Raw genomic sequence first — 230,686 nt, forward strand, 5'->3', positions numbered from 1 at the left:
ACTTTTGCTTTGCCACGGAACGGTCTGCGTTGTCGGGAAGATGCGTGATCTGATCCTTCAACTCAGCAAAAGTTCGATTTATTCAACAAAGCCGCTGTAATTTTAACTGGGCACATTATCGCAAGTACAATCCGGGAATTCTGGGCCGTCGTTGTTGATGGTTTTGACGCATGCGACGAACAAGCTTATGATCCAGCTTAATTTCTTTTCCTCATGAAGGGACTGGTATGGGCAACAGAATGTGGATGATTCGTGGCGATGGCGGCAAGCTCTATGACGATTTTCGCGATAAGCAAATTGTAGGCATCGGTTGGTCTCAGCTGGCTCCATTAGTCAAACCCGGCCTGTCCCGAGCCCAGTTACTCGCCTTATACCAGGAGGCAGATCCCTTAACAAAGCTGGGAACAGCCCGTTCTGGTGCATCGCAGGTCTGGCGTTTTGTGAATGAGATCCAAAAGGGTGATTGGGTTATTACTTATTCGCCAGCCAATCGTACTTATCTGCTAGGTAAGGTTACATCTGATTTCCAGTACCACCCTGAATGGGTAGAAGAGGGGATGGGAATCGCTCGACAGGTTAAATGGAATACTGAAGAAATCGATCGCGATCGATTGTCTGTTGCTACCAAAAACACATTGGGCTCCACGCTGACGGTTTTCCAGCTTCCAGAATATGCTCTAGAAGAGCTTTTGCAGGATAAGAAACCCACTGCAGATGTAATTACTCAGAATCCAATTGTGATAGATGAAGATGAGGTCGTTTCTGATCCGCTCCGCGATATGGAAATGCTGGCGTTCGAGGGTATCAAAGACCGCATCAACTCTCTTGATTGGGACGAGATGCAAAATCTGGTTGCCGGAGTTTTACGCAGTATGGGCTATAAAACGCAGGTGTCACCAGCGGGAGCCGATCGGGGTAAAGATATCATTGCTTCACCTGATGGATTCGGCTTTGAAAATCCACGTATTATCGTTGAGGTAAAGCACCGCAGGGAACAGATGGGAAGCCAACAGATACGCAGCTTTATCGGCGGTCGCCATAAAGACGATCGCGGGCTTTATGTCAGTACAGGGGGTTTTACGAAAGATGCTCGATATGAAGCCGACCGTTCGACGATACCACTGACGCTCTGGACACTTGATGATCTCGTCCGTGCGCTTATTGAGAACTACGAGCAAGTTGATATCGAGACTAAACTTTTGGTGCCTCTGAAGAAAACTTTCCTACCTGCCTGAATCTTGCTTTGATAGCCATATCGGTGTTCTACTGATATGGCTTTATACCCACTCGAAATGTCTATTTTTTGTACGGATTTTCACTTGTGGGTACAAGTGCGGGTATAACTATTTACCCCTGTTTATAAACAACATTGATATCAGTCTATTAGGTGTTTAATTCGAGTCCGGCCTTCGCACTCATCCTCTAAACACCTCCCTACGATGCCACTCCACAAACCCCTCTCTTGGATAATTCCCTTTCACCACCGGCAAAGCAATCTGCTTCCCAGCAAAATCCCAGAACAACCGCCCAACAATCCCATTCCCATTCACCGCCTCAGACACGAGCACCCGCATACTCTCATCCAGCCCAATCGATCCTTTATCAAACGCCTTATGATGAATCGCACATAGCGCCAGTCCGTTCGGGATCTCACACGGTCCGCCAAACTGCTTCCATTTAATGTGCGCGGCTTCGAGTCCAACAGAGGCGTTATCATGCCGCATATTGAATCCGCAGATTGCGCACTCATAGTTATAAGCACGCAACACCTGCTGGCGGAACAGCGGATCGCGAACCTTACGGATTTGCTGAATATTAAAGCCCATCTCATCCGCGATCTCTTCCTGAATGCTTTCCGGAAAATGTGCTTCAAGGATCTGCTGCGCCAGCGAGCCGATCAGATTTTTGTTCTTATTCAGCAGCGCAAAGTGTTCTTCATCAAACCCACCTGCGACATTATGTTCCACAAGTTCTTTAACAGGCGGTTGCTTACTGCCAGTGGTCGAACAGAACTCAGTATTCTTCAGATCCCAAAATCCATCCCCTCTGAGCCGCCAGAAAGGCATATTCGGATAATGTGCTTTCCGCTGTGGGCCAAAGCGTTCTAACAGGCTAAGTAGCTGCTCATGGACCTCGGTACCATAATCAAACAGTCTCGCATGCCCCTGTTGATAGTTCGCCAGCACGTACAGAAGCAATAAAGGCTTATGCGGCGCACGCTGTTCGCCTTTGCGCCAGATGGTGATGTCGGCAATTGCCTGTTCGAGAGTTTTGCTGGAAGCCATCGCGTTACGGAAGAAAGTAAATAATTGCGATGATGCTCGCAAAACCCAGACCAATCAACCCGCAACGAACAAAAACATGACCTTACCGCACAGAACTTTATTTCCTGAATCCTCCTCGCAAATTCCAAATTTACCCCATCCAAAACCGCTGTATTTATATTCAGCCCTGTATAATGAACACCAGAAATTACGCCGAACGGCAAAAGGAAGTATCAAAGAAAATTTAACGAGGAATTCGCGATATGAAGGTGCTGCAACACCCCCATACCGCTAACCACAAACAACTAATGAGGAGTTGAAAATGGCTGCGACGAATTTTAAGCCAGAGTTTACTGTTTTCAAAACAGAATCAGACGCTTTCACCGGCATGATTGAAAACCGCGAGCTGGTACGCAAAAACAGCGCCCGCCGTCTGCACGGCAACCAGCCCAACGCGGCACCCATTCATCCTCGCGCGGAAACGCCGCAGGACAGCGCCGCCTGCTGCGAACTGTATGCGCGCATAGACATGAAATATCTTCTTCTGGGCGGCGAATGGTTAACCCGCGCAGGTTTTATCAACGGCATGCCCGTAAAAATCCGCGCCATGAAAGACTGCATCGTGATTACGCCACAGCATACAAGAGAATTATGGGGATGCCTGGAAGGAATGAGTGTGGTGAATATCAATAAACAGAAAGTCGCACAGTGGCTGAAGACCTTTCCGGGAGCGCTAAATGATACAGGTGATGTTCCGGTGATTAAGCGTGGCAGTGGGCAGGCTGTTTAAACTTAAGACTAACGAGTGCGGGCATAAGAGCGCATGTCCGCACTACGCTAAAAGTCACTCAATCATGATGTACTTGTTCTTTCACAGTTTTAACCAGTACAGCATGAAGCTCGCCAACGGTTAAATCGCGTATCACCGGTTCCGGAATGCCTCGCAACCTGCGAATCAAGCGGCAGATACCAAAGTAATCTATGCCCTCGGTGCTTAAAAGAAACTCGTTTTCAGCGAGGGAAAAAGTTTTCTCATAGCCATCTTCTTCAGTGACGAGCGTAACGCCAAACGCTGCCTCGCATTCTTCAATCAGGGCATCGCCATCCATGCCGCATATATCGAGGTCGGCTTCGATTAGGGTGTTCTCATCAATGCGCTTGCGATGATGTCCAGAGGACTGACGCACAACCTCAATGACCTGCGAAAGAGTGGGTTGCATTATGTCGAATTCCTTTGGTACAGAAATGACGTAGACATTCATCAGTAGATCGAGTTAACGCCTGGGACTTATTATTGAAGGTCCAAAGAAAATCAAAACAATCCACGCAAACATACCAATGATTTTTAACGGCTAGGGTTCGAATACATCAAAGCACACAATTGTGCCTATAACTAATAGTGGTCCTCCCAATAATTCCAGTATTCCTTCTAAGATAGATAACTTATGAGGCAATACACGATTTAGTAAAACGGCAATGAAATGTGCGCATCCTAAAGTGATGATTATAACTATAGTGCATTCTTTCCAGTTATCAGTGACGCTCACGCATATGAGGCATAACACAATCACAAAAACACAAAGTAACGTATTCAGCATGGAAATAATAAACTTACTCATAGCAGTTGCCGCGACGTTTAAAATATAAAGAATCTATGAATATAGCGCTCTTAACAGAATGACAAACAACAATAGCTAATAATGCATTTAAGAATTTTTGCTCCTCGCTTATTTCCGCAATAATCAAGTTAGCGGTTTCATGCCAATACCACGCACTCCACCGCTAAATCTAACTTAACTAAACACTGGCACCCCCAACCCCACCTTCACCTCCCTCAACGTCGCCTGCGTCACCCCCTGCGCCCGTTCGGTCCCGCGCTTCAGCATCGCCATCAACTCTCCCTTGTCCTGCATATACATCGCCCTCCGCTCCCGCATCGGCGCAATCAGCTCCTGCAAACACGCCTCCAGCTCGTTCTTACACACCCTGTCGCCCAGCCCGCCCGCCTGATAATGCGCCTTCATCGCCGCCACTTTCTCCTTGTCCGGATGAAACGCGTCGAGGTACGTAAACACCACATTCCCCTCAATCTGCCCCGGGTCGCTCACCTTCAGATGGTTCGGGTCGGTGTACATGGCGCTGACCGCACGGTGAATGGTCTCTTCGCTGGCCGAAAGGTGCAGCGTGTTGCCCAGCGATTTCGACATCTTGGCACCGCCGTCGATGCCGGGCAGGCGGCTGGTGTCGCTCAGCATCGCCTTGCAGTGGCGCAGCACCGGGGCGGGCAGCAGGCTGTTCATCTTGTGCACAATCTCGTTGGTCTGCTCAATCATCGGCAGCTGGTCGTCGCCGACGGGCACGCACTCGGCCTTAAACGCGGTGATGTCCGCCGCCTGGCTGATGGGGTAGGCCATAAACCCGACCGGCAGCGAGCGGGCAAAGCCTTTCTGCACAATCTCGTTTTTCACCGTCGGGTTACGCTCCACGCGGGCGACGGTGACGATGTTCATATACAGCATCGTCAGCTCTGCAAGGGCGGGCAGGGCGGATTGCAGGCAGATCGTGGTCTGGTTCGGGTCAATGCCCGCGGCGAGGTAGTCGGCCAGCACTTCGGGGATGTTGTCGCGAATTTTTTGCGGGTTGCTGCCGTTGTCGGTTAGCCCCTGAAGGTCAGCAATCAGCACAAACTGGTTGTGCGTCTGCTGAAGCGCCACGCGCTGGCGCAGCGATCCGACGAAGTGGCCAAGGTGCAGCGGGCCGGTTGGGCGGTCGCCGGTGAGGATGGTTGGTGCGTTCATAAAGACTCCTTAATGTGCAATTGCCGAAAGGGGTCTTAGATGTGAGAAAGCCGCCTTTCGGCGGCTATCTGAAAATGGGAAAAACTACTCCGTGCCGCCTTTAAGAAGGCAGCCACCAGCGGTTTACGGTGAGCACGGCGTGGTTTATGTTCATAGAACTACAGTATCATAATTATTGAACAATTCAATTGCATCCTGCTCTACTTTAAAATGGTTACGATAAGGTTTGCCAAACCCAAGCCTACAGCCACGATTATAACTAACCTTAACTGCTCTATCTTTTTACGCTGTGATATGGCTTCTACTTGCAATATTTTTATATAGTTTAATGCTGTATCAACATTTCCATTTTGCGTATTTGGTGTGACGTCGACCGTCTTAATATTCTCAGAATGGTTGGCGAGTACACCTCCTCCGGCTCCGGCACAAACAAAAAAAGCCATTTGAGTAAATATAGCAAGGTTCTCGTTGAAATCAGGGGTCATTAAGTCTTTATAGTTTTTTTGGAACAGTTCTGGAATTCCTAATCCCATGAATATCCCAAAGAAAATAAGAGAAACCCCTTTTTCAACGCGCGAAAGACGCTTGCTTTCCAGAAGTGATATAAATGCTAAAAAAAGCCCACCCAACAAAAAAAGCCATGCGGTTTCAAGGCTGGTATACCGCGTTATACTACAACCGATAATTATTAAGAAAAAAGAAATTATGAATGTCTGAAGATTACTTAAACGGTATTTTATGATTTTTTTCATTTGGTTATATGTCCGAGGTATATGATAGCGAGTATCATATAACAAGATCCTCTGCATCTACTGCTGTCAATTATGGGGGGGCTAAATATGGAGTTCACTTAATGCAAATTACTCCGAAATGCTTTTGAAAAGGCTCTGTAGAGGTAAGATCAATTAACTAAATTTCAGTCATGCGGGGCACGTCATGCTGCAATCACTCAACCACCTGACCCTCGCGGTCAGCGACCTGCAAAAAAGCGTCACCTTCTGGCACGAGCTGCTGGGGCTGGCGCTGCACGCCCGCTGGAATACCGGGGCCTATCTTACCTGCGGCGATCTGTGGGTCTGCCTGTCGTACGACGAGGCGCGCCAGTATGTGCCGCCGCAGGAGAGCGACTACACCCACTACGCGTTTACCGTGGCGGAAGAGGATTTTGAACCGTTCTCGCAAAGGCTTGAGCAGGCGGGCGTCACCGTCTGGAAGCAGAACAAAAGCGAGGGGGCGTCGTTCTATTTTCTCGACCCGGACGGGCACAAGCTGGAGCTGCACGTGGGCAGCCTCGCCGCGCGGCTGGCGGCGTGTCGCGAGAAGCCCTACGCGGGCATGGTGTTTACCTCAGACGAGGCTTGAGGCGCGCACCTTCAGCCTGCCCGCCAGCGTCACGTGCGTGGCGGCATCTTCCTGATTGCACAGGTACTCCACCGCCAGCCGTCCCAGCTCGCTGTAGGGCAGCTGGATGCTGGTCAGCGGCGGGGTGAGCTGCTCGGAAATCTTCTGGTCGTCGTAGCCCGCCAGCAGCATATCCTGCGGAATGCGCACGCCGTTCACCGCCAGCGCCTGGTAGCAGCCGATCGCCAGCCAGTCGCTGGCGCAGAAGATGGCGTCCGGGCGCTCGGTCAGTTCCAGCAGCGAAGCTGTCGCGGTAAAGGACTCGCTGAACTGCCAGTTGGTCTGGCGCACCAGGCCGTCGTCGCACGCCAGTCCGGCCTGCTGTAATGCCGCCTGGTAGCCCGCCAGACGCTGGCGCGAGGCCTCCATCCAGCTCTCGCCGGTGATGTGGGCGATGCGCGTGGCGCCGCAGGCGATGAGGTGTCTGGTAACCTGGAAAGCGTTGGCGTAGTCGTCCGGAATAAACGACGGCAGCAGCGGCGAGCCGGGGTCGCGCTGGTTGAGCAGCACCAGCGGGATGCGGGTGCAGTCCTGGAATGCCGTCATATCGACGACGTTCGTGACCGGAGAGGCAAGGATAATCCCGATGCAGTTGCGCTTGTCCAGCTGGCGGATGATGTTCAGGGCCAGCTCCACGTCGTCGCCGTAGTCGTAGACGGTGAGCAGGGTCTCGTTGCGCCACGCCGCTTCCCGCGCCTGGCTGATGGCGTCGATAAACGGGTCGAAGCTCTGCATGGAGCTGACCAGCAGGGCGATCTCCTCCTGGTTGTGCGGGGCGTGAACGGCGGGGAGGCGGTCGTAGCCGAGCTCGGTAGCCACATTAATCACCCGCTGGCGGGTATCATCGCTGAGCTTGATGTTGCGGGACTGGTTGAGCACCAGCGATACCGTCGCCTGCGACACCCCTGCCGCCCGCGCAATATCGTTCATCGTCACTTTTGTTTTTCGCTTCATCCGTCCTCTCCCTTTCGCGAATTTGCATCATACCCTAACCGCACGCTTTAGCGCCGTCGATCACGTTTCTCATCCATCGAAGCGTGAACTTTGTGAGAGGCGTCGCTTTTCTGAGCGCCACGATTTGCGCATTTATTCTGCAACTAATATTTATTAGCTAAAAATTATCAGCAAGAGGATGCGTAATGAAAGAGCAGTGGAGCAGGGAGCAGGCACAGGCGTGGTATCAGCAAAAAGGCTGGCTGTGCGGGTTTAACTATCTGCCGTCGACGGCAGTGAACTGGACCGACATCTGGCAGGAAGAGACCTTCGATGCCGCCACCATCGAGCGCGAGCTGGGCTGGGCGGCGGAGGCGGGCTATAACACCCTGCGCATCAACCTGCCGTTTATCGTCTGGGAGCACGACCGCGACGGGCTGATGGCGCGCATCGACCGCTTTTTGACGATTGCCGACGGTCACGGGTTCAGCACCATGCTGACCCTGATGGACGACTGCGGGTTCTCCGGCGACGAGCCGTACCTCGGCCCGCAAAAGCCGCCCGTACCGGGCAAGCACAACAGCCAGGCGGCGGCGAGCCCGGGACGCGATAAGGTGTGCGATCGCGACTGCTGGCCACAGATTGAGCGCTATATCCGCGACGTTGTGCGCCAGTTCCGCGAGGATAAGCGCGTATTGCTCTGGGATCTGTATAACGAGCCGGGCAACCGCGGCATTTTCGCGACCGGCACGGAGGAGGTATTGTACGACGAGAAGCTGGAAACCTGCGCGCACGAGCTGATGAAGCAGGCGTTCCGCTGGGTGCGTGAGGAAGACCCGACCCAGCCGCTCACCGTCTGCGCGTGGCGCCTGCCCGCGGAAGAGGAGGGCGAGACGTTTTACCAGCACCCGCTGGACCAGACCGCGCTGGCGCTGTCAGATGTGGTGAGCTACCACGCCTACACCAATACCGGGCGCATGACGGCGATTATCCAGCAGCTTCAGGCGCTGGGCCGCCCAATCTTCTGCACCGAATGGCTGGCGCGTCACGTGGGCGGCACCATCGAAGAGCAGCTCCCGCTGATGTACATGGCGAAGGTCGCGCCGTATCAGTGGGGGCTGGTGCGCGGTAAAACCCAGACCTGGCTGCCGTGGCCGGTAGTGATGAAGGAGTCCACGGACTACTGCCGCCTGTGGTTCCACGACGTGTTTGAGGAGAACGGTATCCCGTTCTCAAGCGTTGAAATCGCGCTGATGAAGAAGCTGCGCAAAATCGCCCCGAATCCGCAGGGCTGATAATAATGACCCGGCGCGCTGTCGCCGGGCAACCAGGTACGCACTATGGCAATGACAATGAAAATACCGTCTCGCGAGTTGTGGTCTTACTTTGGCTATGGTTTAGGTCAGTGTTTTAGCTTTGGTTTAGTGGGTTCGTTTATTAACTATTTTTACACCGACGTGCTGGGGATCTCGGCGCTGGCGGCAAGCACCATCTTCCTGATTGCCCGCGCGTGGGACGCGGTTCACGATCCGCTGTTTGCCAGCATTATGGACACCATTAACAGCCGGTTCGGCAAGTTTCGCCACTTTTTACTGATCGCCCCGCTGCTGATCACCGGGGTCACCCTGCTGGCGTTCTATAAAATCGAAGCGGACATGACCACCAAAATCCTCTACGCCGGGGTGACGTATATCCTGTGGGGGACGCTGTACGCCATCTCCGATATCCCGTTCTGGTCGATGTCATCGGTGATGACCAACGACTCCGGCCAGCGCACCCGCGCGGTGACGGCGGCGATGCTTGGAGTGAACGCCGGGATCGCCTGCGCCAACATCTTCTTCCCGAAGCTGGCGGCGTTCTTTGCCCAGTACAGCAACGATAAAGGCTACTTTATGGCGGCGCTGGTGATGATGCTGGTGGGCCTGCCGCTGATGCTCAACGGCTTTATGCAGATCAAAGAGCGCGTGCCGCCGAGCCCGGAAAAGGTGACGATGCGCGACACCTTCCACAACCTGCGCCAGAACAAGCCGCTGTTTATCGTCCTGCTGTCGTTTTTTTTCTGCGTGTTCCATAACGTGGCGGGCGGTCTCTATATCTACTTCTTTATCAACAATATGGGCGACGGCAGCCTGCAAATGGCAATTGGCGTGATGGGGATAGTGGCGGCGGTGCTGTGCCTGGTCGCCCCGCTGCTGACGCGCCGGATGCAGAAGCGGAATCTGTTTATGATCCTCTGCGGGCTGGACGTGGCGGTGCGCGTGGTGATGTGGTTCACGGGCTATCAGCACACGGCGTTGCTGTTTATCCTGCTCGGCCTGAGCACGCTGTTCGTGATGATGACCAACATCCTCACCTCGTCGATGATTGCCGACACCATCGAGTATGCGGAGTATCACACCTACAAGCGCTGCGCGGCGATCACCTTCTCCGGGCAGACCTTTACCGGCAAGATGTCGGTGGCGGTGGGCGGCGGGCTCATCGGCGTGTTTCTGACGATGATCGACTATGTGCCGCAGGCGCAGTCACAGAGCGACAGCGTGCTGGCGGGGCTGTTCTTCGGCATTTGTTTGTTACCGGCGATAGGCTCGCTGATCCGAATGGGCTTTATGTCGCGCTTTAACTTTACCGAGGAGAAGCATGCGGAGATTTGTCGGCTGCTGGCGGAGCGGAATGCGTCTGCGAAAGCGCCGGGTGGCGGCTGCGCCTTACCCGGCCTACAGGACCAGCCCTTGTAGGCCTGATAAGCGAAGCGCCATCAGGCTTCGCGTAATGACTTACAGCGACTTCACAAACGCCAGCAGATCTTCGTTGAGCTGGTCCTGGTGGGTCAGCGCGAAGCCGTGCGGCGCGTTGTCGTACACTTTCAGCGTGGCGTTTTTGATCATCTCTGCCGCCAGCTTGCCGGTCGTTTCAAACGGCACGATCTGGTCGTTGCTGCCGTGGATCACCAGCGTCGGCACGTCGATTTTCGCCATATCCGGGCGGAAGTCGGTTTCGGCGAAGGCGGTTACGCAGTCGATGGTGCCCTTCAGGGACGCCAGCAGGGCGATGTTCAGCGTCTGCGTCAGGGCACCGGCAGAAACGGTCTGCCCGGCGTTGGTGCCGTAGAATGGGGTGGCGAAATCGCTGATGAACTGAGCGCGATCTTTACGCAGTCCGTCGCGAATCCCGCTGAACACGCTCTGATCGACCCCTTCCGGGTAGCTTTCGGATTTGCCGAAAATGGGCGTTACCGCGCCCAGCAGGGCAAGACCGGCCACGCGTTCGCTGCCGTAGTTGTTGATGTAACGCGTTACGTCGCCGCCGCCCATGGAGAAGCCCACCAGCGTCACGTCGCGCAGATCCAGCGTGGTGATCAGGTCGTTAATGTCGGATGCAAAGGTATCGTAGTCATAGCCGTTCCACGGCTGATCTGAACGTCCAAACCCGCGACGGTCAAAGGCGATGGTGCGGTAGCCGCGCTCGGCCAGGTGGTTCAGCTGGCTGTCCCACATATCCCCATCCAGCGGCCAGCCGTGGCTGAAAAGAACCGGTTTGCCCGCGCCGCAGTCTTTGTAATAAATCTGCGTACCATCTTTTGCCTTAAACGTTGCCATAGTGTGTTCCTCTACAGGTGATTGTTATGTTCAGACCGGCGCGACCAGATAACGAATTGCCGGTGATGTTGTGCCCTGATGAAAAGCCAGAACGCGGCTCTGCAACAGGAGGTCATTCATGGTGTGGCGCTCCTGCTGGCGCAGATGCTCGATCCAGGAACCCATCAGGAAGGTTTCGATAAACAGACCCGGACGTTCAATATCTTCGTACACCGCCCAGCTCATCGCCCCGGCGCGGCGGCGCACCCGGCGTAGCTCGTGCACGGCCTGCAAAAACGCTTTCGCGTTCTGCGGGTCGATGATGTACTCATGCGAGACCAGCACCGGGCCACGCTCGTTCGGGAGTTCAATCTCCACCCCGTCCAGCGGCTGCCCGCTCAGGTCGAGATTTAAATCCGGATCTTTCTCCAGCTTCCAGCGGAACACCGTCATGCTCGCCAGCACCATCCCCAGCGTGGCGACAACCAGCGAAGCCGGAGTGCCGAACTGCGAGGCGATCTGGCCCCAGACGGCGCTGCCTGCGGTCATCGAACCGAAAAAGACCGTCAGATACACCGCCAGCGCCCGGGCTTTTACCCAGCGTGCGGCGCTGCGCTGCGCGCCAAGGTTGAGGGTGGAGAGCACCGCAATCCACGCGAAGCCGGTAAAGAACTCAAACAAGTTTAGCAGCCAAAAGTGACGTACAAATGCCAGCGCCAGCATGGTGATCGCAAACGTCAGGCTGGCGGCCACCATCAGCCGATCGGCGTTCAGCCGCTGGCGCAGACGCGGCAGCAGGATGGCCCCGGCAATGGCGCCAAGGCCGATACACGCCAGCATCACGCCGTAGCCCGCCGGGCCTAAGCCCAGCTCGCGGCGCGCCACCAGCGGCAGCAATGCCCAGCCCGCGCTGCCGAAAACAAAAAAGGCCACGGTGCGCACCAGCACGTTGCGCAGCACCGGCGCGGCGTGCACGTAGCGAATCCCGGAGCGCACCGCAGAGAAGAAGTGCTCCGGTGGCAAACGCTGCACGGACGGTGCCGGACGCCAGCGCCACAGCACCCACGCCACGCCCATCACGGACAGCGCGTTCAGGGCAAACACCATCCACGGCCCGGCAAGCGACAGCAGAAAACCGCCCAGCGCAGGGCCAATTGCCCGGCTGATATTGACCCCGAGCGAGTTAAGCGCCACGGCGGAACCCAGCTCGGGCTTGCTCACCAGGTCAGGGACAATCGCCTGAAACGGCGGCGAACTCATGGCCGCACCCACGCTCAGCAGAAATGTCGCCGCCAGCAGAACGGTGGGGGTGACGTGTCCGGTAAAAGAGAGCAGCGTCAGCCCGGCGGCGGCAATGAACACCCACAGCTGGGAGAAGAGCAGGTATTTACGTCGATCAACGATGTCCGCCATCACCCCGGACGGCAGGGCGAAAAGGAACATCGGCAGGCTGCTCGCCGCCTGCACCAGCGCGATATCTAAAGGATCGGCGCTGAGCGTCAGCATGCTCCAGTTGATACCGACGTCGCTCATCCATGAGCCGACGTTAGAGACCACCGTGGCGATCCACAGCATGCGGAACACCGGCTGGCTCAGCGGCTGCCAGGGTGAAACCGCGGGGGCGGGCGTCGTCTCGACGTGTGCGTCGCGAACGTCGTTTACCTGGGTCATGCGAACCTCTCCGTTGTTTTACGCTGCACTCGCCACTGGCCCGGCCCGGTAAGGGCGAGGGTGGTGAAGATAATCAGCAGCAGCCAGCCAAACTGCCCCTCGGCAATCGACCAGTTCGGGTGGACCGCCAGCATCGCCACCAGCAGCACGGCGATAATCGGCAGGCACGCCAGGCGGGTGTAAATCCCCGCAATGATAAACAGCGGGCAGATCACCTCGGCGACGATCGCCGGGATCAGACTGGCATACGGCCCAAAACCAAACGGATCTTCGATGCGCGTCAGCTCTTCGCTGAAGTGCAGCACCTTCGGCAGACCGTGCACGTAAAGCAGCAGCAGACTGCCGGTCAGGCGCAGAAAGAACAGCCCCGGATCGATCCGGGGCGAAGCGTCATTTTGTTTCATCAGAATGCAAAGCAGCTGCAACCCAGCGCACCCCAGAAAGCGTTATCGTCGGATACCGGCATCTCTGACGTGCGGGCAAAGTCATGCTGGTGGTTGTGAACCCCGCACGGGCCGCTACAGTGGTGAGCCATACTCATACCCACGCGTGCGGCCTGCGGCGGCGCGCTGCGGTAGTGGCCCGGCACCTTCACCACCGGGGACCACTCGGGCAGGACCGGAATGGCGGGCGGCGCGAGTGGGCCAAAAGCGCCTGCGGCATAGACGATATCGCCGTTCACCACGGTGAGGACGGACTCGATGCCCTTGATCTCCTCCTCCGGCACGCGGAAGTAATCTTTGCTGAGCACCGCCAGATCCGCGAGCTGGCCCGCTTTGATCTGCCCCTTCTGGTTCTGCTCGCTGGAGAACCACGCGCTGCCCTGGGTCCAGAGCATCAGGGCGGTATCGCGATCCAGACGGGCGCTGTGATCGTACATCTGCATCCCGCCAACGGTGCGGCCGGAGACCAGCCAGTAGAGCGCGGTCCATGGGTTATAGCTCGCCACGCGGGTGGCGTCCGTTCCCAGGCCCACCGGCACGCCGGTCTCGAGCATTTTTGCCACCGGCGGCGTGTGGCGGGTGGCTTCGATGCCGTAGCGCTCGGCAAAGTATTCCCCCTGGAAGGCCATGCGGTGCTGCACGGCAATACCGCCGCCGAGTGCTTTGATGCGGTCAATGTTGGCCTGCGACACGGTTTCGGCGTGGTCGAAGAACCAGTGCAGCCCGTTGAACGGAATGTCACGGTTCACCTTCTCGAACACGTCCAGCATGCGGCTGATGGATTCGTTGTAAGTGGCGTGCAGGCGGAACGGCCAGCGGTGCTCCACCAGATGGCGCACTACGCGCTCCAGCTCGTCCTCCATGCCCGGCGCGAGATCCGGGCGCGGCTCGAGGAAGTCTTCAAAATCGGCGGCGGAGAAGACCAGCATCTCGCCCGCGCCGTTGTGGCGGAAGAAATCGCTGCCCTGGCCCGGCGTAAGCATATCGGTCCATTTTTCAAAGTCTTCCAGCTCGTGGCCCGGACGCTGGGTAAACAGGTTGTAGGCGATGCGGATGGTCATCTGCTTTTTCTCGTGCAGCTCGGCAATCACCTCGTAATCTTCCGGGTAGTTCTGGAAGCCGCCGCCCGCGTCGATGGCGCTGGTCAGCCCCAGACGGTTCAGCTCGCGCATGAACTGGCGCGTGGAGTTGACCTGCTGCTCCAGCGGCAGCTTCGGCCCTTTCGCCAGCGTGGCGTACAAAATCATGGCGTTCGGACGGGCAATAAGCATTCCGGTCGGGTTGCCGTTGGCGTCGCGCTGGATCTCCCCGCCCGGCGGGTTTGGCGTGTCTTTGGTGTAGCCGACCACCTTCAGCGCGGCGCGGTTGAGCAGGGCGCGGTCGTACAGGTGGAGGATAAACACCGGGGTGTCAGGCGCGGCGTCGTTAATTTCGTCGAGGGTCGGCATGCGGCGCTCGGCGAACTGGAACTCGCTCCAGCCGCCCACCACGCGCACCCACTGGGGCGACGGCGTGCGCAGGGCCTGCCCTTTTAGCATCCGCAGGGCGTCGGCCAGGGACGGCACGCCTTCCCAGCGCAGCTCGAGGTTGTAGTTCAGGCCGCCGCGGATCAGGTGCAGGTGCGAGTCGTTCAGGCCGGGGATGGCGGTGTGGCCTTTTAAGTCGACCACCTTAGTGCCGTCGCAGTGGTGTTGCATCACCTCGGCGACGGTACCCACTTCCAGAAATTTTCCGTCGCGCACGGCAACGGCTTCCGCGACAGGATTCTCGCGATCGACGGTGTGAAACTGGCCGTTAACCAGAATGAGATCGGCTTTACCGAGGGTAACCATAATAGCTCCAGACTAAGAGGGGAATGGTCAGGATTATGGGAACCGGTTTCGGCAAAGATCCAGTTATACAATAGGATAGGTATACCAAAGTATAACTATACCTAAGGTTAACTATACGAAGAGATAATTACACCACAGCGCTGTGGGTCATAGGATGAACGCGATTTTATCGGCGTGCTGTTCGCGGCGATTTTAACCTTTAACCTCACTGGATAATCTTATGACCACTTCTAAGCTCGAAGTCTTAACCCCTGCCAACGGTCAGATCATCTTCATCGATCACCAGCCACAGATGGCGTTCGGCGTGCAGTCTATTGACCGCCAGGTGCTGAAAAACAACACCGTGGCGCTGGCGAAAGCGGCTAAGGTGTTCAACATCCCAACCATCATCACCACCGTTGAGACCGAAAGCTTCTCCGGCAATACCTATCCGGAGCTGCTGGACGTGTTCCCGGGCCAGGACATTCTGGAGCGTACCTCCATGAACTCCTGGGACGACCAGAAGGTGCGCGACGCGCTGAAGACCAACGGCAAGAAGAAGGTGGTTGTCGCGGGCCTGTGGACCGAAGTGTGCAATAACAGCTTTGCCCTGTGCGCGATGCTGGAAGGCGACTACGAAATTTATATGGTGGCAGACGCCTCCGGCGGCACCTCCAAAGAAGCCCACGACTTCGCGATGCAGCGCATGATCCAGGCGGGCGTGATCCCGGTGACCTGGCAGCAGGTGATGCTGGAGTGGCAGCGTGACTGGGCGCGCAAAGAGACCTACACCGCGGTGATGGATATCGTGCGCGAGCACTCCGGCGCCTACGGAATGGGTGTGGATTACGCCTACACCATGGTGCACAAAGCGCCGTCTCGTCAGAAGAGCGAGCACCGCACCTTAGCGCCGGTTCCGGCACGCTAAGTCCCGCTGGCGGGCTGGTCCCTCATCCGGCTCGCCGCTGCCTTTTTCTCTGGAGTTCACAATGAGTACAGGGTTGATATCCCTCGCGGCAGGCGTGTTGATTGGCCTGATGTATGCCGTGCTGAAGGTGCGTTCCCCCGCGCCGCCCGCGCTGGCGCTGATTGGCCTGCTGGGGATGCTGGCGGGGGAACAGGCGATGCGTCATCTTTTATCCCGCGACAATCCCGCGGGCGTGCAGGTGACGGTTCCCCACGTTCAGCACCTGTCCGGAGCGTCATCATGAAGGCCTGGATTATTTCGCTGGTGTGCGGGGTCGCGGCTGGGGTACTTTACGCCCTGCTCGACGTGCATTCCCCGGCGCCGCCGGTCGTCGCGCTGCTTGGCCTGTTCGGCATGCTGGTGGGTGAACAGCTGATCCCCATCGGACGGCGTCTGGTGAGCCGCGAACCGTTGACCCTGGCCTGGTTTCGTCATGAATGCGTACCGAAGATCAGCGGTACCGCGCCCCCAGCGCCCGCGAAGGAAAGCCGCGACGCGTAACGATTTGTTTGAGGAAAGACAGCATGACGCTGCCGTGGCGCATTGCCATCATTGATGACGAACGCTCTGTTCGCAGCGGGCTCAGTAACCTGCTGCAATCGGAAGGGTATGCTACCGATACCTTCGATTCGGCAGAGGTGTTTTTGAGCCACCCTCTCGCCCTGTCCGGCGCGTCGCTGGTGATCACCGACATCAAGCTACGCGGCATGAACGGCATCGAGCTGTTTGAGAAGCTGCGGTTGCTGGCCATGCCGCCACCGCCAATACTGTTTATCTCCGGCCATGCTGATGAAAATATGCAGCGGTATGCACTCAGTCTGGGCGCCGCTGCATTTTTGCGTAAGCCGATTAACATCGATATTCTGCTGGATCATATTCAGCGGGAGCTGACCCGCCGACAATAAGGATCGCGGATGAACGAACATACGTCGCCTGCATTTTGGCCCGCCCGGGGAAGTCTCCATGAAGGGCGGGCTTTTGTTCTGAAAGAGGATGTCATTTTTACCGTGCTGGCGCAGGAGGGCGGCATCTCCTGGATGAACGGGCGGCATCCCCAGTCCGGCGGTTCGTTTATTATTGCCACCGCGGTCAGCGATGAAGAAGAGGAGCGGGCAACGCGGCTGCTGAAAAACGAGTTTGCCCTGCGCGACCGGCTTCATGACGGCTGGGCTATCCGGCCCGTCGCTTCAACCCAGTACCGCGGACGTTTTGCGCTGGTCTACGCGCCGTTCTGCTTTGAACTGCTGGCGTGCCGGGCAGGTAAGGCGATTTCCGGGATCGCCCGCTTTATCGAAATGGCGATCCGCATCTGCGGTCCCCTGCGCCAGATGCATCTGCACAACCTGATCCACGGCGATATCAAACCCGGGGCGTTCTTCGTTCATCACGACGCCACCTGCCGTCTTTGCAGCTTCGGTCTTTCCTGCGGCACCTCCGACGCGTTCTCCCAGTCCCGGCTTGCCGCGTCTGGCGGCACGCCCGCCTACATGTCACCGGAACACACCACGCGTACCCGGCGCGCCGTCGACAGCCGGAGCGATCTCTACAGTCTGGGTATCGTGCTTTATGAACTTCTGACCGGGCGATTGCCGTTTGAACTGAGCGCTGATGACCAGACCAACTGGGCGCATTACCACATTGCCTCTGAGCCGCTTGCGCCGGGGCGGGTGCGCCCGGACGTACCCGGCATGCTGTCGACCATTATCCTTAAGCTGCTGGAGAAGAATCCGGAGAATCGCTATCAGACCGTCGACGGGCTGATTGCCGACCTCAGGCGCTGCCAGGCGACGCTGACCGCCGAAGGTGAGATCGTCGACTTTATTCCCGGCCAGCAGGATCGCTCTCCGGCGATCCATCTTGCCGATTCGCTTTTCTCTGCGCATCCGCAGGCCAGCGACGTCATCGCCGCGTTTGAGCGGGTCAGCCAGAGCGGTGCGCCGGAACTGGTGACGATTGGGGGGCCTTCGGGGATCGGCAAATCTTCCGTGATCGCCACCACGCTGAAATCGCTGCAACAGCGCAAGGTGCTGCTGGCGGTGGGCAAGGTCGATCAATATTCTCCCACGCTGCCCTACGGCGTGCTGAGTTCGGCGTTTCGGACGCTCACGCTGCACCTGCTCGGGCTGCCAGCCGGGGAGGTAGCGACGTGGAAAATCCGTCTGTCGCGCGCGCTGGAAGGCTTCGAGGAGCTGGCCGTCAGCCTGGTGCCGGAGCTGAATTTACTCCTAGAGAACAAACCGCGTTTCTCTGCGGATACCTTTTCCATCGACGCGCGGGCGCGCTTCAGCCATATGGTGCTGGCGCTGGTGAAAACCTTCGCCACCCAGGGCGCGCCGCTGGTGCTGCTGCTGGATAATGTGCAGTGGATCGACGCCGCCAGCCTGCAAACGCTCGATCACCTGCTGCGCGCCTGCGGCGCCATCCCGCTGCTGGTGGTGGTGGCGCACCGCGATCTCAGTTCGCTTTCTGAGCCCACCTTGCAGACCGCGCTGGCGAGCCTGCCAGAGGCGGCGCAACACGCCACGACGATCGTGCCGCAGCCGCTGTCGGTGAAGGCCGTGGCGCGCTGGCTCGGGGGGATTTTTCATGCCCGCAGTACCGGTACCACCGATCTTGCCACGCTGATCCATGAAAAAACCGGCGGCAACCCGCTGTTCGTGCAGGAATTTTTACGCCGCATCGTCGATGACGGACTGGTGGTGCACAACAAATATCAGGGGAAATGGCATTACGATCTCCAGGCCATCCGCGCCCGGCACTACACCGAGAACGTGGTGACGCTGGTGCTTGAACAGCTCAAGGAGATGCCCGACGAGACGCGCCGCCTGCTGGGCAGCATCGCCTGCCTCGGCTGCACGGGCGAGCTGGAGATGCTGTGCCGCGTGGTGGGGCGGTCGGCGGCGGAAATCCGCTATGCGCTTCATCCGGCGGTGACCGCTCAGCTGATTGTGCTGACGGAGAAAGAGTACGCTTTTACCCACGATCGGGTGCAGGAAGCCGCCTTTGCCCTGCTGGATGAGGGCGAGAAAAGCCATCTGCACCTGACCACCGCCAGCCTGCTGGCGGATGCCGCGCGGCAGACGGCGGGCAACGAACTGCTGTTCCGCGCGGTTCACCACGTCAGCGCCGCGCTGGACTGCATCCAGCCTGCACCCCAGCGGCAGCGATTCCGGGAGCTGAGCCTTCAGGCCGCGCGGCGTGCGAAGCGTACCGGCGATTACCTTTCCGCCTTAAGCTATATCCAGACCGCCAGAGCGCTGGGGAATGCGGGCCCGGTCTCGGACTTTATGCTGGATATCGAAGAGGCGGGCTGTGAGTTTGCGCTCGGACACCTGGAGCGCACGCGTGCGCTGTGCGATGCGATCCTCGGTTCACCGGGCGGGCTGACGGAGAAAGCGCTGGCCGCCAACCTGCTGGCGGAAGTTCATATGCGCCAGTCGGAGATCCGCCTGGCGCTGGAGGCGTCGTTATGCTGGCTGGGCGTGTTCGGGATCCAGATCAGCCGCTACCCGGAAAATGCCGAATGTGACGAGGCCTGGCAGCAGTTCTGTCAACGCACCGCCGACGCGCCGCAGAACCCGTTTTCTCAGCTTAAGCTGATGGAGAACGCAGAGACCGAAGCGGTGATGAACCTGCTTTACAGCGCCAGTATTTTCGCCAGCTTTACCTGCCCGCGCCTGCACTTTTTACTCCTGTGCCGGATGATGCACCTCACGCTCGATCACGGCATAACCGGTGCTTCCACCACGGCGATGGCCTGGTTTGGCGTGCTGATTGGCCACCGCTACGCCGAATACCGTCTCGGGTTTGAGTACGGCACGCTGGCTCGTGAGCTGGTGAACCGCCACGGCTATGATGCCTATGAAGCCAAAACTCTGCTGCCGCTCGACCAGCTCAGCGTCTGGACCCAGCCGCTGTCGTACACTATCGAGTGCGCCAAGGCCTGCTTTACCTCAGCGGTGACCCACGGCGACATGACGATGGCCTGCTTCGCGGCCTGTCATCAGATCATTAACTTCCTCTCCCGGGGCGATCATCTGGATGGCGTGCTGACCAGCATCGATCGCGGTCTGGCCTTTGTGCGCAAAACGGATTACCAGGACATTGAAACCGTTCTGCACATTCAGCGCCGCTACGTGGAGTTTTTACGCACGCCGGTGACGGGCCCATGGAGCGCCGCCCAGGCGCTGCCTGACGATCTGCTGCCCGCGCCGCCGGAGCAGGCGCCCGAGCAGACCTCGACCATGCTCTTCTGGTACTGGCTCTATCGCGGGATGGCGCACTTTTCCTGCGGCGAATACGCCGACGCACAGGCGGATTTAGAAATGGCGGGCTGGTATGCGTGGTCCGCGCCGGGTCATATTCATCTGCTGGATTACCATTTTTACAGCGCGCTGGCGCTCTCCCGCCAGCTCACGCCGGAAACCTTTTCGGCGGATTATCGCCGCAGTATTCATCACCATTACGACAAAATTGCCCTCTGGGCGCGGATCAATCCGGGCACATTTGCCGATAAAGAGGCGCTGATTTATGCCGAAATCGTCCGTCTGGACGGCATGAACAGCATCGCGCTGGAGCAGTATGAAAAAGCGGTGCGACTCTCGCGGGAGGGCGGGTTTAACCCGATCAATGCCCTGGCGCACGAGCTGGCCGGGCGTTTCTCGCTGGCCTGCGGCTACCCGACCGCCTCCGACGCCCATTTCCGCGGCGCGATTGCCGCCTGGGGGCGCGTCGGGGCGCAGGCCAAGGTGCGCCAGCTGGAGCAGGATTTCCCCCATCTGCTGGCCTCCGGGCAGAGCCGCGCGTATGACACGGCGGCGTTTGCCCAGAACGAGGTGATCCGCGATTTACAGAGCGTCATCAAAGCCTCACGCGCCTTATCCGAAGAGATCAACCTTGAACGTTTAATCGAAAACCTGATGACGCTGCTGCTTGAACGGGCCGGGGCGCAGCGTGGCCTGCTGCTGCGTGTCAGCGATAATCACATCCCGGAGATTGAAGCCAGCGCCTGGACCAGTACCGACGGCGTGCGGGTGCGCATCCTGAAAGCGTCACCGATGGCGACGGACATGCCGCTGTCGGTGCTGGCCGCGGTGATCCGCACCGGGCAGGAGATCCGCACCGGCAAACCGGAGGAGTTCCACCCGTTCAGCCAGGATCCGTATCTGGTGACGTCCGGCGCCGCCGTGATGTGCGTGCCGATGTTCAAACAGGCGCGGCTGGTGGGGATTCTGTATCTGGAAAACCGCCTGATGCCGGAGGTGTTTACCGCCGAACATTCGCGCGTGGTCAGCCTGCTAGGCGCGCAGGCGGCGGTTTCGCTGGAGACGGCGCGGCTCTACGCCGAGCTGCTGGCGGAAAACATCCAGCGCCGACGGGTGGAGAAAGAGCTGCGCGCCAGCCAGACCTCACTGATGCTGGGCGAGCAGATCAGCCATACCGGCAGCTGGCGCTGGGAACTGGTGCAGGATCTGATGTTTATGTCCGAAGAATACGCCCGTATCCTTGGCCTGCCGGAGCAGCAAAAGATGATCTCAATGGCGGAGTTTTTGACCTTCGTGCATGAGGATGATTATGGCCGGATCAGCACCCTCGTTAATCAGAGCGTGCGTGACGGGCTGTCGATGCGCGCGGAGTTTCGCATCATCCGCACCGACGGCTCCGTTCGTTACATCCTCGGGATTGGCGATCCGGTGGGGGTGGGCAGCGAGGTGAATGAGTATTACGGCATCATTACCGACATCACCAGCCAGCGGGCGGCGGAGGATGCGATGCGGGTGGCGCAGGCGGATCTGGCGCGGGTCTCACGAGCCACTACCGTCGGGCAACTGACCTCCTCGATCGCGCACGAGATCAACCAGCCGCTGATGTCGATTGTCTCGAACGCCGGCGCGAGCCTGCGCTGGCTCAACCGCGATCCGGCGCGGCTGGACAAAGTGCGCGAGGGGCTGGAGGAGATCGCCGCCGAGGGCGAGCGGGCAGGGGAGATCATCCGCAGCATTCAGTCTCTGACGCGCAAACAGGACCCCACGTTTACGCGAATCGATCTGCACTTCCTGATCCACCACATCATTATGCTTTCCCGCAGCGAACTTGAGCTGCGACACATAAGCGTTGATTATCTTCTGAACGCTGACGACAGCTTTATCATCGGCGACAGCGTGCAGATCCAGCAGGTGTTGCTTAACCTGGTGATGAATGCGATGGAAGCGATGGCGGAAGTGACGGATCGCCCGTGCAGCATCACGATCGCCACCGCGAACTGCGCTGAGGGGAAGGTGATCTTTGAGATCGCCGATACCGGCAGCGGCATTGAGCCGGAGCTCACCGAGCGGATCTTTGACTCGTTCTATTCGACCAAAGCGCAGGGAATGGGCATGGGGCTGACCATCAGCGCCAGCATCATTGAACGGCACCGGGGGAAACTGAGCGCGCGCCGCAGAGAGCCGTACGGCACGGTGTTTACCTTCGCGTTGCCGCTTGCCGGACAGGAGATGTAACGTTTATTCCGCTGGCTGATGTTTGGTCAGGCGCTCGACGGCCCTGACCAGTTCAGCCACGGAGCGGACCTGCATTTTCTCCATCACCCGGCGGCGGTGCACTTTCACCGTAATCTCACTGACGCCCAGCTCGGCGGCGATCTGCTTGTTGAGCTTGCCGCTGACGGCCAGCTCAAGCACCTCATGCTCGCGCGGCGTGAGGGACAGATGGCGCTGTTTCAGGGCGTAGTGCTCTTTGACGCGGGCGGCGTTGTGCTGTGCCAGCCTGAGCGCGGATTCGATGGAGCCAATGAGCGCGCTGGATTCAACGGGCTTAGTGAGAAATTCGTAGGCCCCGCCTTTGATCGCCCGGACGGACATAGGGATGGTGCCGTGGCCGGTGAGAAAGATGATCGGTATTTCCCGCCCGCTGTCTTTCAGCGCATCTGCGACATCAAACCCGGTTATCGTGGGCATTTGCATATCGAGGATCACGCAGGAGGGCAGATCCTCAAAGGGATGGCTGAGAAAGGCTTCTGCTGAGGAAAAGCCAAGGGCGTGTATATCCGCGGATTCCAGCAGCCTGACAACGGACTGTCTGACTGTGTCATCGTCATCAACCACATAAACAATGTGTTCCATTCACCGCCCCGGTGTTGATTTAAATGTCGAGGATGTAAACAGTCACTATGGCTACGTAAGAGACTGTTTATGCTGACTTTCATCTTAACACATTAAATATCATTATCATTTAGCAATATGATAACCATATGAAGTATAGCGAGCTGGAGCGGAGGCGATGAAGGAACGAAACGCTGTTTTTATGCACCGACAAGCTCAATACGGTTGCCGTCCGGGTCCGCAATCACCGCTTCATAGAAACCGTCCCCGGTCATACGCGGGGCGCTGAGCAGGGAGCCGCTTGCCTGCGCCTGCGCTGCCATACTGTCCACCTGCGCTTTGCTGCCGACGTTGATGGCGATATGCGCCCAGCCGACAAATTCCGGGTGCGAAGGTGCACTGGGCAGGCCCGGCAGCGTCATCAGCTCGATGGTCGGCCCGTCATCCAGGGTAATAAAGTGAGATTTAAACCCCGGACGATTTTTGCTGACGTAGCGGTCATTACTGCGGCCGCCAAACACCGTTTCCCAGAACTGAACCTGCGCGTCCAGGCTGCGGGTCCAGAGTGCGACATGTGCAATATTCATAAGATCCCTCGTTATTTGTCTGTGAGGACTTTCACCGGTAAAACAGGCTACACTCTGGTTTTGAGCGCGACAAGCTGAGGAAACAACAATGCACTACACACTGAAAGAAAGCGACAAGGAAAAAGCGGAAGGAACAAACGGCGCGGGCGCTCTACAGCAAAAACTGCTGGAATCCCGTTCGATTGTCATCTCCGGAGAGATTAACCAGGAGCTGGCCCAGAAGGTCATCACTCAGATGATCCTGCTGCAAAGCGTCAGCAACGATCCGATCAAGCTGTACATCAACAGTCAGGGCGGCCATGTAGAAGCGGGCGACACCATCCACGACTTCATTAAGTTTATCCGTCCGGAAGTGCATGTGATCGGCACCGGCTGGGTGGCGAGCGCCGGGATCACCATCTTCCTGGCGGCGAAAAAAGAGCACCGCTACGCTCTGCCGAATACCCGCTTTATGATCCACCAGCCGCTGGGCGGCGTGCGCGGTCAGGCAACGGATATCGAAATCGAAGCGCGCGAGATCATCCGCATGCTGGAGCGCGTGAACAAGCTGATTGCTGACGCCACCGGCCAGCCGCTGGAGAAAGTGAAGAAAGACACCGACCGTAACTTCTGGATGTCACCGGCGGAAGCGCTGGACTACGGCATCGTGGGTAAACTGATTACCCATTATGACGAGCTGAACCTGGATTAAGTTTAAGCCGGCGTGTGCGTCGGGTGACGGCTTCGCCTTACCCGACCTACGCGCGCTCGATTGACCCATGACAAGTTCCCCCCTCGCTGTCTCTTCTATAATCGCGCCTGTCTCCCCTCTCACTGGTGCTACCCATGGCGTATCAACTGAACCTGAACTGGCCGGAATTTCTTGAAAAATACTGGCAAAAACAACCCGTTGTGCTGAAAAATGCCTTCCCGAATTTTGTCGACCCCATTACCCCTGATGAACTGGCGGGTCTGGCGATGGAGCCGGAAGTTGATAGCCGCCTGGTAAGCCATGCTAACGGCAAGTGGCAGGCGAGCAATGGCCCGTTTGAGCATTTCGATAACCTCGGTGAAACCGGCTGGTCCCTGCTGGCGCAGGCGGTGAACCACTGGCATATGCCCGCAGCAGAGCTGGTGCGTCCGTTCCGCGTCCTGCCGGACTGGCGTCTCGATGACCTGATGATCTCCTTCTCCGTCCCGGGTGGCGGCGTTGGGCCGCATATCGATCAGTACGATGTGTTTATTATCCAGGGGATGGGCAGCCGCCGCTGGCGCGTGGGGGACAAGCTGCCGATGCGTCAGTTCTGTCCGCATCCGGCCCTGCTGCACGTCGATCCGTTTGAGCCGATCATCGACGAAGATCTGGCCCCGGGCGATATCCTCTACATTCCGCCTGGATTCCCGCATGACGGCTTCACCCATGAAACCGCGCTCAACTACTCTGTCGGTTTCCGCGGGCCGAACGGTCGCGATCTGATCAGCAGCTTTGCCGACTACGCGCTGGAGAACGATCTGGGCGGCGAACATTACAGCGATCCGGATCTGACCTGCCGCGAACACCCTGGCCGCGTGGAGCAGTACGAGCTCGATCGCATTCGCCAGATGATGATCGACATGATTAGCAAGCCAGATGATTTTACGAAATGGTTTGGCAGCTTCGTCTCCACGCCGCGTCACGAGCTGGATATTGCCGCCGCCGAGCCGCCGTATTCCGCAGAAGAGGTGCTCGACGCGCTGCAAGGGGGCGAAACGCTCTCCCGCCTGAGCGGGCTGCGCGTGCTGAACATCAACGGCAGCGTCTTTATCAACAGCGAACAGCTGGAAACGGCGGATGTGAACGGGGCGGACGCGCTGTGCCGCTTCACCGAGCTCGGCCAGGCTGAGCTGGGCGATGCGCTGAATAATCCGGCGTTTGTGGAAGAGCTGACCGGTTTGATTAACCAGGGCTACTGGTTCTTCGACGAGTAACAGCAGGCGGCGTTTAGTCAGGCTAAACGCCGCCAGGTTCAGACCAGCATATTACAGGCCTTCCAGTAGTTAAGAAGCCGCTCATCGTCGCGCTCTTTCTCCGCTTTGATTTTCATCGCCCGGGCAAGATTTTCTCGCGATACTTCATGGCCTTTTTGCACGATGTCTAAAACCGCTTCACCAAGAGCCAGTGAAATTTCTGCCCGATTATTGCGAATCGTCATAAATACCTCCTCGTTGGTTGCGATAATTTAATTATGAACGGGAAATAATCAGTCGGTAATAATTCATCTCATTCTTATTTTTTCATTTCGGCGTTAAGTAGACTTAATATTCGGTTCTGTCAATGATGTTTCAAAATGCTAATAAGACGTTTAAGCCTGAATTTATGCGCTACAGTTAATTTCGTGCAACAGGCAAATAACCGAAACAGGAGAATAATTATGGTAGATAAAAGCGCAATTAAGGATCACACTCAGGTTGTCGCCAGCTGCGGAACGCACGTCGGGGTTGTGGACCATCTTGATGGTGAGCGTATCAAGCTTGCGAAGAGCGATCCGGAATCGGGCGGCAAGCACCACTTTATTCCTCTCGGCTGGGTTGATAAGGTCGAAGATAATAAAGTTGTCCTGACCAAAAACCATAAAGAGGTTTTTGCTGAGTGGCAGGAAGCATAAATATATTTCTCGCAAGGAAATATATGCCTTCGCTCCGGCCTCGTCCGGAGCGTAATAGTGTCTGCGCCCGGTGATTGCTGCCATTACAAATGGATGGTACTGTTTTGCCTGTCCTTTCCCCGATGCAGGCCCCAAATGATGCTCCAGAGTGAAAATAGATCAGCGAAACGCATATTTTTTGTTGAAGATTTTCAGGTATTCGGCGAGCGCTACGGCATCGACTACCGTTTCCCCCAGTTAAAAGAGGCGCAGGTCAGCGGTAGCCCCGTGTTGCAGGGGAATGTTGAAGAGATGATGCTCTCGTCCGGCATTTCGCTGACCCACTCCGACGTACGTGTATTACAGCCCTATGAAACCACCTCTCGCCACAGCAGCCCGCTCTATATGCTGGTGGTGCTGGAAGGGTGCGTGACGCTCACGCTCAATGGTATCAATTATCCCGTCCGCCCGGGCATGGCGTTCAGCTCACGTCTGAGTGAAGATCAGGTGATGAGCGCGCGTCACGATGCCGACAGCACGCTGAAAACGCTCTCGTTTGGCGTCTACCCGCACGATGCCGGACGTGAAGCCCTGCTTGAGTCATTGCTTCTGGAATGGCAAAGCCTGAATGCACCCGCGTTTGTCTGGCAGGTTCCCGAGTTTGTGATGTCAGGTATTCTGCATGCGCAGCGGCAGGGGGGAAGCGTGCTCTCACGCAAGCTGTTGCTGGAGGGGCTGATGTATCAGCTGATCGGCCATGGCCTCAACCAGCGCCAGCAGCCTTGCCCAGGCCGCCCTGAGCATGCGCGTCTTGAACGCGTGCGGAGCCTGCTGGAACAGTCTCCTGAACGGGATCATACTCTCGCGCAGCTGGCAGCCCTTGCCGCAATGAGCCCAAGCAGCCTGCGCAGCAAGTTCCGTCAGCGCTACGGCTGCACGCTCTTCGATTACCTTCGCGACTGTCGCCTTGCGCTGGCGCGCCGCTATCTGCTGGAAGGCCACAGCGTGCAGCAGGCGGCTTGGATGTGCGGGTATCAGCATGCCACCAACTTCGCCACCGCGTTTCGTCGTCATTACGGGATTTCACCGGGGGACGTGCGCAAACTCCGCTAACGTAATTTCTCCTGTCGCGCGAATGCATTTCGTGTGGTTTAGCATCGCGCATACGTAACCTGGCGGCACGCATAGCCGTTTGCACTCTCAAAAAGGTAATAATTCTTATTAACAATAAGAAATATCTCTGGAGAGGGTTATGTTTGTTAAATCGCGTCTGGCACTGCTGGTGGGATGGGTTACCGGTAGCGTTGCTTTTCCTTTACTGGCGCAGGATGCCCAAAAAACTGACACCGTGGTGGTGACCTCGCAGATGCAGTCTGCGGCCACCAAGCTTGAAACACCGGATATTGAAACCCCGCAGTCGGTCTCTATCGTCACTCGCGAGCAGTTCGAAGAGCAGGGCGCAACCAGCGTGCGTCAGGCCGTGAGCTACACGCCGGGGGTCTACAGCAACCAGATCGGGGCGTCAAACCGCTTTGACTACATGGTGCTGCGCGGTTTCTCGGACGGCAGCCTGGACAACGTCTACCTCGACGGCCTGAAGATGATGGGCGACACCAACTCCCACAGCTCGCTGGTGGTTGACCCGTGGTTCCTGGACAGTATCGAAGTCGTGCGCGGTCCGGCCTCCGTGCTCTATGGCCGCTCATCGCCGGGCGGGATTGTGGCGCTCACCTCCCGTAAGCCATCGTTCGATCCTGGCGGGGAGATCAAGCTCTTCGCCGGTAACAATAACCAGCGTGGGGCGATGTTCGACGTCACTGGCCCGGTTGATGATAACGACCGCGTGGCGGTGCGCCTCAGCGGGATGACCCGCTATGCCGATTCCCAGTTCGATCCGCTGAAGGAAGAGCGTTACGCCCTGATGCCGAGCCTGACCTGGCGTATCACCGACAACACCCGTCTGGATCTAATGGCCTACCTGCACCGCGATCCGGAAGGCGGCAGCCACTCCGGCCTGCCATATGAGGGCACCGTTGTACCGCACAGCGGTAAGAAAATCTCCAACACCTTCTTCGAAGGCGAGGACGATTACGACAAGTACGATCGTCGGGAAAACATGGTCGGCTATAACATCGAGCACCTGTTTGACAGCGGCTGGTCCGTGCGCCAGAAGCTGCGCTACCTGCACACCAAAGTCGAGCTGAACCAGGTGTATGCCGCAGGCTGGCTGAATGACACCGAGCTGAACCGCGGCTATTCCGGCTCCGACGAGAAGATGAACGCCATCACCCTGGATAACCAGGTCGACGGCAGCTTCGATACCGGGGCGGTAAACCACCGCGTGCTGATCGGCATGGACTACCAGGACCGCACCAACAACGTCACTGGCTACTACGGCGGCTTCCCGCCGATTGACGCTTTCCATCCTGTTTACGGCGCGAAGCCGGACTACATCACCCAGTACAGCAGGGAAAAGCACAAGCTGCGCCAGACCGGCTACTACCTACAGGATCAGATGTCCATTGACCGCTGGCGCCTCACGCTGGGCGGGCGTTACGACCAGGTGAGCGTGTCGAACGTCGACAACTTCAACCACACCCGCAGCGATCTGGATAAAAATAACTTCAGCAGCCGCGCGGCGCTGCTGTATCTGTTTGATAACGGCGTCGCGCCGTACGTCAGCTACTCTACCGCCTTTACGCCGACCAGCTTTGCCGACGAGCAGGGCAACATTTTGGATCCGATGAAGGGCAAGCAGTGGGAAGCGGGTGTGAAGTATGAGCCGGAGGGGATGAACAGCCAGTTCAGCGCCTCGGTGTTCCGCATTAACCAGAAGAACATTGCCACTAAAGAGGAGCCGACCGATCCGTACCGTTCCATCGGTGAAATCGAATCCGAAGGCGTTGAACTGGAGGCGATTGGTCAGCTGACCGACAGCCTGCGTATGCAGGCCGCGTACACCTACACGGATATTCGCTACAAGAAGAGCAGCCCGGAAGAGGAGGGCAAGCGCGCCGTTTATGCCCCGCGTAACATGGCCAGCGCCTGGCTGAGTTACGACGTCAAAACCGGCCCTCTGGATGGCCTGACCGTCGGCTCCGGCGTGCGCTATGTCAACGGGATCGCCAGCGATCGCCAGAACACCCATACGCTTCCGTCGTACACGCTGGTGGATATGACCGTGGGGTATGACCTGTCGAAAGTGGGGCTCACGGGCGTGAGCGCGCAGTTGAACGTCAATAACCTGACGGACAGAAGCTACGTCGCGGCGTGTAACTCGCTCTCTTACTGCTACTTCGGTGCAGAACGCAGCATTGTGGGCAGCGTTTCGTGGAAGTTCTGAGTCGTTGACCATTGCCCGGTGGCGGTTTCCACCCTCTCCCTTTGGGAGAGGGTTGGGGTGAGGGCAACAGGCCGCACTACTCCTCCATCGCAATCACAATTGCCTCGCCCATCTTCCTCAGCGCTTCGCGGTTCTTCTCCGTCGGCGGCAACGCCACGTTGATCCGCAGGCAGTTGCGGTACTTCCCGGAGGCAGAAAACAGCGACCCGGCCGCAGCCTGGATCTTCAGACGGCACAGCTGCTTGCTGACGCACACCATATCGACCGTCTCCGGCAGCTCAACCCACAGCAGGAAGCTTCCTTGCGGGCGGGTGACGCATATCTCTGCCGGAAAATACTGCCGCACCCAGCAGGTATAGGTTTCCATATTCTGCTGATAAATCTGACGCATACGGCGCACGTGGCGATGGTAATGGCCGTCGCGAATAAACGCCGCCACCGCCATCTGCGTGCCCGGCACGTTAAACCCGCCCGCGGCGTACTTCATGTGCATCACCCGGTCGTAATAGCGCCCCGGCACGATCCAGCCGACGCGCAGGCCCGGCGCCACGGTTTTGGTAAACGAGCTGCATAAGAGCACGCGGCCATCTATGTCCATAGAATGAATGGTGCGCGGACGCGGGTACTCCGCCGCCAGCTCGCCGTAAATGTCATCCTCAACAATCACGATATCGTGCCGCTGTGCCAGGGCTAAGACCTGCTTCTTGCGAGACTCCGGCATGATAAACCCGAGCGGGTTATTGCAGTTCGGCACCAGGATCACCGCCTTGATCGGCCATTGCTCCAGCGCCAGCTCTAACGCCTCGATGCTGATCCCGGTCTCGGGATCGGTGGGAATTTCAATGGCCTTGATGTTAAAGCCGCGCAGCATCTGCATGGTGCCGTGAAACGATGGTGACTCGACTGCCACGATGTCACCCGGCTTGCACACCGAGAGCAGAGCGATCGACAGCGCGCCGTGGCAGCCGTTGGTGATGACAATCTCGTTTGCCGCCACGGTGGAGCCGCCATCCAGCATCAGACGGGCGATTTGCTCGCGTAGCTCCAGGCGCCCGTCGAGCACGTCATAGCTCAGCATTTCGCCCGGATTATGCTGCGCAATGCGGCTCATCTCACGCCACAGCGGCTTCAGGCTCGGTTGGTTAATGTCCGGTGAGCCGCCGCCAAAGGAGATCATCTCTTTGTCGGCGCGGGCGTCCAGCAGCATCATCACTTCGTCCCACTGGGTGACGTCCACGGGGCGCTGTACCGGGCGCGTCATCGCCGGGACGGGCGGCTGGGCTTTGCGTTTCGAGACAAAATAGCCGGAGCGCGGCTGAGGCGTAATCAGCTGGCGGTTTTCGAGGATCTGGTAGGCCTGCTGTATGGTGCTGATGCTCACGCCGTGCTCCTGGCTCAGCGTGCGTACCGACGGCAGACGTTCACCGCTGCGATACAGCCCTTGTTCGATACGTTCCGCCAGGAGGTTGGCCAGATGTTGATAGCGCGTCATGCTGTATCCTTTTTTTTCACCATACAGAGCATTAAACCAGTACAGATTGATGGGTAAACCACCATGCAGATACCGTTTTAGCGGATCTGTATGGTAAACAAAAGCGGTTTTTGAATCTGTATTGTACTGGCCGTTTTCCATGATGATAACTCCACTGGCACAGCGAGGAGAGCATCATGGAATTCTACGAGAATCGTTCAAAACGTCCGTTTATCGCGTTTGTCTGGATAGCGAAAACGCTGCGTAACTGGTATCGCATCAACCGTACCCGCCGTATTCTGAGCCAGATGAGCGACGAGCAGCTCAAGGACGTCGGGTTATCGCGATATGATGTGTGAGCATAAGGTTGCCCGGTGGCGCTACGCTTACCGGGCCTACAGGAGACCGTAGGCCGGGTAAGGCGCAGCCGCCACCTGGCGGTTTTCAGCTCAACAGCGCAAGCGTCTGCCGTTTCGGCCTTTCCAGCAGCTCAACCGCCTCCTGATATGACCGCACGTTGTTATAGCCCATCACCAGCCCGTAGCGTTTGCCCGACCCGCGATACCACGCCGAAAGCGCATTGACCTGCAATTGCTGTTCCTGCCAGCAGCGGGCGATCTCCCGGTCAGCGCTTCCCTTTGCGAGGAACGCGACAATATGCATTCCACCGTCGTTTTGCTCGGTGAAGAACAGATCACCATAGACCTCACGCAGGGCGGCAATCATCCAGTCGCGGCGGGTTTGATAGAGCGCGCGCATCTTTTTCAGATGACGGAAAAAATGCCCCTCGTTGAGAAACGTGGTGAGGATTTTTTGCGTCAGGACCGGCTGGCCGCTGGTGAGGATGTCCGCGCTGTCGGTAAACGCGCCGACGGTGCTGGCGGGCATCACCACGTAGCCCATGCGCAGTGAAGGCATGATGGTTTTGCTGAAGGTGCCCATAAAGATCACCCTGTCATGCTGGTCGAGGCTTTTCAACGACGGCAGCACTTTGCGGGTGTAGTGAAATTCGCCGTCATAGTCATCTTCGATAATCCACGCCTCGTTTTGTGACGCCCAGTCGAGCAGCTGCTGCTTGCGCGGCAGGGAGAGCGTCACCGCCAGCGGGCTCTGGTGCGACGGGGTAACGATGGCGAAGCGGGCATCGTGGTGATTACGCAGCAGGTAGTCCGTATCCATCCCTGCGCGATCGACCGGCACGGTGTGCAGGCGGGGCACAATGCGCTTGAGCAACTGCTGGCCCATAAAGTAGCCCGGATCCTCAAATACCACCTTATCGCTGCGGCTGGCGAGCGTGTCGAGGATCAGGCGCAGGCTGCCGCTGTAGCCGCTGGTGATCAGCACCTGTTCTGCGGTGCAGGACAACCCGCGCGAGATATTGAGATAGCGGGCAATTGCCTCGCGCAGCGGATACCAGCCCAGCACCGGCGGGTTGAGCATTTCATCCTGACGCATGGCGCGCGTCGCCTGGCCTGCCAGCAGCAGCCATTTTTTATAGGGGAAGCTGTCGAGCGCGGGAATGCCGGGGCGCAGAAAACCGGCCCGTTCGCGCTGGCTAATCAACGACGCCGGCAGCGTGCCGGTCGCTTGTTCTGCCGGAGCGTTTTGCGCGGGCAGCAGAAGATCCGGATTCACCCGCGTGCCGCGCGCGCCCTGGCTTACCAGATATCCTTCCCCCGTCAGAATGGCATAGGCTGTTTCAACGGTTTTTCGCGCGACCTTAAGCTCTTCAGCCAGCACGCGGATGGCAGGCACTTTGTCGCCGGGCTTCAGTACGCCGCGCGTGATGTTATCGCGATAGCGGGTATAAATGTCGTGATAGCCCGGCTTCATGTCCTACCTCATTTCAGGTTTTTTGTGTCTTTTTACTATGTCATTAACGGCGTAGATTTGCCTCATCGCATGATAAAAACCGCACAAAAAAGAGGAAAGACAATGAGCACCCGCGTAAACCACCACAAAGCCACACCTGCACTCGCCAACGCGCTTTCCGCCCTGAGCATGGAAGTGGCGAAAACCTCCATTGATCCGGCGCTAAAGCACCTGATTGACATTCGCGTCTCGCAGCTGAACGGCTGCACCTTCTGCCTGGATATGCATTCGAAAGAGGCCAAAATTGCCGGCGAGCGCGAGCTGCGCCTGTACCATCTGGCGGCGTGGCGGGAGTCGCCGCTGTTCAGCGCCCGCGAGAAAGCCGCGCTGGCCTTCACCGAAGCGCTGACCCAGATTGGCGTTCACGGCGTGAGCGACGCGCTGTACCGCAGCGTGGCGGAGCACTTCTCGGACGTGGAGATTTCAGAGCTGAACTTCGCCATCGTAGCGATCAACGCCTGGAACCGCCTGGGCATTACCTCCCGCATGGAGCCGGGCTCGCTGGATGCGGCATATGGGCTGAACAAGGCTAACCTGGAGTAATCCCGCGCTCGCGGATTATCGCCACCAGCGCCCGTAAGCCTGGCGGGACGTGACGATGGCGAGTGGGGGATTCGGGCGTTTATGGAGCCGAGGTCGATTGTGGGTTAAACCCTGCCCGGTGGCGCTACGCTTACCGGGCCTACAAAACACCGTAGGCCGGATAAGCGCAGCGCCATCCGGCAAACACTTCGCTCCATACCGAAGCATCCACACCATTAGTCCCGCATTCTCTCCATATCATCACAACGGAGAGACCTTCATGATCGCAGTCCTTTTCGAAGCTAAAGCTGCACCGGCGCATCAGGCGCGCTATCTTCAACTTGCCGCAGAGCTTAAGCCTTTGCTGGCCGATATCGACGGCTTTATCGATATCGAACGGTTCCAGAGCCTGACGACCGACGGCAAAATCCTGTCCCTTTCCTGGTGGCGGGATGAAGAGGCCGTCCGCCGCTGGAAGCAGAACGTCTTTCATCAGGCGGCGCAGGCCGAAGGACGGGAGTCGATTTTTTCTTTCTACCGTATTCGCGTGGCGCAGCTGATGCGGGAGTACAGCTCCGAAACGGGAGGGCACGCGGATGTATGACGTTCATGTGATTTTCGACAACAGGCCCGGCGAGCAGGGTGAAATTGCGGCGGCGCTGGAACAGGCCATTGCCGCTGTAGCGGCTACAATGGCCGATCCGTCGCGCGTGAAGATGCTCTGTGCTCTGATGGACGGGCGGGCGTGGACGGCTACAGAGCTGAGCGTGGCGGCAGACGTTGCGCCGTCGACCGCCAGTGGGCATCTGGCGCGGCTGGTGGAGGGAAAGCTGATTACCTGCCTGTCTCAGGGGCGGCATCGCTACTATCGCCTGGCGGGACACGACGTGGCGGCGCTTGTCGAGCAGATGATGGGGCTCTCCTGGAGCCGCATCACGCCGCCGGAAACCTCCGCGCCAAAAGCCCTGCGCGAAGCACGAACCTGCTACGACCATCTTGCCGGAACGGTGGCGGTGCATATCTATGAATTCATGCAGGCGGAAGGCTGGCTTGAGGCAGACGGTTCAGCGCTCACGCTACATGGCCGCGAGCAGTTTCTGAAGCTTGGTATTCCGTTAAATCCCAATACGCGTCGCAAGGCGTGCTGCGCCTGCCTGGACTGGAGCGAGCGGCGGTTTCATCTGGGGGGAGAGGCCGGCGCGGCGCTGCTCATCCACATGGAAAGCAAAGGTTGGATCCAGCGGGTGGCGGGGTACAGGGAGGTGGTGGTGACGGCTTCGGGGAAAAGTGCCGTCAGGAAGCATTTTAGCCGCTAAACGCCGTTGCGGGCTGATGCCCTCACCCCGACCCTCTCCCACAGGGAGAGGGAGAACATCGTTTCGCAATTCCTGCGCTTTAACTTCTCGTTTCTTGATACTTACCCTGATAACTATTATCGTAATGTCGTACTACGAGAGGATTCCCCATGAGTGAAGAAGATCTGTTTAGCCGCAGGCCGATGGGCATGCGGATGGCGATGATCGTGCGTCAGTGGCGCGCAGTCATCGACGACGCCATTCTCGACACCGGGTTAACCCAGTCGAGCTGGACGGTGATGATGCAGCTTCATCAACTCGGGGATAACGTCTCGGTCAGCGAGCTGGCGGAAGTGCAGGGGATTGAACTGCCTCCGCTAATGCGTACGCTGACACAGCTGGAAAAGCAGGGCTACCTGCTGCGCACCGTCTCGCCGTATGACAAGCGTATCCGGCTGCTGACGCTGACGCCTGAGGGAAAAGCCATTCTTGAAAGGCTCTCTCAGGTAATTGAGACGTATCAGGCGCGCGTATCGCAAAACATCGCGCCGGAACATCTCGATATTTTCAGCGCCACACTCAATCAAATCGCCTGCAATTTGCGGACAATCCGCGAAGAAGATAATAAGACCGAAAAATAATGACTCCTGAACAAAAGTTTGCCCGCTGGGTAAGGGTGAGTATTGCCTCTTTCCTGCTGATGTTTGTCTACTTTATCGTCGCGGATATCTGGATCCCGCTGACGCCGGACTCCACCGTGATGCGCGTGGTGACCCCGGTGTCTGCCCGCGTCTCCGGGTATGTGGCGGCGGTACATGTCCACAACAATAGCCAGGTTAAGAGAGGCGATCTGCTGTTTGAACTCGACGCCACGCCGTTTCGCAATAAGGTCGAAGCGGCGCAGATTGCGCTGGAACAGGCGCGTCTGTCTAACGATCAGCTGGACGCGCAGATTGCCGCGGCGCAGGCCAGCCTGAAAACCGCGGTGCTGACGGCGCGTAATGACAAAGTTACCTTCGACCGCTACCAGAAACTGAGTACCTTGCAGAGCGTGTCGCAGGCGGATCTGGATAAGGTCCGTACCACCTGGCAGAGCAGCGAGCAGTCCGTCAGCTCGATTCAGGCGAATATTCATAACCTGCGCATTCAGCGCGGCGAGCGGGATGAGCACCGCAACGTGACGCTGCAAAAATACCGTAACGCGCTGGATGAAGCGGAGCTGAATCTTGGCTGGACGAAGGTCTACGCCGAGGCGGACGGCACGGTCAGTAACCTGCAATTAAGCCCCGGTTTTTACGCCTCGTCCGGTTCGGCTGCGCTGGCGCTGGTGAACACCCGGATCGATATCGTGGCGGATTTCCGCGAGAAGAGCCTGCGGCATACCCACCAGGGGACCGACGCCGCCGTGGTGTTCGACGCCTTCCCGGGGCAAGTTTTCCGTGCCCACGTCACCAGCAGCGACGCGGGGATCCTCGCCGGACAGGAGGCCGTAAACGGTCAACTTTCTGAACCGGAAACCTCCAACCGCTGGGTGCGTGATGCCCAGCGTATGCGCATTCACGTGGCGCTGGACGAAGCCTTACCGAAGTCGCTGCCGACCGGCGCGCGCGCCACCGTGCAGCTCTACAATAGCGAAGGGCCGTTTGCGCGATTCTTCTCCGGGATGCAAATCCATCTGGTTAGCCTGCTTCACTATGTCTATTAGCACCCTGGCGCGGGTATTTACCCCGCACGGCAACATCGTCTATACGGCAAACGACTTTCGCCAGACCCTGCGTATCGTCTTTGCCGGGATGATTGCGCTCAGTATTTCGAGTTTCTACAACACCAGCTACGGCGTGTTTTTTGTGGTCTATCCGATCATGCTGCTCTCGCTGGTGCCGGTGTTTAACCGCCACGTGGCGAAGCAGTTTATCTTCAGCGCCTCGCTGAACTGCGTCGAAATGGTGTTTATCATCGGCTATCTGTCCCAGTGGCCGGTCATTATGACGCTGGTGGTGTTTGCCCTGTACGTGATGCGTTTTCGCTTTATGAGTAAGGGGCCGCTGTTCCTGTTCGGCTCGATGGGCGTGGTTTGCCAGAGCGTGATGCTCAACTTTATGAGCTACCCCACCACCAACTGGCACACGCTTTTATTCTCTAACATCGAAGCGAGCGTAATGGCGGTGTGCCTGAGCGCGCTGATGAACTACCTGCTGCCGGACGTGGAGCCGCGTAAGCCGCCGCCGCTGATCGAGAAAGATGACGCCCGCGTGCGCCACGAGTCGCTGCTCTCCGGCACCGTGGCGACGCTGATTTTCGTGGTGTTTCAGATGAGCGACTTAAGCGATTCGCTTTCGGCGCTGATGGCGGGCATTCTGATCCTGTTCCCGATGCACTATCGCGGATCGGTTATCAGCTCCATCTGGCGCGTGGTCGGCGTGGTGCTGGGGTGTCTCTATATCCTTGTCGTCCAGCTTATCCTCTACGATCACAGCAGCCATATGCTGCTGATGATGCCGCTGATTGGCCTTGGGCTGGCGTTTGGCGCGCGTCTGCACGTAATGGAGAAGGTCGGCGCCGGGGTAGGCTTCGCCAGTATCACCACCATCGGCATTATGTTCGGGCAGAACATGCATCCGGACAGCGATCTGGTGTTCAGCGATCTGTACCGCATCACCTCCGTCACCTTCGCGCTGGTGGTCACGCTGACGATGGTCTTTCTGGTGCACCTGATCCTGAACCGCTTCGAGGCGACGCGCTACGTTATCGCGCCGCCAAAAGCGGATTAATGCCCCAGTACGGCGGGCAGTTGCGAGAGCAGAAACAGGATCAGGCCAATCGTACCGCCCACCAGGGTACCGTTAACGCGAATGAACTGAAGATCTTTACCGATATTGAGTTCTATCTGGCGTGACATGTCTTTGGCATCCCAGCTTTTCACCGTGTCGCTGATATGGCGCGTCAGGAACGCGGCGAAATCCGGCGCCACGCGGTGCGCGGCTTGCTCCAGATGCTCATTCAGCGACGCCCGCAGGCTGGCGTCGTTGGTCAGCGTTTCGCCAAACCACAGCCCGGCGTTGGCGATACGCTGCTTCACGCGTGAATCATCGCTCTGCATGTCATTTTTCAGCCACTGGCGCAGGTCAGCCCACATTTCCCCCAGATAGCGGTTAAAGGCTTCGTCATTCTTCAGGTAGTGTTTGATATTCTCGGCTTTCGCCGTCGTCTCCGGATCGTTTTTCAGATTGTCGATGAACTTGATCGTGGCGCGGTCAAACGCCTGACGGATCTGGTGCGTGCGGTCGTGGCTGATATCGTCCAGCAGCGTGTTCACCGCGTTCGACACCATCTCCGCGCTTTGATCGCCCAGCCACTCGGTGGGCAGCACCATCGCCTTGCGCGGATGCTCGGTCTTAAGCCAGTGGACGATCTGGTCGGCAATAAATTCCCGCGTGCTTTCCCGCTGAATCAGGGTAATCAGGCGGTTGATGATGGCGTCCAGCAGCACCTGGTGACGGTTGTTTTTGGTCATGCTTTCCAGCATGACGGCGCTGGTCTCGGTTAGATCGACCTTATCGATAGCCTTGTGGACGGCGCGTTTGAGCAGGCGCTGGATGCGCCCATCGTCGGTAAGTTCCAGAAAACCGCTCATCACCTGCACCAGATGCTGCCCCACGCGCCGGGCGTTATCGGGCTGGCTGAACCAGGTCCCAATCATCTGTGCGGGCTCGTAGCGACGGATAAGATCGACAAGAGATTGCGTATCGAGAAACTTTTCCTGCACGAACTGGCCGAGATTGTCGCCGATGCGGTCTTTATTGCGCGGGATAATCGCCGTATGGCGCGAGATATAGGGAATTGGCACCCGGCGGAACAGCGCGACAACGGCAAACCAGTCCGCCAGCGCGCCGACCATCGCCGCTTCGGCAATGGCCTTTACGCCGCGCACCCAGAAGGTTTGCGGCAGGAACAGAGTGGTGATAAACGCTGCGACGGCAATCAGCAGCAGCGACAGCGCGAGAAGCTTGGCGCGTTTGAGTTCGGTATGTTTTTCCATGGGTTAAGGATAGAGGGATACGGGGGAAAAGTGCAAAAACCGCCACAGCACCCACCCACCAAACCCCATCAATACCACCCCCGCCGTTCGCTCTATCAGCCAGAGCGAACGGCTGAGCTTTCGCTGAACCGCCGGTAACCCCATCAGCGATATCAGCGCCAGATCCCATACCAGCACCACCATCACCATCCAGACGCCGCAGGTCGCCTGCTGAAGCAGTGTGACGTCCGGCCCGAGTAACGCTGTCATTAGCGCCAGGTAGAACAACGCGTTTTTGGGATTTAACAGCGCCGAACCCAGCCCCAGCAGGATTTGCTTACGCAGAGAAGGGCAGCGCTGGCGGGGTTCTTCCAGCGCCAGCGGCTGCGGGCGGCTGCGCACAAGATGCGAGCCAATCCACAGCAGGTACAGCGCGCCGGACAGTTCGATAAGCGTAAACAGCCACCCAAACTGGCGCAGCGCGCTCCAGCCGATAATCACCAGTAAGATATACAACCCGTTACCTGCTGCGATGCCGAGACACAATCCGGCGCTGCCGCGCAGCCGGTAGCGGGCGGCGTAGCCTACCAGCAGGAAGAAATCCGGGCCCGGGCTTAACAGGGCAACAAAATGCGCCAGCGCCAGGGCAAGAAAGGCGGAGGGAAATAACAGTTCCATAGCGACCTCAGTAACAAATCTGAGGTCACCTTACGACGTTACGTATCCTGATTATTGTCTGATATTGATCGGCCCGTGGCGTATTGGCGCGGCGTGGCAGCGGTATAATTCACGAAGGTCTTATGAAAATGACTCTGGTCGGCAAACCCGCTCTGGTAGCCCACGTCGGCGATATCATCCCCCGCGCGCAGCCGCGCTTTGGCGTACTCCACGCGCGAAATGTTGAGGAAACTGCCCGGCGTCAGGCCGGTATCCTGCCTGAAAGTGCGGATCAGCGTCTCCTTGCGCAGTGAGAATCGTTGGGCGAGTTCGTCAAGGGAAGGCGGTGCGGCAAGGTCGGAGAGTAACGCCTGCTGAACCTGCTGGCTGGTTGAGCGAGGTGCATTCATCTCACCCGCGCAACGGGGAAGGGCAGAAAGCAGGGTCTCCACGGATGCGGAGGACATCGTCCCGACAACGGCAAGAAAGTGCTTAAAGAGCGTGGGATCGCGAATAACCTGTAGCGCCAGGGGAAGATCGGTGTCGATATAGAGCATATGGTAACTGCGCGGCTTCCCGACAACGGGGTTGCAGCTGTGCGGGGCATAAGCCGGGATCATGATAAGATCACCGGGATCAAGAACGTACGCATTGCCATGACTTACGCAGCAGGTCTGGCCTTCCACAATCGCGCCGATGGAGAGCTGTGGATGGCAATGACGTTTATATGCCCGGGTGCTTTGCCACGTACTGCGCAGCTCAAGGCCTGCTGCGCGGTTAAAGGTCTGGCGGATGTGGCGGGTATCGGTCATAGGAACTCCATTGATGAGCATTTTTTATACCATGTCTGCGCATCGCCTGGCAGCGTCTTGTTAAGAACCCTCCGTATATACCCAACTTTACCTTCAAAGCCAGTCAGATTGACTACCCTTAATACCCTAAGCGGTAAAACAAGGAGATTCGATATGGCTTACCAGACAGTAAATCCTGCCACGAACCAGCTCATCAAAGAATATCCCTCTCACACTGACGCAGACGTTGAAGCGGCGCTGAAGGCAGCCGATGCGCTCTATCACTCCGACTGGGCGAAAGGCGACATAAGCCAGCGCCTGCCGGTGCTGCATAAGCTGGCGGACCTGATCGACGAACGCGTGGAGGATCTGGCGAAAATCGCCAGTCAGGAGATGGGTAAGCTCATCGAACAAAGCCGCGGCGAAGTGAAGCTGTGCGCGCAAATCGCCCGCTACTATGCGGACAACGCGAAGCAGTTCCTGGCCCCGGTGAAGTATGACTCTGAACTCGGGGAAGCATGGGTTGAACATCACCCCATCGGCGTGCTGATGGCCGTCGAGCCATGGAACTTCCCGTACTATCAGCTGATGCGCGTTCTGGCGCCAAACCTGGCAGCGGGCAACCCGGTGATCGCCAAGCACGCCAGCATCGTGCCGCACTGTGCAGAGACCTTTGCACAGCTGGTACGTGAAGCGGGCGCGCCGGAAGGGGCGTGGACCAACCTGTTTATCTCGTCCGAACAGGTGGCGAACATTATCGCCGACAATCGCGTACAGGGGGCGGCGCTGACCGGTTCAGAAAAAGCGGGTAGCGTGGTTGCGGCACAGGCTGCGAAGCACATCAAAAAATCGACCCTGGAACTGGGCGGGAACGATGTGTTCGTGGTGCTGGACGATGCCGACCTGGATAAAGCCGTGAAGATCGGCGTTAACGCGCGGCTGAACAATGCCGGGCAGGTCTGTACCGCGGCGAAGCGCTTTATCCTGCATGAAAAGATTGCAGACGCCTTCCTGAGCAAATTCACCGAGGCGTTTAAGCAGGTGAAAATTGGCGATCCGCTGGACGAAAGCACCACGCTGGGGCCTTTGTCATCCAAAGACGCGCTGGAGACGCTAACTAAACAGGTTAACGAGGCGGTGAAAAATGGCGCGAAGCTGCACCATGGCGGCAAGCCGGTTCAGCGTGACGGAAGCTTCTTTGAGCCGACGATCCTGACACATATCTCGCGCGATAACCCGGCGTACTTCGAGGAGTTCTTCGGTCCGGTAGCGCAGGTTTACGTGGTGAAAAGCGACGACGAAGCGGTCGCACTGGCTAACGATTCCCACTACGGTCTGGGCGGCGCGGTGTTCAGCCAGAACATCGAGCGCGCGAAGAAAATGGCGTCGCGCATTGAGACCGGGATGGTATACATCAACTGGCTCACCGACACTGCGGCAGAGCTGCCGTTCGGCGGCGTAAAACGTTCGGGTTACGGACGCGAGCTGTCGGACCTGGGGATCAAAGAGTTTGTGAACCAGAAGCTGGTGGTCGTTCGCAAGTAATGCGTTAATAAAAAAACCTGCCATCCGGCAGGTTTTTTATTAACGGTCGCATCGCCTTTCTTGCCGGGTGGCGCTGCGCTTACCCGGCCTACAATCAATGTGCAATAATTTTAATACATTGCACCCTTCATTGTAGGCCCGTGCAAGCGTAGCGCCGCCGGGCGAAACGCGCAAACAGGCTTAGAAGGACACTCCACCGCCTACATATGCACCATCGATCAGCGTGTGGTTTGGACGACCGTCTTTACCGTCTACGCTCACGTGGCGATAGCCCACTTTCAGCGTGACAGGTTTGACTGGCGTCCAGCTTACGCCGCCGTTAGCTTCAACATAGTTCTTCACGCTGTTGTTCAGGCCGTCTGGCGCCACATAACCTTCACCAAACACGTGAATGCTGTCCGTAAGCGCAACGTTAACGCCGCCGCCAATCGGGAATGCCACGCCGTTATCGCCTTTTTTCGGGCCGATGTAGATGGCTTTCGCGCCAGCATTCAGCATCACCGGACCCACTTCCAGGTTGTAGCCTGCCCCAACGCCGCCGGTCTGGGTACCGTCATCGGTGTTTTTCAGCCAGTTGCTCTCCGCATACAGGCCGGATGAGGATTTCCCCATTTCCAGATTGAGGTTAGTAAAGTTTTTACCCTGCTCAATGCTGCCACCCATGGCCAGTGCGGAGCCCGATACGGCGGTCAGAGCAGAAAGGATCAGGATGTTAAGTTTTTTCATGAGTGTTTCCTCGTCATTAAATTAATCTGAGGGCACCTTAACAAGCGATGTTTATGACTGCAAATGTGATATGTCTCGCATTTATATGCTGTTTGTGTTGGGTTTTTGAATGGTAAATGTTGATGAGTTGTTTATATGGCAAATCGTCAATGTCCAATACATTCGCGTTTAGGGACAGTTTACATTCCTGGCTAAACGTAAAATGAACGAGGCGCAAATAGTCCTTCGCCATGAATTAATTGGGTTTCTAATAATTTCCAAAAGTATTTCAGCTGACACAGATAAAGACAGAGGTTTACATTTCTGGTGATTGATATACGTCCGTACGCGCCGCTTCGTTGCCATTACATGTCATTTTTCTGACACGTTTCTTCATTACGTTGTTGGCTTCACTTACTGGATGCTAACAATATGAAAAGAAAAATTATTCCTGTGCTAATCGGTTGTGCGCTCTCTTTCTCTGGCCTGGCGGCACAGCCAACCGCGGAGCGCTACGTCGTCAGCTTTCCCGAAGGCGCGCATGTCAAATACAGCGGTGCGTTTGCCAGCGCATTCCCGAACGGGCTCCCGGTGGGGATTGGTTCGGGTTTGTTATTCACGGGCAAGCAGGGCGATGCGCTGACGTTTGCGACCGTGACCGATCGCGGTCCTAACGCGGATTCGCCAAAAATGGGGAAAAACGATGCCAAAATCTTTGTTACCCCGGATTTCGCCCCGATGCTGCTGACGATCCGTGTGCTAAACGGCAAAGCGGAGGCCGTGGACGCGCGACCGCTGTATGACGATAAAGGCGAGATCAACGGCCTGCCGCTGCAAAGCGGCGTGATTGGATCTACCAATGAAGTCGCGCTAAGCGACACCTTAAAAGTGCTGAAAGGCGATAACCGCGGGCTGGATACGGAAGGCATCACGCCGGACGGGAAGGGCGGCTACTGGCTGTGCGATGAGTATGGCCCGTTCCTGATTAACGTCGACAGTAAAGGGAAAATCCTCGCGATCCACGGTCCGCAGGCGACGGAAGGGGAGAAATCCATCGCGGGCGGTCTGCCAAACGTTATCAAATGGCGTCAGGCAAACCGGGGCTTTGAAGGGCTGACCCGCATGCCGGACGGACGCATTATCGCCGCCGTGCAAAGCACGCTGGATATCGACGGGAAGAGCAAAAAACAGGCGCTGTTTACGCGTCTGGTCAGCTTCGATCCGGCGACCGGGAAAACCGCGATGTACGGCTACCCCATCGACAGCGCGGCCTACAGCAAAAACAGCGACGCCAAAATCGGTGACATAGTGGCGCTGGATAACCACACCATCCTGCTGATAGAACAGGGTGAGGATAAAAACGACGCAATGCGTAACCTCATCTACAGGGTGGATCTGAGCAAGGCGAGCGATCTGGCCGCCTTCGACAAGCCGGGCGAATACCCGGAGTTTGATGATGAGAAAACGCTGGCGCAGCGCGGCATCACCCTTGCGGAAAAAACGCAGGTAGTCGATCTGCGTGCGCTGGGCTGGCAGCAGGAAAAGGCCGAAGGGCTGGCGCTGATTGACAGCAAAACGCTGGCAGTGGCGAACGATAATGACTTTGGCGTGAAGGTGGCGATGCAGAAGCCAGTCGAAGGCAAGAAGCTCAAGGATTATCGGGTGAACGCGCAGGGGGCGCTGAAGCTGGATGACAAACCGGTTGAAACCACCCTCAGCGTGAAGCCGTTGAAGAAACCGGAGTCCGACAGCGAGCTGTGGATTGTGACGCTGCCGGAGGCGTTGAAATAAGTTTCCCCCTCACCCTAACCCTCTCCCCGCGGGGGAGAGGGGATAATCGGTGCGGTTATTTCTTCAGCCCCGCAAACGCTGCCCGAATTTCCTCTTCCGGCAGCTGTATTCCAATAAACACCATCACGCTGTGCGGCGCTTCATCGTCCCACGGGCGATCCCAGTCGGCGCTGTACAGGCGCTGCACGCCCTGGAACAGCAGGCGGTTCGGCTCGCCGTCGATCCACAGCATCCCTTTATAGCGCAGCAGCTTGTCGGCAAACGACAGCAGCAGGTTCTCCATCACGCGGGAGACCTCGCTGATGTCCACCGGGTAGTCCAGCTCCACCACAATCGACGTCACGTCGTTTTGCTTGTCGGACATAAAGTGGAAGCGCGGTTTCGCGGTGACGTTCTCTTCCAGCATAAAGCCGTTGGTGTTGAACAGCTGAGCGAGATCGATATCGCCGTGCGTCACCGTGTAAATGGGCGCACGCGAGTTAATGCGCGTCAGGCGCTCGCGCAGTTTTTCGCTTTCACCCGCCACGTCGGTTTTGGTCAGCAGGATGCGGTCGGCGTAGCCAACCTGAGACTGGGCGATGGTGAACTGGTTCATCTGCTCGTCGGCATGGACCGCATCCACCAGAGCGATGACGCCGTCCAGCAGGTAGCGCTGGCAAATGATCTCATGGGAGAAAAAGGTCTGAATAATCGGGCCGGGGTCGGCCATGCCGGTGCACTCGATCACCAGTCGGTCGAAGTCGATGTCACCGCGATCGCGGCTGTCGAGCAGGTCCAGCAGGGCGTCTTCTAATTCGTTAGAGCGGGTGCAGCAGATGCAGCCGTTGGTCAGGGTTTTGATCTGCGTGGCGCGGTCGCCAATCAGCTGATCGTCAACGGAGACTTCGCCAAATTCGTTTTCGATGACGGCGATTTTGAAGCCGTGCTGCTCGTTCAGAATGTGGCGCAGCAGGGTGGTTTTACCGGCGCCGAGGAAACCGGTCAGCAGGGTAACGGCAATCGGGGTCATGGTTTCTCCTTTAGCAGCAGCGGACGCCGCCTTCTCCACTTCCGCCGTAGCGCGCTTCCTGACGCTCGCGGAAGAATTCAGTGTAGGTCATGTACGGCTTATCCGGATGGTTGGTCTTCATATGCTCAACGTAGTTGTCATAGTCCGGAATGCCAATCAGCATTTTCGCCGCCTGACCGAGGTATTTTTTTGCTTCGCCTAAGTTACCAAACATTGAGGGTTCCAGATAGAAGAAGCCCGGTGGCGCTACGCTTACCGGGCCTACAGTAACATGCTTAATTAATGGTGTGAGGAGGTCTTCACGCCGCCTTCCGGCACCGGTACGTACGGGGTCTCTTTGTCCGTACGGCCCTCAACGTTACGCACTTTCATCCAGGTTTTGATGCCGTAGAAGATAATGCTGTACACCACCACCAGGAACAGAATGCTCAGACCCGCGTTGGTGTAGTTGTTCACCACGATATGGTTCATGTTGGCAATCTGCTGCGCGGTCAGATCCGCGCCGCCTGCGGCAATCTTCTCTTTGTACTGGTTAGCCATGAAGAAGAAGCCTTCCAGCTGCGGGTTGGTGCTGAACAATTTCAGACCCAGCGCCCAGGTGGTGCAGAGCAGCAGCCACAGCGCAGGCACCACGGTGACCCAGATGTACTTGGTGCGTTTCATCTTCACGAGGACAACGGTACCCAGCACCAGCGCCACGGCCGCCAGCATCTGGTTAGAGATGCCGAACAGCGGCCACAGGCTCTTCACGCCGCCCAGCGGGTCAACAACGCCCTGATACAGCAGATAACCCCACATGCCTACGCAGCCCGCAGTGCCCAGAACGCCGGCCACCAGAGAGTCGGTTTTCTTCAGGAATGGCACGAAGTTACCCAGCAGATCCTGCAACATGAAGCGGCCTGCACGCGTACCGGCATCCAGCGCGGTGAGGATGAACAGCGCTTCAAACAGAATACCGAAGTGGTACCAGAAGCCCATGTCCGCCCACGGCAGCACTTTGTGGAACACGTGTGCGATACCCACCGCCAGCGTTGGCGCGCCACCTGCGCGGTTCAGCACGGACGGTTCGCCGATGTCTTTCGCGGTCTGCATGATCTGCTCAGGCGAAATCACGAAGCCCCAGGAGCTGACGGTCGCCGCCGCGTGCGCGCTGGCGTCTTTCAGCTGCGCCAGGATCAGCGCGGTATTTTCGCCGCCCATCTCATGCAGGTTTGGCATGGTAATGCCGAGACCCGCCGGCGGGGTGTTCATCGCAAAGTACAGGCCAGGCTCGATAATCGACGCCGCAACCAGCGCCATGATCGCCACGAAGGATTCCATCAGCATCGCGCCGTAACCGATGAAGCGCGCGTCGGTTTCGTTGGCCATCAGCTTCGGCGTGGTGCCGGAGGCGATCAGCGCGTGGAAGCCAGACACGGCACCGCAGGCAATGGTGATAAACAGGAACGGGAACAGGGCGCCTTTCCACAGCGGACCGGTACCGTCAATGTACTGCGTCACCGCCGGCATTTTCAGCTCCGGGTTGATGATCACAATACCAATGGCCAGCCCGACGATAACGCCGATTTTCAGGAAGGTTGCCAGGTAGTCACGCGGAGCCAGAATCAGCCACACCGGCAGCAGCGCTGAGATGAATGCGTAGCCGATCAGCGCGAAGGTGATGGTGGTGTCTTTAAAGGTCAGCGCCGGACCCCAGTACGGGTCGTGCGCAATCACGCCGCCGAAGTAGATGGAGGCGACCAGCAGCACGATACCGATGACAGACACCTCGCCAACGCGGCCAGGGCGCAGGAAGCGCATGTAGATGCCCATGAACAGCGCAATCGGTACGGTAGAGCAGACGGTGAAGACGCCCCACGGACTTTCGGCCAGCGCTTTCACCACGATCAGGGCCAGCACCGCCAGGATGATGATCATGATCAGGAAGCAGCCGAACAGGGCGATCGTGCCTGGCACGCGGCCCATCTCCTCTTTGATCATTTCGCCCAGCGACGAACCGTTACGGCGCGAGGAGATAAACAGCACCATAAAGTCCTGCACCGCTCCCGCCAGCACCACGCCCGCCAGCAGCCAGAGCGTACCCGGCAGGTAGCCCATCTGCGCGGCCAGCACCGGGCCGACCAGCGGGCCTGCACCGGCGATAGCGGCAAAGTGGTGACCAAACAGCACGTAACGGTTGGTTGGCACGTAGTTCAGGCCGTCGTTGTTAATAACCGCCGGGGTGGCGCGCGTCGGGTCGAGCTTCATAACCTTCTGCGCGATGTACAAGCTGTAGTAGCGATAAGCCACAAGGTAGAAGGAAACAGACGCGACCACGATCCACAGGGCGCTGACGTGCTCGCCCCGGCGTAATGCGACAACCGCCAGACAGAAAGCACCGATGATCCCGAGGATGGCCCAGGGCACGTGCTTAAGTAGTTTTTTAGTATCCATAATAAGACCTGGTTTTTTATGTAAAGAAAAAAGGGTCAGGGTTCGTTGTGAGGAGGTATTGATTAATGCTGGAGCGATCGTGCCAGATCCTCGCGCGTGTAAAGCACGGTAAATGGGTGAGTGGTTGAAAGCGATGCGTGAGCGGTCAAAAGCGAGGGTGAGTGGTTAAGGCTCACCCCCGGTGGGAGAAAATATGTGATTGAGATCACTGAGAATAATTTAGCCCTGTGGGCTTTTGTCGTTCGCTTCAGGGCAGTGCACGCAGCGGCAGGGCTGATACGCGGGCAGCAGCTGATAGCGCCCTTTGCCGTCGTGTTCAATAATCGGGGAAAGCGCCTGTAAATCGCGGTACACCGTGCGTTCGGTAATGCCAAATTTTTGCATCAGATCGCGGCGATTAACGCTTCCGTTGCGATGCAGGGCAATAATGATTTCAACCAGACGTTCAGCCGAGCGGCTTCGGGGTGAAGGGGCCATAAGACTTTCCAGCGTTAAGGGGGCGGCTGACGACGTTGCCAGCCGCCCCGGAAAATTTATCTTATGGATAGTTAACGGCGCACCTTTGCGGAAACCTTAGCGTTTTTTTGTGCAACGGGATCAAATCGCGGCTTCCATCTCCATCATCACCGGGTGGAAACGGCGTTTGAAGTAGATCAGGCCGTGCCCCTCGCTGCTGAGGATGATGTTCTTAATCTCTACAAGGTAGACCAGATGGGTGCCGATGGTTTGCACCTGGGTTATCTCACCTTCCAGGCTTGCCAGAGCGCCTTTCAGCACCGGCTGCGCCAGCGGTCCTTTCTGCCAGCAGGAGAGAGCAAAGCGCTCCTCCATTGCCATGCCGGTCATCCCGGCAAAGTGGCGGGCCATGATCTCCTGCTCGTGGTTCAGCACGTTGACGCACAGTTTGCCGTTGCCCTGGAAGACCGGGTTCATGGCGCTGTTGGCGTTGATGCAGACCATGACCGAGGGCGGGGTGTCCGTGACCGAACAGACGGCGGTGGCGGTAATGCCGCAGCGACCCGCATCGCCCTCGGTGGTAACCACATTCACCGCCGCCGACAGGCTGGCCATCGCGTCGCGAAAACGCAGGCGTTCTTCAGATTGCATTGAAACCTCCCGCTGCGTTATTTCAGCAGCTTATCCAGCATATTGATATCAGTGTTGTTGTGCAGGTGCGGTACCGTCCAGCCGTGCTGGTCGTACTCGGACATGCAGCGGTCAACCATCGCCATCATCTTGTCCATGTTGCCGGAGCTTTGCGCCTGACGCAGGCATTGCAGGCGGATCTCATCCTGGCTACCGGAGTAGTTGATTTCGTACAGCTCGTGACGTCCGCCAAACTCGCTGCCGATGGCATCCCACATCAGTTTCAGAATCTTGATGCGTTCGACATGATCCATCCCGTTGGAGCCGCGCACGTACTTCGCCAGGTACTGGTCGATCTGCGGGTTGTTCAGGTCCCGCGCGCTGGACGGCAGGTAGATCAGCCCCGAGGTCACGTTACGTTCGATGATGTTCTTGATCTTCGCATAGGCCATTGGCGCCATCACGCGGTAGGTCTGTAACGCCGCGTGGTCAGGCAGATACGCGCCGTTTACCCACGGAGTGGCTTCGGAGCACATGGAGTCGCTCAGCGCCCAGAACATGTTGCGCCATGCCACCACTTCGCCGAGATCCGCCTGCACGCCGCGGAACTCGAGGGTGCCGGTACACTCCAGCGACTTCTTCAGCAGAGCGGTGATGAAGTCGAGCTTCACTGCCAGACGCACGCAGGCCTGAAGCGGGTACATGCGGGCGAAGCCACCTTCCATCGTCCAGCGACGGCAGCGGTCGAAATCACGGTAGATCAGCACGTTTTCCCACGGGATCAGCACATGATCCATTACCAGAATGGCGTCGTTCTCGTCAAAGCGGCTGGAGAGCGGGTAGTCGTACGGAGAGCCTGTCGCCCCTGCCACCATCTCGTAAGAGGCGCGGGAGATCAGCTTCACCCCTTCGGCATCCATCGGCGCGACGAACATCAGCGCGAAGTCCGGGTTTTCGCCCATCACCTGCGCAGAACCAAAACCGATCATGTTGTAGTGGGTCAATGCCGAGTTGGTGGCCACCACTTTCGCGCCGCTGACGATGATCCCGGCGTCGGTCTCTTTCTCCAGCTTGATGTAAACGTCTTTCACCTCGTCCGCCGGTTTATGGCGATCGATCGGCGGGTTGACGATGGCGTGGTTAAAGTACAGGCCGGTTTCCTGAATACGGGTGTACCAGTTGCGGGCATTCTGCTCGAACTGACCGTAGAAGGCAGGGTTAGCGCCGAGCGCGCAGCCGAACGCGGCTTTGTAGTCCGGCGTACGCCCCATCCAGCCGTAGCTCAGGCGCGACCACTCGGCGATGGCGTCACGCTGCTGGCGCAGATCGTCGGCACTTTTCGCCACGCGGAAGAATTTATGGGTGTAGCCGCCGCTGCCGGTGTCGGTACCCCAGCAGAGGGTATCCTGCATGTCTGGCTTGTGCAGGGCATCGTACATCTGGGCGATGGACGCCGCCGCATTGCGAAATGCCGGGTGGGTAGTGACGTCCTTAACGCGCTCGCCGTAGATATAAATCTCACGGCCATCTTGCAGGCTTTTTAAATACTCTTCACCGGTTAACGGACGTTTGGCATCAGCGCGGAAATCTTCAGGCTTCATAGGGACCTCGTATCGGAAGATGGTTGTTAAATTTATGTTTTGTTTTTGTTGTTTAATTGAAGCTTGAGACGGGCGGAACGTGAAGGGACGATTGGGACAACGGCAGGTACTTTTCGGGTGAGAGGTGGTTTTGTGATCTGTGCGGCTTTTCGGCGGGTGGCGCTGCGCTTACCCGCCCTACGAACCGTTATGCGTTCAGGAAACCGGTACTTTCTGCGCCCGGTATGCGCTGGGTGAGCACCCCGTCAGTCGGTTAAAAAAACGGGCGAAATAGGCCGGATCTTTAAACCCCAGCTGCCAGGCAATTTCGCTCACTGTGCTGTCGGAAAACAGCAGCAAACGCCTGGCTTCCCGCAGCTGGCGGTCGAAGATCAGCCGTTTCGGCGAGCGGTTTGCGAAGCGGCGACAGATATCGGTCAGGCGAGATTCGGTGAGATGCAATTCGCTGGCATACTCCGGAACCGTCCAGTGCTCGTGGTAATGAGCATCTGTCAGCTGGTTAAAGCGCTGAAAAAGCTTCAGCTCACCGCGCATGCCGCCTGACGCGTGGTCGTCGAGCTTCGCGTTGCGCAGCAGCAGGGTAAAAACGGCCTGGGCCAGCAGGACCAGCGTATGCTCGCGACCGGGCAGTTGTTCCGTGGATTCCCGGGCAATCAGCTGCCAGTAGTGCTTCAGCGCCGCCAGCTCGTCAGGCCTGTCGGCAAGCGACAGGCAGATCCCCGGCAGGCCGAACGCTTCCCGCGTACCGGGGTAGATCACTTCTAACAGCGGCCAGATGAGATCTTCGCGTACCGTCAGCACGTGGCCGTCGCTGTCGGATTCGGTAATAAACGCGTGCGGCACCGACGGTGGTGTTAGCACGAACAGCGGCGCCTGCACCGAGTAACGGTGGTCGTCGAGCTGGAGCTCAATCTGCCCGGTGTCGAGAAAATGCATCTGAAAATACTGGTCGTGGCGGTGCGCCTGCATGTCGCGGCCAAAAAAGGCCGCCATGCGGGCGAACGACTGGTAGTGCACATCGTCGGTGCCCAGACTTTCGTCGTAATCCTTGCTGATATCAATGTTGGCGATGGGGCTCTGGCACATGATCGTTCCTCTGTTGATCCCGCTGCGTCATCGGAATGCGCGTCAGCACCAGCGCGCCCACCACCAGCAGACCCGCCACGAACCACAGTCCCGAGCTGAAGCTGCCGGTCGCGTCGCGCAGAATACCTATCAGCAATGGGCTGACGGCAGACCCGACGTTGCCGATGGCGTTGATCACCGCCAGCGCCACCGCGCGGGATTGCAGGCTAATAACCTGATCCGGCGTGGTCCAGAATATCGCCATGGCGGTAAACGATCCGGTTGAGGCCATGATGATGCCAAGCAGCTGGATCAGGCTGTGATCGGTCGCCGAGGCCAGCATCCATCCCGCCGCTGCAAACAGATACGGAAGGATGGTGTGCTTTTTTCGCTCTTTCAGCCTGTCGGAGCGGCGGCTCCACCAGATCATCCCGAGGATGGTGCAAAACTGCGGGATCGCCGCCAGCAGGCCAATCACGATATTGCTGCTGCCGGTGTTGAAGCTTTGCAGGATCTGCGGCGTCCAGATGTTGATCGCGCTCAGCGTATTCGTCAGGCAGAAGTAGGCCAGCGTGTAGAGCAGCACGGCGGGCGTCAGCACCTCGCGCAGCGTCGAGCGCGGCGTGGCGGCGTGCGCAATGGCCAGCTCCTGCTCGCGGGCGATCATCGTTTTGAGTGCCTGCTTTTCGTCATCATCCAGCCAGGTGGCCTGTGCCGGGGTGTCGTTAAGGTAGAACCAGGTCACCACGCCGAGCACCACCGACGGCAGCCCCTCCAGCAGGAACAGCCACTGCCAGCCCTTCAGGTTCCACAGCCCGTCCATCGCCAGAATGTACCCGGAGAGGATCGAGCCGAGCATCATGGTCACCGGCATGGCGATCATAAACAGCGCGTTGGCGCGGGCGCGGTGATACGCCGGGAACCACCAGGTGAGATAGACCAGAATGCCTGGCAGGAAACCGGCTTCGGCAATGCCCACCAGCATGCGCAGGACATAAAGCGTTTCGGGGCTGGTGGCGAACATGGTGCAGGTAGAAGCGATGCCCCACACCACCATGATCCCGGCGATCCAGCGGCGGGCGCCGACCTTCGCCAGCATGATGTTGCTGGGGATACCGCACAGCACGTAGGTCACGTAAAACAGCGTCGCGGCCAGGCCAAACATGGTTGACGTGAGGCCCAGATCTTTGCCCATCGTCAGCCCGGCAAAGCCGATGTTGATGCGATCGAGAAACGAGAAAACAAACAGGATAAAAAGAAACACGATCAAACGACGGAACAGCTTATTAATAACGCGATGTTCAACAGCTTTATTATGCAGGGTTGAGGTCGTCATGTTGCGCTCCACATCGTACGTTTAGTAGACGGATTTATTGTTATCAACTGCTGTGGTGACGTCGGTAAAGCGGGCCGCCAGCGCTTCGGCGCTGCGGGCGAGCAGGGTGGTATCCACGCCGACCGCGACAAACAACGCGCCGAGGCTGAGATAGCGTTTTGCCAGCTGCTCGTTCGCCATCAGGATGCCGGGCGCTTTGCCCGCGCTGAGGATCTGCGCGATCGCCTGTTCAATGGCGGCCTGCACCTCCGGGTGCTGCGGATTACCGGCGAAGCCCATGTCGGCGCTCAGATCCGCCGGGCCGATAAACACGCCGTCCACCCCTTCCACGTCCAGGATCTGCGGCAGGTTTTTCAGCGCCTCGCGAGTTTCGATTTGCACCAGCACGCACATGGCGTCGTTAGCCTGATGCAGATACTCCGGGATGCGGTTCCAGCGCGACGCCCGCGCCAGCGCGCTGCCGACGCCGCGAATGCCGGCAGGCGGATAGCGGGTGGCGCTGACCGCCAGACGGGCTTCGTCGGCGTTTTGCACCATCGGCACCAGCAGGGTTTGCGCCCCCACGTCCAGCAGCTGCTTGATCTGCACCGGATCGTTCCACGACGGGCGCACCACCGGCTGGCTGGGATAAGGGGCGATGGCCTGGAGCTGAGTCAGGACGGTCTGCACGCTGTTCGGCGCGTGCTCCCCGTCGATCAGCAACCAGTCAAAACCGGCCCCGGCCAGTAGCTCAGCGCTGTAGCTGCTGGTCAGCCCCAGCCACAGGCCGATTTGCGGTTTTCCGGCTTTCAGCGCGGTCTTAAATGCGTTTTCCATGGTGCACTCCTACACAAAGCGGCAACTGATGGAGCCCATGTTGCCGTAGTCGACGTGGAAGGTGTCGCCTCTGCTGGCGGCAACCGGGCGGGTAAACGAGCCGCCGAGGATGATCTGGCCTAGCTCAAGCTGCACGTCGTATGGCGCGAGTTTGTTCGCCAGCCACGCCACGCCGTTTGCCGGGTGGTTAAGCACGCCTGCGGCGACCCCGGTCTCTTCGATCACACCGTTGCGGTAGAGCAGGGCGGAGATCCAGCGCAGATCCAGCTCGTCGGGTTTAATCGGGCGGCCGCCGAGGATCACGCCCGCGTTGGCGGCGTTATCGGAGATGGTGTCGAACACCTTGCGCGGGCGCTGGGTTTCCGGGTCAACGTTATGGCAGCGGGCGTCGATCAGCTCCAGGGCGGGGATGACGTAATCCGTGGCGTTGTAGACGTCGAAGATCGTGCAGTTCGGGCCGCGCAGCGGTTTTGCCAGCACGAAGGCCAGCTCCACTTCGATGCGCGGGACGATAAAGCGATCCACGGGGATGTCGCTGCCGTCGTGGAAGAACATATCGTCCAGCAGCGCGCCGTAGTCCGGCTCGCTGATCTGCGAGCTGGCCTGCATCGCTTTGGAGGTGAGGCCGATCTTGTGGCCTTTCAGCACGCGGCCTTCGGCGATTTTCAGGCTCACCCATTCGCGCTGGACGGCGTAGGCGTCTTCAATGGTGATCTCCGGGTACTCCAGCGAGATCGCGCGGATCTGCTCCCGGGATTGTTCCGCCTGATGCAGACGGTGGGCGATCAGGGTGTGGGTGTGTTTGTCGAGCATGGCGTATCCTTTGTGCGGCTGTTGCCGGGTGGCGCTTCGCTTACCCGGCCTACGGTTCGGTGCTGCTGTTGCCGGGTGGCGCTGCGCTTACCCGGCCTACGGTTTGGGGCCGTTGTAGGCCCGGTAAGCGCAGCGCCACCGGGCGAGCAAACGGCTACTTAAACAACGCGTGCACGTTGTTCTGCTTGTAATTAAGCGTGGGGTGCAGCTCGTCAAGCTCGAACGACAGCGCCAGATACCGGCTGTTCATCAGCGCTGCGAAATGATCTTTAATCAGCGCAAACAGCATTTCACCGACCTCTTCCCGGCTCTCCAGGCTGCGCCCCGCGCCAATCTTCAGCGTCATATGCACAAAGGCGTAATCGTGCTTACCGTCGGCCATCTGCCAGGTGTCCAGCCAGTTGGCGCGGCTGCGGATGCCGCCGATGGGGAAGATGCCCGTGGCGGCGAGCGCCTCGTTCACTTTGGCGAACAGCCCCGGCAGGTCGGCCTGCTCGCGGATGTTGTCGGTACATTCAGCAATAAAATGCGGCATGGTGGCTCCTTACGCGGGCAGCGGGAAAACAGCGTTGACCTGGCCGGTGCCGGAGCTGGCGAACAGCTCGGTGAGAAACTCCACCTTACCGTCGTATTTGTCCCAGCCGAGCATTCCCAGCAGCATCACCGTGTCGTGCATGTTGCCCTCGCCGTAGCAGTAGTCGGCGTACTCCGGCAGCATGCTGCAAAATTCCTTGAACTGCCCCTCGCGCCACAGCTTCACTACCCGCTCGTCCATCTGGCGGTCAAACTCGCGGGTGTAGCTGTTCATCCCTTCCTCCGCGCGCTGGTCGTCGATAAAGCGGTGCGACAGCGAGCCGCTGGCGAGCACCGCCACGGTGCCGTCGTATTTTTCGATGGCACTGACGATGGCCTCGCCCAGCCTGCGGCTGTCGGCGAAGTCGTGAACCGTGCAGAACGCCGAGATGGAGACCACTTTGAAGTGCTTATCCGCGTTCATGTAGCGCATCGGCACCAGCGTGCCGTACTCCAGCTTCAGGCTCGGGATGTTGTGCGCCTTGGCGCGCACGCCAAGCTTCACCGCTTCGTCGGCGATCAGCTGGCCGAGTTCCGGGTTGCCGTCGTAGTCGTAGGTCATGTCGCGAATAAAGTGCGGCAGCTCGTTGCTGGTGTAGACGCCTGAAAAATGGTCCGCGCAGTTGATGTGATACGCGCTGTTCACCAGCCAGTGGGTGTCGAAGACGATAATGGTGTCCACGCCCAGCTCGCGGCAGCGCTTGCTGATCTCTTTATGCCCGTCGATGGCCGACTGGCGGCAGCCGTGGTTTTTGCCCGGCAGCTCAGAGAGGTACATCGACGGGACGTGGGTGATTTTTGCCGCTAACGCTAATTTTCCCATGATCAGATCCCCCATTTTGGAATCGGATGGTCCCCCATGGAGATGCAGACGTTCTTCATCTCCGCGAAGACCTCGAAGCTGTATTCGCCGCCCTCACGCCCGGTGCCGGAGGCCTTCACGCCGCCAAACGGCTGGCGCAGGTCGCGCACGTTCTGGGTGTTAACGAACACCATGCCCGCTTCGATGTTGCGCGCCAGACGCAGCACTTTGCTGACGTCCTGGGTCCAGATGTAAGATGCCAGGCCATACTCCACGTCGTTCGCCAGGCGCAGCCCTTCCGCTTCATCCTTAAACGGCAGCAGGCAGGCCACTGGCCCGAAGATCTCTTCCTGCGCCACGCGCATGCGGTTATCGACATCCGCCAGCACGGTCGGGCGCAGGAAGTTGCCGCCTTTCAGGTGCGCAGGCAGATCGGTCGGTTTGTCCGGGCCGCCCGCCAGCAGGGTTGCCCCCTCTTCAATGCCGAGGCGGATGTAGCCGGAGACTTTTTCCCAGTGCTGCTGGCTGATGAGCGCGCCAATCTGGGTGTTCGGATCGGTCGGGTCGCCCACGCGCAGGCGGTTGGCGCGCTCGGCAAAGCGTTTGACGAACTCCGGGTAGATGCTCTGCTGGATGAAGATGCGCGAGCCGGCGGTGCAGCGTTCGCCGTTGATGGAGAAGATGGTAAACAGGGCGGCGTCCAGCGCGCGCTCAATGTCCGCGTCTTCAAAAATCAGCACCGGAGATTTGCCGCCCAGCTCCATGGAATACTTCTTCAGCCCGGCGTTTTTCATGATGTTGCGCCCGGTGGCGGTACCGCCGGTGAAGGAGACGGCGCGCACGTCATGATGACGCACCAGCGCGTCGCCCGCCGTGGCGCCATAGCCCTGCACCACGTTGAGCACGCCCGCCGGAATGCCCGCTTCGAGGGCCAGCTCGCCCAGACGGTCGGCGGTCAGCGGGGAGAGTTCAGACATCTTCAGCACCGCGGTATTCCCTAAGGCCAGGCACGGCGCGACCTTCCAGGTGGCGGTCATAAACGGCACGTTCCACGGCGACACCAGCGCGCAGACACCCACCGGCTGCACCAGGGTGTAGTTGAGCATCTTGTCGTCGACCGGGTAGGTTTTGCCGTTCATCTGCTGGCACACCTCGGCGAAGAACTCGAAGTTGTGCGAGGCGCGCGGAATGAGCACGTTTTTGGTCTGGTGGATCGGCAGGCCGGTGTCGGCGGTTTCCATCGCGGCAATGTCCGGCACGTTCTGGTCAATCAGATCCCCCAGGCGACGCATCAGGCGTGCGCGCTCCTTCATCGGCAGGTTGGCCCATTTCGGAAACGCCTCTTTGGCGGCGGCAACGGCCTGATGGATTTCGGCTTCGCCGCCTGAGGCCACTTCTGCCAGCACCTCGCCGGAGGCCGGGTTAGTGGTTTGGAAGTACTCACTTCCGGCGACGTTTTTACCGTTGATCCAGTGGTTAATCTTTTTCATTTTGCAGTCTCCTCACTGACAATTCGGTTTACCAGACGGCCTACGCCTTCCACTTCCACCACCACCTCATCGCCCGGCACCACGTCGGACAGCCCCTTCGGCGTGCCGGTGGCAATCATGTCGCCCGGTTGCAGGGTCATAAAATCGCTCAGATACGCAATTAAGTAGGGGATGCTGAAGATCAGGTCTGCCGTGGTGCCTTCTTGACGCAGTTCACCGTTGACGTAGGTGCGAAGACGAAGGTTGTGCGGGTCAGGAATGGCTTCTTTTGGCACTACGTTCGGGCTGATGGGGGTCAGCCCGTCGCGGCTTTTCACCCGCAGGTTCGGGCGATAGTAGTTTTCGAGATAATCGCGGATGGCGTAATCGTTGCACACCGTATAGCCCGCCACGTAGTCCATCGCCTCGGCTTCGCTGACCTTGCGCGCGGTTTTGCCGATGACCACCACCAGCTCCGCTTCGTAATGCATGTACTCGATATTGTTCGGGCGCACCGACGTCTGGTTGTCGCCGTTGAAGGTATTCGGCGCTTTGATAAACACCAGCGGCTCGGTGGGTGGCTTGAAGTCCAGCTCGCTGGCGTGGTCGGCATAGTTCAGACCGAGGGCAAACAGCGTGGCGTGCGGCGGCGTGCGCGAAGCGATGGCAACGTCGCGTTCCTCCACCACCGGGTTTTCCAGCGGCGGAAATCCTTCTGCCAGAATACGTACCCGATCGCCCGGGCGAACTTCGACGCGGCTTTGCGGAGTGCCGAGCAATATCGCATCGCCGGGGTTCAGGGTGGCAAATTCGCTCAGGGCGCTCAGCAGTTCGGCGGCGTTGCGGTGCAGATCGGCCGTGTTCCAGTGGTCCGCTTCGCGGCCGTTGATCTCGGTGATGATGGTCAGATTATCAACGTTATTAACGGCGACAGGTTCGCCGAGCGGGCAAAATCCATCCCGGCATTTGGCCTTGATCGCCGGACGGTAGAAGCTCTCTTCCGGCAGGCTGATTTCGTTAGCCAGCGCGTAGCCGGCGATGTACGCCGCCGCCTCTTCAACGCGTACTTTGCTGGCGGTTTTGCCCACCACCAGCGCCACCGTCGCGCCGCTTAACACGGTTTCTCCCTGCGGGAAGGGAATCGGTTCGCCTGCGCGGATAACAGTGTTATGTGGCTTGATAAACCACACCGCCGTTTTTGGCGGCGCGTTATAGGGGGCTTTTTCAAACGCCTCAGCCCAGGCCACACGCTGGCTTTGGTGGTTTAGCGCTACGGCAAAAACAGTACCTTTCATTCCCATACTCCTCAAACCGGCTGTCCGGTTTTGATTTCATTAATATGTTAATGATCTGGTTTTATGCTTTTGCTGTTCGTTTCGCAATCAGAAGTGAATAATTTGTGATGCAAATAACAATAAATTTACATAAAAGGGTGGATTGATATTTAAATCAATAAGTTAAAAAAATAGCTTTGTTTCTGTTAGACTTTTTGGGTTAAAACGTGTTGTCTATAAAAGCATCTGTTTTTAATTGTTTATTTGTTAATGATGTAAGGGGTAGATGATGCATGACTCATTAACCATCGCGCTGTTGCAGGCGCGTGAAGCGGCGATGGGCTACTTCCGCCCGATAGTGAAGCGGCATAATCTGACCGAGCAGCAGTGGCGTATCGTCCGCGTGCTGGCCGAGCATCCCTCCATGGATTTTCACGATCTGGCGTTCCGCACCTGTATTTTGCGCCCAAGCCTGACCGGCATTCTGACGCGGATGGAGCGCGACGGTCTGGTGCTGCGCTTAAAACCGGTGACTGACCAGCGCAAGCTGTACGTGTCGCTGACGAAAGAAGGCAACGCGCTGTACCAGCGTGCTCAGGCTCAGGTGGAAGAGGCGTACCAGCAGATAGAGGCGGAATATACGCCTGAGAAGATGAAGCAGCTCACGGCGCTGCTGGAAGAGTTTATTGAACTTGGAAACCGACATATCGCCGCGAGGGACGAAGCGTAAAAACCCTAAATTCCAGGATGATTTTCGTAAAGTTTTCTCATGCCAGGCCGAATATTCTGTATCTGCCTGAGGAAAGAGAAAACATGTTAAACCGAATCAAGATTGTCACCAGCTTACTGCTGGTTTTAGCGATATTTGGCCTTTTACAACTCACGTCTGGTGGTCTTTTCTTCAATGCCCTGAAGCATGACAAAGAGAATTTCACCATCCTGCAAACAATTCGCCAGCAACAATCCACCCTGAACGGTAGCTGGGTGGCGCTGCTGCAAACCCGTAACACCCTGAACCGCGCGGGTATCCGCTATATGATGGATCAGAACAATATCGGCAGCGGCTCAACCGTCGCCGAGCTGATGCAGATTGCCTCTGCGTCTCTGAAACAGGCGGAAAAAAACTGGGCGGATTACGAAGCGCTGCCGCGCGACCCGCGTCAGAGCGACGCTGCGGCAGTGGAAATCAAACGTAATTACGGTATCTACCATGGCGCGCTGGCTGAGCTGATCCAGCTGCTGGGGGCGGGCAAAATCAATGAGTTCTTCGACCAGCCGACCCAGAGCTATCAGGATGGCTTTGAGAAGCAGTACGTCAACTACCTGCAACAGAACGACGCGCTGTATCAGACCGCGGTTGAAGACAGCAACAGCTCTTACCGCCAGGCTATCTGGGTGCTGATTAGCGTGCTGGCTGCGGTGCTGGTGGTGATTGTTGCCGTCTGGCTGGGTATTCGTCAGGCGCTAATTTCGCCGCTGAACCGTCTGATTGACAGCATTCGTCATATCGCCAGCGGCGACCTGGTGAAGCGCATCGACGTGGAAGGCTCCAACGAGATGGGTGTACTGGCTGACTCCCTGCGCCATATGCAGGGCGAGCTGGTGCGTACCGTGGGTGACGTGCGTAACGGCGCCAACGCTATTTACAGCGGTGCGAGCGAAATCTCGATGGGCAATAACGATCTCTCATCCCGTACCGAACAGCAGGCTGCCTCTCTGGAAGAGACCGCCGCCAGCATGGAACAGCTGACTGCCACCGTGAAGCAGAACGCCGAGAACGCCCGTCAGGCGAGCAACCTGGCGCTGAGCGCGTCTGAAACCGCGCAGAAAGGCGGCAAGGTGGTGGATAACGTGGTGCAGACCATGCGTGACATCGCCGGCAGTTCGCAGAAAATCGCCGATATCATCAGCGTGATCGACGGGATTGCCTTCCAGACCAATATTCTGGCGCTGAACGCGGCGGTAGAAGCGGCGCGTGCGGGCGAGCAGGGGCGTGGTTTTGCGGTGGTTGCAGGTGAAGTCCGAAACCTGGCGCAGCGCAGCGCGCAGGCGGCTCGCGAGATCAAGAGCCTGATTGAAGACTCCGTGGGGCGCGTGGAAATTGGTTCAACGCTTGTTGAAAGCGCGGGTGAAACCATGGGTGAGATCGTGAATGCGGTAACGCGCGTGACGGATATCATGGGCGAAATCGCGTCTGCGTCTGACGAGCAGAGCCGCGGTATCGACCAGGTTGGGCTGGCGGTGGCTGAGATGGATCGCGTGACGCAGCAGAACGCCTCGCTGGTGGAAGAGTCTGCGGCGGCGGCCGCGGCACTGGAAGAGCAGGCGAGCCGTCTGACGCAGGCCGTTGCGGTGTTCCGTATTCAGCAGGAACAGATGAAGGCGCGCGAGTTCGCCTCCGCGAAAAGCGTTGCCGCACCGGTAGTGGCGCGTAAACCGGCTACCGCAGATGCGGGCGATAACTGGGAAACGTTCTGACGCTGTGCGTTTTGCCGGGTGGCGGCTGCGCCTGACCCGGCCTACGGGTTGTGCGTTTCGCCGGGTGGCGGCTGCGTCTGACCCGGCCTGCGGGATGTGCGTTTTGCCGGGTGGCGGCTGCGCCTGACCCGGCCTACGGGTTGTGCGTTTCGCCGGGTGGCGGCTACGCCTTACCCGGCCTACAGGGTGTGCGTTTTGGCGGGAGCGGCTTCGCCTTACCCGGACGGCGGAATTGGGTTTTGTAGGCCCGGTAAGCGCAGCGCCACCGGGCGATTTTACAGAGGCAGGCGCATGGCGCAGCGGGAACCATACGCTAAACCGTGCGCCGTCTCTTCCTCGCGTTTCTGGCGCAGTTCCGGCGTCAGCGTCGTCATCATTTCAAACCCTAATCGCCTGTAGAAGGGCGCATTCCACGGGACATCACGAAACGTCGTTAACGTCAGCGAGTTCAGCCCCAGACTGCGGGCATGCGCGGCGGCACGGGCGATTAACTGGCGTCCAAGACCTCGTCCCTGCCAGTCCAGGTGAACCGACAGTTCCACAATAAACAGCGACGATGGATGAGCTTCGGCGAGAATAAAACCCACGGGCCTGTCGTCAGCCAGCGCCAGCCAGCTTAATCCGCGTCCGGCGTAACCGAGGTGATCTTCAACAGAAATAACCTCATTGTCTGCCAGCCAGGCCAGCTTAGGAACGTCGCGAAACCGCTGCCCCGCCGCGCGTTCAATGGCGGGCAGGGCAGCGACGTTGTCGAGGCGCGTCGGGCGAAGAGTGAACGCCGTCATCAGCCAGCGCTGCTCACAATTTTAATCTCCACCATGCCGATCCCCAGCTTGCGCGGAGCGTGACCGAGAATATTCCCTTCGTTAGTGGACTGCGGATCGGGTGGCACAATAACCAGCGTATTGCTGCGCGTTGGGTTATCGAAATGCAGCGTGCTGGTGGTGACATCGTTGCTCAGCGTCAGCGTCTGTTCTTTATCACCGACGCGCACCGGTATAGGACGGTTTGCGTTGGGACCAAATGCCCTGGCGGTGATCACCAGATCGAATTTCTCCGGCAGCGGATGGGTATACTCAATTTTCACCTCATCGCCCAACTGCGCGTTAGACCAGCGCCCCCAGGATTCCGGCCGTGAAATACCGCTGAACTGCTTCACCTCTTCCGGCGCGCCGGCAACATTAAAGATGAAGCTGTCTGCTTTATAACGAATGTCGTTGTCGACGATTTTCAGCAGGTCTACGTTGCGCTGATAGCGTGCGGTATCAATAACCGTATCTTTAAACGCGGTTTTTCCCTGCCACTGCGGTTTGTCAACGTGTTGCACGGTCTGCTCGCCGCCGAGTTGCCCCTGAGAGACGCACCAGTCGGTGGACAGCGACAGCTGTTGCGACCAGAGCTGGCCCATTTTGTAGCATTTGTCGACCCAGACGAAATTATCGCGCGGGGCAAATTCCGCCAGCTGGAAGCGCAGTGGCGCGGAGTATTCGCTTTCCGGCAGCGGCTCGACGCGGTTATCCGACACGCGCAGCAGCAGCGGCAGGCGGAAATGGCTGCCGGAGAACGCGATCATTTTTTTATCCTGATCGATGGTGAAATCTTTTATCTCTTTCGGGAAGTTCCACAGACGAATGATATCCGGCTTCCAGGCGAGAATTTTTTCCTTCATGTTGAGGAAGATTTCCGACAAGGACTGGCCCGAAAGCGTACTGCGGCCCAGGCCAATGAAGTTATCGCCCCCCAGAATATCCAGCACGGTAGCGCCGTTATCCATCGAGTTACGTTTTGCGGCAATGATCTCCTGCTGCGGTTTATCGCCGCGCAGCACAAAGAACAGGTTGCTGCGATCCAGCTTATTCAGCTCATCCCAGGCGCTGTTTTTCATCGCCAGATGGTCAGATGAGACGACGATGACCGTATTTTTGAAATACGGCGACGCTTTGATTTTCTCGATTAACGCCGCGATATGCTCCTGGCTACAGGTCACGGCGCTGAACGACTTGTTGTTTTTACCGTCAATGTCGTAGCCCTGACGTTTACAGGTGCGTGAGACAAAACCATCCGGATGATGCGTGTCAACGGTCAACGCAAACAGCGAGAAGCGTTTACCGGCGCGGGAAAGCTCCTCGAATTTCTTCCAGGTTTCATCAAGAACGGTATCGTCGTAAAAGCCCCAGTCGTTGCGGTAGGCCGGATCGGCCACCGTGGTTTTCAGCTCTTCGGAACCATACAGGTGATCGAAACCGTGGGATTTCAGGAACACATCTTTCCCGGCAAAGCGCAGGTTAGCGCCCTGCATAAAGTAGTTTTCATAGCCCGAGTTTTTCAGGATATCGCCGAGGCAAATGTTCTGCGGGAAGAAGCTCGACATTGAGGCGGAGGCGTTGCCTTCAAACGGGGCGAACAGCGGAATGCCGCACTGAGAGGCCACCATCCCGGCGATGGTGTAATCCGTACCGGGCAGCTGCATGGTGTGGCTGAAGTCGAGGCCCTGGTCTTTCAGCGCGCCAAGCTCTGGCGTCAGGTTCGGGAAAGCATCGTTATCAAAATAGGTGCGTTCCAGACTTTCGCCGTAGATATAGACCAGGTTGAGTCTGGGATTGTCGATCTTCTTCGAGGGTTCTTTGTAATAGGCCGCAAAGTCCGGATCGCCATCGCGCGACTGGGATTTTACCAGCTCGGTAATTTGATGGAATGCCGGGCTGGCATCCACGGAGGCCAGCGCCAGGCACAGCGCCAGCAGGCTGTAGCCATGATGATGCGGACGGTGACGGCGACGGCGCAGAACCCAGGCCAGCGCGGCGAAGATGCCCACCAGGGCGACCACCAGCCCCAGACCCGGAAGGATGTACTTACCCACACCAGCGCCGGTCAGGCTGTTGGTCAACGTGTAGAGCACCGCGTCGTTAATACCGTCGCCGGTAAAGTAATCGCTGGCATATAACGTAATGTTTAAAACAATAAAAATGCCGAGCACCACCAGGGTGGCCACAAACCACCAGGTGTGACGACCGGCTTTCCAGGCATAAACGCCGATGGAAGCCAGGAAAAGGACAAGGGACATTAACTCTGACAACAGCAGATCCTCATCATGCCGGACGCTTAGCCGGCTAATTGCTTATTTTTTGGGTAATACAATGTAATTGCGATGTCGCTTAGCTGCAATTTTAGTGTCACGAAAGTGTGCTGTTGTTAGGATTTGGTTTATAAAATCGGATTTTTGAATACAGTCGCATCGTGGCACACGGAGGCTGAGGTGGTGGCAGGGGGTAAAAAAACGCACTTCACGCCGCGGTGTAAGACTAACGTAATAAACCCGGCGTGTTGTGGCAGAAAATGGGAGGCGATCAGGAGAGGAAATTAACGCCTTGTTTCAGCACCAGATCGCAGGCTTTCGTTTTCACCTGTTTCGCCAGAGATGAATTTCCAAGGGTGCTGAGGTTCAGCTGCTGGCCATTTTGCGCGTTCAGCAGACCCTGAATACCGTCCATATAGTTGGTGTCCGCTTTCTGCTCCTGGGTGTCCAGACCCAGTTTACCCAGCACCTGGTTTTTGATGTTTTCGGTATCGGTAACGGAAGCCAGTTTCTGCTTCGCGCAGTATTCCAGAATGCCCGCCGCGTTGTTCATCGTTCCGGCGCTCAGGCTTTGGGAGCTGTTACTCAGCAGGCCGGTGAGGGACGAGGCTGACAGCCCGCCCTGGGAAGTGCCGCTCTCTTTGGTTAACTCACTTGCTGCGCTGGAGAGCGACTCCTGCCATGATGCGGCCTGCGCTGCGCCAGTCACCAGCAGGGCGCCAGTAAGGATGCTGATAAGGAACTGTTTTTTCATAATGATTTACTCAACAAGGTCCGTTTTGGGCCAAAAGTGGGTTCAGTATATACCTCTGCTCTTCCGGTGCTCCCTGGAAATATCTTAATACTCTTTGCCGGTGACGCGGCTGCGATAGCTGTCCCAGTCGAAGATGACGTACAGGCTGTTACCCAGCTTCATGCGATCCATCACCCGCTCGCCAAGAAGTCGGGTCATCTCGTCGATATTGTGGTTCGTCAGCATACCGGTTGGGCGTTTTGACGACGAACGGCGATCGACAATCTGATTGATGATCACTTTTTCGTAGCGGGACTCCGTCTGGACGCCGATCTCGTCGATGACCAGCAAATCCACGTTACTCAAATCATTCAGCAGCTGTTCTTCGCTGGTTTCGCGGTTACTGAAGGTGTCCTTCATGGCGGACATAATATCGGCCACGGTGATAATCAGCACTGACTTCCCGCGCAGCAGCAGCTCGTTGCAGATAGCGGCCGCAAGGTGATTTTTCCCCGTGCCGGGTTTTCCGCTAAAGATGAAGCTGGCAATGTTGCCGTCAAATTCATCCACGTACTGGCGCGCCTGGTTGAGGGCGTTCATCTGCCCCTGTGACTCGACCTTATAATTCTCGAAGGAACAGTTCTGGTGCAGAGGGCGAATGCCCGAGCGGTTAAAGGTGCGCTGCATTTTCATCGCGCGGTTTTCGCGGGCGAGGGCAGCCGCGCGAATTTTACCTTGCTCTTTTTGCCATGCCAGCAGCTCTTCACCGGTGGTGAAGGCGGGCTTCACGTTGGCGGGCATCATCTTCTGCAAACGTTTCATCAGGTCGCCGACGTTTTTCATTTCGCACCTCGGAATCCATCAGGGATTTTTTTGTCCGGTTCTGAAAAGGCATTGATATCACGTTTTGGCTGGCCATTGTAGCTGGCGCGGTTGATTTGCAGACTGCGCGCGAACTTTTGCTGCCACTGAACATGGTGGAAGACTTTTCCTTCAGCCTGCCAGTAAGCGGTAAAGGCCGCCAGCTCTTCTGGCGTCGCGGGCTGCGCGAGGGCTATTCCCCATAAGGCCGCCTGCCGCTGAAAATCGGCGTCCGGCTGCCAACCGGCGTACATGGGAAATTTCCCCATTGGAACGGCCACCGGGGCGCTGGCGGGTTCGTCAAAAAACTGATTATCCAGCATGACATCGCTCGCCGGACGCGACAGCTTCGCTTCAATTTCCAGAAGCTGCGCCAGACGTTCCGGCGTGACCGCATAAAACGCCGGGGCGTTGTCGGCAAATACCGCGAGCGTGCCGCCTTCGGCGTGCGTCAACACACCGCGAGGATCGCGCATAAAGGCATCAATGCCAGCAATGCTGGTAGTCAGGATTCTGGAGGACATAACACTTTCTCAACTGATTACTACGGACGTGATTGAGGGTTATGGTAGCACAGAGAGAGGGGGAGGAAAGGAGAGGATTTCCCCGGCGGCGTTACGCTTACCGGGGCTAAAATCACAGGCGGCAGTTTACGCGATGATGTTCAGCGTCACGTCGATATTGCCGCGCGTCGCGTTAGAGTACGGACAGACGATATGCGCTGCATCCACCAGTTTTTTGGCTTCCGCTGCGTCCATCCCTTCAACGTGGATGTTCAGCTTCGCTTCGATACCAAAACCGGTTGGCAGCGGGCCAATCCCCACTTCGCCTTCAATAAAGGCGTCTTTTGGCAGAGCGAATTTGTCGCGTGCCGCAACGAACTTCATTGCGCCCAGGAAGCAGGCGGAGTAGCCCGCAGCGAACAGCTGTTCAGGGTTGGTTACTTCACCCCCCATGCCGCCCATCTCTTTTGGCACACCCAGTTTGACATCCAGAACGCCATCGGAAGACGTTGCGCGGCCATCACGGCCTCCGGTTGCTTTGGCTTTGGCAGTGTAGACAACTTTTTCTAAAGACATGGCAGGTTCCTCATCTTACGTTTATATGCACTATTAAATAGCGCGCGATGTATTAAGTTAGAATCAGACGCGTAAAGTATAGCCTTACGCGCGATGAAGCTGTTGGCGCAAAAGTTCGAGCTGGTGCTTGAGCGCCAGCATGGTGTCGGTATCACACTGCGCTGCACAGCCCACGGCGTGGGGTATCGTCACGGCCTGCTGTTGCAGCGCCCGACCCGCGTCGCTCAGGGTGACGGCGACCTGACGCTCATCCTGACGGGAACGCTGGCGGAAGATTAATCCTGCGCTTTCCAGGCGTTTCAGCAGGGGAGTCAGCGTGGCGGAATCCAGGAACAGCCGCTCGCCAATGTCTGACACCGTGATATCATCCTGCTCCCACAGCACCAGCATCACAAGGTATTGCGGGTAAGTCAGGTTAAGCGGCGCCAGCAGTTGCCGGTACAGCTTGTTAAGCGCCAGATTTGCCGAATAGAGGGCAAAACAGAGCTGGTTATCCAGCAGAAGCGCGTTGGTGGTGTCGTTCGTTTTTGCGTCCATGAAATGAATATAGATAGCGCACGATACAATTGCAAGCGATTTTATTATACGCGTGGACGTTTGCGATAAAGCCATAATCCGGGGATCGACAGGCCGATGGAGAGCGCGCCCACAATCGACGAGGCTTTAAGGAAATTGCTAAGAAGCAGGATCATCTGCGGTTCGCTGTAGCCAAAGTGGCTGATTTTGACGGCGGAGATCATCGCCGTATAGGCTGAAATGCCCGGGAACATAGGAATGACTGCCGCCACGGTGAACACTTTCGGGTGCGCCAGATACCAGCGGGACCACTGAATACCGATGCTGCCGACCAGCATGGAGGCGATAAACGTCGACCATTCGATATTAAAGCCCGAGGTCATCATGATCATACGTGAGCCGTGGCCAATGGCACCCAGCAGCGCACACCAGGGTAATGCACGCTGTGGGACGTTAAACACCATCGCAAAGCCAACGGCGGGAAGGGCTGCCAGGAGCATGTCCTGCGCCAGTGCGAGCAGAAAATCCATCACGCCCATCCGCGTAACCCCCAGAGTGTCATGGCCATTACCACCCCGATACAGGTCGCCAGCGTCAGCAGGCTGGCTATCGCCCAGCGCGCCAGACCGGTGTTGATGTGGCCTTTGAACATATCAGCGACGGCGTTGATTAAGGGAAAACCCGGCACCAGCAGCAATACGCTGGCGGCCATCGCAACAGTAGGCGTGCTGGCGAAGTAAGGCTGGCGCAAAAGCAGGCCGGATACGGTTGTCGCCACGAACGCCGTGATGCAGAAGTTAATTTGCGGATGCAGTTGCCTGTGCGTCAACAACTGGCGGACATACATCGCGATGCTGCTGGCAAAGAAGGTCACGACAGCGCCGTCCCAGCCGCCCGCGTTGAGCTTGCAGAAGCAGGCGCAGGAGAGTCCCACCATCAGCACAACCAGCCAGCGTGGATACCGGAGAGGTTTGATCTGGTTGAAGCGTTTCTCTATCTCCCTCAGATCGAGCAGCTTGTGTTCAGCAAGGATCACGATGTGCTGCACTTCCGTCACGACGTGCATGTTAATGCCGCGGTCATGATTTTTACGGGTGGAGGTCAGGCACTGTCCGTCTTTAATGGTGGTCAGCACAATGGCATTTGACGAGATGGAGCTCTCAACGCTGTCCATCCCCAGCGCCAGCCCAAGGCGTGTGGAAAGTTCTTCCACGAGGGCGCTTTCTGCCCCGTGTTGTAAGAGAAAAAGCCCGCACTGAATACATAGCCGCGTGGTAGCACGTTGCGTAGACCGATCTGCCTGCATGAAACGCCCTGAAGAGAAGAGAGATTGCTTACTTTTAACACAAAGGGCAGGGCCCTTTGCGCTGGGCCAGATCAACATTTGTGCAATCAGTCGCGTGAGCAGGGGGAGAAAACCGCACTTTCTATTTATTTAATGAATATAAAAATAGAGATTTATAAAGACAATATATTAAGTATTTCTAATTTCATATTTTCAATCTTTTCACGCAATCTTAATTAAAGTTTTGTGGTCTTTATGCGATATTAAGCCAGTATTGGGCGTTTCTTAACCCATGTGACATTTCTTCTGATTTGCGAGTATTAAGCCGTTTTGTACTGAGGGATGCAAGCGTGTTTAAACTCGTAGGGTTAGTTCGTTCTTAAATAATGAATTCATGACAGGGAGGGTCTATGTTGCCATTGAATGGTAAACACGGAGTGGTGATTAGTAGAGTGCCGGTTATGCAAAATGGGCTAGGTGGCGTCATGACGCGTCATTTTCCTGATTTTGAAATAACGTACTGCCGTTCGATGCAGGAGTTGACGCTACTACAATTGCGTCGCGCTGGGGTCGTTATTGCCGATATTTCAGGTGAGTATCGTAATCCTCGCGGCACGCTTGAGCAGTATTATGGATTAATGAATCAGTATCGGGACATTCACTGGATATTCCTTGTCTCGCGTCCCCTTTATCCACTTGCAGTAGAGCTTCTTATGCGTCCGGAAAGCACGCTGCTTTCGGATATGGAACCGATCGAAGGCGTTATTAACGCTATTCGCGCGGGCAGTGAACGTGCCGAGCGAATAAGCCAGACGTTATTAATACCGGAAACGTCCGATATTGAAGAAGAGAGTGAGCAAATGATTGCGCTCACCCACTCTGAACGCAAGGTGTTGCGTTTATTAGGTAAAGGTTGGGGAATCAACCAAATAGCCACGCTGCTGAATAAAAGTAATAAAACGATCAGTGCACAGAAAAACAGTGCAATGCGCCGTTTATCACTTCGCAGTAATGCCGATATGTACGCGTGGATAAGCAGTACCCAGGGAATGCGAGAACTCAGTTTAATGTCGGCTTATGGAGAGTTTGAGGAATGGAAAAGACCACTGCAACAAGACATATCGCCGTCATCGAAAGCTGCTCAATGAGCGCTGTAGGGCTGAAGCATCTCTTTGCGATGCCCGCCCTGAGCCATTACCATGTGCACCTGTTTAGCAGATTCGCCAGCTTTAAAGCGGCGCTCTCGGATATCTCATTCTATGCGGTTATCTATTCACTGTCTGATGAGCGTGAAGAGCGGAGAAACTGTCTGGCCTGTTTACGGGATCTCACCTTCACCCACAGCGACGTCCAGCGTATCGTGCTGGCCTCTGACGAAATGGAGGCGAGGCTGGTCAGCCATCTTTCGCCTTCTCGCCTGCATGGGATAATCAGTAAATCGGTTCCGCTAAAGCAGCTAATGGAGGGGCTGGAGACATTACTCAGCGAAACGCATCAGGTGAATGACAACATGTACAATCACTGGTGTGTTAGCCAGAATCGTATGTTAAGCCCAACCGAAAGGGCAATACTGCGTTATATGTCATCGGGATTTTCAATCCCTGAAATTGCGGCGCAGCTTGAACGCAATATTAAAACCATCCGGGCGCATAAGTTTAACGCAATGGTAAAGCTGGGCGTCAATTCTGACGTGGGATTACTGGATGCGGCGGATATCCTGGCGCATCTCCCTGCCCGGGAAGTGCGTCGTTCAGCTCTCACCGTTCCTTCATTCTCTCAGCGTTAAGTGGTGCGCCAGAGTTCTTCTGGCGCAACGTTTAAATGCAGACATCGACCCATTTTGCTGCGGTCAGCTCCGCCATTCTGTCGGGCGATATACGCACCGCACTGTGGATGGCACCCGCTGCGGGTAACACTTCCGCGTACTGTTTTAATGTGATGTCACAGTAAACAGAGAGCGGATTTTCCAGTCCGAAAGGGCAGACGCCGCCAACAGGATGACCCGTCAGGGTGACGACCTCATCGCTGCTGAGCATGCGGGCTTTTGCGCCGAATGTCTCTTTAAGCTTTTTGTTATCCAGACGCGCATCGCCTTTTGCAACCACCAGAATCACGTCATTTTTAATTTTCAGTGACAGCGTTTTGGCAATTTGGCCGGGTTCAACGTTGTGCGCGGCAGCAGCAAGGGCAACAGTCGCTGTGCTTTGGTTAAGCTCAATGATCTCTATATCCGGAGCGTGTTCGGCAAAAAACTGTTGTACAGACTGCAAACTCATTGATTCCTCCTGACAAATATCCTGCGTAATCTGTCATAAGAATTTAGTCGCTGTAAATATCCCTTAAGTAACAAATATCCGTCAGGGGCGATTTCTGGATCGCCTTCACATTCACAGAAACCGGTTACAGTAACCGGTTGCAGAGCGTGATGCAGAGATTAATACTAAGTGTGTAACTTCCCCTGTATCTAATAATAAGAGCTAATTATGAAACCATTCCGTTTGAGCAGTACCGCAGGTACACGATCCGGCAAGGTTGTGACGCTGATGTATGGAACAACGTGTGACGTGAGAGCGTCCAAAACGAACGTCTGACAGGAGATCTGCTATGTCTGCCAACCACGCTGCATTTAATCTGATTTTCCGCTTCGTTGAAAATTATGTCAGCCCTATTGCCGGGCGCATCTCTTCCCAGCGTCACGTTATGGCTATTCGTGACGGGTTTATCTCAGCGATGCCGTTTATGATTGTAGGCTCGTTTTTATTAGTGTTCGCTTACCCGCCTTTTTCGCCTGATACCACCTGGGGTTTTGCTCGCGCCTGGCTGGATATGGCGAAGCAGTTTGAAGGTCAAATTCTGACGCCGTTTGATATGACGATGGGGGTGATGTCCCTTTATATCTGTGCGGCTATCGCCTACAACCTGGGCAAACATTACGTTAAAACCCATCAGCTGGATCCGTTCATGTGCGCGATGCTGTCGCTGATGGCGTTCCTGCTGGTCGCCGCCCCTAAAACCAAAGGCGCTTTACCGGTGGATAGCCTGGGAGGGACCGGTATTTTCACCGCGATTCTGGTGGCGATCTATTGCGTTGAGATGATGCGTTTCCTGAAAGCACACAATATCGGGATCCGCCTGCCAGACCAGGTTCCGCCGATGATCAAAAACTCGTTTGACCTGCTGATCCCGGTGCTGGTGGTGGTGCTCACGCTCTACCCGCTGAGCCTGCTGATCCAGTCGCAGTTCGGTATGCTGATCCCACAGGCCATCATGTCGATATTCAAACCGCTGGTCTCTGCGGCTGACTCGCTGCCTGCGATCCTGCTGGCGGTGCTGATTGGCCACCTGCTGTGGTTTGCCGGGATCCACGGCGCGGCGATTGTCTCCGGGATGCTGCAAATGTTCTGGCTGACAAACCTGGGGGCGAACCAGACCGCGCTGGCGGCGAGCCAGCCTTTGCCACACATCTTTATGGAAGCCTTCTGGACGTTCTTTATCGTTATCGGCGGATCGGGGGCGACGATGGGGCTGGTGTTCTGCTATCTGCGTAGCCGCTCCGCGCACCTGCGCTCCATTGGACGTCTGAGCGTGGTACCAAGCATTTTCAATATCAATGAACCGGTGATTTTCGGTACGCCGATTGTGATGAACCCGGTGTTCTTTATTCCTTTCCTGCTGGCGCCGATGGTTAATGCCGTGCTGGCATGGGCAGCGATGAAGTTTGATCTGATTGGCCGCGTGATTTCCGTTGTGCCGTGGACGGCACCGGCTCCGGTTGGTGCCGCCTGGGCGCTGGGCTGGGATTTCCGTGCAGCCATTCTGGTGCTGGTTTTGGCCTGCGTTTCCGCCATTATCTATTTCCCGTTCTTCAAGGTGTACGAGAAACAGTTGCTTCAGCAGGAAGCGGAAGAAGCACAGCGTAATGGAGAAGAGGAAAATCAGCAGGTCGCTTAGGTAAAAGCAAAACGGCAACGCAGGTTGCCGTTTTTAATGTTTGTTCCCTCTCTCTGCGGGTTTCAGGCCGGGCCAGACTACTTAAGCGTGCAATCGCCACACTGCTGGACGTCCGGCAGACGGTAGCGCTGACAGCAGGTACGACGTACCAGAAGTCCCTCACGCGGAACCACGGTGCGGTAAAGAGGGTTATCCCGTCCATCCGACAGCTGTCTGGCAAAGAAACAGCTCTGACGCAGTGCATCCACTTTCTCGTCGCCGAGCAGCGGCTTCATCTCCGTTAAATACCAGTGGATAAGATACCCGGTATTACTCCAGATCAGTTTGCCGTTAATCTCTCCCGTCGCTTCCAGCGCATCAATGACCGGAACCAGCGCTCTTGTAATCAGCCGTTCCATACGCGCCTGCGCTGACAGGTGTCTCGCGCTCGGATCTTCGTGTACATCAATCCAGAAACAGGCAGCGCGCCCGGTTTCATGAAACTCAACATGGAAATGTTCCGACGAGAGATCGAGCATCGTTTCCTGGGTCAACAGGGCCAGCATGACAGGCGGCACCATCAGCCCGATATACCACTGTGCCCAGAGGGATAACAGCGGTTTGTTTTCCCGCGTCAGGGTAGGTTGGTTACGATAAATATGGTCGGAATAGGTTGCCAGCAGTGACCGCAGCTCCGCAGGGCGTTGCCACTCAGTCAGCGTCAGAGCATGATGCGGCGGTGCTTCATCCAGTTTGATGAAATCCAGCAGATGGGCGCGCGTTACGGCAATTTTTTCCCGAATGGCATCCGCAAGCGTCGTTTCCCCGGCGGAGAGTGGAGCTCGCCAGAGCAGGGGCTCAACGATGTGTGCGGTACGAGTCGCCATAGTGTGGATTACAAATCTAAATGATAATGATTGCCAATCCTAACTATAGATAAAACCGAGCGCAAGCGTTTTATCCTGGCGCTGTGAAGGCGGTTTCAGGCGGTATGAAGCTCTTCGCTCAGCAGAATGCTGTTACGTCCCATATGCTTGGCTTCATAGAGGGCTTTATCGGCTTTCGCCAGCGCGCCCTCAACGTCTTCACCTTCGAACATGGCGATGCCGATGCTGATGGTCACGTTAGTGGCGACGCTTTCGTTAAACATATGGGGGATTTTAAGATCGTAAACCTTCTGACGTATGCGTTCAGCCGTCTGTCGCGCTTGCTCCAGCGGGATGTTACTCAACAGCACCATAAATTCTTCCCCGCCAAACCGGGCGACAACATCGCGTGAGCGCACGGCGTCGCGTATCGCAGCCGAGACCCTGATCAAGGCCTGATCGCCCATCATATGGCCATAATGGTCGTTGTAGGCTTTGAAGTGGTCGATATCCATCAGCAGCACGAAGTGCTCGCCAGCGTCAGGCCTGGGAAGATTCTCCAGCCGGCTTTGCAGCCCGCGACGGTTATATAGGCCGGTGAGCGGGTCCATCATGCTGAGATCGGTCAGGGTTTCGCGCTCCTCCAGCAGCTCGGAAAGCAGCTCCTGGGCGAAACGGTCATTGCGCCGCTGAAGAACATGATGGATACCAATGGCGACCACCGGCAGCGCGAAAAAATAGGCCATTCTCAGCCAGTTTTCGGACGGACTAAGCCACAGGCAGGATATAAAAGCGGGAAATGAATGTAACGTAAAGGCTTTAATATTACTTGCGAACGCCAGAGACCCTATAAAAAGCACTGTTAATAGCGCCATCATTAAATAGGTCGCGTGATCGTGCGTGATTAACAGAAATTTAGAGACGATCTGCCAGGCCCATAAAAGACCAAAAATAGCTGAAACAACAGGGATATTTATTTTTCGCGTGCTGTTTTTCCAGTGCCAGATAAGTAAGCCTGTGCTGATAGTCAGTACGGCAAAGAGCGGGACTGATAACACACGCACGGAATAGAGAGGGTTTGTTACCGAGAACAATGCTGATGCGGCGTTCAGAAATAAAAACAAACGTAAAGATAGCTGATATTTCTTGTTGACTAAAGACAGCCAGGATTGTGATGTCATATGCGTGCGTTTTTATTAAAACTCAATTAAAACAATGAGCAAGGTGTTGTTGTGTAATATTGGGCGCTACAAAATTGAATTTTTATTATCAGAAAAACTTTATCGGAAGTTAACAGGTGGGCAATTTATCACCTTACACATTCTCTGTCATTATGGGAAAGCAATTGCTGGCGCAATTTCTTACGTCGCATGCTGACAAGTGATAATTACTATCATATGATACTGGTTATCATTATCAGTGCGAGAGGTGAAACCATGTTGAGCAAAGCGCTGGGAAGTGGGTGGGGAATATTACTGCCTGGTTCCATTATCGGTGGGCTAATGTTTGCCGATCTCCCCATTGATGTCTGGAAAGCAATGATTGTTTCAGGCTTGCTGGTGACATCCGCAATGATCTGGCACAAACAGTTACGGCATTACGTGCTGCTGCCATCATGCGTTGCGCTAATCAGTGGACTGCTGGTGATTCTGATGAGTTTGAAATAAAAGGGAAAAACAGGAGGCACTGCTGAGGGGATGTAAGATAATTGGTGCGAGGGGGGGGACTTGAACCCCCACGTCCGTAAGGACACTAACACCTGAAGCTAGCGCGTCTACCAATTCCGCCACCTTCGCACAGTCATCTTACTGGTTTGATATCGCCTCGTTGGTGCGAGGGGGGGGACTCGAACCCCCACATCCTAAGGACACTAACACCTGAAGCTAGCGCGTCTACCAATTCCGCCACCTTCGCCCAGTGCGAGCAATATCAACGTGATTTATGGTGCGAGGGGGGGGACTTGAACCCCCACGTCCGTAAGGACACTAACACCTGAAGCTAGCGCGTCTACCAATTCCGCCACCTTCGCATACCATCGACACTGTAAAAGTATCGTAACCACGGAGGCGCATTCTAGATGTTTTCAGCTTTACGTCAACAGAAAATTGCGCACGTTGTTTTGATTGCTGCAAAAATGGGCGATGGCAGCGTCAGCCATCGCCGGACCGGGGGGTTACTTTTTCGCCTGGCGCGTCATCACGGTGCGATAGACCTTAAAGCGGCCCGTCTGGGCGATCACTTCGTGGAAGCCAAAGGTTTCATCCAGCACTTTCGGGTACGCGAGGAAGGCGTTCGCTACGATACGCAGCTCACCGCCGCTGTTGAGGTGACGGGTTGCGCCACGGATCAGCGTTTGCGCCGCTTCAAGGCTGGTCTCCATTCCGTCGTGGAACGGCGGGTTAGAGATGATCATGTCAAAGCGACCGGTCACGTCGGAGAAGACGTTGCTGGCAAACACGTCACCTTCTATGCCATTCGCAGCAAGCGTGGCGCGGCTGGCTTCTACTGCCGGGGCGCTCACGTCACACAGGGTTAAACGCACTTTTGGTGAGTGGCTGGCGAGAACCGTTGACAGCACGCCCGCGCCACAGCCGACGTCCAGCACCTTGCCCTTGGTGTGAGGCGTCAGGGTGGACAGCAGCAGCTTGCTGCCCGTATCGAGCGCATCACGACTGAACACGCCCGGCAGGGTTTTAATGGTCAGGCCGTCAAGCTGGTACTCGTCCCAGAAGGCGTCGGCATCGAAGGTGGTCTGTTTTTCCAGACGACCATGGTACAGTCCGCAGCGACGGGCGCTGTCGATTTTCGTCAGCGGCGCCCAGGCTTCGAGCATCTGCTCTGCGCTACGCACCCCGCTGCGGTTCTCACCGACAACAAAAATATCGCAGCCGACCGGCAGCAGAGAAAGCAGGTTCATCAGCTGGAACTGGGCTTCCGGCTTGTTTTTTGGCCAGTAGTAAATGAGCGTATCGCAGTCAGCAATATCGCTCTGCTCCGCCGCCAGGCTAAAGCGCGCGCGCTCGCCCATCTGGCGGCTCAGCACCTGCCAGTGGTGATAGTACTGGGTGTGGGCACGGCTTTCAGCACAGTCGAAACGCGCGGGCAGGTCATCCTGCATATCTCCGGCAAACAGAATACGGCTTTCTTCGAAATCATCACTGTGACGCAGCAAGACTTCACTTGCCGGGGTAAATGCAGACATGAATTGTTCCTCAATAAACTCAGGCGGGGATTATAGTAGGTAGATGGCGCAGTTTCGACACATTTGCTATATTTGCGCGCCTGAGAGACAGGAGTTTTCGCTATGACATCCCGACGAGACTGGCAGTTGCAGCAGCTGGGCATTACCCAGTGGGCTTTGCGTCGCCCGACGGCGTTGCGGGGCGAAATAGCCATCTCCATACCTGCGCATGTCCGCCTGGTGATGGTGGCAGAAGCGCCGCCTGCCCTGAACGAGCCCCTGATTGAGGATGTCCTTCGCACCCTGAAGGTGACCCGCGATCAGGTATTACAGCTGGCGCCTGAAAGCGTCGCGATGCTTCCCCCTGACAGCCGCTGTAACAGCTGGCGAATCGGGGCGGTGGACGAGCTACCTCTTGAAGGAAGCCAGATCAGTTCGCCAGCGCTGGACGAACTGAAAGCCAACCCAAAAGCGCGTAGCGCGCTATGGCAACAAATTTGCGAATATGAACACGATTTCTTCCCTCACGACGGTTGACCTGACCACCGCGTTCGCGATTGAAACCCGCGCCCATGCCTTTCCGTGGAGCGAAAAGACGTTTGCCAGCAATCAGGGCGAACGCTATTTAAATCTCCGCCTGGACGTTGACGGTGCGATGGCTGCGTTCGCCATCACACAGGTCGTTCTGGACGAGGCGACGCTGTTTAATATTGCGGTCGATCCCGCTTATCAGCGCCGCGGGCTGGGCAGGGAACTGCTTGAGCACCTCATTCGTGAGCTGGAAACCCGTGACGTTTTCACCCTGTGGCTGGAGGTGCGCGCGTCCAATGTCGCCGCCATCGCGCTCTATGAAAGCTTAGGCTTCAACGAGGCGACTATCCGCCGTAACTACTACCCCACCGCAGAGGGACGTGAAGACGCCATTATCATGGCTCTGCCGATTGGATAACGAAAATAAGGTTGTAACGATGAAATGGGACTGGATTTTCTTTGATGCCGACGAAACGCTGTTTACGTTTGACTCGTTCGGCGGCCTACAGCGGATGTTTCTCGACTATAGCGTGACGTTCACCGCGGAAGATTTTCAGGACTATCAGGCGGTGAACAAACCGCTGTGGGTGGATTACCAGAACGGAGCCATCACCGCGTTACAGCTTCAGCATCAGCGTTTTGACGTGTGGGCTGAACGGTTAAACGTCAGTCCTGGGGCGCTGAACGAGGCCTTCCTGAATGCGATGGCGGATATCTGCGCGCCGCTGCCCGGCGCCGTTTCTCTGCTGGATTCGCTGAAAGGGAAGGTGAAGCTTGGGATCATTACCAACGGCTTTACCGCGCTTCAGCAGATCCGCCTTGAACGCACCGGCCTGCGCGATCATTTCGACGCGCTGGTGATCTCCGAAGAGGTGGGCGTACCGAAGCCGGATCCGCGTATTTTCGATTATGCGCTGGCGCAAGCGGGCAATCCTGACCGCGATCGCGTGCTGATGGTGGGGGATACGGCAGAATCTGATATTCTGGGAGGTATGAGATCGGGCCTGTCGACCGTCTGGCTGAATGCGCATGGTCGCACGCTGCCGGAAGGCATCGAGCCGACCTGGACCGTTACGTCATTGAACGAACTGGAGCAGCTCCTGTGTAAACAATGATTGCCTGCCCCCTGTTGATGGGTAAAATAGCCGCATTTTTCGTATTCCATGATGCGCGGCCTGCTGCCGCGCTTACCTAAGAAGAATTGATTATGACGTTGTCTCCTTATCTGCAAGAGGTGGCCAAACGCCGCACTTTTGCCATTATCTCGCACCCGGATGCCGGTAAAACGACCATCACCGAGAAGGTGTTGCTGTTCGGACAGGCGATCCAGACCGCGGGTACCGTTAAAGGCCGTGGCTCCAGCCAGCATGCTAAATCCGACTGGATGGAGATGGAAAAGCAGCGTGGTATTTCGATTACCACCTCCGTGATGCAGTTCCCGTATCACGACTGCCTGGTGAACCTGCTGGACACCCCGGGGCACGAAGACTTCTCCGAAGATACCTACCGTACGCTGACGGCGGTGGACTGCTGCCTGATGGTGATCGACGCCGCGAAAGGTGTTGAAGATCGTACCCGCAAGCTGATGGAAGTCACCCGTCTGCGCGATACGCCGATCCTCACCTTTATGAACAAACTCGACCGTGACATCCGTGATCCGATGGAGCTGATGGATGAAGTGGAAAACGAGCTGAAGATTGCCTGCGCGCCAATCACCTGGCCGATTGGCTGCGGCAAGCTGTTCAAAGGGGTTTACCACCTCTATAAAGACGAAACCTACCTGTACCAGACCGGTAAGGGCCACACCATTCAGGAAGTCCGCATTGTGAAAGGTCTGGACAACCCGGAGCTGGACGCCGCTGTCGGTGAAGAGCTGGCCGCCCAGCTGCGCGATGAGCTGGAGCTGGTTAAAGGCGCGTCGCATGAGTTCGACAGAGAGCTGTTCCTGAGCGGTGAAATTACCCCGGTCTTCTTCGGTACCGCACTCGGCAACTTCGGCGTTGACCATATGCTCGACGGTCTGGTTGAGTGGGCCCCGCAGCCGATGCCGCGTAAAACCGACACCCGCGAAGTAGAAGCGAAGGAAGAGAAGTTCTCCGGCTTCGTCTTTAAAATTCAGGCCAACATGGACCCGAAACACCGCGACCGCGTCGCCTTTATGCGCGTGGTTTCCGGTAAGTACGAAAAGGGCATGAAGCTGCGTCAGGTCCGTATCGGTAAAGACGTAGTGATATCCGACGCGCTGACCTTCATGGCGGGCGACCGTTCGCATGTAGAAGAAGCCTATCCGGGTGACATCATTGGTTTACACAACCACGGTACCATTCAGATTGGCGATACCTTCACGCAAGGCGAAATGATGAAGTTCACCGGTATCCCTAACTTCGCGCCAGAACTGTTCCGCCGCATTCGCCTGCGCGATCCGCTGAAGCAGAAGCAGCTGCTGAAAGGCCTGGTCCAGCTTTCCGAAGAGGGTGCGGTACAGGTGTTCCGCCCCATCGCCAACAACGATCTGATCGTGGGCGCGGTAGGTGTGCTCCAGTTCGACGTGGTGGTTGCCCGTCTTAAGAGCGAGTACAACGTGGAAGCGATTTACGAATCGGTGAACGTGGCGACGGCGCGCTGGGTTGAGTGTTCTGACGTGAAGAAATTCGAAGAATTTAAACGTAAGAACGAAGTTCAGCTGGCGCTGGACGGTGGCGATAACCTGACCTATATCGCCCCAACCATGGTAAACCTGAACCTGACGCAGGAACGTTATCCTGATGTTCAGTTCCGCAAAACGCGCGAGCATTAATTTCCTTTCAGAGCACGGCAGCCGCCGTGCTCTTCTTTAATTCCTGTGTTATTAAACCCTTGCGGAATGTTCTTAATTCACCGCAATTTTTCGCTATTCGTTCGTTTTTTCCCCAATTCTGAATGCACCCCTCTGATTGTGATCTATATTTAACTCAGTGTTTAGCACCGGGCGTGGATGAATTAACTGTTCAATGCATGTCCATTGGTTCTCCATTTTGCCCCGGTGTTAATTCGCAATATATAAAACCAAGATTAGGGAAGTATGTCGCCCAAATAATGGGCAAAACACAGGAATAAATCGATGAATATGACAAGACTGAAGATTTCTAAAACTCTGCTGGCTGTAACATTGGGTAGTGTCCTGGTAAGCGGTTCTGCTCTGGCGGAAACCAGCACCATGGATAAAGCGCAAAATTCCGCCAATACCGCAGGGGAAAAAATCGATAGCTCTATGAATAAAGTCGGTAATTTCATGGATGACAGCTCAATCACAGCAAAAGTGAAAGCCGCACTGGTGGATCACGAATCCATCAAGAGCACCGATATTTCTGTTAAAACCGACAACAAGGTTGTCACCCTGAGCGGTTTCGTTGAAAGCCAGACCCAGGCTGAAGAAGCCGTTAAAGTGGCGAAAGGCGTTGAGGGCGTAAGCTCCGTCAGCGACAAACTGCACGTACGTGACAGCAAAGAATCGTCGGTGAAGGGCTATGCCGGAGATGCAGCAACTACCAGCGAAATCAAAGCTAAACTGTTAGCTGACGACATCGTGCCATCCCGTATGGTGAAAGTTGAAACCACCGATGGTGTGGTCCAGCTGTCCGGTACGGTTGAGAATCAGGCACAAAGCGATCGTGCCGAGTCAATTGCGAAAGCTATTGATGGTGTGAAAAGCGTCAAAAACGATCTGAAAACGAAGTAAAGCAGTACCATTCGCCCGTCAGGCTGAAAACCGCGGGCGAAATAAAAACGATTCTGGAAAAGCCGGTGAGTGACCTGAGCGCTCACGTTTAGCGGCCGACATTAACTATGGTAAAGGAGAGGCTTATGTTTCGTTGGGGCATTATATTTCTGGTTATCGCGTTAATTGCCGCCGCATTGGGCTTTGGTGGACTGGCGGGTACCGCGGCATGGGCAGCGAAAATTGTCTTCGTCGTCGGTATTATTCTGTTCCTGGTCAGCCTGTTTACGGGTCGACGTCGCCCGTAGCAAACGCAATATTTACTAAACAAACTCAAGCCAGTCCTCGTGACTGGCTTTTTCTCGTTTGAGAACCACCGGGGAAGTGCGTTACTGTGTCTCATCAAAATAATGAAAACAGGAAGGCAGAGGTGGGGCAACGAATTCCCGTTACGCTCGGCAATATTGCGCCGCTGACGTTAAAACCGTTTCATGCAGGCCAGCTTGCGCTGGTCTGTGAAGGGGGAGGGCAGCGCGGTATTTTCACTGCTGGCGTGCTCGACGAATTTATGCGCGCGCAATTCAACCCGTTCGATCTCTATTTCGGCACCTCTGCCGGGGCGCAGAACCTCTCCGCCTATGTCTGCAACCAGCCCGGCTATGCGCGCAAAGTGATTATGCGCTACACCACCTCCAAAGAATTCTTCAATCCGGTACGCTTCGTACGCGGCGGGAACCTGATCGATCTCGACTGGTTACTGGATGCCACCTCCAGCCAGATGCCGCTGGCCATGGATACCGCGTCACGACTGTTCGATACCGGCAAAGAGTTCTGGATGTGCGCCAGCCGTGGCGATGACTATTCGCCGGGTTACTTTTCGCCGCAGAAAGAGAACTGGCTGGATATCATCCGCGCATCCAGCGCGATCCCGGGATTCTACCGCACCGGCGCCCTGCTGGAGGGGATAAGCTATCTTGACGGCGGTATCAGCGACGCGGTGCCGGTACAGGAGGCGGCGCGGCGCGGGGCAAAAACCATTGTGGTGATCCGCACGGTGCCTTCGCAGATGTATTACACCCCACAGTGGTTTAAGCGGATGGAACGCTGGCTGGGCGACAGCAGCCTGCAACCGCTGGTGAATATCGCGAAGCAGCATGAAACCACCTACGGCGCGATGCAGCGTTTTATTGAAAAACCACCGGGCAAGCTGTGCATCTTTGAAATTTATCCGCCTAAACCGCTGTTGAGCATGGCGCTGGGCAGTCGGCTGCCTGCGTTGCGTATGGATTACAAAACGGGGCGGCTGTGCGGGCGTTACTTCCTGGCGACCGTCGGGAAAATGCTGGCGGAGCAACCGCCTCTTCATCGGCATAAAAGCATCATTTTGCCGCCTGCCGTTGTGGCCAATGACGCGGTGGCGATGCCGCTGGTGGACGCGCCGCAGGCCAACGATGGCTTACTCGATAACGAGGATCTGGCGTGACGCACTGCTTTATCGATACCCATTGCCACTTTGATTTCCCGCCGTTTAGCGGGGAGGAAACATCAAGTATTGCGCGCGCGGCTGAGGCCGGTGTGAGAGCCATTATTGTGCCCGCTATTGAAGCGGCGAGATTCGACAAAGTTCTGGCGCTTGCCCGGGAGCACGATGCGCTGTATGCCGCGCTGGGTCTGCATCCGATCGTTATTGAGCACCATCTTGATGACCATCTCGACAGGCTGGATGCCACGCTGCAAAATGCGGATACGAAGCTGGTTGCCATCGGTGAGATCGGCCTCGATCTCTATCGTGAAGATCCGCAGTTTGAGCGCCAGCAGACGATCCTGGATGCGCAGCTCCGGCTGGCAAAGCGCCACGATCTGCCGGTGATCCTCCACTCCAGACGTACCCATGACAAACTGGCGATGCACCTGAAGCGTATCGACGTGCCGCGCAGGGGCGTGGTCCATGGTTTCGCTGGAAGCCTTCAGCAGGCGCAACGTTTTATTGAGCTGGGCTATAAGATTGGCGTCGGTGGCACCATTACCTATCCGCGTGCCAGCAAAACCCGTGATGTGATGGCGCAGCTCCCGCTGACCTCGCTCCTGCTGGAAACGGATGCGCCTGACATGCCGCTGAATGGTTTTCAGGGCCAGCCCAACCGCCCGGAGCAGGCGGCACGCGTTTTTGATGTGCTGTGTGAGCTGCGTCAGGAGCCTGAAGATGTGATTGCCAGCGCGCTGCTGGAAAACACCCGCGCGGTCTTCGGCATCACGCTATAAATAAAGGGCCGGGCGGATCACCGTGATCTGCTGCCGTTCCAGGGCCTGCGCCAGCGGCTCGATGTCCTCCGGCGTGGCGCTCCGCCATCGCGCCGCCTCCCCGTAAACCCCATGAGCATGAAACGCGTTGATCCGCACAGGAACGTTCCCCAACGCGTGGATAAAAGCGGTCAGCGATGGCAGATGGTGCAGATAATCACACCGAGCGGGGATCACCAGCAGGCGCAGCTCCGTCAGGCGATGACGATCGGCCAGCCAGAGGATGCTCTGCTTGATCTGCGTGTTTTCGCGCCCGGTCAGAAAACGGTGATGTTCATTGCCCCAGGCTTTCAGATCCACCATCGCGCCGTCAAACACCGGTAACAGCTTTTGCCAGCCGGTTTCGCTTAACAGGCCGTTGCTGTCCACCAGGCACGTCAGATGGCGCAGGGACGGATCGGCTTTGATCGCGGTGAACAGCGCAACCAAAAACGGCAGCTGCGTGGTGGCCTCACCCCCGCTGACGGTCACGCCCTCAATAAACGGCGCGGACGTGCGAACCCGGGAGAGGATCTCCTCGACGCTATAGCGCTGCGCCATCGGCGTCGCCTGCTGCTGACACAGGTGCAGACAGGTGTCGCACTGCTGACAGTGACTCTCCTGCCACCAGACGCGCCCGGCCTGAATTGCCAGCGCATCATGAGGACAGTAGGGAACACAGTCGCCGCAGTCGTTGCAGCGCCCTATCGTCCACGGGTTGTGGCAGGTTTTGCAGCGCAGGTTACAGCCCTGGAGGAACAACGCCAGGCGGCTGCCCGGCCCGTCCACGCAGGAGAAGGGTATGACCTGACTAACTAAAGCGCATCTGCTGTTCATGGCTTATCACGCGCGGCTGACGTTCCAGAATACGGGTATTGCGCGCGGCCTCCTCGCCGAGCCAGGTGGTGTTGGTGCGCGAGCCGGCCTCCCGGTATTTCTCCAGATCGGAGAGCCGCACCATATACCCGGTGACGCGCACCAGGTCGTTTCCGGCTACATTCGCGGTGAACTCACGCATACCGGCGTTGAACGCCCCCAGGCACAGCTGCACCACAGCCTGAGGATTGCGTTTAACCGTTTCCTCCAGGGTGAGAATATCGCTGATCCCCGAATGATAGTGTTTATGATGCGGCGCCACGGCCAGCAGGTGGCTGACAGGGTCCGGTTCGTCGCCGTACGGCAGACGTGCGCCCGGCGTGGTGCCAGAATCGGAACTGATCCCAGACTGGGCATGCAGCATCGCGCGGTGCTGCCAGCCGTGTTTCACCGGCGTGTTTTCAACAAACGCCGCAAGCTGTTCACTGATGCGGTAGCCCAGAGCATTGGCCTGTTCGTTCTTACCGTAACGTCCCGTAATGCCTGCTTTCTCGCACAGCACATTCACCGCTTCGGCCAGACCGTACATGCCAAACATCGGCACAAAGCGATCGGCATCAATCAGCCCCTCTTTCACCAGGAAGCTATTCTCAAAGAAGCCGGATTGTTCATATAGAAAATCGCAGCGCGCATTGATGATCGCGATTTGTTGCTGGCAGTAGTGGGGAAGGGTACGGGTGAAAAAGTCTTCCGGTGAGCGGCTGTGTTCCGCAATCGCTTTCAGGTTAAGGCGCACCAGCGTGCTGCCGCCGCCCGCCAGCGGCAGGGAGTTGTAACAGCTCACCACGCCATAGCGACCTTTTGTGAAAATTTTATCATTCACCGGGCCATTAGAAATATGCGGTTTACTACATTCACAAATGTTTTCCGCCACGCTCAGCAGCAGATCGCTGGGGGTTACATCCGGGTCGTAGATAAAGGTCAGGTTCGGCGCAACCTGCTTCAGTTCGGCATCCGCGCGAAGGATGGCTCGGGTGACAGGCGTATCCGCCGGGCCGATATTGGCATGCATAAACGCATCGGGCAGGGTTCTGTCCAGGTAACGCCAGAAACGTTTTATTCGGCTATCGATTTCATCCTGTGTTAGAATTTTAACATAGGGGCTGAGTATCTCATCGAGCTGGCCCAGATAGACCGGCATCGATGTGACGGACGGAACATGGTGATAAAGGATAGTGAGCAGCGAGAGGGCATCATCCAGATCTTTCGCCCCTTCCAGCTCCAGCCATTCTGAGCCGTTAGCCAGAAATTTAGCGTAGTCCGGCAGCACGTAGCGCGGTTTGTAAGGCGCATGGCCTTCGAACATGTCGCAGATGAATCCCTCGTCCAGCGCGGCCCGGGCCGCCTCTGGCAGAGCGGGATAGGGCAGATTGTTCTCTGCTTCCAGCGCCAGAAAATGACGTTTTTGTTCCGGGGTTAACACCGGGCTGGTCACAATGTGCTGGCAACGTTGTTGCAGGGCGTCGGGCATGTTCACTTCCTTGGTTGTTCTGCGGATAGTGAACGAATTGTAGGAAGCCAGCCTGGTGGCGCTTTTGATCAGACAGGGGATATCGCCGATTTAGTCAGCAATTAACGCACTAAAATTTGAAGAAGATCTCATTACAGTAATGCAAATTTGCACACAGTTTTCATTAACTGTGATGAATGTCGAAGTGTGGATGCGGGTGAATGTTAGAATACTCACAGACCCGCAAGGTAAAATTTATACGGCACTGCCGTTGGAGAATGTTATGACCGATTTAACTGCAAGCAGCCTGCGCGCGTTGAAACTGATGGACCTGACCACCCTGAACGATGACGACACCAATGAAAAAGTCATCGCCCTGTGCCATCAGGCGAAAACGCCAGTGGGTAACACCGCCGCCGTCTGTATCTATCCGCGCTTCATCCCGATTGCCCGCAAAACGCTGAAAGAGCAGGGCACGCCGGACGTGCGCATTGCCACCGTAACCAACTTCCCGCACGGCAATGACGATATCGACATCGCGCTGGCAGAAACCCGCGCGGCGATTGCGTACGGCGCAGACGAAGTTGACGTGGTATTCCCGTACCGCGCGCTGATCGCCGGCAACGAGCAGGTCGGTTTTGACCTGGTGAAAGCCTGTAAAGACGCGTGTGCGGCGGCAAATGTGCTGCTTAAAGTGATCATCGAAACCGGCGAGCTGAAAGAAGAGGCGCTGATTCGTAAAGCGTCTGAAATCTCTATCAAAGCGGGCGCGGATTTCATTAAAACCTCTACCGGTAAAGTGCCGGTCAACGCTACCCCGGAAAGCGCACGCATCATGATGGAAGTCATCCGTGATATGGGCGTGTCCAAAACCGTTGGCTTCAAACCGGCGGGCGGCGTGCGTACCGCGGAAGACGCGCAGCAGTTCCTGGCGATTGCCGACGAGCTGTTCGGCGCCGACTGGGCTGATTCCCGCCACTACCGCTTCGGCGCGTCCAGCCTGCTGGCCAGCTTGCTGAAAGCGCTGGGTCACGGTGACGGTAAGAGCGCAAGCAGCTACTAAGTTGAATTGCCGGGTGGCGCTACGCTAACCCGGCCTACAGGATCGTAGGGCGGGTCAACATATCCGCCGCCATTCACCCGATTCCGCATGGAGGTTACCGTGTTTCTCGCACAAGAAATTATTCGTAAAAAACGTGATGGTCATGCATTAAGCGACGAAGAAATCCGCTTTTTTATCAATGGCATTCGTGATAACACCATCTCTGAAGGGCAGATTGCGGCTCTGGCGATGACCATTTTCTTCCACGATATGTCGATGCCTGAGCGCGTGTCGCTGACCATGGCGATGCGAGATTCAGGAACCGTTCTGGACTGGAAAAGCCTCAACCTTAACGGCCCAATTGTGGACAAACACTCCACCGGCGGCGTGGGCGACGTGACGTCTCTGATGCTCGGCCCAATGGTGGCGGCCTGTGGCGGTTACATCCCGATGATTTCCGGGCGCGGCCTGGGTCATACCGGCGGTACGCTCGACAAACTGGAAGCCATTCCGGGCTTCGATATCTTCCCGGATGACAACCGCTTCCGCGACATTATTAAAGACGTTGGCGTGGCGATTATCGGCCAGACCAGCTCTCTTGCTCCGGCTGACAAGCGTTTCTACGCGACGCGTGACATTACCGCGACCGTAGACTCCATCCCGCTGATCACCGCCTCTATCCTTGCCAAAAAACTGGCGGAAGGTCTGGATGCGCTGGTGATGGATGTGAAAGTGGGCAGCGGCGCGTTTATGCCAACCTATGAACTCTCTGAGGCGCTGGCCGAAGCGATCGTTGGCGTCTCCAACGGCGCGGGCGTGCGCACCACTGCACTGCTGACGGACATGAACCAGGTGCTGGCCTCCAGCGCCGGTAACGCGGTTGAAGTCCGTGAGGCCGTGCAGTTCCTCACAGGCGAATACCGTAACCCGCGCCTGTTCGATGTCACCATGGCGCTGTGCGTTGAGATGTTAATCTCCGGCAAGCTGGCCAAAGACGACGCGGAAGCCCGCGCGAAGCTTCAGGCGGTGCTGGACAACGGCAAAGCGGCGGAGATCTTTGGTCGGATGGTGGCGGCGCAGAAAGGCCCGACCGACTTCGTGGAAAACTACGCGAAATACCTGCCCACCGCGATGCTCAGCAAAGCGGTCTATGCGGACAGCGAAGGCTTTGTCTCGGCTATGGATACCCGCGCGCTCGGCATGGCTGTTGTGTCTATGGGCGGCGGTCGTCGTCAGGCATCGGACACCATTGATTACAGCGTCGGCTTTACCGATATGGCCCGTCTGGGCGACAGCGTTGACGGCCAACGTCCGCTGGCGGTGATCCACGCGAAAGACGAAGCCAGCTGGCAGGACGCGGCGAAAGCAGTGAAGGCGGCAATATCTCTTGACGATAAAGCACCGGAAACCACACCGACGGTCTATCGTCGTATCACTGAATAGCGGTATACTGATCTGATCGCATTTTTATGAAGCACTAAGTACGGAGAACAATTATGAAACGTGCATTTATTATGGTGCTGGACTCATTCGGCATCGGCGCAACCGAAGATGCAGAACGATTTGGTGACGTGGGTTCCGATACCCTGGGTCACATCGCGGAAACCTGTGCAAAAGGCGAAGCGGACAACGGTCGTAAAGGCCCTCTGAACCTGCCAAACCTGACCCGTCTGGGGCTGGTAAAAGCGCATGAAGGCTCTACCGGTAAGATCGCAGCCGGTATGGACGGTAACGCGGAAGTCGTGGGCGCCTACGCGTGGGCGCACGAGCTCTCTTCCGGGAAAGATACTCCGTCCGGTCACTGGGAAATTGCCGGCGTGCCGGTGCTGTTTGACTGGGGCTACTTCTCCGATCACGAGAACAGCTTCCCGCAGGAGCTGCTCGATAAGCTGGTGAAGCGCGCCAACCTGCCGGGCTACCTCGGCAACTGCCACTCTTCCGGTACCGTGATTCTGGATCAGCTTGGCGAAGAGCACATGAAAACCGGTAAACCGATTTTCTATACCTCTGCTGACTCCGTGTTCCAGATCGCCTGCCATGAAGAGACGTTTGGCCTGGATAAACTGTACGAGCTGTGCGAGATCGCCCGTGAAGAGCTGACCGAAGGCGGCTACAACATTGGCCGCGTTATCGCGCGTCCGTTTATCGGCGACAAAGCGGGTAACTTCCAGCGTACCGGCAACCGTCACGATCTGGCCGTGGAGCCACCGGCGCCGACCGTGCTGCAAAAACTCGTCGATGAGAAAGACGGCCACGTGGTTTCCGTGGGTAAAATCGCGGACATTTACGCCAACTGCGGCATTACCAAAAAGGTCAAAGCGACCGGTCTGGATGCGCTGTTCGACGCCACCATCAAAGAGATGAAAGAAGCGGGCGATAAGACCATTGTCTTCACCAACTTCGTGGACTTCGACTCCTCCTGGGGCCACCGTCGCGACGTCGCCGGTTATGCTGCGGGTCTGGAGCTGTTTGACCGCCGTCTGCCAGAGCTGATGGAGCTGGTGGGGGAAGATGACATTCTGATCCTGACCGCTGACCATGGCTGTGACCCGACCTGGACCGGTACCGACCACACCCGTGAGCACATTCCGGTGCTGGTGTACGGCCCGAAAGTCAAACCGGGCTCGCTGGGTCACCGTGAGACCTTCGCGGACATCGGCCAGACGATTGCGAAATACTTTGGTACGTCTGACATGGAATATGGCAAGGCTATGTTCTAAACGGATTGGGTGCGGCCTGATGCCATCACCCCGGCCCTCTCCCACCGGGAGAGGGAGAACAGAATGTAGGCCGGGTAAGGCGTAGCCGCCACCCGGCAAAAACAACAATGTAAAAGGAACTGAAGATGGCAACTCCTCACATTAATGCAGAAATGGGTGATTTCGCTGACGTCGTATTGATGCCGGGCGACCCGCTGCGCGCGAAGCACATTGCAGAAACCTTCCTCGAAGACGTGCGTGAAGTGAACAACGTGCGCGGCATGCTGGGCTTCACCGGCACCTATAAAGGCCGCAAAATCTCCGTGATGGGTCACGGCATGGGTATCCCATCCTGCTCCATCTACACCAAAGAGCTGATCACCGACTTCGGCGTGAAGAAAATCATCCGTGTCGGCTCCTGCGGCGCAGTGCGCATGGACGTTAAGCTGCGTGACGTGGTGATCGGCATGGGCGCGTGCACCGACTCTAAAGTCAACCGCATTCGCTTTAAAGATCATGATTTTGCAGCCATCGCTGACTTTGACATGGTGCGTAACGCGGTTGACGCGGCAAAAGCGCTGGGCGTTGACGCGCGCGTGGGCAACCTGTTCTCTGCCGATCTGTTCTACTCGCCAGAAGGTGACATGTTCGACGTGATGGAAAAATACGGCATTCTGGGCGTGGAAATGGAAGCGGCCGGTATCTACGGCGTGGCGGCTGAATTCGGTGCGAAAGCGCTGACCATCTGCACCGTGTCTGACCACATCCGTACCCACGAGCAGACTACCGCTGCCGAGCGTCAGACCACCTTCAACGACATGATCAAAATCGCGCTGGAATCCGTTCTGCTGGGCGATAAAGAGTAATACCTGTTGTGCCGGGTGGCGGATTCGCCTGACCCGGCCTGCGGTTTTCCAGGCCCGCTAAGCAGAGCGCCAGCGGGCTTTTTTATTAGCGTACTGCCTGCGCAATCCACGCCGATAACTCCCGCAACTCTTGTTCCTGTTCCGGAAAATCAACACGTAACGCGTCACACTCCTGTTGCAGCATATCTGCCCGATAGAGACAGCCCTGCAAACGTGCAGCCAGCGCTTCTAACGGTGCCGGATTAAGACTATCCGTAAATACCTGGGTACGAGAGATATGGCCTTTCTCGACGTCAAAGTGCAGCTCAACGCCGCCCCAGGTAAATCGCTCATCCAGCAGGTGTGAAAACGCCGGTGCCTGACCGAAATTCCACTCCCAGCTGCTCTGGCGGGCGAAGGTTTCCGCGAAGTTTGGCAGATCCGGGATTTTATCCGGAGAAATCACCTCGGCTTCTACGCGTTCACCGTAATGCCTGAAAAAGGCCTCGCGGATCGCATCGCAAATGCGTTCATGGGTAATCCCCGGCAGGAGCTCCACCAGATTCGCCACGCGACCGCGCACGGAGGTAATTCCCTTAGCCTGGAGCTTTTTCTTGTCCGGGTTCAGATAGTTTGCCAGACGGCTCAGATCGGCATTCAGCAATAATGTGCCGTGGTGGAATCCGCGATCCATCGTTTCGCGGTAGGCTGAGCCTGACACTTTCCGGTCGCCTTCAGGCGTTTTCACGACCAGATCGTTACGTCCCGAGGCTTCAGCCGTCACGCCGAGTGAATTGAGCGCGTTAAGCACAATGGAGGTCGAGATGGTTTTGTCGTATTCCGGCTTGCCCGCCATAAAGGTAAAGCAGGTGTTGCCCAGATCGTGAAACACCGCACCGCCGCCGCTGCTGCGGCGCGCCAGGCGGACGTTGTCCTCTTCCATACGGCGGGTGTTACACTCTTTCCACGGATTTTGCGCGCGACCAATAACGACCGTATCGGCGTTGCGCCAGAGAAACAGGACGCGCTGGGTGGCAGGCATCTGGCGGAAGATGCACTCTTCCACCGCCAGGTTAAACCAGGGATCGTAAGAGTCAGAGATTAGCAGGCGTAACGTCGACATGGCAGAGTTCCTTTTCCGAATCATCCGCCTACTTTATCACTATTCTTTCTTCTCGCTCTCTTCCTCTTCGGGAACCGACTTGCTGGCGGTTAACAGGAACGGCGACTGCTGCCAGCGGGTGCGTTTGCCCTGGAGCAGCGTGCGCGCCAGTACCACGCCAATCGCCAGCGAGAGCAGCAGCATCAGGCGCAAAATATTGGTGGTGTTATCCACCTGTTTGGCTTCGGTTGGCAGGGTGTGGGTGTCGAGTGTCAGACGTAAATAGCCGAGCGGACCATTCTTGCCCTGAATGGGTTCGACGATTTGTTGGTTGAAATAACCACCGGCTTTTTTGCCATCCAGCGCCAGCCTGTCACGCACGTCGACATGCTCACCCGCGCGGGCAATCAGGTCGCCCTGTTCATCGTACACGCCTGCATCCAGAATGCGGCTGTTTTCCGTAAGCTGGCGCAATACCTGGGCTATTCGCTTATCATCCGGCGTTTCGGTGCGCATAGACGGCGCAACGTTGAGCGTCACCTGGCGCGCCAGCGTCCGGGCCAGTTCCTCAAACTGCGGGTTACGCTGTCGTTGGTGATTCTGGCTAAACCAGGATGCCCCCTGCATCAGCGCCACTAATAGTGCGAGACAGATCAGGACAATCACGGCGCGATGAAGCCGGAATTTCAGTTTTGCGCGAGCCATATTCCACCTGCTTAAAATTTACGGCTTAATGTTGCCAGAAGTGATGGTTACAGGGTAGCCTCATGCGTTATTTTCCCTCTGGAACCTTCCGGCGCGAACGAAATTACAGGAGCTTCAATGCCGAACATTACCTGGTGCGACCTGCCAACGGATGTCTCTTTATGGCCAGGATTGCCGCTCTCTTTAAGTGGCGATGAGGTGATGCCTCTCGATTACCACGCTGGCCGTAGCGGCTGGCTGCTGTACGGACGCGGCCTGGATAAGCAACGCCTCACCCAGTATCAAACCAAACTGGGCGCAGCGATGGTCATCGTTGCGGCCTGGTGCGTGGAAGATTATCAGGTTATTCGCCTGGCGGGTTCCCTGACACAGCGCGCCACGCGTCTGGCGCACGACGCCGGGCTGGACGTTGCCCCCCTCGGCAAAATTCCGCACCTGAAAACGCCCGGCCTGCTGGTAATGGACATGGACTCCACTGCCATTCAGATCGAATGTATTGACGAGATTGCTAAACTGGCGGGCAGCGGCGAGCTGGTGGCGGAAGTCACCGAGCGCGCGATGCGCGGCGAGCTGGATTTCACCGCCAGCCTGAGACAGCGCGTGGCGACCCTGAAGGGGGCCGATGCTAACATTTTGCGTCAGGTGCGCGATGAACTGCCCCTGATGCCTGGGCTGACGCAGCTGGTGCTCAAGCTGGAGACGCTCGGCTGGAAAGTGGCGATTGCCTCCGGCGGGTTCACCTTCTTTGCCGACTACCTGCGTGACAAGCTGCGTCTGACCACCGTGGTGGCAAACGAGCTGGAGATCATGGACGGCAAACTCACCGGACAGGTCATCGGCGACATCGTGGATGCGCAGTACAAAGCCAATACGCTGATGCGTCTGGCGGAGAAATATGCCATTCCGGTCGAGCAGACCGTCGCCATCGGCGATGGCGCGAACGATCTGCCGATGATCAAAGTTGCCGGGCTGGGTATTGCCTACCATGCCAAGCCGAAAGTGAATGAAAAGACGGAAGTCACTATCCGTCATGCTGATCTGATGGGGGTGTTCTGTATTCTCTCCGGCAGCATTAATCAAAAATAGCGGCCTGCTTTTGTAGGCCGGGTAAGCGTCAGCGCCACCCGGCGCGCAGACCGCACAGAAATAACGAGGTAAACCGTGGCGAAAGCTCCAAAACGCGCATTTGTCTGTAATGAATGTGGTGCGGATTATCCGCGCTGGCAGGGGCAATGCAGCGCCTGCCATGCCTGGAACACCATCACCGAAGTGCGTGGTGTGGCGGCTTCGCCGAGCGTGGCCCGCAATGAACGGCTGAGCGGCTATGCGGGCAATGCAGGCGTGTCGAAGGTACAAAAACTTTCGGATATCAGCCTGGAAGCACTGCCGCGCTTTTCCACCGGATTCAAAGAATTTGACCGCGTGCTCGGCGGTGGCGTAGTGCCGGGCAGCGCCATTCTGATCGGCGGTAACCCGGGCGCGGGTAAATCGACCCTGCTGCTGCAAACGCTCTGCAAGCTAGCCGAACAGATGAAAACCCTGTACGTCACGGGGGAAGAATCACTTCAGCAGGTGGCGATGCGCGCGCACCGCCTCGGCCTGCCGACCGGCAATCTGAATATGCTTTCGGAAACCAGCATCGAGCAGATCTGCATGATCGCCGAAGAAGAGCAGCCGAAGCTGATGGTGATTGACTCCATTCAGGTGATGCATATGGCTGACATTCAGTCGTCACCGGGAAGCGTGGCGCAGGTGCGTGAAACCGCGGCCTACCTGACGCGCTTTGCCAAAACGCGCGGCGTGGCGATTGTGATGGTTGGTCATGTGACCAAAGACGGCTCGCTGGCGGGACCGAAAGTGCTTGAACACTGTATCGACTGCTCGGTGATGCTCGATGGCGATGCGGATTCCCGTTTTCGTACCCTGCGCAGCCATAAAAACCGCTTTGGCGCGGTGAATGAGCTGGGCGTGTTTGCCATGACCGAGCAGGGGCTTCGCGAAGTCAGCAACCCGTCGGCCATCTTCCTGAGCCGTGGCGACGAGATCACGTCCGGTAGTTCGGTGATGGTGCTGTGGGAGGGGACGCGTCCGCTGCTGGTTGAAATTCAGGCGCTGGTGGATCAATCGATGATGGGCAACCCGCGGCGCGTGGCGGTCGGTCTGGAACAGAACCGCCTGGCGATCCTGCTGGCGGTGCTGCACCGTCACGGCGGTCTGCAAATGGCGGATCAGGATGTGTTCGTCAACGTGGTTGGTGGGGTGAAGGTTACGGAAACCAGCGCGGACCTGGCGCTGCTGCTGGCGATGGTCTCCAGCCTGCGCGACAGGCCGTTGCCGCAGGATCTGGTGGTGTTTGGCGAGGTGGGGCTGGCCGGCGAGATCCGCCCGGTGCCGAGCGGTCAGGAGCGTATCTCCGAAGCGGCAAAACATGGCTTCCGCCGCGCGATTGTTCCGGCCGCCAACGTGCCGAAAAAAATCCCGGAAGGGATGCAGGTTTTTGGCGTTAAAAAACTCGCAGATGCGTTAAATGTCTTTGACGACTTATAATTACGTATTCGATTTTGCAGGAGGCACCGTAATTTATGTCATCATTTGACTACATCAAGACCGCTATCCGCCAGAAGGGCTGCACGTTGCAGCAGGTGGCGGACGCCAGCGGCATGACCAAGGGCTATCTGAGCCAACTGCTGAACGCCAAAATCAAAAGCCCCAGCGCGCAGAAGCTGGAAGCGCTGCACCGTTTTCTGGGGCTTGAATTTCCGCGGATGCAAAAGAACATTGGCGTGGTGTTCGGTAAGTTCTACCCGCTGCATACCGGGCATATCTATCTGATCCAGCGCGCCTGTAGCCAGGTCGACGAACTGCATATCATCATGGGTTATGATGAAACCCGCGATCGCCAGCTGTTTGAAGACAGCGCCATGTCGCAGCAGCCCACCGTGCCGGACCGCCTGCGCTGGCTGCTTCAGACCTTTAAATATCAGAAAAATATTCGTATTCATGCCTTTAACGAAGAGGGCATGGAGCCGTATCCGCACGGCTGGGACGTGTGGAGCAACGGCATCAAAGCGTTTATGGAAGAGAAGGGCATTGCGCCTAACTGGATCTACACCTCTGAAGAGTCCGACGCGCCGCAGTTCCGCGAGCATCTGGGCATCGAGACGGTGCTGATCGATCCTAAACGCACCTTCATGAACATCAGCGGGGCGCAGATCCGCGAGAACCCGTTCCGTTACTGGGACTACATCCCGACCGAGGTGAAGCCGTTCTTCGTGCGTACGGTGGCGATCCTCGGCGGCGAGTCGAGCGGGAAATCGACGCTGGTAAATAAGCTGGCTAACATCTTCAATACCACCAGTGCGTGGGAGTATGGCCGCGATTACGTCTTCTCACACCTTGGCGGCGACGAGATGGCGTTGCAGTATTCCGACTACGATAAAATCGCGCTCGGTCATGCCCAGTACATTGATTTTGCGGTGAAATACGCCAATAAAGTCGCCTTTATTGATACCGATTTCGTCACCACGCAGGCGTTCTGCAAAAAGTACGAAGGGCGCGAGCACCCGTTTGTGCAGGCGCTGATTGACGAATACCGCTTTGACCTGGTGATCCTGCTGGAAAACAACACCCCGTGGGTGGCCGACGGCATGCGCAGCCTGGGCAGCTCGGTGGACAGGCGGGAGTTCCAGACCATGCTGGTGGAGATGCTTAACGAGAACAACGTTGAGTTTGTGCATGTGGAAGAGTCGGACTACGATTCCCGCTTCCTGCGCTGCGTCGAGCTGGTGAAGGAGATGATGGGGGAGCAGGGTTAATAACTTCCCCTCTCCCACCAGGAGAGGGGACTTTAATCGCCCTCTCCCTTTGGGAGAGGGCCGGGCTGAGGGAATCAGTCCACTCAATACTCAACCACCACCTTCCCACGCATATGCCCCTCCAGCACCCTGCGGTGCGCTTCGGTAATGCTTTCCACGCTTAGCCCGTGCAGCGTTTCGCTGAGCGAGCTTTCCACCACGCCGTTATCCACCAGCTTCGCCACCTCATCTAAAATCTCACCCTGACGCGCCATATCCGCAGTCTGGTACATGCTGCGGGTGTACATAAACTCCCAGTGCAGGGCGGCAGATTTGGACTTCAGCTTGTCCAGGTTCAGCGGATGCGCGTTTTCAACGATGGAACAAATGTGTCCCTGAGGGGCAATCAGATCGCTGACCGCATCCCAGTGCCCGTCGGTATCGTTGAGGATAAAAATGTAATCCACAAAGGTGAGCCCCTGTTTCGCCAGTTCACCCTTCAGGTCGCGGTAATTTACGACAATGTCAGCCCCGCGATCGCGACACCACCGGGCGGAATCTTCTCGTGAAGCGGTTGCGACGATCTTCACCTTGCTGTTGTGCTTCGCAAACGGGATCGCCAGCGATCCGACTCCACCCGCGCCGCCAATTATCAGCAGCGTTTTATCTGCGTCGGCATCCTGAATCTTCAGCCGTTCAAACAGGCCTTCCCACGCGGTGAGCGCCGTCAGCGGCAGTGCAGCCGCGGCGGCCCAGTCAAGGCTTGCAGGCTTGTGCCCGACAATGCGCGCATCGATCAGCTGATGCGTGGTATTGCTGCCCGGGCGGGTGATGTCCCCCGCGTACCACACTTCGTCACCCGGTTTGAATCCGGTGACGCCAGCCCCAACGGCTTTTACGATACCGCTGGCATCCCACCCGAGAATGCGCGGCTCCTTCAGTCCGCTTTTGGCAATGCCTGCATGTACCTTGGTGTCCACCGGGTTTACGGAGACGGCTTTTACCTCCACCAGCAGATCGTGTTCACCGGGCTGCGGCATCGGCGGAGTGATTTCAACGAAGGTGGAGGGATTTTCCGGGTTAACGGCAATGGCTTTCACTGACATGGTGTGCTCCTCAATGGCATGCGTTTTGTTGAGGCTAGTCTATTAAGTGGTCAGCTGCATGATAAGATGGACAATCAAGAACTCAGCGTTCGTACAGGGTGAACAATCATGTTTAAACAGCTTCAGGATATGGCGCTGTTTGCGCTGGTGGCCGAGATGGGCAGCTTTACCGCGGCGGCGCAGAAGGCGGAACTGCCGAAATCCAGCGTCAGCCAGCGGATTAGCCAGCTGGAGCAACAGGTGGGGATCCGTCTGTTGAATCGCACCACGCGCAGAATAAGCCTGACGTTTGCGGGCGAACACTATCTGGTGCACTGTCGTGAAATGCTGGCGGCCAGCGAGCGCGCGGAGTATGCCATTCAGCGGCTGCGCGAAAACCCCAGCGGGCGGCTGCGGATCACCTGTCCGGCGGGAATTGGCGCGACGCTGCTGGCGCATATGAATGCGGAGTTCCAGCTTCGCTATCCGGACGTGTCGCTGGATGTGTCGATCTCAGACGATGTGGTGGATCTGGTCGAGTCTGGCTTTGACGTGGCGCTGCGCACCGGCAAACCGCAGGATTCTTCCCTGATTGGCCGCATGATTGGGCACTGTCCGCGCTACATGCTGGCCTCGCCCCACTACCTGGCGCGTCGGGCGCCGTTAATCCATCCCCGACAGCTGGTGGATCACCGCTGCATTACGCACCGGGCATGGTCAGAGTGGCTTCTGCGAAGCGAGAATGAGGATTACCGCTACCTGCCGGATAACGCCCACATGACGGATAACCTGGTGTACGCCCGGGAATGCGCCATTGCCGGGGCGGGGATCACGCTGTTACCCGCATTCCTGCTGGAAGATAAGATCGAAAAGGGCGCGCTGGTGAAGGTGCTGTCGGCGTGGAGCGTTGAGGGAAACGATCTCTGGCTGGCCTACCCGAGCCGTAAGCTCAATTCGCCTGCGCTGATGAGCTATATCGACTTTGCGATGCAGTTTGATGAGGTGAAGCGGTATTACGTGGGCAAATAAAAAAGCCGGGTGCGGCTTCGCCTTACCCGGCCTACACACTGTGCGGCCTGATGCCCTCACCCTGGCCCTCTCCCACGGGGAGAGGGTACAAACATAAAAAACGGCAACCGAAGTTGCCGTTTTGCTTTTATTTCGCAATACGCTTGTACTTAATACGCTTCGGCTCCAGCGCGTCTGCGCCCAGCGTGCGTTTCTTGTACTCTTCGTATTCGGTGAAGTTACCTTCGAAGAACTCCACCTTACCTTCGTCCTGGTAGTCCAGGATGTGGGTTGCGATGCGGTCCAGGAACCAGCGGTCGTGCGAGATAACCATCGCGCAGCCCGGGAACTCCAGCAGGGCGTTTTCCAGCGCGCGCAGGGTTTCGATGTCCAGGTCGTTGGTAGGTTCATCAAGCAGCAGAACGTTGCCGCCAACCTGGAGCAGCTTCGCCAGGTGCAGACGACCGCGCTCACCGCCGGACAGCTCGCCCACGCGTTTGCCCTGGTCAGTGCCCTTAAAGTTAAAGCGGCCAACGTAAGCGCGGCTTGGCATCTCGGTGTTGCCGATACGCATGATATCCAGACCGCCGGAAACCTCTTCCCACACGGTTTTGCTGTTATCCATTGCGTCGCGGAACTGGTCCACGGAAGCCAGCTTCACGGTTTCACCCAGGGTGATAGAGCCGCTGTCAGGCTGTTCCTGACCGGACATCATGCGGAACAGGGTCGATTTACCTGCGCCGTTCGGACCGATGATGCCAACGATAGCGCCTTTCGGCACGGAGAAGGTCAGGTCGTCGATCAGCAGACGGTCGCCGTAGGACTTACGCAGGTTGGTCACTTCAACCACTTTATCCCCCAGACGTGCGCCAGGTGGAATAAACAGTTCGTTGGTTTCGTTACGTTTCTGGTATTCAGTGTTGTTCAGCTCTTCGAAGCGTGCCAGACGGGCTTTGCCCTTGGACTGACGGCCTTTCGCGCCCTGACGCACCCACTCCAGCTCTTTCTCGATAGACTTACGACGCGCCGCTTCCTGAGATGCTTCCTGCGCCAGACGCTGATCTTTCTGCTCCAGCCAGGAGGAGTAGTTGCCTTCCCACGGAATACCTTCGCCGCGGTCCAGCTCCAGGATCCAGCCCGCAACGTTGTCGAGGAAGTAACGGTCGTGGGTAATCGCCACCACGGTGCCTTCGAAGTCGTGCAGGAAGCGCTCCAGCCACGCCACGGATTCCGCATCCAGGTGGTTGGTAGGTTCGTCGAGCAGCAGCATGTCTGGTTTTTCCAGCAGCAGGCGGCACAGCGCCACGCGGCGGCGTTCACCACCGGACAGGTTAGCGATTTTCGCATCCCAGTCTGGCAGACGCAGGGCATCGGCCGCGCGCTCCAGCTGCACGTTCAGGTTGTGACCGTCGTGCGCCTGGATAATCTCTTCATATTTGCCCTGCTGAGCGGCCAGTTTGTCGAAGTCCGCATCCGGCTCGGCGTATTTGGCATACACTTCATCCAGACCTTTCAGGGCGTTAACCACCTCGGATACCGCTTCTTCAACGGATTCACGCACGGTGTGTTCCGGGTTCAGCTGAGGTTCCTGCGGCAGGTAGCCGATCTTAATGCCAGGCTGCGGACGGGCTTCACCTTCGATGTCTGTATCGATGCCGGCCATGATGCGCAGCAGGGTGGACTTACCGGCACCGTTGAGACCCAGAACACCGATTTTTGCGCCCGGGAAGAAGCTCAGCGAGATATTTTTAAGAATATGACGTTTCGGCGGGACAACTTTGCCGACACGATGCATGGTATAAACGAATTGAGCCACGTTGGACTTCGCCTCTTTTATCGTGATGAGAATGAATTTCAGCCTCGAAGTGTAGCCTTTTTCACGCCCTAATCCCAGCCAGGAACGTCGGGAGTGTTAAAACGCGCAAGAAAGGTAAAAAAGTGTCCATGACGTGGCGCGTTGTGGGATGCCTGGTTAGCATAAGTTGATGTAACTTTGACGTGGCAAGACGCTGCAACTGACGAAAAACAATGAGGAAGAGCTTGTGGAAAAAGCCAAACGGGTGGTCTGGCGTCTGCTGGCTGCCAGCGTATGCGTAATGGCGGTAAGCCAGGCGGTGCATGCCGATTCACTGGATGAACAACGTAACCGCTATGCCCAGATTAAACAGGCATGGGACAACAAGCAGATGGATACCGTGCAGGCGCTGATGCCGACGCTGAAGGATTATCCGCTGTATCCGTATCTTGAGTATCGCCAGATCACGGACGATCTCATGAATCAACCGACCGTCACCGTGAATAACTTCATTCAGGCGAACCCGACCCTGCCGCCTGCGCGCACCCTGAAGTCCCGGTTTGTGAACGAGCTGGCCCGCCGCGAAGACTGGCGCGGCCTGCTGGCTTTCAGCCCGGATAAACCGGGCGCGACGGAAGCGCAGTGTAATTACTATTATGCGAAATGGGCGACCGGTCAGCAGGAGGAAGCCTGGACCGGCGCGAAAGAGCTGTGGTTGACGGGCAAAAGCCAGCCAAACGCCTGTGACCCGCTGTTCAGCGCCTGGCGCGCCTCGGGCAAGCAGGATCCGCTCTCTTACCTGGAACGTATTCGCCTGGCGATGAAGGCCGGAAACACCCGGCTGGTCACCGTGCTGGCGGGCCAGATGCCCGCAGATTATCAGACCATTGCGTCTGCCGTTATCGGTCTGGCAAACGATCCCAATACCGTGCTGACGTTTGCGCGTACCACCGGCGCGACCGATTTTACCCGCCAGATGGCGGCGGTGGCCTTTGCCAGCGTGGCGCGTGATGATGTGGAAAACGCCCGGCTGATGATCCCGCAGCTGGTGCAGGCCCAGCAGCTTAATGACGATCAAACTCAGGAGCTGCGCGATATCGTTGCATGGCGACTGATGGGGACAGATGTCACCGACGAACAGGCGCGCTGGCGTGACGATGCGGTGATGCGTTCGAACTCTGTCTCGCTGGTGGAGCGTCGCGTGCGCATGGCGCTGGGAACGGGCGATCGTCGTGGCCTCAATACCTGGCTGGCGCGTCTGCCGATGGATGCCAAAGAGAAAGATGAATGGCGTTACTGGCAGGCGGACATGCTGCTGGAACGTGGTCGTGAAGATGAAGCCAAAGAGATCCTCCACTCCCTGATGCAGCAGCGCGGATTCTACCCGATGGCGGCGGCGCAGCGTCTGGGCGAGGAGTACACCCTGAAGATCGACAAAGCGCCAGCCAACGCGAACCCGGCGCTGACGCAGGGGCCGGAAATGGCGCGCGTGCGCGAGCTGATGTACTGGAATCTGGATAATACCGCGCGCAGCGAATGGGCGAATCTGGTCACCAGCCGTACCACCGATGAGAAAGCGCAGCTTGCCCGCTATGCATTTGATAATCGCTGGTGGGATCTGAGCGTGCAGGCGACGATCGCCGGCAAACTGTGGGATCACCTCGAAGAGCGTTTCCCGCTGGCTTATAAGGATCTGTTCGATCGCTACACCAGCGGCAAAGATATTCCGCAAAGCTACGCGATGGCCATTGCCCGTCAGGAGAGCGCCTGGAACCCGAAAGTGCGTTCTCCGGTGGGTGCCAGCGGCCTGATGCAGATTATGCCGGGTACCGCGACGCACACGGTGAAGATGTTTAATATTCCAGGCTACAGCAGCCCGTCCCAGCTGCTGGATCCGGAGACTAACATCAACATCGGTACCAGCTACTTGCAGTACGTCTATCAGCAGTTCGGTAATAACCGTATCTTCGCGTCAGCGGCGTACAACGCCGGGCCTGGCCGCGTGCGGACATGGCTTGGCAACAGCGCAGGGCGTATCGACGCCGTGGCGTTTGTCGAGAGCATTCCGTTCTCGGAAACGCGCGGCTATGTGAAGAACGTGCTGGCCTATGACGCCTACTATCGCTACTTCATGGGGCAGAAAGATACCCTGATGAGCGATGCCGAGTGGCAGAGACGTTACTGATCGGCGCGGGTTGTGTTATGCTGTACTCGCTAATGAGTACAAGAGGCAGCATAACATGACCCAGCATTCCCCGTATTCCTCGGCCATGGCCGAACAGCGTCATCAGGAGTGGCTTCGTTTTGTGGAGTTGCTCCGCCAGTCTTACGACAAAGATCTGCATTTACCGTTGCTACAGCTGATGCTGACGCCAGACGAACGTGAAGCGCTGGGTACACGGGTACGCATTATTGAGGAACTGCTGCGCGGCGAAATGAGCCAGCGCGAGCTGAAAAACGAGCTGGGCGCGGGTATCGCGACCATCACCCGGGGTTCAAACAGCCTGAAGTCGGCGCCGGTTGAACTGCGTCAGTGGCTGGAAGCCGTATTGCTGAAAAACGCCGGATGACGGCTTCGCCTTATCCGGCCTGCAAACTTAACGATAAATCGCGTTATGAAACGGACTTAACGCCAGAATAACGGCCTGGTGGTAAACGCCTGAACGCGTAAGCTTGCCACCCGTAAAGACGCCAATCGCCCCCTCTTTACGACCAATTTCATCAATGCCGGTGTAGTGCGACATTACCGGCCCCAGCGCCTCACCCGCGCGGACTTTCTCCAGTATGACCTCCGGCAGCGGCAGCGTGGCAGAACGCGCTTCGCCGCGCTGCTCACGGCTTTCGATGACAACCCAGCTGAAGGTCGCCCCTTCGTCGATACCTGCTTCAATCGCGACCCAGAAGTCAGCGTCTGGCGCGGCGGCTTTTGCATTAGCCACGCGATTTCGTGCGCCAGCGCGTGTTTCCTCGCTGCCAAACGGCTGTTCCGGCACACCGCTCTCGACGCCGACGGCGTCAATATGGCAGGATCCTTCGCCGAAGATCTCTTCAAATGCCCTTAGAATTGCCTGAATTTTGGCAGGATTGGTGGTAGCAGAGACAACATGGTGCATAATTAAGCTCGATTTAAAAAATTCATCGCAGTATAACGGAAAAAAAGCATGTTACAGGTATACCTTGTTCGCCACGGTGAAACGCAGTGGAACGCCGAGCGACGTATTCAAGGCCAGTCAGATAGTCCTCTCACCGACAAAGGTGTGCAGCAAGCATGGCAGGTGGCGGAGCGCGCCAGAACGCTGGGTATCACTCACGTCATCTCCAGTGATTTAGGCCGCACGCAGCAGACGGCACGCATCATCGCCGATGCCTGTGGCTGCGACGTGACCCTCGAACCGCGTCTGCGCGAGCTGGATATGGGCGTGCTGGAAAAACGTCCTATCGATACGCTGACGGAAACCGAAGAAGGCTGGCGCCGCACGCTGGTGAACGGCACTGAAGATGGTCGCATCCCTGAAGGGGAATCCATGCAGGAGCTGAGCGTGCGCATGCATGCCGCGCTGGCCGAGTGCCTGAAACTCCCGGCAGGTAGCCGACCGCTGCTGGTAAGCCACGGTATCGCGCTGGGTTGCCTGGTGAGCACCATTCTGGGACTGCCGGCTTACGCCGAGCGCCGTTTGCGTCTGCGCAACTGCTCCATTTCCCGTATCGACTATCAGGAAAGTGCCTGGCTGGCATCGGGGTGGGTGGTTGAGATGGCAGGGGACATTTCGCATCTTGATGCCCCTGCACTGGACGAATTGCAGCGTTAACGACGTACCGGAATCAGGAATTCCATACGCAGATTGATAGGGCCTTCTTCCGGTTTAGCATCTTGCGCCGGATAGTAGCGCTCAATGTCCTGACCTTTACGGCGATTCAGATTCAGCATCGGCATGCAGGTCCCGTAAACGGTCAGGATGAACTCCTGAACGCCCGTTCCTAAACCTTCGTATGAGAACATCACATACTCGCCGCCTTCCAGCACGACAGGCTTCGAGCCATGAATGTAACCGTTCGCCATGTCAGGCGTCAGCGCCGTGGTATAGAACACCTCCTGCTCGTCGTCTTTTTCCTGGCTGGGATGCGTTTCGTTCAGGCCATACAGAATCGGCGGGAGCGCCGGAGCATGGCTTAAAAATTCGCGCCAGAACTGAACGCGCATCTGATGGCGGAACTCGGAGATCTGCTCCAGGGAACAGGAGTAGCTCTGCGTGGTGCCGACCAGGTGCGTTTCCGGCAGGGTGATGATTTCATATTTTGGCATCGCAAACTCGCCCAGACGCAGCGGCGGACGCATACCAAAGGAGCTCCAGTCCGGCGAGCGGCGATAAAGTGCTGGCGTTAACGAGAACTGTTTTTTAAAGGCACGGGTGAAGGTTTGCTGTGAATCGAAGCGATATTGCAGGGCAATATCCAGGATTGGTCGCGCGGTCAGGCGCAACGCGACAGCAGACTTTGATAAACGACGTGCGCGAATATAGGCACCGATAGCATGACCGGTGACATCCTTGAACATCCTTTGCAGATGCCACTTGGAATAGCCTGCTTTTGCCGCCACATTATCCAGTGACAAAGGCTGGTCGAGATGACCTTCCAGCCAGGTGAGCAGGTCGCGAATAATTCCAGCCTGATCCATATACTATCCTCATCCTTAAAACTGCCGCAGGTGCCTGTTTACAGGTTAGCGGATAATAGCATTTTTTGACGTTTTAGCATTCAGTGTTTTTTTTGCGCATAAATGCTTTTTGTAGTGATTTATGTGCGGATATATTCTAATCCTGTGATCTTGCTACATTTTTATCTAACCTGTTGAATAATCGCTCAGCGTAATTTTTATGAATGGTAACAATATGAAATACAAGGTTTTAGTCTTTGCAGCACTGGCGCTGATGGCAGGGCGCGTGGCACAGGCGGAGCAAATTGGCTCCGTGGATACTGTGTTTAAAATGTTTGGGCCGGACCACAAAATTGTGGTGGAAGCCTTTGACGATCCGGACGTTAAAAACGTCACCTGCTATGTCAGCCGGGCAAAGACCGGCGGGATTAAAGGCGGCCTGGGGCTGGCTGAAGACACGTCTGACGCGGCCATCTCCTGCCAGCAGGTTGGCCCGGTGGAATTGAGTGACAAAATCAAAAACGGCAAAGCGCAGGGCGACGTCGTATTCCAGAAACGGACCTCGCTGGTGTTCAAAAAGCTACAGGTGGTCCGTTTTTATGACGCGAAGCGTAACACCCTGGCTTATCTGGCTTATTCCGACAAAGTCGTGGACGGCTCACCGAAAAACGCGATAAGCGCGGTACCGATTATGCCGTGGCATTGATAAAAAAAACGGCGCAAATGCGCCGTTTTTTACTGCGTGACGGGAGAATTACTCCTGGAGGTCACCGCAGAAACGATAGCCTTCACCATGGATCGTGGCGATGATTTCCGGCGTATCCGGCGTAGATTCGAAATGTTTACGAATACGACGGATGGTTACGTCAACGGTACGATCGTGTGGCTTCAACTCACGACCGGTCATTTTCTTCAGCAGTTCTGCACGGGACTGAATCTTGCCCGGGTTCTCGCAGAAGTGCAGCATCGCGCGGAATTCACTGCGCGGCAGTTTGTACTGCTCACCGTTCGGGCTAATCAGCGAACGGCTATTGATATCAAGTTCCCAGCCGTTGAATTTGTAGCTGTCGACGCTACGACGCTCTTCACTTACCGTACCCAGATTCATGGTGCGGGACAGCAGGTTGCGTGCACGAATGGTTAACTCGCGAGGGTTGAACGGCTTGGTGATGTAGTCATCCGCGCCGATTTCCAGACCAAGAATTTTATCAACCTCGTTGTCACGGCCCGTCAGGAACATCAACGCGACGTTCGCCTGTTCACGCAGTTCGCGCGCCAGAAGAAGCCCGTTTTTGCCCGGCAGGTTGATATCCATAATCACCAGGTTGATATCATTTTCAGAAAGGATCTGATGCATCTCTGCGCCATCGGTCGCTTCAAAGACATCGTAGCCTTCTGCTTCGAAAATGCTCTTTAACGTGTTGCGTGTTACCAACTCGTCTTCAACGATAAGAATGTGCGGGGTCTGCATGTTTGCTACCTAAATTGCCAACTAAATCGAAACAGGAAGTACAAAAGTCCCTGACCTGCCTGATGCATGTCGCAAATTAACATGATCGGCTTAACGTGACTAAAGTACGTAATTGCGTTCTTGATGCACTTTCCATCAACGTCAACAACATCATTAGCTTGGTCGTGGGTACTTTCCCTTTGGACCCGACAGTGTCAAAAACGGCTGTCATCCTAACCATTTTAACAGCAACATAACAGGCTAAGTGACACCGGACACCCAATAAAACTACGCTTCGTTGACATATATCAAGTTCAATTGTAGCACGTTAACAGTTTGATGAAATCATCGTAGCTGAATGCTAGCCTTTGTCACAATTTTTCAATAAACCAACTAGTTGCGGACATTGATTGATAAACGGTACGAATCCAATCAGAAAAGAGTATTCATATGGTCATTATCATTACAAAACATAAGGATAATGGACTTCTGTTAACATTCTAACTGATTGTTCAGCCACAAAATAGTTTAGCTTTTTTTAATTGTTATGAAACGCTATTTCGGTGATTTGTGTTGCAAAATTGTAAATTCGTGCTGCGTAATATGTTGAACTGAATCACATTTTTACCTGCTAACTGATTAAAAAGAGAGCGTAAATGCATCTGTCGATTGTGCTGGTGGCACCAGCAAGAGCTGAAAATATTGGCGCTGCGGCGCGTGCCATGAAGACTATGGGGTTTACCGATTTGCGTATTGTGGACAGCACGGCGCATCTGGAGCCTGCTGCGCGCTGGGTGGCGCACGGTTCGGGTGATATTCTCGATAATATAACCACTTACGCTACGCTCGCCGACGCACTCCACGATATTTCGTTTACCGTCGCGACGACCGCGCGCAGCCGGGCGAAGTTTCACTATTACGCCACGCCTGCTGAACTGGTGCCGATGCTGGAAGAGAAAAGCCAGTGGCTGGAGAAAGCCGCGCTGGTGTTTGGGCGAGAAGATTCCGGGCTGACTAACGAAGAGCTGGAGCTGGCTGACGTGCTGACGGGCGCGCCGATGGTGGCGGATTATCCGTCACTCAATCTGGGGCAGGCGGTGATGGTCTATTGCTATCAATTAGCATCCTTAATACAAATTTCTCAGCCACCGGTGACAGTTTCGGATGAAAACCAGCTGGCGGCACTGCGTGTTCGTGCAAATAACCTTCTTGAGCAGTTGGCCGTCGCTGACGATCAGAAAATGGTGGACTGGTTACAGCAGCGCCTGGGGCGTCTTGAGCAGCGCGATACGGCAATGCTGCACCGATTGCTTCATGATATTGAAAAAAAATTAGCCGAGTAAAATAGTGTCATAGGTTTTTATTATGGCCGATCCTGCTGATGTCTGGGGTTGCATCTGGGTTATTCCGATGAAAATAAATCTGCCCGCAGCGGGACGTGAGAATGTCCCGAATTGTGATCGAATTAAAAATTCATTGACTTAAGGGGCTCGATCCTTTAACCCTAAAAGAATAGAGCACAGACAGATAATAATGACAGAGTACACAACATCCATGAAACGCATCAGCATCACCACCATTACTACAACCATCATCATTACCACAGGTAACGATGCGGGCTGACGCGTACAGGAAAAACAGAAAAAAGCCCGCACCTGAACAGTGCGGGCTTTTTTTTCGGCTAAAGGAAATGAGGTAGAACCATGCGAGTGTTGAAGTTCGGCGGTACGTCAGTGGCAAATGCAGAACGTTTTCTGCGTGTTGCCGATATCCTGGAAAGCAACGCCAGGCAGGGGCAGGTTGCCACCGTGCTCTCTGCCCCGGCCAAAATCACGAACCACCTGGTGGCGATGATTGAAAAAACCATCGGTGGTCAGGATGCACTACCGAACATCAGCGACGCCGAGCGTATCTTTGCCGATCTGCTTCAGGGGCTGGCCGACGCCCAGCCTGGTTTCCCGCTGGCGCAGCTGAAAAGCACCGTTGAACTTGAATTTGCCCAGATTAAACACGTTCTTCACGGTATCAGCCTGCTTGGTCAGTGCCCGGACAGCATCAACGCGGCGCTGATTTGCCGGGGTGAAAAACTCTCTATCGCCATCATGGCAGGCGTGCTGGAAGCGCGCGGTCACCACGTGACGGTCATCGATCCGGTTGAAAAACTGCTGGCTGTGGGCCACTACCTTGAATCCACCGTCGACATTGCCGAGTCGACACGTCGTATTGCGGCGAGCAAAATCCCGTCTGACCATATGATCCTGATGGCAGGCTTTACCGCCGGTAACGAGAAGGGCGAACTGGTGGTGCTGGGGCGTAACGGCTCTGACTACTCCGCCGCCGTGCTGGCCGCCTGTTTACGCGCAGACTGTTGTGAGATCTGGACTGACGTCGACGGCGTTTATACCTGCGATCCGCGCCAGGTACCGGACGCCAGGCTGCTGAAGTCGATGTCGTACCAGGAAGCGATGGAGCTTTCCTACTTCGGCGCTAAAGTTCTTCACCCGCGTACCATCTCCCCGATTGCCCAGTTCCAAATCCCTTGCCTGATTAAGAATACCGGTAACCCTCAGGCGCCGGGCACGCTGATTGGCGCCAGCGCGGATGAAGATGACCTGCCGGTGAAAGGCATTTCTAACCTCAATAACATGGCGATGTTCAGCGTCTCTGGCCCGGGGATGAAGGGCATGGTCGGCATGGCGGCACGCGTCTTTGCCGCTATGTCCCGCAACGGGATCTCCGTGGTGCTGATCACGCAGTCTTCTTCCGAATACAGCATCAGCTTCTGCGTTCCGCAGGGCGATTGCCTGCGTGCCCGTCGCGCGCTGGAAGAAGAGTTCTATCTGGAGCTGAAAGAAGAGCTGCTGGAGCCGCTCTCGATTCAGGAGCGTCTGGCGATTATCTCGGTGGTCGGCGACGGCATGCGCACCCTGCGCGGTATCTCCGCCAAATTCTTTGCCGCGCTGGCGCGGGCTAATATCAATATCGTGGCGATTGCCCAGGGCTCATCAGAGCGTTCCATTTCCGTTGTCGTGGATAACGATGACGCCACTACCGGCGTGCGCGTGGTGCATCAGATGCTGTTCAACACCGACCAGGTGATTGAGCTGTTCCTGGTGGGCGTCGGTGGTGTCGGTGGCGCGCTGCTGGAGCAGGTGAAGCGCCAGCAGGAGTGGCTTAAGAAGAAACATATCGATTTGCGCGTTTGCGGCATTGCGAACTCGAAAGCGTTGCTGACTAACGTCCACGGTCTGAATCTGGAAAACTGGCAGGCGGAGCTGGAAGAGGCGAAAGAGCCATTTAACCTGGGCCGCCTGATCCGCCTGGTGAAAGAATATCACCTGCTTAACCCGGTGATTGTTGACTGTACCTCCAGCCAGGCGGTGGCCGATCAGTACGCCGACTTCCTGCGCGAAGGGTTCCACGTGGTGACGCCAAACAAAAAGGCCAACACCTCGTCGATGGATTACTATCATCAGCTGCGGCTGGCGGCGAGTAAGTCGCGCCGTAAGTTTCTGTATGACACCAACGTGGGCGCGGGCCTGCCGGTCATCGAGAACCTGCAAAACCTGCTGAACGCGGGCGACGAACTACAGCGTTTCTCCGGCATCCTCTCCGGCTCCCTGTCGTTTATCTTCGGCAAGCTGGACGAAGGGATGAGCTTGTCGGAAGCCACCCGCGCCGCGCGCGAGCTGGGCTACACCGAGCCGGATCCGCGCGACGACCTCTCCGGCATGGACGTGGCGCGTAAGCTGCTGATCCTGGCGCGCGAAACTGGCCGCGAGCTGGAGCTTTCGGATATCGTGATTGAGCCGGTGCTGCCAGCAGAATTTGATGACAGCGGTGACGTCAGCGCCTTTATGGCCAGTTTGCCGCAGCTTGACGACGCCTTTGCCGCACGCGTTGCGAAAGCCCGTGATGAAGGTAAGGTATTGCGCTATGTTGGCAACATTGAAGAAGACGGCGTCTGCCGGGTGAAGATTGCCGAAGTGGATGGCAACGATCCGCTGTACAAGGTGAAAAACGGCGAGAACGCCCTGGCGTTCTACAGCCATTATTATCAGCCACTGCCGCTGGTGCTTCGCGGCTATGGCGCAGGGAATGATGTGACGGCGGCAGGCGTGTTTGCCGATCTGCTGCGTACCCTGTCATGGAAGTTAGGAGTTTAAGATGGTTAAAGTATATGCCCCGGCTTCCAGCGCCAATATGAGCGTCGGATTTGACGTGCTGGGCGCGGCGGTCACGCCGGTGGACGGTTCGCTGCTGGGCGATACGGTTACGGTTGAGGCGGCAGAGCGCTTCAGCCTGAATAACATCGGCCGCTTCGCCAGTAAGCTGCCGTCTGAACCGCGCGAGAATATCGTTTATCAGTGCTGGGAACGCTTCTGTCAGGAGATCGGCAAAAACGTGCCGGTCGCCATGACGCTGGAAAAGAGCATGCCGATTGGTTCGGGGCTGGGCTCGAGCGCCTGCTCGGTGGTCGCCGCGCTGGTGGCGATGAATGAGCATTGCGGCAAGCCGCTGAACAACAGCCGTCTGCTGGCGCTGATGGGCGAGCTGGAAGGGCGCATCTCCGGCAGCATTCATTATGATAACGTGGCGCCGTGCTTCCTTGGCGGCATGCAGCTGATGATTGAAGAAAATGGCATCATCAGCCAGCAGGTGCCAGGGTTTGATGAGTGGCTGTGGGTGCTGGCCTATCCGGGCATTAAAGTGTCTACCGCCGAAGCGCGTGCGATCCTGCCGGCGCAGTATCGTCGTCAGGACTGTATCGCCCACGGGCGTCATCTGGCGGGCTTTATTCACGCCTGCTACACCCGTCAGCCGCAGCTGGCGGCGAAACTGATGAAAGACGTCATTGCCGAGCCGTATCGCACGAAGCTGCTGCCGGGCTTTAACGAGGCGCGACAGGCATCCATGGATATCGGCGCACAGGCGTGCGGCATCTCCGGCTCCGGCCCGACGCTGTTCGCCTTATGCGACAAGCCAGACACCGCGCAGCGCGTGGCGGACTGGCTCTCTAAACACTACCTGCAAAATCAGGAAGGCTTTGTTCATATCTGCCGTCTGGACACGGCTGGCGCACGAGTACTGGGATAACGAATGAAACTCTACAACCTTAAAGATCATAACGAGCAGGTCAGCTTCGCGCAGGCGGTAACGCAGGGGCTTGGCAAAAATCAGGGGCTGTTCTTCCCCCACGACCTGCCGGAATTTCAGCTGACCGAAATCGATGAGCTGCTGAAGCAGAACTTTGTCACCCGCAGCACCAAAATTCTGTCTGCCTTTATCGGCGACGAAATCCCGCAGGAGCTGCTCGAAGAACGCGTGCGTGCGGCGTTTGCTTTCCCGGCGCCGGTGAAGCAGGTGGAGCCTGACGTTGGATGTCTGGAGCTGTTCCACGGCCCGACGCTGGCGTTCAAAGATTTCGGCGGTCGCTTTATGGCGCAGATGCTGACCCACATCAGCGGCGACAAACCGGTGACCATTCTTACCGCGACTTCAGGCGATACCGGAGCGGCGGTGGCCCATGCGTTCTACGGCCTGAAAAACGTCCGCGTGGTGATCCTCTATCCGAAAGGCAAAATCAGCCCGCTTCAGGAAAAATTGTTCTGCACCCTTGGGGGCAACATTGAAACCGTGGCGATCGACGGCGATTTCGATGCCTGTCAGGCGCTGGTGAAGCAGGCCTTCGATGACGAAGAGCTGAAGGCGGCGCTGGGGCTGAACTCTGCCAACTCCATCAACATCAGCCGTCTGCTGGCGCAGATCTGCTACTACTTCGAAGCGGTGGCGCAGCTGCCGCAGGACGCGCGCAATCAGCTGGTGGTTTCCGTGCCAAGTGGGAACTTCGGCGACCTGACGGCAGGCCTGCTGGCGAAATCACTCGGCCTGCCGGTGAAGCGCTTTATCGCCGCCACCAACGCCAACGACACCGTGCCGCGTTTCCTGAAGGACGGAAAATGGGCGCCGAACGCGACTCAGGCCACGCTCTCCAATGCGATGGATGTGTCACAGCCTAACAACTGGCCGCGTGTGGAAGAGCTGTTCCGCCGTAAGGTCTGGCGTCTGGGCGATCTGGGTTACGCAGCGGTGACGGACGAAACCACTAAAGCCACCATGCGCGAGCTGAAAGCGGTGGGCTATACCTCTGAGCCGCACGCGGCGATTGCCTATCGTGCCCTGCGCGATCAGCTTCAACCGGGTGAGTATGGCCTGTTCCTCGGCACCGCCCATCCGGCCAAGTTCAAAGAGAGCGTGGAAGCGATCCTGGGGGAAACGCTGCCGCTGCCAAAAGAGCTGGCCGATCGCGCCGACCTGCCGCTGCTGTCTCATGAGCTGCCCGCAGACTTTGCCGCGCTGCGTAAGCTGATGATGACCCGAGCGTGATTGTGCTGCCCGGTGGCGGCTTCGCCTTACCGGGCCTACAACGGCGAACTCATCGTAGGCCGGGTAAGCGCAGCGCCACCCGGCTTTTTTGTGAAGAAATTAAGGAGAAAAACAGCAGGAAAAAAGCAGAAATTCCCAATAAATGCGGTCACTTAGCGTTTAGGATTGCAGAGAATAACATCCCCCGTCCCCATCACGTACTCTCCTTACATCGGCCCACGTTGGGCAAGAAGAATAAGGAGTCACCTATGTCTACACTGAAACCTGCACTTATCGCGCTTTCACTGATGCTGGTCGCTCCCATGGCGGTGCAGGCAGCTGAGATCACCCTCGTGCCAGCGGTAAAACTGCAAATTGGCGATCGGGATAATAACGGGCACTACTGGGATGGCGGCCGCTGGCGCGACCATGACTGGTGGAAAGCGCACTATGACTGGCGCGATAACCACTGGCGTCCGCACGATGAACATCGCGATCGTGACGATCATCACCGACATGACGATCGTCGCCCGGGCCCGGACCGGAAGCACCATTAACACAAACCCCGCCAGCTGGCGGGGTTGTCTTTTATTGCTCGTGACGCTTAAACACCAGCTCGTTTTTTCCTGACGATGCCTCGTCGAAGAAATACCCTTCACTGTTAAAGCCAGTGAGCTGCTCTGGCTTCGTCAGACGGTTTTGAATGATGAAGCGGCTCATCAGACCGCGCGCTTTTTTGGCGTAGAAGCTGATCACTTTAAATTTGCCGTTTTTCTCGTCGAGGAATACCGGCTTGATAATGTCCGCATCCAGCTTCTTCGGCTTCACCGATTTGAAGTACTCATCGGAGGCCAGGTTGATCACCACGTTGTCCCCCTGGGCTTGCAGCGCCGCGTTAAGCTTGTCGGTAATGACATCGCCCCAGAACTGGTACAGATCTTTACCTTTAGCGTTTTCCAGGCGGATACCCATCTCCAGACGATACGGCTGCATCAGATCCAGCGGTCGCAGCACCCCGTACAGGCCGGATAACATGCGCAGATGCAGCTGGGCAAAATCGAAATCGGCTTCGCTAAACGTTTCTGCTTGCAGGCCAGTGTAGACGTCACCTTTGAAGGCCAACAGCGCCTGGCGGGCGTTGGCGGGCGTGAAGTCAGGCTGCCACTCATGAAAACGGGTGGCATTCAGGTCGGCGAGTTTATCGCTGATGCTCATCAGCGAAGCGATTTGCGGAGCCGAAAGCTTACGCGCCTCGTGGATCAGCTGTTGTGAGTAGTCCAGCAATTCCGGCTGGGTATAACGCTCAGTGGCGAGCGGGCTCTGGTAGTCGAGCGTTTTGGCAGGTGAAATCAGAATCAGCATATCCAGTCCTTGCAGGAAATTTAGAGCGACTTTAACAAAAAATCGCCCTGAATTGATCGATAGCTGTTATTGCCGCGGCAAATCATCCCAGGTGCCAGGGGCAATTTGTGACTCGATTTCGGGATAGCGTGAGGCGTCAAAGACGGGCTGTACGCCGAGCTTGCGCTGACGCAGATAATCGCGCGCGATCAGCGCCACAACCGGTGAAAGCAGCAAAATGGCCGTCAGGTTCGTGATGGCCATCAGCGCCATAATGACGTCCGCTATTTGCCAGATCATCGGCATGCTGAGCAGGCAACCTACAAACACCATCGCCAGCACACCCGCGCGAAGGATGTTGCGGGCCAGACGCGAGTCAACTTTCAGGAAGATAAGGTTGTTTTCGGCATAGATATAGTTCACCGCAATGGAACTAAAGGCAAAAAGTCCCACGACAAGTGCGACAAGGCCCGCGCCCCAGCCGCCGACGAGGGAGACCAGCGCCTGTTGTACCCAATGAATGCCTGCCGTACTACCGGACGGTTGTTCAGCGGCACCGGCCAGCAGCATTATCATCGCGCTGGCGGAGCAGATAACAATGGTGTCTGTGAAGACGCCAATCATCTGTACAATGCCCTGCGCGGCGGGATGTGGGGGCCAGGATGCGGCCGCTGCGGCGGCATTCGGCGTGGAGCCCATTCCCGCTTCGTTGGAGAACATACCCCGCTGAAAACCCGCAGTGAGTGCCTGGCTAAGGGTGTAACCCAGCGCGCCGGAAGCCGCTTCGCGCCAGCCGAACGCGCTTTGGAAAATGGTGACGATGACGTTCGGCACCTCATCGATATGTATCGCGCATACCATCAGGCTGGTGGACACCCACAGCAGCGCCATCAGCGGAACCAGCCACTGCATCAGGCGGGCAACCCCTTTGAGCCCGGTCACAATGGTCAGCAGGGTGAGAAGGGCAAGCGCGCCGCCCGTCAGCCACTCCGGACAATTGAAGGCAAAGCGCAGCGCGTGGGCGACGGAATTTGCCTGAACGGTATTGAAAATAAGGCCATAGGCAATCAGCAAAAAGATCGAGAACAGAACGCCCATCCAGCGCATTCCCAGCCCGCGATCCATATACCAGGCGGGACCGCCGCGAAACTGACCTTTGCCGTCTTTTTCTTTGTAGAGTTGCGCAAGCGAGCATTCAGCAAAGGAGGTGGCCATACCGATAATCGCCGTCACCCACATCCAGAATACCGCGCCCGGACCGCCCGCGCCGATCGCCAGCGCGACACCGGCCAGGTTACCGCTGCCGACGCGCGCGGCCAGGCTGGTACAGAGCGCCTGAAACGAGGTCAGGCCGCCCGGCTGTGGGGTGACGCTGTTTTTCAGACTTCTGCCAAATTTGCGGATATAGCGAAACTGAATCAGACCGCTGCGCCACGTAAACCAGATACCTGCTCCTGAAAGCAGGTATATCATGATCGAACCCCAGAGGACTTCGTTGATAAAGAAAAAGAAATCAGGCACTAACGTCCCTCTTGTTGATGCCAAAGTGAATATGTAAGCGCTACCACTGATTGTGCATGCTGTTACTTAGCAGCCTGTTAATATTCTGAGTTTATCATACTCTGCCTAAGCGCGCTGTCTGCGGTTGCGCTGCCTCTCACTCGTGTTATCATCAGGGCAGACCGGTTACATCCCCCTAACAAGTAAACCTGTCATTTTTCCGCTGCTGGCAAGCTGTCGGTAGTGTGAATTATCCAGGGCACGTTAAAAGAGAAACACTATCATGACGGATAAATTGACCTCCCTTCGTCAGTTCACCACTGTCGTCGCTGACACCGGAGATATCGCGGCAATGAAGCTGTACCAGCCGCAGGATGCCACAACCAACCCTTCTCTGATCCTTAACGCCGCACAGATCCCTGAGTATCGCAAACTGATCGACGAGGCGGTGACCTGGGCAAAAGCACAGAGCAATGACCGCGCGCAGCAGGTTGTGGATGCCACTGACAAACTGGCAGTGAACATCGGTCTGGAAATCCTGAAGCTGGTTCCTGGCCGTATCTCTACCGAAGTTGATGCTCGCCTGTCCTACGACACCGACGCGTCTATCGCCAAAGCAAAACGCCTGATCAAACTGTACAACGATGCGGGCATCAGCAATGACCGTATCCTGATCAAACTGGCGTCTACCTGGCAGGGCATCCGCGCTGCTGAGCAGCTGGAAAAAGAAGGCATCAACTGTAACCTGACTCTGCTGTTCTCCTTCGCGCAGGCGCGTGCATGTGCCGAAGCTGGCGTATACCTGATTTCTCCGTTCGTGGGCCGTATTCTGGACTGGTACAAAGCCAACACCGACAAGAAAGAGTACGCGGCGTCTGAAGATCCAGGCGTGATTTCAGTGACTGAAATCTACGAATACTACAAACAGCACGGCTATGAGACCGTTGTTATGGGCGCAAGCTTCCGTAACGTCGGCGAAATCATCGAGCTGGCTGGCTGTGACCGCCTGACCATCGCTCCTGCGCTGCTGAAAGAGCTGGCAGAAAGCGAAGGTGCTATCGAGCGTAAACTGTCCTACACCGGCGAAGTGAAAGCACGCCCTGAGCGCATCACCGAGTCCGAGTTCCTGTGGCAGCACAACCAGGATCCAATGGCCGTAGATAAACTGGCGGACGGTATCCGTAAGTTTGCTATCGACCAGGAAAAACTGGAAAAAATGATCGGCGACCTGCTGTAATCATTCTGCGTGACCGGGTTCCCGGTCACGCGTCTTTCCCCCGCCTCTGTCTGAATTTTCTCTCTGCGTGTATCATTCCCTTTAATCAGTACTTTTTGAATGGAATGGATATGAATACCTTACGCATCGGCTTAGTGTCGATTTCTGACCGCGCCTCCAGCGGTGTTTATCAGGATAAAGGCATCCCTGCTCTGGAAGCGTGGCTGGGCAGCGCGCTCACTACCCCGTTTGAGATCCAGACTCGCCTGATCCCGGACGAGCAGCCGATCATCGAGCAAACCCTGTGTGAACTGGTGGATGAGATGAGCTGCCACCTGGTGCTGACGACGGGCGGAACCGGCCCCGCGCGCCGCGATGTAACGCCGGACGCGACGCTGGCTATCGCCGATCGTGAAATGCCGGGCTTCGGTGAGCAGATGCGCCAGATCAGTCTACACTTTGTCCCGACGGCCATTCTTTCCCGTCAGGTCGGGGTGATCCGCAAACAGGCGCTGATCCTGAACCTGCCGGGGCAGCCGAAGTCGATAAAAGAAACGCTGGAAGGGGTAAAAGCCGAAGACGGCAGCGTTATCGTCCACGGTATCTTTGCAAGTGTACCGTATTGTATACAACTGCTTGACGGTCCGTACGTGGAAACTGACGGCAATGTGGTAGCAGCATTTCGCCCTAAAAGCGCTCGCCGCGAAACAATCTCCTGAAATTCTTTAAAATGTGACATTAGCGCCAGCCGCGGTAGCGTGTAAATGGATTTACGATATAGTAATTTTTTCTTTACGATTGCTGTAAAAAATAATCCACAACACATGCACAATGGTTCGCTATGTCACATAACACCCGACCTCTGAATCGACAGGACTACAAAACCCTCACGCTCGCTGCCCTGGGCGGCGCGCTGGAGTTTTACGACTTCATCATCTTTGTCTTCTTCGCCGCCGTTGTGGGGGCGCTGTTTTTCCCGGCGGATATTCCGGAATGGCTGCGTCAGGTACAAACCTTCGGCATTTTCGCTGCCGGCTATCTGGCGCGCCCGCTGGGCGGCATTGTCATGGCGCACTTTGGCGATCTGGTTGGGCGCAAGAAGATGTTTACCCTCAGCATCCTGCTTATGGCCGTGCCGACGCTGGCGATTGGGCTTTTGCCTACCTATGAGTCGATGGGCATTATCGCCCCGTTATTGCTGCTGCTGATGCGTATTCTCCAGGGCGCGGCCATCGGCGGGGAAGTGCCGGGCGCCTGGGTGTTTGTCGCTGAGCACGTCCCGGTGCGCCGCATCGGCATTGCGTGCGGAACGCTGACCGCAGGGCTGACGATCGGGATCCTGCTTGGCTCCGTGGTTGCAACCATCATCAATACCAGCATGACGCAACAGGCCGTTCACGACTGGGGCTGGCGTATACCGTTCCTGCTGGGTGGGGCGTTTGGGCTGGTGGCGATGTACCTGCGACGCTGGTTGCAGGAGACGCCAATATTTCTGGAAATGCAGCAGCGGAAGGCGCTGGCGCAAGAACTGCCGGTGAAAACCGTAGTAGTGCGGCATAAAAAAGCGGTAGTGGTGTCGATGCTTCTGACCTGGCTGCTGTCTGCGGGGATCGTGGTGGTCATTTTGATGTCGCCGGTCTGGCTGCAAAAACAGTACGGTTTTGCGCCTGCCGTGACGTTACAGGCGAACAGTATCGCGACAATTATGCTCTGCTTTGGTTGTCTGGCCGCCGGGCTGGCGGCGGATCGTTTCGGCGCAAGCGCGACCTTTATTGTCGGCAGTTTGCTTCTGGCCGCGTCGAGCTGGGCATTTTATCATCTTGCGGGCACCCATCCTGAACAGCTGTTCCTGCTGTACGGTGTCGTCGGGCTGTGCGTGGGCGTCGTTGGCGCCGTACCGTACGTAATGGTCCGCGCCTTCCCGCCGGAGGTACGCTTCACTGGGATCTCTTTCTCTTATAATGTCTCGTATGCCATTTTCGGTGGGCTGACCCCGATTGTGGTGACGGTGTTGATGGGGGTGTCACCCCTTGCACCTGCGTGGTACGTGCTGGCGTTATCGCTGATGGGGCTGGTTTTGGGGGTGTGGCTTCGCCAGTCAGTGGGACGTCGTGCCCGCGACGCGGGCACGACAGAGGGATCAGTGTTTTTCACCAATCGGTAGAATGGTGCGGTCGAACTGCTCGTTCAGCACTTCACCCATGGCCAGGTAGATTGCGCTTGCGCCGCAAACCAGACCTACCCAGCCGGCAACGTGTACGATGCCTTCGTTATCCGCCAGGTGACCAATGGCCAGCAGAGCGAACAGTACGGTCAGGCTCAGGAAGACGAATTGCAGTGCGCGGTTCGCCTTAAGGGTACCGAAGAACATGAACAGGGTGAACACGCCCCACAGTCCCAGGTACACGCCCAGGAAATGGGCGTTTGCCGCCTCTGCCAGGCCCATTTTAGGCATCAGCAGAATTGCGACCAGAGTCAGCCAGAAGGAACCGTAAGAGGTAAAGGCGGTTAAGCCGAAGGTGTTGCCTTTCTTATATTCCAGCAGGCCCGCAAAGATCTGTGCGATACCGCCGTAAAAAATGCCCATCGCCAGGATAATGCCGTCCATCGGGAACATCCCGATATTGTGCAGGTTCAGCAGAATGGTGGTCATGCCAAAACCCATCAGGCCCAGCGGAGCCGGATTAGCCAACTTAGTGTTGCCCATAAGTCCTCAAAAAAATCATCATTAATATGGTGAAATGGTTAAACCCGCGCCAGTTCTACCTGACGGGGCGCGGCATCATAATGGGCGGCATCGACGCCGTCTATGATCTCACCGGGGTGAAATTAAAAAATTTTTTATCCTTCCCCCTTGATGGATGCTGTTGTGACCCCATCTTGTAAGCAACCGCAGTGTGTGGACCTGAAAAAAATCAAATCTGGGCAGTTGAAAAAGCACGTTCTGCCCTTATTACAGGTACACAACCACATGTTGACTGAATTTTTAGTGGAGACGTTTAGATGGGTAAAATTATTGGTATCGACCTGGGTACTACCAACTCTTGTGTAGCGATTATGGATGGCACTACTGCACGTGTGCTGGAGAACGCCGAGGGCGATCGCACCACGCCTTCTATCATTGCTTATACCCAGGATGGTGAAACTCTGGTTGGTCAGCCGGCTAAACGTCAGGCCGTGACAAACCCGCAAAACACCCTGTTTGCGATCAAACGCCTGATTGGCCGCCGCTTCCAGGACGAAGAAGTTCAGCGTGACGTTTCCATCATGCCTTACAAAATCATCGCAGCCGATAACGGCGATGCATGGCTTGATGTGAAAGGCACCAAAACGGCACCTCCGCAGATCTCTGCTGAAGTGCTGAAGAAAATGAAGAAAACCGCGGAAGATTACCTGGGTGAACCGGTAACTGAAGCTGTTATCACCGTACCTGCTTACTTCAACGATGCTCAGCGTCAGGCAACCAAAGATGCTGGCCGTATCGCAGGTCTGGAAGTAAAACGTATCATCAACGAACCAACCGCAGCAGCACTGGCTTACGGTCTGGATAAAGAAGTTGGCAACCGTACTATCGCGGTTTACGACCTGGGTGGTGGTACCTTCGATATCTCTATTATCGAAATCGACGACGTTGACGGCGAAAAAACCTTCGAAGTTCTGGCAACCAATGGTGATACCCACCTGGGTGGTGAAGACTTCGATACCCGTCTGATCAACTACCTCGTTGACGAGTTCAAGAAAGATCAGGGCATTGACCTGCGTAACGACCCGCTGGCCATGCAGCGACTGAAAGAAGCCGCTGAGAAAGCGAAGATCGAGCTGTCTTCCGCTCAGCAGACCGACGTGAACCTGCCGTACATCACCGCAGACGCGACCGGTCCAAAACACATGAACATCAAAGTGACCCGTGCGAAACTGGAAAGCCTGGTAGAAGACCTGGTGAACCGTTCTATCGAGCCACTGAAAGTTGCATTGCAGGACGCTGGCCTGTCCGTGTCTGACATTCAGGACGTTATCCTGGTAGGTGGTCAGACTCGTATGCCAATGGTTCAGAAGAAAGTGGCTGAATTCTTTGGTAAAGAGCCACGTAAAGACGTGAACCCGGACGAAGCGGTTGCTATCGGTGCTGCGGTTCAGGGTGGTGTTCTGACGGGTGAAGTAAAAGACGTACTGCTGCTGGACGTTACCCCGCTGTCTCTGGGTATCGAAACCATGGGTGGCGTGATGACTCCGCTCATCAACAAAAACACCACTATCCCGACGAAACACAGCCAGGTGTTCTCTACCGCTGAAGACAACCAGTCTGCGGTAACCATCCATGTGATTCAGGGTGAGCGTAAGCGCGCGGCGGATAACAAATCTCTGGGTCAGTTCAACCTGGACGGTATTAACCCGGCACCACGCGGCATGCCACAGATCGAAGTCACCTTCGACATCGATGCTGACGGTATCCTGCACGTGTCTGCGAAAGACAAAAACAGCGGTAAAGAGCAGAAGATTACCATCAAGGCATCTTCTGGCCTGAACGAAGCGGAAATCGAAAAAATGGTTCGTGATGCCGAAGCTAACGCGGAATCCGACCGTAAGTTCGAAGAGCTGGTTCAGACCCGTAACCAGGGTGACCATCTGCTGCACAGCACCCGTAAGCAGGTTGAAGAAGCGGGCGATAAACTGCCAGCGGAAGACAAAACTGCGATCGAAACTGCACTGAGCGCGCTGGAAACGTCTCTGAAAGGCGAAGACAAAGCGGACATCGAAGCGAAGATGCAGGAGCTGGCACAGGTTTCTCAGAAGCTGATGGAAATCGCTCAGCAGCAGCACGCACAGCAGCAGGCGGGCGCTGATGCTTCCCAGAACAACGCGAAAGACGACGATGTTGTCGACGCTGAGTTCGAAGAAGTGAAAGACAAAAAATAATCGCCCTGATGCAGGGTAAGTAATCGGCACGGGCGTAGGAGAATTCTCCACGCCCGTGCTCGCATGTTAAGGGGCTTAAAAAAACCAATGGCAAAGCAAGACTATTACGAGATTTTAGGCGTTCCGAAAACTGCGGAAGAGCGTGAAATCAAAAAGGCGTATAAGCGCCTGGCCATGAAATTCCACCCTGACCGTAATCAGGGTGACAAAGAGGCTGAAGCCAAATTTAAAGAGATTAAAGAAGCCTACGAAGTCCTGACCGATGCACAAAAACGTGCGGCCTATGATCAGTACGGTCACGCGGCCTTTGAACAGGGCGGCATGGGCGGCGGTGGATTTGGTGGCGGCGGCTTCGGCGGCGGCGCTGATTTCAGCGATATCTTTGGTGATGTATTTGGCGATATCTTCGGCGGCGGACGTGGTCGTCAGCGCGCGGCGCGCGGCGCAGACCTGCGCTACAACATGGAGCTGACGCTTGAAGAAGCGGTTCGCGGCGTCACCAAAGAGATCCGTATTCCGACGCTGGAAGAGTGTGACGTTTGCCACGGCAGCGGCGCGAAAGCGGGGACTCAGCCACAGACCTGCCCAACCTGTCACGGTTCCGGTCAGGTGCAGATGCGCCAGGGCTTCTTCGCGGTGCAGCAGGCCTGTCCGCACTGTCATGGTCGCGGTACGCTGATTAAAGATCCGTGCACCAAATGCCACGGTCACGGTCGCGTGGAGAAAACCAAAACGCTGTCCGTTAAGATCCCGGCAGGCGTGGATACGGGCGACCGCATCCGTCTGGCAGGTGAGGGTGAAGCCGGCGAGCACGGCGCACCGGCAGGCGATCTGTACGTTCAGGTTCAGGTGAAGCAGCACGCCATCTTCGAGCGTGAAGGTAACAACCTGTACTGTGAAGTGCCGATCAACTTTGCGATGGCGGCGCTGGGTGGCGAAATCGAAGTGCCGACGCTGGACGGTCGCGTTAACCTGAAAATCCCTGGCGAAACCCAGACCGGGAAGCTGTTCCGCATGCGCGGCAAAGGCGTTAAATCCGTTCGCGGTGGCGCGCAGGGTGACCTGTTATGCCGCGTGGTCGTAGAAACGCCGGTTGGCCTGAACGACAAGCAGAAACAGCTGCTGAAAGAGCTTCAGGAGAGTTTTGGTGGTCCGACGGGCGAGAAAAACAGTCCGCGCTCCAAAAGCTTCTTCGATGGCGTCAAAAAATTCTTCGACGATTTAACCCGCTAACCCGCCAGCTGGTTACTATCTTTTAAAGCCCGGAAGCGATTCCGGGCTTTTTGTTTATAGCGTTATTCCTCGGTTAAACTGAATCTATAACCAATATTAATCTGTTTTTACCGATCTGTTTGCGCTGATATTATGGTTTTACCGAGGTATTGTTGTAAAAGAGAGTTTAAACGTGAAATTACTACACCGTTTCTTTAGCAGTGAGGCATCCGGCGGCGTCATCCTGATTATGGCTGCTGCGGCCGCCATGCTGCTCGCCAATATGGGCATGACGCGCGATCTCTATCACGCATTTCTGGAAACGCCCGTCGAGCTGAAAGTCGGGGCGCTGGAAATTAACAAGAACATGCTGCTGTGGATCAACGATGCGCTGATGGCGGTGTTCTTCCTGCTGGTGGGTCTGGAGGTTAAACGTGAGCTGGTGATCGGTTCGCTTGCCAGCCGTCAGCGCGCGGCGTTTCCGGTGATCGCGGCGATTGGCGGGATGATCGTTCCGGCGTTGCTCTTTCTCGCGTTTGCGTGGCAGGATCCGGTTGCGCGTGACGGCTGGGCGATCCCGGCCGCAACGGATATCGCGTTTGCGCTCGGGGTCTTAGCCTTGCTCGGTAGCCGCGTCCCGGTAGCACTGAAAATTTTCCTGATGGCGCTGGCGATTATCGATGATCTGGGCGCTATCGTGATTATCGCGCTGTTCTACACCAGCGATCTGTCGGTTCTGTCGCTGAGCGTGGCGGCCGTGGCTATTGTGGTGCTGGCCTTGCTGAACGTCTTCAACGTCCGACGTACGGGTATTTATATTCTGGTGGGCATGGTGCTGTGGACGGCGGTGCTGAAGTCTGGCGTGCATGCCACGCTGGCGGGCGTCATCGTTGGCTTCTTTATTCCACTGAAGGAGCAGGACGGCAAATCGCCTGCCAGACAGCTGGAGCATGTGCTTCATCCGTGGGTGGGCTTTATGATCCTGCCGCTGTTTGCGTTTGCCAACGCGGGTGTTTCCCTGGCCGGGGTTACCCTGGACGGACTCACCTCCGTGCTGCCGCTGGGTATCATCGCCGGTCTGTTTATCGGTAAGCCGCTGGGTATCAGCCTGTTCTGCTGGCTGGCGCTGAAGCTGAAGCTGGCGTCATTGCCAAACGGGACCACCTTTAGCCAGATTATGGCCGTCGGCGTGCTGTGCGGTATTGGATTCACCATGTCGATCTTTATCTCGACGCTGGCGTTTGGCGCAAACGCGCCTGAGCTTATCGTCTGGGCAAAACTCGGCATTCTCATCGGGTCATTACTGGCCGCAGTCATTGGTTATACCTTGTTGAAGGTGAAATTGTCCGGACAGGCTGTCCAGGCATAACGGAAAACCGGGAGGAGGGGGCTCCTTCTCCCGATACACACTCAGGGAGAGAACACGCGATGTCTCATTTGAATTACAACCATCTTTATTACTTCTGGCACGTTTATAAACAGGGCTCGGTCGTGGGGGCGGCAGAAGCGCTTTACCTGACGCCACAAACCATTACCGGACAAATCAAAGCCCTGGAAGAGCGGTTACAGGGCAAGTTGTTCAAGCGCAAGGGCCGTGGGATTGAGCCCAGTGAGTTGGGCGAGCTGGTGTTCCGCTATGCGGATAAAATGTTCACCCTGAGCCAGGAGATGCTGGATATCGTCAACTACCGCAAAGAGTCTAACCTGCTTTTTGACGTGGGGGTGGCGGATGCGCTGTCCAAACGGCTGGTGAGTGGCGTGCTGGATGCGGCGGTGGTGGAAGATGAACAGATCCATTTACGCTGCTTTGAGTCCACTCACGAGATGCTGCTGGAACAGCTGAGCCAGCATAAGCTGGATATGATTATTTCGGATTGCCCTATCGATTCCACGCAGCAGGAAGGCTTGTTCTCGGTGAAAATTGGCGAATGCGGCGTCAGTTTCTGGTGCATCAATCCGCCACCGGAAAAACCGTTTCCTGCCTGCCTGGAAGAGCGCCGCTTGCTGGTGCCGGGTCGGAGGTCCATGCTCGGACGGAAGCTGCTGAACTGGTTTAACTCGCAGGGGCTGAACGTAGAAATTCTCGGTGAGTTCGACGATGCGGCGCTGATGAAAGCCTTTGGCGAAGCGCATAACGCTATCTTCGTTGCTCCGACGCTGTACGCGCACGATCTCTATTCAGACGACAAAATAACCGAGATCGGCAGGGTGGATAACGTGATGGAAGAGTATCACGCCATATTCGCCGAAAGGATGATTCAGCACCCGGCGGTGCAGCGAATCTGCAATCGCGACTATTCGGCGCTTTTTACGCCGCCGGCAATCTGAAGACATAAAAAAACCCGCGTTAAGCGGGTTCTTTCAAACAAGCAACAACAAGTGGCGATTAAGCCAGTTTGTTGATCTGCGCGGTCAGGTTTGCTTTATGACGCGCTGCTTTGTTTTTGTGGATCAGACCTTTAGCAGCCTGACGATCCACGATTGGTTGCATTTCGTTAAATGCGTTCTGCGCTGCAGCTTTGTCGCCAGCTTCGATAGCTGCGTATACTTTCTTGATGAAAGTACGCATCATAGAGCGACGGCTTGCATTGTGCTTACGAGCCTTTTCAGACTGAACGGCACGTTTCTTAGCTGATTTGATATTAGCCAAGGTCCAACTCCCAAATATGATCTATGTGGACAATTCAAAGGCCGAGGAATATGCCCTCTATACCTTCTTTTGTCAATGGATTTGTGCAAATAAGCGCCGTTAATGTGGCGACGCTACGTTACGTAGTGATGGCGCAGGATTCTACCAGCTTGTCGTTCGTGAATACAGCTTTTCGGCGTAAAAATCGCAGTTCGCGGACAGATTTTTTTGCTGTGAAAGGTCAGCGTGATGAAATCATACGGCTTTCTGTTTAGCGTGAACAATCGGCGGTTAACCTTAACCGCTGTACAAGGTATACTTTGGCGATTTTCACTGTTTTGAGCCAGTCATGAAGCTGATACGCGGCATACATAATCTCAGTCAAGCCCCGCACGGGTGCGTGCTGACCATTGGTAATTTTGACGGCGTGCATCGTGGGCATCAGGCGCTGTTGCAGGGATTGCGTAAAGAAGGCGAGGCGCGAGGCTTGCCCGTCGTGGTGATGATTTTCGAGCCTCAGCCGCTGGAGCTGTTTGCAGGCGAGAAATCCCCCGCGCGGCTGACGCGTCTGCGCGAGAAGTTACGCTACCTCGCGGAGTCAGGGGTGGACTACGTCCTGTGCGTAAGGTTCGACCGTCGTTTTGCCGCGCTGACCGCACAAAACTTTGTCAGCGACCTGTTGGTCAGGCAGCTTGGCGTGCAGTTTCTCGCCGTGGGCGATGATTTCCGCTTTGGCGCTGGTCGTCAGGGCGATTTCTTGTTATTACAGAAGGCTGGCCTGGAGTACGGGTTTGACGTCACCAGCACGATGACCTTCTGTGAGGGCGGCGTGCGCGTAAGCAGCACGGCGGTACGTCAGGCGCTGGCGAACGATGAACTGGACACGGCAGAAACGCTGCTGGGTCACCCGTTCACAATTTCAGGTCGCGTGGTCCATGGCGATGCGCTGGGCCGCACGATAGGTTTCCCGACGGCGAATATACCGCTGCGTCGTCAGGTCTCCCCGGTTAAAGGGGTCTATGCGGTGGAAGTGGCAGGACTGGGCGAGAAGCCTTTCTACGGCGTCGCCAACATTGGCACACGTCCAACGGTTGCCGGTGTGCGTCAACAGTTAGAAGTACACCTGCTGGACGTTGTAATGGACCTCTACGGTCGCCATATAGATGTGATACTGCGTAAAAAAATACGCAATGAACAGCGATTCGCTTCGCTGGATGAACTTAAGGCGCAAATCGCGCGAGATGAATTAACGGCCCGCGAGTTTTTTGGGCTTTAGAACCGGCTTAACTGCCTACGTGATAAATACGGAACCGAGAATCTGATGAGTGACTATAAATCAACCCTGAATTTGCCGGAAACAGGGTTCCCGATGCGCGGCGATCTCGCCAAGCGTGAACCGGGAATGCTGGCGCGTTGGACCGATGATGACCTGTACGGCATCATTCGTGCAGCCAAAAAAGGCAAAAAAACCTTCATTCTGCATGATGGCCCTCCATATGCGAATGGCAGCATTCATATTGGTCACTCTGTAAACAAGATTCTGAAAGACATTATCGTGAAGTCCAAAGGACTCGCGGGATATGACTCGCCTTACGTTCCGGGCTGGGACTGCCATGGTCTGCCAATCGAGCTGAAAGTTGAGCAAGAGTACGGTAAGCCGGGTGAGAAGTTCACCGCCGCAGAATTCCGCGCGAAATGCCGCGAATACGCTGCCACCCAGGTTGACGGTCAGCGCGCTGACTTCATCCGTCTGGGCGTATTGGGCGACTGGTCGCACCCGTACCTGACCATGGACTTCAAAACCGAAGCCAACATCATCCGTGCGCTGGGTAAAATCATCGGCAACGGTCACCTGCACAAAGGCGCGAAGCCGGTGCACTGGTGCGTCGACTGCCGCTCTGCGCTGGCAGAAGCGGAAGTGGAGTATTACGACAAAACCTCGCCTTCTATCGACGTGGCCTTCGAAGCGGTCGATCAGGATGCGATCAAAGCTAAATTTGGTCTGCCTGGCGTAAGCGGCCCGATCTCTCTGGTGATCTGGACCACCACCCCGTGGACGCTGCCTGCTAACCGCGCGATCTCCCTCTCTGGCGAGTTTGAGTATGCGCTGGTGCAGATTGATGGCCGTGCGGTTATCCTGGCGAAAGACCTGGTCGAAAGCGTGCTGAAACGCGCGAACATCACCGATTACACCGTGCTGGGCACCGTAAAAGGTGACGCGCTGGAACTGATGCGCTTCAAACACCCGTTCCTGGACTTCGACGTTCCGGCGATCCTGGGCGACCACGTCACGCTGGACGCGGGTACCGGTGCGGTGCATACCGCCGGTGGCCACGGTCCTGACGACTACAACATCAGCCTGAAATATGGTCTGGAAATCGCTAACCCGGTTGGTCCGGACGGCTCTTACCTGCCAGGCACGTACCCGGCGCTGGACGGCATCAACGTCTTTAAAGCTAACGACATCATCGTTGACATGCTGCGCACCAGCGGCGCGCTGCTGCACGTTGAGAAAATGCAGCACAGCTATCCGTGCTGCTGGCGTCACAAGACCCCGATCATCTTCCGTGCGACCCCGCAGTGGTTCATCAGCATGGATCAGAAAGGCCTGCGCGCCCAGTCTCTGAAAGAGATCAAAGGCGTGCAGTGGATCCCTGACTGGGGCCAGGCGCGTATCGAATCCATGGTGGCTAACCGTCCTGACTGGTGTATCTCCCGTCAGCGCACCTGGGGCGTGCCGATGTCTCTGTTCGTACATAAAGAGACGCAGGAGCTGCACCCGAACACTCTGGAACTGATGGAAGAAGTGGCGAAGCGCGTCGAAGTTGACGGCATTCAGGCGTGGTGGGATCTCGACGCCCGCGACATCCTGGGCGCTGACGCAGACAGCTACGAGAAAGTGCCGGATACCCTGGACGTGTGGTTCGATTCCGGGTCTACCCACTCCTCCGTGGTTGATGTGCGTCCGGAGTTTGCTGGTCACGCTGCCGATATGTATCTGGAAGGGTCTGACCAACACCGCGGCTGGTTCATGTCATCGCTGATGATCTCCACCGCCATGAAGGGTAAAGCACCTTACCGCCAGGTATTGACCCACGGCTTCACCGTGGATGGTCAGGGCCGTAAGATGTCCAAATCTATCGGTAACACCGTTTCTCCGCAGGACGTGATGAACAAACTGGGCGCGGACATTCTGCGTCTGTGGGTGGCCTCTACCGACTACACCGGCGAAATGGCGGTCTCTGATGAGATCCTGAAACGTGCTGCTGACAGCTATCGTCGTATTCGTAACACCGCGCGCTTCCTGCTGGCGAACCTGAACGGGTTCGATCCGGTGAAAGACATGGTGAAGCCGGAAGAGATGGTTGTGCTCGATCGCTGGGCGGTAGGCTGCGCGAAAGCGGCGCAGGAAGATATTCTTAAAGCCTATGAGTCTTACGACTTCCACGAAGTGGTGCAGCGCCTGATGCGCTTCTGCTCCATCGAGATGGGCTCGTTCTACCTCGACATCATCAAAGACCGCCAGTACACCGCGAAAGCGGACAGCGTGGCGCGTCGTAGCTGCCAGACTGCGCTGTTCCACATCGCAGAGGCGCTGGTACGCTGGATGGCGCCGATCATGTCCTTCACCGCGGATGAAATCTGGGGTTACCTGCCGGGCGAACGCGAGAAGTATGTCTTCACCGGCGAGTGGTACGAAGGTCTGTTCGACCTCTCCAGCACTGAAGCAATGAACGATGCCTACTGGGACGAGCTGCTGAAAGTGCGTGGCGAAGTGAATAAGGTTATCGAGCAGGCGCGCGCTGACAAGAAAGTCGGTGGTTCGCTGGAAGCGACCGTGACCCTGTACGCCGAACCGGAGCTGGCGGCCAAACTGACCGCGCTGGGCGATGAATTACGATTTGTCCTGTTGACCTCCGGTGCGAAAGTTGCGGATTATGCCGAAGCTACTGCTGATGCTCAGCAGAGTGAACTGCTCAAAGGACTGAAGGTCGCACTGAGCAAAGCCGACGGTGAAAAATGCCCGCGTTGCTGGCATTACACCACTGATGTCGGTCAGGTGGCGGAACACGCAGACATCTGCGGACGCTGTGTAAGCAACGTCGCCGGTGACGGCGAAAAACGTAAGTTTGCCTGATGAGTAAAACTCTCTGTTCAACAGGACTGCGCTGGCTGTGGCTGGTGGTGGTGGTGCTGATTATTGATTTGGGCAGCAAGTTCCTGATCCTCCAGAATTTCGCTCTGGGGGATACGGTCCCGCTGTTTCCGTCGCTTAACCTGCACTATGCCCGCAACTATGGTGCGGCGTTTAGTTTCCTTGCCGACAGCGGTGGCTGGCAGCGCTGGTTCTTCGCGGGTATCGCTATCGGTATCTGCGTCGTGCTGGCGGTGCTGATGTACCGCTCAAAGGCCACGCAAAAGCTGAATAACATCGCCTACGCGCTGATCATTGGCGGCGCGCTGGGTAACCTGTTTGACCGCCTGTGGCACGGCTTTGTGGTCGATATGATCGATTTCTACGTCGGCGACTGGCACTTCGCGACCTTTAACCTCGCCGATAGCGCAATATGCGTTGGTGCGGCGTTAATCGTGCTGGAAGGCTTCTTGCCTAAATCGGCCGCGAAAGAGCAGGCGTAACAAAACCAGCCGGGTGACGCGTAGCGATCCCGGCCTACAGAATTTGTGGCCTCCGTAGGCCCGGTAAGCGTAGCGCCACCGGGCAACAGGTGACCCAAAACAAGCGAGCAATTTGCATGTCTAAATCCGTACAGAGCAACAGCGCGGTTCTCGTTCATTTCACGCTGAAGCTGGATGACGGCTCCACGGCCGAATCCACCCGCAACAATGGCAAACCGGCGCTGTTTCGTCTGGGTGACACCTCCCTGTCTGAAGGCCTTGAGCAGCAGCTTCTGGGTCTGAAAGAGGGCGAGAAAAAAGCGTTTTCGCTGGAGCCGGATGCGGCATTTGGCGTGCCAAGCCCGGACCTGATCCAGTATTTCTCGCGTCGTGAGTTTATGGATGCGGGTGAACCAGAAATCGGGGCGATTATGCTCTTTACCGCTATGGACGGCAGCGAAATGCCTGGCGTGATCCGAGAAATCAACGGCGATTCTATCACCGTCGATTTCAACCATCCGCTTGCCGGGCGTACCGTTCATTTTGATGTCGAAGTGCTGGAGATCGATCCGGCACTGGAGGAGTAAAATGCAGATCCTGTTGGCTAACCCGCGCGGCTTCTGCGCCGGTGTAGACCGCGCTATCAGCATTGTTGAAAACGCGCTGGAGATTTACGGCGCGCCGATTTACGTGCGTCACGAAGTGGTGCACAACCGTTACGTGGTCGACAGCCTGCGCGAGCGCGGTGCGATTTTTATCGAGCAGATCAGCGAAGTGCCGGACGGCGCAATCCTCATCTTCTCCGCGCACGGCGTCTCTCAGGCGGTACGCAACGAGGCGAAAAGCCGCGATCTGACCGTATTCGATGCCACCTGTCCGTTAGTGACAAAAGTGCATATGGAAGTGGCGCGCGCCAGCCGTCGTGGTGAAGAGTCAATTCTGATTGGTCACGCCGGTCACCCGGAAGTTGAAGGCACCATGGGCCAGTACAGCAACCCGGAAGGGGGCATGTATCTGGTTGAGTCACCGGAAGATGTCTTTACGCTGGACGTGAAAAACGAAGCCCGTCTGTCGTTTATGACCCAGACGACGCTTTCCGTAGACGACACCTCAGACGTGATTGACGCCCTGCGCCAGCGCTTCCCGAAAATTGTCGGGCCGCGCAAAGATGATATCTGCTATGCAACCACCAACCGTCAGGAAGCCGTACGCGCCCTGGCTGAACAGGCGGATGTGGTGCTGGTGGTCGGCTCGAAAAACTCCTCTAACTCCAACCGACTGGCCGAACTGGCGCAGCGTATGGGGAAAGCGGCGTTCCTGATCGACGACGCAACGGACATTCAGGAATCGTGGGTGAAAAACGCGGCCTGCGTCGGTGTTACCGCAGGCGCTTCAGCGCCGGATATCCTGGTTCAAAACGTCATTGCCCGCCTACAAGAGCTGGGCGGTGGCGAAGCGGTGCCGCTGGAAGGCCGTGAAGAGAACATTGTCTTCGAAGTGCCGAAAGAGCTGCGAATCGACGCCCGCGAAGTGGAATAATGTCCTCTCAATCTTCAAAATGCCGGTGGCGAAAGCCTCCGGCATTTTTGTTTCTGGTTAACTGTGATTCACCATCAATATTGACGCTTTTATCACTAGGTTAATCGTTTAATCTGTCATCATGATATTGCTGTTCTCCTCGGGCCGGAGAGCGATATGAATTCAGACATCTTTTTGCCACCTCAGTTGACGTGGGCTACCGGCGCGCTAGCCGGCGGGCCGCTTATCCGCAAAACGACTCGTCTTGCGGATCTTCCTGGGATCTTCGCAGACGGCGAGGCGTGGAAGTGCGGCAATCCTCAAAAAAGTGTGTATGACGTAGACGTACTGGGCTCGCCCGTAGGGGAAGGGGCACTCTTCGTTGGGGTAACTCACCTGCGTGCGGGTAACGTGGGCGATGAGTTCTTTATGACTCGCGGTCATTTTCATCAGCGCCGCGAACAGGGCGAGGTCTATTTTGGCCTGCGCGGATGTGGCTTGTTGCTGCTGCAAACGGAGGCGGGCGACGCGCGGCTTGAGCAGGTGACGGCTGGCTCCGTGCATATTATTCCTCCTTTTACAGCGCATCGTTTGATTAACACTGGCAACGAGACGCTATCCTCCCTTGCCGTCTGGCCGAGCATTGCGGGACACGACTATGCGGCGCTGGCAGAGGGCTTCACCCTGCGGATCTTTGCCTCCGGGGAAGGTTACGAGGTGCGCCATGGCTAACTATGGCCTTGATATGACCATCAACCGTCAGCCGCTCGGTTTTTGCTACGGAGAGGATGTTACCGGGCCGATGCCGGAGATCAGAACACTGGATCAGATCCGCCCGTCGCTGCGCAATCCGGACTGCGAAGGGCCTGAACAGGTATATGCCATCGCGATGGACGTGGCGCGTCTGGCGGACAGGCCGGAGCTCGAAAAACGCATGCTGCTTTTTGGTGTGGTCACCTACGCGGCAGGCACGCTTGGCGATGAGCCGGTCCGCAGCCAGGGACATGTTCACCGTATTAGCCAGCACAGCGGATGGTCGCCCCCTGAGCTGTACGAAATCTGGCAGGGTAAAGCGATTATCTACATGCAGGAGTATGTGGACGACGATCCGGGACGTTGTTTTGCGGTACTCGCGGGGCCGGGTGAAAAGGTACTGGTCCCTCCCGGATGGGGCCATGCGACGATTTCGGCCTCGCCCAATGAGCCGCTGACGTTTGGTGCGTGGTGCGATCGGGAATATGGCTTTGAGTATGAGGCCGTTCGTGCGCGAAAAGGTCTGGCCTGGTATCCCTTAGTTCAGGGTAATCATATTGTCTGGCAGCATAACAGTCACTACAGACCAGGGCGCTTGCAGATGATTACGCCGAGAAGTTATCCGGAATTTGGCATTACTGATGCGCCTGTTTATCAGCAGTTTATTGATGACCCCGCACGGTTCCAGTTTATTTCGCGTCCGGATAAAGTCGCAGAACTGTGGAATAACTTCCATCCATAAAGAAGCCGGGGCATTGCCCCGGTTTTCTTATCCTGCAAACAAACCGGACGCCACGCCAAGCGCTGCCAGTATAAGCAGCAATATCATGGCTTTTACCGGCGACACGCCGCGTTTTGCCATCAGATACCAGGTCCCCAGCACCACCGCCAGCGGAAGCAGCTGCGGGAAAATACCGTCCAGCATCTGCTGAACGTGAATGTTAACCCCGTCCCGGGTGATGAACTCCAGCCCGGTGCCGAGCTTCACGTAGCTGGCCGCCACGCCGCCCATGACAAATACGCCCAGTAGCGAGAGCGCTTCCCGTAGCCGGGTAGATTTGCTGCTGACCAGCATCTCCACGGAGCCTGATCCCATCTGGTAGCCTTTGAGAAACAGGAACCAGGAGCCAGGGATAATAATGGCCAGCCAGGCAACGGTATAAAACAGTGGACCGAGGATATTTCCGCCTGCCGCCAGCGCCATCCCAATGCTAAGCAGGATCGGGATCAGCATGCCGGGGATCATCGAATCGCCGATCCCGGCAATTGGCCCCATCAGGCCTACCTTCAGGGTATTTATGGTTTCACCGTCAATCGGCTCGCCGTTGGCTTTTTTCTCCTCCAGCCCCAGCGCCATACCGTTAACGATCGCGCCAATCTGTGGCTCCGTGTTGTAGAACGACGCGTGACGGCGCAGCATCTCGGTACGTTGTACCGGGTCGGGATAGAGCTTTTTTGCGACCGGCAGCATGCTCAGGCAAAAGCCGAAGGATTCAAGGCGTTCAAAGCTCATTGAGGAGAGGTTGTGCATCATCCACGCTCGCCAGCAGCGGCGCAGATCCTTGCGGCTGAGTTTACGTTCTTCCATCAGAATTCATCCTCGTCGTCAGGGACAGGTGCTGAAGCCACGGCCTGCGGTGCCTCGGGTTTATAGTTGTAATGAATCAGTGCCAGCAGGGCGCCCACGATCACCAGCGCGACCATATTGAGTTTCAGGAAAACGATGCAAACGAAGCCCACCAGAAAGTAGATGAGCATGGTATAGCTTTTGATGATCTGCTTAAGCAGGATGGCAATACCGACGGCGGGCAAGATGCCGCCCAGCACATTCATGGTGGAGAGGACGATGTGCGGCAGGCTGTCCATAAACCCGCTAATGTACTGTGCGCCAAAAAAGACGGCGATAAAGGTAGGCACAAAGCGCAGCACAAAATTCATCGCCTGCGGCCAGATGGCGCTGTTGAGGTAGATCCCGCGCTCGTCGCCGTTCTCCAGCGCCACATCCGCACGATGGTTCCAGAAGGAGTTCAGCACCATCATCGCATTGAAGAGAATGGTTCCGGCGATCCCAATAGTCGCCGCCAGCGCGACGGCAACCTCAGGTCCTTTGCCGGAAAGTATTCCCAGTGCAATGGCCGGATAAGCCACAAAGTTTAAATCTGCTGGCATCGAGCCGCCGGGTGTCACCATTGCGATATACACCGCCTGCACCGCTACGCCAATCATAATCCCGGTTTTGATATCGCCCAGGATCAGGCCAACCAGCATCCCGGAAATGAGCGGTCGGGAGATGAGATACCAGCCGCCCGTCAGCCCTAAAAGCCACGGACTACTGAGTGCGCCCAGATAACACAGCAGGCCAATTAAAGCCGCTTCGATAATCATGATCTGCTCCTTATTTCAGCTTTTGTCTGGCATCCTGCCAGGTATAAAAACTGGCATCGGGAACCAGGCGGAATTCAATCGCGTGTCCCTGCCCGGTCAGCCACTCGAACGCTGCCGCTTCATCCTGGGTTACCGATTGATTCGGGCCGATGGTGATCGTGTTAGCCCGGGCGCTCATCGGGCCCACGTTAATTTTTCCGTTGCTGTTTTTCAGGCTAATGCCCGCCTGCTCAATGCGCTGTAGCGTGAGTGGAGATTTGCCAATCACGAAATAGCGCTTTTCGCTGGCAATCACTTTTGGCAGTTTTTCGATCGCGGTTGCCGTATCGAACAGCCACACTTTAGTATCTGATACGGCTCCTTTCATGACCGACGATAACAGCGGATCGGCCGCAACGGTATCGTCAATGGCAACGATGCCGTCGCAGGGCAGCTCCCTGGCCCAGCGTGTAATGAGCTGCCCGTGGATCACGCGATCGTCAATGCGTACAAAAGAAATACTCATATGCGGCTCCTTAAAAATCGTCTGTCTGTGCAGTATCTGCCGGTTTCGCCTGTACCAGCGTCGGCAGAGTAAGTTCGATAAGCTGCCCGGCAGCCTGATGAACATCGCGAGCCATCATCACCTCATCGGTTTGCAGCAGCATCGGGAAGTTGACTCCAGCCACCACGGCGACCGGCGGCTGCGTATATGGGTTAAACGCGGCCTCACAGGCCACGTTCCACGGCGTGCCGCTTTGCATGTCGCACAGCACCAGCACGCCGTCAGCGTTGACGCTTGCCGCTTCCAGTGTGGAGATGAAATCCTGCCGGAAGCCCTCTATTCCCGCCTGTTCGGTCAGACAAATGGCGTGTACGCCGGGGAGCTCGCCGTATACCATCCGGCCGCTCTCCAGCAGCGCGGCGGCTAACGGCCCATGAGTGGCGACAATAAAATGAATCATCGTTAGCTCCTTACCCAGGCTTTGATAGTCGCGAGGGGGTGTCCGGAAGCACGGGCTGAAGGTGAAATGCGATAGTCACCTACGCTTGCCGGAATGATGAAGGTTTCGGCGTAATGGACGGTAAACGGCTCAAATGCACCGGTTGGGCTGTCGACAATTGCTTCGTCGCCCTCTACCAGATTCAGCACGTTCACGCCGCCGCCGGTGTGGTGCAAAACGGGTTCGCTAAACCAGTGGCGGCGGGTTTCGATAAATTCACGCTCGTGCAGGCCAGTACGCTCTTCACGCCAGCCGTTTCCTTCCGCGACAGGTTCGAACTGATTCACCAGATGCTGATGTACCCACCGCGTGTCGCGCTGCCAGTCGATCACCTTTTCACCGTGCTCCAGGTGGACCGGGCGCGGCAGCCCGTCCAGGCCCAGGCGGCCCCAGTCCCACAGTTTGAAGGTGAAGATATACGGCGTAGCGCTGATCTCCAGCACCATGGTTCCCGCGCCGGAGCAGTGCACTGTCCCAGCCGGGATCAGGAAATGGTCGTGCTTTTTCGCCGGGATCTGATTAACGAAGCGGTCGTCATCAAACGGTTTTTCACCGCGACCCGCGCGCCTGAGATCGTCCATCATGGCCTCAGGGTCTGTGCCGGTTTTTGTCCCCAGATAGACGACGGCACCCGGCTCCGCTTCCAGAATGTAATAACTCTCATCCTGGGTATAGTGCATCCCAAACTGCTGCTGGATGTACTCGGTAATGGGGTGGACCTGGAAGCTCAGATTCTGGCCACCCATGGTGTCGAGGAAGTCAAAACGGATCGGGAATTCCGCGCCGAAACGTGCGTGAACTTTCTCGCCCAGCAGAGCACGGGGCTCAAGCAAAACCAGATCCTGAGAGGGGATCTCGATCCGCACTGCGCCAAAACGCAGTAACAGGCTGTTCTCCTCGGGCACGCAGTCAAAACACCACGCGTAATTGGGTGCAGAGGGATCGAGATCGAATTGCTGTTTCATCCACTGGCCGCCCCAGACGCCAGGATCGAAAAAGGGCGCCACGCGGAAAGGCTGGGTGGTAGTTTGCTTCAGCCCGGCTCGCAGGGCCTCGCCGCTGACCATCGCGGGCTGGTTCGTCTGGGTTGTATCCAGTAAAAAATCGGTGCGCCTGAGCAGCGGCGTTTTGTGGCGATCGAAGACGCGCCATTCGACAAAAAAGGCGCGCTTGTAGCGACGAAGCATATCTTCCTGCTGATTATCTGCGCCCCAGTTCCCAGTCTCACCCCGCCGCATACGCTGCTGGATCTCCCAGCGCGGCAGATCGGCATACACCAGCACATCACCCGGATGGACAAGCGTCGCACCGGGTCCGTAGATCACAATCAGCCCCCCGGAACACTGGTTCACCTGAACCTGCAACGCCTCCAGACGCGCGGGATCGAAAAACTCTCCAAGCTGGTGGCAGGAGAGAACGCCAAAGACGCGATCGTCTGTGAGGTTGCGTGCCAGCATCTCATGAATGGCACACTCATCCCGTCGCGCCTGTTCAGCATTGATCGCCAGCGTCGGGCGTAGACGCGGCAGCACGTTCTCTTCAAGCTCGGTCATGCGCACGCCCGGATAGCAATCAATCACCAGCACCGTGCGGCTGCGCTGTTGGGTTTGTGACTCAAGAACGCGGGTTATTGCTTCCCAGCCTTGCCAGGCGCTGTCATCAAAACCCTGTATCGCCACCGTGGGGAATTTGTCGTAGGTTGTCATTGTATCCTCCGTAATCGTTATTTAAGGTTATTCGATTAACCGTATTTGAGAAGAGTGGTTAACGCGATTAACCCGCCATAAATGCGAATCGAATCCAGAACAACAGCGGTAATGTGAAGAGTCTCACAGGGAAAAATGCAAAAAACAGGTTATTCGATTAACCTGTAGTGATGAAGAAGGAGACAACATGACAGGAATTACACTGGCCGATGTCGCGAAACGCGCCGGCGTGTCAACGGCGACGGTCTCGATGGTGCTTTGCAACAAAGGCCGCATTTCGCAAAGCACGCGCGAACGTGTGCTTAAGGCGCTGGATGAATCCGGCTATGTCTATAACCAGACGGCAGCCAATTTACGTAACCGCAGCAGTAACCAGGTCGGGCTGCTCTTGCACGATATCACCAACCCTTTTTACAGCGAAATGACGGCAGGGCTAAGTCATGAAATGGAGCGCCACGAGCTGATGCTTTTTCTGGCGAATAGCGAGGAATCGGCAGAGCGACAGCAAAAATTTGTTGATTCACTGATGCGTAATAACGTCGGCGGTATGGTGCTGTGTGCGGCTCGGGAAACGCCCCAGGCCTTTTTTGAGGGTCTGAAGCGGCGCAATATTCCGGCTATCATGGTTGTGCGCCCGCTGAACGATCCGGATTTTGATTTTGTCGGAACGGATAACTTCTTAGGCACGCAGATGGCGACGGAGCATCTGCTCAGAATGGGCCATCGGCACATTGCGTTCATTGGAGGGAGCCAGAATTCGGGCTCTCGGGCGCAGCGTATCGGGGGCTTTACCAGCAAGCTGCTGGAGTACGGCGTGACGCCGAATCCTGCCTGGATCAGAACCTCTCACGCCAGCCAAAGCGACGGCGCGCGCGTGGCAGAGGCGTTACTTCTCGAGCATCCACACATCAGTGCGGCAATTTGCTATCAGGATGTTGTGGCGCTGGGGGTGATGCAAAGCTTACGCAAGATGGGCCGTGAGCCGGGACGTGATTTTGCGCTGGTCGGTTTCGATGATATTACCGAAGCGGCTCTGGTGCAGCCCGCATTGACCACCGTATCGGTGGCGGCGAAAGAGATTGGTCGTAAGGCAGGGGAGTTACTTTACAGCCGCATACAGGGCAACGACGAACCCGCCAAACGAATCATTCTGCCGCCTGCGCTGGTGGTGCGGGAATCATGTGGTTTTCGCTGACGATCATGTCTTTCACTGATATCTCACCCTGTTTATCATTAAATTCTAATTATCGGCGTTTTCTGTGGCAGCCTGTGCAAAGGCTGGTTAATCTGAAAACGATTTACATCATTTTAACGTAAGAGAATAACTATGCATGATGCACAGATCCGCGTCGCCATTGCGGGCGCGGGTGGACGTATGGGCCGTCAGCTGATTCAGGCGGCACTACAGATGGATGGCGTGGCGCTTGGCGCGGCGCTGGAGCGTGAAGGTTCATCGCTTTTGGGAGCCGATGCAGGCGAGCTGGCAGGCGCAGGTCAGACGGGCGTTACCGTGCAGAGCAGCCTTGAGGCGGTGAAAGAAGACTTTGACGTGTTTATCGATTTTACCCGCCCTGAAGGCACGTTGGCTCACCTGGCGTTTTGCCGTCAGCACGGTAAAGGGATGGTGATTGGCACCACCGGTTTTGACGAGGCCGGTAAGCAAGCCATTCAGGATGCGTCCACTGAGATTGCGATTGTCTTTGCGGCAAACTTTAGCGTGGGGGTAAACGTCATGCTGAAACTGCTAGAGAAGGCGGCGAAGGTGATGGGCGACTACACCGACATTGAAATCGTCGAAGCGCACCATCGCCACAAAGTCGATGCTCCGTCAGGCACGGCGCTGGCAATGGGCGAAGCGATTGCGTGTGCAATGGATAAAGATTTGAAAGACATCGCGGTCTATTCTCGCGAAGGCCACACTGGCGAGCGCGTGCCTGGCACCATTGGGTTTGCCACCGTTCGCGCGGGTGATATCGTCGGTGAACATACCGCTATGTTCGCCGATATTGGCGAAAGGATCGAAATCACTCATAAAGCATCCAGCCGCATGACATTTGCAAACGGGGCGGTACGTTCGGGATTGTGGCTGAAAGGTAAGTGTAATGGTCTTTTTGATATGCGAGATGTCCTCGAACTCAACAATTTGTAAGCATTATTACCCTTCGTGATGTGGTTATTGCAGTCGTAATTACTTGATTGCATAGGGCAATATTTTATTGCCCTTTTATTTTGTCTATTTGGGGTGTTTATTGTGTCTAACTGATTTAAAGTAAGTGTTTTCTCGATAATTTCTGTTGCTGAACTGTAAATTTTGACCATTTGGTCCACTTTTTATTCCTGCAAGACGTTCCTTTCGATTAAACTGCATGCGCAAGCGGTTTCCACAGTGATTTAGTTGATCTTTTTGCCGCTTAATCTGATTTCAGACCGCCAGGCTTGCAAAAGAATATACAAAACTCCCGTTTTAAGTTGACTTTTACATGGCAAATCCCCAGAATGCCGCCGTTTGCCAAAAATCCGCTGGCAACACATTTGCATTGATCCATGACATGGTTATGAATTAATATGCAAATAAAGTGAGTGAATATTCTCTGGAGGGTGTTTTGATTAAGTCAGCGCTATTGGTTCTGGAAGACGGAACCCAGTTTATCGGTCGGGCCATAGGGGCAACGGGTTCGGCGGTTGGGGAAGTCGTTTTCAATACTTCAATGACCGGTTATCAAGAAATCCTCACTGATCCTTCCTATTCTCGCCAAATCGTTACTCTTACTTATCCTCATATCGGCAATGTCGGCACCAATGCGGCTGACGAAGAATCCTCTCAGGTACATGCGCAAGGCCTGGTCATTCGCGACCTGCCGCTGATTGCCAGCAACTTCCGCAACACCGAAGACCTCTCTTCTTACCTGAAGCGCCACAACATTGTGGCGATTGCCGATATCGATACCCGTAAGCTGACGCGTCTGCTGCGCGAGAAGGGTGCACAAAACGGTTGTATCATCGCAGGGGATAACCTCGATGCGACGCTGGCGCTGGAAAAAGCGAAAGCCTTCCCGGGACTGAACGGTATGGACCTGGCGAAAGAAGTGACCACCGCTGAAGCCTACAGCTGGACGCAGGGAAGCTGGACGCTGGAAGGCGACCTGCCGGAAGCGAAACCGGAAAGCGAGCTGCCGTTCCACGTGGTGGCCTATGATTTTGGCGCCAAGCGCAACATCCTGCGTATGCTGGTTGACCGTGGCTGCCGCCTGACGGTCGTCCCGGCACAAACGTCTGCGGAAGATGTTCTGAAGATGAACCCGGACGGCATCTTCCTCTCTAACGGTCCTGGCGACCCGGCGCCGTGCGACTACGCTATCGACGCCATCAAGTCCTTCCTTGAAACCGACATCCCGGTATTCGGCATCTGTCTCGGCCATCAGCTGCTGGCGCTGGCGAGCGGAGCGAACACCGTCAAGATGAAGTTTGGCCACCACGGTGGTAACCACCCGGTGAAAGATATCGACAACAACACGGTGATGATCACCGCTCAGAACCACGGCTTCGCTGTGGATGAAGCGACGATGCCGGCTAACCTGCGCGTGACGCATAAGTCACTGTTCGATGGTACCTTGCAGGGTATCCATCGCACCGATAAGCCTGCGTTCAGCTTCCAGGGCCACCCTGAAGCCAGCCCGGGCCCACACGATGCCGCGCCGCTGTTCGATCACTTCATCGAACTTATCGAGCAATACCGTAAGACCGCTAAATAATCAGGAGCTGAGAAGACCATGCCAAAACGTACAGACATAAAAAGCATCCTGATCCTTGGCGCTGGCCCGATTGTCATCGGCCAGGCCTGCGAATTCGACTACTCCGGCGCGCAGGCGTGTAAAGCCCTGCGTGAAGAGGGTTACCGTGTCATCCTGGTAAACTCTAACCCGGCCACCATCATGACCGACCCGGAAATGGCGGATGCGACCTACATCGAGCCGATTCACTGGGAAGTGGTACGCAAAATTATCGAGAAAGAGCGTCCGGACGCGGTGCTGCCGACCATGGGCGGCCAGACGGCGCTGAACTGTGCGCTGGAGCTGGAGCGTCAGGGCGTGCTAGAAGAGTTCGGCGTGACCATGATCGGTGCGACCGCCGACGCGATTGATAAAGCAGAAGACCGTCGCCGCTTCGACGTGGCAATGAAAAAAATTGGCCTTGATACCGCACGTTCCGGTATCGCGCACAATATGGAAGAAGCGCTGGCCGTTGCGGCTGAAGTGGGTTATCCGTGCATCATCCGCCCTTCCTTCACCATGGGTGGCACCGGAGGCGGTATTGCCTACAACCGCGAAGAGTTTGAAGAAATTTGCGAGCGCGGCCTGGATCTCTCCCCAACCAAAGAGTTGCTGATTGATGAATCGCTGATTGGCTGGAAAGAGTACGAGATGGAAGTGGTGCGTGATAAAAACGACAACTGCATCATCGTCTGCTCCATCGAAAACTTCGACGCGATGGGGATCCACACCGGTGACTCCATCACCGTTGCGCCAGCTCAGACGCTGACCGACAAAGAGTACCAAATCATGCGTAACGCCTCGATGGCGGTACTGCGTGAAATCGGCGTGGAAACCGGCGGCTCTAACGTGCAGTTCTCGGTGAACCCGAAAACCGGCCGTCTGATTGTTATCGAAATGAACCCGCGCGTGTCCCGTTCCTCCGCGCTGGCCTCCAAAGCCACCGGCTTCCCGATTGCGAAAGTGGCGGCGAAACTGGCGGTGGGTTACACCCTTGACGAGCTGATGAACGATATCACCGGTGGCCGCACGCCAGCGTCCTTCGAACCGTCCATCGACTACGTTGTGACCAAAATTCCACGTTTTAACTTCGAGAAATTCGTCGGTGCCAACGACCGTCTGACTACCCAGATGAAATCCGTTGGTGAAGTCATGGCGATTGGCCGCACGCAGCAGGAATCCCTGCAAAAAGCGCTGCGCGGCCTGGAAGTGGGCGCGACCGGCTTTGACCCGAAAGTCAGCCTGGACGACCCGGAAGCACTGACCAAAATCCGCCGCGAGCTGAAAGACGCGGGCGCAGAGCGTATCTGGTACATTGCCGATGCCTTCCGCGCGGGCCTGTCCGTCGACGGCGTATTTAACCTGACTAACATTGACCGCTGGTTCCTGGTGCAGATTGAAGAGCTGGTGCGTCTGGAAGAGAAAGTGGCGGAGCTGGGCATCAACGGCCTGGACGCAGACTTCCTGCGCATGTTGAAGCGTAAAGGCTTCGCCGATGCGCGTCTGGCTAAGCTGGCGGGCGTGCGTGAAGCGGAAATCCGCAAGCTGCGCGACCAGTACGACCTGCACCCGGTCTACAAGCGCGTGGACACCTGTGCGGCTGAATTCTCGACCGATACCGCATACATGTACTCCACCTATGAAGAGGAGTGCGAAGCGAACCCGTCCGTCGACCGCGACAAGATTATGGTGCTGGGCGGCGGTCCAAACCGTATCGGCCAGGGCATCGAGTTTGACTACTGCTGCGTACACGCCTCACTGGCGCTGCGCGAAGACGGTTACGAGACCATTATGGTCAACTGTAACCCGGAAACCGTCTCGACCGACTACGACACCTCCGACCGCCTCTACTTCGAGCCGGTCACCCTGGAAGACGTGCTGGAAATCGTGCGCATCGAGAAGCCAAAAGGCGTGATCGTGCAGTACGGCGGCCAGACTCCGCTGAAGCTGGCGCGCGCGCTGGAAGCAGCAGGTGTGCCGGTTATCGGCACCAGCCCGGATGCGATTGACCGTGCGGAAGACCGCGAGCGTTTCCAGCAGGCGGTTGACCGTCTCAAACTGAAACAGCCGGCGAACGCCACCGTGACCGCAATTGAAATGGCCGTTGAGAAAGCGAAAGAGATCGGCTACCCGCTGGTGGTGCGTCCATCCTACGTACTGGGCGGCCGCGCGATGGAAATCGTCTACGACGAAGCGGACCTGCGTCGCTACTTCCAGACGGCGGTGAGCGTTTCCAACGATGCGCCTGTGCTGCTCGATCGCTTCCTCGACGACGCGGTTGAAGTCGACGTGGATGCCATCTGCGACGGCGAAAGGGTGCTGATTGGCGGCATCATGGAGCACATCGAGCAGGCGGGCGTGCACTCCGGTGACTCCGCCTGTTCTCTGCCAGCGTACACCCTGAGCCAGGAGATTCAGGACGTGATGCGCCAGCAGGTGCAGAAGCTGGCCTTCGAGCTCCAGGTTCGCGGCCTGATGAACGTTCAGTTCGCGGTAAAAGACAACGAAGTCTATCTGATTGAAGTCAACCCGCGTGCGGCGCGTACCGTACCGTTCGTCTCCAAAGCGACCGGTATTCCGCTGGCGAAAGTGGCGGCGCGCGTGATGGCTGGCCAGACGCTGGCCCAGCAGGGCGTCACGAAAGAAATTATCCCGCCTTACTACTCGGTGAAAGAGGTGGTACTGCCGTTCAACAAATTCCCGGGCGTTGACCCGCTGTTAGGGCCAGAGATGCGCTCTACCGGGGAAGTGATGGGCGTTGGCCGTACCTTCGCAGAAGCGTTTGCGAAAGCGCAGCTGGGCAGTAGCTCCACCATGAGAAAATCTGGCCGTGCGCTGCTCTCCGTTCGCGAAGGCGATAAAGAGCGCGTGGTTGACCTGGCTGCCAAGCTGCTGAAACAGGGCTTCGAGCTGGACGCCACTCACGGTACGGCGATTGTGTTGGGTGAAGCGGGTATCAACCCGCGTCTGGTGAACAAAGTGCATGAAGGTCGTCCGCACATTCAGGACCGCATTAAGAATGGCGAGTACACCTACATCATTAACACCACCGCAGGTCGCCAGGCGATTGAAGACTCCAAACTGATTCGCCGCAGCGCGCTCCAGTACAAAGTGCATTACGACACCACCCTGAACGGCGGTTTCGCGACGGCCATGGCGCTGAATGCGGATGCCACCGAGAAGGTGATTTCGGTACAGGAAATGCACGCTCAGATTAGCAAGTAACACACATTGCCCGGTGCCATCCGGTTACCGGGCAATTTTCCCATCTTAAGAACCTTCTGGTTTTTCATCCGCTTTCAGTCAGTTAGCCTAAAATAGTTAGGTCGATAACGAAAATTCAACTGAGAGCAAGGGAAAACACCATGCAAAATAAACTACTGATCGCTTCCGTTCTGGCTGCCACCGCAATGTTCACCGTGGCGGGCTGTTCGTCCAATCAGGCCGTAAAAACCACCGATGGCAAAACGATTGTTACTGACGGGAAACCGCAGGTGGATGACGATACCGGTCTGGTATCGTACAAAAATGCCGAAACCGGTCAAACTGAACAGATTAACCGTGACCAGGTTAAATCAATGGGCGAGCTGGATAACTAAAAAAAAGCAGTGGCACATGCCACTGCTTTTTTGCTTCAGGATGCTCGATTACCAGCGATGGTTTAACAAAATATGACCGCCGTAGGCGGCATAGCTGTTTTCACCCCACTCGCCGCTGGCACGCAGGGAGATCGTCGTGGTTTCGTTCAGGTTGCCGGTTAAGCCCAACTCTAACTGACCACGATCTTCCGGCGTATCGTTGCTGACGGTCTCGTCGTTGAATGCCAGATCGTTTTGACCAGCACCTTTCAACCAGTTAACCGCAACGTACGGCTGCCAGGCCTTGACGTCCTTCTGCTGGAAGTAGCTTGCTTTAACGCCGAGACGACCAAAGACGCTGTCATTGTCCAGGGTAGTGACGCGTACGCCGTCGCGATCGGTATGATTTTCCTGATCGAGATAGCTGTAAATCACCTGCGCCTGCGGCTCGATCTTCCAGGTGCGTTCATTTTCAGACTGGATTATCCACGCGTGGCCGACTTCAACAGACGCGGCGAAACCTTCACTATCGTAGTCTTCATCGTTGCGATTGCTGGTGACGTTGTTGTTGTACCAGCTGTAAGCGGCCCAGGTATCAACGTAGCTGCCCAGACGTAATTTCTGATCTTCCTGCCAGGTGGCGTACAGCCCAACATTGAAGCCATCAACCTTACCCTGTGCGTCACGTACGTTTTGCTTCGCATCAGAGTGGGTCTTCGCCTGGCCTGCACCGAACATCCCGCCAGCACGCAGGATACCGTTATCCATTGGCTTGCTCATGAAATCGCTGCCGACTTGCAGTACGGTGGTGGTGGTGTCGTAGCTGACTTTATCGCCACCCGCATCGTTCTCGTGATAGCGACCCTTAACGTACATCCAGGTGTTCAGGTCGTCTTCATTGCGGAAGGTGATCTGGTCGCGATCGTCACGCTTATGCAGGAACATGCTCTGTGCGGCAAGGTAGTTACCTAAGTAAGCACCCACTTCAGGTGCCATGACTTCCGGCGTATTATTACCGCCGTTGTCAGTGTTGCCGCCATTATCGGTGCTGCCGCCGTTGTCGGTGCTACCGCCGTTATCGGTGTTGCCGCCGTTGTCGGTGTTGCCGCCGTTGTCGGTGTTGCCGCCGTTGTCGGTGTTATCGCCATCATCAGTATTGCCACCGTCATCGGTGTCGTCGGAAGGCTCATCAGAAGGCGTCGCCTTTGATTCCAGATACCAGTTGCCGTCACTGTGCTGGTAGAGGTTATATTCCCAGGCGCCTGCGACGACCGGTTTTGCCAGCGTCAGTTGGGCTTCGGAACTGCCGCCGATGCTGACAATTTCCATACCGTTAATGGTTTGCGCGCCTGCGCCGCCAATGTTGGTGATGCTGATGCCAGACTGACCGAAGCTGCTACCCGTAATAGTGAGGTGATCAGTTGGTGAATTATCTTCACCCAGGGTGCTGTTCATCACGATCTGGCTACCGTCAGAGCCGGTGTAGTCGCCATTAATCGTAAAATTATTGCCAACGCTATTATCAGCCGCACTGAGTAACAGCGTGCCGCCATTAGTTACGTTGCCGTTGATGGTATCGACGCCGGAAGCGCTGAGCGTGGAGTTACCCTGGACTGCATTCCATGCCGCCAGCGTACCGCCGCTAAGAACCGCGATGTTGTTGTTCACTTCGCCTGCGGTGGCAAAGGTCGCGCCATTTTCAACGGTAACGGTGGCGTTACTGCCCTTGACGCCGAGCGTTGCGTCGGTGGAGACCAGCGTGGTACCGCCGTGCAGAACCGTATCCCCTGTATAGCTATTTTTGCCCGTCAGAGTCAGGGTGTTGGAATCGACTTTTTCGACGTTACCGCTACCGGTCATGTCGGTGGCGAAAGTGAAATCGCTTCCCTGGTTAAAAATGACGGTACCGTTGTTGGTGAGCCCACCGCTGAGGGTCGCGGTTTTTTCGCCATCGCCCAGTTGCAACGAAGCATCTTTGGCCACCCGTGTATTACCGGTATTCGATACCGCGCCTGACAGGGTTAACGCGCCCGTGTCTATCAGCAAGGAATCGCCAGAGCCAATAATATCGAGATCGCCCGACAGCGCCCAATTTTCGCCGTTCATTGTGACGCTGGCAAAGCCGTCGTCTTCATTCAGACCAACAAAGTTACTGTCTTCCGAACCCGTGCCGATCAACGTCAGGGTATTTCCTCTGGAATTTGTGGATATTACGTCACCGATGAGGTTGGAGCCAGTGTCGAGCAGTAGCGTGTTATTTTTATCGCTGGCAAACATAATAGCGTTTGTTTCACCACTAATCGTTCCGCTATTTTTGATATCTAATTTTGCTGTATCTTTTACATTGATTCCGTACTGGGTTCCCTGCACAGTGGCACTGTTAAAAATCTTAGTGTTGCCATCATTTGCCGTAATAGCATCACCGTTTGTACCGATAATTTCGCCACTGTTATTAATGCCAATACCAACCTGAGTACTAAGACCTGTTTTTCCTTTTATCGTTCCGGTGCTGGTATTGGTAATATTTACTGCGGAGGAGTTTTCACTGACAAAAATGCCATTTTCCGAGCCAGTAATGTTTCCACTATTATTAAAATCACCGAGTACTGACTGAATATTCACCGCATTCGCGGTGGTGGAGGAAATGGTTGCGCCGATGTCGTTATTAATTACAATGCGCTGTACACCAGTATTTATATTCAGGCCATTTCCCGTGCCAGAAATATTCCCATTATTAGTGGCGTTAGTGGTAGTAAACCCAGTGACAGATACCGCCGCTTCACTATCTGCGGAAGATATCGTCACGTCTTTATTAATAACATATTCAGCATCGGCTGAGAAATCTTGAGGAACAGAAGTTGATTGGTCAATCGTTGCAGAAAACGCAACCGCAGGGGTGCATATCAACAAGGCAGGAAATATCTTTCCCAGAGTTTTGGTTGTATTATTTAATTGGGAGGGTTTGTTGCTCATGTACACATCCATTTGAGTGAGAAGGAATATTCGACACGTGTGTGAAACGTATATCGACCGCCTAAATAATGAGCTCAAAACAAAGAGCGTAAAATTATTATTTTTTCAATGGGTTATGTACAGACTGTTTTATTAAAGAATGACTTAAGGTCCTCTAAAAATATCTGTTGGCAATATGAGTTGTTACTATTATTTTGCGGCATGAATTTGTCGTACGCGTCGTTTTCTTTCTTTAGCGCCGTAATCGCTGTTAAGGTGGTGATGATTGCCAATACTTGCGTTTTACTTTGAAGCGTAAGATGGCCTCTTTAAGTCGGGGTGGTAACTGTCTACACTCATTGCTACAAGAAAAGTAAAAGACGGGCATATACATGATTCTGATAATTTATGCGCACCCCTATCCGCAGCACTCGCATGCGAATAAGCGGATGCTTGAGCAGGCAAGGACGCTCGAAAACGTAGAGATACGTTCCCTCTATCAACTCTACCCTGATTTCAATATCGATGTCGCCGCCGAACAGGAGGTGCTCTCCCGTGCCGATCTGATCGTCTGGCAGCATCCGATGCAGTGGTACAGCACGCCTCCGCTGCTGAAATTGTGGATCGACAAAGTTTTCTCCCACGGTTGGGCATATGGACACAACGGCAACGCGCTTCAGGGCAAAAGCCTGATGTGGGCTGTTACCACCGGCGGGGGGGAAAGCCACTTTGAGATTGGCGCCTTCCCCGGATTTGACGTGCTGGCGCAGCCGCTCCAGGCTACTGCCCTTTACTGCGGTCTGAACTGGCTTCCGCCTTTTGCGATGCACTGTACCTTTGTCTGCGACGATGAAACCTTGCAGGCGCAGGCTCGTCACTACAAACAACGTTTACTTGAGTGGCAGGAGACGCACAATGGATAGCCATACGCTGATACAGGCGCTGATTTACCTCGGCGCGGCGGCATTAATTGTGCCCGTGGCGGTTCGTCTGGGGCTGGGCTCGGTGCTCGGCTATCTGATTGCCGGGTGTGTGATTGGCCCCTGGGGCTTTCGGCTGGTGACGGATGCCGAGTCGATCCTGCATTTTGCGGAGATCGGCGTGGTGCTGATGCTGTTTGTGATTGGTCTGGAGCTGGATCCGCAGCGGCTGTGGAAACTGCGCGCCTCGGTGTTTGGCGGAGGCGCTCTGCAAATGCTGGCCTGCGGTCTGCTGTTGGGCGGGTTCTGCATTCTGCTGGGGATGGAGTGGAAAGTCGCGGAGCTGATCGGCATGACGCTGGCGCTCTCCTCGACGGCAATTGCCATGCAGGCAATGAACGAGCGTAACCTGACGGTGTCGCAAATGGGGCGCAGCACCTTCTCCGTACTGTTGTTCCAGGATATTGCCGCCATCCCGCTGGTGGCGATGATCCCGCTGCTGGCAACCAGCGGCGCATCAACGACGCTGGGGGCATTTGCCTTATCAGCGCTGAAGGTTGCCGGTGCGCTGGCGCTGGTTGTTCTGCTTGGTCGCTACGTAACGCGTCCGCTGCTGCGCTTTGTTGCTCGCTCTGGCCTGCGCGAAGTATTCAGCGCCGTTGCGTTATTCCTGGTGTTTGGTTTTGGATTGCTGCTGGAAGAGGCCGGGCTGTCGATGGCAATGGGCGCCTTCCTCGCGGGGGTCTTACTGGCAAGCTCCGAATACCGTCACGCGCTGGAAAGCGATATCGAGCCGTTTAAAGGATTGCTGCTGGGGCTGTTTTTCATCGGCGTCGGGATGTCTATCGACTTCGGGACGCTGGTAACCCATCCGCTGCGCATCATCATTCTGCTGGTGGGTTTCCTGGTCATTAAAAAGGCGATGCTGTGGCTGATTGCCCGCCCGTTAAATGTGCCAAAACCGCAACGCCGCTGGTTTGCCGTGCTGCTGGGGCAGGGGAGTGAGTTTGCTTTCGTTGTCTTTGGCGCAGCGCAGATGGCAAATGTACTTGATCCGGAATGGGCAAAAGCGCTGACGCTGGCGGTTGCGCTGTCGATGGCCGCAACGCCGATCCTGCTGGTGCTGCTGACGCGTCTGGAGAAAACGGGAAGCGAACAGGAGCGAGAAGCCGATGAGATCGACGAGGAGCAGCCGCGGGTGATCATCGCCGGATTTGGCCGCTTCGGGCAGATTACTGGCCGTTTACTGCTCTCCAGCGGAGTCAAAATGGTTATCCTCGATCACGATCCTGACCATGTCGATACGCTGCGTAAATTCGATATGAAAGTGTTTTACGGTGATGCGACCCGGGTTGATCTGCTGGAATCCGCCGGGGCGGCGAAAGCCGAGGTGTTGATTAATGCCATTGACGATCCAGAGACCAGTATGCAGATGGTTGAGCTGGTTAAAGAGCATTTTCCGCATCTGACCATTATCTCCCGTGCGCGCGATGTGGATCACTACATCCAGCTGCGTCAGGCGGGTGTGGCAGCCCCTGAACGTGAAACCTTCGAAGGGGCGCTCAAATCTGGCCGCATGGCGCTGGAAAGCCTGGGGCTTGGCGCGTATGAGGCACGTGAGCGTGCCGATCTGTTCCGCCGTTTTAATCATGAGATGGTGGAAGAGATGGTGGCGATGGCGAGCAGTACGGCAACCGAACGCGCTGCGGTGTTTAAACGCACCAGCACCATGCTGACGGAGATCATCAACGAGGATCGTAATCATCTGTCGCTGGTTCAGCGCCACGGCTGGCAAGGAACGGAAGAGGGCAAGCATACTGGTGATCCTGCGGATGAACCGGAGAGTAAACCCTCTGCGTGAAGTGGAGTTGCCAGCAATATTAAAAAATTTCTAATTCTTTACCCTGCCGCCAGTCGACGAAAGATTAAGCTTTCCGTATAGTGGCGGCAATTTTTTGCATCCGGGAAATTTTCAATGATCAGTCTGATTGCAGCGCTGGCGGTAGACCGCGTTATCGGCATGGAAAACGCCATGCCGTGGAACCTGCCTGCCGATCTCGCATGGTTTAAACGTACTACGTTAAACAAGCCGGTAGTGATGGGCCGCCTGACCTGGGAGTCGATTGGTCGTCCACTGCCGGGTCGTAAGAATATTGTGATCAGTAGCCAGCCGGGCACTGACGATCGCGTTCAGTGGGTTAAGTCCGTTGATGAAGCAATTGCCGCCTGCGGCGATGCCGAAGAGATCATGGTGATCGGCGGGGGGCGTGTGTATGAGCAGTTCCTGCCTAAAGCGCAGAAACTGTATCTGACGCACATTGATGCGGAAGTGGAAGGGGATACCCATTTCCCGGATTACGATCCGGACGAGTGGGAGTCCGTATTCAGTGAGTTTCACGATGCGGATGCGCAGAACTCACACAGCTACTGCTTCGAAATTCTGGAACGTCGTTAACGGTTTTATCCTCTCCCCGAAGGGAGAGGATAAACATCTTCAGGAGGCGACTGTCTCACCCTCGCCTAAGTCCAGCTGTCGGTTGGATGGCTGCACAAAGTAAGTTTTATCTTCCCAGCGTAAGCAGGTTAAATCCCCGCCCCAGCAGCATCCGGTATCCAGCGCATAGATATTTTCCGGGGTGCCTTTTCCTTCCAGCGATGCCCAGTGTCCAAATACCACACTGTATTCGTTTGTCACGGGGCCCGGAATCGCAAACCATGGCTTAAGCGGCGCAGGGGCATTTTCAGGCGTATCTTTGCAATACATATCCAGTTGCCCGTTCGGGAAGCAGTAGCGCATCCGCGTAAAAGCATTGGTGATAAAACGCAGTCGTGCCAGGCCGCTGAGGTCATCACTCCAGTTATTTGGCATGTCGCCGTACATCGCATCAAGGAAGAACGGGTAGGAGTCGCTCGCCAGCACCGCTTCGGCGTCGCGCGCGCAGGTTTTTGCCGTCTCAAGATCCCACTGAGGCGTGATGCCGGCATGCGCCATCACCAGTTTTTTCTCTTCGTCAATCTGTAGCAGCGGCTGGCGACGCAGCCAGTTGAGCAACTCATCGGCATCCGGTGCTTCCAGCAGGGGGGTAATGCGATCTTTCGGCTTATTACGGCTGATCCCGGCGTATACGGCCAGCAGATGCAGATCGTGGTTGCCCAGCACCATGCGCACGCTGTCACCCAGCGATTTGACATAGCGGAGGACGTCCAGGGAACCGGGACCGCGCGCCACTAAGTCGCCCGTCAGCCAGAGCGTGTCCTGCCCGGGGGTGAAGTCGACCTGTTTTAATAATGCGATCAGTTCATCGTAGCAACCGTGAACGTCGCCAATCAGATATGTAGACATTAGATTAATGAATAAGTGTAGGTACGGCGAGACGGAATACGGGAATAGCAATGCGGAAAGCATTGCCGTCGGCATCGACCATTTCATAATGGCCTTGCATGGTACCCAGCGGCGTTTCAATGACCGCGCCGCTGGTGTACTGATACTCTTCGCCAGGGGCGATATGGGGTTGTTCACCGACCACACCTTCGCCCTGGACTTCAATTTCACGGCCATTGCCGTTGGTGATAAGCCAGTAGCGCCCGAGCAGTTGCACAGGCATCCGCCCCAGATTGCGAATGGTTACGGTATAAGCAAAGACAAAACGTTCTTCATCCGGTGTGGATTGGGACTCAATGTAGACGCTTTGAACCTGAACACAGACGCGGGGCGAATCAATCATGGCTTAGCTCTCCTTCGGCGGCGCATTGTCGCTGATGTAATTAGCCAGCTTGCAGTACTGCTCTACGGAAATATTTTCCGCACGCATTGCCGGGTCGATGCCCAACTCAGCTAATACGTCAACGGTAAACAGATTGCCAAGGCTGTTACGAATCGTTTTACGGCGCTGGTTAAAGGCTTCTGTCGTGATACGGCTCAGCACGCGCAGGTCTTTGACCGGGTACGGCATCGTTTTATGTGGCACCAGGCGCACAACCGCAGAATCTACCTTTGGCGGTGGCGTGAACGCGGAAGGCGGTACTTCTAATACCGGGATCACGTTGCAGTAATATTGCGCCATCACGCTTAAACGACCATACGCTTTACTGTTCGGCCCTGCAACCAGACGGTTAACGACCTCTTTTTGCAACATGAAGTGCATGTCGGCAATGGCATCAGTATAGCTAAACAGATGGAACATCAGCGGGGTGGAGATGTTGTACGGCAGGTTACCGAACACGCGCAGCGGCTGTCCCATTTTTTCTGACAGTTCGCCAAAGTTCATGGTCATCGCATCCTGCTGATAAATCGTCAGCTTCGGCCCGAGGAACGGGTGCGTTTGCAGACGCGCGGCCAGATCGCGGTCGAGTTCGATAACGGTCAGTTCGTCGAGGCGTTCGCCTACCGGCTCGGTCAGCGCGGCAAGACCCGGGCCGATTTCGACCATGGCCTGACCTTTCTGCGGATTAATGGCAGAAACGATACTGTCGATCACAAACTGATCGTTGAGGAAGTTTTGCCCGAAGCGTTTACGGGCTAAGTGGCCCTGATGGACTCGATTAGTCATTGAGTATTAACAATCATTTTGATGGCGAGATTAAGCGCCGTAATAAAACTGCCGACATCCGCTTTTCCCTGGCCTGCCAGATCCAGCGCAGTACCGTGGTCAACGGACGTTCGAATAAAGGGTAAACCGAGGGTGATATTCACCCCGCGGCCAAAGCCCTGGTATTTTAGCACGGGCAGACCCTGATCGTGGTACATCGCGAGTACGGCGTCGGCATTATCCAGGTATTTGGGCTGGAAAAGGGTGTCGGCAGGCAGAGGCCCGCTGAGGTTCATCCCCTTCGCCCGCATCTCCTCAAGCACCGGAATGATGGTGTCGATCTCTTCGGTGCCCATATGTCCGCCCTCACCCGCGTGCGGATTCAGGCCGCAAACCAGCACATGCGGCTGCGGAATGCCGAATTTGGTTTGCAGATCGTGATGCAAAATGCCAATGATCTCACGCAGGAGTTCAGGCGTAATGGCATCCGGAATGGCTTTGATCGGCAGGTGCGTTGTTACCAGCGCAACGCGCATTGCTTCGGTTGCCAGCATCATCACCACTTTCGGGCTGTGCGAACGCTCTTCGAAAAATTCGGTATGCCCGGTAAACGGAATGCCCGCGTCATTGATCACGCCTTTATGCACCGGACCGGTGATCAGGGCGGCAAATTCGCCCTGAAGGCAACCGTCACAGGCGCGCGCCAGCGTCTCGACAACGTAGTGGCCGTTTTCGGTGTGTAACTCACCGGGGACAACAGGCGCACGGAGCGGAACAGAAAGCAGGGTGAGAGTACCCGCCTGCTGCGGTGCGGGCTGTTGGCCTTCAACGTAAGGGAGGAGCGTTAAAGGCAGACCGAGCAAAGCTGCCCGGTCTTGTAACAGTGTTGCATCTGCGCAGACAACCAACTCTACCGGCCAGCTGCGCTGGGCGAGCTGAACCACAAGGTCAGGCCCAATCCCGGCGGGTTCGCCGGGGGTGATCACAACACGATGCGGTTTCATCAGTTGCTCAACACTTTCACGTAAGCGCTGGCGCGTTGTTCCTGCATCCAGGTTGCGGCTTCTTCAGAGAACTTACGGTTAAACAGCATGCGATACGCACGGTCTTTCTGCGCCGCGTCGGTTTTATCCACGTTGCGCGTGTCCATCAGCTGGATCAGATGCCAGCCGAAGGAGGAGTGTACCGGCGCGCTCATCTGGCCTTTATTCAGCTTCATTAACGCATCGCGGAAAGCCGGATCGTAAATATCCGCTGCCGCCCAACCCAGGTCACCGCCCTGGTTTGCAGAGCCAGGATCCTGAGAGAACTCTTTTGCCGCTTTATCGAAGGTGGTTTTACCGCTCTTGATGTCTGCGGCGATCTGTTCCAGCTTCGCACGGGCCTGATCGTCAGTCATGATCGGAGACGGCTTAAGCAGGATATGACGCGCATGTACTTCGGTAACCGAAATGTTCTGGCTCTGGCCGCGCAGGTCGTTCACTTTCAGAATGTGGAAGCCCACACCGGAACGGATTGGACCGACGATGTCGCCTTTCTTCGCCGTGCTCAGCGCCTGGGCAAACAGGGATGGCAGCTCCTGAATACGCCCCCAGCCCATCTGGCCGCCTTTCAGCGCCTGCTGGTCAGCAGAGTACGTGATCGCCAGCTTGCCGAAGTCATCACCATTACGCGCCTGCTCAACGATAGCGCGCGCCTGGCTTTCCGCCTCAGCCGCCTGATCGGAGGTTGGGTTTTCCGGCAGTGGGATCAGGATGTGGCTCAGGTTAAGCTCAGTGCTGGCATCATTCTGATTCCCTACCTGTTTTGCCAGGGCATCCACTTCCTGAGGCAGGATGGTGACGCGGCGACGGACTTCATTGTTACGCACTTCTGAAATCAGCATCTCTTTACGGATCTGATTACGGTAGGTGGCATAGCTGATGCCGTCATAGGCCAGGCGGCTACGCATCTGATCCGGGGTAATGTTGTTCTGCTTTGCAATGTTGGCGATCGCCTGATCGAGCTGCTCGTCAGAGATCGTCACGCCCATTTTCTGGCCCATCTGAAGAACAATCTGATCCATGATCAGACGCTCCAGGATCTGGTGGCGCAGCGTAGCGTCATCCGGAAGCTGTTGACCTGCTTCGCCCGAGTTGAGCTTTACAGATTTCATCAAACCGTCAACGTCACTTTCAAGCACGACGCCGTTGTTAACCACAGCCGCGACTTTATCGACAACCTGTGGGGCCGCGAAGCTGGTATTCGCAACCATAGCGACACCGAGTAGCAGCGTTTTCCAGTTCTTCATACTTTTTCCATTTCAATTAACCGCAAAGCGGATTACGTTGTAAATCAAGCACATTACAATGAACTACGATACGGCAGAATGTTCGAGCGCAGCATCTGCTGCGTGCCCAGACCGTAGTTAGAACTCAGGCCGCGCAACTCGATATTAAAGCCGATCACGTTATCATATTTGCCCTGACTGTTTTGCGTATCCCAGCCGTTAAGTTTGCGTTCGTAACCGACACGTATTGCGTAACAGCAGGAGTTGTATTGCAGACCCAGCATCTGGTCAGCAGGTTTTTGGGCATTCGTGTCATAGTAGTAGGCCCCGACGACTGACCAACGATCGGCGATCGGCCAGCTCGCGGCGGTACCCACCTGTGAAATACCGTCTTTGTATTGGTCTGTATTCGCATAGTTTGGCAGCGTCGCCTGGATATACTCCGGGCTGGCGTAACGGTACGTCAACTGCAACATGCGGTCTTCATCACGGCGGTATTCGATGGCTGCGCTGCCCGTCGCGATATTGTCCAGTCGTGTATCGTACTGAACACCACCGCGCAGACCCCAACGATCCGTCATGCGCCAGTAGGTGTCGCCCGCCCATACCAGTGAGCCCGTTTTGTTGTCTTTCTCCCAGTTAATGTCGTCATCACCGGTACGAGACTCGGTGAAATAGTAGATTTGACCAACAGAAACGTTAAAACGTTCAACGGCAGCATCATCATATACGCGCGTTGTGACGCCAGTCGTTAACTGGTTAGCAGACGCAATACGGTCAAGCCCGCCGTAGGTACGGTCACGGAACAGGCCGCTGTAGTCTGATTGCAGGAAGGACGAGTCGTAGTTTTGAATTTTGCTCTGATCGCGATAAGGCACATACAGATACTGCATACGCGGCTCAAGCGTCTGGGTGTATCCATCGGCGAGAAGGCCCATATCACGTTCGAAGATCAGCTTCCCGTCCATTTTGAATTGCGGAAGCGTACGGTTTACCGACTCTTCAAGATCGGTGCCATAGCGTTTGTTATACCAGTCCAGATTTTTCTGCTGGTAGTGGGTGGCCATCAGCTTAGCTTCGGTATTCAGGCTCGCCCAGTCGTTTGACCACGGCAGATTGATCGTCGGCTCGATATGCAGACGCGTTGATTCCGGCATATCCGAGTTGGTGTTGACGAAATGGACCGCCTGAGCGTAAACGCGCGTGTCGAAAGGACCCACATCGTTCTGGTACCAGTTCACGTCCAGCTGCGGCTCGGCACCATAGGTACTACGCGATTGCGTATCAAATACCTGGAACTGTTTGGTCGACACCGTCGCGTCAAAGTTCTCAATGGCGTAGCCCACGCTGAATTTCTGCGTGGCGTAACCGTCGGTACTGGAGCCGTATTTAGAATCAAAGTCGTTGAAGTAATACGGATCGCTGACTTTGGTGTAGTCGATGTTGAAGCGCCACACCTGATCCAATACCCCGGCGTGCTTCCAGTAGTACATCCAGCGGTGCTTATCACCTTCGCTCGGATGCTCGTCCTGGAACACCTTATCTGATGGCAGATAATCAAATTCCATCAGACCCGCGCCCGCCTTGGTCAGATAGCGGAATTCGTTCTCCCACATGATGTTACCGCGCTTATGGATATAGTGCGGCGTGATCGTGGCGTCCATGTTGGGCGCAATGTTCCAGTAGTACGGCAGGTAGAACTCAAAGTAGTTCGACGTGCTGTACTTGGCGTTCGGGATCAGGAAACCTGAACGACGTTTGTCACCCACAGGCAGTTGCAGGTAAGGGCTATAGAAAATGGGCACCGGGCCGAGTTTAAAACGGGCGTTCCAGATCTCTGCAACCTGTTCTTCACGGTCGTGGATCACTTCACTGCCCACAACGCTCCAGGTATTTGACCCTGGCAAACAGGAGGTAAACGTGCCGTTTTCGAGAATGGTGTAGCGGTTTTCGCCGCGCTGCTTCATCAGGTCCGCGGTACCGCGCCCCTGACGACCGACCATCTGGTAATCACCTTCCCAGACGTTGGTGTCTTTGGTATTCAGATTCGACCAGGCTTTCGGACCTTTCAGGATGACCTGATTGTCGTCATAGTGCACATTACCCAGCGCATCCACCGTACGGACAGGCGCCTGAGCACCTTCCGGTTGCTTCTGGTGCAATTGCACTTCGTCAGCAAGCAGGCGACTGTTTCCCTGGTTAATATCGACATTGCCCGTAAAGGTCGCATTGTCAGGATAATTACCTTTTGCGCTGTCGGCATTAATGGTGACGGGTAAGTCATTCGTATCGCCTTTCACCAGTGGGCGATTGTAACTTGGGACGCCAAGCATACACTGCGAGGCGAGATCGGCTGCGAGCCCCTGTTGGCTATACAGGGCGGTGCCAATCATTGTGGCCAGAAGGGTGGGGATACGTTTTTTCATACGTTGTATTTTATTGTTCCGTCATCAGTGGCTACGGCTTACAAACGCTCAGAGACTATCTTACTCATCAGCGCAGTACCAGCGTTAATCCTGCCCGTTTGCGCGCCAGAGTGTTAGGCTCGCTATCGAATGACGAGTATGATAATGCAAATTATAGGCGATGTCCCTCAATTGACCGTGGCGCGACCACTGTAATGATGGCGTTGCGTCGGCCAGGAACATGACCATTCGGGGAGTATATGCAGTATTGGGGTAAAATAATCGGCGTTGCGTTCGCAATTATTATGGGTGCCGGATTCTGGGGTGTCGTTCTTGGCCTCATTATCGGCCATATGTTTGATAAAGCACGCAGCCGCAAAATGGCCTGGTTTGCCAACCAGCGCGAGCGCCAGTCACTCTTTTTCTCCACCACCTTCGAGGTGATGGGGCACTTAACCAAATCAAAAGGACGCGTAACGGAAGCCGATATTCAGGTGGCCAGCGTCTTTATGGATCGCATGAATCTGCACGGCGAATCCCGCATCGCGGCGCAGAATGCGTTCCGGATTGGTAAATCAGATCACTACCCGCTGCGTGAAAAAATGCGGCAGTTCCGTAGCATCTGTTTCGGGCGTTTTGATTTAATTCGGATGTTTCTGGAAATTCAAATCCAGGCCGCCTTCGCGGATGGCTCTCTGCATCCGAATGAACGGGACGTCCTGTATGTGATTGCTGAAGAGTTGGGCATTTCCCGCATGCAGTTCGATCAGTTCCTGCGCATGATGCAGGGCGGCGCGCACTTTGGCGGCGGTTATCAGCAGCAATCGTCCGGCGGCGGCTGGCAGCAGGCGCAGCGTGGCCCTACGCTTGAAGATGCCTGTAACGTCCTCGGCGTGAAGCCGTCTGACGATGTCACGACCATCAAACGCGCCTATCGTAAGCTGATGAGCGAGCACCATCCGGATAAGCTGGTGGCGAAAGGCCTGCCGCCAGAGATGATGGAGATGGCGAAACAGAAAGCGCAGGAAATCCAGAAAGCCTACGAGCTAATTAAAGAGCAGAAAGGTTTTAAATAAAAAAATGGCCCGACAGTGTCGGGCCATTTTTTCAGAAGTCCACCGGGGCTTTGAACGTCATGGCGTTGCCGAAAGCAGGGTGGGTGATGGTGAGCGTCTGCGCATGCAGTTGCAGGCGCGGCGCTAACGCCAGCGCTTCCGGCGGCGCATAGAACCTGTCCCCCAGAATGGGGTGACCCATCGCAAGCATATGCACGCGCAGCTGGTGCGAGCGCCCGGTAATCGGCTTCAGCAGGACGCGCGCGGTGTTATCCGGCGCGTACTCCAGCACTTCATACTCGGTTTGCGCGGCCTTGCCGGTTTCATAACACACCTTCTGCTTTGGCCGGTTCGGCCAGTCGCAAATCAGCGGTAAATCCACCAGCCCTTCCGCCTGCGCCGGATGGCCCCAGACGCGCGCGACATACTGTTTCTTCGGCTCGCGCTCGCGGAACTGACGCTTCAGCTCGCGTTCTGCCGCTTTGTTCAGAGCCACCACAATCACGCCGCTGGTCGCCATATCCAGACGATGGACAGACTCGGCCTGGGGATAATCACGCTGGATACGCGTCATCACGCTGTCTTTATGCTCTTCCAGGCGCCCCGGCACGGATAACAAGCCGCTCGGCTTGTTAACCACCATAATGTGCTCGTCCTGATACAGAATGACCAGCCACGGATCCATCGGGGGATTGTAGGGCTCCATTACCATCTTGCGCTCCGCTTACTGATGCGTCACAACGATAAGACGCAGGGCGTCGAGACGCCATCCCGCCTGATTCAGGCTTTCCAGCACCTGCTGGCGGTTGCTCTCAATGGCGGCCAGCTCATCGTCACGAATGTTAGGGTTCACTGCTTTCAATGCTTCCAGACGCGACAGCTCGGCAGAAAGCTTCTCATCGGCTTCGCTACGCGCCGCATCGATCAGCACTCTGGCCGCTTTTTCGGCCTGGGCTTCACCCAGTTGCAGAATGGCATGTACGTCCTGCTGCACCGCATTCACCAGCTTGCTGCCGGTATGGCGGTTCACCGCGCTCAGCTGACGGTTGAAGCTTTCAAACTCCACCTGGCCGGCCAGATTCGTACCGTTTTTATCCAGCAGCAGACGCACCGGGGTTGGCGGCAGGAAGCGGTTAAGCTGAAGCTGTTTCGGCGCCTGCGCTTCCACAACGTAGATCAGCTCCACCAGCAGCGTGCCCACAGGCAAGGCTTTGTTCTTCAACAGGGAGATGGTGCTGCTGCCGGTATCGCCGGAGAGGATCAGATCCAGACCGTTGCGGATCAGCGGGTGCTCCCAGGTGATGAACTGTGCATCTTCGCGGGACAGCGCCACATCACGCTCAAAGGTGATGGTGCAACCGTCTTCCGGCAGGCCCGGGAAATCCGGCACCAGCATATGATCGGACGGGGTCAGCACGATCATGTTCTCGCCGCGATCGTCCTGGTTAATGCCGACGATGTCGAACAGGTTCATGGAGAAGCTGATCAGGCTGGTGTCATCGTCCTGTTCTTCGATACTTTCGGCCAGCTGCTGCGCTTTTTCACCGCCGTTGGAGTGGATCTCCAGCAGGCGATCGCGCCCCTGCTCCAGCTGAGCTTTCAGCGCGTCGTGCTTCTCTCGACAGGATTTGATCAGCTCATCAAAGCCCTCGGTGTTTTCCGGCGCCGCAAGGTAACCGATCAGATCGCTATGCACCTGATCGTAAATGGTGCGGCCGGTCGGGCAGGTATGTTCAAACGCATCCAGGCCTTCGTGGTACCAGCGAACCAGAACGGACTGGGCGGTTTTCTCCAGATACGGAACGTGGATCTGAATATCGTGCGCCTGACCGATACGATCCAGACGGCCGATACGCTGCTCCAGCAGATCCGGGTTAAACGGCAGATCGAACATCACCAGATTGCTGGCGAACTGGAAGTTACGGCCTTCAGAACCGATTTCGGAGCACAGCAGAACCTGCGCGCCGCTGTCCTCTTCACTAAACCACGCCGCAGCGCGGTCGCGCTCGATAATAGACATGCCTTCATGGAACACGGCGGCGCGAATACCTTCGCGCTCGCGCAGCACTTGTTCAAGTTGCAGGGCGGTGGCTGCCTTGGCGCAGATCACCAGCACCTTCCGGGAACGGTGCGCGGTCAGATAACCCATCAACCACTCCACGCGCGGATCGAAGTTCCACCAGGTGCCGGTGTCGCCTTCAAATTCCTGATAAATCTGCTCCGGGTAGAGCATGTCGCGCGCGCGATCTTCCGCTGATTTACGGGTGCCCATAATGCCGGAGACTTTAATCGCCGTCTGGTACTGAGTCGGCAGCGGCAGTTTGATGGTGTGCAGCTCGCGTTTCGGGAAGCCTTTCACGCCGTTACGGGTGTTGCGGAACAGCACGCGGCTGGTGCCGTGACGGTCCATCAGCATGTCGATCAGCTCTTTACGCGCAGATCCCGCATTATCGCTGTCGCTGTTCGCGGCCTGAAGCAGCGGCTCAATATCCTGCTCGCCGATCAGATCGCTGAGGGTGTTAAGTTCATCATTAGAGAGACGATTACCGGCCAGCAGCAGCGCGACGGCGTCCGCCACCGGACGGTAGTTTTTCTGCTCTTCAACAAACTGCTCAAAATCGTGGAAACGGTTCGGATCGAGCAGGCGCAGACGGGCTAAGTGGCTCTCAAGACCCAGCTGCTCCGGGGTGGCGGTCAGAAGCAGAACGCCCGGTACGCGCTCGGCAAGCTGCTCAATCGCCATGTATTCACGGCTTGGCGCATCTTCGCTCCAGACGAGGTGGTGTGCTTCGTCGACGACCATCAGATCCCATTCAGCGTCGCACAGGTGCTCCAGGCGCTGCTTGCTGCGGCGTACGAAGTCCAGGGAGCAGATCACCAGCTGTTCGGTTTCAAACGGGTTGTCCGCGTCGTGCTGGGCTTCGGTATAGCGCTCGTCGTCGAACAGGGAGAAGCGCAGGTTAAAGCGGCGCAGCATCTCGACCAGCCACTGGTGTTGCAGCGTTTCCGGCACCACAATCAGCACGCGCTCGGCAGCGCCAGAGAGCAGCTGCTGGTGCAGGATCATGCCTGCTTCGATGGTTTTACCCAGGCCCACTTCGTCAGCCAGCAGCACGCGAGGCGCATGGCGACGGCCCACGTCATGGGCGATATTCAGCTGATGGGGAATAAGGCTGGTACGCTGGCCGCGCAGGCCGCTCCACGGCATGCGGTACTGTTCACTCTGGAACTTACGCGCGCGGTAGCGCAGGGAGAAGCGATCCATTCGGTCGATTTGCCCGGCAAACAGACGGTCCTGCGGCTTGCTGAAAACCAGTTTGCTGTCGAGCAGCACTTCACGCAGGATAACATTCGTCTCGTCGGTATCAAGACGCGTTCCAATGTAGGCGAGCAGTCCATTCTCTTCTTTTACGTCTTCAACCTTCAGCTGCCAGCCTTCGTGGCTGGTCACGGTGTCGCCCGGATTGAACATTACGCGGGTAACAGGGGAGTCATTGCGAGCGTACAGGCGGTTTTCACCGGTAGCAGGGAAAAGGAGGGTAACCATGCGCGCATCGACGGCAACGACGGTTCCTAATCCAAGTTCGCTTTCTGTATCGCTGATCCAGCGTTGACCAAGTGTAAAAGGCATAGTTGTTCGGCTCTAATCTTTAATTGCAGGCAATAGTTCGACCCCGTCAAAAAAGACGGTCATCGAAAAATGGGTCCGGGAATGGAAAGGGCGCTATGGTACTGGATGGCAACGGTTTCGTCACGCGTCAAAATAGCCCAAGTTGTCCTGTCACTAGTGTAGCAAAGTCGTCATTGATGAACGGTAAAATTCCCTCCGCAACCGGCTGAAGCTGGCGGGTCAGGTAGTGATCGTAATCGAGCGGAGATTGCTGGTAATCAACGGGTTCCGGGCCGTTAGTTGTCCAGACGTATTTGATCGTTCCCCGGTTCTGATACTGCGGCGCACGGCCCCGGCGAACATTCTCTTCATCCGCCAGCCGCGCGGCGCGTACGTGGGGAGGAACGTTACGTTGATATTCGGCCAGCGGGCGGCGCAGGCGCTTGCGATACACCAGCTGGTCATCCAGCTCACCGGCCATCAGGCTGGCAATGGTTTCGCGCACGTAGTCCTGATAGGGCTCGTTGCGAAATACCCGCAGGTAGAGCGTCTGCTGGAACTGCTGCGCCAGTGGCGTCCAGTCGGTGCGCACCGTCTCCAGCCCTTTAAAGACCATCCGCTGCGTGTCACCTTCCTGAATCAGCCCGGCGTAGCGCTTCTTGCTGCCCTGGTCGGTTCCGCGAATGGTCGGCATTAAAAAGCGGGCAAAATGGGTTTCAAACTCCAGCTCTAACGCGCTGGTTAACCGCTCTTTTTGCAAATTCTCGCGCCACCAGTCGTTCACGTAGGCGACCAGTTCTTTGCCGATTCGCGCAGCGTCGTCTTCTGAATGGGCCGCTTTCAGCCAGACAAAGGTGGAGTCGGTATCGCCATAAATAACGTCATAGCCCCGGGATTCAATCAGCGCTTTGGTCTGGCGCATAATGTCGTGCCCGCGCATGGTGATGGACGACGCCAGACGGGGATCAAAGAAGCGGCAGGCGCTGGTACCCAGCACGCCGTAAAAGGCGTTCATAATGATTTTCAGCGCCTGTGAGAGCGGCTTGTTGCCGTGGCGCTTGGCCTCGTCGCGGCCGTGCCAGATGTTTCCCACAATTTCGGGCAGGCAGTGTTTTTTCCGCGAGAAGCGTGCCCCAAGAAAACCTTCGGTGCTGTGCGCATCGTCTGGCTGGGCCATCCCCTCCACCAGCCCCACCGGATCAATCAGAAACGTGCGGATAATTGACGGGTACAGGCTTTTATAATCCAGCACCAGCACCGAGTCATACAGTCCGGGCCGTGAATCCATCACGTAACCGCCGGGGCTGGCCTGCGGCGGCACGTCGCCAAGGTTAGGGGCGACATACCCTGCCCGGTGCATCCGGGGGAAATAGAGGTGGCTGAAGGCCGCTACCGAGCCGCCGTGCCTGTCGACCGCAAGGCCGTTCACCGTCGCCCGCTCCAGCAGGAACGGCATAATCTCGGTTTTATGGAAAATCTGCGTCACCAGCTCGCAATCCTTCAGGTTATAGGTAGCGAGCGCCGGCTTATCTTCATTAAAGCGCCGGTCGATCTCGTCCATTCGGTCCCAGGGATTGTCGATAGATTTACCTTCGCCGAGCAGCGCCTGGGCGACCGCTTCCAGCGAGAAGGAAGAGAAGTTCCAGAAGGCGGATTTCAGCGCCTCGATGCCGTCGATAATCAGGCGACCATTGGCCTGTGCAAAGAATACGCCGTTCTTAAAACCGTGCTCACGCCACTCCAGCTCGCTGTTGCCGCGCCCCAGAATCAGCGGGATACGGTAACGCTCGGCATGTTTTTGCAGCACGCGCAGGTCAAACTGCACTACGTTCCAGCCGATCAGAACATCCGGATCGTGCTCGGCAAACCACCGGTTAAGCTTCTCCAGCAGTTGCGGGCGGCTGTTGACGTACTCCAGATTAAAATCCAGCGCGGACGCATCGCCGTTCGGCGGCCCGAGCATATAGACAACCCGCTGCCCACAGCCTTCCAGGCCAATGCAGTACAGTTCGCCGTGGCGGGTGGTTTCAATATCCAGCGACACCCACTTTAGCGGCGGGCGATAGTGCGGATTAGGCTTCAGGCGCGCGTTAACGATCCTGCCGTTTTGCGCGGTGCCATCTACCCAGACGGGGGCGGTGATAAACCGCTCCATCAGAAAGCGTTCAGGCGGGCGAATGTCGGCCTCGTAAAGCGTCACGCCTGCTTCACGAAGCAGCTTTTCATAGCGCATCAACTGGCGATGGGCGCGGCAGTAGAGGCCGTAAACCGGCTGGCGGTGGAAATCTTTCAGCTGAAGCGGCGTAAGGCGCCAGTTGTTTTCGCCGCGCAGCAGTTGTTTCACTTTCTCGACGTGAGCTTCAGGAATAAAGGCCACGGACTCCTGCGGCGGGAGCGTAACGTTTAGTGGGCCGTTGTCCGTTGCCAGCCAGAATTCAACCTCAGTACCCTGAGGGGTATCCCGCCAGTGTCTGGTCAGTAAAAAGCCTTCTTGCGCCTGCGTCACGGCGTTATCCCATAAAACAAACCAGGCCTGATTATAGCCTGGTTGAGGGGTGTTTGCTGGGGTTTTATACAGTGTCTGTTCCGCCGGATGGCGCTGCGCTTATCCGGCCTACAGGTTCCGCAGGCCCGGTAAGCGCAGCGTCACCGGGCAAGGGTTTACTGCCCGTAGTAGGCTTTCGCACCGTGCTTACGCAGGTAATGCTTATCCAGCAGGGTTTGCTGCATATCCGGCAGCTGCGGTGCCAGCTGGCGGCAGAAGATCCCCATATAGGCGACTTCCTCCAGTACGATCGCGTTGTGCACCGCGTCCTCCGCGTTTTTACCCCAGGCAAACGGGCCGTGGGAGTGCACCAGCACGCCGGGCATTTGTGCCGCGTCGATTCCCTGTTTTTCGAAGGTTTCGACAATCACGTTCCCCGTTTCCCATTCGTACTCACCGCCGATCTCCGCATCGGTCATCAGACGCGTGCAGGGAATGGTGCCGTAAAAGTAGTCCGCGTGGGTGGTGCCGGTGGCCGGAATAGGCTGGCCCGCCTGCGCCCAGATGGTCGCGTGACGCGAATGGGTATGCACAATCCCGCCGATGGTCGGGAAGGCCTGATACAGCAGGCGATGAGTGGGCGTATCGGAGGAGGGCTTTTTATTGCCTTCAACCACTACACCCGTTTCGATGCTGACCACCACCATATCTTCTGCGGTCATCACCGTGTAATCCACGCCGGAAGGCTTGATCACGAACACGCCTTTTTCCCGGTCAACGGCGCTGACGTTGCCCCATGTCAGGGTCACGAGGTTATGTTTTGGCAGCGCCAGGTTGGCTTCGAGTACCTGACGTTTGAGATCGTCTAACATTGTTGTCTCCTGCCGGATGGCGCTTTGCTTATCGGGCCTACAGAACCGTAAGCCCGGTAAACGCAGTGCCACCGGGCATTCAGGGCTTAGCGTTTTGAACCGTAATAGACTTCGTTCCAGCGCAGCGCGTCTTTGAAGGCGGGCAGGCGGGTGTCGTTATCAATGACGGTCAGCTCAATATCGTGCAGCTCGGCGAACTGACGCATATCGTTGAGGTCAAGCGCGTGGCTGAATACGGTGTGGTGCGCGCCGCCGGCCAGGATCCAGGCTTCCGACGCGGTTGGCAGGTCAGGCTGCGCTTTCCACAAGGCGTTGGCGACCGGCAGCTTCGGCAGAGAATGCGGGGTTTCAACCGCATCGACGCAGTTCACCAGCAGGCGGAAACGATCGCCGAGGTCGATCAGGCTGGCGTTAATGGCCGGGCCGGTACGGGTGTTGAAGATCAGACGGGCCGGATCCGCTTTGCCGCCAATGCCGAGGTACTGCACGTCGAGGATCGGTTTCTCTTCCACCGCGATGGATGGACACACTTCCAGCATGTGCGAGCCGAGCACCAGATCGTTACCGTTCTCGAAGTGGTAGGTGTAGTCCTCCATAAAAGAGGTGCCGCCCTGTAGACCGGTCGACATCACCTTCATGATGCGAAGCAGAGCGGCAGTTTTCCAGTCGCCTTCGCCCGCAAAGCCGTAGCCCTGCTGCATCAGACGTTGTACCGCCAGACCCGGGAGCTGTTTCAGGCCGTGGAGATCTTCAAAGGTGGTGGTGAAGGCATGGAAGCCGCCCTGTTCCAGAAAACGCTTCATGCCCAGCTCAATACGTGCGGCATCCAGCACGTTCTGGCGCTTGTCACCGTTGACCTGTGCCGCAGGCGTCAGGCGATAGCTGCTTTCGTACTCGTCCACCAGCGCGTTAACGTCGCCATCGCTGATGTCATTCACCACCTGCACCAGGTCGCCCACCGCCCAGGTGTTGACGGAGAAGCCAAATTTAATCTGCGCGGCCACTTTATCACCGTCGGTGACCGCCACTTCGCGCATGTTGTCGCCGAAACGCACCACTTTCAGGTGGCGGGTATCCTGCTTAGATACCGCCTGACGCATCCAGGAGCCAATGCGTTTTTGTGCCTGACCGTCCTGCCAGTGCCCGGTCACCACGGCATGCTGTTGACGCATGCGCGCGCCGATGAAGCCGAACTCGCGGCCGCCGTGCGCGGTCTGGTTCAGGTTCATGAAGTCCATGTCGATGCTGTCCCACGGCAGGGAGGCGTTGAACTGCGTGTGGAATTGCAGCAGCGGTTTGTTGAGGATAGCCAGGCCGTTGATCCACATTTTGGCTGGCGAGAAGGTGTGCAGCCACACCACCAGGCCAGCGCATTTGTCATCGTAATTGGCATCGCGGCAAATGTTGGTGATTTCGTCCGGGGTGGTACCCAGCGGCTTCAGCACCAGTTTGCACGGCAGTTTGGCTTCCGCGTTCAGCGCATTCACAACGTGCTCCGCGTGTTTCGTCACCTGCTGCAACGCTTCCGGTCCGTACAAATGCTGGCTGCCAATCACAAACCACACTTCATAATTATTAAAAATGGTCATTATCGTGTCCTTAATGTGTCAGGGTTGCCGTAGTATCCGCGGTGCTTTTGGCCGGGGCGGCGACAGGGAGATAGTGAAGTTCGGCGCTTTTTGCCCATTGCTGGTAGCGCTGATAAAGCTGTTCAAAGCGTTGTGCCTGCTGAGTCTGCGGCTGGAGCGTACTTTCGACGGCGCTCGCCATATGCTGTTGCGCGGTCGGGATATCCGCATGTACGCCTGCGGCCACGGCAGCGAAAATCGCGGCGCCCAGCGCACAGCACTGATCGGAGGCCACAATTTGCAGCGGCCGGTTCAGCACGTCGCAGCAGGCCTGCATAATCACCGGGTTTTTACGGGCGATGCCGCCCAGCGCCATCACGTTGTTCACGTCAATGCCCTGCCCGGTGAAGCACTCCATAATGGCGCGCGCGCCGAACGCGGTGGCGGCGATCAGGCCGCCAAACAGCGCGGGCGCGTCGGTCGCGAGGTTGAGATCGGTAATCACTCCTTTCAGACGCTGGTTGGCAAACGGCGTACGACGGCCGTTGAACCAGTCCAGCACCACCGGCAGGTGGTCGAGAGACGGATTTTTTGCCCAGGCTTCGGTGAGCTGCGGCAGGAGCTGTTTTTTGCTGTCGGCAATCTGCGTTTTCAGTTCAGGATGCGCGGCTGCCAACCGATCCAGCGGCCAGCCGAGCACGCGACCAAACCAGGCGTAGATGTCACCGAAGGCGGACTGGCCCGCTTCAAGGCCGATAAAATCGGGTACCACGCTGCCGTCAACCTGACCGCAGATGCCTTTCACCGCGCGGTCGCCGACGCTGGCTTTATCTGCCGTCAGAATGTCACAGGTGGAGGTGCCGATAACTTTCACCAGCGTGTTGGGCTGCGCACCCGCGCCCACCGCACCCATATGGCAGTCGAACGCGCCGCCGGAAATGGTCACGTTTTGCGGCAGACCGAGGCGTTTCGCCCACTCTTCGCAGAGCGTGCCGACCGGAATATCGGCGGTGAAGGTGTCGGTAAACAGCGGGTATGTCAGGTTTTTGTTGATGATCGGGTCGAGTTCATCGAAGAACGCTGCCGGAGGCAGCCCCCCCCAGCTTTCATGCCACAGCGATTTATGCCCGGCGCTGCAACGGCCGCGGCGGATATCCTGCGGGCGAGTGGTGCCGGAGAGCAGGGCGGGAACCCAGTCGCATAGCTCAATCCATGATGCCGCTGCCTGTGCGACCGACGCGTCCGCGCGGGTAACGTGCAGGATCTTGGCCCAGAACCACTCGCTGGAGTAAATTCCGCCGATATACCGTGAGTAGTCAGTTTTGCCCGGCTGATGGCATAAGCGGGTGATGGCTTCCGCCTCTTCCACGGCGGTATGGTCTTTCCACAGCACAAACATGGCGTTCGGGTTGTCGGCAAACTCCGGTCGCAGCGCCAGTACGCGGCCTTCGGCATCGACAGGAGCAGGCGTTGAGCCAGTGCTGTCGACGCCAATCCCCACGACATCGGCCCGCTGGGCGTCCGTCAACTCCGCCAGCACGGTTTTGATCGCCGCTTCCATTGATTCAATGTAATCACGCGGGTGGTGGCGGAACTGGTTGTTCGGCGCATCGCAGTAGCGCCCCTCTTGCCAGCGCGGATACCACTCAACGCTGGTTGCTATCTCCAGGCCAGTCGTACAGTCCACTGCCAGCGCGCGAACTGAGTCGCTGCCAAAATCGAGGCCAATTGCAATTGCCATGGTGTTGCTCCATCCAAAAAACAGGTATGGAAGAACATTAGAGACTGGGGACAAAAATCGTCAGGCAGGATCCGCTAATCTTATGGACTAAATTGCTGTAGCCACGCAAAGTGTGACGCCGTGCAAATATTCGATGTGGACATTTCTGCCGCACTTATAGACACTTTTGTTACTGCTTATCTGCCCGTACTGGCGGAGAAATCAGGGGGAAAGGCTGAAACATGGCGGACGTAAAAGAGGCGTGATGCTTTTTGGATCTTTTCGCGGGCCATTTTTATACTGCTTTTATCGATATGGACAATTGGTTTCCTTCAGGACCCTTGGGAGAACTGAATCTATGGCCGAACCGCAAAACGATCCCTTACTGCCGGGCTACTCATTTAACGCCCATCTGGTGGCGGGGCTGACGCCAATTGAGGCCGAGGGATATCTCGATTTTTACGTCGATCGCCCTCTTGGCATGAAGGGATATATCCTCAACCTGACCGTACGCGGAGAAGGGGTCGTCAAAAACGGGGATCAGCAGTTTATCTGCCGCCCCGGTGATATGCTGCTGTTCCCGCCGGGGGAGATCCACCACTACGGGCGCCATCCGGATGCCAAAGAGTGGTATCACCAGTGGGTCTATTTCCGTCCGCGCGCCTACTGGCAGGAGTGGCTCTCGTGGCCGGCCATTTTCGCCCATACCGGTTTATATCGCCCGGATGAGGCGCATCTGGCGCAGTTCCGTGAGCTGTTCGCACAGATTATTGAGGCAGGGCAGGCGGGCGGGCGCTACGCCGAACTGCTGGCCATCAACCTGCTTGAACAGGTGCTGCTGCGCCGCATGGAGGCCATCAACGAGTCGCTTAATCCGCCGCTGGACAACCGCGTCCGCGACGCCTGCCAGTACATCAGCGACCACCTTGCCGACAGCCAGTTTGATATTGCCAGCGTCGCCCAGCATGTGTGTCTGTCGCCGTCACGGCTCTCTCATCTGTTCCGCCAGCAGCTTGGCGTGAGTGTACTCAGCTGGCGTGAGGATCAGCGCATCAGCCAGGCGAAGCTGCTGCTCAGCACCACCCGAATGCCTATCGCCACCGTCGGGCGTAACGTCGGCTTTGAAGATCAGCTCTATTTCTCTCGCGTGTTTAAGAAGTGCACCGGTGCCAGCCCGAGCGAATTCCGTGCGGGATGTGAATAATCGGTAAACATTCAGGTGAACTTCAGGCGCAACTTGTAAACTATTCAGACAATTGATGCCTTGACGCGGTGCAGGGCGCTAAGCAGAATCGCTGATTCGTTTTCTGACCGGAATAGTTATGCAGGCATTGCTGGAACATTTTATTACCCAGTCCGTTATGTATTCGCTCATCGCCGTGGCGCTGGTGGCGTTTCTGGAGTCGCTGGCGCTGGTCGGGCTGATCCTGCCCGGCACCGTGATGATGGCAGGGCTTGGGGCGCTTATCGGCAGCGGCGAGGTCAATTTCTGGCAGGCGTGGATGGCCGGTATCATCGGTTGTTTGCTGGGGGACTGGATCTCCTTCTGGCTGGGCTGGCGCTTTAAGAAGCCGCTGCACCGCTGGTCGTTCATGAAAAAAAACAAAGCGCTGCTGGATAAAACCGAGCACGCGCTGCACCAGCACAGCATGTTCACCGTCCTCGTGGGGCGCTTCGTTGGCCCAACGCGCCCGCTGGTGCCGATGGTGGCCGGGATGCTGGATCTGCCCGTCGCGAAGTTTGTGGTGCCGAACATCATCGGCTGCGTCTTCTGGCCGCCGTTCTACTTCCTGCCGGGGATCCTGGCGGGTGCGGCCATCGATATTCCTGACGGTATGCAAAGCGGTGAGTTCAAGTGGCTGCTGCTGGGAACGGCGGTCCTGCTGTGGCTGGCGGTCTGGCTCTGCTGGCGCCTGTGGCGCAGCGCGAAAGCCAGTGTTAATCGCCTGACGCGCTATCTTCCGCGCACGCGCCTGCTCTGGCTGGCCCCGCTGACGCTGGGAGTGGCTGTCGTGGCGCTGGTGGCGCTGATTCGCCACCCGCTGATGCCGGTGTACGGTGAGATCCTGTTGAAGGTGGTGAGCCGTTAAGGTGTTTTCCCTCTCCCTGTGGGCTAAGGGTTCCCCACAAAATAATGCCTGCACAGACGGCCACCTCTCCCTTGAGGGAGAGGGCTGGGGTGAGGGGGAACATACGGCTCTGGTGGTCATTCCGTTCACTTTATGTTCCTTGCTACTCTGTCACGACATGAGCGGTGAACGTGCCAGGGTGGCTCAGTCGCCACCACCCTGGCGACCCGGGCTTCCGGCGGAAAATCGCCGCTTCGCGGTACCTTCGGCTTATTCCTTCCGGCTTATCGGGTACGGGCGGAGGTAACATCCCTGTAAAGCCCGCCCTCTCGGCGCATCCCTGCGCCTCGCCCCGGCCTACAGGAAACGCCTCAGCGATTTACAGCCGGACCAAGGCATCGCTGAAAGCCCTCAGTTATTCTGAAGGCAACGTTATCGCTTTTGCTTTCAAATTACTGGGGATCCCTCTCCCTGTGGGAGAGGACCAGGGTGAGGGCATCAGACCTCACGAATACCTAAAAGTGAAGATGCCCCCGCCTTACCACTCAGAAGTTCTTCTGTTTCCCCATCCCACAAAATACGTCCCTCCGCGATCACTACCGATCGCGGCGCGATGCGTGCGGCATCTTCGATGCTATGCGAAACCATCAGCATCGTCAGTTGCTCGCGCTCGCAAACCTCCTCAACCAGCGAGAGCATCTCCTGACGCAGGGCCGGGTCGAGCGCCGAAAAGGGTTCGTCGAGCAGCAGCAGCGGCTGCTTGCGCACCAGACAGCGTGCCAGCGCCACGCGCTGGCGCTGGCCGCCGGAAAGCTCACCCGGTAGTCTGTTGATAAACGCAGCCAGGCCCATTTGTTCGGCGATCGCCTCCAGCGTCTGACGCTGCGCAACACTGAGCTTTAACCCCGGATCCATACCCAGCGCGATGTTCTGCCACACCGTAAGATGATTGAACAGATTGTTTTCCTGGAACAGCATCGACACCGGGCGCGTAGCCGGCGGAGCGTAGGTATATTCGCCATTATCAATGACGATCGACCCGCTGGCAGGCTGCAAAAAACCGGCAATCAGATTGAGCAGGGTACTTTTTCCGGCCCCGCTGGGGCCAAGCACTGCGATTCGCTCTCCCTGACGAACGGAGAGGGTAAAACGCATTGGCAGGTGCTCATAAAGCCAGGTTACATCAGTCAGTTTTAACATCATGCCCCGGAAGTTTTTCGATAACGGTAAATAACGCAAAGCACAGCAGCAACAGGAGCAGCGCCGTGACGGCACCGTCCTGGCTACGATAGGAGCCAATTTGCTGATAAAGCCAGAACGGCAGCGTGCGAAAATCCTCGTTGCCAAAGAGGGCCACAACGCCAAAATCGCCAATCGACAGCACGCAGGCAAACGCCAGCGCCTGGGCCAGCGGACGCTTTAGCGCGCGCAGTTCGACCACCTTCAGACGCTGCCAGCCCTGCATGCCCAGCGACTGACACAGCAAACTGTAGCGGCTATTGACGTCGCGCATCGGGTTTTCCAGCACCTTGAGCGCGTAAGGGATAGCCATCAGTGCGTTGGTAAAAATGACGATGCCGTCGGCGCTTTCCGGCAGGCCGATGGTGCTGTTGAACAGTAAAAAGAATCCGGTCGCCAGCACAATGCCCGGCATCGCCAGGATCAGCATACCCGTCAGCTCCAGCGCGTGTCCGGCTTTACGGGCATGACGCGCGTACAGCTCGCGGCTGCTCCAGAGCAGCATCATGGTCAGGATCACGCACAGCAGCCCGGCTGCCAGCGCAATGCGCAATGAGGTCCACGTCGCCTGCCACAGGACAGGCTGTTGCAGTACCGACAACACATTGCGATTCAGACCATCAACGATAACGGCCAGCAGCGGGGGCAGCAGAAGCAGGAGTGCCAGCGCGATCAGCATAAAATCCGCGACGCGGCTGTGCAGGCTGTCCTGCGGATCGCGCCAGCCTGTCAAGTGATTGCTGCCTGTGGGGATCGCTTTACTCAGCCGCTGGCTGAGTAACACCAGCGCCAGGCAGCAGACCATCTGCACCATCGCCAGCAGCGCGGCGCGGCCCGGATCGTAGTCGTAACTTAAGGCCTGATAGATCGCCAGCTCAATGGTGGTGGCCTGCGGCCCGCCGCCGAGAGAAAGCACGGTCGCGAAGCTGGCGAAGCAGAGCATAAAGATTAGCGCGGCCACCGGGGCAATCTGGCGTCGCAGCCACGGCCATTCGACAAAGCGGAAGAACGACCAGCCGCGCATGCCAAGCTGGGCGGCAATCTGACGCTGCTCACCGGGAATGTTTTCCAGCGCCTGTAAAAAGAGGCGCGTCGCCATCGGCATATTGAAAAAAATATGCGCCAGCAGAATGCCTTTCAGGCCGTAAGGGGAGAAGGTCCATTCCAGACCAAGCAGGTTGAAGAGGGATGCCAGCCAGCCCTGCCGACCGTAGACGCTCAGAATACCGAACACCGCCACCAGCACGGGCAGGATCAGCGTCATCGCGCACAGCCGCAGCAGGGCAAGCCTGCCGGGAAAACGTCTGCGATAGAGGGCGCGTGCGAGGAAAATGGCCGGGATCGCCGACAGCAGCGCGGAGAGAAACGCCTGCCAGAAGGAGAAGCGGATGACGTGCCAGAGATAGCTGTCGTGCCAGAGGGCGAGCAGATCGCTCTCTGGCGCGTTAAACCACAGCGCAAGGAATGCACCCAGGCTGACGACCACCATCAGTATGGCGGCGAGCAGCCCGGGAACTAACCAGCCGGGGATCAGCGGCTGACGGCGCGTTGCCATTCACTAATCCATGCGGCGCGCTGGGCGGCAACCTGCTGCGGCGTAAATTCCAGTGAGGTTTGCGGCTTGTTTAGCTGCTCAAAGCCTGCCGGCAGCGAAACGTCAGTGACCGGGTACATCCAGTTTCCTGTCGGAATAGCATTCTGGAATGCCGGGGAGACCATAAATTTCAGGAATTTTTCGGCAAGCTCAGGCTGTTTGCTCGCGGCGGTGCGGGCGGCCACTTCCACCTGCAAATAATGCCCTTCAGCAAAGTTCGCGGCGGCGTAGTTATCCTTCTTCTCGGCGATAATGTGGTAGGCCGGAGAGGTAGTGTAGCTCAGCACCAGATCGCTTTCGCCTTTCAGGAACAGGCCGTAGGCTTCGCTCCAGCCTTTGGTGACGGTAACGGTTTTCGCGGCCAGCTTCTGCCACGCTTCCGGCGTTTTATCCCCGTAGACTTTCTGCATCCACAATAGCAGCCCCAGACCCGGCGTGCTGGTACGCGGATTTTCATAAATTACGCGCCATTTCTGGTCACTTTCGACCAGCTCTTTCAGGCTTTTGGGCGGATTCTTCAGCTTGTTTTTATCGTAGACAAACGCAAAGTAGCCGTAATCAAAGGGGACGAAGGTGTCGTTTTTCCAGCCGCCCGGCACGTTGACGGCCTTTGCCGCCACACCGCTTTTGGCGAACAGTCTGGTTTGGGTGGCGGCTTCCAGCAGGTTGTTATCCAGCCCGAGCACCACGTCGGCTTTGCTGTTTTTGCCTTCAATGCGCAGACGGTTGAGCAGCGAGACGCCATCTTCCAGCGCCACGAATTTCAGCTCGCAGTTGCAGTCGGCTTCAAAGGCTTTTTTAACCACCGGGCCGGGGCCCCAATCGGCGGAGAAGGAGTCGTAGGTATAGACCGTCAGAACGGGCTTAGCAAAAACAGGCAGCGCAAACAGCGCCAGCAGAGGAAGAACGTTTTTTAACACTTTGCACCTCAGGGTTGAGTGGCAAAGGATTTTGAGAGACAGCCTCAAATCCCTTCGCCGGCGTTATCCGGATCAGGTTCGACGGGTATTATCTCAGCGCACATCAGTGATGCAGCACCCCGTTGAGAACGGCGCTATTGTAATGATTTGGTGAATATTACGAAAGCGTTATGGCTCCGGCGGCGCAAACCAGGCGGATTTAAAATCAAACCAGCCGAGGGTATTCATCCGCAGGCCGCGCATGCTGCGTTGCCCCTGGATCAGCAGCCAGTGGTGAATCAGCGGTACGATCGTCTGCCCGGTCAGTAATTCCTGACACCAGGCGGCCAGATCCATTTCTCCCGCCCGCCACCGCGCGGCGTCCTGCTGCCAGTCCCGGTTGATACAGTGCTGAATCAGGGGCACTTCGTACAGGTGAGAAAAGAGCGAGAAATCAAGCGGCAGCGTAAAGTTTGCGCTGTTGAGCCAGATATCGCTGATGACGTCTCCGCGATGCCATTCATCATAATCGACTTCCTGTATCGCCAGCGTCACGCCTTCGGCTGCCAGCAGCGTGCTCATGATCCTCGCCAGAAAACGATGCTCAATGTGATCGCGATAGTAGCTGAGGGTGATGGTCTCCAGTCCGGCAGGCTTTTCACTGCGGACGGGCTGCGCATGGTGCCAGCGTGGGAGCAGGCCATAGGCCGGGAACCACCAGGTCTGGTATTGCTCCTCTGCGTGATAAATCAGGTTAGCGGGCGCCAGAATATGGCTTATCCACCTGCGAACGTCGTGGTTTGCCCCGCGATGGCTGCGGCCATCAAAGAGCAGGTAGTAGCAGCCCTCCTCCAGGCGGCTTTCGAACGCCTTTTCACCGGCTGTTGGCCCTTCCAGGGTCAGGCCTGCGCTCAGCTCTTCGTTGAGATCCGGTAACACCCAGACGTTCACTTCGTCGATCAACGCCCTATAGCCAAAGTAATCATCAAAGGCGCGGATCTTCAGTTGATTACTGTTGTTCCGTGAAACGGAGTAGGGGCCCGTACCAATCGGCTGGCTGGAAAAATTGTTCAGGGATCGCCACTCGGCAGGCAGGATCATTGATGGCACGTAGCCCAGAAGCCACGGAAGCCATTTGTCCGGCTGCGAAAGCTCAATATCCAGCGTCCAGGCCGTTGGAGAGTGGATCCGTGCGATATGCGAATAGAGCGGCAGCGTGCGGGCGCGCTCTAAAGAGGCGATAACGTCGCGCATCTCCAGCTCGCGTCCATGGTGGAAATGAATGCCGGGGCGTAGAAAGAAGCGCCAGTGCAGCGGAGACACCTGTTGCCAGTGATGGGCAATATCCGCTTCCAGTTCCCCGTTTTCCTCATTTATCCGCGTCAGACCGCTGAATATCTGCCGGGCCATGTGGGTTTCAGAGCGACGTAACGCCGTACCGGGCAACAGATTTTTCATTGGGCGGTAGTAAAGCACCCGCAGAATGTGGCGTCCCTGACGAAAGCTGCGTCCCAGATGCGAGACCAGCATCTGGCGCACGGCGGCTTTGTCGCCCACCAGCTGGACCAGCTGATCGATGCGGTCCTGCTCCAGCAGATCCTCCGCCCGCTGTTGCTGTAGCGCCAGGCCGGTATAAAGGAAAGTCAGGCGCGAGCGCTTGCCGCGTCCGGCTTCGGCCTCCCAGTTTAGCCAGCCCTGCTGCTGCATGGTATTAAGGAGCGTGCGCATATGACGCCGGGAGCAGTTGAGGAGCTCGGCCAGCTCGTTCAGCGTGGTCTCCTGCGATTGCCCCTCGCAGCACTGCCAGAGGCGGATAAATTGTTGTTGCAGACGACCGGAAGGCATAAAAGGGGAACTCCTGACAAAAAATCAGCAATTTATTAATCCCTATATTAAGCCAATAATCCTTTTCGATGAAGCGAGGAGGTAAATTATGAAGAGGTCTACCGCACGTCAGTTTTATCAGCACTATTTTTCAGCGACAAAGGGAGTGTCCTGGCTGGCCCGCCAGTGCGCAGAGCAGCGGCTGAGAATACTGGAAGATCTGATGCAGTGGGACGTTACGAAACCGACCTCTTCTCGCTAACTCGCCTCGATCATGTGTGACTGAGTATTGGTGCTAATCACCCGCCAGCAAAATGTTTTTTGCTGGCTTTTTTCGTTTACTATTTCACCCAATTTCGATTCGCTTTCATAAGGACTTGCGCATGCTCTGGTTGATGACGATGGGGCGACGCCTGAATGGCGTGTACGCCGCTTTTATGCTGGTGGCCTTCATGATGGGCGTGGCCGGCGCGCTACAGGCGCCGACGTTGAGCCTGTTTCTCAGCCGCGAGGTGGGGGCGCAGCCGTTTTGGGTGGGCCTGTTCTACACCGTCAACGCCATTGCCGGGATCCTCGTCAGCCTGTGGCTGGCGAAACGATCCGACAGCCAGGGCGATCGCCGTAAGCTGATCCTCTTTTGTTGCGCCATGGCCGTGGGCAACGCGCTGCTGTTTGCCTTCAACCGCCATTACCTGACGCTCATTACCTGCGGCGTGCTGCTGGCCTCTCTGGCGAACACCGCCATGCCGCAACTGTTCGCCCTGGCCCGGGAGTACGCCGACAGCTCGGCGAGGGAAGTGGTGATGTTCAGCTCGGTGATGCGTGCGCAGCTCTCTCTCGCGTGGGTCATCGGTCCCCCGCTGGCGTTTATGCTGGCGCTGAACTACGGCTTCACCACCATGTTTTCCATCGCGGCGGGGATTTTTGTCATCAGCCTGGCGCTGATAGCCTTTGCATTGCCATCGGTGGCGCGCGTAGAGCAGGTAACGGACAAGCCCATCACGCAGGTAAGCGGCTGGCAGGATAAAAACGTCCGCATGTTGTTTATCGCCTCCACGCTGATGTGGACCTGCAACACCATGTACATTATTGATATGCCGCTGTGGATCAGCAGCGATCTGGGACTGCCCGACAAGCTCGCGGGTATTCTGATGGGCACCGCTGCCGGGCTGGAGATCCCGGCGATGATTCTGGCGGGTTACTACGTCAAACGTTTCGGAAAGCGTCGGATGATGGTCGTCGCCGTGGCGGCCGGGGTACTGTTCTACGCGGGGCTGATCCTGTTCCATTCGCGTGAAGCCTTGCTGGCGTTACAGCTGTTTAACGCGGTGTTTATCGGAATCGTTGCCGGGATAGGCATGCTCTGGTTCCAGGATTTAATGCCGGGGCGCGCAGGCTCCGCGACCACGCTGTTTACCAACAGTATCTCTACCGGCGTGATTCTGGCAGGGGTGATTCAGGGGGCGCTGTCGCAAAGCTATGGGCATGCATCCGTGTACTGGGTGATCGCAGCGATTTCGCTCGTCACGCTGATGCTGACGTGCCGGGTAAAAGACGTTTGATTCTGGAAGGCGGCTTCACGAAATGAAACGATTTTCTGACAGGCGCAGAGAAGGCGCATAGAGTGCGTGACGGGTGCTTGAGGCTGTTTGCCTCAGGCTTTCGCAAGAGGCAAACAGTGGAGAGTCCCGCATCAAAAAACTGATGGGGAGACCAACTTCACAACCAACATTGCGAGGTTAGTCTCTTCATTGCCGAAAAGCAATAAGGAGGCTGGAATGCCAAAACGTACTCTGCTGTTAGGTTTGTTTCTGATCTGTACGACGCTGTTGATCTTCACCTGGATGGTGCGCGACTCGCTGTGTGAGCTGCACTTCAGACAGGAGAAAACAGAGCTGGCGGCAGTGTTGGCTTACGAAGCAAAACGTTAGCAGTATTGGCGGGGAGTTTTCCCCGCCACTCCAGAGTGGTTGAGCCTCAACGCACCCTTATCAATGGCCCGCGCCCTGCGGGCCATTGCCTTTAACCCATAAACGCAGGCTGTTTTTTCTCGTAAGCGGAGATAGCCTCTTCGTGTTGCAGCGTCAGGCCAATGCTATCCAGACCGTTCAGCATGCAGTGGCGGCGGAACGCATCAATGCTGAAGCTGTAGATCTTATCCCCGGCTTTCACCACTTCCGCTTCCAGATCCACCTCAAACGAAATCCCCGGATTCGCCTGCACCAGCGCAAACAGTTCATCGACCTGTTCGTCACTCAGCGTCACCGGCAGCAGCTGGTTGTTGAAGCTGTTGCCGTAGAAGATATCCGCGAAGCTCGGGGCGATAACCACCTTAAAGCCGTAGTCGGTTAATGCCCAGGGCGCATGTTCACGCGACGATCCGCAGCCAAAGTTTTCCCGCGCCAGCAGAATGGAAGCCCCTTTGTATTCCGGAAAGTTCAGGACGAATTCCGGGTTCGGCACTTCGCCTTTATCGTCGAGGAAACGCCAGTCGTTGAACAGATGCGCACCAAAACCCGTGCGCGTCACTTTCTGCAAAAACTGCTTAGGAATGATCGCGTCAGTATCGACGTTAGCGGCGTCCAGAGGGACAACCCGGCCCGTATGTTGGGTAAATTTCTCTGCCATGATTGTCTCCTTATTTCAGGCTGCGAATATCGGCGAAATGACCGGTGACTGCCGCAGCGGCGGCCATTGCCGGGCTGACCAGGTGGGTGCGCCCACCGCGGCCCTGACGGCCTTCAAAGTTACGGTTGCTGGTGGAAGCACAGCGCTCGCCCGGATTCAGGCGGTCGTTGTTCATCGCCAGACACATGGAGCAACCCGGCAGGCGCCACTCGAAGCCTGCTTCGATAAAGATCTTATCCAGACCCTCCGCTTCCGCCTGGGCTTTCACCGGACCGGAGCCTGGCACAACCAGCGCCTGCACGCCCGGCGCCACTTTGCGGCCTTTAGCGATTTCTGCCGCAGCGCGTAAATCTTCAATACGGGAGTTGGTACAGGAGCCAATGAATACTTTATCAATGCTCACGTCGGTCAGCGGTACGCCGGGTTTCAGCCCCATGTAAGCCAGCGCTTTTTCCGCACTGGCACGTTCGACCGGATCGGCAAAGGAGGCCGGGTCAGGAATACTGTCGTTGACGGAAATCACCTGGCCCGGGTTGGTGCCCCAGGTGACCTGCGGGGCGATTTCTTCCGCCTGTAACGTCACAACGGTATCAAAAATTGCCCCCTCGTCCGTTTTCAGGGTTTTCCAGTACGCTACCGCGTCGTCAAAATTCTGACCTTTCGGCGCATGCAGACGCCCCTTCACATAGTTGAAGGTGGTTTCGTCTGGGGCCACCAGGCCTGCTTTGGCGCCCATCTCAATGGCCATGTTGCACAGGGTCATACGACCTTCAATGCTCAGCGCCTGGATAGCGTCGCCGCAGAATTCCACGACGTGACCGGTGCCGCCTGCGCTGCCGGTTTTGCCGATAATCGCCAGCACGATATCTTTCGCGGTGATACCCGGCGCAGCTTTACCCTTCACTTCAATCTTCATGGTTTTGGCGCGGCCCTGCTTCAGGGTCTGCGTCGCCAGAACGTGTTCAACTTCAGAGGTCCCAATCCCGAACGCCAGGGCGCCAAATGCGCCGTGCGTCGCGGTGTGGGAGTCACCGCAGACGATGGTCATGCCCGGCAGAGTAATCCCCTGCTCAGGCCCCATTACGTGGACGATGCCCTGATAGGGGTGGTTCAGATCGTACAGCTCCACGCCAAACTCGTTACAGTTCTTAATCAGCTCCTGCATCTGGATACGCGCCATCTCGCCAGATGCATTGATGTCTTTGGTCTGGGTGGAAACGTTGTGATCCATCGTGGCAAAGGTTTTACCCGGCTGACGCACCGGGCGCTTATGCGCGCGCAGGCCGTCAAATGCCTGAGGAGAGGTCACTTCGTGTACCAGATGACGGTCGATGTACAACAGTGGGGTTTCGTTTGGTGCTTCGTAAACAACGTGCGCATCAAACAACTTCTCATATAACGTCTTAGCCATGATTACACCCCTTCAGCGACATAGCGGGCAATGATGTCGCCCATTTCATCGGTACTGACTGCCGCCGTGCCGCGTGCTAAATCACCGGTACGGACGCCTTCTTCTAATGCCCGGTTAATGGCGTTTTCAATTGCGGTTGCTGCATCGCCTGCATCCAGGCTGTAGCGCAGCAGCAGAGCCAGGGAGAGGATCTGCGCAATCGGGTTGGCGATGTTTTTACCTGCGATATCCGGCGCGGAGCCGCCCGCCGGTTCGTACAGGCCAAAGCCTTCTTCGTTCAGGCTGGCCGAGGGCAGCATGCCCATGGAGCCGGTGATCATCGCGCATTCATCCGAGAGAATATCGCCGAACAGGTTGGAGCACAGCAGCACGTCAAACTGGGACGGATCTTTAATCAGCTGCATCGTTGCGTTGTCGATATACATATGTGACAGCTCAACGTCCGGGTACTGCCTGGCAACTTCACTGACGATTTCGCGCCACAAAATAGACGACTGGAGCACGTTCGCTTTATCAATAGAGGTCACTTTACGGCGGCGTTTGCGCGCTGACTCAAACGCGATATGAGCGATACGTTCAATTTCAAAACGGTGATACACCTCGGTATCAAACGCTTTCTCATGCTGACCGCTGCCTTCGCGGCCTTTTGGCTGCCCGAAGTAGATCCCGCCGGTCAGCTCACGCACGCAGAGAATGTCGAAACCGTTGGCGGCGATATCGGCGCGCAGCGGGCAGAACTCTTCCAGCCCCGGGTACAGCTTCGCGGGACGCAGGTTGCTGAACAGTTTGAAGTGTTTACGCAGCGGCAGCAGCGCGCCGCGCTCTGGCTGCTCTGCTGGAGGCAGGTGTTCCCACTTAGGGCCACCCACTGAGCCAAACAGAACGGCATCGGCATTCTCGCAGCCTTCTACAGTACCTTTCGGCAGGGGAGTACCGTGGTTATCAATGGCAATACCGCCCACGTCGTAGTGGCTGGTGGTAATTTTCATCGCAAAACGCGAACGAACGGCTTCCAGTACTTTCAGCGCCTGTGTCATCACTTCCGGGCCAATACCGTCACCCGGCAACACAGCAATATGGTAATTCTTCGACATCACACGGTTTCCTTGTTGTTCTCTTTATTCTGAGCTTTGCGTTGCAACTCTTTTTCGACTTCGGCTGCGCGCCAGATGTTGTTCAGGACATGCACCATCGCTTTCGCGGAGGATTCGACGATATCTGTCGCCAGACCCACACCGTGGAAGCGGCGACCGTTATAGTTGACGACGATATCAACCTGGCCCAGGGCGTCTTTACCGTGCCCTTTTGCCGTCAGGTCGTATTTCACCAGCTCTACGTCGTACTCAGTGACGCGGTTAATCGCCTGGTAAATGGCATCCACAGGGCCGTTACCGTTGGCGGCTTCCGCTTTAATTTCATCGCCGCAGGCCAGCTTGACGGAGGCGGTAGCGATATCACTTGAGCCTGACTGAACGGTGAAGTAGTCCAGACGGAAGTGTTCTGGCTCTTCCTGCTGTTTGTTGATAAATGCCAGCGCTTCCAGGTCGTAATCGAAGACCTGGCCTTTCTTGTCAGCCAGCTTCAGGAATGCGTCGTACAGCTGATCCATGTTGTAATCGCTGTCCTGATACCCCATCTCTTCCATACGGTGTTTCACCGCCGCGCGGCCAGAGCGTGAGGTCAGGTTCAGCTGAACCTGGTTCAGACCGATGGATTCCGGAGTCATGATTTCGTAGTTTTCACGGTTCTTCAGCACGCCATCCTGGTGAATACCGGAGGAGTGAGCGAACGCGCCAGTACCAACAATCGCCTTGTTCGCCGGGATCGGCATATTGCAAATCTGGCTCACGGTCTGGCTGGTGCGCCAGATTTCGTTGTGATTGATGCGAGTGTGTACGTTCATAATGTCTTTGCGCACCTTGATCGCCATGATCACTTCTTCCAGCGAGCAGTTGCCGGCGCGTTCACCAATGCCGTTCATTGCCCCTTCTACCTGACGCGCGCCGGCGTGGACGGCGGCGATGGCATTGCCCACAGCCAGACCCAAATCATCGTGGGTGTGAACAGAGATGATGGCTTTATCAATATTTGGCACGCGATCGTACAGGCCGGTGATGATGTTAGAGAACTCAAACGGCATGGTGTAGCCGACGGTATCCGGGATGTTGATGGTTCTGGCTCCGGCATTAATCGCGGCTTCCACTACACGGGCCAAATCGTCAATCGGCGTGCGGCCTGCATCTTCACAGGAGAATTCGACGTCATCAGTATAGTTACGCGCGCGTTTAACCATATACACCGCACGTTCGATCACTTCATCCAGCGTGCTGCGCAGCTTGGTTGCAATGTGCATGGGGGAGGTGGCAATGAATGTATGGATACGGAAGGCTTCTGCAACTTTCAGGGATTCCGCGGCCACATCAATATCTTTCTCAACGCAGCGAGCCAGACCGCATACGCGGCTGTTTTTGATGGTGCGGGCGATGGTCTGTACTGACTCGAAATCACCCGGCGAGGAGACGGGAAAGCCGACTTCCATTACGTCTACACCCATGCGTTCGAGGGCCAGCGCAATTTGCAGTTTTTCTTTAACACTCAGGCTCGCCTGTAATGCCTGTTCACCGTCACGTAAAGTAGTATCGAAAATAACGACTTGCTGGCTCATGGGTTAGGTCCTTGTCAGTCTTAGGGCGCCTTGCTACGAGCATAAAAAAACCCGCGCAGTGGCGCGGGTTTTTAGTTTTACTGAAGACGATTCAACGCTGAATTTCGCCCGCCAGTCTACCGCGCACAGTGGATGCGTTTAGTAGTAGTAGACCGGTGAAACGAAGGGTGCGAATCATGAATCGTGCTCCAGATGAATGCGATATGCTTTTAGTGGTACTGGATACGCTGACTCATGTCAACCCCTCTCAGGCAAAATGGCAACTCAGCGCAGGATAAACACATTAGCTAATTGTGCTGGTTTTTACGCTGTTAACCGATTTAATTGTCTATTATTGGACTTGAGATTCATCTCTGGAATAATTTGAATATAATTGGTAGCAATTGAACACAGTATTTTTACCGATGTGCTGTGAAATGGAATGTGTTTTATTTCATTGAGTTATAAGTTCTATGAATGAATCATGGGCGGGAAAGTTATCAATATTGATATCATTTTGTTAATGAAATCGTGGTGTATGCCCTTCATAGTTTAATAATACTTAAGTTATTATTAACTAAGGCGGTGATTGTGTATTTGCCAGCTTTATGGTTTCATGCCTGCATTAAAGTTTTAGATATCATTTGAACGATTTTTAGCTCTTCATTCAGGGGATGCTTAATGGCATCTCTTGAATGAGGGTTCTTTATATATTCTGAATTTTAAATAATTTCCTTTCGCTTGTTGTATATGCATGGTAAATCATATTTTTCGAAGTTATTACTGTACTTTGGCAAAGGGAATTTAGCGTGACAGTGGAGTCAGAAATGCCAGAAAATAATATTAACCAACCACAGCCTTATGATGGGGTTAAGCCTCAGTTACGCACAGTGGATCTCAACCTGTTAACTGTATTTGATGCAGTTATGCAGGAGCAGAATATTACGCGAGCAGCGCAATCTCTGGGAATGTCTCAACCTGCCGTGAGTAATGCCGTAGCCAGACTTAAGGTGATGTTTAACGACGAGTTATTCGTCCGGTATGGAAGAGGTATCCAGCCCACGGCGCGTGCATTCCAGCTATTCGGTTCGATTCGTCAGGCGCTACAGCTGGTTCAAAATGAGCTTCCCGGCTCAGGGTTTGAACCTTTAAGCAGTGAGCGGGTTTTCCATCTCTGTGTTTGCAGTCCGTTAGACAATTATTTGACGTCTGTTATATATAATAAAGTTGAACAGATTGCTCCTAATATTCATCTCGTTTTTAAATCATCTTTAAATCAAAACACTGAGCACCAGCTTCGTTATCAGGAAACGGAGTTCGTTCTGGGCTACGAAGAGTTTCGCCGTCCAGAGTTTGCCTGTGTTCCGTTGTTTAAAGATGAAATGGTGTTAGTCGCCAGCAAAAAACATCCACGCATGAATTCGCCGCTGCGTGAAAGCGATGTTTACAGCGAGCAGCATGCCGTTGTTGCTCTGGACAGATATGCTTCGTTCAGTCAGCCGTGGTATGACACTGCCGATAAACAAGCCAGCGTGGCCTATCAGGGGATGGCGATGGTCAGCGTTTTAAATGTCGTTTCTCAGACGCAGCTAGTCGCTATTGCACCGCGCTGGCTTGCTGAAGAGTTCTCCGATTCGCTGAGCCTGCAAATTTTACCTCTGCCGCTCAAGCTGAATAGTCGTACCTGTTATCTTTCCTGGCATGAAGCGGCGGGGCGGGATAAAGGGCATCAGTGGATGGAAGAGTTGCTGATCAATATTTGTCGTCGATAAGTCAGGGTGAATAAACCGCATGGTGCCATGCGGTTTATTCTGTGATTTTTTATGCAGGCAATATTTTGTTCTGTGCGCATTTTTTCAGACGCTCAGGGCGGCTTAAAAATAGATGATTTCCTGATCCATCCTCTTTTTAAGAGATGAATTATTAGCGTCTCCCCTCATACCAGACGAATTCACCATATTCGTGTCTGACAGCTATTTTTTCTGCTTTTATTGCCCATTCCCGCATTCCGTTTGCTAATTGCCTGCCTCATAACGAGCGGTTAAGGTATCCATCACTCTGCACATTATAAGATGGGTTCACCCTGTCAGAAGACGGCGCGGAAATGAATTCTGTTGACCGTCTATAACAAAAGCCTGGAGGCAAAGCATGGAGATGTTGTCTGGCGCGGAAATGGTCGTCCGATCGCTTATCGATCAGGGCGTGAAACAAGTGTTCGGCTATCCCGGAGGCGCGGTTCTCGATATTTATGACGCGCTGCACACGGTAGGCGGTATTGATCATGTTCTGGTTCGTCATGAACAGGCTGCTGTGCATATGGCTGACGGCCTGGCCCGCGCCACGGGCGAAGTGGGTGTAGTGCTGGTTACTTCGGGGCCGGGAGCGACCAATGCCATCACCGGCATTGCGACTGCGTATATGGACTCTATTCCACTGGTCATTCTCTCCGGACAGGTGGCGACGTCACTGATTGGCTATGATGCGTTTCAGGAATGCGACATGGTGGGGATCTCACGCCCCGTGGTGAAGCACAGCTTTCTGGTTAAGCAAACGGAAGATATCCCGGGCGTGCTGAAAAAAGCCTTCTGGCTGGCCGCCAGCGGTCGTCCTGGGCCAGTGGTTGTCGATCTGCCAAAAGATATTCTCAATCCCGCGAATAAACTGCCTTACCTGTGGCCTGAGTCGGTGAGCATGCGTTCGTATAATCCGACGACGCAAGGGCACAAAGGCCAGATTAAGCGTGCGCTGCAAACGCTGCTGGCTGCGAAAAAGCCCGTAGTCTATGTGGGGGGCGGCGCCGTCAATGCAGCCTGTGAAACGCAACTACGCGAACTGATTGAGAAGCTGAATCTTCCTGTCGCGTCATCGCTGATGGGGCTGGGGGCATTCCCGGCTACCCACCGTCAGGCGCTGGGCATGCTGGGTATGCATGGCACCTATGAAGCCAATATGACGATGCACCATTCTGATGTGATTTTTGCCGTCGGCGTACGTTTTGACGATCGCACCACCAATAACCTGGCGAAATACTGTCCGAATGCGACGGTGCTACACATTGATATCGATCCTACTTCTATCTCTAAAACGGTGCCGGCGGATGTGCCCATCGTGGGGGACGCACGACAGGTGCTGGATCAAATGTTGGAACTGCTGGCGCAGGAGACCGCCTCTCAACCGCTGGATGAGATCCGTGACTGGTGGCAACAAATCGAACAATGGCGCGGCCGTCAGTGCCTTAAATACGACACGCAGAGTGAAAACATCAAGCCGCAGGCGGTGATCGAGACGATCTGGCATCTGACCAAAGGCGAGGCGTATGTCACTTCTGACGTAGGCCAGCATCAGATGTTCGCTGCGTTGTATTACCCGTTTGATAAACCGCGTCGCTGGATCAACTCAGGCGGGCTGGGCACGATGGGCTTTGGTCTGCCCGCCGCGCTGGGGGTGAAGCTGGCGTTGCCGAACGAAACGGTTATCTGCGTAACGGGTGATGGCAGTATACAGATGAATATTCAGGAGCTTTCTACTGCGCTGCAATATGAGTTGCCAGTGCTGGTGCTTAACCTGAATAACGGTTACCTCGGTATGGTGAAGCAGTGGCAGGATATGATTTATTCCGGCCGTCACTCTCAGTCTTATATGAAGTCACTTCCGGACTTTGTCCGTCTGGCTGAAGCCTATGGTCATATTGGCATGCGGGTAACCGATCCGTCAGAGCTGGAAGCGAAGCTCGGCGAAGCGCTTGAGCACGTTAAAAACAATCGCCTCGTCTTCATGGACGTCATCGTAGACGGCACAGAGCACGTTTATCCGATGCATATCCGTGGCGGTGGTATGGATGAAATGTGGTTAAGCAAAACGGAGAGAACCTGATATGCGCCGGATATTATCTGTATTACTGGAAAATGAGTCGGGCGCACTGTCACGCGTCATTGGGCTTTTTGCGCAGCGCGGATACAACATTGAAAGCCTGACCGTTGCGCCGACCGATGATCCAACGCTCTCCCGCATGACGATCCAGACTGTCGGCGATGCGAAAGTGCTTGAGCAGATCGAAAAGCAATTGCACAAGCTGGTGGACGTGTTGCGCGTCAGCGAGCTGGGGCAGGGGGCTTACGTCGAACGTGAAGTGATGCTGGTGAAAATTCAGGCCAGCGGTTATGGCCGTGAAGAGGTCAAGCGTAACACGGATATTTTCCGTGGGCAGATCATTGACGTCACGCCTTCTATATATACTGTGCAGCTTGCCGGAACGAGCGATAAGCTGGATGCGTTCCTGGCCTCCGTCAGGGATGTGGCAAAAATTGTTGAAGTTGCGCGCTCTGGCGTTGTTGGCCTCTCGCGCGGCGATAAAATCATGCGTTAGTTGCGCAAAAGGTTCGCCTCTTTCAGCCCGGTAGCCAAAGCCGGGCTTTTTTTTGCGTAATCCACCGACAACGCGGACAAAAGCGGTTGCCGTGAAAGCTATTCTGCGTTTAGATGTTAAAATATTTAACCATAACCTTGACAGGGCCATGGACTTTTTTCTTTTTTTGAGGGGCAATTGTGAAACTGGATGAAATCGCCCGGCTCGCCGGCGTGTCGAGAACCACGGCCAGCTATGTGATTAACGGTAAAGCAAAGCAGTATCGTGTCAGCGATAAGACCGTTGAGAAAGTGATGGCAGTCGTTCGTGAGCATAATTACCATCCGAATGCTGTCGCCGCAGGTTTACGTGCCGGACGCACCCGCTCGATTGGCCTGGTGATCCCGGATCTGGAAAACACCAGCTATACCCGCATCGCCAACTATCTTGAACGTCAGGCTCGTCAGCGGGGCTATCAGCTGTTGATTGCCTGCTCCGAGGATCAGCCCGACAACGAGATGCGCTGCATTGAGCATCTGCTGCAACGTCAGGTTGACGCCATCATCGTGTCGACCTCTTTACCACCCGAGCATCCTTTCTATCAGCGCTGGGCGAACGATCCATTCCCGATTGTGGCGCTGGATCGTGCTTTGGATCGTGAACATTTCACCAGCGTCGTAGGTGCCGATCAGGACGATGCAGAAATGCTGGCTGCCGAGCTGCGTACCTTCCCGGCGGAAACGGTGCTCTATCTTGGCGCTTTGCCTGAACTATCCGTGAGCTTCCTGCGTGAACAAGGGTTCCGTACGGCGTGGAAAGACGATCCGCGTGACGTTCATTATCTGTATGCCAACAGCTATGAGCGCGAAGCGGCTGCTCAGCTGTTCGAGAAATGGCTGGAAACGCACCCGATGCCGCAGGCGTTGTTTACCACCTCGTTTGCCCTGTTGCAGGGGGTGATGGACGTGACGTTACGTCGCGATGGCAAGCTGCCATCCGATCTGGCGATTGCGACCTTCGGCGATAACGAACTGCTCGACTTCCTGCAATGTCCGGTGCTGGCCGTGGCTCAGCGTCACCGCGACGTCGCCGAGCGCGTGCTTGAGATTGTTCTGGCAAGCCTGGATGAACCTCGCAAACCGAAACCCGGGCTTACGCGTATCAAACGTAATCTCTATCGGCGCGGGATTTTGAGCCGCCATTAATATTTCCACAGGGGCGGTAAAACTGCCCCTTTTGCGGCGCATTTATTGCGGGAAATAATTCCCGGATAAAAATTAGGATTTATCTCTAAGATTCGTAGCCGGCTATTTTTCTGAATCCGTTTTGGCGTTAAAAAGCGCAATTATAATTTTTAACGGGCATTCTTTTGTATTGTTTTGTTACAAACAGCCGCCAGCCGATGAATATTCAGCCATTTTTTACTGTCCCCTTCAGCCCTCAATGTACACGAACGAATCCATATTGCCTTGCGCTTAATCTGGTGCTGTTATCCCCCGGCGATATGCCTTAAAATGCTGCCCGCGTCGCAAACTGACACTTTATATTTCCCTGCGATGATATTGAGTGAGTCTTAACGCTCGTGTGCATATTCGGTTTTTTTCTTACAAATATTCATAACGTTAATTTTGCCTCGCCAGTTGTGTAGTTATTAGCCAGGTCACTCTTGCTCTGTAAATACGGTGCTTTCGCGCCGGTATAGAGAGAGTCCTGGCTTGACAAGCTTTTCCCTCGCTCCGTAAACTCCTTCAGGTGGGAATTTGTGGGTTAAAGTGGTGAGGAGGGGTGAGGCTGGCATGTTCCGTGGAGCAACGTTAGTCAATCTCGACAGCAAAGGGCGTTTATCGGTACCAACCCGATACCGCGACCAGCTGATTGAGAACGCTTCGGGTCAACTGGTTTGCACCATTGACATCAACTCCCCCTGCCTGCTGCTTTACCCTTTGCCTGAATGGGAAATCATTGAGCAAAAGCTGTCGCGACTGTCGAGCATGAACCCGCAAGAACGCCGCGTGCAGCGGTTGTTATTGGGACATGCCAGTGAATGTCAGATGGATAGCGCCGGGCGATTATTGATTGCGCCTGTGTTGCGGCAACATGCCGGTCTGACTAAAGAAGTGATGCTGGTCGGGCAGTTCAACAAGTTTGAACTGTGGGACGAAACGACCTGGTATCAACAGGTCAAGGAAGATATCGACGCTGAGCAGTCTGATTCCGCAACATTATCGGAACGGCTGCGGGACTTGTCTCTATAAATATGATGGAAAATTATAAACATACAACGGTGCTGCTGGATGAGGCCGTTAACGGCCTGAATATTCGTCCAGACGGCATCTATATTGATGGCACTTTTGGTCGCGGTGGTCACTCGCGTTTGATCCTCTCCCAGCTTGGAGCGGAAGGACGCCTGCTGGCAATTGACCGCGATCCGCAGGCGATTGCCGTTGCGCAAACCATCGATGATCCTCGCTTTTCCATCGTGCATGGACCTTTCTCTGCGCTTGCGGATTATGTCGCTGAGCGCGGCCTGACCGGCAAGATCGACGGGATTCTCCTCGATCTTGGCGTCTCTTCACCACAGCTTGATGATGCAGAACGCGGCTTCTCCTTTATGCGTGATGGGCCGCTGGATATGCGTATGGACCCCACTCGCGGCCAGTCTGCCGCTGAATGGTTACAAACTGCTGACGAAGCGGATATTGCCTGGGTAATTAAAACCTTCGGTGAAGAACGCTTTGGCAAACGTATTGCGCGCGCCATCGTGGAGCGCAACCGCGTTGAGCCAATGACCCGTACCAAAGAGCTGGCAGAAGTCATCGCGGCGGCAACGCCGGTGAAGGACAAGCACAAACATCCTGCGACCCGTACCTTCCAGGCGGTTCGTATCTGGGTAAACAGTGAACTGGAGGAAATAGAGCTGGCGCTAAAAAGCTCGCTCGACGTGCTGGCCCCGGGTGGGCGGTTATCCATCATCAGCTTCCATTCGCTGGAAGATCGCATCGTAAAACGCTTTATGCGTGAACAGAGCCGCGGTCCGCAGGTTCCAGCTGGGTTGCCGATGACGGAAGAACAACTCAGAAAGCTGGGAGGCCGTCAGTTGCGAGCATTAGGCAAGTTGATGCCGGGCGAAGAAGAGGTGGCAGAGAATCCACGTGCCCGTAGTTCAGTGCTGCGTATTGCAGAGAGGACGAACGCATGATCAGCAGAGTGACAGAGACCCTAAGCAAAGTTAAGGGATCGTTAGGAAGCAACGAGCGCCATGCCTTGCCTGGCGTGATCGGCGACGATCTTTTGCGGTTTGGGAAGCTGCCACTCTGCTTGTTCATTTGCATCATTGTGACGGCAGTCATGGTGGTCACCACCGCTCACCATACCCGTTTATTAACTGCGCAGCGCGAACAGATGGTACTGGAACGCGATGCGCTGGATATTGAATGGCGAAATCTGATCCTTGAAGAAAACGCGCTCGGCGATCACAGCCGGGTTGAACGGATCGCAACGGAAAAACTGCAATTACAGCATGTTGATCCTTCGCAGGAAAATATCGTAGTACAAAAATAAGGGAAAACGCGACGCATGAAAGCAGCGGCAAAAACGCTAAAACCAAAACGCCAGGAAGAACAGGCCAACTTTGTCAGTTGGCGTTTTGCGTTGCTTTGCGGCTGCATTTTACTGGCGCTGGGTTTCCTGCTGGGACGCGTGGCGTGGCTACAAATCATCGCGCCTGACATGCTGGTACGTCAGGGTGATATGCGTTCTCTGCGCGTGCAGGAAGTTTCTACCTCTCGTGGGATGATCACCGATCGTTCCGGCCGTCCGCTGGCGGTGAGCGTGCCGGTGAAGGCGATCTGGGCCGATCCGAAAGAGTTACACGATGCAGGCGGGATCACCCTTGATAACCGCTGGAAGGCGCTGTCAGACGCGTTGAAAATGCCGCTGGATCAGCTGGCGTCGCGCGTTAACGCCAACCCGAAAGGGCGCTTTATCTATCTTGCCCGTCAGGTGAACCCTGACATGGCTGACTACATTAAGAAACTGAAGCTGCCGGGCATTCATCTGCGGGAAGAATCCCGCCGTTACTATCCTTCGGGCGAAGTCACCGCGCACCTGATTGGCTTTACCAACGTGGATAGCCAGGGGATTGAGGGCGTTGAAAAAAGCTTCGACAAGTGGCTTACCGGCCAGCCTGGCGAGCGAATCGTGCGTAAAGACCGCTATGGTCGCGTCATTGAAGACATTTCCTCGACAGACAGCCAGGCCGCGCACAACCTGGCCCTGAGTATTGATGAACGCTTGCAGGCGCTGGTCTATCGTGAGCTGAACAACGCCGTCGCGTTTAACAAGGCGGAATCGGGCAGCGCCGTGCTGGTGGATGTGGCGACAGGTGAAGTGCTGGCGATGGCCAGTAGCCCCTCATACAACCCGAATAATTTTGCCGGTACAGCAAAAGATGCAATGCGTAACCGCTCCATCACCGATGTGTTTGAACCCGGCTCAACCGTAAAACCTATGGTGGTGATGACGGCTCTACAGCGAGGCATCGTCAACGAAAATACCGTTCTGAATACGATTCCTTATCGAATTAACGGTCACGAAATCAAAGACGTGGCACGTTACAGCGAACTGACCCTCACCGGGGTCTTACAGAAGTCGAGTAACGTCGGTGTGTCAAAACTGGCGTTAGCGATGCCGTCCTCAGCGTTAGTAGATACTTACTCACGTTTTGGGCTGGGAAAGGCGACCAATTTGGGGTTGGTCGGAGAACGCAGTGGCTTATATCCTCAAAAACAACGGTGGTCTGACATAGAGAGGGCCACCTTCTCTTTCGGCTACGGGCTAATGGTAACTCCCTTACAGTTAGCGCGAGTCTACGCAACGATTGGCAGCTATGGCATTTATCGTCCGCTGTCGATCACCAAAGTTGATCCACCGGTTCCGGGGGAACGTGTTTTCCCGGAATCTATCGTTCGTACCGTCGTGCATATGATGGAAAGCGTCGCGTTACCTGGCGGTGGCGGCGTGAAGGCCGCAATTAAGGGCTATCGTATCGCCATTAAAACCGGTACAGCGAAAAAAGTGGGGCCGGACGGCCGCTATATCAACAAATACATTGCCTATACCGCAGGCGTAGCGCCTGCAAGCAATCCGCGTTTTGCGCTGGTGGTCGTCATCAACGATCCGCAGGCGGGTAAATACTACGGCGGCGCCGTCTCCGCGCCTGTGTTCGGAGCTATTATGGGCGGCGTGTTGCGCACCATGAACATTGAACCGGATGCGCTGGCGACGGGCGAAAAAAGTGAATTTGTAATTAATCAAGGCGAGGGAACAGGTGGCAGATCGTAATTTGCGCGACCTTCTTGCTCCGTGGGTGCCTATGCTACCTGCGCGAGCACTGCGAGAGATGGTACTGGACAGCCGCGTAGCGGCTTCTGGCGATCTTTTTGTGGCAGTGGTGGGTCATCAGGCGGACGGGCGTCGTTATATCCCGCAGGCGATTGCGCAAGGTGTTGCTGCCATTATTGCTGAGGCCAAAGATGAGGCAACAGACGGTGAGATCCGTGAAATGCACGGCGTGCCGGTCATCTATCTCAGCCAGCTTAATGAGCGTCTCTCCGCGCTGGCAGGACGTTTTTACAACGAACCTTCCGACCAGTTAAAGCTGGTTGGCGTGACAGGAACCAACGGAAAAACCACCACCACTCAGCTGATGGCGCAGTGGGCACAGCTGCTGGGCGAAGCCGGTGCCGTCATGGGCACGGTGGGGAACGGTCTTCTGGGCAAAGTAAGCCCGACGGAAAACACTACAGGCTCGGCGGTTGACGTGCAGCGTGTGCTGGCGGGCCTCGCTGAGCAGGGGGCGACCTTCGCTGCGATGGAAGTCTCTTCCCATGGTCTGGTACAACATCGCGTGGCGGCCCTGAAATTTGCTGCCTCTGTCTTTACTAACCTGAGCCGCGATCACCTTGATTATCATGGTGATATGGAGCACTACGAAGCGGCGAAATGGCTGCTTTATTCCACTCACCACCACGGGCAGGCGATCATTAACGCCGACGACGAAGTCGGTCGCCGCTGGCTGGAAAAACTGCCGGATGCGGTGGCGGTGTCGATGGAAGATCGCATTAATCCGAACTGCCGCGGCCGCTGGCTGAAGGCGGTCGAGGTGAACTACCACGATAGTGGGGCGACGATCCGCTTCGCTTCCACCTGGGGCGAAGGTGAAATTGAAAGCCGCCTGATGGGGGCCTTCAACGTCAGTAACCTGCTGCTGGCGCTGGCGACGCTGCTGGCGCTGGGCTACCCGATGGCGGATCTGCTGAAAACGTCTGAGCGTTTGCAACCGGTCTGTGGCCGCATGGAAGTGTTCAGCGCGCCGGGCAAGCCGACGGTGGTCGTGGATTACGCACACACGCCGGATGCGCTGGAAAAAGCGCTGGAAGCGGCGCGTCTGCACTGCGCAGGCAAGCTCTGGTGCGTGTTTGGCTGCGGTGGCGATCGCGACAAGGGCAAACGTCCGCTGATGGGCGCCATAGCTGAGCAGTTCGCGGATATTCCCGTGGTAACCGATGACAACCCGCGTACCGAAGAGCCGCGGGCCATTATCAATGACATTCTGGCGGGCATGCTGGATGCGGGTCGTGCGCGCGTGGTCGAAGGCCGTGCGGAGGCCGTGACTAACGCCATTATGCAGGCGCAGGAGAACGATGTGGTTCTGCTGGCCGGTAAAGGTCATGAAGATTATCAGATCGTCGGCAATCGTCGTCTGGATTACTCCGACCGCGTGACGGCAGCGCGTCTGCTGGGAGTGGTGGCATGATTAGCATTACGTTAAGCAAGGCCGCTGCGGTATTGCAGGGGATGCTGCATGGTCAGGATCTGACCATTGAGGCTGTGACCACCGACACCCGTAAGGTGACGGCGGGCTGCCTGTTTGTGGCGCTGAAGGGCGAGCGTTTTGACGCCCACGATTTTGCGCAACAGGCTAAAGATAACGGCGCGGGCGCGCTGCTGGTCAGTCGTAAGCTCGATATCGATTTGCCGCAGATTGTGGTGAAAGATACGCGCCTGGCGTTTGGCGAGCTGGCGGCATGGGTTCGCCAGCAGGTACCGACTCGCGTCGTGGCGCTGACGGGCTCGTCGGGCAAAACCTCCGTTAAAGAGATGACGGCGGCGATCCTTAGCCAGTGCGGTAACACGCTTTATACGGCGGGCAACCTTAATAATGACATCGGTGTACCGATGACGCTGCTGCGCCTGACCCACGAGCATGAATATGCGGTGATTGAGTTAGGGGCTAACCATCAGGGCGAAATCGCCTGGACCGTGAGCCTGACGCGTCCGGAAGCTGCGCTGGTGAATAACCTGGCGGCGGCACATCTTGAAGGTTTTGGTTCGCTGGCCGGTGTGGCGAAAGCGAAAGGTGAAATTTATACCGGACTGCCGGATGACGGCATCGCCATTATGAACGCCGATAACAACGACTGGCTGAACTGGCAGAGCATCATTGGTTCACGCAAAACCTGGCGCTTCTCACCGAATGCTGCAAACAGTGATTTTTCGGCGACCAACATTCATGTGACGTCACACGGCACCGAGTTCACCCTCACGACCCCAACGGGCGACATCGAGGTGCTGCTGCCCCTGCCCGGTCGTCATAACATTGCCAATGCGCTTGCTGCGACAGCGCTCTCAATGGCGGTAGGTGCCTCACACGCGGCGATCAAAGCAGGTCTGGCAAATTTAAAAGCCGTGCCGGGGCGTCTTTTCCCGATCCAGCTGGCTGAAAACAAACTTCTGCTGGATGACTCCTACAACGCTAACGTCGGCTCCATGACGGCGGCCGTGCAGGTCTTGTCTGAGATGCCGGGCTATCGCGTGATGGTTGTGGGCGATATGGCCGAGCTGGGTGATGAAAGCGAAGCCTGCCATGTTCAGGTGGGTGAAGCGGCGAAAGCCGCCGGGCTTGACCGCGTATTGAGCGCAGGCACGCTGAGCAAGGCCATTTCCGATGCCAGTGAAGTTGGCGAACATTTTGCCGATAAATCTGCACTGATCGAACGCCTGAAGGCATTGATTACAGAAAAACAGATTGTGACTGTTTTAGTTAAAGGTTCACGTAGTGCCGCCATGGAAGAGGTTGTGCACGCATTACAGGAGAACGGGACATGTTAGTTTGGCTGGCCGAACATTTGGTCAAATATTACTCAGGCTTTAACGTCTTTTCCTATCTGACGTTTCGCGCCATCGTCAGCCTGCTGACTGCGCTGTTCATCTCGCTGTGGATGGGCCCGCGCATGATTGCCCGTCTGCAAAAACTCTCTTTCGGCCAGGTTGTACGCAACGATGGTCCGGAATCGCACTTCAGCAAGCGCGGTACGCCGACCATGGGCGGGATCATGATCCTGACCGCGATTGTGGTGTCCGTTCTGCTGTGGGCCTATCCGTCTAACCCCTACGTCTGGTGCGTGCTGACCGTGCTGGTTGGCTATGGGATCATCGGTTTTGTTGATGACTACCGCAAAGTCGTGCGCAAAGACACCAAAGGTTTGATCGCCCGCTGGAAGTATTTCTGGATGTCGGTGATTGCGCTGGGCGTGGCCTTCGCGCTTTATCTGGCAGGAAAAGACACCCCGGCCACCGAGCTGGTGGTGCCGTTCTTCAAAGACGTGATGCCGCAATTGGGGCTGTTCTACATTCTGCTGGCTTACTTTGTGATCGTCGGCACCGGCAATGCCGTCAACCTGACCGATGGTCTGGACGGCCTGGCCATCATGCCAACCGTGTTTGTCGCGGGCGGTTTCGCGCTGGTGGCGTGGGCGACCGGTAACATGAACTTTGCAAACTACCTGCACATCCCGTACCTGCGACATGCGGGTGAGCTGGTGATCGTCTGTACGGCGATTGTCGGGGCGGGGCTGGGCTTCCTGTGGTTTAACACCTATCCGGCGCAGGTCTTTATGGGCGACGTCGGTTCACTGGCGCTGGGCGGCGCGCTGGGCATTATCGCCGTGCTGCTGCGTCAGGAGTTCCTGCTGGTGATCATGGGCGGTGTGTTTGTGGTTGAGACGCTGTCGGTGATTTTGCAGGTCGGTTCCTTCAAGCTGCGCGGTCAGCGCATCTTCCGTATGGCACCGATTCACCACCACTATGAACTGAAAGGCTGGCCGGAGCCGCGCGTCATTGTGCGCTTCTGGATTATTTCGCTGATGCTGGTGCTGATTGGCCTGGCAACGCTGAAGGTACGTTAATCATGGCAGATTACCAGGGCAAAAAAGTCGTTATCATCGGGTTAGGCCTCACCGGCCTCTCCTGCGTGGACTTTTTCCTTGCGCGTGGCGTGACGCCGCGCGTGATGGATACGCGCGTCTCTCCGTCGGGTCTGGACAAGCTGCCGGAGCAGGTTGAACGCCACCTGGGTGGTCTGAATGATGAGTGGCTGCTGGCCGCCGATCTGATTGTTGCCAGCCCCGGTATGGCGCTGGCGCATCCTTCCCTGAGCGCCGCCGCGGATGCGGGCGTTGAGATTGTCGGCGATATCGAACTGTTCTGCCGGGAGGCGCAGGCCCCGATCGTCGCCATTACCGGTTCAAACGGTAAAAGCACCGTCACCACGCTGGTGGGGGAAATGGCGAAGGCGGCGGGCAAAAATGTCGGCGTGGGCGGTAACATTGGTCTGCCCGCTCTGATGCTGCTTGATAAAGGGTGTGAGCTGTTCGTCCTTGAGCTTTCCAGCTTCCAGCTGGAAACCACTTCAAGCCTGCATGCGGCGGCGGCGACGATCCTAAACGTCACCGAAGATCATATGGACAGATACCCGTTCGGCTTGCAGCAGTACCGTGCGGCCAAACTGCGCGTTTATGAAAATGCCAAAGTTTGCGTAGTGAATGCCGATGATGCACTCACCATGCCGGTGCGCGGCGCAGACGAACGCTGCATTAGCTTCGGTATTAACATGGGTGACTATCACCTTAATCGTCAGCAGGGCGAAACCTGGCTACGTGTGAAAGGTGAGAAAGTGCTGAACGTGAAAGAAATGATGCTCTCCGGCCAGCATAACTACACTAATGCCCTGGCGGCGCTGGCGCTGGCGGATGCTGTTGGCCTGCCGCGATCTTCAAGCCTGAAGGCGCTGACCACCTTTACCGGCCTGGCGCACCGCTTCCAGCTGGCGCTGGAGCACAACGGCGTACGCTGGATTAATGATTCCAAAGCGACCAACGTGGGTAGCACCGAGGCGGCACTGAACGGTTTGCACGTTGATGGCACGCTATACCTGCTGCTGGGCGGCGACGGTAAATCGGCTGACTTCTCCTCGCTGAAGCAGTACCTCAACGGTGATAACGTGCGCCTGTATTGCTTTGGCCGCGATGGCAGCGAGCTGGCAGCGTTGCGTCCTGAAGTCGCCGAGCAAACCGAGACCATGGAGCAGGCGATGCGCCTCATCGCCCCACGCGTGAAGCCCGGCGATATGGTACTGCTCTCACCAGCCTGTGCCAGCCTCGATCAATTCAAGAGTTTCGAACAGCGGGGTGATGTCTTTACCCGCCTGGCGAAGGAGTTAGGCTGATGCGTTTATCTCTCCCTCGCCTGAAAATGCCGCGCCTGCCAGGATTTGGTATCCTGGTATGGCTGTTTACGGCGCTGAAAGGCTGGGTGATGGCTTCCCGGGATAAAGATTCCGACAGCCTGATCATGTACGACCGCACGCTGTTCTGGCTCACGCTGGGGCTGGCAGCGATCGGCTTTATTATGGTCACCTCGGCGTCAATGCCTGTCGGACAGCGTCTGGCAAACGACCCGTTCCTGTTTGCCAAGCGTGACGGGCTGTACATCATTCTCGCGTTCTGCCTGGCAATGATCACCTTACGCCTGCCGATGTCGTTCTGGCAGCGGCACAGTACAGCCATGCTCATCGCCTCAATCATCATGCTGTTGATCGTTCTGGTTGTCGGGAGCTCCGTTAACGGGGCATCACGCTGGATTGCCTTTGGGCCACTGCGTATTCAGCCCGCGGAGTTCACCAAACTGTCGTTGTTCTGCTACCTGGCTAACTACCTGGTGCGTAAAGTTGACGAAGTTCGTAACAACCTTCGTGGCTTCTTAAAACCGATGGGCGTGATTCTGGTCCTCGCGATCCTGCTGCTGGCGCAGCCCGACCTCGGTACGGTAGTCGTACTGTTTGTCACTACGCTGGCGATGCTGTTCCTGGCGGGCGCAAAACTGTGGCAGTTCATTGCCATCATCGGGATGGGGATTTCGGCGGTGGTGCTGCTGATCCTCGCCGAACCCTACCGTATCCGCCGTGTGACTTCGTTCTGGAACCCATGGGAAGATCCGTTCGGCAGCGGTTACCAGCTGACGCAGTCGCTGATGGCGTTTGGCCGCGGCGAAGTCTGGGGTCAAGGCCTGGGCAACTCGGTGCAAAAACTGGAGTATTTACCGGAGGCGCACACCGACTTCATCTTCTCCATTATTGGGGAAGAACTGGGTTATATCGGTGTGGTATTGGCGCTATTAATGGTATTCTTCGTCGCTTTCCGCGCCATGTCGATTGGCCGGAAAGCGCTGGAGATCGATCACCGCTTCTCCGGTTTCCTGGCCTGCTCAATTGGTATCTGGTTTAGCTTCCAGGCGCTGGTAAACGTTGGGGCGGCAGCGGGTATGCTGCCGACCAAAGGTCTGACGTTGCCGTTGATCAGTTATGGTGGTTCGAGTCTGTTGATCATGTCGACGGCCATTATGTTTTTGTTACGCATAGATTATGAAACGCGTCTGGAGAAAGCTCAGGCGTTTACACGAGGTTCACGATGAATCAACCGAAGCGGTTAATGGTGATGGCAGGCGGGACCGGCGGACACGTGTTCCCGGGACTGGCAGTTGCGCACCATTTAATGGAACAGGGCTGGCAGGTACGCTGGCTGGGAACCGCAGACCGCATGGAAGCCGATCTGGTACCTAAACACGGTATCGAGATCGACTTTATTCGTATTTCTGGCCTTCGTGGCAAAGGGATCAAGGCGCAGCTGCTGGCGCCGGTGCGCATTTTCAATGCCTGGCGTCAGGCGCGCGCCATTATGAAGCGTTTTAAGCCTGACGTCGTTCTGGGCATGGGCGGTTACGTTTCCGGTCCGGGAGGACTGGCGGCGTGGTCACTGGGCATCCCCGTTGTTCTGCATGAGCAGAACGGTATTGCCGGGTTGACCAACAAATGGCTGGCAAAAATCGCCACCAAAGTTATGCAGGCCTTCCCCGGGGCATTCCCGAAAGCGGATGTCGTAGGGAATCCGGTACGTGTGGACGTGCTGGCGCTGCCGCTGCCAGATACGCGTCTGGCGGGTCGCGAAGGGCCGGTGCGCGTGCTGGTCGTCGGCGGTTCCCAGGGCGCACGTATTTTAAACCAGACGATGCCGCAGGTTGCGGCAAAACTGGGTGATGCGGTGACCATCTGGCACCAGAGCGGGAAGGGCGCTCAGCAGACCGTTGAGCAGGCCTACGTGCAGGAAGGTCAGCCGCAGCATAAAGTGACTGAATTTATTGATGATATGGCCGCAGCCTATGCCTGGGCCGATGTTGTGGTCTGTCGCTCGGGCGCGCTGACGGTGAGCGAAATCGCCGCCGCCGGTTTACCGGCGCTGTTTGTGCCGTTCCAGCACAAAGACCGACAGCAGTACTGGAATGCGCTGCCGCTTGAGAAAGCGGGCGCAGCGAAGATTTTTGAGCAGCCACAATTTACCGCTGATGCGGTCGCCACTACCCTGGCGGGCTGGAACCGGGATGTATTACTGGAGATGGCGCAACGCGCACGCGCGACCGCTATCCCGGATGCAACGGAACGGGTGGCAAAAGAAGTGAGCCTGGCAGCCCAGGCATAATTCTCGCAGTGCGTGTTGCGCTGCACGATTTTTTTGAAGTAGTCGATGGCGTTTAGAGAATGAATACACAACAACTGGCAAAACTGCGTTCTATCGTGCCCGAGATGCGTCGCGTCCGGCACATTCACTTTGTCGGCATCGGTGGTGCTGGCATGGGCGGTATTGCCGAAGTGTTAGCTAACGAAGGCTATCAGATCAGCGGGTCTGACCTGGCGCCAAACCCTGTTACGCAGCAGTTGGCGTCGCTGGGGGCGACTATCTATTTCAATCATCGCCCGGAAAACGTGAGCGATGCGAGCGTGGTTGTGGTGTCCAGCGCTATCTCCGCGGATAACCCGGAAATCGTTGCGGCGCATGAGGCGCGCATCCCGGTGATCCGTCGCGCGGAAATGCTGGCGGAACTGATGCGTTTCCGTCACGGCATTGCGGTGGCCGGTACGCACGGTAAAACCACCACAACAGCGATGGTCTCCAGCATTTATGCGGAAGCGGGTCTCGACCCGACGTTCGTTAACGGTGGTCTGGTGAAAGCCGCTGGCGTGCATGCGCGTCTGGGCCACAGCCGTTATCTGATTGCGGAAGCGGATGAGAGCGATGCGTCGTTCCTGCATCTACAGCCGATGGTGGCGATCGTCACCAACATCGAAGCTGACCATATGGACACTTACCAGGGCGACTTCGAGAACTTAAAGCAGACCTTTATTAACTTCCTGCACAACCTGCCGTTCTATGGCCGTGCGGTGATGTGCGTGGACGATCCGGTTATTCGCGAGCTGCTGCCGCGCGTCGGGCGTCAAATTACGACCTACGGCTTCAGCGAAGACGCGGATGTACGCGTAGAAGATTACAAGCAGATCGGTGCGCAGGGGCATTTCACCCTCGCGCGTCAGGATAAAGACCTGCTGCATGTCACCCTGAACGCTCCGGGACGTCACAACGCCCTGAATGCGGCAGCGGCGGTGGCTGTTGCGACAGAAGAAGGCATTGACGATGAAGCGATCCTGCGCGCACTGGAGAGCTTCCAGGGGACGGGCCGTCGCTTCGACTTCCTCGGTGAATTCCCGCTGGAGCCGGTAAACGGTAAGCCAGGTTCTGCGATGCTGGTAGACGACTACGGTCACCATCCGACGGAAGTGGACGCAACCATCAAAGCGGCACGCGCGGGTTGGCCGGAAAAGAATCTGGTCATGATCTTCCAGCCGCACCGTTACACGCGTACTCGCGATCTGTATGACGATTTTGCCAACGTCCTTTCGCAGGTCGATACCCTGCTGATGCTGGATGTTTATGCAGCGGGTGAAACTCCGATTCCGGGTGCGGACAGTCGTTCTTTATGTCGTACCATCCGTGGACGCGGTAAAGTGGATCCTATTCTGGTTCCCGACCCGGCTCAGGTGGCTGAAATGCTTGCCCCGGTCCTGACGGGTAACGATCTGATCCTGATTCAGGGCGCGGGAAATATCGGCAAAATCGCCCGTACCTTAGCTGAAATCAAACTGAAGCCGCAAACTCAGGAGGACGAGCGTCATGGCTGATAAGATTGCTGTCCTGTTTGGCGGCACTTCCGCCGAACGCGAGGTTTCTCTGAATTCGGGCGCTGCCGTGCTGGCGGGCCTGCGTGAAGGTGGTGTGGACGCGCATCCGGTTGATCCGAAAGAGGTGGACGTCACGCAGCTGAAAGCGATGGGCTTCGATAAAGCCTTTATCGCGTTGCACGGTCGCGGCGGTGAAGACGGCACGTTGCAGGGGCTGCTGGAGCTGATCGGGATGCCGTACACCGGCAGCGGCGTGATGGCATCCGCCATCTCCATGGATAAACTGCGCAGCAAACTGCTGTGGCAGGGGGCGGACCTGCCCGTTGCGCCATGGGTTGCACTGACGCGTCGTGAATATGAAATGGGTCTGTCGGACAGCGTTAATACACGCATTGCGGCACTGGGCTTACCGGTTATTGTGAAGCCGAGCCGTGAAGGGTCGAGCGTGGGAATGTCCAAAGTCGATAAAGCTGTAGATTTGGCTGACGCTTTAGCACTGGCATTTCAACATGATGAAGAAGTTCTGATTGAAAAATGGCTTAGCGGGCCGGAATTTACCGTCGCGATGCTTGGCGAAGAAATTTTACCGTCAATTCGCATCCAACCCGCAGGAGTCTTCTATGATTATGAGGCGAAGTATCTCTCTGATGAGACGCAATATTTCTGCCCAGCGGGTCTTGAAGCAGAGCGTGAGGCCGAATTACAGTCTCTGGTGCTTAAAGCCTGGAATGTGCTGGGATGTCGTGGCTGGGGACGCATTGACGTGATGCTTGACGGTGACGGGCAATTTTATCTGCTGGAAGCAAACACGTCTCCGGGTATGACCAGCCATAGCCTTGTGCCGATGGCGGCGCGTCAGGCGGGAATGAGCTTCTCGCAGTTAGTCGTACGTATTCTGGACCAGGCGGGCTGATATGTCTCAGGCTGCATTGAACACGCGCAACCGCGATGACGAAGAAGAATACTCCTCTTCGCGCCGGAGTAATGGAACGCGTCTTGCAGGGATCATCTTCCTGCTCGGGGTGCTGTGCACCGTGTTTATCAGCGGCTGGATGGTGCTGGGCTGGATGGAAGACGCGCAGCGGTTGCCGCTGTCGAAGCTGGTGGTGACCGGGGAGCGACACTACACGCGTAACGATGACATTCGCCAGTCGATTCTGGCGCTTGGGTCGCCTGGCACCTTTATGACGCAGGACGTCAACATTATCCAGAGTCAGATTGAACGTCTGCCGTGGATAAAACAGGCGAGTGTCAGAAAACAATGGCCTGATGAATTGAAGATTCATCTGGTTGAATATGTGCCGATTGCGCGTTGGAATGATCAGCATATGGTTGACGTAGACGGAAATTCGTTCAGCGTCCCGAGCGATCGTGTCAACAAGCAGAATTTACCGATGTTGTATGGCCCGGAAGGCAGCGAAAACGAAGTATTGCAGGGTTTTCGTGAGATGGGGCAGGTGCTGGCTAAGGATCGCTTTACGTTAAAAGATGCTGCGATGACGGCGCGCCGTTCCTGGCAGTTGACCCTAACGAATGGCATTAAGCTCAATCTTGGCCGCGGCGACACAATGAAACGTCTGGCGCGTTTTGTAGAACTTTACCCGGTTTTACAGCAGCAGGCGCAGACGGATGGCAAACGGATAAGCTACGTTGATTTGCGCTATGACTCAGGCGCAGCAGTCGGTTGGGAGCCGGCTCCGGTCGAGGAACCTAATCAGCAACAAAATCAGGCACAGGTACAGGCAGAACAACAATGATCAAGTCGACGGACAGAAAATTGGTAGTAGGACTGGAGATTGGCACCGCGAAGGTTGCCGCTTTGGTAGGGGAAGTTCTGCCCGACGGTATGGTCAATATCATTGGCGTGGGCAGCTGCCCCTCCCGTGGTATGGATAAAGGTGGGGTAAACGACCTTGAGTCGGTGGTGAAATGCGTTCAGCGCGCCATCGACCAGGCTGAATTGATGGCAGATTGCCAGATTTCCTCTGTCTATCTGGCCCTGTCTGGTAAGCACATCAGCTGCCAGAATGAAATCGGTATGGTGCCGATTTCTGAAGAAGAGGTGACGCAGGAAGACGTTGAGAACGTTGTCCACACGGCGAAATCCGTGCGTGTTCGCGACGAGCACCGTGTGCTGCATGTGATCCCGCAGGAATACGCGATCGACTACCAGGAAGGCATCAAGAATCCGGTCGGTCTCTCGGGCGTGCGTATGCAGGCAAAAGTGCACCTGATCACATGTCACAACGATATGGCGAAGAACATTGTAAAAGCCGTTGAACGTTGTGGCCTGAAAGTTGACCAACTCATTTTCGCCGGTCTTGCCGCGAGCTATTCCGTGCTGACCGAAGACGAACGTGAACTGGGCGTCTGTGTGGTCGATATTGGTGGTGGTACAATGGACATGGCCGTCTATACCGGCGGTGCGTTACGCCACACCAAAGTGATCCCGTACGCCGGGAATGTGGTGACCAGCGATATCGCTTACGCCTTTGGTACGCCACCGAGCGATGCAGAGGCGATTAAAGTGCGCCATGGTTGCGCGCTGGGCTCTATCGTCGGCAAAGACGAGAGCGTTGAAGTGCCGAGCGTAGGCGGACGACCGCCGCGCAGCCTGCAACGCCAGACGCTGGCAGAGGTGATTGAGCCGCGTTATACCGAGCTGCTCAACCTGGTCAACGAAGAGATTTTGCAGTTACAGGAACAGCTTCGCCAGCAGGGTGTGAAACATCATCTCGCGGCGGGGATTGTATTAACCGGCGGGGCAGCGCAAATTGAAGGTCTTGCGGCCTGCGCTCAGCGCGTGTTCCATACGCAGGTGCGTATTGGTGCGCCGCTGAATATTACCGGTTTAACGGATTACGCTCAGGAGCCGTATTACTCAACGGCCGTGGGCCTGCTGCACTACGGGAAAGAATCCCATTTGAGTGGTGAAGCAGAAGTGGAAAAACGCGTCTCGGTGGGGTCTTGGGTCAAACGACTTAACACCTGGTTGCGAAAAGAGTTTTAATTTTTTTAAGAGACCGGAGAGAATTAGCGGTCTCGGGCGACAGGCACAACGGAGAGAGAGATTATGTTTGAACCTATGGAATTAACCAACGACGCGGTGATTAAAGTCATCGGCGTCGGTGGCGGCGGCGGTAACGCCGTAGAGCACATGGTGCGCGAGCGCATCGAAGGTGTTGAATTCTTCGCGGTGAACACCGATGCGCAGGCGCTGCGTAAAACGGCTGTTGGCCAGACGATTCAGATCGGTGGTGGCATCACCAAAGGTCTGGGAGCAGGGGCTAACCCGGAAGTGGGCCGCAACGCGGCTGAAGAAGATCGTGAAGCGCTGCGCGCTGCACTGGACGGTGCAGACATGGTCTTCATCGCAGCGGGTATGGGCGGCGGTACAGGTACCGGTGCAGCACCCGTTGTGGCGGAAGTCGCTAAAGATTTAGGTATTCTGACCGTTGCTGTCGTGACCAAGCCTTTCAACTTTGAAGGTAAGAAGCGTATGGCTTTCGCGGAGCAGGGTATCACCGAGCTGTCCAAGCACGTGGACTCTCTGATTACCATCCCGAACGACAAGCTGCTGAAAGTGCTGGGTCGCGGTATCTCTCTGCTGGACGCCTTTGGCGCGGCAAACGACGTGCTGAAAGGCGCGGTTCAGGGTATTGCTGAACTGATTACCCGTCCTGGTCTGATGAACGTTGACTTTGCAGACGTTCGCACCGTGATGTCCGAGATGGGCTACGCGATGATGGGCTCTGGCGTGGCGAGCGGCGAAGACCGTGCGGAAGAAGCCGCTGAAATGGCGATCTCTTCTCCACTGCTGGAAGATATCGATCTGTCTGGTGCGCGCGGCGTGCTGGTCAACATTACCGCTGGCTTTGACCTGCGTCTGGATGAGTTCGAAACCGTGGGTAACACCATCCGTGCGTTCGCCTCTGACAACGCGACCGTTGTTATCGGTACGTCCCTTGATCCGGAAATGAACGACGAACTGCGTGTGACCGTTGTGGCCACCGGTATCGGTATGGACAAGCGTCCTGAGATCACCCTGGTGACCAACAAACAGACTCAGCAGCCGGTTATGGATCGTTACCAGCAGCACGGTATGGCGCCTCTGACTCAGGAGCAAAAACCCGCTGCGAAAGTGGTGAACGACCCAACTCCACAAACGGCAAAAGAGCCAGATTATCTGGATATCCCGGCGTTCCTGCGTAAGCAAGCTGACTAAGAATTGGCTGGAATTTGGGGATTTGCGCTCTTTGTGCTAAACTGGCCCACCGTTAGTGATATACACTCTCGGTTGGATAGTTAATTTGGCGAGATTATACGATGATCAAACAAAGGACACTTAAACGTATCGTTCAGGCGACGGGTGTCGGTTTACATACCGGCAAGAAAGTCACACTGACGTTACGCCCTGCGCCGGCCAATACCGGGGTCATCTATCGTCGCACCGACTTGAATCCACCGGTAGATTTTCCGGCCGATGCCAAATCTGTGCGTGATACTATGCTCTGTACTTGTCTGGTGAACGAGCATGACGTGCGGATTTCTACCGTAGAGCACCTGAACGCCGCCCTGGCGGGTCTGGGTATCGACAACATTATGGTTGAAGTCGATGCGCCAGAAATCCCGATCATGGACGGGAGTGCTGCTCCGTTCGTTTATTTGTTGCTGGATGCCGGCATCGAAGAACTGAACTGCGCGAAGAAATTTGTTCGCATTAAAGAGACCGTTCGCGTCGAAGATGGCGACAAATGGGCTGAATTCAAACCGTACAATGGTTTCTCGTTGGACTTCACCATCGATTTTAACCATCCGGCGATTGACTCCAGCACCCAGCGCTATGCGATGAACTTCTCTGCGGATGCGTTCATGCGTCAGATCAGCCGAGCACGTACCTTCGGCTTTATGCGTGATATCGAATATCTGCAATCCCGCGGCCTGTGCCTGGGCGGCAGCTTCGATTGTGCCATCGTTGTTGACGATTATCGCGTACTGAACGAAGACGGCCTGCGTTTTGAAGATGAATTTGTTCGTCACAAAATGCTGGACGCGATCGGCGACCTCTTCATGTGTGGTCACAACATCATTGGTGCATTTACCGCGTTTAAATCCGGTCATGCACTGAACAACAAACTGTTGCAGGCCGTCCTGGCAAAACAGGAAGCCTGGGAATATGTGACCTTCGAAGACGAAGCTGAACTGCCGCTGGCGTTCAAAGCCCCGACTATGGTCCTGGCGTAACGGTTAAAGCCGTTTCGTAAGAAAAGCGACTGGTTCACCTGGTACTCTCTCCGACCAGGGAAGCCAGTCGTTTTTATTTCTGCCCTTCTTTAATTTGTCCCCCTCACCCCTGGCCTGTGTCGGGTGCCGAATAACGGTGTGTTCGCTGCATTATTGACCGTTTTTACCTGCTGCAAGGTGTCATTCCTGCTGCCGTGTATTGGCTTTAGTGGTAATATCTGGGCGCTAAAAAAGAATAACTGAACTCAGCCTGCACTGGCGGGCGAACGTGGTGGAGCAAGTGAGCGGAATACTGACGCGCTGGCGACAATTTGGCAGACGTTACTTCTGGCCGCATCTCTTATTGGGGATGGTCGCGGCGAGTTTCGGCTTGCCTGTGCTCAGCAACAGCGCAGACGCGGCCACGCCAGCACGTTCCACGACGACCAAACACGATCTCACCACACGGGTTAACTTCACTAATCTCGCATGGCTTGAAGCCAGCCGCCGTCCCAATTTCTCCGTTGATTACTGGCAGCAGCACGCGATTCGCACGGTTATCCGCCATCTGTCATTCGCGATGGCGCCGCAGACGATGCCTGTTGCGGAAGAAACGCTGCCGGTTCAGGCTCAGCATCTTGCCCTGCTCGATACGCTTAATGCGCTTCTGACGCAGGACAACCAGCCGCCAGTGACCGTAAATCAGACGGCGCAAACGGATTTTGTTTCCCCTGCATCCTTCTCTGTTTCGACATGGATTAGCCAGGTTCACGGCATCCGTGCCGGGCCTCAACGCCTCAGCTAAATTAACCTTTTTCAATACCTTAATTTATCTGCCCGACTGGGGCGTTTGAGAATTTATTATGCTAATCAAATTGTTAACCAAAGTTTTTGGTAGTCGTAACGATCGTACCCTGCGCCGCATGCGCAAAGCTGTGAACGTCATCAACGGTATGGAACCGGCGATGGAGAAGCTCACTGATGATGAGCTGAAAGCGAAAACCGCGGAGTTCCGTGCGCGTCTGGAGAAAGGTGAAACCTTAGAAAGCCTGATCCCGGAAGCCTTCGCCGTTGTACGTGAGGCCAGTAAACGCGTGTTCGGCATGCGTCACTTCGACGTACAGCTGCTGGGCGGGATGGTGCTCAACGAGCGCTGCATCGCGGAAATGCGTACCGGTGAAGGTAAAACCCTGACGGCAACGCTGCCGGCTTACCTGAATGCGCTGACGGGTAAGGGCGTTCACGTTGTTACCGTCAACGACTATCTGGCGCAGCGCGACGCCGAAAACAACCGTCCGCTGTTCGAATTCCTCGGCATGACAGTAGGCATTAACATGTCCGGCCTGCCGGCACCTGCCAAGCGTGAAGCCTACAACGCGGACATCACCTACGGCACCAACAACGAATACGGCTTCGACTACCTGCGCGACAACATGGCGTTCAGCCCGGAAGAGCGCGTCCAGCGTAAACTGCACTATGCGCTGGTGGATGAGGTTGACTCCATTCTGATCGATGAAGCGCGTACCCCGCTGATCATCTCCGGCCCGGCCGAAGACAGCTCCGAGATGTACCGTAAAGTCGACAAAATCATTCCTCACCTGCTGCGTCAGGAGAAAGAAGACTCCGATACTTTCCAGGGGGAAGGTCACTTCTCCGTGGATGAAAAAGCGCGTCAGGTCAACCTGACCGAACGCGGCCTGGTGAAAATCGAAGAGCTGCTGGTGGCTGAAGGCATTATGGAAGAGGGCGAGTCTCTGTACTCCCCGAGCAATATCATGCTGATGCACCACGTAACGGCCGCACTGCGCGCGCACGCCCTGTTCACCCGCGACGTTGACTACATCGTTAAAGACGGCGAAGTCATCATCGTCGATGAACACACCGGCCGTACTATGCAGGGACGTCGCTGGTCCGATGGCCTGCACCAGGCCGTGGAAGCGAAAGAAGGCGTGGATATTCAAAACGAAAACCAGACGCTGGCATCCATCACCTTCCAGAACTACTTCCGTCTGTACGAGAAGCTGGCGGGGATGACCGGTACCGCAGATACCGAAGCGTTTGAGTTCAGCTCCATCTATAAGCTGGATACCGTGGTAGTACCTACCAACCGTCCGATGATCCGTAAGGATATGCCGGACCTGGTATACATGACTGAAGCGGAAAAAATTCAGGCGATCATTGAAGATATTCGCGAACGTACCGCGAAGGGCCAGCCGGTACTGGTGGGGACCATCTCCATCGAGAAATCCGAAGTGGTATCTAACGAGCTGACCAAAGCAGGCATCAAACACAACGTTCTGAACGCCAAGTTCCACGCTAAAGAAGCAGATATCGTTGCGCAGGCCGGTTACCCGGCTGCCGTAACCATCGCCACCAACATGGCGGGTCGTGGTACCGATATTATGCTCGGCGGTAGCTGGCAGGCCGAAGTGGCGGAGCTGGAAAACCCAACCCCAGAGCAAATCGCGCAGATCAAAGCCGACTGGCAGGTGCGTCATGACGCGGTGCTGGCATCCGGTGGTCTGCACATCATTGGTACCGAGCGTCATGAATCTCGTCGTATCGATAACCAGCTGCGCGGTCGTGCAGGTCGTCAGGGTGATGCCGGTTCTTCCCGCTTCTATCTGTCTATGGAAGATGCGCTGATGCGTATTTTCGCCTCTGACCGTGTGTCCGGCATGATGCGTAAACTGGGCATGAAACCTGGCGAAGCGATCGAGCACCCGTGGGTTACCAAAGCGATTGCCAACGCCCAGCGTAAAGTAGAAAGCCGCAACTTCGATATTCGTAAGCAGCTGCTGGAATATGATGACGTTGCCAACGACCAGCGTCGTGCGATCTACACCCAGCGTAACGAACTGCTGGACGTGTCCGACGTGAGCGAAACCATCAACAGCATTCGCGAAGATGTGTTCAAAGCCACTATCGACGCGCACATTCCGCCACAGTCTCTGGAAGAGATGTGGGATATCGAAGGTTTGCAGGAACGTCTGAAAAACGACTTCGATCTCGAACTGCCAATCAAAGAGTGGCTGGACAAAGAGCCTGAGCTGCACGAAGAGACCCTTCGCGAGCGTATCTACGAAACCGCGCTGGACGTCTACAAGCGTAAGGAAGAAGTGGTTGGCGCAGAGATGATGCGTCACTTCGAGAAAGGCGTAATGTTGCAGACCCTGGACTCCCTGTGGAAAGAGCACCTGGCGGCAATGGACTACCTGCGTCAGGGTATCCATCTGCGTGGTTATGCGCAGAAAGATCCGAAGCAGGAGTACAAGCGTGAATCCTTCTCCATGTTTGCTGCCATGCTGGAGTCGCTGAAGTATGAAGTCATCAGCACCCTGAGCAAAGTTCAGGTGCGTATGCCGGAAGAAGTGGAAGCGATGGAGCAGCAGCGTCGTGAAGAAGCTGAGCGTCTGGCACAGATGCAGCAGCTGAGCCATCAGACCGATGAAAGCGAAGCCGCAGCGGCAATCGCAGCGCAGACGGGCGATCGTAAAGTCGGTCGTAACGATCCGTGCCCATGCGGTTCCGGCAAAAAATACAAGGCGTGCCACGGCCGTCTGAGTTAAGAACATAACAAACTGAAAAGGCGCAGATATCTGCGCCTTTTTTATGGAAGTGACATGATGAAAACACTGCAAATTGCTGTCGGGATCATTCGCAACCCGCAAAATCAGATCTTCATTACCCAACGTGCCGCCGATGCGCACATGGCCAACAAATGGGAATTCCCCGGCGGAAAAATCGAATCAGGTGAAACGCCGGAGCAGGCGCTGGTGCGTGAGCTTCAGGAAGAGGTGGGGATCACCCCGCTTGGCGCAACGCTGTTCGATAAGCTGGAGTACCAGTTTCCGGATCGTCACATCACGCTGTGGTTCTGGCTGGTTGAAAACTGGGAAGGTGAGCCGTGGGGAAAAGAGGGGCAGCCGGGTAACTGGATTGAGCTTCAGGCCAGCGATGCGGAAAAATTCCCGCCTGCCAATGAGCCTGTGATCCTCCGGCTGGCCGCACAACCGTAGGCCTGCTAAGCGAAGCGCCAGCAGGCTTTGAACGTTACTGCTGGTTTTCGCTCCAGTCATCGCTATCCGAGAGATCGCCTTCGCTCGGAATGCGTTTCTCTTCCGCCGCCCATTCGCCCAGGTCTATAAGCTGACAGCGCTTGCAGCAGAATGGGCGAAATGGACTCACTTCTCCCCAGACGACAGTTTTCCCACAGGTTGGGCAGTTTACGGTGGTTACGTCAGACATTGGCACTCCTTAACAACAGGCCAGTTCAAAATCGAGGCGTTCCGGCACGGTGCCATGTTCACTGTCCAGCGGCATAAAGCGGATCGCGAAACGGCTTTTATGTCCGGAAATTTGCGGGTAAAGCTGCTCGCCAAGAGACAGGTTCAGGCGCAGAAGATCGGCGTCGTCGCCGTTATCCTGATAGAAACCGTTGAGACTGGTTTGTTTGCGGAACGGGGCAGAGTTACGCACAAGATCGAGGATCAGGGATAACGTCTGATTCATCGGCTCCAGGCTGCCCAGCCAGCTGTTCACCTGGCGATCGCGCTGTTCCTGCGGCATGTGCAGCCACATATGCAGCGTTGGCAGGTCAAAGCTACAGCATCCGCCCGGTATGCTCAGGCGCTGGCGCACCAGCGCAATCAGACGATCCTCTCGTAAAAACTGGCCAACGCGCGGCGCGGCCATCAGGGTCGTGCTGCTGTTTTTCAGCTGCTTGCGTAAAGCGTCAATTCGACTTTGATCCACGCCCGGTACTTCGGCCCAGGCCTGTAATTTACGCTGCTGGCGCTCCAGCTCTTTCAACAGCTCAGTGCGGACGTCGCCGCGTTCAATCACATCCAGCAGATCGCCCACGTTGCGGAAAAAATGCAGCGCGGTGGCGTGATCGTTGACAGGCAGATGTTGTGAAAGCTGTTGAATAAGAAATTCTATGCGTAGCCAGGTACGCATTTTTTCGTTAAGCGGGTGCTCAAAAAGGATATGAGTCGACATTATGGTTTTTCCTGTGCAACGGCCTGCGCGGCGAAGGTCAGATACTGCGCGTGCAGACGAGCAACATCCGATGCAATGGCATCTGGTGCGCCGTTATTATCAATAACATCATCCGCAATGGCGAGGCGCGCTTCGCGCGTGGCCTGTGCGGCAAGAATTTGTTCAGCATGCTCGCGAGAAACATTGTCACGCGCCATGGTTCTCTGGATTTGCGTTTCGCGGGAAACGTCAATCACCAGCGTTCTGTCTGCTTTATTTTGAAGCTGATTTTCCACCAGTAACGGGACCACCCACAACACATAGGGCGAAAGGGCTGCGGCAATCTGACGCTGAGTTTCCTGGTGGATAATGGGGTGGAGCAGGGCATTAAGCCAGGCTTTTTCCGCTGGATCGGAAAATATGCACTCACGCAGCTGCCGACGATTCAGGGTGCCGTCAGCCTGTATCACACGGCGACCAAAATGCGCTTCGATGGCGTTTAAGGCGGGTGTATTGGGTTCTACCACCTGACGGGCAATGATATCGGCGTCGATAATCGTGATGCCGAGACGAGCAAACGCGTGCGCAACGGTGCTTTTACCACTACCGATGCCGCCGGTTAATGCGACGATATACCCCATTAAATCAGATCCTGGGAATTATTCAGTTTTAAAATCAGTTGCTTAAAATTCAAACTTACAACAGCCAATGTTTAGCTCTCTTTACCCGCTTTTTACCAGGTAAATTTATAGGATTGTAGCGTAAAAAAAGAGAATTTCGCAGTCTTGCGGAGCAGGTATTAGTGCGTATGATAGCGTCACTGGAGTTGTGCTTTTAATATATTTGCCTCTAACCCCAGGAATCCGCACATGCGTATCGAAGAAGATCTGAAGTTAGGTTTCAAAGACGTTCTTATCCGCCCTAAACGCTCTACACTGAAAAGTCGCTCAGACGTTGAACTCGAACGTCAATTCACCTTTAAGCATTCCGGTCAGACGTGGTCTGGCGTGCCGATTATCGCGGCCAACATGGATACCGTCGGGACCTTCGAGATGGCGACCGCACTGGCGCAATTCGACATCCTTACTGCGGTACACAAACACTACAGCGCTGAAGAGTGGGATGCGTTTGTCGCCTCCGCCTCGGCTGACGTGGTGAAGCATGTGATGGTCTCGACCGGTACCTCTGATGCAGATTTCGAGAAAACCAAACAGATCCTGAACGCCAATCCAGCGCTGAATTTTGTCTGCATTGACGTGGCAAATGGTTATTCCGAGCATTTCGTTCAGTTCGTCAGCAAGGCACGTGAGGCCTGGCCAACCAAAACCATCATCGCGGGCAACGTGGTGACCGGTGAAATGTGTGAAGAGCTGATCCTCTCCGGGGCCGACATTGTAAAAGTTGGCATTGGCCCGGGGTCCGTTTGCACCACGCGCGTGAAAACCGGTGTGGGTTATCCGCAGCTGTCTGCGGTAATTGAATGCGCTGACGCTGCGCACGGTCTGGGCGGCCAGATCATCAGCGACGGTGGCTGCACCATGCCAGGCGATGTCGCGAAAGCCTTCGGCGGCGGCGCGGATTTCGTGATGCTCGGCGGCATGCTGGCAGGCCACGAAGAGAGCGGCGGTACCGTGGTGGAAGAAAACGGTGAGAAGTTCATGCTGTTCTACGGAATGAGCTCTGAATCCGCGATGACCCGTCACGTGGGCGGTGTCGCGAAATACCGTGCGGCGGAAGGCAAAACCGTTAAGCTGCCACTGCGTGGTCCGGTCGAAAACACGGCGCGCGATATCCTCGGCGGTCTGCGTTCTGCCTGCACCTACGTTGGTGCTTCCCGCCTGAAAGAGCTGACGAAACGCACGACGTTTATCCGCGTTCAGGAGCAGGAAAACCGCGTATTCAATAGCCTCTGACGGCTACGGCTGGCGCGCGTCCGTGCGCCAGCATTACCCCGCGCTCATTGCATCCCCCAGATGGAAAATCGGCAAATACATTGCCACCACCAGCGTGCCAATAATCAGACCCGTCACGACCAGTAGCAAAGGCTCAAGAAGCGCCGCCAGATTGTCTGCCTGCTGAAATGTCTGTTCCGTATGGTGGCGGGCCAGATTCATCAGCATCACATCCAGTGAACCCGACACTTCTCCGGTGCGAATGAGCTGAATACACAGTGGCGTAAAAACAGAGGCCTTCTGGAAGGAGGACCACACGGGCATCCCCTGTTCGATATCGCTGCGTATCTCACGGAGTTTCTCCTGCCAGTAGCCCCTCTCAACGGTCTCCTCCACACTCTCCAGTCCTTGTAAAAAGGCAATTCCGGCCTGCTGGGTTAATGACAGCACGGTAAAAATCTGCCCCAGTTTTTGCCCGCGCGTCAGCGTGCCCATCACCGGTACGTGTAACAAGACATACTGCCAGCGTGGATGCCGCCGCAGCTTACAGGCGATGACAACCATTGCCACGAGCAGGGTCAAAAGGGTGAGGATATGCGCCTGAACCAAGGCCGCCAGCCCCATGACTGCCTGCGTGAGCAAAGGGAGCGGGGTGTTGAACGTTTTGTAGATTGCAGCAAACTCAGGCAAAACCAGCGTGACCATCGCCAGCACCACGAAAACGGCCAGCGTCAGGATGATCAGCGGATAGCGCAGCGCTTTCTTCACCTTCGCACTGAGCTGCTGCTGGGATTTTTGTTGCTGCGCAAGCTGACGGCAGCAGGCTTCGAGCTTACCCGTCAGCTCACCCGTCTTCACCATTGAAACATAAAGAGGGCTAAACACCTCTAGCCATTTCTTCATGGCCTCTGACAGGGCGCAACCTTCGCTCAGGTCATCAGCAAGACTGTGCAGCAGCGCCTGCCAGTGCTGCAAAGGATGCTGTTCCGCCAGCATGTGCAGGCTTTGGGATAGCGTGAGTCCAGCCTGTAGCAGCGTGGCGAGCTGGCGAAAAATATCGTAGCAGTGCTGCACCTGCCATCGGTGGCGCTGCTGACAGCGTTTTAGCGCCAGCGGGTGCAGTTGTTTAAGCACCAGAGCCGTGTAAGCTGCGTCACGGTCGATGGCCCAGAGGGTGCCGGTTTGCACCTCCCCCTCGGTGTTCAGGGCACGCCAGCGCCAGAGCGAATTAGCAGCCATCGGGCATTCCCAGGACGCGCAACAGCTCTTCGAGCGTGGTCAGCCCTTGTTCTACGGCCATGCAGCCATGCTCAAACAAAGAGGTCATTCCCGCCTGACGAGCGCTGGACCCAATCACCTCCGTGCTTGCTCCGCTGGCGATGGCCTGCCGCAGCGTGTCGTCGATGACGAGCACTTCAAAAATGGCTACGCGACCATAAAAACCGTGGTAGCAGCGATCGCAGCCGGTGGGTTGCCAGCGAGGAAGCGGCCGGGGCCACAGCGTGCGGGGTAATTCGGTGTGGCGGCTGGTTTCCTGTCGGCAGTACGGACATAAACGGCGCACCAGTCGCTGGGCAATCACCATCGAGAGCGCCGAAGAGATCATCCAGCGCGCGACGCCCATCTGTTGCAGTCTTACCAGCGTTTCAGTCGTCGAATTAGTATGGAGGGTGGACAGCACCAGATGTCCGGTTTGCGCCGCCTTAATGGCAATTTCTGCCGTTTCGCCGTCACGAATTTCACCCACCATAATGATGTCAGGATCCTGCCTGAGCAGGGCACGCAGCACGCTCTGGAAGGTCAGCCCCGCGCGCGGATTAATCTGCGTCTGGTTTAAGCCTGCAAGCGGGATTTCAACGGGATCTTCCACGCTGCAAATATTGACGTCAGGGGTATTTCGCACCTGTAACGCGCTGTACAGCGTCACTGTTTTCCCGCTACCGGTCGGGCCGGTGACCAGAATCAACCCCTGAGGGCTGTTAAGCGCCCCGGCAAAACGGGCCTGCTGGTCTGCGCTCATCCCCAGCTGTTCAAGCTCCAGTGCCTGCTGTACCTGGTGAAGCAGACGAAGCACGATTTTTTCTCCACCACTACAGGGAAGGGTTGCGATACGAAAAGAGACGGGGACGCTTGCCAGCTCCACCGTAAACTGGCCGTCCTGCGGCAGGCGGCGCTCCGCAATATCCAGTTGACCCAGCACCTTCAGGCGTGCGGCAAGCGTCGTCCCGAGGGCGGCAGAGATCGGCAGTTGCGGGTAGAGAACACCGTCGATTCGCAAACGGATCTGGTAGCCGTGCTCCGTCGGTTCAATATGGATGTCAGAAGCCCGCTGGTTTACTGCCTGCTGCAAGGTTGTACTGAGCACGTCAGCGGCTGAGTTTGGCGCTATGCCCGGCAGGTGTGATGATGAGACGGACTGAAGCCGTTTTTCCATCCGTTCTGCCGTCCAGCACTCAATATCAATACGCTTCTGCGTGGCGAAGCGTAACGCTTCCATCAGCTCAGAGGCAGGATTACCCACCACCGCAATGCTGATCATATCGGTGTCGCTTGCGAGTAGCAGTGCGTGATGGCGCTGACAGAGCGTCATTAGCTGTTCGGTATTCATTGTCCACTCCTGTCAGTTGTTGTCGAAGCGGAAAACATCTTCACAAGCTTGTCTGAGCGCCGTGTCGGACGCAATTTTGCAGTCACGCGTCCAGCCCGTCATACCGTTACCGTCGCTCCAGATCGGTGTCATGAGCACTTCAAGTCCGTTAAGGCTTTCCTGCCCTGTTAACGATACGGCCCCCTTTGCCACGCTCATCGCTGAAACGTAACGTGTGGTTGTCGGGGAGGGGATGCCATTGGTGCCTGCGTCGCAGCTATCCACACCACCACGATCCAGGGCGCAAAGCTCAATGGCGGTGCGGTAGGGGATGAACGTTTGCAGCATATCGGTGAGCGCGGCTTTTCGCAGGTAGTTCTGATAAGCCGGAACGCCAATCGCGCTCAGGATGGCAATAATGCCAATGACCACCATTAGCTCAATCAGGGTAAATCCTTGTTGTCTGTTCATGTCTGCTCCTTACGTTAAGTGGCGCTACTGTGGCAGTGCCAGCATGCAGAAACGAGGGACAAAAGCGTGAACGTGAAGGGGCTTTCAGGGAAATGATTCAGTGTTGCAGAGAAGGACAGCGTAATTGCGAGCGGTTTCGTATTTCCCCTCTCCGGGCGGAGAGGGGAGGCTAATTTATTTGAAGCGCATCGAGAGGTCGAGGGCACGGACGTGCTTGGTCAGGGCGCCAACGGAGATGTAATCGACGCCGGTTTCAGCAAATTCGCGGATGGTGTCGAACGTCACGTTGCCGGACACCTCAAGCTGCGCCTGGCCGTTTGTGCGTTTGACCGCTTCACGCATCTGCTCCGTGTCGAAGTTATCGAGCATGATGATGTCAGCCCCCGCTTTAATGGCCTCGTCCAGCTCCTCCAGCGTTTCCACTTCCACTTCGACCGGCACATCCGGATGCAGCCAGAAGGCTTTTTCCACGGCCTGACGCACCGAGCCAGAGGCAATAATGTGGTTCTCTTTGATCAGGAAGGCATCGGATAGCCCCAGACGATGGTTGGCGCCGCCACCGCAGAGTACCGCGTATTTCAGCGCGGTCCGCAGGCCCGGCAGGGTTTTACGGGTATCCAGCAGCTGCGTGCGGGTGCCTGCCAGCAGGTCAACGTAGCGGCGTACTTCACTGGCAACGCCAGAGAGCGTTTGCACAAAATTGAGCGCGGTGCGTTCGCCGGTCAGCAAGACGCGGGACGGGCCGTCCAGCTCGAACAGTGGCTGATTCGCCGTGACCGCATCACCGTCTTCAACGTGCCATGTTACCTGCACCTCGTCGCCTGCCAGCTGGGTAAAGACCTCCTCAACCCAGCGTTTTCCGCAGAAGACTCCCGCTTCGCGGGTGATGATCACCGCATGCGAGCGCGTCTCTTTTGGCAACAATTGGGCGGTAATATCGTTATCGGCGCTGACGTCGCCGCCGAGATCTTCTTTCAGGGCATGGGCAACGCTTGCCGGGATATCACTATTAATACGTTCCAGAAGCGCGTCACGTCGGTGGTCGGGGTTATAGCGGCGAGGCGGCATGATAAAACTCCAAATTGGTAACGAATCATAATATTGAAACATGCTACTCTGAACCGAGTAACAGCACCATAGATAAGGAGTTCCAGCATGTTGTTAGAAAACGGATGGCTGGTGGACGCGCGGCATGTACCGTCGCCGCACCACGACTGCCGCCCGGAGGATGAAAAGCCCACACTGCTGGTGGTTCACAATATTAGTCTCCCGCCGGGTGAGTTTGGCGGTCCGTGGATCGATGCGTTATTCACTGGAACGATAGATCCCGATGCCCACCCCTTCTTTGCTGAGATTGCGCATCTGCGCGTATCGGCGCACTGTCTGATCCGTCGTGATGGCGAAGTGGTTCAGTATGTTCCTTTTGATAAGCGTGCCTGGCATGCCGGCGTGTCGATGTATCAGGGACGCGAGCGGTGCAATGATTTCTCCATTGGAATTGAACTGGAAGGAACGGACACCACGCCTTACACCGATGCGCAATATGAGAAACTGGTTGCTGTAACGCAAACGTTAATCGGGCGCTATCCCGCCATTGCAGACAATATTACAGGGCACAGCGACATCGCCCCCGAAAGAAAAACCGACCCCGGCCCGGCGTTTGACTGGTCCCGGTTTCACGCCATGCTTACCACGTCGTCAGATAAGGAGATAACATGACGTTGTTTACCATGCTGCTGGTTATGATCGCTGAACGCCTGTTTAAGCTCGGCGAGCACTGGCATCTGGATCATCGGCTGGAGGTGTTATTCCGCCGCATCAGGCATTTTTCCATGCTGCGCACGCTGCTAATGGCGGCAGGCGTGATGGCGATTACGTTCCTGTTGCTGCGCTCGCTTTACGGCCTCTTTTTCAACGTGCCGCTGCTGGTGGTGTGGATCCTGCTCGGCGTGCTGTGTATTGGCGCGGGCAAGGTGCGTTTGCACTATCACGCGTATCTGAAAGCCGCTTCCCGGGATGATGCCCACGCGCGCGGCGCGATGGCGAGCGAGTTGACGATGATCCACGGCGTACCGCCGGATTGCGATGAACGCGAGTTTCTGCGGGAGCTGCAAAACGCGCTGCTGTGGATCAACTTCCGTTACTACCTGGCGCCGCTGTTCTGGTTCGTGGTGGGCGGACCCTGGGGGCCGGTACTGCTGATGGGTTATGCGTTCCTGCGCGCCTGGCAGACCTGGCTTGCCCGCTATCTTACGCCGCATGAACGTCTACAGTCCGGCATTGATGCCATCCTGCACGTGCTCGACTGGCTTCCGGTGCGTCTGGTAGGCGTGGTCTATGCCCTCATCGGTCACGGTGAAAAGGCGCTGCCCGCGTGGTTTGTCTCCCTTGCAGACCGCCATACCTCGCAGTATCAGGTTTTAACCCGACTGGCACAGTTCTCGCTGGCGCGTGAGCCGCACACGGACAAAGTCGCAACGCCAAAAGCTGCCGTCTCGATGGCGAAGAAAACATCCTTTGTGGTGGTGGTGATTGTGGCGCTGCTGACGATTTACGGCACGCTGGTCTAAGCCAGCGCGCCGAAGCTGTTACGGCGTGTCCACGGGCGGGATGCCGAAATCAGGCATCCCGTTTTCGTTCCAGCGGACGAGTTTCAGGCGAGTATGGCGATTGGGATCGTAAAGTGGATCGCCTTCAATTTCAGTGTAGTTTCGCGCGTGGTAGACCAGCACATCTTCGCCTTCCGGCGTCTGCGTAAAGCTGTTATGGCCTGGCCCATACTGACGGTTTTCGTAGCTGGTGACGAACACCGGGCGCGGGGATTTATGCCAGTTAGCCGGGTTTTGCGGATCGGCATTCAGGTCTGCCCACAGTAATCCCATGCAGTAGTTCTCGTCGGTGGCGCTGGCGGAATAGCTGATAAACAGCTTATCGCCATGGAACAGCACCGCCGGGCCTTCGTTGACCCAGAACCCACGGCACTCCCAGTCATATTCCGGTTTACTGAGCATCACCGGCTCGCCTTTCAGCGTCCACGGATTTTCCATTTCACACAGGTAAAGATTGGAGTTACCGGAAATGTCCGGGGCTTTTTGCGCCCACAGATACCAGCGTTTACCCTGATGAACAAAGGTGGTGGCATCCAGCGCGAAGGTGTCAAACGGGGTTTTGATTTGCCCTTTTTCCACCCACGTACCGGTGAGCGGATCGCGATCTGCACATTCAATGGCAAACATGCGATGCTGGAACATCCCGAGCTGATCGAGCGCCTGGGTATGCGTGGCGGCAAAATAGATGTACCACCTGCCGTCGATATGATGCAGCTCCGGCGCCCAGATCAGCTGGCTCATCGGGCCGGTGTCGGGCTTGCGCCAGACAATCACCTCTTCGGCATCGCGTAAACCTTCCAGCGAGTCCGCGCGGCGGATCGCCAGCCGATCGTACCCCGGTACGGAGGCGATAAAGTAATATTGCCCATCGTGACGCAGGATATACGGGTCGGCGCGTTGTTCAATAAACGGGTTTGGCCAGGTTTGCATTCGGCTTTCCTTATTTAGTCTCAGCGGCTTTGAGTTCCTGATAATCGTTCAGCTCGCGATAGTTGGTGCGACGCTTTTCCAGATCGGACTGGATCTGCTTCATGGTCTCACGGTCCACTTTCAGCAGACGTACTACGCCCGCGGTAATTAAGTATCCAATGCCGGGAATGACGGTAAACAGCAGCACGATCCCGTTGATGGCGTCCGCGCTCTGCGCTTTTGCGCCCGCGTCGTAGCCGTACCAGGAGAGCAGGAAGCCGACCATTGCCCCGGCAATCGCCAGACCCAGCTTCAGGAAGAAGATGTTGCCGGAGAAGCTGATCCCGGTGATGCGTTTCCCGGTTTTCCATTCACCGTAGTCGTCCACGTCGGCCATCAGCGACCAGTGCAGCGGTGACGGGATCTGGTGCAGAATGTTCAGCAGGAAGTAGAGCACGACAATGGTTGTCGTCGCTTTCGGGTCGAAGAAGTAAAAGGCGCAGGAGAAAATCGCCAGCACGATGTTGGTCCAGAAGAAGACCTTCAGCTTACACCAGCGGTCGGTCAGCACTTTCGCCAGCATACTGCCGAACATCATGCCGACCACGCCCAGGCTGATAAACAGCGTGGCGAAATGGGTGCTTTGCCCCATGACCCAGGTGACGTAATACATGGTGGCCGCCATGCGGATAAAGCCAGGGCAGACGTTGCACAGGGTTAACAGCAGGATCCGCACCCACTGGTCATTCTTCCACACGTCTTTCAGGTCGTTTTTCAGTTCGTCATGGGTTTGCACTGCCGGACGCACGCGCTCGCGCACCGTGGCGAAGCAGAACAGGAACATGCAGGTACCAATCAGCGCCAGCACGGTCATCGCCATCTGGTAGCCTTTGGCTTTGTTATCCCCACCGAACCAGTCGGCCATCGGCAGGAGCGTTAGCGACAGCAGCAGAGTGGCGATACCAACCATAACAAAACGGTAGGACTGGCAGGCAACGCGCTCTTTCGGATCGTTGGTGATCACGCCGCCCAGCGAGCAGTAGGGAATGTTGATAGCCGTATAGGTCAGCGACAGCAGGAAGTAGGTGACAAAGGCATAGATAACTTTGCTGTTATAGCTCCACTCCGGCGTGGTGAACATCAGAATGCTGAACAGCGCATAGGGGAAGGCAATCCACAGCAGCCATGGACGAAACCGGCCATATTTGCTGCGGGTACGGTCGGCAATCGCGCCCATAATTGGGTCCGTGATGGCATCAATGACGCGTACGGACAGGAGTAAAATGCCAACCAGTGCAGGAGCCAGACCAAAAATATCCGTATAAAAGTAGTTAACAAATAACATGATGGCGCCAAAGATAATGTTGCATCCGGCGTCACCCATGCCATAGCCGATCTTTTCTTTTACTGACAGTTTGTTGTTATTCATCGACAGCTCTCCGGGTTTCGGTATGGAGAGAATTATTCGCTGGCAAACGAATATATGCGTTGCAATATAAAGGCGGTGATATGGAGGATTTTGCTGTAGGCGCGAATTTGTGAGGAAGGTAACAAGACGCTGTACCCGCAACCGCGAGTACAGCGAGAAAACACTTAGTGCGCTTTCACCGTTTTGGCATTTTTCTGTTTCACCATATAACCCACGCCGAGGATCGCAATCCAGACCGGGATCAGGTAGACGGAAATCGCCATGCCTGGGGTGATGAGCATGATGACCAGCACAGCTGCCATGAACAGCAGGCAAACCCAGTTCCCCAGCGGATAGAGCAGGGCAGGGAAGCGCGTGGTTACGCCCTGCTGGTGCTTGGCGCGGCGGAACTTGATGTGCGCGAGGCTAATCATCGCCCAGTTAATCACCAGCGCGGAAACCACCAGCGCCATCAGCAGACCGAAGGCAGATTCCGGTGCCAGGTAGTTAATCAGAACGCACAGCGCCGTCACGACCGCCGACACGATGATGGTATTAACCGGTACGCCACGCTTATCAACGGTAAGCAGCGCTTTCGGTGCGTTGCCCTGTTGCGCCAGGCCGAACAGCATACGGCTGTTGCAGTAAACGCAGCTGTTATAAACGGAGAGCGCGGCGGTCAGCACCACGACGTTGAGCGCGTTCGCCACGAAGGTGTCGCCCAGCTCGTGGAAGATGAGCACAAACGGGCTGGTATCCGCCGTCACGCGCGTCCATGGCAGCAGGGAGAGCAGGACCGCCAGGGAGCCCACATAGAAGATCAGAATACGGTAGATAACCTGGTTAGTGGCTTTCGGGATGCTCTGCTCCGGGTTGTCGGCTTCCGCGGCGGTGATGCCCACCAGCTCCAGACCGCCGAAGGAGAACATGATAATTGCCATCATCATCACCAGACCGGTCATGCCGTGCGGCAGGAACCCGCCTTGCTCCCAAAGGTTGCGCACGGTGGCCTGTGGACCGCCGTTGCCGCTGAACAGCAGCCAGCCGCCGAAGATGATCATCGCTACAACGGCAATCACTTTGATGATGGCAAACCAGAACTCCATCTCACCAAACACTTTTACGTTGGTCAGGTTAATGGCATTGATAATGACGAAGAAGGCCGCCGCAGACGCCCAGGTGGGGATCTCCGGGTACCAGAACTGAATGTATTTCCCAACGGCGGTCAGCTCGGCCATGGCAACCAGAACGTACAGAACCCAGTAGTTCCACCCCGAGGCGAAACCTGCGAAGCTGCCCCAGTATTTATAGGCGAAGTGGCTGAATGAGCCTGCGACCGGCTCCTCAACAACCATTTCACCTAACTGGCGCATAATCAGAAATGCAATAAAACCCGCAATCGCGTACCCCAGAATAATGCCCGGACCGGCCGACTGGATAACCGATGCACTGCCCAGAAACAGGCCAGTACCAATAGCACCGCCCAGGGCGATGAGCTGAATATGGCGGTTTTTAAGGCCGCGCTTTAGCTGATCGCCATGCTGTTGAGCTTCCATTTGAAACCTCGTGTGTGGTTGTTATGTTCACGCTGTGCGTGTGTAATTATGAAAGTCCATATTCTGTATTTATTTCTTTACGGTTAACGATACCGAAAAAAGCGGAGATGGCTTCCGTTAGCGCAAGAATAGTGGTAAGCGCCAGCGAATGCACCTGCTTTATGAAGGGATGAAGACGACTTGAATAAAAAGAAACCAATTGTAAATCGGTACGTTAACCCCTCATACCCCAACCTATAGAATAGAAATGCGTCAGAAGAGGGCGAATTTTCATTTTTTGCCTTGTTGAATCGCTTCAGATTGCAAAAACCCTCGTTTCATTATGGTTAAAACTGCCTCTTTGGTAGTAACCATTTCATTTGTGCAAAGTTACATTCCTGAAACGTTAGTTCTGTAAGGTTGTTAAAATGTGCCGGGTTTACTGATTTCAATCAAAACCAATATGGACAGAAGGTGAATACTTTGTTACTTTAGCGATACGAACATGAAATTGGTAAGACCAATTGACTCCGGGCAAAAAGGCGTAAGACAGGGAATATGGCCTACAGCAAAATTCGCCAACCAAAACTTTCCGATGTGATTGAGCAGCAGCTGGAGTTTTTGATTCTCGAAGGGACACTGCGCCCGGGCGAGAAGCTCCCGCCAGAACGCGAGCTGGCAAAACAGTTCGACGTTTCACGCCCCTCTCTGCGTGAGGCGATTCAACGTCTCGAAGCAAAGGGCCTGTTGCTCCGTCGCCAGGGTGGCGGAACCTTTGTGCAAAACAGCCTGTGGCAGAGCTTCAGCGACCCGCTGGTAGAACTTCTCTCTGACCACCCAGAATCCCAGTTTGATCTGCTTGAGACCCGTCACGCGCTGGAAGGTATCGCGGCCTATTACGCCGCCCTTCGCAGCACTGATGAAGACCGCGTACGTATTCGCGAGCTGCATCAGGCCATTGAACGGGCACAGCAGTCCGGCGATTTAGACGCCGAGTCCAATGCCGTCGTCCAGTATCAAATTGCCGTCACCGAAGCGGCGCACAACGTGGTGCTCCTCCATCTGCTACGCTGCATGGAGCCGATGCTGGCCCAGAACGTTCGTCAGAATTTTGAATTGTTGTATGCCCGTCGGGAGATGCTCCCGCTGGTAAGCAACCATCGCACCCGAGTATTCGAGGCGATAATGGCCGGGGAACCGGAGCAGGCGCGCGAAGCGTCGCACCGCCATCTGGCTTTCATTGAGGAAATCTTGCTGGACCGCAGCCGTGAACAATCGCGTCGCGAACGTTCATTACGCCGCATACAGCAACGAAAGGATTAAGCGCCAGGTACTTTTAGAGCGCGGCAACTAAACGCAGAACCTGTCTTATTGTGTTTTCTGGCGAAAATACAATGGGACAGGTTCCAGACAAATCAACGTATTAGATAGATAAGGAATACCCCCATGTCAGAACGTCTCCAAAATGACGTGGATCCGATCGAAACTCGCGACTGGCTACAGGCGATCGAATCGGTCATCCGTGAAGAAGGTGTTGAGCGCGCTCAGTATCTGATTGATCAGCTGCTTTCAGAAGCACGCAAAGGCGGCGTGAAAGTGGCTTCAGGTGCAGGGGCTAGCAACTACGTAAACACGATTGCCGTCGAAGACGAACCGGAATACCCGGGCAATCTGGATCTGGAACGCCGTATCCGTTCTGCTATCCGCTGGAACGCCATCATGACCGTTCTGCGCGCATCCAAGAAGGACCTGGAACTGGGTGGCCACATGGCGTCCTTCCAGTCTTCTGCGACCATTTACGAAGTGTGCTTCAACCACTTCTTCCGTGCAGCTAACGAGAAAGATGGCGGCGATCTGGTGTACTTCCAGGGCCACATCTCTCCGGGCATCTATGCACGTGCCTTCCTGGAAGGTCGTCTGACTGAAGAGCAGATGAACAACTTCCGTCAGGAAGTTCACGGTAAGGGTCTGTCTTCTTACCCGCACCCTAAACTGATGCCTGAGTTCTGGCAGTTCCCGACCGTATCTATGGGTCTGGGTCCAATCGGTGCGATCTATCAGGCTAAATTCCTGAAGTACCTGGAACACCGTGGTCTGAAAGACACCTCTGAGCAGACCGTTTACGCCTTCCTGGGCGACGGTGAAATGGATGAGCCAGAATCTAAAGGCGCGATCACCATCGCGACCCGTGAGAAGCTGGACAACCTGTGCTTCATCATCAACTGTAACCTGCAACGTCTGGATGGTCCGGTAACCGGTAACGGCAAGATCATCAACGAACTGGAAGGCATCTTCGCAGGTGCTGGCTGGAACGTGATCAAAGTGATGTGGGGCGGTCGTTGGGATGAGCTGCTGCGCAAAGACACCAGCGGTAAACTGATCCAGCTGATGAACGAAACCGTTGACGGCGACTACCAGACCTTCAAATCCAAAGACGGTGCCTACGTTCGTGAGCACTTCTTCGGCAAATATCCTGAAACCGCAGCCCTGGTTGCAGACTGGACTGACGAGCAGATCTGGGCGCTGAACCGCGGTGGTCACGATCCGAAGAAAGTTTACGCTGCACTGAAAAAAGCGCGTGAAACCAAAGGTAAAGCGACTGTGATCCTGGCCCACACCATTAAAGGTTACGGCATGGGTGATACCGCAGAAGGTAAAAACATCGCTCACCAGGTTAAGAAAATGAACATGGACGGCGTGCGTTATATCCGCGATCGTTTCAACGTTCCAGTGACCGATGAGCAGGTAGAAAAACTGTCTTACATCACCTTCCCGGAAGGTTCTGAAGAGCACAAGTACCTGCACGAACGTCGTCAGGCGCTGAAAGGCTACCTGCCTGCTCGTCAGCCTAACTTCACCGAGAAGCTGGAACTGCCAGCGCTGGAAGATTTCTCTCAGCTGCTGGAAGAGCAGAACAAAGAGATCTCTACCACTATCGCTTTCGTTCGTGCCCTGAACGTGATGCTGAAGAACAAGTCGATCAAAGATCGTCTGGTTCCAATCATCGCCGACGAAGCGCGTACTTTCGGTATGGAAGGTCTGTTCCGTCAGATCGGTATCTACAGCCCGAACGGTCAGCAGTACACCCCGCAGGACCGTGAGCAGGTTGCATACTACAAAGAAGACGAGAAAGGTCAGATCCTTCAGGAAGGTATCAACGAACTGGGTGCAGGCGCATCCTGGCTGGCTGCTGCGACTTCTTACAGCACCAACAACCTGCCGATGATCCCGTTCTACATCTACTACTCCATGTTCGGGTTCCAGCGTATCGGTGACCTGTGCTGGCAGGCAGGCGACCAGCAGGCTCGCGGCTTCCTGATTGGTGGTACTTCTGGTCGTACGACCCTGAACGGTGAAGGTCTACAGCACGAAGATGGTCACAGCCACATTCAGTCTCTGACTATCCCTAACTGTATCTCTTACGACCCGTCTTACGCGTACGAAGTAGCAGTCATCATGCATGACGGCTTGCAGCGCATGTACGGTGAAGCGCAAGAGAATATTTACTACTACATCACCACCCTGAACGAAAACTACCACATGCCGGCAATGCCAGCAGGTGCCGAGGAAGGTATCCGTAAAGGTATCTACAAACTCGAAACCATCGAAGGTAGCAAAGGTAAAGTTCAGCTGCTGGGCTCCGGTTCTATCCTGCGTCACGTTCGTGAAGCAGCGCAGATCCTGGCGAAAGACTACGGTGTGGGTTCCGATGTGTACTCTGTTACCTCCTTCACTGAACTGGCGCGTGATGGCCAGGATTGTGAGCGCTGGAACATGCTGCACCCAATGGAAACTCCACGCGTTCCGTACATCGCTCAGGTGATGAACGACGCGCCAGCGGTGGCGTCTACTGACTACATGAAACTGTTCGCTGAGCAGGTTCGTACTTACGTTCCAGCTGATGATTATCGCGTACTGGGTACTGACGGCTTCGGTCGTTCTGACAGCCGCGAAAACCTGCGTCACCACTTCGAAGTTGATGCTTCCTACGTGGTAGTAGCAGCACTGGGCGAACTGGCTAAACGTGGCGAAATCGATAAGAAAGTGGTTGCAGACGCAATCACCAAATTCAACATCGATGCAGATAAAGTTAACCCGCGTCTGGCGTAAGAGGTAAAAGAATAATGGCTATCGAAATCAATGTACCGGACATCGGGGCTGATGAAGTTGAAATCACCGAGATCCTGGTCAAAGTGGGCGACAAAGTTGAAGCTGAACAGTCGCTGATCACCGTAGAAGGCGACAAAGCTTCTATGGAAGTCCCGTCTCCTCAGGCTGGCATCGTTAAAGAGATTAAAGTCTCTGTTGGCGATAAAACCGAGACCGGTAAACTGATCATGATTTTCGATTCCGCCGACGGTGCAGCAGCTGCTGCACCTGCGCAGGAAGAGAAGAAAGAAGCCGCTCCTGCTGCTGCTCCAGCAGCGGCCGCGGCAGCGAAAGAAGTGAACGTGCCTGACATCGGCGGTGACGAAGTTGAAGTCACTGAAATCCTGGTGAAAGTGGGCGATACCGTTGCGGCCGAGCAGTCACTGATCACCGTAGAAGGCGACAAAGCCTCTATGGAAGTGCCGGCACCGTTCGCGGGTACCGTTAAAGAGATCAAGATCAACACCGGCGACAAAGTGTCTACGGGTTCCCTGATCATGATTTTCGAAGTGGCGGGCGCTGAAGGCGCTGCGGCTCCAGCGAAAGCGGAAGCTGCTCCGGCTCCGGCTGCTGCACCAGCGGCTGCTGGCGGCGTGAAAGACGTTAACGTACCGGACATCGGCGGTGACGAAGTTGAAGTGACCGAAGTGATGGTAAAAGTGGGCGACAAAGTTGCCGCTGAACAGTCACTGATCACCGTTGAAGGCGACAAAGCTTCTATGGAAGTGCCTGCGCCGTTCGCCGGTACCGTTAAAGAGATCAAAATCAACACCGGCGACAAAGTATCTACCGGCTCTCTGATCATGGTCTTCGAAGTGGAAGGCGCAGCACCTGCCGCCGCTCCAGCTGCCGCGGCTGCTCCGGCACCGGCTGCTGCACCGGCTCAGGCTGCTAAACCGGCTGCTGCCCCTGCTGCTAAAGCAGAAAAATCTGAGTTCGCTGAAAACGACGCTTACGTCCACGCGACTCCGCTGATTCGTCGCCTGGCGCGCGAATTCGGTGTGAACCTGGCGAAAGTGAAGGGCACTGGTCGTAAAGGCCGTATCCTGCGCGAAGACGTTCAGGCTTACGTGAAAGATGCGGTGAAACGCGCCGAAGCTGCACCTGCTGCTGCCGGTGGCGGTATCCCGGGCATGCTGCCATGGCCGAAAGTGGACTTCAGCAAGTTCGGTGAAATCGAAGAAGTGGAACTGGGCCGTATCCAGAAAATCTCGGGTGCTAACCTGAGCCGTAACTGGGTAATGATCCCGCACGTTACCCACTTCGATAAGACCGATATCACCGATCTGGAAGCGTTCCGTAAACAGCAGAACGCCGAAGCTGAGAAGCGTAAGCTGGACGTGAAGTTCACTCCAGTGGTCTTCATCATGAAAGCGGTTGCCGCTGCCCTTGAGCAGATGCCTCGCTTCAACAGCTCCCTGTCCGAAGACGGCCAGAAGCTGACGCTGAAGAAGTACATCAACATCGGTGTTGCGGTTGATACGCCAAATGGTCTGGTTGTTCCGGTCTTCAAAGACGTGAACAAGAAGAGCGTCACTGAGCTGTCCCGTGAGCTGACCACCATCTCCAAAAAAGCGCGTGATGGTAAGCTGACTGCCGGCGAAATGCAGGGCGGCTGCTTCACTATCTCCAGCATCGGCGGCCTGGGTACCACCCACTTCGCGCCGATTGTGAACGCGCCGGAAGTGGCTATCCTCGGTGTGTCCAAGTCCGCGATGGAGCCGGTGTGGAATGGCAAAGAGTTCGTGCCGCGTCTGATGATGCCAATCTCTCTGTCCTTCGACCACCGCGTGATCGACGGGGCTGATGGTGCGCGTTTCATCACCATCATCAACAACATGCTGAGCGACATTCGCCGCCTGGTGATGTAATCGAAAAGCCGGCCAGTCGGCCGGCTTTTTTCTGATAATCTCATGGGGTTTTTGAGGTTATTGGTGAAAGCGATAATTCGTGAGCCGTTTGTTGTTTCAAAATTGTTAACAATTTTGTAAAATACGGGCGGATAGAACGACCCGGTGGACGACGGGTATACATTAAGAGGTCATGATGAGCACAGAAATCAAAACTCAGGTCGTAGTACTTGGGGCAGGCCCGGCAGGTTACTCCGCAGCATTTCGCGCCGCGGATTTAGGTCTGGAAACCGTCATCGTAGAACGTTACAGCACCCTCGGCGGTGTTTGTCTGAACGTCGGCTGTATCCCTTCTAAAGCGCTGCTGCACGTAGCGAAAGTTATCGAAGAAGCCAAAGCGCTGGCTGAACACGGTATCGTCTTCGGCGAGCCGAAAACCGACATCGACAAAATTCGTACCTGGAAAGAGAAAGTTATCACTCAGCTGACCGGCGGTCTGGCGGGTATGGCCAAAGGCCGTAAAGTGAAAGTGGTAAACGGTCTGGGTAAATTCACCGGTGCGAACACCCTGGAAGTGGAAGGCGAAAACGGCAAAACCGTGATTAACTTCGACAACGCGATCATCGCGGCAGGCTCTCGCCCAATCGAACTGCCATTCATTCCACATGAAGATCCACGCGTGTGGGATTCCACCGATGCGCTGGAGCTGAAAACCGTTCCTAAGCGCCTGCTGGTTATGGGCGGCGGTATCATCGGTCTGGAAATGGGTACCGTGTACCATGCGCTGGGTTCAGAGATTGACGTGGTTGAAATGTTCGACCAGGTTATCCCGGCTGCCGACAAAGACATCGTTAAAGTCTTCACCAAACGCATCAGCAAGAAATTCAACCTGATGCTGGAAACCAAAGTGACTGCCGTTGAAGCGAAAGAAGACGGTATTTACGTTTCCATGGAAGGCAAAAAAGCCCCATCCGAACCACAGCGTTACGACGCCGTGCTGGTGGCTATCGGTCGTGTGCCGAACGGTAAAAACCTCGACGCGGGCAAAGCTGGCGTGGAAGTGGACGACCGTGGCTTCATCCGCGTTGACAAACAGCTGCGCACCAACGTGCCGCACATCTTTGCTATCGGCGATATCGTCGGTCAGCCAATGCTGGCGCACAAAGGTGTTCACGAAGGTCACGTTGCCGCTGAAGTTATCGCCGGCATGAAGCACTACTTCGATCCGAAAGTGATCCCATCTATCGCGTACACCGAGCCAGAAGTTGCATGGGTCGGTCTGACTGAGAAAGAAGCGAAAGAGAAAGGCATTAGCTATGAAACCGCCACCTTCCCGTGGGCTGCTTCTGGCCGTGCTATCGCATCCGACTGCGCAGACGGTATGACCAAACTGATCTTCGACAAAGAGACTCACCGCGTGATCGGTGGTGCGATTGTCGGTACCAACGGCGGCGAGCTGCTGGGTGAAATCGGTCTGGCTATCGAAATGGGCTGTGACGCGGAAGACATCGCGCTGACCATCCACGCTCACCCGACTCTGCACGAGTCCGTGGGCCTGGCGGCAGAAGTGTTTGAAGGTAGCATCACCGACCTGCCAAACGCGAAAGCGAAGAAGAAATAAGTTTCTTCAGATGAAAAAAGCGGCCTCAGGCCGCTTTTTTTATGCGCCGCGTTCAGGG

210 protein-coding genes, 3 tRNA genes, 2 pseudogenes, 1 riboswitch and 1 other annotated feature (1 of these 217 cut by a window edge) are annotated in these 230,686 nt (G+C 56.2%); of the genes and pseudogenes, 116 read left to right on the forward strand and 99 right to left on the reverse strand.

Going from position 1 to position 230,686, the window contains the following annotated elements; translation table 11 throughout:
- Nucleotides 1-227: 227 nt before the first annotated feature.
- The gene (locus ACOTWU_RS09730; RefSeq protein WP_000528271.1) at nt 228-1,235 is read left to right on the forward strand and encodes a restriction endonuclease; all 1,008 of its coding nucleotides are present in this window, start codon (nt 228-230) and stop codon (nt 1,233-1,235) included.
- 180 nt (nt 1,236-1,415) lie between these two features.
- Here the strand turns inward: ACOTWU_RS09730 and ACOTWU_RS09735 are convergent, their stop codons facing one another.
- Nucleotides 1,416-2,285 (reverse strand): phosphorothioated DNA-binding restriction endonuclease, encoded by an 870-nt coding sequence (locus tag ACOTWU_RS09735; RefSeq protein WP_126498726.1) that lies wholly within the window; start codon nt 2,283-2,285, stop codon nt 1,416-1,418.
- A gap of 301 nt (nt 2,286-2,586) precedes the next feature.
- On the opposite strand from ACOTWU_RS09735, the gene ACOTWU_RS09740 reads away from it, so the two are divergent.
- Entirely contained in the window at nt 2,587-3,054 is a 468-nt protein-coding gene (locus tag ACOTWU_RS09740) for a SymE family type I addiction module toxin (protein WP_126498725.1), read from the forward strand.
- 58 nt (nt 3,055-3,112) lie between these two features.
- Here ACOTWU_RS09740 and ACOTWU_RS09745 read toward each other — a convergent pair whose 3' ends face one another.
- The 3 genes from ACOTWU_RS09745 to ACOTWU_RS09755 all read right to left on the reverse strand — a co-directional run bounded on the left by ACOTWU_RS09745 (nt 3,113) and on the right by ACOTWU_RS09755 (nt 5,814).
- Nucleotides 3,113-3,484 (reverse strand): hypothetical protein, encoded by a 372-nt coding sequence (locus ACOTWU_RS09745; protein ID WP_126498724.1) that lies wholly within the window; start codon nt 3,482-3,484, stop codon nt 3,113-3,115.
- A 573-nt stretch (nt 3,485-4,057) separates the two neighbouring features.
- Nucleotides 4,058-5,062 carry a tryptophan--tRNA ligase gene (gene trpS, locus ACOTWU_RS09750; RefSeq protein ID WP_126498723.1) on the reverse strand — a complete coding sequence of 335 codons (1,005 nt, stop codon included), beginning with the start codon at nt 5,060-5,062 and terminating at the stop codon, nt 4,058-4,060.
- A 200-nt stretch (nt 5,063-5,262) separates the two neighbouring features.
- Complete coding sequence (locus ACOTWU_RS09755; RefSeq protein WP_220719586.1) at nt 5,263-5,814, reverse strand: hypothetical protein; 552 nt, start codon at nt 5,812-5,814, stop codon at nt 5,263-5,265.
- A 184-nt stretch (nt 5,815-5,998) separates the two neighbouring features.
- Here ACOTWU_RS09755 and fosA point away from each other — a divergent pair, with 184 nt between their 5' ends.
- Nucleotides 5,999-6,424, forward strand: a complete 426-nt coding sequence (fosA, locus tag ACOTWU_RS09760; RefSeq protein WP_023303023.1) for a FosA/FosA2 family fosfomycin resistance glutathione transferase — start codon at nt 5,999-6,001, stop codon at nt 6,422-6,424.
- Here fosA and ACOTWU_RS09765 read toward each other — a convergent pair.
- A complete protein-coding gene (locus ACOTWU_RS09765; protein WP_126498721.1) occupies nt 6,410-7,417 on the reverse strand; it encodes a LacI family DNA-binding transcriptional regulator in 1,008 nt (335 codons plus the stop codon). The two genes, fosA and ACOTWU_RS09765, sit on opposite strands and share 15 nt — an antisense overlap.
- A 185-nt stretch (nt 7,418-7,602) precedes the next feature.
- Between ACOTWU_RS09765 and ACOTWU_RS09770 the strand changes: the two genes are divergently transcribed.
- Together ACOTWU_RS09770 and ACOTWU_RS09775 are read left to right on the forward strand one after the other, a co-directional pair.
- A complete protein-coding gene (locus ACOTWU_RS09770; protein WP_126498720.1) occupies nt 7,603-8,691 on the forward strand; it encodes a cellulase family glycosylhydrolase in 1,089 nt (362 codons plus the stop codon).
- A 45-nt stretch (nt 8,692-8,736) separates the two neighbouring features.
- The gene (locus ACOTWU_RS09775) at nt 8,737-10,131 is read left to right on the forward strand and encodes an MFS transporter (protein ID WP_126498719.1); all 1,395 of its coding nucleotides are present in this window, start codon (nt 8,737-8,739) and stop codon (nt 10,129-10,131) included.
- A 39-nt stretch (nt 10,132-10,170) separates the two neighbouring features.
- Here ACOTWU_RS09775 and ACOTWU_RS09780 read toward each other — a convergent pair whose 3' ends face one another.
- Genes ACOTWU_RS09780 through ACOTWU_RS09795 form a run of 4 tightly spaced genes read right to left on the reverse strand, consistent with a single transcriptional unit; the run spans nt 10,171 to nt 14,917 of the window.
- On the reverse strand, nt 10,171-10,992 hold the full coding sequence (locus tag ACOTWU_RS09780) for an alpha/beta fold hydrolase (protein WP_023295858.1): 822 nt from the start codon (nt 10,990-10,992) through the stop codon (nt 10,171-10,173).
- A 30-nt stretch (nt 10,993-11,022) separates the two neighbouring features.
- Complete coding sequence (locus ACOTWU_RS09785) at nt 11,023-12,642, reverse strand: MFS transporter (RefSeq protein WP_023303025.1); 1,620 nt, start codon at nt 12,640-12,642, stop codon at nt 11,023-11,025.
- Nucleotides 12,639-13,046 carry a DoxX family protein gene (locus tag ACOTWU_RS09790; RefSeq protein ID WP_023295860.1) on the reverse strand — a complete coding sequence of 136 codons (408 nt, stop codon included), beginning with the start codon at nt 13,044-13,046 and terminating at the stop codon, nt 12,639-12,641. The genes ACOTWU_RS09785 and ACOTWU_RS09790 overlap by 4 nt, the downstream gene beginning before the upstream one ends.
- The gene (locus ACOTWU_RS09795; protein ID WP_023295861.1) at nt 13,046-14,917 is read right to left on the reverse strand and encodes an amidohydrolase; all 1,872 of its coding nucleotides are present in this window, start codon (nt 14,915-14,917) and stop codon (nt 13,046-13,048) included. Before ACOTWU_RS09795 ends, ACOTWU_RS09790 begins: the two co-directional genes overlap by 1 nt.
- A 220-nt stretch (nt 14,918-15,137) precedes the next feature.
- Between ACOTWU_RS09795 and ACOTWU_RS09800 the strand changes: the two genes are divergently transcribed.
- The 5 genes from ACOTWU_RS09800 (at nt 15,138) to ACOTWU_RS09820 (ending at nt 22,363) form a co-directional block, all read left to right on the forward strand.
- Nucleotides 15,138-15,824, forward strand: a complete 687-nt coding sequence (locus tag ACOTWU_RS09800) for an isochorismatase family protein (protein ID WP_252049372.1) — start codon at nt 15,138-15,140, stop codon at nt 15,822-15,824.
- 61 nt (nt 15,825-15,885) lie between these two features.
- Nucleotides 15,886-16,107, forward strand: a complete 222-nt coding sequence (locus ACOTWU_RS09805; protein ID WP_017383875.1) for a DUF1427 family protein — start codon at nt 15,886-15,888, stop codon at nt 16,105-16,107.
- Nucleotides 16,104-16,364: a XapX domain-containing protein gene (locus ACOTWU_RS09810; RefSeq protein WP_003863056.1), complete on the forward strand. Its 261-nt coding sequence runs from the start codon at nt 16,104-16,106 to the stop codon at nt 16,362-16,364. Before ACOTWU_RS09805 ends, ACOTWU_RS09810 begins: the two co-directional genes overlap by 4 nt.
- A gap of 23 nt (nt 16,365-16,387) precedes the next feature.
- Nucleotides 16,388-16,768 carry a response regulator transcription factor gene (locus tag ACOTWU_RS09815; protein ID WP_023295862.1) on the forward strand — a complete coding sequence of 127 codons (381 nt, stop codon included), beginning with the start codon at nt 16,388-16,390 and terminating at the stop codon, nt 16,766-16,768.
- Between the two features lie 9 nt (nt 16,769-16,777).
- A complete protein-coding gene (locus ACOTWU_RS09820; protein ID WP_126498718.1) occupies nt 16,778-22,363 on the forward strand; it encodes a trifunctional serine/threonine-protein kinase/ATP-binding protein/sensor histidine kinase in 5,586 nt (1,861 codons plus the stop codon).
- Between the two features lie 3 nt (nt 22,364-22,366).
- On the opposite strand, the gene ACOTWU_RS09825 is transcribed toward ACOTWU_RS09820, so the two are convergent.
- Both ACOTWU_RS09825 and ACOTWU_RS09830 read right to left on the reverse strand, forming a co-directional pair.
- Nucleotides 22,367-22,984: a response regulator transcription factor gene (locus tag ACOTWU_RS09825; RefSeq protein WP_017383872.1), complete on the reverse strand. Its 618-nt coding sequence runs from the start codon at nt 22,982-22,984 to the stop codon at nt 22,367-22,369.
- Between the two features lie 179 nt (nt 22,985-23,163).
- On the reverse strand, nt 23,164-23,550 hold the full coding sequence (locus tag ACOTWU_RS09830; RefSeq protein ID WP_017383871.1) for a VOC family protein: 387 nt from the start codon (nt 23,548-23,550) through the stop codon (nt 23,164-23,166).
- Between the two features lie 85 nt (nt 23,551-23,635).
- Here ACOTWU_RS09830 and ACOTWU_RS09835 point away from each other — a divergent pair.
- A pseudogene (locus tag ACOTWU_RS09835) lies at nt 23,636-24,241 on the forward strand (ATP-dependent Clp protease proteolytic subunit); the annotation flags it as partial.
- 134 nt (nt 24,242-24,375) lie between these two features.
- On the forward strand, nt 24,376-25,497 hold the full coding sequence (locus tag ACOTWU_RS09840) for a cupin domain-containing protein (protein WP_015572567.1): 1,122 nt from the start codon (nt 24,376-24,378) through the stop codon (nt 25,495-25,497).
- A gap of 38 nt (nt 25,498-25,535) precedes the next feature.
- Here ACOTWU_RS09840 and ACOTWU_RS09845 read toward each other — a convergent pair whose 3' ends face one another.
- On the reverse strand, nt 25,536-25,721 hold the full coding sequence (locus ACOTWU_RS09845; RefSeq protein ID WP_015572568.1) for a hypothetical protein: 186 nt from the start codon (nt 25,719-25,721) through the stop codon (nt 25,536-25,538).
- 219 nt (nt 25,722-25,940) lie between these two features.
- Here ACOTWU_RS09845 and ACOTWU_RS09850 point away from each other — a divergent pair, with 219 nt between their 5' ends.
- The 3 genes from ACOTWU_RS09850 (at nt 25,941) to foxA (ending at nt 29,496) form a co-directional block, all read left to right on the forward strand.
- Nucleotides 25,941-26,174: a DUF2171 domain-containing protein gene (locus ACOTWU_RS09850; protein ID WP_003863067.1), complete on the forward strand. Its 234-nt coding sequence runs from the start codon at nt 25,941-25,943 to the stop codon at nt 26,172-26,174.
- Nucleotides 26,175-26,309: 135 nt separating this feature from the next.
- Entirely contained in the window at nt 26,310-27,266 is a 957-nt protein-coding gene (locus ACOTWU_RS09855; protein ID WP_045339603.1) for a helix-turn-helix domain-containing protein, read from the forward strand.
- Between the two features lie 121 nt (nt 27,267-27,387).
- Nucleotides 27,388-29,496 carry a ferrioxamine B receptor FoxA gene (gene foxA / locus ACOTWU_RS09860; RefSeq protein WP_103557149.1) on the forward strand — a complete coding sequence of 703 codons (2,109 nt, stop codon included), beginning with the start codon at nt 27,388-27,390 and terminating at the stop codon, nt 29,494-29,496.
- 76 nt (nt 29,497-29,572) lie between these two features.
- On the opposite strand, the gene ACOTWU_RS09865 is transcribed toward foxA, so the two are convergent.
- Nucleotides 29,573-30,988, reverse strand: coding sequence for a PLP-dependent aminotransferase family protein (locus ACOTWU_RS09865; protein ID WP_032668118.1), 1,416 nt, complete (start codon nt 30,986-30,988; stop codon nt 29,573-29,575).
- 176 nt (nt 30,989-31,164) lie between these two features.
- Here ACOTWU_RS09865 and ACOTWU_RS09870 point away from each other — a divergent pair, with 176 nt between their 5' ends.
- Nucleotides 31,165-31,326, forward strand: a complete 162-nt coding sequence (locus ACOTWU_RS09870) for a DUF1127 domain-containing protein (RefSeq protein WP_015572572.1) — start codon at nt 31,165-31,167, stop codon at nt 31,324-31,326.
- Nucleotides 31,327-31,411: 85 nt separating this feature from the next.
- Here ACOTWU_RS09870 and ACOTWU_RS09875 read toward each other — a convergent pair whose 3' ends face one another.
- Nucleotides 31,412-32,800 (reverse strand): PLP-dependent aminotransferase family protein, encoded by a 1,389-nt coding sequence (locus ACOTWU_RS09875; RefSeq protein ID WP_015572573.1) that lies wholly within the window; start codon nt 32,798-32,800, stop codon nt 31,412-31,414.
- Nucleotides 32,801-32,902: 102 nt separating this feature from the next.
- On the opposite strand from ACOTWU_RS09875, the gene ACOTWU_RS09880 reads away from it, so the two are divergent.
- The 6 genes from ACOTWU_RS09880 (at nt 32,903) to ACOTWU_RS09905 (ending at nt 37,427) form a co-directional block, all read left to right on the forward strand.
- Nucleotides 32,903-33,382 (forward strand): carboxymuconolactone decarboxylase family protein, encoded by a 480-nt coding sequence (locus ACOTWU_RS09880; RefSeq protein WP_010427243.1) that lies wholly within the window; start codon nt 32,903-32,905, stop codon nt 33,380-33,382.
- A 259-nt stretch (nt 33,383-33,641) separates the two neighbouring features.
- A complete protein-coding gene (locus ACOTWU_RS09885; RefSeq protein WP_086524235.1) occupies nt 33,642-33,965 on the forward strand; it encodes an antibiotic biosynthesis monooxygenase family protein in 324 nt (107 codons plus the stop codon).
- A complete protein-coding gene (locus ACOTWU_RS09890; protein ID WP_017383867.1) occupies nt 33,958-34,677 on the forward strand; it encodes an ArsR/SmtB family transcription factor in 720 nt (239 codons plus the stop codon). The genes ACOTWU_RS09885 and ACOTWU_RS09890 overlap by 8 nt, the downstream gene beginning before the upstream one ends.
- Before the next feature lie 149 nt (nt 34,678-34,826).
- Entirely contained in the window at nt 34,827-35,297 is a 471-nt protein-coding gene (locus ACOTWU_RS09895; RefSeq protein WP_015572576.1) for a MarR family winged helix-turn-helix transcriptional regulator, read from the forward strand.
- Nucleotides 35,294-36,361 (forward strand): HlyD family secretion protein, encoded by a 1,068-nt coding sequence (locus ACOTWU_RS09900; RefSeq protein ID WP_026080654.1) that lies wholly within the window; start codon nt 35,294-35,296, stop codon nt 36,359-36,361. The genes ACOTWU_RS09895 and ACOTWU_RS09900 overlap by 4 nt, the downstream gene beginning before the upstream one ends.
- Nucleotides 36,351-37,427 (forward strand): DUF2955 domain-containing protein, encoded by a 1,077-nt coding sequence (locus ACOTWU_RS09905; RefSeq protein WP_017383864.1) that lies wholly within the window; start codon nt 36,351-36,353, stop codon nt 37,425-37,427. The genes ACOTWU_RS09900 and ACOTWU_RS09905 overlap by 11 nt, the downstream gene beginning before the upstream one ends.
- Here the strand turns inward: ACOTWU_RS09905 and ACOTWU_RS09910 are convergent.
- From ACOTWU_RS09910 to ACOTWU_RS09920, 3 genes are read right to left on the reverse strand one after another with little or no spacing between them, the layout of a single operon-like run.
- The gene (locus ACOTWU_RS09910) at nt 37,424-38,695 is read right to left on the reverse strand and encodes a DUF445 domain-containing protein (protein ID WP_045339606.1); all 1,272 of its coding nucleotides are present in this window, start codon (nt 38,693-38,695) and stop codon (nt 37,424-37,426) included. The genes ACOTWU_RS09905 and ACOTWU_RS09910 overlap by 4 nt on opposite strands.
- A gap of 3 nt (nt 38,696-38,698) precedes the next feature.
- Nucleotides 38,699-39,352 carry a LysE family translocator gene (locus ACOTWU_RS09915; protein WP_017383862.1) on the reverse strand — a complete coding sequence of 218 codons (654 nt, stop codon included), beginning with the start codon at nt 39,350-39,352 and terminating at the stop codon, nt 38,699-38,701.
- 38 nt (nt 39,353-39,390) lie between these two features.
- Nucleotides 39,391-40,143 carry an AraC family transcriptional regulator gene (locus tag ACOTWU_RS09920; RefSeq protein WP_017383861.1) on the reverse strand — a complete coding sequence of 251 codons (753 nt, stop codon included), beginning with the start codon at nt 40,141-40,143 and terminating at the stop codon, nt 39,391-39,393.
- Nucleotides 40,144-40,296: 153 nt separating this feature from the next.
- On the opposite strand from ACOTWU_RS09920, the gene ACOTWU_RS09925 reads away from it, so the two are divergent.
- Complete coding sequence (locus ACOTWU_RS09925) at nt 40,297-41,667, forward strand: NAD-dependent succinate-semialdehyde dehydrogenase (RefSeq protein ID WP_015572583.1); 1,371 nt, start codon at nt 40,297-40,299, stop codon at nt 41,665-41,667.
- A 180-nt stretch (nt 41,668-41,847) separates the two neighbouring features.
- Here ACOTWU_RS09925 and ACOTWU_RS09930 read toward each other — a convergent pair whose 3' ends face one another.
- Entirely contained in the window at nt 41,848-42,393 is a 546-nt protein-coding gene (locus ACOTWU_RS09930) for a YfaZ family outer membrane protein (protein WP_006810254.1), read from the reverse strand.
- A 411-nt stretch (nt 42,394-42,804) separates the two neighbouring features.
- Here ACOTWU_RS09930 and ACOTWU_RS09935 point away from each other — a divergent pair, with 411 nt between their 5' ends.
- Nucleotides 42,805-44,163 (forward strand): esterase-like activity of phytase family protein, encoded by a 1,359-nt coding sequence (locus ACOTWU_RS09935; RefSeq protein WP_126498717.1) that lies wholly within the window; start codon nt 42,805-42,807, stop codon nt 44,161-44,163.
- A gap of 55 nt (nt 44,164-44,218) precedes the next feature.
- On the opposite strand, the gene yjiA is transcribed toward ACOTWU_RS09935, so the two are convergent.
- The 14 genes from yjiA to hpaG all read right to left on the reverse strand — a co-directional run bounded on the left by yjiA (nt 44,219) and on the right by hpaG (nt 58,461).
- Entirely contained in the window at nt 44,219-45,172 is a 954-nt protein-coding gene (gene yjiA / locus ACOTWU_RS09940) for a GTPase (protein WP_063151197.1), read from the reverse strand.
- 10 nt (nt 45,173-45,182) lie between these two features.
- Nucleotides 45,183-45,386: a YbdD/YjiX family protein gene (locus ACOTWU_RS09945; protein ID WP_003856610.1), complete on the reverse strand. Its 204-nt coding sequence runs from the start codon at nt 45,384-45,386 to the stop codon at nt 45,183-45,185.
- Between the two features lie 65 nt (nt 45,387-45,451).
- Nucleotides 45,452-47,605 carry a carbon starvation CstA family protein gene (locus ACOTWU_RS09950; RefSeq protein WP_047637740.1) on the reverse strand — a complete coding sequence of 718 codons (2,154 nt, stop codon included), beginning with the start codon at nt 47,603-47,605 and terminating at the stop codon, nt 45,452-45,454.
- A gap of 219 nt (nt 47,606-47,824) precedes the next feature.
- A complete protein-coding gene (locus ACOTWU_RS09955) occupies nt 47,825-48,082 on the reverse strand; it encodes an HTH domain-containing protein (RefSeq protein WP_017383855.1) in 258 nt (85 codons plus the stop codon).
- 120 nt (nt 48,083-48,202) lie between these two features.
- Nucleotides 48,203-48,712 carry a 4-hydroxyphenylacetate 3-monooxygenase reductase subunit gene (locus tag ACOTWU_RS09960; RefSeq protein WP_017383854.1) on the reverse strand — a complete coding sequence of 170 codons (510 nt, stop codon included), beginning with the start codon at nt 48,710-48,712 and terminating at the stop codon, nt 48,203-48,205.
- Between the two features lie 17 nt (nt 48,713-48,729).
- Nucleotides 48,730-50,292: a 4-hydroxyphenylacetate 3-monooxygenase, oxygenase component gene (gene hpaB, locus ACOTWU_RS09965; RefSeq protein ID WP_010427196.1), complete on the reverse strand. Its 1,563-nt coding sequence runs from the start codon at nt 50,290-50,292 to the stop codon at nt 48,730-48,732.
- Nucleotides 50,293-50,487: 195 nt separating this feature from the next.
- A complete protein-coding gene (hpaA, locus tag ACOTWU_RS09970) occupies nt 50,488-51,378 on the reverse strand; it encodes a 4-hydroxyphenylacetate catabolism regulatory protein HpaA (RefSeq protein ID WP_126498716.1) in 891 nt (296 codons plus the stop codon).
- Nucleotides 51,350-52,693 carry a 4-hydroxyphenylacetate permease gene (gene hpaX / locus ACOTWU_RS09975; protein ID WP_017383852.1) on the reverse strand — a complete coding sequence of 448 codons (1,344 nt, stop codon included), beginning with the start codon at nt 52,691-52,693 and terminating at the stop codon, nt 51,350-51,352. The genes hpaA and hpaX overlap by 29 nt, the downstream gene beginning before the upstream one ends.
- A 21-nt stretch (nt 52,694-52,714) precedes the next feature.
- A complete protein-coding gene (hpaI, locus tag ACOTWU_RS09980) occupies nt 52,715-53,509 on the reverse strand; it encodes a 4-hydroxy-2-oxoheptanedioate aldolase (protein WP_015572592.1) in 795 nt (264 codons plus the stop codon).
- 9 nt (nt 53,510-53,518) lie between these two features.
- Nucleotides 53,519-54,322 carry a 2-oxo-hept-4-ene-1,7-dioate hydratase gene (hpaH, locus tag ACOTWU_RS09985; RefSeq protein WP_126498715.1) on the reverse strand — a complete coding sequence of 268 codons (804 nt, stop codon included), beginning with the start codon at nt 54,320-54,322 and terminating at the stop codon, nt 53,519-53,521.
- Between the two features lie 154 nt (nt 54,323-54,476).
- A complete protein-coding gene (locus ACOTWU_RS09990) occupies nt 54,477-54,857 on the reverse strand; it encodes a 5-carboxymethyl-2-hydroxymuconate Delta-isomerase (RefSeq protein WP_126498714.1) in 381 nt (126 codons plus the stop codon).
- A 9-nt stretch (nt 54,858-54,866) separates the two neighbouring features.
- Nucleotides 54,867-55,718: a 3,4-dihydroxyphenylacetate 2,3-dioxygenase gene (hpaD, locus tag ACOTWU_RS09995; protein WP_024908288.1), complete on the reverse strand. Its 852-nt coding sequence runs from the start codon at nt 55,716-55,718 to the stop codon at nt 54,867-54,869.
- A 2-nt stretch (nt 55,719-55,720) separates the two neighbouring features.
- Nucleotides 55,721-57,187: a 5-carboxymethyl-2-hydroxymuconate semialdehyde dehydrogenase gene (gene hpaE / locus ACOTWU_RS10000; protein ID WP_003856594.1), complete on the reverse strand. Its 1,467-nt coding sequence runs from the start codon at nt 57,185-57,187 to the stop codon at nt 55,721-55,723.
- Entirely contained in the window at nt 57,184-58,461 is a 1,278-nt protein-coding gene (gene hpaG / locus ACOTWU_RS10005; protein ID WP_032620873.1) for a 4-hydroxyphenylacetate degradation bifunctional isomerase/decarboxylase, read from the reverse strand. Before hpaG ends, hpaE begins: the two co-directional genes overlap by 4 nt.
- A 268-nt stretch (nt 58,462-58,729) precedes the next feature.
- On the opposite strand from hpaG, the gene hpaR reads away from it, so the two are divergent.
- Together hpaR and tsr are read left to right on the forward strand one after the other, a co-directional pair.
- Nucleotides 58,730-59,170, forward strand: coding sequence for a homoprotocatechuate degradation operon regulator HpaR (hpaR, locus tag ACOTWU_RS10010; protein WP_017383846.1), 441 nt, complete (start codon nt 58,730-58,732; stop codon nt 59,168-59,170).
- 83 nt (nt 59,171-59,253) lie between these two features.
- Nucleotides 59,254-60,918, forward strand: a complete 1,665-nt coding sequence (gene tsr / locus ACOTWU_RS10015; RefSeq protein ID WP_045333483.1) for a methyl-accepting chemotaxis protein — start codon at nt 59,254-59,256, stop codon at nt 60,916-60,918.
- Between the two features lie 275 nt (nt 60,919-61,193).
- Here tsr and ACOTWU_RS10020 read toward each other — a convergent pair whose 3' ends face one another.
- The 9 genes from ACOTWU_RS10020 to ACOTWU_RS10060 form a co-directional block, all read right to left on the reverse strand.
- Nucleotides 61,194-61,703, reverse strand: coding sequence for a GNAT family N-acetyltransferase (locus ACOTWU_RS10020; protein ID WP_126498712.1), 510 nt, complete (start codon nt 61,701-61,703; stop codon nt 61,194-61,196).
- Nucleotides 61,703-63,994: a phosphatidylglycerol--membrane-oligosaccharide glycerophosphotransferase gene (gene opgB / locus ACOTWU_RS10025; protein WP_047726414.1), complete on the reverse strand. Its 2,292-nt coding sequence runs from the start codon at nt 63,992-63,994 to the stop codon at nt 61,703-61,705. The genes ACOTWU_RS10020 and opgB overlap by 1 nt, the downstream gene beginning before the upstream one ends.
- Nucleotides 63,995-64,265: 271 nt before the next feature.
- A complete protein-coding gene (locus ACOTWU_RS10030) occupies nt 64,266-64,748 on the reverse strand; it encodes a DUF2501 domain-containing protein (RefSeq protein ID WP_015572603.1) in 483 nt (160 codons plus the stop codon).
- 84 nt (nt 64,749-64,832) lie between these two features.
- A complete protein-coding gene (dnaC, locus tag ACOTWU_RS10035; RefSeq protein ID WP_003856580.1) occupies nt 64,833-65,570 on the reverse strand; it encodes a DNA replication protein DnaC in 738 nt (245 codons plus the stop codon).
- Nucleotides 65,567-66,112, reverse strand: a complete 546-nt coding sequence (gene dnaT, locus ACOTWU_RS10040) for a primosomal protein DnaT (RefSeq protein WP_252049371.1) — start codon at nt 66,110-66,112, stop codon at nt 65,567-65,569. The genes dnaC and dnaT overlap by 4 nt, the downstream gene beginning before the upstream one ends.
- Nucleotides 66,113-66,238: 126 nt before the next feature.
- The gene (locus tag ACOTWU_RS10045; protein ID WP_003856578.1) at nt 66,239-66,667 is read right to left on the reverse strand and encodes an organic hydroperoxide resistance protein; all 429 of its coding nucleotides are present in this window, start codon (nt 66,665-66,667) and stop codon (nt 66,239-66,241) included.
- An 84-nt stretch (nt 66,668-66,751) separates the two neighbouring features.
- Entirely contained in the window at nt 66,752-67,204 is a 453-nt protein-coding gene (locus ACOTWU_RS10050; protein ID WP_023295883.1) for a MarR family winged helix-turn-helix transcriptional regulator, read from the reverse strand.
- Nucleotides 67,205-67,248: 44 nt separating this feature from the next.
- Nucleotides 67,249-67,722, reverse strand: coding sequence for a threonine/serine exporter (locus ACOTWU_RS10055; RefSeq protein ID WP_015572605.1), 474 nt, complete (start codon nt 67,720-67,722; stop codon nt 67,249-67,251).
- Entirely contained in the window at nt 67,713-68,489 is a 777-nt protein-coding gene (locus tag ACOTWU_RS10060; protein WP_017383842.1) for a threonine/serine ThrE exporter family protein, read from the reverse strand. Before ACOTWU_RS10060 ends, ACOTWU_RS10055 begins: the two co-directional genes overlap by 10 nt.
- Before the next feature lie 389 nt (nt 68,490-68,878).
- On the opposite strand from ACOTWU_RS10060, the gene ACOTWU_RS10065 reads away from it, so the two are divergent.
- Nucleotides 68,879-69,616, forward strand: a complete 738-nt coding sequence (locus tag ACOTWU_RS10065) for a helix-turn-helix transcriptional regulator (protein WP_017383841.1) — start codon at nt 68,879-68,881, stop codon at nt 69,614-69,616.
- Complete coding sequence (gene bglJ, locus ACOTWU_RS10070) at nt 69,613-70,254, forward strand: DNA-binding transcriptional activator BglJ (protein ID WP_033486720.1); 642 nt, start codon at nt 69,613-69,615, stop codon at nt 70,252-70,254. The genes ACOTWU_RS10065 and bglJ overlap by 4 nt, the downstream gene beginning before the upstream one ends.
- Nucleotides 70,255-70,285: 31 nt before the next feature.
- Here bglJ and ACOTWU_RS10075 read toward each other — a convergent pair whose 3' ends face one another.
- Complete coding sequence (locus ACOTWU_RS10075; protein WP_003856572.1) at nt 70,286-70,744, reverse strand: YbaK/EbsC family protein; 459 nt, start codon at nt 70,742-70,744, stop codon at nt 70,286-70,288.
- A 328-nt stretch (nt 70,745-71,072) separates the two neighbouring features.
- Between ACOTWU_RS10075 and ACOTWU_RS10080 the strand changes: the two genes are divergently transcribed.
- Nucleotides 71,073-72,419, forward strand: a complete 1,347-nt coding sequence (locus tag ACOTWU_RS10080) for a PTS cellobiose transporter subunit IIC (RefSeq protein ID WP_003856571.1) — start codon at nt 71,073-71,075, stop codon at nt 72,417-72,419.
- Nucleotides 72,420-72,496: 77 nt separating this feature from the next.
- On the opposite strand, the gene fhuF is transcribed toward ACOTWU_RS10080, so the two are convergent.
- Nucleotides 72,497-73,285: a siderophore-iron reductase FhuF gene (gene fhuF / locus ACOTWU_RS10085; protein WP_003856570.1), complete on the reverse strand. Its 789-nt coding sequence runs from the start codon at nt 73,283-73,285 to the stop codon at nt 72,497-72,499.
- Between the two features lie 95 nt (nt 73,286-73,380).
- On the reverse strand, nt 73,381-74,445 hold the full coding sequence (locus ACOTWU_RS10090) for a GGDEF domain-containing protein (protein WP_003856569.1): 1,065 nt from the start codon (nt 74,443-74,445) through the stop codon (nt 73,381-73,383).
- Nucleotides 74,446-74,661: 216 nt separating this feature from the next.
- On the opposite strand from ACOTWU_RS10090, the gene ACOTWU_RS10095 reads away from it, so the two are divergent.
- Nucleotides 74,662-74,931, forward strand: coding sequence for a DUF1435 domain-containing protein (locus tag ACOTWU_RS10095; RefSeq protein WP_026080652.1), 270 nt, complete (start codon nt 74,662-74,664; stop codon nt 74,929-74,931).
- A gap of 42 nt (nt 74,932-74,973) precedes the next feature.
- On the opposite strand, the gene ACOTWU_RS10100 is transcribed toward ACOTWU_RS10095, so the two are convergent.
- The 4 genes from ACOTWU_RS10100 to rsmC all read right to left on the reverse strand — a co-directional run bounded on the left by ACOTWU_RS10100 (nt 74,974) and on the right by rsmC (nt 76,466).
- Nucleotides 74,974-75,060 (reverse strand) — tRNA-Leu (locus ACOTWU_RS10100).
- Nucleotides 75,061-75,092: 32 nt separating this feature from the next.
- Nucleotides 75,093-75,178, reverse strand: a tRNA-Leu gene (locus ACOTWU_RS10105).
- A gap of 28 nt (nt 75,179-75,206) precedes the next feature.
- Nucleotides 75,207-75,293 (reverse strand) — tRNA-Leu (locus tag ACOTWU_RS10110).
- Between the two features lie 144 nt (nt 75,294-75,437).
- Nucleotides 75,438-76,466 (reverse strand): 16S rRNA (guanine(1207)-N(2))-methyltransferase RsmC, encoded by a 1,029-nt coding sequence (gene rsmC, locus ACOTWU_RS10115; RefSeq protein WP_015572609.1) that lies wholly within the window; start codon nt 76,464-76,466, stop codon nt 75,438-75,440.
- 102 nt (nt 76,467-76,568) lie between these two features.
- Here rsmC and ACOTWU_RS10120 point away from each other — a divergent pair, with 102 nt between their 5' ends.
- The 8 genes from ACOTWU_RS10120 (at nt 76,569) to ACOTWU_RS10155 (ending at nt 82,935) form a co-directional block, all read left to right on the forward strand.
- Entirely contained in the window at nt 76,569-76,982 is a 414-nt protein-coding gene (locus ACOTWU_RS10120; RefSeq protein ID WP_023295888.1) for a DNA polymerase III subunit psi, read from the forward strand.
- On the forward strand, nt 76,951-77,394 hold the full coding sequence (gene rimI / locus ACOTWU_RS10125) for a ribosomal protein S18-alanine N-acetyltransferase (protein WP_017383836.1): 444 nt from the start codon (nt 76,951-76,953) through the stop codon (nt 77,392-77,394). The genes ACOTWU_RS10120 and rimI overlap by 32 nt, the downstream gene beginning before the upstream one ends.
- Nucleotides 77,395-77,413: 19 nt before the next feature.
- Nucleotides 77,414-78,091 (forward strand): pyrimidine 5'-nucleotidase, encoded by a 678-nt coding sequence (yjjG, locus tag ACOTWU_RS10130; RefSeq protein WP_017383835.1) that lies wholly within the window; start codon nt 77,414-77,416, stop codon nt 78,089-78,091.
- Nucleotides 78,092-78,183: 92 nt separating this feature from the next.
- Nucleotides 78,184-79,773 carry a peptide chain release factor 3 gene (prfC, locus tag ACOTWU_RS10135; protein ID WP_006810210.1) on the forward strand — a complete coding sequence of 530 codons (1,590 nt, stop codon included), beginning with the start codon at nt 78,184-78,186 and terminating at the stop codon, nt 79,771-79,773.
- A gap of 303 nt (nt 79,774-80,076) precedes the next feature.
- Nucleotides 80,077-80,694: a molecular chaperone OsmY gene (gene osmY / locus ACOTWU_RS10140; protein WP_015572610.1), complete on the forward strand. Its 618-nt coding sequence runs from the start codon at nt 80,077-80,079 to the stop codon at nt 80,692-80,694.
- A gap of 125 nt (nt 80,695-80,819) precedes the next feature.
- Nucleotides 80,820-80,981 carry a DUF1328 domain-containing protein gene (locus ACOTWU_RS10145; protein WP_003856556.1) on the forward strand — a complete coding sequence of 54 codons (162 nt, stop codon included), beginning with the start codon at nt 80,820-80,822 and terminating at the stop codon, nt 80,979-80,981.
- A gap of 122 nt (nt 80,982-81,103) precedes the next feature.
- On the forward strand, nt 81,104-82,156 hold the full coding sequence (locus ACOTWU_RS10150) for a patatin-like phospholipase family protein (RefSeq protein WP_252049370.1): 1,053 nt from the start codon (nt 81,104-81,106) through the stop codon (nt 82,154-82,156).
- Nucleotides 82,153-82,935, forward strand: a complete 783-nt coding sequence (locus ACOTWU_RS10155; RefSeq protein WP_032652508.1) for a TatD family hydrolase — start codon at nt 82,153-82,155, stop codon at nt 82,933-82,935. Before ACOTWU_RS10150 ends, ACOTWU_RS10155 begins: the two co-directional genes overlap by 4 nt.
- Here the strand turns inward: ACOTWU_RS10155 and ACOTWU_RS10160 are convergent.
- On the reverse strand, nt 82,930-83,790 hold the full coding sequence (locus tag ACOTWU_RS10160) for a YjjW family glycine radical enzyme activase (protein ID WP_047718382.1): 861 nt from the start codon (nt 83,788-83,790) through the stop codon (nt 82,930-82,932). The genes ACOTWU_RS10155 and ACOTWU_RS10160 overlap by 6 nt on opposite strands.
- Nucleotides 83,765-85,300, reverse strand: coding sequence for a YjjI family glycine radical enzyme (locus tag ACOTWU_RS10165; RefSeq protein ID WP_023303053.1), 1,536 nt, complete (start codon nt 85,298-85,300; stop codon nt 83,765-83,767). The genes ACOTWU_RS10160 and ACOTWU_RS10165 overlap by 26 nt, the downstream gene beginning before the upstream one ends.
- Before the next feature lie 262 nt (nt 85,301-85,562).
- Between ACOTWU_RS10165 and deoC the strand changes: the two genes are divergently transcribed.
- The 4 genes from deoC (at nt 85,563) to deoD (ending at nt 89,886) form a co-directional block, all read left to right on the forward strand.
- Nucleotides 85,563-86,342, forward strand: a complete 780-nt coding sequence (gene deoC, locus ACOTWU_RS10170) for a deoxyribose-phosphate aldolase (RefSeq protein WP_023303054.1) — start codon at nt 85,563-85,565, stop codon at nt 86,340-86,342.
- 99 nt (nt 86,343-86,441) lie between these two features.
- Nucleotides 86,442-87,764 carry a thymidine phosphorylase gene (deoA, locus tag ACOTWU_RS10175; RefSeq protein WP_017383831.1) on the forward strand — a complete coding sequence of 441 codons (1,323 nt, stop codon included), beginning with the start codon at nt 86,442-86,444 and terminating at the stop codon, nt 87,762-87,764.
- 53 nt (nt 87,765-87,817) lie between these two features.
- Complete coding sequence (gene deoB / locus ACOTWU_RS10180) at nt 87,818-89,041, forward strand: phosphopentomutase (protein ID WP_047727842.1); 1,224 nt, start codon at nt 87,818-87,820, stop codon at nt 89,039-89,041.
- 125 nt (nt 89,042-89,166) lie between these two features.
- Complete coding sequence (deoD, locus tag ACOTWU_RS10185) at nt 89,167-89,886, forward strand: purine-nucleoside phosphorylase (protein WP_003856538.1); 720 nt, start codon at nt 89,167-89,169, stop codon at nt 89,884-89,886.
- 85 nt (nt 89,887-89,971) lie between these two features.
- Here the strand turns inward: deoD and lplA are convergent, their stop codons facing one another.
- Both lplA and ACOTWU_RS10195 read right to left on the reverse strand, forming a co-directional pair.
- A complete protein-coding gene (lplA, locus tag ACOTWU_RS10190; RefSeq protein WP_062938878.1) occupies nt 89,972-90,988 on the reverse strand; it encodes a lipoate--protein ligase LplA in 1,017 nt (338 codons plus the stop codon).
- 39 nt (nt 90,989-91,027) lie between these two features.
- The gene (locus ACOTWU_RS10195; RefSeq protein ID WP_015572615.1) at nt 91,028-91,672 is read right to left on the reverse strand and encodes a YtjB family periplasmic protein; all 645 of its coding nucleotides are present in this window, start codon (nt 91,670-91,672) and stop codon (nt 91,028-91,030) included.
- A 117-nt stretch (nt 91,673-91,789) separates the two neighbouring features.
- Here ACOTWU_RS10195 and serB point away from each other — a divergent pair, with 117 nt between their 5' ends.
- The 3 genes from serB to nadR all read left to right on the forward strand — a co-directional run bounded on the left by serB (nt 91,790) and on the right by nadR (nt 95,487).
- Entirely contained in the window at nt 91,790-92,758 is a 969-nt protein-coding gene (gene serB / locus ACOTWU_RS10200) for a phosphoserine phosphatase (RefSeq protein ID WP_047727840.1), read from the forward strand.
- 75 nt (nt 92,759-92,833) lie between these two features.
- A complete protein-coding gene (gene radA, locus ACOTWU_RS10205; RefSeq protein ID WP_017383829.1) occupies nt 92,834-94,219 on the forward strand; it encodes a DNA repair protein RadA in 1,386 nt (461 codons plus the stop codon).
- 35 nt (nt 94,220-94,254) lie between these two features.
- Nucleotides 94,255-95,487, forward strand: a complete 1,233-nt coding sequence (gene nadR / locus ACOTWU_RS10210) for a multifunctional transcriptional regulator/nicotinamide-nucleotide adenylyltransferase/ribosylnicotinamide kinase NadR (RefSeq protein ID WP_015572616.1) — start codon at nt 94,255-94,257, stop codon at nt 95,485-95,487.
- Between the two features lie 83 nt (nt 95,488-95,570).
- On the opposite strand, the gene ACOTWU_RS10215 is transcribed toward nadR, so the two are convergent.
- The gene (locus tag ACOTWU_RS10215; RefSeq protein ID WP_126498711.1) at nt 95,571-96,572 is read right to left on the reverse strand and encodes a zinc-binding alcohol dehydrogenase family protein; all 1,002 of its coding nucleotides are present in this window, start codon (nt 96,570-96,572) and stop codon (nt 95,571-95,573) included.
- Nucleotides 96,573-96,680: 108 nt separating this feature from the next.
- Between ACOTWU_RS10215 and ACOTWU_RS10220 the strand changes: the two genes are divergently transcribed.
- Nucleotides 96,681-97,580, forward strand: a complete 900-nt coding sequence (locus ACOTWU_RS10220; protein ID WP_017383827.1) for a LysR family transcriptional regulator — start codon at nt 96,681-96,683, stop codon at nt 97,578-97,580.
- Between the two features lie 127 nt (nt 97,581-97,707).
- Here the strand turns inward: ACOTWU_RS10220 and ettA are convergent, their stop codons facing one another.
- Nucleotides 97,708-99,375: an energy-dependent translational throttle protein EttA gene (gene ettA, locus ACOTWU_RS10225; RefSeq protein WP_006810191.1), complete on the reverse strand. Its 1,668-nt coding sequence runs from the start codon at nt 99,373-99,375 to the stop codon at nt 97,708-97,710.
- A 226-nt stretch (nt 99,376-99,601) separates the two neighbouring features.
- Between ettA and sltY the strand changes: the two genes are divergently transcribed.
- Both sltY and trpR read left to right on the forward strand, forming a co-directional pair.
- Entirely contained in the window at nt 99,602-101,539 is a 1,938-nt protein-coding gene (gene sltY, locus ACOTWU_RS10230) for a murein transglycosylase (RefSeq protein ID WP_045339643.1), read from the forward strand.
- 55 nt (nt 101,540-101,594) lie between these two features.
- Nucleotides 101,595-101,924 carry a trp operon repressor gene (trpR, locus tag ACOTWU_RS10235; RefSeq protein ID WP_003856511.1) on the forward strand — a complete coding sequence of 110 codons (330 nt, stop codon included), beginning with the start codon at nt 101,595-101,597 and terminating at the stop codon, nt 101,922-101,924.
- A gap of 27 nt (nt 101,925-101,951) precedes the next feature.
- Here the strand turns inward: trpR and yjjX are convergent, their stop codons facing one another.
- A complete protein-coding gene (gene yjjX, locus ACOTWU_RS10240; RefSeq protein WP_015572619.1) occupies nt 101,952-102,467 on the reverse strand; it encodes an inosine/xanthosine triphosphatase in 516 nt (171 codons plus the stop codon).
- A 48-nt stretch (nt 102,468-102,515) separates the two neighbouring features.
- Between yjjX and gpmB the strand changes: the two genes are divergently transcribed.
- Nucleotides 102,516-103,163: a 2,3-diphosphoglycerate-dependent phosphoglycerate mutase GpmB gene (gene gpmB, locus ACOTWU_RS10245; RefSeq protein ID WP_006810187.1), complete on the forward strand. Its 648-nt coding sequence runs from the start codon at nt 102,516-102,518 to the stop codon at nt 103,161-103,163.
- Here the strand turns inward: gpmB and robA are convergent.
- The gene (gene robA, locus ACOTWU_RS10250) at nt 103,160-104,029 is read right to left on the reverse strand and encodes an MDR efflux pump AcrAB transcriptional activator RobA (RefSeq protein WP_015572620.1); all 870 of its coding nucleotides are present in this window, start codon (nt 104,027-104,029) and stop codon (nt 103,160-103,162) included. The genes gpmB and robA overlap by 4 nt on opposite strands.
- Nucleotides 104,030-104,243: 214 nt before the next feature.
- Between robA and creA the strand changes: the two genes are divergently transcribed.
- Nucleotides 104,244-104,714 (forward strand): protein CreA, encoded by a 471-nt coding sequence (gene creA / locus ACOTWU_RS10255; RefSeq protein ID WP_017383825.1) that lies wholly within the window; start codon nt 104,244-104,246, stop codon nt 104,712-104,714.
- A gap of 48 nt (nt 104,715-104,762) precedes the next feature.
- Here the strand turns inward: creA and arcA are convergent, their stop codons facing one another.
- Nucleotides 104,763-105,479 (reverse strand): two-component system response regulator ArcA, encoded by a 717-nt coding sequence (arcA, locus tag ACOTWU_RS10260; RefSeq protein WP_003856501.1) that lies wholly within the window; start codon nt 105,477-105,479, stop codon nt 104,763-104,765.
- A 95-nt stretch (nt 105,480-105,574) separates the two neighbouring features.
- Between arcA and yjjY the strand changes: the two genes are divergently transcribed.
- From yjjY to ACOTWU_RS10295, 7 genes are all read left to right on the forward strand, one after another.
- Complete coding sequence (yjjY, locus tag ACOTWU_RS10265) at nt 105,575-105,715, forward strand: protein YjjY (protein WP_001541509.1); 141 nt, start codon at nt 105,575-105,577, stop codon at nt 105,713-105,715.
- Between the two features lie 399 nt (nt 105,716-106,114).
- A complete protein-coding gene (locus ACOTWU_RS10270) occupies nt 106,115-106,801 on the forward strand; it encodes a tRNA/rRNA methyltransferase (RefSeq protein WP_126498710.1) in 687 nt (228 codons plus the stop codon).
- 211 nt (nt 106,802-107,012) lie between these two features.
- On the forward strand, nt 107,013-107,081 hold the full coding sequence (thrL, locus tag ACOTWU_RS10275; RefSeq protein WP_015572623.1) for a thr operon leader peptide: 69 nt from the start codon (nt 107,013-107,015) through the stop codon (nt 107,079-107,081).
- Nucleotides 107,020-107,137, forward strand: a sequence feature (Thr leader region). (Overlaps the previous gene by 62 nt.)
- Nucleotides 107,138-107,161: 24 nt before the next feature.
- Complete coding sequence (gene thrA, locus ACOTWU_RS10280; RefSeq protein WP_040117199.1) at nt 107,162-109,624, forward strand: bifunctional aspartate kinase/homoserine dehydrogenase I; 2,463 nt, start codon at nt 107,162-107,164, stop codon at nt 109,622-109,624.
- A 1-nt stretch (nt 109,625) separates the two neighbouring features.
- Nucleotides 109,626-110,555: a homoserine kinase gene (gene thrB, locus ACOTWU_RS10285; RefSeq protein ID WP_022650380.1), complete on the forward strand. Its 930-nt coding sequence runs from the start codon at nt 109,626-109,628 to the stop codon at nt 110,553-110,555.
- Nucleotides 110,556-110,558: 3 nt separating this feature from the next.
- Complete coding sequence (thrC, locus tag ACOTWU_RS10290) at nt 110,559-111,845, forward strand: threonine synthase (RefSeq protein WP_039271764.1); 1,287 nt, start codon at nt 110,559-110,561, stop codon at nt 111,843-111,845.
- A 248-nt stretch (nt 111,846-112,093) separates the two neighbouring features.
- Nucleotides 112,094-112,381 (forward strand): DUF2502 domain-containing protein, encoded by a 288-nt coding sequence (locus ACOTWU_RS10295; protein ID WP_015572627.1) that lies wholly within the window; start codon nt 112,094-112,096, stop codon nt 112,379-112,381.
- 31 nt (nt 112,382-112,412) lie between these two features.
- On the opposite strand, the gene yaaA is transcribed toward ACOTWU_RS10295, so the two are convergent.
- Together yaaA and ACOTWU_RS10305 are read right to left on the reverse strand one after the other, a co-directional pair.
- On the reverse strand, nt 112,413-113,186 hold the full coding sequence (gene yaaA / locus ACOTWU_RS10300) for a peroxide stress protein YaaA (RefSeq protein ID WP_015572628.1): 774 nt from the start codon (nt 113,184-113,186) through the stop codon (nt 112,413-112,415).
- A 66-nt stretch (nt 113,187-113,252) separates the two neighbouring features.
- Nucleotides 113,253-114,686 carry an alanine/glycine:cation symporter family protein gene (locus ACOTWU_RS10305; protein WP_126498707.1) on the reverse strand — a complete coding sequence of 478 codons (1,434 nt, stop codon included), beginning with the start codon at nt 114,684-114,686 and terminating at the stop codon, nt 113,253-113,255.
- 262 nt (nt 114,687-114,948) lie between these two features.
- Between ACOTWU_RS10305 and tal the strand changes: the two genes are divergently transcribed.
- The 3 genes from tal (at nt 114,949) to ACOTWU_RS10320 (ending at nt 118,045) form a co-directional block, all read left to right on the forward strand.
- Complete coding sequence (tal, locus tag ACOTWU_RS10310; protein ID WP_047052507.1) at nt 114,949-115,902, forward strand: transaldolase; 954 nt, start codon at nt 114,949-114,951, stop codon at nt 115,900-115,902.
- A 110-nt stretch (nt 115,903-116,012) separates the two neighbouring features.
- On the forward strand, nt 116,013-116,600 hold the full coding sequence (mog, locus tag ACOTWU_RS10315; RefSeq protein ID WP_003856479.1) for a molybdopterin adenylyltransferase: 588 nt from the start codon (nt 116,013-116,015) through the stop codon (nt 116,598-116,600).
- 122 nt (nt 116,601-116,722) lie between these two features.
- On the forward strand, nt 116,723-118,045 hold the full coding sequence (locus ACOTWU_RS10320; RefSeq protein ID WP_421625763.1) for an MFS transporter: 1,323 nt from the start codon (nt 116,723-116,725) through the stop codon (nt 118,043-118,045).
- On the opposite strand, the gene satP is transcribed toward ACOTWU_RS10320, so the two are convergent.
- Entirely contained in the window at nt 118,022-118,588 is a 567-nt protein-coding gene (satP, locus tag ACOTWU_RS10325; RefSeq protein ID WP_003856474.1) for an acetate uptake transporter, read from the reverse strand. The genes ACOTWU_RS10320 and satP overlap by 24 nt on opposite strands.
- Before the next feature lie 296 nt (nt 118,589-118,884).
- On the opposite strand from satP, the gene dnaK reads away from it, so the two are divergent.
- The 4 genes from dnaK to nhaR all read left to right on the forward strand — a co-directional run bounded on the left by dnaK (nt 118,885) and on the right by nhaR (nt 124,338).
- On the forward strand, nt 118,885-120,798 hold the full coding sequence (gene dnaK, locus ACOTWU_RS10330; protein ID WP_006810169.1) for a molecular chaperone DnaK: 1,914 nt from the start codon (nt 118,885-118,887) through the stop codon (nt 120,796-120,798).
- A gap of 87 nt (nt 120,799-120,885) precedes the next feature.
- Nucleotides 120,886-122,031 (forward strand): molecular chaperone DnaJ, encoded by a 1,146-nt coding sequence (dnaJ, locus tag ACOTWU_RS10335; protein ID WP_014830600.1) that lies wholly within the window; start codon nt 120,886-120,888, stop codon nt 122,029-122,031.
- 172 nt (nt 122,032-122,203) lie between these two features.
- Complete coding sequence (nhaA, locus tag ACOTWU_RS10340) at nt 122,204-123,379, forward strand: Na+/H+ antiporter NhaA (protein ID WP_126498705.1); 1,176 nt, start codon at nt 122,204-122,206, stop codon at nt 123,377-123,379.
- 59 nt (nt 123,380-123,438) lie between these two features.
- Nucleotides 123,439-124,338, forward strand: a complete 900-nt coding sequence (nhaR, locus tag ACOTWU_RS10345; RefSeq protein ID WP_003856462.1) for a transcriptional activator NhaR — start codon at nt 123,439-123,441, stop codon at nt 124,336-124,338.
- Between the two features lie 58 nt (nt 124,339-124,396).
- Here the strand turns inward: nhaR and rpsT are convergent, their stop codons facing one another.
- Nucleotides 124,397-124,660, reverse strand: a complete 264-nt coding sequence (gene rpsT, locus ACOTWU_RS10350) for a 30S ribosomal protein S20 (protein ID WP_003856458.1) — start codon at nt 124,658-124,660, stop codon at nt 124,397-124,399.
- 115 nt (nt 124,661-124,775) lie between these two features.
- Between rpsT and ACOTWU_RS10355 the strand changes: the two are divergent.
- The 8 genes and pseudogenes from ACOTWU_RS10355 to ACOTWU_RS10390 form a co-directional block, all read left to right on the forward strand.
- A pseudogene (locus ACOTWU_RS10355) lies at nt 124,776-124,981 on the forward strand (DUF2575 domain-containing protein); the annotation flags it as partial.
- 7 nt (nt 124,982-124,988) lie between these two features.
- Nucleotides 124,989-125,915: a bifunctional riboflavin kinase/FAD synthetase gene (gene ribF, locus ACOTWU_RS10360; protein WP_003856456.1), complete on the forward strand. Its 927-nt coding sequence runs from the start codon at nt 124,989-124,991 to the stop codon at nt 125,913-125,915.
- A gap of 45 nt (nt 125,916-125,960) precedes the next feature.
- Nucleotides 125,961-128,777: an isoleucine--tRNA ligase gene (gene ileS, locus ACOTWU_RS10365; RefSeq protein WP_017383815.1), complete on the forward strand. Its 2,817-nt coding sequence runs from the start codon at nt 125,961-125,963 to the stop codon at nt 128,775-128,777.
- Complete coding sequence (lspA, locus tag ACOTWU_RS10370; RefSeq protein ID WP_017694540.1) at nt 128,777-129,277, forward strand: signal peptidase II; 501 nt, start codon at nt 128,777-128,779, stop codon at nt 129,275-129,277. The genes ileS and lspA overlap by 1 nt, the downstream gene beginning before the upstream one ends.
- A 116-nt stretch (nt 129,278-129,393) precedes the next feature.
- On the forward strand, nt 129,394-129,843 hold the full coding sequence (gene fkpB, locus ACOTWU_RS10375) for an FKBP-type peptidyl-prolyl cis-trans isomerase (RefSeq protein ID WP_015572634.1): 450 nt from the start codon (nt 129,394-129,396) through the stop codon (nt 129,841-129,843).
- A 1-nt stretch (nt 129,844) separates the two neighbouring features.
- Nucleotides 129,845-130,795, forward strand: a complete 951-nt coding sequence (gene ispH / locus ACOTWU_RS10380; RefSeq protein ID WP_017694539.1) for a 4-hydroxy-3-methylbut-2-enyl diphosphate reductase — start codon at nt 129,845-129,847, stop codon at nt 130,793-130,795.
- 156 nt (nt 130,796-130,951) lie between these two features.
- Complete coding sequence (locus tag ACOTWU_RS10385; RefSeq protein WP_017383813.1) at nt 130,952-131,506, forward strand: glucose-6-phosphate isomerase family protein; 555 nt, start codon at nt 130,952-130,954, stop codon at nt 131,504-131,506.
- Complete coding sequence (locus ACOTWU_RS10390) at nt 131,499-132,269, forward strand: glucose-6-phosphate isomerase family protein (RefSeq protein WP_017694538.1); 771 nt, start codon at nt 131,499-131,501, stop codon at nt 132,267-132,269. Before ACOTWU_RS10385 ends, ACOTWU_RS10390 begins: the two co-directional genes overlap by 8 nt.
- Nucleotides 132,270-132,296: 27 nt before the next feature.
- Here ACOTWU_RS10390 and ACOTWU_RS10395 read toward each other — a convergent pair whose 3' ends face one another.
- From ACOTWU_RS10395 to ACOTWU_RS10415, 5 genes are read right to left on the reverse strand one after another with little or no spacing between them, the layout of a single operon-like run.
- On the reverse strand, nt 132,297-133,115 hold the full coding sequence (locus ACOTWU_RS10395; RefSeq protein WP_032647200.1) for a PTS system mannose/fructose/sorbose family transporter subunit IID: 819 nt from the start codon (nt 133,113-133,115) through the stop codon (nt 132,297-132,299).
- On the reverse strand, nt 133,115-133,912 hold the full coding sequence (locus ACOTWU_RS10400; protein WP_015572638.1) for a PTS mannose/fructose/sorbose/N-acetylgalactosamine transporter subunit IIC: 798 nt from the start codon (nt 133,910-133,912) through the stop codon (nt 133,115-133,117). Before ACOTWU_RS10400 ends, ACOTWU_RS10395 begins: the two co-directional genes overlap by 1 nt.
- 10 nt (nt 133,913-133,922) lie before the next feature.
- Nucleotides 133,923-134,417 carry a PTS system mannose/fructose/N-acetylgalactosamine-transporter subunit IIB gene (locus tag ACOTWU_RS10405; RefSeq protein WP_032670584.1) on the reverse strand — a complete coding sequence of 165 codons (495 nt, stop codon included), beginning with the start codon at nt 134,415-134,417 and terminating at the stop codon, nt 133,923-133,925.
- 10 nt (nt 134,418-134,427) lie between these two features.
- Nucleotides 134,428-134,856 (reverse strand): PTS sugar transporter subunit IIA, encoded by a 429-nt coding sequence (locus ACOTWU_RS10410; protein ID WP_040117201.1) that lies wholly within the window; start codon nt 134,854-134,856, stop codon nt 134,428-134,430.
- Between the two features lie 2 nt (nt 134,857-134,858).
- Complete coding sequence (locus ACOTWU_RS10415) at nt 134,859-136,601, reverse strand: class I mannose-6-phosphate isomerase (RefSeq protein ID WP_039271746.1); 1,743 nt, start codon at nt 136,599-136,601, stop codon at nt 134,859-134,861.
- Nucleotides 136,602-136,788: 187 nt separating this feature from the next.
- Here ACOTWU_RS10415 and ACOTWU_RS10420 point away from each other — a divergent pair, with 187 nt between their 5' ends.
- The 5 genes from ACOTWU_RS10420 (at nt 136,789) to ACOTWU_RS10440 (ending at nt 143,970) form a co-directional block, all read left to right on the forward strand.
- Nucleotides 136,789-137,796 carry a LacI family DNA-binding transcriptional regulator gene (locus ACOTWU_RS10420; RefSeq protein ID WP_015572642.1) on the forward strand — a complete coding sequence of 336 codons (1,008 nt, stop codon included), beginning with the start codon at nt 136,789-136,791 and terminating at the stop codon, nt 137,794-137,796.
- Between the two features lie 132 nt (nt 137,797-137,928).
- Nucleotides 137,929-138,750: a 4-hydroxy-tetrahydrodipicolinate reductase gene (gene dapB, locus ACOTWU_RS10425; protein WP_126498704.1), complete on the forward strand. Its 822-nt coding sequence runs from the start codon at nt 137,929-137,931 to the stop codon at nt 138,748-138,750.
- Nucleotides 138,751-139,204: 454 nt separating this feature from the next.
- On the forward strand, nt 139,205-140,353 hold the full coding sequence (gene carA / locus ACOTWU_RS10430; RefSeq protein WP_045338409.1) for a glutamine-hydrolyzing carbamoyl-phosphate synthase small subunit: 1,149 nt from the start codon (nt 139,205-139,207) through the stop codon (nt 140,351-140,353).
- An 18-nt stretch (nt 140,354-140,371) separates the two neighbouring features.
- A complete protein-coding gene (carB, locus tag ACOTWU_RS10435) occupies nt 140,372-143,596 on the forward strand; it encodes a carbamoyl-phosphate synthase large subunit (protein ID WP_023295906.1) in 3,225 nt (1,074 codons plus the stop codon).
- A 140-nt stretch (nt 143,597-143,736) separates the two neighbouring features.
- On the forward strand, nt 143,737-143,970 hold the full coding sequence (locus ACOTWU_RS10440; RefSeq protein WP_003856439.1) for a YgdI/YgdR family lipoprotein: 234 nt from the start codon (nt 143,737-143,739) through the stop codon (nt 143,968-143,970).
- Nucleotides 143,971-144,018: 48 nt separating this feature from the next.
- Here ACOTWU_RS10440 and ACOTWU_RS10445 read toward each other — a convergent pair whose 3' ends face one another.
- On the reverse strand, nt 144,019-146,922 hold the full coding sequence (locus tag ACOTWU_RS10445; protein WP_252049369.1) for an autotransporter outer membrane beta-barrel domain-containing protein: 2,904 nt from the start codon (nt 146,920-146,922) through the stop codon (nt 144,019-144,021).
- 371 nt (nt 146,923-147,293) lie between these two features.
- Between ACOTWU_RS10445 and kefF the strand changes: the two genes are divergently transcribed.
- From kefF to folA, 3 genes are all read left to right on the forward strand, one after another.
- Nucleotides 147,294-147,824 (forward strand): glutathione-regulated potassium-efflux system oxidoreductase KefF, encoded by a 531-nt coding sequence (kefF, locus tag ACOTWU_RS10450; protein WP_040117203.1) that lies wholly within the window; start codon nt 147,294-147,296, stop codon nt 147,822-147,824.
- Entirely contained in the window at nt 147,817-149,682 is a 1,866-nt protein-coding gene (gene kefC / locus ACOTWU_RS10455) for a glutathione-regulated potassium-efflux system protein KefC (RefSeq protein ID WP_252049368.1), read from the forward strand. The genes kefF and kefC overlap by 8 nt, the downstream gene beginning before the upstream one ends.
- Nucleotides 149,683-149,796: 114 nt before the next feature.
- Nucleotides 149,797-150,276, forward strand: coding sequence for a type 3 dihydrofolate reductase (gene folA, locus ACOTWU_RS10460; protein ID WP_003856431.1), 480 nt, complete (start codon nt 149,797-149,799; stop codon nt 150,274-150,276).
- Nucleotides 150,277-150,315: 39 nt separating this feature from the next.
- Here folA and apaH read toward each other — a convergent pair whose 3' ends face one another.
- From apaH to lptD, 6 genes are read right to left on the reverse strand one after another with little or no spacing between them, the layout of a single operon-like run.
- Nucleotides 150,316-151,164, reverse strand: coding sequence for a bis(5'-nucleosyl)-tetraphosphatase (symmetrical) ApaH (gene apaH / locus ACOTWU_RS10465; protein WP_220719594.1), 849 nt, complete (start codon nt 151,162-151,164; stop codon nt 150,316-150,318).
- A gap of 4 nt (nt 151,165-151,168) precedes the next feature.
- Nucleotides 151,169-151,546: a Co2+/Mg2+ efflux protein ApaG gene (apaG, locus tag ACOTWU_RS10470; protein ID WP_003856425.1), complete on the reverse strand. Its 378-nt coding sequence runs from the start codon at nt 151,544-151,546 to the stop codon at nt 151,169-151,171.
- Between the two features lie 3 nt (nt 151,547-151,549).
- Nucleotides 151,550-152,371: a 16S rRNA (adenine(1518)-N(6)/adenine(1519)-N(6))-dimethyltransferase RsmA gene (gene rsmA, locus ACOTWU_RS10475; RefSeq protein WP_003856423.1), complete on the reverse strand. Its 822-nt coding sequence runs from the start codon at nt 152,369-152,371 to the stop codon at nt 151,550-151,552.
- Nucleotides 152,368-153,354, reverse strand: coding sequence for a 4-hydroxythreonine-4-phosphate dehydrogenase PdxA (gene pdxA / locus ACOTWU_RS10480; RefSeq protein ID WP_015572650.1), 987 nt, complete (start codon nt 153,352-153,354; stop codon nt 152,368-152,370). Before pdxA ends, rsmA begins: the two co-directional genes overlap by 4 nt.
- Nucleotides 153,354-154,640, reverse strand: coding sequence for a peptidylprolyl isomerase SurA (gene surA / locus ACOTWU_RS10485; protein WP_017383803.1), 1,287 nt, complete (start codon nt 154,638-154,640; stop codon nt 153,354-153,356). Before surA ends, pdxA begins: the two co-directional genes overlap by 1 nt.
- Nucleotides 154,641-154,693: 53 nt before the next feature.
- Entirely contained in the window at nt 154,694-157,045 is a 2,352-nt protein-coding gene (lptD, locus tag ACOTWU_RS10490; RefSeq protein WP_017383802.1) for an LPS assembly protein LptD, read from the reverse strand.
- 239 nt (nt 157,046-157,284) lie between these two features.
- On the opposite strand from lptD, the gene djlA reads away from it, so the two are divergent.
- A complete protein-coding gene (gene djlA, locus ACOTWU_RS10495) occupies nt 157,285-158,100 on the forward strand; it encodes a co-chaperone DjlA (RefSeq protein WP_015572652.1) in 816 nt (271 codons plus the stop codon).
- A gap of 31 nt (nt 158,101-158,131) precedes the next feature.
- Here djlA and rluA read toward each other — a convergent pair whose 3' ends face one another.
- The 6 genes from rluA to araB form a co-directional block, all read right to left on the reverse strand.
- Nucleotides 158,132-158,791 (reverse strand): bifunctional tRNA pseudouridine(32) synthase/23S rRNA pseudouridine(746) synthase RluA, encoded by a 660-nt coding sequence (gene rluA / locus ACOTWU_RS10500; protein ID WP_003856412.1) that lies wholly within the window; start codon nt 158,789-158,791, stop codon nt 158,132-158,134.
- Between the two features lie 12 nt (nt 158,792-158,803).
- On the reverse strand, nt 158,804-161,710 hold the full coding sequence (gene rapA / locus ACOTWU_RS10505; protein ID WP_421625764.1) for an RNA polymerase-associated protein RapA: 2,907 nt from the start codon (nt 161,708-161,710) through the stop codon (nt 158,804-158,806).
- Between the two features lie 127 nt (nt 161,711-161,837).
- Nucleotides 161,838-164,195 carry a DNA polymerase II gene (gene polB, locus ACOTWU_RS10510; protein WP_126498702.1) on the reverse strand — a complete coding sequence of 786 codons (2,358 nt, stop codon included), beginning with the start codon at nt 164,193-164,195 and terminating at the stop codon, nt 161,838-161,840.
- Nucleotides 164,196-164,350: 155 nt separating this feature from the next.
- Nucleotides 164,351-165,046 (reverse strand): L-ribulose-5-phosphate 4-epimerase, encoded by a 696-nt coding sequence (gene araD, locus ACOTWU_RS10515; RefSeq protein ID WP_126498701.1) that lies wholly within the window; start codon nt 165,044-165,046, stop codon nt 164,351-164,353.
- 86 nt (nt 165,047-165,132) lie between these two features.
- Nucleotides 165,133-166,635, reverse strand: a complete 1,503-nt coding sequence (gene araA / locus ACOTWU_RS10520; protein ID WP_015572656.1) for an L-arabinose isomerase — start codon at nt 166,633-166,635, stop codon at nt 165,133-165,135.
- Nucleotides 166,636-166,645: 10 nt separating this feature from the next.
- Nucleotides 166,646-168,355: a ribulokinase gene (araB, locus tag ACOTWU_RS10525; RefSeq protein WP_126498699.1), complete on the reverse strand. Its 1,710-nt coding sequence runs from the start codon at nt 168,353-168,355 to the stop codon at nt 166,646-166,648.
- Between the two features lie 337 nt (nt 168,356-168,692).
- Here araB and araC point away from each other — a divergent pair, with 337 nt between their 5' ends.
- Both araC and ACOTWU_RS10535 read left to right on the forward strand, forming a co-directional pair.
- A complete protein-coding gene (araC, locus tag ACOTWU_RS10530; protein ID WP_003856402.1) occupies nt 168,693-169,538 on the forward strand; it encodes an arabinose operon transcriptional regulator AraC in 846 nt (281 codons plus the stop codon).
- A gap of 118 nt (nt 169,539-169,656) precedes the next feature.
- Nucleotides 169,657-170,424, forward strand: a complete 768-nt coding sequence (locus ACOTWU_RS10535) for a DedA family protein (protein WP_126498698.1) — start codon at nt 169,657-169,659, stop codon at nt 170,422-170,424.
- 477 nt (nt 170,425-170,901) lie between these two features.
- Here the strand turns inward: ACOTWU_RS10535 and thiQ are convergent, their stop codons facing one another.
- The 4 genes from thiQ to sgrR all read right to left on the reverse strand — a co-directional run bounded on the left by thiQ (nt 170,902) and on the right by sgrR (nt 175,980).
- Nucleotides 170,902-171,603, reverse strand: a complete 702-nt coding sequence (gene thiQ / locus ACOTWU_RS10540; RefSeq protein ID WP_033488173.1) for a thiamine ABC transporter ATP-binding protein ThiQ — start codon at nt 171,601-171,603, stop codon at nt 170,902-170,904.
- Nucleotides 171,587-173,197, reverse strand: coding sequence for a thiamine/thiamine pyrophosphate ABC transporter permease ThiP (gene thiP / locus ACOTWU_RS10545; protein WP_220719596.1), 1,611 nt, complete (start codon nt 173,195-173,197; stop codon nt 171,587-171,589). Before thiP ends, thiQ begins: the two co-directional genes overlap by 17 nt.
- Entirely contained in the window at nt 173,173-174,156 is a 984-nt protein-coding gene (gene thiB / locus ACOTWU_RS10550; protein WP_421625765.1) for a thiamine ABC transporter substrate binding subunit, read from the reverse strand. The genes thiP and thiB overlap by 25 nt, the downstream gene beginning before the upstream one ends.
- Nucleotides 174,157-174,187: 31 nt before the next feature.
- Nucleotides 174,188-174,288: riboswitch (TPP riboswitch) on the reverse strand.
- Nucleotides 174,289-174,324: 36 nt separating this feature from the next.
- Nucleotides 174,325-175,980 carry an HTH-type transcriptional regulator SgrR gene (sgrR, locus tag ACOTWU_RS10555; RefSeq protein ID WP_047733165.1) on the reverse strand — a complete coding sequence of 552 codons (1,656 nt, stop codon included), beginning with the start codon at nt 175,978-175,980 and terminating at the stop codon, nt 174,325-174,327.
- 88 nt (nt 175,981-176,068) lie between these two features.
- Between sgrR and sgrT the strand changes: the two genes are divergently transcribed.
- The 3 genes from sgrT to ACOTWU_RS10570 all read left to right on the forward strand — a co-directional run bounded on the left by sgrT (nt 176,069) and on the right by ACOTWU_RS10570 (nt 177,890).
- The gene (gene sgrT / locus ACOTWU_RS10560) at nt 176,069-176,221 is read left to right on the forward strand and encodes a glucose uptake inhibitor SgrT (RefSeq protein ID WP_003856388.1); all 153 of its coding nucleotides are present in this window, start codon (nt 176,069-176,071) and stop codon (nt 176,219-176,221) included.
- Between the two features lie 121 nt (nt 176,222-176,342).
- A complete protein-coding gene (locus ACOTWU_RS10565; RefSeq protein ID WP_015572661.1) occupies nt 176,343-177,521 on the forward strand; it encodes a sugar efflux transporter in 1,179 nt (392 codons plus the stop codon).
- Nucleotides 177,522-177,737: 216 nt separating this feature from the next.
- Nucleotides 177,738-177,890, forward strand: coding sequence for a Hok/Gef family protein (locus ACOTWU_RS10570; protein WP_010427008.1), 153 nt, complete (start codon nt 177,738-177,740; stop codon nt 177,888-177,890).
- A gap of 91 nt (nt 177,891-177,981) precedes the next feature.
- On the opposite strand, the gene leuD is transcribed toward ACOTWU_RS10570, so the two are convergent.
- The 5 genes from leuD to leuL form a co-directional block, all read right to left on the reverse strand.
- The gene (gene leuD, locus ACOTWU_RS10575) at nt 177,982-178,587 is read right to left on the reverse strand and encodes a 3-isopropylmalate dehydratase small subunit (RefSeq protein WP_015572662.1); all 606 of its coding nucleotides are present in this window, start codon (nt 178,585-178,587) and stop codon (nt 177,982-177,984) included.
- Between the two features lie 10 nt (nt 178,588-178,597).
- Entirely contained in the window at nt 178,598-179,998 is a 1,401-nt protein-coding gene (leuC, locus tag ACOTWU_RS10580; RefSeq protein ID WP_015572663.1) for a 3-isopropylmalate dehydratase large subunit, read from the reverse strand.
- A 2-nt stretch (nt 179,999-180,000) separates the two neighbouring features.
- Nucleotides 180,001-181,092 carry a 3-isopropylmalate dehydrogenase gene (gene leuB, locus ACOTWU_RS10585; RefSeq protein ID WP_017694521.1) on the reverse strand — a complete coding sequence of 364 codons (1,092 nt, stop codon included), beginning with the start codon at nt 181,090-181,092 and terminating at the stop codon, nt 180,001-180,003.
- Nucleotides 181,092-182,663 carry a 2-isopropylmalate synthase gene (leuA, locus tag ACOTWU_RS10590; RefSeq protein WP_017383789.1) on the reverse strand — a complete coding sequence of 524 codons (1,572 nt, stop codon included), beginning with the start codon at nt 182,661-182,663 and terminating at the stop codon, nt 181,092-181,094. Before leuA ends, leuB begins: the two co-directional genes overlap by 1 nt.
- Nucleotides 182,664-182,754: 91 nt before the next feature.
- Nucleotides 182,755-182,841 carry a leu operon leader peptide gene (leuL, locus tag ACOTWU_RS10595; RefSeq protein ID WP_057979999.1) on the reverse strand — a complete coding sequence of 29 codons (87 nt, stop codon included), beginning with the start codon at nt 182,839-182,841 and terminating at the stop codon, nt 182,755-182,757.
- A 628-nt stretch (nt 182,842-183,469) separates the two neighbouring features.
- On the opposite strand from leuL, the gene leuO reads away from it, so the two are divergent.
- The 23 genes from leuO to mutT all read left to right on the forward strand — a co-directional run bounded on the left by leuO (nt 183,470) and on the right by mutT (nt 210,636).
- On the forward strand, nt 183,470-184,414 hold the full coding sequence (gene leuO, locus ACOTWU_RS10600) for a transcriptional regulator LeuO (RefSeq protein ID WP_017383788.1): 945 nt from the start codon (nt 183,470-183,472) through the stop codon (nt 184,412-184,414).
- Between the two features lie 376 nt (nt 184,415-184,790).
- The gene (gene ilvI / locus ACOTWU_RS10605) at nt 184,791-186,515 is read left to right on the forward strand and encodes an acetolactate synthase 3 large subunit (RefSeq protein WP_015572665.1); all 1,725 of its coding nucleotides are present in this window, start codon (nt 184,791-184,793) and stop codon (nt 186,513-186,515) included.
- 1 nt (nt 186,516) lies between these two features.
- A complete protein-coding gene (gene ilvN, locus ACOTWU_RS10610; protein ID WP_003856371.1) occupies nt 186,517-187,008 on the forward strand; it encodes an acetolactate synthase small subunit in 492 nt (163 codons plus the stop codon).
- Nucleotides 187,009-187,187: 179 nt separating this feature from the next.
- A complete protein-coding gene (gene cra, locus ACOTWU_RS10615) occupies nt 187,188-188,192 on the forward strand; it encodes a catabolite repressor/activator (RefSeq protein WP_003856369.1) in 1,005 nt (334 codons plus the stop codon).
- A gap of 591 nt (nt 188,193-188,783) precedes the next feature.
- Nucleotides 188,784-189,242, forward strand: a complete 459-nt coding sequence (mraZ, locus tag ACOTWU_RS10620; RefSeq protein WP_006810119.1) for a division/cell wall cluster transcriptional repressor MraZ — start codon at nt 188,784-188,786, stop codon at nt 189,240-189,242.
- A gap of 2 nt (nt 189,243-189,244) precedes the next feature.
- Nucleotides 189,245-190,186 carry a 16S rRNA (cytosine(1402)-N(4))-methyltransferase RsmH gene (rsmH, locus tag ACOTWU_RS10625; protein WP_003856366.1) on the forward strand — a complete coding sequence of 314 codons (942 nt, stop codon included), beginning with the start codon at nt 189,245-189,247 and terminating at the stop codon, nt 190,184-190,186.
- On the forward strand, nt 190,183-190,548 hold the full coding sequence (gene ftsL / locus ACOTWU_RS10630) for a cell division protein FtsL (protein ID WP_003856363.1): 366 nt from the start codon (nt 190,183-190,185) through the stop codon (nt 190,546-190,548). The genes rsmH and ftsL overlap by 4 nt, the downstream gene beginning before the upstream one ends.
- A gap of 15 nt (nt 190,549-190,563) precedes the next feature.
- Entirely contained in the window at nt 190,564-192,330 is a 1,767-nt protein-coding gene (gene ftsI, locus ACOTWU_RS10635) for a peptidoglycan glycosyltransferase FtsI (protein WP_003856361.1), read from the forward strand.
- Nucleotides 192,317-193,804, forward strand: a complete 1,488-nt coding sequence (murE, locus tag ACOTWU_RS10640; RefSeq protein ID WP_017694519.1) for a UDP-N-acetylmuramoyl-L-alanyl-D-glutamate--2,6-diaminopimelate ligase — start codon at nt 192,317-192,319, stop codon at nt 193,802-193,804. The genes ftsI and murE overlap by 14 nt, the downstream gene beginning before the upstream one ends.
- Nucleotides 193,801-195,159 carry a UDP-N-acetylmuramoyl-tripeptide--D-alanyl-D-alanine ligase gene (murF, locus tag ACOTWU_RS10645; protein WP_045339668.1) on the forward strand — a complete coding sequence of 453 codons (1,359 nt, stop codon included), beginning with the start codon at nt 193,801-193,803 and terminating at the stop codon, nt 195,157-195,159. Before murE ends, murF begins: the two co-directional genes overlap by 4 nt.
- Nucleotides 195,153-196,235, forward strand: a complete 1,083-nt coding sequence (mraY, locus tag ACOTWU_RS10650; RefSeq protein WP_003856353.1) for a phospho-N-acetylmuramoyl-pentapeptide-transferase — start codon at nt 195,153-195,155, stop codon at nt 196,233-196,235. The genes murF and mraY overlap by 7 nt, the downstream gene beginning before the upstream one ends.
- A 2-nt stretch (nt 196,236-196,237) precedes the next feature.
- Nucleotides 196,238-197,554, forward strand: coding sequence for a UDP-N-acetylmuramoyl-L-alanine--D-glutamate ligase (gene murD / locus ACOTWU_RS10655; RefSeq protein ID WP_017694517.1), 1,317 nt, complete (start codon nt 196,238-196,240; stop codon nt 197,552-197,554).
- On the forward strand, nt 197,554-198,798 hold the full coding sequence (ftsW, locus tag ACOTWU_RS10660; protein ID WP_006810115.1) for a cell division protein FtsW: 1,245 nt from the start codon (nt 197,554-197,556) through the stop codon (nt 198,796-198,798). Before murD ends, ftsW begins: the two co-directional genes overlap by 1 nt.
- Nucleotides 198,795-199,859 (forward strand): undecaprenyldiphospho-muramoylpentapeptide beta-N-acetylglucosaminyltransferase, encoded by a 1,065-nt coding sequence (gene murG, locus ACOTWU_RS10665; RefSeq protein WP_017383783.1) that lies wholly within the window; start codon nt 198,795-198,797, stop codon nt 199,857-199,859. The genes ftsW and murG overlap by 4 nt, the downstream gene beginning before the upstream one ends.
- A gap of 59 nt (nt 199,860-199,918) precedes the next feature.
- Entirely contained in the window at nt 199,919-201,394 is a 1,476-nt protein-coding gene (murC, locus tag ACOTWU_RS10670; protein ID WP_003856345.1) for a UDP-N-acetylmuramate--L-alanine ligase, read from the forward strand.
- On the forward strand, nt 201,387-202,307 hold the full coding sequence (locus ACOTWU_RS10675; protein ID WP_015572671.1) for a D-alanine--D-alanine ligase: 921 nt from the start codon (nt 201,387-201,389) through the stop codon (nt 202,305-202,307). The genes murC and ACOTWU_RS10675 overlap by 8 nt, the downstream gene beginning before the upstream one ends.
- 1 nt (nt 202,308) lies before the next feature.
- Nucleotides 202,309-203,151, forward strand: a complete 843-nt coding sequence (gene ftsQ, locus ACOTWU_RS10680) for a cell division protein FtsQ (RefSeq protein WP_003856342.1) — start codon at nt 202,309-202,311, stop codon at nt 203,149-203,151.
- Nucleotides 203,148-204,404, forward strand: coding sequence for a cell division protein FtsA (ftsA, locus tag ACOTWU_RS10685; RefSeq protein WP_003856340.1), 1,257 nt, complete (start codon nt 203,148-203,150; stop codon nt 204,402-204,404). The genes ftsQ and ftsA overlap by 4 nt, the downstream gene beginning before the upstream one ends.
- Before the next feature lie 63 nt (nt 204,405-204,467).
- Entirely contained in the window at nt 204,468-205,619 is a 1,152-nt protein-coding gene (gene ftsZ, locus ACOTWU_RS10690; protein ID WP_003856338.1) for a cell division protein FtsZ, read from the forward strand.
- Between the two features lie 101 nt (nt 205,620-205,720).
- Nucleotides 205,721-206,638 carry a UDP-3-O-acyl-N-acetylglucosamine deacetylase gene (gene lpxC / locus ACOTWU_RS10695; RefSeq protein ID WP_003856337.1) on the forward strand — a complete coding sequence of 306 codons (918 nt, stop codon included), beginning with the start codon at nt 205,721-205,723 and terminating at the stop codon, nt 206,636-206,638.
- Between the two features lie 280 nt (nt 206,639-206,918).
- Nucleotides 206,919-207,422, forward strand: coding sequence for a secA translation cis-regulator SecM (gene secM, locus ACOTWU_RS10700; protein ID WP_032103219.1), 504 nt, complete (start codon nt 206,919-206,921; stop codon nt 207,420-207,422).
- Nucleotides 207,423-207,480: 58 nt separating this feature from the next.
- A complete protein-coding gene (gene secA, locus ACOTWU_RS10705; protein WP_015572673.1) occupies nt 207,481-210,186 on the forward strand; it encodes a preprotein translocase subunit SecA in 2,706 nt (901 codons plus the stop codon).
- Between the two features lie 57 nt (nt 210,187-210,243).
- Nucleotides 210,244-210,636: an 8-oxo-dGTP diphosphatase MutT gene (gene mutT, locus ACOTWU_RS10710; RefSeq protein WP_026080649.1), complete on the forward strand. Its 393-nt coding sequence runs from the start codon at nt 210,244-210,246 to the stop codon at nt 210,634-210,636.
- A 34-nt stretch (nt 210,637-210,670) separates the two neighbouring features.
- On the opposite strand, the gene yacG is transcribed toward mutT, so the two are convergent.
- The 3 genes from yacG to coaE are packed head-to-tail and all read right to left on the reverse strand — an operon-like array spanning nt 210,671 to nt 212,238.
- On the reverse strand, nt 210,671-210,865 hold the full coding sequence (gene yacG / locus ACOTWU_RS10715) for a DNA gyrase inhibitor YacG (protein WP_003856332.1): 195 nt from the start codon (nt 210,863-210,865) through the stop codon (nt 210,671-210,673).
- Between the two features lie 9 nt (nt 210,866-210,874).
- Nucleotides 210,875-211,618 carry a cell division protein ZapD gene (zapD, locus tag ACOTWU_RS10720; protein WP_017383779.1) on the reverse strand — a complete coding sequence of 248 codons (744 nt, stop codon included), beginning with the start codon at nt 211,616-211,618 and terminating at the stop codon, nt 210,875-210,877.
- On the reverse strand, nt 211,618-212,238 hold the full coding sequence (gene coaE, locus ACOTWU_RS10725; RefSeq protein WP_017383778.1) for a dephospho-CoA kinase: 621 nt from the start codon (nt 212,236-212,238) through the stop codon (nt 211,618-211,620). The genes zapD and coaE overlap by 1 nt, the downstream gene beginning before the upstream one ends.
- 228 nt (nt 212,239-212,466) lie before the next feature.
- On the opposite strand from coaE, the gene ACOTWU_RS10730 reads away from it, so the two are divergent.
- Entirely contained in the window at nt 212,467-213,510 is a 1,044-nt protein-coding gene (locus ACOTWU_RS10730) for a GMP reductase (protein ID WP_017383777.1), read from the forward strand.
- Nucleotides 213,511-213,543: 33 nt separating this feature from the next.
- On the opposite strand, the gene hofC is transcribed toward ACOTWU_RS10730, so the two are convergent.
- The 4 genes from hofC to nadC form a co-directional block, all read right to left on the reverse strand.
- The gene (gene hofC, locus ACOTWU_RS10735; RefSeq protein WP_252049382.1) at nt 213,544-214,728 is read right to left on the reverse strand and encodes a protein transport protein HofC; all 1,185 of its coding nucleotides are present in this window, start codon (nt 214,726-214,728) and stop codon (nt 213,544-213,546) included.
- Nucleotides 214,718-216,097, reverse strand: coding sequence for a type II secretion system protein GspE (gspE, locus tag ACOTWU_RS10740; RefSeq protein WP_126498695.1), 1,380 nt, complete (start codon nt 216,095-216,097; stop codon nt 214,718-214,720). Before gspE ends, hofC begins: the two co-directional genes overlap by 11 nt.
- A gap of 12 nt (nt 216,098-216,109) precedes the next feature.
- Nucleotides 216,110-216,547, reverse strand: coding sequence for a prepilin peptidase-dependent pilin (gene ppdD / locus ACOTWU_RS10745; RefSeq protein WP_015572680.1), 438 nt, complete (start codon nt 216,545-216,547; stop codon nt 216,110-216,112).
- Between the two features lie 174 nt (nt 216,548-216,721).
- On the reverse strand, nt 216,722-217,615 hold the full coding sequence (gene nadC / locus ACOTWU_RS10750; RefSeq protein ID WP_015572681.1) for a carboxylating nicotinate-nucleotide diphosphorylase: 894 nt from the start codon (nt 217,613-217,615) through the stop codon (nt 216,722-216,724).
- An 87-nt stretch (nt 217,616-217,702) separates the two neighbouring features.
- Between nadC and ampD the strand changes: the two genes are divergently transcribed.
- Both ampD and ampE read left to right on the forward strand, forming a co-directional pair.
- Complete coding sequence (gene ampD / locus ACOTWU_RS10755) at nt 217,703-218,266, forward strand: 1,6-anhydro-N-acetylmuramyl-L-alanine amidase AmpD (protein WP_017694507.1); 564 nt, start codon at nt 217,703-217,705, stop codon at nt 218,264-218,266.
- On the forward strand, nt 218,263-219,117 hold the full coding sequence (gene ampE / locus ACOTWU_RS10760) for a beta-lactamase regulator AmpE (RefSeq protein WP_003856320.1): 855 nt from the start codon (nt 218,263-218,265) through the stop codon (nt 219,115-219,117). The genes ampD and ampE overlap by 4 nt, the downstream gene beginning before the upstream one ends.
- Before the next feature lie 18 nt (nt 219,118-219,135).
- Here ampE and ACOTWU_RS10765 read toward each other — a convergent pair whose 3' ends face one another.
- The 3 genes from ACOTWU_RS10765 to aroP form a co-directional block, all read right to left on the reverse strand.
- Nucleotides 219,136-220,086 carry a family 43 glycosylhydrolase gene (locus ACOTWU_RS10765; protein WP_126498694.1) on the reverse strand — a complete coding sequence of 317 codons (951 nt, stop codon included), beginning with the start codon at nt 220,084-220,086 and terminating at the stop codon, nt 219,136-219,138.
- A gap of 10 nt (nt 220,087-220,096) precedes the next feature.
- Nucleotides 220,097-221,494: a glycoside-pentoside-hexuronide (GPH):cation symporter gene (locus tag ACOTWU_RS10770; RefSeq protein WP_126498693.1), complete on the reverse strand. Its 1,398-nt coding sequence runs from the start codon at nt 221,492-221,494 to the stop codon at nt 220,097-220,099.
- A 164-nt stretch (nt 221,495-221,658) separates the two neighbouring features.
- The gene (gene aroP / locus ACOTWU_RS10775; RefSeq protein WP_015572685.1) at nt 221,659-223,029 is read right to left on the reverse strand and encodes an aromatic amino acid transporter AroP; all 1,371 of its coding nucleotides are present in this window, start codon (nt 223,027-223,029) and stop codon (nt 221,659-221,661) included.
- 537 nt (nt 223,030-223,566) lie between these two features.
- Here aroP and pdhR point away from each other — a divergent pair.
- From pdhR to lpdA, 4 genes are all read left to right on the forward strand, one after another.
- Nucleotides 223,567-224,331, forward strand: a complete 765-nt coding sequence (gene pdhR, locus ACOTWU_RS10780; protein ID WP_015572686.1) for a pyruvate dehydrogenase complex transcriptional repressor PdhR — start codon at nt 223,567-223,569, stop codon at nt 224,329-224,331.
- A 123-nt stretch (nt 224,332-224,454) separates the two neighbouring features.
- Nucleotides 224,455-227,118 (forward strand): pyruvate dehydrogenase (acetyl-transferring), homodimeric type, encoded by a 2,664-nt coding sequence (gene aceE, locus ACOTWU_RS10785; protein ID WP_003856315.1) that lies wholly within the window; start codon nt 224,455-224,457, stop codon nt 227,116-227,118.
- A 14-nt stretch (nt 227,119-227,132) separates the two neighbouring features.
- Nucleotides 227,133-229,028 (forward strand): pyruvate dehydrogenase complex dihydrolipoyllysine-residue acetyltransferase, encoded by a 1,896-nt coding sequence (aceF, locus tag ACOTWU_RS10790; protein WP_017694504.1) that lies wholly within the window; start codon nt 227,133-227,135, stop codon nt 229,026-229,028.
- Between the two features lie 175 nt (nt 229,029-229,203).
- Nucleotides 229,204-230,628: a dihydrolipoyl dehydrogenase gene (gene lpdA / locus ACOTWU_RS10795; protein WP_003856313.1), complete on the forward strand. Its 1,425-nt coding sequence runs from the start codon at nt 229,204-229,206 to the stop codon at nt 230,626-230,628.
- 52 nt (nt 230,629-230,680) lie between these two features.
- Here lpdA and ACOTWU_RS10800 read toward each other — a convergent pair whose 3' ends face one another.
- On the reverse strand, nt 230,681-230,686 hold the final stretch of the coding sequence (locus tag ACOTWU_RS10800) for a DUF2950 family protein (protein WP_040117221.1). It continues 786 nt past the right edge of the window; only the last 6 of its 792 coding nucleotides appear in the window; its start codon lies off the right edge, out of view; the stop codon is at nt 230,681-230,683.

The organism is Enterobacter cloacae complex sp. GYL001 (assembly GCF_049237125.1).
In the GTDB taxonomy this organism is placed as follows: domain Bacteria; phylum Pseudomonadota; class Gammaproteobacteria; order Enterobacterales; family Enterobacteriaceae; genus Enterobacter; species Enterobacter hormaechei_C.

Coding starts and splice junctions, on each gene's coding strand:
- ACOTWU_RS09730 (WP_000528271.1), top strand. CDS start 228: ATGGGCAACAGAATGTGGATGATTCGTGGCGATGGCGGCAAGCTCTAT.
- ACOTWU_RS09735 (WP_126498726.1), bottom strand. CDS start 2,285: ATGGCTTCCAGCAAAACTCTCGAACAGGCAATTGCCGACATCACCATC.
- ACOTWU_RS09740 (WP_126498725.1), top strand. CDS start 2,587: ATGGCTGCGACGAATTTTAAGCCAGAGTTTACTGTTTTCAAAACAGAA.
- ACOTWU_RS09745 (WP_126498724.1), bottom strand. CDS start 3,484: ATGCAACCCACTCTTTCGCAGGTCATTGAGGTTGTGCGTCAGTCCTCT.
- trpS (WP_126498723.1), bottom strand. CDS start 5,062: ATGAACGCACCAACCATCCTCACCGGCGACCGCCCAACCGGCCCGCTG.
- ACOTWU_RS09755 (WP_220719586.1), bottom strand. CDS start 5,814: ATGAAAAAAATCATAAAATACCGTTTAAGTAATCTTCAGACATTCATA.
- fosA (WP_023303023.1), top strand. CDS start 5,999: ATGCTGCAATCACTCAACCACCTGACCCTCGCGGTCAGCGACCTGCAA.
- ACOTWU_RS09765 (WP_126498721.1), bottom strand. CDS start 7,417: ATGAAGCGAAAAACAAAAGTGACGATGAACGATATTGCGCGGGCGGCA.
- ACOTWU_RS09770 (WP_126498720.1), top strand. CDS start 7,603: ATGAAAGAGCAGTGGAGCAGGGAGCAGGCACAGGCGTGGTATCAGCAA.
- ACOTWU_RS09775 (WP_126498719.1), top strand. CDS start 8,737: ATGGCAATGACAATGAAAATACCGTCTCGCGAGTTGTGGTCTTACTTT.
- ACOTWU_RS09780 (WP_023295858.1), bottom strand. CDS start 10,992: ATGGCAACGTTTAAGGCAAAAGATGGTACGCAGATTTATTACAAAGAC.
- ACOTWU_RS09785 (WP_023303025.1), bottom strand. CDS start 12,642: ATGACCCAGGTAAACGACGTTCGCGACGCACACGTCGAGACGACGCCC.
- ACOTWU_RS09790 (WP_023295860.1), bottom strand. CDS start 13,046: ATGAAACAAAATGACGCTTCGCCCCGGATCGATCCGGGGCTGTTCTTT.
- ACOTWU_RS09795 (WP_023295861.1), bottom strand. CDS start 14,917: ATGGTTACCCTCGGTAAAGCCGATCTCATTCTGGTTAACGGCCAGTTT.
- ACOTWU_RS09800 (WP_252049372.1), top strand. CDS start 15,138: ATGACCACTTCTAAGCTCGAAGTCTTAACCCCTGCCAACGGTCAGATC.
- ACOTWU_RS09805 (WP_017383875.1), top strand. CDS start 15,886: ATGAGTACAGGGTTGATATCCCTCGCGGCAGGCGTGTTGATTGGCCTG.
- ACOTWU_RS09810 (WP_003863056.1), top strand. CDS start 16,104: ATGAAGGCCTGGATTATTTCGCTGGTGTGCGGGGTCGCGGCTGGGGTA.
- ACOTWU_RS09815 (WP_023295862.1), top strand. CDS start 16,388: ATGACGCTGCCGTGGCGCATTGCCATCATTGATGACGAACGCTCTGTT.
- ACOTWU_RS09820 (WP_126498718.1), top strand. CDS start 16,778: ATGAACGAACATACGTCGCCTGCATTTTGGCCCGCCCGGGGAAGTCTC.
- ACOTWU_RS09825 (WP_017383872.1), bottom strand. CDS start 22,984: ATGGAACACATTGTTTATGTGGTTGATGACGATGACACAGTCAGACAG.
- ACOTWU_RS09830 (WP_017383871.1), bottom strand. CDS start 23,550: ATGAATATTGCACATGTCGCACTCTGGACCCGCAGCCTGGACGCGCAG.
- ACOTWU_RS09840 (WP_015572567.1), top strand. CDS start 24,376: ATGGCGTATCAACTGAACCTGAACTGGCCGGAATTTCTTGAAAAATAC.
- ACOTWU_RS09845 (WP_015572568.1), bottom strand. CDS start 25,721: ATGACGATTCGCAATAATCGGGCAGAAATTTCACTGGCTCTTGGTGAA.
- ACOTWU_RS09850 (WP_003863067.1), top strand. CDS start 25,941: ATGGTAGATAAAAGCGCAATTAAGGATCACACTCAGGTTGTCGCCAGC.
- ACOTWU_RS09855 (WP_045339603.1), top strand. CDS start 26,310: ATGATGCTCCAGAGTGAAAATAGATCAGCGAAACGCATATTTTTTGTT.
- ACOTWU_RS09865 (WP_032668118.1), bottom strand. CDS start 30,988: ATGACGCGCTATCAACATCTGGCCAACCTCCTGGCGGAACGTATCGAA.
- ACOTWU_RS09870 (WP_015572572.1), top strand. CDS start 31,165: ATGGAATTCTACGAGAATCGTTCAAAACGTCCGTTTATCGCGTTTGTC.
- ACOTWU_RS09875 (WP_015572573.1), bottom strand. CDS start 32,800: ATGAAGCCGGGCTATCACGACATTTATACCCGCTATCGCGATAACATC.
- ACOTWU_RS09880 (WP_010427243.1), top strand. CDS start 32,903: ATGAGCACCCGCGTAAACCACCACAAAGCCACACCTGCACTCGCCAAC.
- ACOTWU_RS09885 (WP_086524235.1), top strand. CDS start 33,642: ATGATCGCAGTCCTTTTCGAAGCTAAAGCTGCACCGGCGCATCAGGCG.
- ACOTWU_RS09890 (WP_017383867.1), top strand. CDS start 33,958: ATGTATGACGTTCATGTGATTTTCGACAACAGGCCCGGCGAGCAGGGT.
- ACOTWU_RS09895 (WP_015572576.1), top strand. CDS start 34,827: ATGAGTGAAGAAGATCTGTTTAGCCGCAGGCCGATGGGCATGCGGATG.
- ACOTWU_RS09905 (WP_017383864.1), top strand. CDS start 36,351: ATGTCTATTAGCACCCTGGCGCGGGTATTTACCCCGCACGGCAACATC.
- ACOTWU_RS09910 (WP_045339606.1), bottom strand. CDS start 38,695: ATGGAAAAACATACCGAACTCAAACGCGCCAAGCTTCTCGCGCTGTCG.
- ACOTWU_RS09915 (WP_017383862.1), bottom strand. CDS start 39,352: ATGGAACTGTTATTTCCCTCCGCCTTTCTTGCCCTGGCGCTGGCGCAT.
- ACOTWU_RS09920 (WP_017383861.1), bottom strand. CDS start 40,143: ATGACCGATACCCGCCACATCCGCCAGACCTTTAACCGCGCAGCAGGC.
- ACOTWU_RS09925 (WP_015572583.1), top strand. CDS start 40,297: ATGGCTTACCAGACAGTAAATCCTGCCACGAACCAGCTCATCAAAGAA.
- ACOTWU_RS09930 (WP_006810254.1), bottom strand. CDS start 42,393: ATGAAAAAACTTAACATCCTGATCCTTTCTGCTCTGACCGCCGTATCG.
- ACOTWU_RS09935 (WP_126498717.1), top strand. CDS start 42,805: ATGAAAAGAAAAATTATTCCTGTGCTAATCGGTTGTGCGCTCTCTTTC.
- yjiA (WP_063151197.1), bottom strand. CDS start 45,172: ATGACCCCGATTGCCGTTACCCTGCTGACCGGTTTCCTCGGCGCCGGT.
- ACOTWU_RS09945 (WP_003856610.1), bottom strand. CDS start 45,386: ATGTTTGGTAACTTAGGCGAAGCAAAAAAATACCTCGGTCAGGCGGCG.
- ACOTWU_RS09950 (WP_047637740.1), bottom strand. CDS start 47,605: ATGGATACTAAAAAACTACTTAAGCACGTGCCCTGGGCCATCCTCGGG.
- ACOTWU_RS09955 (WP_017383855.1), bottom strand. CDS start 48,082: ATGGCCCCTTCACCCCGAAGCCGCTCGGCTGAACGTCTGGTTGAAATC.
- ACOTWU_RS09960 (WP_017383854.1), bottom strand. CDS start 48,712: ATGCAATCTGAAGAACGCCTGCGTTTTCGCGACGCGATGGCCAGCCTG.
- hpaB (WP_010427196.1), bottom strand. CDS start 50,292: ATGAAGCCTGAAGATTTCCGCGCTGATGCCAAACGTCCGTTAACCGGT.
- hpaA (WP_126498716.1), bottom strand. CDS start 51,378: ATGTGCCAGAGCCCCATCGCCAACATTGATATCAGCAAGGATTACGAC.
- hpaX (WP_017383852.1), bottom strand. CDS start 52,693: ATGACGACCTCAACCCTGCATAATAAAGCTGTTGAACATCGCGTTATT.
- hpaI (WP_015572592.1), bottom strand. CDS start 53,509: ATGGAAAACGCATTTAAGACCGCGCTGAAAGCCGGAAAACCGCAAATC.
- hpaH (WP_126498715.1), bottom strand. CDS start 54,322: ATGCTCGACAAACACACCCACACCCTGATCGCCCACCGTCTGCATCAG.
- ACOTWU_RS09990 (WP_126498714.1), bottom strand. CDS start 54,857: ATGCCGCATTTTATTGCTGAATGTACCGACAACATCCGCGAGCAGGCC.
- hpaD (WP_024908288.1), bottom strand. CDS start 55,718: ATGGGAAAATTAGCGTTAGCGGCAAAAATCACCCACGTCCCGTCGATG.
- hpaE (WP_003856594.1), bottom strand. CDS start 57,187: ATGAAAAAGATTAACCACTGGATCAACGGTAAAAACGTCGCCGGAAGT.
- hpaG (WP_032620873.1), bottom strand. CDS start 58,461: ATGAAAGGTACTGTTTTTGCCGTAGCGCTAAACCACCAAAGCCAGCGT.
- hpaR (WP_017383846.1), top strand. CDS start 58,730: ATGCATGACTCATTAACCATCGCGCTGTTGCAGGCGCGTGAAGCGGCG.
- tsr (WP_045333483.1), top strand. CDS start 59,254: ATGTTAAACCGAATCAAGATTGTCACCAGCTTACTGCTGGTTTTAGCG.
- ACOTWU_RS10020 (WP_126498712.1), bottom strand. CDS start 61,703: ATGACGGCGTTCACTCTTCGCCCGACGCGCCTCGACAACGTCGCTGCC.
- ACOTWU_RS10030 (WP_015572603.1), bottom strand. CDS start 64,748: ATGAAAAAACAGTTCCTTATCAGCATCCTTACTGGCGCCCTGCTGGTG.
- dnaC (WP_003856580.1), bottom strand. CDS start 65,570: ATGAAAAACGTCGGCGACCTGATGAAACGTTTGCAGAAGATGATGCCC.
- dnaT (WP_252049371.1), bottom strand. CDS start 66,112: ATGTCCTCCAGAATCCTGACTACCAGCATTGCTGGCATTGATGCCTTT.
- ACOTWU_RS10045 (WP_003856578.1), bottom strand. CDS start 66,667: ATGTCTTTAGAAAAAGTTGTCTACACTGCCAAAGCCAAAGCAACCGGA.
- ACOTWU_RS10050 (WP_023295883.1), bottom strand. CDS start 67,204: ATGGACGCAAAAACGAACGACACCACCAACGCGCTTCTGCTGGATAAC.
- ACOTWU_RS10055 (WP_015572605.1), bottom strand. CDS start 67,722: ATGGGCGTGATGGATTTTCTGCTCGCACTGGCGCAGGACATGCTCCTG.
- ACOTWU_RS10060 (WP_017383842.1), bottom strand. CDS start 68,489: ATGCAGGCAGATCGGTCTACGCAACGTGCTACCACGCGGCTATGTATT.
- ACOTWU_RS10065 (WP_017383841.1), top strand. CDS start 68,879: ATGTTGCCATTGAATGGTAAACACGGAGTGGTGATTAGTAGAGTGCCG.
- bglJ (WP_033486720.1), top strand. CDS start 69,613: ATGAGCGCTGTAGGGCTGAAGCATCTCTTTGCGATGCCCGCCCTGAGC.
- ACOTWU_RS10075 (WP_003856572.1), bottom strand. CDS start 70,744: ATGAGTTTGCAGTCTGTACAACAGTTTTTTGCCGAACACGCTCCGGAT.
- ACOTWU_RS10080 (WP_003856571.1), top strand. CDS start 71,073: ATGTCTGCCAACCACGCTGCATTTAATCTGATTTTCCGCTTCGTTGAA.
- fhuF (WP_003856570.1), bottom strand. CDS start 73,285: ATGGCGACTCGTACCGCACACATCGTTGAGCCCCTGCTCTGGCGAGCT.
- ACOTWU_RS10090 (WP_003856569.1), bottom strand. CDS start 74,445: ATGACATCACAATCCTGGCTGTCTTTAGTCAACAAGAAATATCAGCTA.
- ACOTWU_RS10095 (WP_026080652.1), top strand. CDS start 74,662: ATGATACTGGTTATCATTATCAGTGCGAGAGGTGAAACCATGTTGAGC.
- rsmC (WP_015572609.1), bottom strand. CDS start 76,466: ATGTCTGCATTTACCCCGGCAAGTGAAGTCTTGCTGCGTCACAGTGAT.
- ACOTWU_RS10120 (WP_023295888.1), top strand. CDS start 76,569: ATGACATCCCGACGAGACTGGCAGTTGCAGCAGCTGGGCATTACCCAG.
- rimI (WP_017383836.1), top strand. CDS start 76,951: ATGAACACGATTTCTTCCCTCACGACGGTTGACCTGACCACCGCGTTC.
- yjjG (WP_017383835.1), top strand. CDS start 77,414: ATGAAATGGGACTGGATTTTCTTTGATGCCGACGAAACGCTGTTTACG.
- prfC (WP_006810210.1), top strand. CDS start 78,184: ATGACGTTGTCTCCTTATCTGCAAGAGGTGGCCAAACGCCGCACTTTT.
- osmY (WP_015572610.1), top strand. CDS start 80,077: ATGAATATGACAAGACTGAAGATTTCTAAAACTCTGCTGGCTGTAACA.
- ACOTWU_RS10145 (WP_003856556.1), top strand. CDS start 80,820: ATGTTTCGTTGGGGCATTATATTTCTGGTTATCGCGTTAATTGCCGCC.
- ACOTWU_RS10160 (WP_047718382.1), bottom strand. CDS start 83,790: ATGAACAGCAGATGCGCTTTAGTTAGTCAGGTCATACCCTTCTCCTGC.
- ACOTWU_RS10165 (WP_023303053.1), bottom strand. CDS start 85,300: ATGCCCGACGCCCTGCAACAACGTTGCCAGCACATTGTGACCAGCCCG.
- deoC (WP_023303054.1), top strand. CDS start 85,563: ATGACCGATTTAACTGCAAGCAGCCTGCGCGCGTTGAAACTGATGGAC.
- deoB (WP_047727842.1), top strand. CDS start 87,818: ATGAAACGTGCATTTATTATGGTGCTGGACTCATTCGGCATCGGCGCA.
- deoD (WP_003856538.1), top strand. CDS start 89,167: ATGGCAACTCCTCACATTAATGCAGAAATGGGTGATTTCGCTGACGTC.
- lplA (WP_062938878.1), bottom strand. CDS start 90,988: ATGTCGACGTTACGCCTGCTAATCTCTGACTCTTACGATCCCTGGTTT.
- ACOTWU_RS10195 (WP_015572615.1), bottom strand. CDS start 91,672: ATGGCTCGCGCAAAACTGAAATTCCGGCTTCATCGCGCCGTGATTGTC.
- serB (WP_047727840.1), top strand. CDS start 91,790: ATGCCGAACATTACCTGGTGCGACCTGCCAACGGATGTCTCTTTATGG.
- nadR (WP_015572616.1), top strand. CDS start 94,255: ATGTCATCATTTGACTACATCAAGACCGCTATCCGCCAGAAGGGCTGC.
- ACOTWU_RS10215 (WP_126498711.1), bottom strand. CDS start 96,572: ATGTCAGTGAAAGCCATTGCCGTTAACCCGGAAAATCCCTCCACCTTC.
- ACOTWU_RS10220 (WP_017383827.1), top strand. CDS start 96,681: ATGTTTAAACAGCTTCAGGATATGGCGCTGTTTGCGCTGGTGGCCGAG.
- trpR (WP_003856511.1), top strand. CDS start 101,595: ATGACCCAGCATTCCCCGTATTCCTCGGCCATGGCCGAACAGCGTCAT.
- yjjX (WP_015572619.1), bottom strand. CDS start 102,467: ATGCACCATGTTGTCTCTGCTACCACCAATCCTGCCAAAATTCAGGCA.
- gpmB (WP_006810187.1), top strand. CDS start 102,516: ATGTTACAGGTATACCTTGTTCGCCACGGTGAAACGCAGTGGAACGCC.
- robA (WP_015572620.1), bottom strand. CDS start 104,029: ATGGATCAGGCTGGAATTATTCGCGACCTGCTCACCTGGCTGGAAGGT.
- creA (WP_017383825.1), top strand. CDS start 104,244: ATGAAATACAAGGTTTTAGTCTTTGCAGCACTGGCGCTGATGGCAGGG.
- arcA (WP_003856501.1), bottom strand. CDS start 105,479: ATGCAGACCCCGCACATTCTTATCGTTGAAGACGAGTTGGTAACACGC.
- ACOTWU_RS10270 (WP_126498710.1), top strand. CDS start 106,115: ATGCATCTGTCGATTGTGCTGGTGGCACCAGCAAGAGCTGAAAATATT.
- thrA (WP_040117199.1), top strand. CDS start 107,162: ATGCGAGTGTTGAAGTTCGGCGGTACGTCAGTGGCAAATGCAGAACGT.
- thrB (WP_022650380.1), top strand. CDS start 109,626: ATGGTTAAAGTATATGCCCCGGCTTCCAGCGCCAATATGAGCGTCGGA.
- thrC (WP_039271764.1), top strand. CDS start 110,559: ATGAAACTCTACAACCTTAAAGATCATAACGAGCAGGTCAGCTTCGCG.
- ACOTWU_RS10295 (WP_015572627.1), top strand. CDS start 112,094: ATGTCTACACTGAAACCTGCACTTATCGCGCTTTCACTGATGCTGGTC.
- yaaA (WP_015572628.1), bottom strand. CDS start 113,186: ATGCTGATTCTGATTTCACCTGCCAAAACGCTCGACTACCAGAGCCCG.
- tal (WP_047052507.1), top strand. CDS start 114,949: ATGACGGATAAATTGACCTCCCTTCGTCAGTTCACCACTGTCGTCGCT.
- mog (WP_003856479.1), top strand. CDS start 116,013: ATGAATACCTTACGCATCGGCTTAGTGTCGATTTCTGACCGCGCCTCC.
- ACOTWU_RS10320 (WP_421625763.1), top strand. CDS start 116,723: ATGTCACATAACACCCGACCTCTGAATCGACAGGACTACAAAACCCTC.
- satP (WP_003856474.1), bottom strand. CDS start 118,588: ATGGGCAACACTAAGTTGGCTAATCCGGCTCCGCTGGGCCTGATGGGT.
- dnaK (WP_006810169.1), top strand. CDS start 118,885: ATGGGTAAAATTATTGGTATCGACCTGGGTACTACCAACTCTTGTGTA.
- dnaJ (WP_014830600.1), top strand. CDS start 120,886: ATGGCAAAGCAAGACTATTACGAGATTTTAGGCGTTCCGAAAACTGCG.
- nhaR (WP_003856462.1), top strand. CDS start 123,439: ATGTCTCATTTGAATTACAACCATCTTTATTACTTCTGGCACGTTTAT.
- ribF (WP_003856456.1), top strand. CDS start 124,989: ATGAAGCTGATACGCGGCATACATAATCTCAGTCAAGCCCCGCACGGG.
- ileS (WP_017383815.1), top strand. CDS start 125,961: ATGAGTGACTATAAATCAACCCTGAATTTGCCGGAAACAGGGTTCCCG.
- lspA (WP_017694540.1), top strand. CDS start 128,777: ATGAGTAAAACTCTCTGTTCAACAGGACTGCGCTGGCTGTGGCTGGTG.
- fkpB (WP_015572634.1), top strand. CDS start 129,394: ATGTCTAAATCCGTACAGAGCAACAGCGCGGTTCTCGTTCATTTCACG.
- ispH (WP_017694539.1), top strand. CDS start 129,845: ATGCAGATCCTGTTGGCTAACCCGCGCGGCTTCTGCGCCGGTGTAGAC.
- ACOTWU_RS10385 (WP_017383813.1), top strand. CDS start 130,952: ATGAATTCAGACATCTTTTTGCCACCTCAGTTGACGTGGGCTACCGGC.
- ACOTWU_RS10390 (WP_017694538.1), top strand. CDS start 131,499: ATGGCTAACTATGGCCTTGATATGACCATCAACCGTCAGCCGCTCGGT.
- ACOTWU_RS10395 (WP_032647200.1), bottom strand. CDS start 133,115: ATGGAAGAACGTAAACTCAGCCGCAAGGATCTGCGCCGCTGCTGGCGA.
- ACOTWU_RS10400 (WP_015572638.1), bottom strand. CDS start 133,912: ATGATTATCGAAGCGGCTTTAATTGGCCTGCTGTGTTATCTGGGCGCA.
- ACOTWU_RS10405 (WP_032670584.1), bottom strand. CDS start 134,417: ATGAGTATTTCTTTTGTACGCATTGACGATCGCGTGATCCACGGGCAG.
- ACOTWU_RS10410 (WP_040117201.1), bottom strand. CDS start 134,856: ATGATTCATTTTATTGTCGCCACTCATGGGCCGTTAGCCGCCGCGCTG.
- ACOTWU_RS10415 (WP_039271746.1), bottom strand. CDS start 136,601: ATGACAACCTACGACAAATTCCCCACGGTGGCGATACAGGGTTTTGAT.
- ACOTWU_RS10420 (WP_015572642.1), top strand. CDS start 136,789: ATGACAGGAATTACACTGGCCGATGTCGCGAAACGCGCCGGCGTGTCA.
- dapB (WP_126498704.1), top strand. CDS start 137,929: ATGCATGATGCACAGATCCGCGTCGCCATTGCGGGCGCGGGTGGACGT.
- carB (WP_023295906.1), top strand. CDS start 140,372: ATGCCAAAACGTACAGACATAAAAAGCATCCTGATCCTTGGCGCTGGC.
- ACOTWU_RS10440 (WP_003856439.1), top strand. CDS start 143,737: ATGCAAAATAAACTACTGATCGCTTCCGTTCTGGCTGCCACCGCAATG.
- ACOTWU_RS10445 (WP_252049369.1), bottom strand. CDS start 146,922: ATGAGCAACAAACCCTCCCAATTAAATAATACAACCAAAACTCTGGGA.
- kefF (WP_040117203.1), top strand. CDS start 147,294: ATGATTCTGATAATTTATGCGCACCCCTATCCGCAGCACTCGCATGCG.
- kefC (WP_252049368.1), top strand. CDS start 147,817: ATGGATAGCCATACGCTGATACAGGCGCTGATTTACCTCGGCGCGGCG.
- folA (WP_003856431.1), top strand. CDS start 149,797: ATGATCAGTCTGATTGCAGCGCTGGCGGTAGACCGCGTTATCGGCATG.
- apaH (WP_220719594.1), bottom strand. CDS start 151,164: ATGTCTACATATCTGATTGGCGACGTTCACGGTTGCTACGATGAACTG.
- apaG (WP_003856425.1), bottom strand. CDS start 151,546: ATGATTGATTCGCCCCGCGTCTGTGTTCAGGTTCAAAGCGTCTACATT.
- rsmA (WP_003856423.1), bottom strand. CDS start 152,371: ATGACTAATCGAGTCCATCAGGGCCACTTAGCCCGTAAACGCTTCGGG.
- pdxA (WP_015572650.1), bottom strand. CDS start 153,354: ATGAAACCGCATCGTGTTGTGATCACCCCCGGCGAACCCGCCGGGATT.
- surA (WP_017383803.1), bottom strand. CDS start 154,640: ATGAAGAACTGGAAAACGCTGCTACTCGGTGTCGCTATGGTTGCGAAT.
- lptD (WP_017383802.1), bottom strand. CDS start 157,045: ATGAAAAAACGTATCCCCACCCTTCTGGCCACAATGATTGGCACCGCC.
- djlA (WP_015572652.1), top strand. CDS start 157,285: ATGCAGTATTGGGGTAAAATAATCGGCGTTGCGTTCGCAATTATTATG.
- rluA (WP_003856412.1), bottom strand. CDS start 158,791: ATGGTAATGGAGCCCTACAATCCCCCGATGGATCCGTGGCTGGTCATT.
- rapA (WP_421625764.1), bottom strand. CDS start 161,710: ATGCCTTTTACACTTGGTCAACGCTGGATCAGCGATACAGAAAGCGAA.
- araD (WP_126498701.1), bottom strand. CDS start 165,046: ATGTTAGACGATCTCAAACGTCAGGTACTCGAAGCCAACCTGGCGCTG.
- araA (WP_015572656.1), bottom strand. CDS start 166,635: ATGACCATTTTTAATAATTATGAAGTGTGGTTTGTGATTGGCAGCCAG.
- araB (WP_126498699.1), bottom strand. CDS start 168,355: ATGGCAATTGCAATTGGCCTCGATTTTGGCAGCGACTCAGTTCGCGCG.
- araC (WP_003856402.1), top strand. CDS start 168,693: ATGGCCGAACCGCAAAACGATCCCTTACTGCCGGGCTACTCATTTAAC.
- ACOTWU_RS10535 (WP_126498698.1), top strand. CDS start 169,657: ATGCAGGCATTGCTGGAACATTTTATTACCCAGTCCGTTATGTATTCG.
- thiQ (WP_033488173.1), bottom strand. CDS start 171,603: ATGTTAAAACTGACTGATGTAACCTGGCTTTATGAGCACCTGCCAATG.
- thiP (WP_220719596.1), bottom strand. CDS start 173,197: ATGGCAACGCGCCGTCAGCCGCTGATCCCCGGCTGGTTAGTTCCCGGG.
- sgrR (WP_047733165.1), bottom strand. CDS start 175,980: ATGCCTTCCGGTCGTCTGCAACAACAATTTATCCGCCTCTGGCAGTGC.
- sgrT (WP_003856388.1), top strand. CDS start 176,069: ATGAAGAGGTCTACCGCACGTCAGTTTTATCAGCACTATTTTTCAGCG.
- ACOTWU_RS10565 (WP_015572661.1), top strand. CDS start 176,343: ATGCTCTGGTTGATGACGATGGGGCGACGCCTGAATGGCGTGTACGCC.
- ACOTWU_RS10570 (WP_010427008.1), top strand. CDS start 177,738: ATGCCAAAACGTACTCTGCTGTTAGGTTTGTTTCTGATCTGTACGACG.
- leuD (WP_015572662.1), bottom strand. CDS start 178,587: ATGGCAGAGAAATTTACCCAACATACGGGCCGGGTTGTCCCTCTGGAC.
- leuC (WP_015572663.1), bottom strand. CDS start 179,998: ATGGCTAAGACGTTATATGAGAAGTTGTTTGATGCGCACGTTGTTTAC.
- leuB (WP_017694521.1), bottom strand. CDS start 181,092: ATGTCGAAGAATTACCATATTGCTGTGTTGCCGGGTGACGGTATTGGC.
- leuA (WP_017383789.1), bottom strand. CDS start 182,663: ATGAGCCAGCAAGTCGTTATTTTCGATACTACTTTACGTGACGGTGAA.
- leuL (WP_057979999.1), bottom strand. CDS start 182,841: ATGATTCGCACCCTTCGTTTCACCGGTCTACTACTACTAAACGCATCC.
- leuO (WP_017383788.1), top strand. CDS start 183,470: ATGCCAGAAAATAATATTAACCAACCACAGCCTTATGATGGGGTTAAG.
- ilvI (WP_015572665.1), top strand. CDS start 184,791: ATGGAGATGTTGTCTGGCGCGGAAATGGTCGTCCGATCGCTTATCGAT.
- ilvN (WP_003856371.1), top strand. CDS start 186,517: ATGCGCCGGATATTATCTGTATTACTGGAAAATGAGTCGGGCGCACTG.
- mraZ (WP_006810119.1), top strand. CDS start 188,784: ATGTTCCGTGGAGCAACGTTAGTCAATCTCGACAGCAAAGGGCGTTTA.
- rsmH (WP_003856366.1), top strand. CDS start 189,245: ATGATGGAAAATTATAAACATACAACGGTGCTGCTGGATGAGGCCGTT.
- ftsL (WP_003856363.1), top strand. CDS start 190,183: ATGATCAGCAGAGTGACAGAGACCCTAAGCAAAGTTAAGGGATCGTTA.
- ftsI (WP_003856361.1), top strand. CDS start 190,564: ATGAAAGCAGCGGCAAAAACGCTAAAACCAAAACGCCAGGAAGAACAG.
- murF (WP_045339668.1), top strand. CDS start 193,801: ATGATTAGCATTACGTTAAGCAAGGCCGCTGCGGTATTGCAGGGGATG.
- mraY (WP_003856353.1), top strand. CDS start 195,153: ATGTTAGTTTGGCTGGCCGAACATTTGGTCAAATATTACTCAGGCTTT.
- murD (WP_017694517.1), top strand. CDS start 196,238: ATGGCAGATTACCAGGGCAAAAAAGTCGTTATCATCGGGTTAGGCCTC.
- ftsW (WP_006810115.1), top strand. CDS start 197,554: ATGCGTTTATCTCTCCCTCGCCTGAAAATGCCGCGCCTGCCAGGATTT.
- murG (WP_017383783.1), top strand. CDS start 198,795: ATGAATCAACCGAAGCGGTTAATGGTGATGGCAGGCGGGACCGGCGGA.
- murC (WP_003856345.1), top strand. CDS start 199,919: ATGAATACACAACAACTGGCAAAACTGCGTTCTATCGTGCCCGAGATG.
- ACOTWU_RS10675 (WP_015572671.1), top strand. CDS start 201,387: ATGGCTGATAAGATTGCTGTCCTGTTTGGCGGCACTTCCGCCGAACGC.
- ftsQ (WP_003856342.1), top strand. CDS start 202,309: ATGTCTCAGGCTGCATTGAACACGCGCAACCGCGATGACGAAGAAGAA.
- ftsA (WP_003856340.1), top strand. CDS start 203,148: ATGATCAAGTCGACGGACAGAAAATTGGTAGTAGGACTGGAGATTGGC.
- ftsZ (WP_003856338.1), top strand. CDS start 204,468: ATGTTTGAACCTATGGAATTAACCAACGACGCGGTGATTAAAGTCATC.
- lpxC (WP_003856337.1), top strand. CDS start 205,721: ATGATCAAACAAAGGACACTTAAACGTATCGTTCAGGCGACGGGTGTC.
- secA (WP_015572673.1), top strand. CDS start 207,481: ATGCTAATCAAATTGTTAACCAAAGTTTTTGGTAGTCGTAACGATCGT.
- mutT (WP_026080649.1), top strand. CDS start 210,244: ATGAAAACACTGCAAATTGCTGTCGGGATCATTCGCAACCCGCAAAAT.
- yacG (WP_003856332.1), bottom strand. CDS start 210,865: ATGTCTGACGTAACCACCGTAAACTGCCCAACCTGTGGGAAAACTGTC.
- zapD (WP_017383779.1), bottom strand. CDS start 211,618: ATGTCGACTCATATCCTTTTTGAGCACCCGCTTAACGAAAAAATGCGT.
- coaE (WP_017383778.1), bottom strand. CDS start 212,238: ATGGGGTATATCGTCGCATTAACCGGCGGCATCGGTAGTGGTAAAAGC.
- ACOTWU_RS10730 (WP_017383777.1), top strand. CDS start 212,467: ATGCGTATCGAAGAAGATCTGAAGTTAGGTTTCAAAGACGTTCTTATC.
- hofC (WP_252049382.1), bottom strand. CDS start 214,728: ATGGCTGCTAATTCGCTCTGGCGCTGGCGTGCCCTGAACACCGAGGGG.
- gspE (WP_126498695.1), bottom strand. CDS start 216,097: ATGAATACCGAACAGCTAATGACGCTCTGTCAGCGCCATCACGCACTG.
- ppdD (WP_015572680.1), bottom strand. CDS start 216,547: ATGAACAGACAACAAGGATTTACCCTGATTGAGCTAATGGTGGTCATT.
- nadC (WP_015572681.1), bottom strand. CDS start 217,615: ATGCCGCCTCGCCGCTATAACCCCGACCACCGACGTGACGCGCTTCTG.
- ampD (WP_017694507.1), top strand. CDS start 217,703: ATGTTGTTAGAAAACGGATGGCTGGTGGACGCGCGGCATGTACCGTCG.
- ampE (WP_003856320.1), top strand. CDS start 218,263: ATGACGTTGTTTACCATGCTGCTGGTTATGATCGCTGAACGCCTGTTT.
- ACOTWU_RS10765 (WP_126498694.1), bottom strand. CDS start 220,086: ATGCAAACCTGGCCAAACCCGTTTATTGAACAACGCGCCGACCCGTAT.
- ACOTWU_RS10770 (WP_126498693.1), bottom strand. CDS start 221,494: ATGAATAACAACAAACTGTCAGTAAAAGAAAAGATCGGCTATGGCATG.
- aroP (WP_015572685.1), bottom strand. CDS start 223,029: ATGGAAGCTCAACAGCATGGCGATCAGCTAAAGCGCGGCCTTAAAAAC.
- pdhR (WP_015572686.1), top strand. CDS start 223,567: ATGGCCTACAGCAAAATTCGCCAACCAAAACTTTCCGATGTGATTGAG.
- aceE (WP_003856315.1), top strand. CDS start 224,455: ATGTCAGAACGTCTCCAAAATGACGTGGATCCGATCGAAACTCGCGAC.
- aceF (WP_017694504.1), top strand. CDS start 227,133: ATGGCTATCGAAATCAATGTACCGGACATCGGGGCTGATGAAGTTGAA.
- lpdA (WP_003856313.1), top strand. CDS start 229,204: ATGAGCACAGAAATCAAAACTCAGGTCGTAGTACTTGGGGCAGGCCCG.